Below are 227,369 nucleotides of genomic sequence, written 5' to 3'. Positions count from 1 at the left end.
TGCCGAACGCGTCGGCCCGCACGCCCTACGGGATGACCGAGGCGCTGCTGCTGACGGACGCGTCGCTCGAGGGCATCCGCGAGGCCGCCGCCGACGACGATCCGCGCGGGGGAGTCTGCGTGGGCGTCCCCGCCGCGGGTGTCCGGATCCGCATCGCGCCGCTCGACGACGACGGTCGCGCCGCCGCCGAGCCGGACGAGCTCGTCGGCGTGACCGGCGAGATCGTCGTCTCGGCCGGGCACGTCGAGGACCACTACGAGCGGCTCTGGCTGACCGATCGCGCCGCGCGCCTCGGCGCCGCCGCGGGTGAGCGCTGGCACCGCACCGGCGACGTCGGGCGCATCGACGCCGACGGCCGGCTCCGGGTCGAGGGACGGCTGCCGCACGTGATCGTCACCGCGGACGGCGTCGTCACGCCCGTCGGGCCGGAGCAGCGGATCGAGGCGCGGGTCGCCGCGGTCTCCCGGGCGGCGCTCGTCGGCGTCGGGCCCCGCGGAGTCGCCCAGCTCGTCGCCGTCGTCGAGCGGCACGAGGGCGCCCGCCGCACGCAGCTGGCGTCCGAGGAGCTGGCCGCCGAGGTCCGCGCCGCCGTCGGCACCGCGGTCGCGGCCGTGCTGGTCGTGCCGGCCCTGCCGACCGACATCCGGCACAACTCCAAGATCGACCGGGCGGCGCTCTCGCGCTGGGCGGAGTCGATCCTCGCCGGCGGCCGGATGGTCGCGCCGTGAGGGTGCTCGTCACCGGCGCGAGCGGACTGCTCGGCGGTGCGGTCGCCGCGGGACTCGTCGCCGAGGGCCACGAGGTCCGCACCCTCCAGCGTCGTCCCTCCGGGGTCGCCGGGGCCGAGGACGTCCGCGGCTCGCTCGCCGACCCGAGCGCCGTCGCGGCGGCGGTCGAGGGCCGCGAGGGCGTGGTGCACCTCGCGGCGAAGGTGTCGCTCGCGGGCGACCCCGCCGACTTCGTCCGGGTGAACGTCGACGGGACGCGGGAGCTGCTGGCCGTGGCCGCGCGGGCGGGTGTCCGGCGGTTCGTCCAGGTCTCCTCGCCGTCGGTCGCGCATGCGGGCTCCTCGATCATCGGCGAGGGAGCCGAGCCGGCCGATCCCGAGCGCGCGCGCGGCGACTACGCCCGCACGAAGGCGCGGGCCGAGCTGCTGGCCCTCGCGGCCGACGCGCCGGGCTTCGCCGTGGTCGCCGTCCGCCCGCACCTGGTCTGGGGGCCGGGCGACACCCAGCTCGTGGCGCGCATCGTCGAGCGCGCCCGCACGGGGCGGCTGCCGCTGCTCGGCGACGGCCAGGCGCTGATCGACTCCACCTACATCGACAACGCCGCCTCGGCGATCGTCGCCGCGCTCGGCCGGGCGGAGGCGGTGCACGGCCGCGCGTACGTCGTCACGAACGGCGAGCCGCGGCCCGTGGCCGAGCTGCTCGCCGGGATCTGCCGGGCGGCCGGCGTGCAGCCGCCGAGCTGGTCGGTGCCGGCGGGAGTCGCGCGCGCCGCGGGCTCGCTCGTCGAGCGCGTCTGGGCGGTGCGGCCGGGGGCCGACGAGCCGCCGATGACGCGATTCCTCGCCGAGCAGCTCTCGACCGCGCACTGGTTCGACCAGCGCGCGACCCGGACCGACCTGCAGTGGACGCCGGCGGTGACCCTCGACGAGGGCCTCGCCCGCCTGGCCGCCTCCTACCGCTGACGTCGCGCCTGGTCGAGGAGCCCGCGTCGCGGGCACCCTCTTTCATGGTGATCGAGTAGCCCGCGGCGCGGGCGTATCGAGATCCGCCGTGTGCAAGCGTGGGTCTCGATACGCCCCTGCGGGGCTACTCGACCAGCATGCTGGCGCTGCGGCGCTGCTCGGCTGGCATGAGGGTGTGCCTCACGCCAGCCGCTCGCGCCTTCATGCTGATCGAGTAGCCCGCTGCGCGGGCGTATCGAGATCCGCCGTCTGCAGGCGTGGGTCTCGATACGCCCCTGCGGGGCTACTCGACCAGCATGCTGGCGGCCCCGCCGGGCTGCTCGGCTGGCATGGGTGCATCGCACGCCAGCGCCTGCGCAGCGGGCGGCGCTTCCATGCTGATCGAGTAGCCCGCGGCGCGGGCGTATCGAGATCCACCCTGTGCAAGCGTCGGTCTCGATACGCCCCTCCGGGGCTACTCGACCAGCATGGAAGGGGGCTCCTGCGGGGCTGCTCGCCCAGCACGGTTCCGCTCGCGGTCAGTCCGCGAGGATGAGGTACAGCGCGCGGCGGGTCTCGTCGAGCTTCGCGGAGGCGGCGGCGCGCTGCGCCTCCGAGGCCCCGCGGAACTGCTGGACGACGCCCATCAGCTTGCCGATGTTCTCGACGAACTCGCGGTCCGCGTCACTGGCGCCGGGAGTCGCCTCCCAGGCCGCGGTGAGCTCGTCGGCGTGCTCGCGCACGTAGGTGCCGCCCGCGTCGGTGAGCTGGTACTCGGTGCCGCGGCCCTCGCCGACGGCCGTGATGAGGCCCTCGTCGACGAGCTGCTGGAGCGTGGGGTAGACCGAGCCCGGGCTGGGGCGCCACGAGCCGTTGGTCTTCTCGGCGATCGCCTTGATCAGGCCGTAGCCGTTCGAGGACTTCTCGGCGAGGAGGGAGAGGAGGGCGGCGCGGACGTCGCCGCGACGGGCCCGTCCGCCGCCTCGGCCGAAGCCGGGGCCGCCGAAGCCGGGGCCGAAGCCGCCGAAGCCCGGGCCGAAGCCGAAGCCGGGGCCGAAACCGCGGCCGTGTCCGCCGGGGCCGCGACGCTCGCGGCGGCCGGGCTGGTCGTGACCGCCGTGGCCGTGGTCGCCGTGCGAGCGGTCGAAGCGGTCGCTGTGGTCGTGGAAGGAGTTCCTGGTGTTCATGGTGTCTCGTCTCGTGTCAGGGGATTCCTCTCGAAATCCGGATCGCCCGTCGGAGCGAGTGCTCACGATCTGTCGGCGATGTAGTAACGATATATCGGCGACAGTCACTCGTCAAGTACGGGTTTCGAACTACGCTCGAGGGACCCCCACCGGAAGGCCCCTCCGCATGACGCTGTCCGCCGCCGAGCTCGCCGCGACCCTCGACGCCTCGCTCCTCACCGGCGCCGTCCTCACCGGCCGCGCCAGCAACCTCGGCAACCTCCGTCGCCTCGCCGCCCGCGAGCCCGCCCACCTCTACGGCGTCGATGTCGCCGAGCACTGGGACGTCGAGAGCCTGCTCGCCCTGATGGGGGAGCGGGTCGGCATCAGCACCGACCCCGCCTTCGAGCACGGGCAGGACCGCATCGACGCCGCGCTCACGGTCGCCGCGCTCGGCGCCTACCGCGATCGCCTCGCCCGGGCCGTGCGGGAGGGCGCGCTGATCCTCTTCGCCACCGCGCACCCCGCGACGCTGATGGACGTCTACCGCCGCCTCGCCGCGGCCGCGACGGCGGCGGGCGCCCGCGTCGTCGACACGAACGAGCTCCCCTCCGCCCGGCCCGACGGCTTCGTCGTGCCCCTGGCCGACGAGCACCAGCGGCTGTGGTGCACCGGCGGCGTGACCTGCGCCTACCGCGGTGGCAGCCTCCAGCACACCCACTCGCCCGAGCCGATGAACGCGCTGCTGGACGAGCTCGACGCGCTCGGGATCCGCCCCGATCTCGTCGTCGCCGACCACGGCTGGGCGGGCGCCGCCGGCCGGCGCGGTCTGCCGACCATCGCGATCGCCGACTGCAACGACCCGGCGGTCTTCGTCGCCGAGGCGCAGGGCTCGATCGAGGTGGTCGTGCCGATCGACGACGGCCTCGCCGTCCACCTCTACGAGCCGGTGATCGCCTACCTCCTGGACGCTCTCGCCGCCACCTCGGAGCCCGCTCCGACCTCCGGCTCGTAGACTCGCTCTCGGCTCGTCAGGATCCCGTGATCCGACGAGCCGTCCGCGTTCCCGCGAGCCGAGGCCAGTCCTCGCCACCACTTCCCCAGACGGAGCATCCGTGACCCAGCCCCACGACGGCCTCCTCCCGCGCTTCGCCGTCGGCGTCGACATCGGCGGCACCTCGATCAAGGCCTCCCTCGTCGACGTGACGACCGGCGAGCGCGCCGCCCGCCGGTTCGCCGTCGCGAACCCGGTCGGCAAGGAGCCCGAGGACTTCGCCGCGGCCATCGCCGGCATCGTGCGCGACGTCTCGCCGATCGCGGGCACGCCCGTCGGCGTCGGCTTCCCCGGCATCGTCCGCGGCGGCATCGTGCGCCAGACCACCCACGTCTCGCAGCGCTGGGTCGGGATCGACGCGCAGGCGCTGCTGTCGGAGGCGACCGGCGTGGACGTCGTCGTCGTGAACGACGCGGACGCGGCCGGCGTCGCCGAGCGCGAGTTCGGCGCGATGCGCGACCGCGAGGGCCTGTGCCTGCTCACCACGCTCGGCACCGGGATCGGCACCGCGCTGGTCTACGAGGGCGAGGTCATCCCCAACTCCGAGCTCGGCCACGTGCACATCGACGGCCCCGACTTCGAGCCGCGGGTCGGCTTCTCCGCCGTCCGTCGCGAGGGCATCACGCTCGAGGAGTGGGCGGGCCGCCTCAACGTGTACTACCGGCACCTCGAGATGCTGCTCTCACCGCAGCTCTTCGTGATCGGCGGAGCGGCGGCGCACGTCTTCGACGAGTTCGCCCGCTTCCTCGACCTCGGCACCGAGATCGTCTCGGCCCGCTTCGGCAACGACGCCGGCTTCACCGGCGCCGCCATGGTCGCCGTCTCGCCCGACCGCCTCGCCCCCTGGTACCGCTCCACCCGCGGCGCCCACTTCGACCCGGGCGCGGCGGCCATCGCCGACTAGCGGCCTCCCCATGCTGGTCGAGTAGCCGCGCAGCGGCGTATCGAGACCCACCCATCGAACGACGGTGGATCTCGATACGCCCTCTGCGAGGGCTACTCGATCAACATGGAGCGGGCCACCTGTCGGATCGCGTGGATCTCGATACGCCCTCTGCGAGGGCTACTCGATCAACAGATGTGGGCGGGCTACTCGGTCGGCATCAGGCCGCGGTACACCGCATCCAGGCGCGCGGCCGCCGCCGCCCAGCTGTGGGCGGCAGCCCACTGCACGCCGCCGCGGCCGAGGCGCGCGAGCTCGGCGTCGTCGCCCAGCAGTCGGCGGATCTCCGCCGCCCACGCCGCGGGGTCGCCGGAGTCGATCAGCACGCCGCTCTCGCCGTCGCGCACCGCGTCGACCAGCCCGGTCGTCCGCCGGGCGAGCACCGGCGTCGCGCTCGCCGCCGCCTCGAGCGCGATCAGCCCGAACGTCTCCGCCGCCGAGGGCACCAGCGCGAGCCGCGCGCCCCGCAGCAGCACCGCCGCCTGCTCGCGGTCGGCCACCCCCTCGAAGCGCACCCACTCGCCCACCCCGAGCTCCCGCGCCGCCGCGCGCACCTCCTCCAGGTACCCCTCGCGCCCCGGCGCCGGCCCGCCGGCCAGCCGCAGCAGCGGCCGCTCGTCGACGGGGATATCCGCGAGCGCCTGCACCGCCAGCAGCTGCCCCTTCAGCGGCTGCACCCGCCCGAGCAGCACGATCTCGAGGGCGCGCTCGGCCGCACCCGGCGAGAATCGCGCGTCCACCCCCGGCGGCACGACCACCACGCGCGCCGGATCCACCCCGTAGCCGCCCACGACGTCCGACCGCTCCGAGGCCCCCGCCACCACCACCGCGTCGGCCGAGGCCAGCACCGAGCGCTCGGCGCGGATCCGCTCCTCCGGCTCCTGCACGTCGCCCGGCACCAGCCGCACGTTCTTCGCCAGCGAGTTCGAGTGCATCGAGTGCACGTGCGGCGCGCCGGTCAGCGCGCCCGCGAGCCCGGAGACCCAGTAGTGCGAGTGCACGACGTCGGCGCCCGCGGCCGCTGCGGCGAACGCGGGGGCGGAGGCGGCGAGCGCGTACTTGTCCGCCGCCTCGACCGGCACCCCGACCACCGAGACGCCCGGCGCCAGGCGCCGCACGCCCTCGCCGCGGGTGAGCACGGTGACGTCCCAGCCGAGCGCCGCGAGCTCGGGCAGCACCCCGGCGAGGTACACGTTCATCCCGCCGGCGTCGCCGGTCGAGGGCTGCTCGAGGGGCGAGGTGTGCGCCGAGACGATCGACAGGCGGGGCATCCGTCCATCGTAGGAGCGGGTGCGGAGTGCCCGGATCCCGCCCCGCGGCTCCCGGCGCCTCCGGAATCGGGTTGAATGGACGGATGCGCTCCGGTCGGTGCGCGGAGAGCGTGAGGTCCATGGCCCGCCAGAGTCCCCCCGAAGAGGTGCTGCCCTCCTCGGCCGCGCCCGGGGCCGAGGGACGCGAGCCGTTCAGCGAGCAGGACATCCGGGGCCTCGTCGGCACCGCCGCCCTCGAGAAGGGCACCGCCTACGCCGACGAGGGCCGCGTCGCCGAGCTGCAGTGGTTCGGCGGCCGCACCCGGCTCTTCGGCCAGGTCCGCGGCTCCGGCCGCTCGCCCTACGCGGTCAGCGTGCAGCTGCGCGACGAGGGCGATCACTCGATCCTCCTCGGCGGCGCCTGCAGCTGCCCGGTCAAGCACGAGTGCAAGCACGTCGCGGCCGTCCTGGTCGAGGCGCTCCGCCGCGAGCGCGAGGGCGCCCTGAGCGGTCCGTTCCCCGGCGAGGCCGCCGTCGACGCGGTCCCGGAGTGGCGCAGCGCCCTCGCCCCGCTGCTCGCCGGCGCCGAGCGCTCGCACTCCGGCATCCCGCTCGGCCTCCAGTTCGAGCTGCTGCCCGGCGAGCCCGTGCGCCGCCCGCCCGGCCGCTACAACAGCTACCGACCGCCGCCCGAGCCGCGCCCGCGCCTCGGCGTCCGCCCGGTGCGGATGGGCGACCGCGACCGCTGGGTGCGCACCGGCACCAGCTGGCGCGACCTCGGCTACCTGCACTACAGCCACGACTACGACGAGCGCCAGATCGACGTCGTCCGCGAGATGCAGGGCCTGCTCTCGGGGCACAGCGCCTCGAGCTACTACTCGCCCGACACCTGGCTCTACCTCGACCAGTGCCGCAGCGAGGCGATCTGGGCGGCCCTGCATGGCGCCGTCCGCGCCGGCATCGGCCTGGTGATGGGCGACCGCGACCAGACCCCGCTGAAGATCCTCGATACCACCGCGACCGCGTCCATCGACGTCACCCGCACCCCGGCCGGTCTCGAGCTGCGCTCGCTCGTCGCGATCGGCGACCACCCCGCGCCCGAGCACTTCGGCTTCATCGGCGACCCCGCCGTCGGCCTCTACACCTGGGACGAGGGCGACGAGCTGCGCGGCCGGCCCGTCACGCTCGTGCCGTTCGCGGCCCCGCTGGTCTCGTCCGCGCGCACCTTCCTCTGGAGCAGCGAGCCCATCCGCATCCCGGAGCAGGAGGAGTCGGCCTTCCTCACCGAGCACTACCAGCGCCTGCACCGCCTCTTCGACATCGTGTCGCTCGACGGCTCCTTCGAGGCGCCGCCCGTCCCCGAGCCGCGGCTCGGCCTCACCCTCGAGCACACCGAGGGCGCGGGACTGCGCGGCTCCTGGTGGTGGCGCTACGGGATCGAGGGCGCGCGCGGCGCCGAGGCCGAGCGCCTCCCGCTGCGCCTGGACGACGAGTCCGGCTACCGCGACGCCGAGGCCGAGCAGAGGATCCTCGACTCGCTCGGCGGCGCCGGCATCGACCCGGAGTCGACGCCCGCCCTGGTCTCGCCCTCCAGCCGCCGCCTCCGCCCCACCTTCGACCTGCGCGGCATGCAGACCGTCGGCTTCCTCACCGGCGAGGTCGAGCGCCTGCGCGAGCTCGGCACCGTCGAGATCGAGGAGATCGGCCAGCGCGTCGAGTACCGCGAGGCCGAGACGGCCCCGGTCGTCGCCGTGCAGACGGTCGCCCAGCCCGACAGCCGCGACTGGTTCAACCTCGAGATCTCGGTCACCGTCAACGACGAGGCCGTCCCGCTCGCCGAGATCTTCCTCGCCCTGGCGCGCGGCGACGAGTACATGGTGCTGCCGAGCGGCGTCTACTTCGCGCTCGACGACGAGCGCTTCGGCCGCCTCCGCGAGCTGATCGCCGAGGCGCGCGAGCTCTCCGACGACCCGACCGAGACGCTCCGGATCAGCCGCTTCCAGTCCTCGCTCTGGGACGAGCTGGTCGAGCTCGGCGTGGTCGAGGCGCAGGCCGCCGTGTGGCGCCGCTCCGTCGAGGGCCTCTCCGGCTTCACCGCCACCGGCGCGCTCGAGTCGCGCGCCCTGCCCGAGGGCTTCGCGGTCGAGCTGCGGCCCTACCAGCAGCTCGGCTACGACTGGCTGTCCTTCCTCTACGACAACCAGCTCGGCGGCGTCCTCGCCGACGACATGGGCCTCGGCAAGACCGTGCAGTCGCTCGCGCTCGTCACCCGGGTGATGCAGGAGCAGCGGGCGGCCGCGGAGGGTGCCGGCACCTCGCCGCGCCCGTTCCTCGTCGTCGCCCCGACGAGCGTCGTGCCCAACTGGGTGGGGGAGGCCAAGCGCTTCGCCCCGGGCCTGCGCGTGGTGGGCGTCGACGAGACCTCGAAGAAGAAGCGCAAGGCGCTCTCGACGATGATCGGCGAGGCCGAGCTGGTCGTCACCTCCTACGCCCTGTTCCGCCTCGACTACGAGTCCTACGCGGGGATCCAGTGGTCCGGCTTCCTGCTCGACGAGGCGCAGTTCGTGAAGAACCGGCAGTCGGCGACCCACCAGCTCGCCCGGCGCCTCGACGTGCCGTTCAAGCTCGCCATCACGGGCACCCCGATGGAGAACAACGTGATGGAGCTGTGGTCGCTCCTGTCGATCGTCGCTCCGGGCCTCTTCCCCTCGCCGGCCGGCTTCGCCGAGTACTACCAGAAGCCGATCGAGCGCGACGCGGACACCGAGCGCCTCAGCCAGCTGCGCCGCCGCATCCGCCCGCTGATGCTCCGCCGCACCAAGGAGCTCGTCGCCACCGAGCTGCCGCCGAAGCAGGAGCAGACCATCGAGGTCGAGCTCGGCACCCGGCAGCGCAAGGTCTACGACACCTACCTCGCCCGCGAGCGGCAGCGCGTGCTCGGGCTGATCGGCGACTTCGAGAAGAACCGCTTCGCGATCTTCCGCGCCCTCACCGTGCTCCGCCAGGTCGCGCTCGACGCCGCCCTGGTCGACGAGGCGCACGCGACCGTGCCCTCCACCAAGCTCGACCTGCTCGACGAGCTGCTCGCCGATGCGCTCGCCGAGGGGCACCGGGTGCTGGTGTTCAGCCAGTTCACCCGCTTCCTCGGGCGGGTGCGCGGCCGGCTCGATGCGGCGGGCGTCGAGTACGCCTACCTCGACGGGGCGACCAAGAAGCGCGACGAGGTGATCGACCGCTTCCGCTCCGGCGAGGCGGGCGTGTTCCTCATCTCGCTGAAGGCCGGCGGCTTCGGCCTCAACCTCACCGAGGCCGACTACTGCATCCTGCTCGACCCGTGGTGGAACCCGGCGACGGAGTCGCAGGCCGTCGACCGCGCGCACCGCATCGGCCAGACCCGCTCGGTGATGGTCTACCGGCTCGTCGCGAAGGACACCATCGAGGAGAAGGTGATGGCGCTCAAGGAGGCGAAGGCCGCCCTGTTCGCGGCCGTCATGTCCGACGACGGCGCGGCGGCCACCGGCGGCATCACCGCGGAGGACGTGCGGGAGCTGCTGGGCTGAGCGGCGGTCCGGTCCGCGGGCCGGGTCTCCGAGCCGAGGTCTGCGGGTCGGCTCAGCAGTCCAGCGAGACGAGCGCCTTCGCGAACGCCCCGGTCTGGTACACGTACTCGTAGGCCCAGTCGCCGAGTGTGTACGGCTCGCCGGAGGACACCATCGACAGCTCGCCGTCGAAGCAGCGGCCGAGCAGGAGCCTGGCCCGCGCGATGTGCGGGGTCTGCGTGATGACGACGACGCTGTCCCAGTGATCCGTCCGCGCATCGTCGGCGAGGGCGCGCGCCTCGCCCTGGGTGGTCCCGGGATCGGCGGTGAAGCAGATCACGTCCATGTCCGGCTCGTCGCAGGCCACCACGTCGTTCTCGCCCGGAGCCGCGGAGAGATCGGAGGCCCAGACCGAGATCACGAGGGTGTCGGCCACGCCCGCCTCGACCAGGTCGCGGCCGAGCTCGGTGCGCGCGCGGGTCGGCGGCCCGAGCACGAGCACCGCGTCGGCGTGCTCCGGCACCGGATCGACCGGCGGCAGCACGTAGACCGGGATCCCCGCGCCGACGGCGAGCACGAGCGCGCCGAGAGCGCCGACGCCGACGCGCCGTGCCACCCGTCCTGCTCTGCTCACGCGTCTCCTCCGGAACCCCGGCGGTCACCGTACCCCAGACAGGTGACGCGGGCGTTTCGGCGGAGGGGGAATCGGACGCCAGGCGAACCGCGCGCAGCCGCGACCCCTCCGGCACAGCCGGTGCCGCGCAGACTCTGGCATCCTGTGTCCCTGGGGCACGAGGGCGTCACCCGTGGCGCTGTCGCGACGCCGCGACAGGGGACCCGCGTGAGACGTGTCCTGTCACCGCCGTGGCGGTCGCTCATTCCGAACAGAAGGACACGCGATGGCTGAACCGACACTGGTGGACGTCGCGCGAGTCGCGGGGGTGTCGCGCGCGACCGCCGCTCGAGTGCTCGCGGGCAGGACCAACGTCGATGCCGGCATGGCCGCCGCCGTCGAGCACGCCGCGAAGCAGCTGGGCTACGAGACGAACGGCGCCGCGCGGCTGCTGCGGGGTGGACGCGCGGGCTCGATCGGGCTGATCGTCGCGTTCGAGGACCTCGACCGCCTGCCCGGCACGATCCTCACGGCGGTCCTGAAGGGAGCCGCGGCGAGCCTGCACGCGCAGGGGGTCCAGCCGGTCCTGCTGCCCGCGGACTACGACGACAGGGGGCGCGTCGCCCGGCTCCTCCGCACGCGGGCGATCGACGGCGCCATCGTGATCCTGCAGAACGAGATGACGCAGGTGACCCAGGAGCTGGCGGACTCTCCCGCGCCGATCGCGTGGGTGGGACGGCCGCGGGTCGATCTCGCGGACGACGCGATCGTCATCGACGCGGACAACTACGGGGGCGGACGGCTCGCCGCACGCGCACTGGCGGATGCCGGCCGTCGCAGACTCGGCATCATCGCGGGCCCCCACGACATGAAGCCCGCCCGCGAGCGGCTGCGCGGCTGGCACGACGAGCTGGTGCACCTGGGCATCGACGACACGCCCCTCGCGCACGGTCTGTTCACGGTCGAGAGCGGCGTGACGGCGATGGTGCGCCTCCTGCAGCGCCATCCCGACCTCGACGGCGTCTTCGCCTCCTCCGACCTGATGGCGCACGGTGCGATCCACGTCCTCCAGGCGGCCGGACGACGCGTGCCCACGGACGTCTCGGTCGTGGGCTTCGACGACGTCGCCATCGCGACCACCACGGACCCGCCGATCACGACCGTCCGCCAGCCCCTGACCGACATGGGCCGCCTCGCCGCCGAGACCGTCGTCGCCGCCATGCAGGGCCGCGAGGTCGACCGCCAGCCGATCCTGCCCGTCACCCTGGTCCAGCGGGAATCCGCGTAGCGCGCGGACCGCCCACGAGCACGGGCCGCTCTCGCGCACGGACCGCCCCCGAGCGCCTCGGTTCCCGACGTCGCCACTCAGTGTCCTAGTGCCTTCTCAATCGACTGGAGGTCAGCGGCAGTAGAGGCGGCGCTTCGCGCACCCACGTTCTGCTCCAGCTGCTGCACGCTCGAGGGGAGGTCGAGCGAGAGAATCGGATGGAACGAGCATCCGAGGGTGTGCCACCGAGGCGGCGGGCTGCGCACGTGTGGCGGGAGCGGGCAGCCCACCTGCTCATCGGGAGGCTCACAGTCCCGTTGATCGGATGAGCCGGGCACATGCTGATCGAGTAGCCCGCGGAGCGGGCGTATCGAGATCGATCGATGTCTGAGTAGATGTCTGCAGGCCCGCCCTGCTGAGAACGTCGGGTCTCGGAACGGCCCCCCGGGGACTACTCGACCGGAACGAGGGTCGCGCCACCGGCATACTCGCGGGCGGCCCGCGCCGAGTCGGCCAGCGCGTTCTCACCGCCCGCGACCTTGGTGACGACCCGCGCTCCGGGAGCCACCCCGAGGAACCGCCGCAGGGTGTCGGCATCGAGCAGACTCGAGTACGAGCGGTCGCCGCGGTCCGTTCGGACGGGAGCGTGGCTGTCGCTGAACGCGGGGCCGAGCGCCGTCGCCGCGTCGCTCACTCCCGAGACGCCGAGCACCGCCAGGGTACCGGCGCCCTGTGCGGCCCGCGCGTGCTCGAGCGCCCCGTCGAGGCGGCGGGTCTCGAGGTAGGAGCGTCCCCAGTTGATCGCCGTGCCGAACCCGTGGCGGGCGGCGAGGTCGAGCTCGGTCGCCAGGTCGAGGAAGCCCTTCGTCGGAACCGGCCCCTCGAAGGAGTCGCAGTGCTCGATCACGAACCGCAGACCGGGGGCGTTCCATCCGGCGATCTCGGCGAGGCTTCGGGAGAACGACGCTCGGGCCGCCTGTGCAGTGCCTCGAGTCGCCCGTGGGGCCGACTGGAGCAGCACGTGGTCGATGACCGGCCGCTGGTCACGGTCGTTCGCCGCCGAGGCCGCCTGCACGGCCCGTCGTATCAGCGCGACCGCCGCACTTCGGCGCTCCTCGACCGGATCCGCCAGCCCGACCCCGCGCTCGAGCACTGCAGGCAGCAGGGTGAGTGCATGCGTCCCCCGGCGGCGGAGCAGCCGCAGCAGCGCGGACTCGTCGGCGATGAATCGGCTGCCGTAGGGGATCTCGAATCCTGAGCACCTGGTGACGACTGCGATCCGCTCGTGGAAGGCGACGAAGGCCGCCGTGTCCCGCCGCGCGTGCTTCGGCAGCGAAGGGTACGCCCCGATGATCATTTAGCGCGCGCCGTCCACTCGCACCGACCCGGGGAGCTGCAGGTCGCGGATGTACGAAGCGAGCTCCAGCAGCGGTGCGCCCTCGTGGGCGCCGATCCCCTCGGGCTTCCAGCGGCTGATCGGCTCGATCGCCAGGCGCGAGCTGTGTCGGAGGTAGTACTTCGCCGAGGTGGGATAGCGCGAGTTGATCGTGTGCTCGGCAACGGTCAGCAGGCGCTGCACGGCGACGGCCGTCTCGACAGGCTCGTCGTCGTAGTGCTCGCAGAGCCAGGCGACGTGCTCCGGGTAGATGTTCGCGGCGTAGCCGCTGAGGCCAGCGGCGCCCGCGCGGAGCGAGTCGGTGAGGGAGGAGATCTGCGCGTTGTAGAGCTTCAGGCGGGTGCCCGCGATCGCGGCGAGCCGCTCCTGCATGGTCTCGAGCGAGTGCGAGGTGTCCTTGTAGAAGACGAAGCGGCCGGTCCTGGCCATCCAGGCGACGTTCTCGGTCGAGGGCAGGCGCTTGAACGGCACCGGGCACTCGTAGATCCCGAAGTCGACCCCCGGCACGGTGTCGAGGATGTGCTGCACCGTCGCGCGCCACTCCTCCTCAGTGGTGGTGAGCCCGCCGACCAGCGAGGAGATCAGCACGACCGCGTCGACCCCGGTCGCGGCCATCGCAGCGGCGGACGCGGCCTGCTCCTCCGGGGTGCCCGAGGAGACGGAGGAGGCGACCACTGGGACGCGGCCCGCGGAGCGGGCGACGACCCGCGTCGCGAGAGCGAGGCGCTCCTCCTCGGTGAGGTCGTACATCTCGCTGGAGAGCGCGACGGTGAAGATGCCGGCGGCGCCGTTGTCGATCAGCCAGTCCGTGAGGGCGTCGACCTGCTCGAAATCGAGCGAGCGGTCCTCGCGGAACGGGGTGAGCATGACGGGCCAGCCGCCGTCGGGGAGGGTGCTGCCGGTCGCTGTCGGAGTGGTCGTGATCTCGGTGGTGGTCATGTCGATCCTTTGGTGTGAGAAGTGGTCGGCGAAATGGAGCTGTCTGCAGGGCAGTCAGCCCTTGAGCGATCCGCTGACGAGGTCGAGGCGCCAGTAGCGCTGGAGGAAGAGGAAGAGCGCGATCAGCGGGATGGTCGAGACGAGGCATCCCATGATCACGACGTTGTAGGTGTTGGGCTGGTCGTTCCCCTGGTTCATCAGCGAGTAGAAGCCGACGGTCAGCGGGAACATCTCGGTGCGCGAGAGCATGATGAAGGGGAGCAGGAAGTTGTTCCAGATGCCGACGAAGTGCAGCAGGAACACGGTGATCAGCCCGGGAACCATCGGGTAGACGGCGATACGCGAGAAGATCCGCCATTCGCTCGCCCCGTCGATCCGGCCGGCCTCGAGCATCTCGGTGGGCACGACAGCGGTGGCGTAGATGCGGCAGAGGTAGATGCTGAACGGGCTGATCATGCACGGCAGCAGCACCGACCAGTAGGTGCCGGCGATCCCGACGGAGGAGAGCAGCAGGTACTGCGGGATCGCGAGGATCACCCCGGGGATGAGCACCCCGATCAGCAGGAAGTTGAAGACGAGCTTCTTCCCGCGGAAGGAGTACTTCGCCAGGCCGTAGCCGGCGAGGGCGGAGACCGCGGTGCCGAGCAGCCCGCCGCCGCCGGCGAAGATGAGGCTGTTCAGGCACCAGGACCAGAACGCGCCGTTGCCCACCCCGAGCAGCAGGGCGAAGTTCTCCTGGAACCCGCCGGTGAAGCTCGGCCAGAGCGAGAACGTGGTGAAGAGCTCCCCCGAGCGCTTGGTCGCGGCCGTGAAGAGCCAGAAGACGGGCAGGAGGCAGTAGACGGCCCCGACGAGCAGGACAGCAGTCGGCCAGAACGCGGCTCGTGGCCGAGTGACCGTGGGGCCTCGGCGGCGGGTGCGGACCGACTGCGCAGCCTGGCGAGGGTCCTCGAGGACGGGTGGGAGCTTGGTGAGGGTGTCGGTCATGATCAGTCTTCTCCGAAGGCGCGTGACTGCAGGAACCGCAGCAGGCCGAGCGAGGCGATGAGGGTGAGGAGGGTGACCACGACCGAGGTCGCCGAGGCCGAGAACAGGTCGTTGGTCACGAAGGCGTCGCGATAGATCAGCATCATCGGCACCCAGTCCGAGCCGATCACCGTGGTGAGCGTCACGAGCGTGTTCGGCTCCGAGAAGACCTGCAGCGCTCCGATGACGGAGAAGAGCCCGGTCATGATCACACCCGGCACGATCAGCGGCAGCTTGATCCGCAGCGCGAGCTGGCGCTCGGAGCAGCCGTCGATGCGCGCGGCGTCGTAGATCTCGGACGGCAGACCGCGCAGCGAGGTGTAGAGGATCACCATGTTGAAGCCGACCGACCCCCAGATCGCGATGTTCGCGACCGAGAGGAACACAGAGTCCGGCCCGAGGAAGACCGGAGCGGGCAGCCCCAGCGCGGTCGCCGCGTCGACGAAGGGGCTCACGCCCGGGAGGTAGAGGAACCCCCACATCAGCGCGGCGATCACGCCCGGCACCGCGTAGGGCACGAAGATCGCGATCCGCGAGAACCGACCGAATCGGGTGGAGAGGTTGTCGAGCAGGAGCGCGAACACCAGCGCGAGGATCATCGTGACCGGCACCGAGAGCAGCGCGTAGGTCAGCATCCGGCCGAATCCGGCCCACAGCGCGGGGTCGGACAGGGTCCGCGCGTAGTTGTCGAAACCGACGAACGACTCCGTCTTCACCCCCAGCCCGCTCCCGCTGACGGTGTTGCCGCGGAAGCTGAGCCAGACCGTGTAGAGCAGCGGGAGGGCGATGAGAGCGACGGCGAGCAGCACCGCTGGTGCGACGAAGAACCAGGGCGCCGCGCGAGGGGCGAGGGTCGAGGGGCGCCCGGTTCGGGGCGCGGCGGCGGTCGTCACGGGTGCCTCACTGCCCGGCGACGTCGTAGCCGGACTTCTCGAGGTCCGCGACGGTCGCCTCCTGGACGCTCGCGAGAGCCTCCGCAAAGCTGCCCTTCTCATTGACGGCGGCGCTGAAGGCGTTGTTGAAGGCGTCGTATGCCACCGAGACGTTGGGGCCCCACGTCACCGAGGCGGTCATCTGATCGATCTCGTCGGCGGTGGCGTAGAAGTCGGTCTGCTCAGGCAGCAGCGCCGGAGCTTGCTGCAGCTCGGGCAGCTCGCGGCCGGAGAGCGCCGCGGGCCAGATGCTGGCGTACTCGATGTACGCCTCGAGGGCCTCGGTCGAGGTGTTCAGCCAGAGCGCGAACTCCCGCGCCTGCTCCGGGTGGTCGGAGCCGGTGGTCACGATCGTGCCGCTGCCGCCCAGGACTCCCGAGCTCGGGTCGGACGGGGTCCACTGCGGAATCGGCACCGCGGCCCACTTGCCGATGGTGTCGGGTGCGTTGTTCTGCAGCAGCGGGGGAGTCCAGACCGCGCCGAGCCAGCTGGCCAGAGTGCCGTCGGCGAGCGCGGCCTGCCACTCGGGGGTGAAGGTCTTGAAGGTCGCGAGGCTGCCGTCGTCGACCAGGCCCTGCCAGTAGTCGGCGACCTTCTGCGAGGCGGGGTCGTCGATGGCGACGGTCCAGGTGCCGTCCTCCTGGCTCCACCACTCGGCGCCGGCCTGCTGACTGAGCCCGGCGAACAGCTGGGCGTCGTTCGCGGGGAAGGTCGCGAGGTACTTCGTCGGGTCGGCGGCGTGCAACACCCGCGCAGCCTCGGCGTACTCCTCCCAGGTGGTCGGAGCGGTGAGGCCGTTCGCCTCGAAGATGTCGGTGCGGTAGTAGAGGAACATCGGTGCCGTGCCCTGCGGGACGGCGTAGTTCACGTCGTCGAACGTCGTCAGCTCCCAGGCGGGGCCGGCCGTCTCGGCCTCCCGGTCACCCATGATCGAGGTGACGTCGGAGGCGATCTCGCTCGTGATCAGGTTCGGCAGGTTCTCGTAGGTGGTGTTCGAGAGGTCCGGCAGGGTGCCGGCCTGCTTCGCCGCGCTGAGCTTCGCGACGATCTCCGCGCCACCGGTCGAGGTGTTGACCTCCACCTGGATGTCGGGGTTCGCCTGGTTCCAGACGTCGACGATCTTCTCGATGTTGGGGGCCCACGACCAGTACTCGAGGGTGACGGGGCCGTCGGTCTCGCCCGTGGAGGCCGGGCTGGTCGCGCCGGTGCAGCCGGCCAGGAGGGCGGCGGCGGCGAGGGCGGTCACGGCCGCGAGCGGCCTGCGGAACTTCGTCGTTCTCATCGGTGTCTTCATCCCTGCGTGAATCTTCTGCGGCTCTGCAGAAGGCGCGTCGCGTCGTGGATCCGATTTCGTTACCGGTAACGAACTGTGCGACAGGATCACCGTAGAGCGCCGTATGCGACACCGCAAGGGTGAATCGTTACCGGTCACGAAACGTGATCGAGGCGCCCGGGATCGCGCATCCGCGGGCTAGCGGATGCGTCAGGCGGGCGAGGCGGTCGACGCGCGCACGACGAGCTCCGGTGCCGGGTAGTCGACGGCGCCCGCCCGGTCCGACTCCTCGACCAGGGCGATCAGCGCCAGCGCGGAGGCGCGGCCCATAGCGGTGAAGTCCTGGCGGACGGTCGTCAGCGGCGGGTGGAAGAACTCGGCCTCCGCGATGTCGTCGAAGCCGACGACACTCACATCCCCGGGTATCTGCCGACCGTTGTCGTGCAGCCAGAGCAGGAGCCCGAGCGCCATCCGGTCGTTCGCCGCGACGACCGCGGTGACGCCCGCGTCGGCGAAGAGATGCGGAGCCGCCGCGTAGCCGGATCGGGAGGACCAGTCGCCGTGCACCAGCGGAAGCGCGGCCAGCGTGGCCTCGGCCATGCACTCCCGGTAGGTGCGCGCGCGGTCCTGTGCGGAGATCCAGCGCTCGGGGCCGGCGAGGTGCGCGATCCGGCGGTGGCCGAGCTCCAGCAGGTGCGAGACGGCGAGCCGGGTGCCGACCGCGGAGGAGCCGCCCGTCCGCTCGCCGCCGCGATCGATATGAATCGGGATCGGGAGATCGAGCGTGCGCAGCGCCGCATCGACCTCGTCGGTGGGCGCCGTGGCGAGGATGCCCTCCAGGTCCCGGCTGCCGAGCGCATCCAGCGCATCAGCGAGCTCGACGTCGTCCGAGGTGTCCAGGCTGATGATGTCGAGCGAGTAGCCGGCCCGGCGGGCGGCGTCACTCGCGCCCTGCATCGTCTTTCCGGGGCCGGTCCCTGAAAGTTCGTGCACCAGCGCCCCGAGCCGGTGCGTGCGCCTGGTGGCGAGCGAGCGCGCTGTGGCGTTCGTTCGGTAGTTCAGTGTCCGCAGCGCCTCCTCGACCCGGATCCGATTCGCCGGGCGGATGCCACCCGTCCCTGTCAAGAACCGGGACACTGTCTGATGCGACACTCCCGCCGCCCGCGCCACGTCGTAGATGGTCGCCGCTCTGACCTGCTGATGAGACATCCCGGCCCGCTCCCTCCGGCGCTCCTTTGTGCGTTAGCGGTAACGATAAGCCATCCGGTCGGGTCTCTCTCGCCTGTGGAGGTCTACACCGTGTCGCCTTTTCACTAGGGATACCGGCGCGGGCGAGCGAGAGACATCCCCAACGGGAGGGCACCGACCGTCTCGAGGGGGCTGGGGACCAGACCAGCGGTCACCTCAGATCCTGCCGCACCGCCGATCGGTCTGTGCCGCCTCAGTCCGCGATCAGCAGCCGCAGCTCCCGCACGCCCGCGACCACGTCCGCGCCGATCCGGCCGGCCTGCACCGCCGCGCGCAGCGGCAGCGAGCGGTGCGGCTGCAGCAGCCGCCGCGCCGCGGTGCAGGGCAGCGCGTAGAGCGCGACGACACCGGCGTCGATCCCGTCGAGCCCGCCGTCGTCGCGGCCGAAGACGAGCTCGCGGCCCTCCCGCGCCAGCTCCAGCGGCAGAGCGGACTCGCCGACCGGCAGCCGCACGGCGGCCAGCACGCTCGCCGCGACGATCCGGCGCCGGAGCGGCCGGCCGATCGCGTCGGCGGCGAGCTCGCCGAAGAAGTCGGCGTGCCGCTCGAGGATGGCGGCGACGGTCTCGGCGAGGCGCTCCATCTCGGGGTGCAGCGACAGCCGCGCCAACCGGCGGTACGCGTGCAGCGCGATCTGCGCGTCGACCGCCAGCGAGAGGGCGACGGGCCCCGCGAGCAGCCGGGACGAGCGGTCGAGCAGCACCCGGCGCCGGACGACAGGCTCGGCGGGGCTGGTGTCGATGCCGCGGATGCGGGGCGAGGCCGCGAGCACCTCGCCGAGCGCGTCGGCGATGCGATGCCGCTCGGCGGCCCAGGTCGTCGCGAAGGAGCGGACGCGGGGGTCGGGGTGCGCTCGGGCGAGCGGCAGCACCCGGACCACGGCGGCGTGCTCGAGAGCGCGGAGATAGGCGGAGGCGACGATCGCCTCGCGATCCAGCGGCGCCTCCTCGAACTCGCGGATCGAGAAGTGGTCGTGCAGGCTGCCGTGCGCGCTGCGCCGGTAGCTCTCCACGTCGAACGGTTCCGCGATGCCCATGCCACCCGCCCTTCGCTTCGACCGTACCGCCATCCTGGGCCCGGAAGCTGAACGGCGGAAGGGTCCGCCGCTGCCAGACTGGAGCCCGCGTGCCGCCGGCCGCGGGGACGGGGCGGAGATGGGGACACGCGCAGCCGCGATCGGCGCGATCCTCCTGGCCGCCGTCTGCTTCGGCACCACCGGCACCGCGCAGTCGCTGGGTGCGGCGGACGTCGATCCGCTCCTGCTCGGCGCCGCCCGGATCGTGCTCGGCGGTGCGCTGCTGGCCGCCCTGCTCGGTCTCGAGACGGCCCGCGCCCCTCGCCGCGCACCGCGCCGCCCCCGGGCGTCGACGGTGCTCCTCGTCCTGCTCGGCGCGGCCGGCGTCGCCGCCTACCAGCCCGCCTTCTTCACCGGCACCGCCGAGAACGGGGTCGCGGTCGGCACGATCGTCGCGCTCGGCTCCGCCCCCGCCTTCACCGGCCTGCTCGAGTGGCTCGTGCTCCGCACCGCCCCGAGCGCGCGCTGGTTCGCCTCGACCGCGCTCGCCGCGGTCGGTGTCGTCCTGCTGGCCGGGCTCCTCACCGGCGGAGCGGCGGGCGGAGTGTCGCCGCTCGGACTCGCCGGCTCGGCCGGCGCGGGTGCCGCCTACGCGCTCTACGCCGTCTGCGGCAAGCTGCTGCTCGAGCGCGGCTTCAGCCCGGCCGCCGCGATGGGGGCGCAGTTCGGCGCCGCCGCGGTGCTGGCGCTCCCGGTGCTGCTCGCGGGCGACCTCCCGAGTCTCGCCGGATCCGTCCCCGCGGTGCTCTGGCTGGGCGTGGTGACCGTGGCCGTCGCCTACACCTTCTTCGCGCGCGGCCTCCGGGTCCTGCCCGCCGCCACCGTCTCGACGCTGACCCTCGTCGAGCCCGCGACGGCGACGCTCCTCGGCGTCGCCCTGCTCGGCGAGCGCCTGACCGCGGACGCCCTCCTCGGCGTCGGCGTGCTCGTGCTCGCCGTCCTGCTCCTGGCCCTGCCCTCGCGCCGGGGGAGTGGGCACCGCGGGAGTGGGCACCGGGGGAGTGGGCACCGCGGGAGTGCGCACCGCGGGAGTGCGCGCCCCGCGACGCCCGCGGTCATCGCCCCTGAGGCGCCGTCGAGCATCCCGGAGTAGCCTCGGCCCTGCCGCGGCGCCCGAGCGCCGGACCGATCGACGACGAGGGGCGGAGGCGATGGTCAATCCCTGGCTCGCCCTGCCCGGCGGCGACCGCCCCCGCCCGCTGGTGGAGGCGTCCTGGGAGCGGGCGCGCCGCCGCCGCCTCGACCCCGAGCGGCTGACCGCCCCGCTCACGTTCTCCGGCGACGACCTGCGCGAGTACCGCACGGGCCACCCGCTCGCCTCGGTGCTGCCCGTGATCCGGCGGCTCCTCGTCCGCGACGCCGACGAGGACAGCGGCGTGCTCGTCGCGGTCGGCGACGCGCTCGGTCGGCTGCTCTGGATCGACGGCGACCAGCAGCTGAAGAGCTCCGCCGAGCGGATGCTCTTCGTCGAGGGCGCCGCCTGGGCCGAGCCCGACGTCGGCACCTCCGCCCCCGGCACCGCCCTCGCCCTCGACCACGGCGTGCAGATCCACGGCGCCGAGCACTTCGCCTCCCTCGTCCACCCGTGGAGCTGCACCGCGGTGCCGATCCACGACCCCGAGACCCACGAGATCCTCGGGGTCATCGACAAGACCGGCGGCGCGCAGGTCGTCGCCCCGCAGACCCTGCCGCTGATGGAGGCGACCGCGGCGGCCGTCGAGAGCCAGCTGATGGTGCAGCGGCTGCAGCGCCCGCGTCGCTCGCCGCCCCGTCGCTTCCCACCCCGGCCCGCGGCCGCCCGGGCGCCGAGCCTGCGGGTCCTGGGACGTGAGACCGGAGTCGTCACGGCCGCCGGCGTCGAGCTCGAGCTGTCCACCCGCCACGCCGAGATCCTCACCCTCCTCGCCTGGCACCGGGCCGGGCTCTCCGCCGAGGCCCTCTCGCTCCTGCTGCACGGGCGGGACGACGCCGTGGTCACGGTGCGTGCCGAGATGGTGCGCCTGCGCCGGATCCTCGAGCCGAGCCTCCCGAGACTGGTGCCGCTCTCGCGCCCCTACCGCCTGCCCGGCCCGGTCGATCTCGACGCGCGCCAGGTGGTCGGGCTGCTCGATCGCGGTGCGCACCGGCTCGCCCTCGACGCCTACGCCGGCGCCCCGCTGCCCGGCTCCGAGGCGCCCGGCATCCGCGCGATCGCCGACGAGCTGCGCGCCCGCGTGCGCGCCACCGTCCTCACCGGCGCGGCCGTCGAGACGCTGCTCGCCTACGCGCACGGCCCCGACGGACGCGACGACGCCGAGGTCTGGACCGAGCTGCTGCGGCTGCTCCCGCGGCGCTCGCCCCGCCGCGCCGGGATCGTCGCGCACCTCGAGGAGCTCGAGGCCGAGCAGCGCTGAGCAGCGCCCCGGGCGGAAGCCGCGGCCGAGTGACGGCGTGCAACGGCGTGCAACCTGCCGCGACGTACGGTCGGACCGAGCACCCCACCCCGTGCTCACCCGACAACGACGTCGATGGAGGTCCACATGACGCTGTACGCCGATCCGGTCGCCGAGCAGACTCCGCAGGAACCGGAGTCCACGGTCTACGCCAACCCGGGCACGGAGGGATCCGTCGCCTCGTTCCGCTCGCGCTACGACCACTTCATCGGAGGCGAGTACGTCGCCCCCGCGAAGGGCCAGTACTTCGAGAACATCACCCCGGTCACCGGGAAGCCCTTCTGCGAGATCGCCCGCGGCACCGCCGAGGACATCGACCGCGCGGTCGAGGCGGGCTGGAAGGCGTTCCCCGCCTGGGGGAAGAGCAGTCCCGCGGAGCGCGCGAACGTGCTGCTGCGCATCGCCGACCGGATGGAGGCGAACCTCGAGCTGCTCGCGGTCGCCGAGACCTGGGAGAACGGCAAGCCGGTGCGCGAGACCCTCGCCGCCGACATCCCACTCGCGATCGACCACTTCCGCTACTTCGCCGGCGCCCTGCGCGCCCAGGAGGGCGGCGTCTCCGAGATCGACCACGACACCATCGCGTACCACTTCCACGAGCCGCTCGGCGTGGTCGGCCAGATCATCCCCTGGAACTTCCCGATCCTGATGGCGGTCTGGAAGCTCGCCCCCGCGCTCGCCGCGGGCAACTGCATCGTCCTGAAGCCCGCCGAGCAGACCCCCGCGTCGATCCACGTGCTGATGGACCTGATCCACGACCTGCTGCCCGCCGGCGTCCTCAACATCGTCAACGGCTTCGGGATCGAGGCGGGCGCCCCGCTCGCCTCGCACCCGCGGATCCGCAAGATCGCCTTCACCGGCGAGACGACCACCGGCCGCCTGATCATGCAGTACGCGAGCGAGAACCTCATCCCCGTCACCCTCGAGCTCGGCGGCAAGAGCCCGAACGTGTTCTTCGCCGACGTGGCCGCCGAGCGCGACGCGTTCTACGACAAGGCGCTCGAGGGCTTCTCGTTCTTCGCCCTCAACCAGGGCGAGGTCTGCACCTGCCCGTCCCGGGCCCTCGTGCAGAAGTCCATCTACGACGACTTCGTCGGCGACGGCCTCGAGCGCGTCGGCCGGATCAAGCAGGGCAACCCGCTCGACGTCTCGACGATGATCGGCGCCCAGGCTTCCAACGACCAGCTGGAGAAGATCCTCTCCTACATGGACATCGGCAAGCAGGAGGGCGCGAAGCTCCTCATCGGCGGCGATCGGGCCGACCTCGGCGGCGAGCTCAGCGGCGGCTACTACGTCAACCCGACGGTCTTCGAGGGGCGCGACTCCATGCGCATCTTCCAGGAGGAGATCTTCGGCCCCGTCCTCGCGCTCACCTCGTTCGAGGACTTCGACGACGGCATCGCCATCGCCAACGACACCCTCTACGGCCTCGGCGCCGGAGTCTGGAGCCGCAACGGCGCCCAGCTCTACCGCGCCGGCCGCGCCATCGAAGCCGGCCGCGTCTGGTCCAACACCTACCACCAGTACCCGGCCCACGCGGCCTTCGGCGGCTACAAGCAGTCCGGCATCGGCCGCGAGAACCACAAGATGATGCTCGACCACTACCAGCAGACGAAGAACCTCCTCGTGTCCTACGCGGAAGGACCCATGGGGTTCTTTTGAGTCGCCGTGCGAGGTCTCCTCGCTCCGCTCGTCGCCCTCGCCGCAGTCGGCTCGCCGAGGTGGTGACGCAGGTGGAGCGGGGAGCGTCGCGCCACGGGAATCCGCTGGCACGCGGATTCCCGCTCCGCGCTCTCCCCTGCTGCCGCCCCTCACCGGGCGGCGGCGGCGGAGCATGCTGGTCGAGTAGCCCGCGCAGCGGGCGTATCGAGACCCACGTGGCCGACACGTGCGGCAGCCCCATCCTCGCTCCGCTTCGCACCCCGCCCATGCTGGTCGAGTAGCCCGCGCAGCGGGCGTATCGAGACCCACCCGCAGACACACACCCCGAGAGGACACCACCGATGGACAGCACGCGGGTCGACGTGACCGAGGCGGCGGCCGACATGCTGCGCCGCATGAGCGAGCTGCACGGCCCGCTGATGTTCCACCAGTCGGGCGGATGCTGCGACGGCAGCTCGCCGATGTGCTTCCCGGTCGGCATGTTCCGCACGGGCGCGTCCGACGTGCTCGTCGAGACCCTGCAGGTCGACGGGCTCGCACCGATCGAGTTCTACATGTCGCGCAGCCAGTTCGAGTACTGGAAGCACACCCACCTCACCGTCGATCTGGTCGACGGCCGCGGGAGCGGCTTCAGCGTCGAGGCGCCCGAGGGCAAGCGCTTCATGATCCGCAGCCGCCTCCTCACCGACGCCGAGCTGGTCGAGTTCGGCCTCCTGCCGGCCGCCGCCGTCCAGCCCTGACCCGCACGGAGCCGTCGGATCCACTGGATCGGGAATATACCCCCCGGGGGTATGTTGGACCTCGGTGACCGACCCCGAGGGAGCACCCGATGACCGACGCCGCGCACGACCACAGCCAGCACACCACGTCCGCCCCGACCTCCTGGCGCACCGCCGCCACGGCGACCCTGCACTGCCTCACCGGCTGCGCGATCGGCGAGGTCCTCGGCATGGTGATCGGCACCGCCCTCGGGCTGCACAACCTGGGCACCGTCGTGCTCTCGATCGCCCTCGCCTTCCTCTTCGGCTACGCCCTCACCATGCGCGGCGTGCTCCGCGCGGGAGTCGCCTGGCGCGCCGCCGTCGGCATCGCCCTCGCCGCCGACACCGTCTCCATCGCGGTGATGGAGGTCATCGACAACACGGCGATGCTCGCGATCCCCGGCGCGATGGACGCGGGCCTCGCGAGCGGCCTGTTCTGGGGCTCCCTCGTCGGCTCGCTCGCCCTGGCCTTCGTGGTGACGACCCCGGTCAACCGCTGGCTGATCGGCCGCGGCAAGGGCCACGCCGTCGTGCACCGCTTCCACCACTGAGGATCGACGGGCGCCGGCTCCGGCGTCCCGACGGCGGTGCGGCTCCGACCTCGAGCCGCACCGCCACCGGGCTCACGCCCCGCAGCCGCCGATCGTCAGCTCCGGCTGATCGTTCAGGGTGATGGTCACGACCGCGCCCTGATCGGCGGCGACCCGGAACCACAGGATCCGCCCGGAGCCGTCCCTCAGCGCGTAGGAGGCGTCACCGGCGACGGGGTTCTCGGCGACGATGTCCGGGTACGCCGCGAGGAGCTCCTGCTCGGTCGAGCCGATCCCGATACCCGCCGCCGTGCGGGGGAACGCGGTCGCCGCCCGAGTCGCGTCGACCCCGTAACCGAAGACGGTGAGGAGGTCGACGCGTCCGGCCTCGTCGGAGTCGGCCATGATCCACGCGTTCACGTCGTCCGCGGTCCCGCGCCGGTCCGAGCGGCACTCCTCGATCCCGAAGTCGTACGGGACGAGAGCGGTCGTGTCGAGGGCGGCGGCGGCCGAGTCGCTGCTCCCGCCGTACGCGATCGGCCCGATGCCGTCGAACCCGATCACCCAGGTGGACAGGTCGGCGGCCGCGGTCTCCGTCGGCACCGCGGTGGGCGCAGGAACGGGAGCGGCGGTGGCGGTGGCCGTCGGCGACGGCGTCTCGATCGGCGTCGGAACGGGCGTCGGCGTCGGCGTCGGCGTAGGAGTCGTCGTCTCGACGGGCGCCGGCGCCGGCGGATCGAACGCGCCGGTCAGCGCGACCGCCACCCCGCCTCCGGAGACCAGCACGGCCGCGGTCACGAGACCGACGAGGAAGGAGGCGCGGTGCCGGAGCGGTCGGCGGCCCTGGTCGGCGCGGGCGCTCTCGACGATCATGCGACGGAAGGCGCGGTCGCGCTCCGGATCGATCACGGGCTTGTCGTTCATCGTGCACCTCCATCGGTGGCTGCGTCGGCGGTGAGGTCGGAGATCAGCTCCGCGAGTCGTCCTTTGGCGCGCGAGAGCCGCGACTTGACGGTCCCGTCCGGGACGCCGAGCACCCGGGCGGTGTCGGCGGTCGACATCTCGGCGATCACGCACAGCGACAGCACGTCCTGATCACGCAGGCTCAGCGCCCCGAAGGCGAGCCGGATGGCGTCTCGTCGTGGTTCGTCGTCGATCCGCCGGTCGGAGTCGTCGGCGAAGTCACCGCCGTGCTCCGGCTCGTGCAGCCGCCCGAGAGCCAGGCGGTGGCGGCGAGCCGACCGCCCGGCGTTCCTGGCGACGTTGTTGGTCGTGGCGAGCAGCCAGGGGAGCGGCGACCCGTCGACGAGCCGGACGGAGGCGCGACGGCGCCACGCCTCCAGGAAGACGAGGGCGGTCACGTCCTCGGCGTCGTGCAGCGCGCGGGTGTGGCGGAGCGCGTGCCAGAACACGCGCTGCCGGAAGGCGTCGTAGAGGCGGCCGAAGTCGTCGGGGTCACCCGAGAGCGCGGTCACCCACGACTCTCCGGCTTCTCGAGGCGGTGAGGAAGCGGTCATGCTCAGAGATGTCCGATCGAGCGGGGCGGTTCCCTCCGTCGCCACGGCGTGTCGCGCTGCGGCGCGCGAGGAGTCAGCCGGCGGGCTGCGGCTGATCCACCGGAGGCGGGGACGCCGCGGGAGGCGTGCCGGTGCTGAGGGCGACGCCCACCTCCGACCCCTTGTCCACCGTCGTGCCGGCCGCCGGGACCGTCGCGGCCACCGTCCCCAGCGGCTGGGTCGAGTCGATCTGCGTGGTCGCCCCCACGGTGAACCCGGCGTCGGTGAGCGTCCGGGTCGCGCTGTCGCCGCTCCGGCCGGAGACGTCGGGGACGACGACCTGCGGAGCGGCGATCATCGCGGGGTCGGCCGGCGAGAAGTCCGATCCGCCGTAGAGCGAGTCGATCTCGGTCATCAGCGGCTTCCAGATCCGGTGGCGCGCGCTCGGTGCCCAGCCGCTCGCGAAGTCGATGGTGTCCAGATTCACCCGCGAGCCGCTCTCCTGCGCCTTGATGCTGCCGACCCACACGGCGAGCGACACGGAGCTGGAGGCGCCGAGCGCCCAGGTGTCGGCCGAGTTGTCCGAGGTGCCGGTCTTCGTGATGTGCTGGACGCCGTCCTGCGGGTCGGCCTGCGTCCCCGTCCCCTCCGCGGTCACCTTGAGCATCGCGTACTGCATGGCCCGGGCGACCGACGACGAGACCGCCCTCGTGCACTCGGACTCGCTCGGCGGGATCGGGGCGCCGTCCGGCCCGGTGATCTCGGTGATCACGACGGGGGTGCAGCGCATGCCGTCGTCCGCGATCGCCGCGTAGGCGACGGCCATCGTCATCGGCGCGACCTCGTTCGTGCCGATGACCGAGGCGGCCGTCTGCGTCAGCTCGCCGCCGTCCGCGCGATGGACCCCGAACGCCTCGGCGGTGGTGCGGATCTTGCAGAGATCGAGCAGGTGCGACATGCCGGTGTAGCCGGTGTTGAGCGACCAGATGGTCGAGTTCAGGGCCGTCTGAGTGTCGGAGTAGGCGCCGTCGCCCGCGTTCTTCGGGTTGTAATCGGCGTAGTTCCGCGTGCCCTCGCAGCTGTCCGTGAAGCCGGTCCAGTTCTTCCGCTTCGAGTCGAACTGCTCGAGCAGCGTGTGCCCGGATGTGAGCCACTCCGCCAGGGTGAAGACCTTGTAGCCGGAGCCGGGCTGGAAGCCGTTCCCGCCGCCCATCGCGGCGTCGACGTTGAGGTTGATCGCCGAGTACTCCGGGCCGCTCGCGATGACGTCCGGGTCCTGGCTGTAGCGCTTGTTCTGCACCATCGTCAGCACCTTCCCCGTCCCCGTCTGCACCGCGACGGCGGTCGCGCCGACGTCGAAGCGCGGGTCGGACGCGGGGACCTGCTCGTCCATCAGCGCCTGCGCCGTCTCCTGCAGCCCGAGGTCGATCGTCGTGTAGACCTTCAGCCCGCCGCGCTTGAGGGTCGCGTATCGCTCGTCGGCGGTGGCGCCGAGCGCGGGGTCGTTGCGCAGCACGTGCGAGACGTAGTCGCAGAAGTAGGCGGCGCTGCCCGCGGTCTGGCAGCCGGTCGACGGGGGAGTGATGACCGGCTCGATCGGCGCGGCCTTCGCGGCGTCGCGGGTCGCGGCGTCGATCTTCCCGTACTCCAGCATCCGGTCGAGGATGTAGTCGCGCCGGCTCGTCGTCAGCGCGTAGCCGTTCGCCTCGCCGTTGTCGGGGTCGTCGGGCCGGTCGAAGCGGAACTTCTCCGGATTGTTGACGATCGCGAGCAGCGCCGCCGACTGCCCGACCGTGAGATCCGCGGCATCGACGCCGTAGTAGTACTCCGCCGCCGCCTCGATGCCGTAGACGGTGCCGCCGAAGAGGGCGATGTTGAGGTAGCCGAGCAGGATCTCGTCCTTCGAGTACTCCTTCTCCACCCCGATCGCGAGGCGCATCTCCTTGAGCTTGCGCTCGGGAGTGGTCGCGGTCGCCTCGGTGTAGGCCGCCGCGCGCTCGGTCTCGTCGCTGATCGACTCGGCCTTCTGCACCAGGACGTTCTTGACGTACTGCTGCGTGATCGACGAGCCGCCCTGCGGCGCCTTGTCGAGGAGGTAGGTGCTGGCGACGGCGCGGAGGGTGCCCTGCAGATCGATGCCGCCGTGCTCGTAGTAGCGCGGGTCCTCACTCGAGACGAGCGCGTCGAAGACCGGCGCGGCGATCTGGTCGGCGGACACCTCGATGCGGTTCTGGTCGTAGAAGGAGGCGAGGAGCGTCGGGTCCTCGGGGTCGCCCGCGTAGACGTCCGTCTTCTGCATCAGCTCGCCGACCTCGAGGTAGCTCGGCAGCGACTGGAACGCCGAGATCGTGCTCGACGTGGCGGCCCCGGTGAGCGCGAAGGCCGGCGCGACCACCACGGTCGCGAGCAGCCCGGCCAGCACGCTGACGATCACGAATCCGAACAGCGCGCCGAGAGCCCCGTGGACGGTGCGACGGGGCTGGAAGACGGGGACGTTCGGACGCTTCAGGATGGATCCTCTCGGTGCACCAGCACCCTAGGCGAGGTCTCCGACATCCCCGCCCAGGCGCGCCCGCGGACCATGCGCCCTAGTCGGACGACCACGTCGTCTCAACCTTCACCTGTAGTTGCGAGAGGTCGCCCGGTTCGTCCACTAGAAGCCGCAGTACGCCGATCTCGTGCAATTTCAGCCTCTTGCGTTCGATGCGGCGCTGACCGCCCGAACCTGAGGACCACAGGACAACGGAGTTCCGATAGATGACGATGTTGCCGTCCCACTGGAACGAGATGTTCGTCGCACCACGACCGGCTGTTTCACTCGACCAGACCGGCCGAGTTCCGTCATAGACGACCCAGTTCCCGTCCGCCTGGAAGGTCGAGCGGTAGCGGCCGTTCAGCGAGCGGGAGTCGAGCTTCGAGTAACCGGGAGGGTAAGAGCAGGTGTGCTCGGACCACCAGAATTCGTTCTCCGGTCCAATGCACGATGGGGTGACGAGACGGTAAGAGACATAGTTGCCGAACTGGTCCTCAGCCTGCGCGGCCGGCGCGACGACTGTAGCCGTCAGGATCGACGAGGCCACCGCGACCGCGGCCAGCGATCTCCGCCAGGGCCGTCGGCCGCTCGCCGTCGCGGTGAGTGCGTCACTCCGACTTTTTGTTCCGCGTCTCTCGGTCCACTGCATGGCTGACTCCTTCGTCACCGGGTACGGCGGCGATCGTCGTCCCCAGCGGAGACGCTAGTCAGGCTGAGTCACTCGACTCATCGATGGCATGAGACGCGCGCTGGATGGCGCGCGCCGGAAGGCGCGGCCTGCTCACCGGCGTCCCTAATCGAGCAGGTCCCCATTGCGATCGGCGATGTCGTTGACGTTCTTCGGCGCCTCGCCGGTGCTGACCTGCAGCGGAATGACGGCTCCGCGGAGAACCGTCTCGTCCGCGCTGGGCGTGGTCGAGACGACGGAGCCCGCGGGGATGCTCGCCACTTGGACGGGCTCGCTCTTGCCGACGGTGAAGCCCGCGGCGGTGAGCGCGGCGGTGGCCGCGGCGACCGAGAGGCCTGTCACGTCCGGCACCTCGGTCAGTGTGGCGGTGCGCGGCGAGGACGCGAGCATCGAGGCGGGCGGGGCGATGAAGTCGTCCCCGCCGTACTTCTGATCGAGCGCCGTCATGATCGGCTTCCAGATCGCGTGGCGCGCGTCCGAGGCGCGGATGGTGCCCTTCTCGCCCGACAGCTTCGTCAAGCGGAGGTTCTGCTTCTTGCCGTCCTCGAAGCCCTTGATGCTGCCGACCCAGACGGCGAGCGACGCGGCCCGGCTGGCGCCGGCGGTCCAGACGTCGGCCGCGTCGTCGGTCGTGCCCGTCTTGGCGATGTGCTCGATGCCGTCGTATGGATTCGAGGCGGTGGCGGTTCCGGAGGTGATGACCCGCTGCATCGCGTACTGCATGCCTCGCGCCACCTCGGGGGTGACGGACTGCGTGCAGGACGAGGCGGGCGGCGCGACCGCCGCGCCGGTGCTGTCCGTGATGCGGTCGATGACGATCGTGTCGCAGGTCGACCCGTCGTTCGCGATGCCGGCGTAGGCGTTGGCGAGTGTGAGCGGCGCGATCGGGTTCGTGCCGAGGACCGACGCAGGTCTGCTCTCCAGCTCCTTGGCATCGGCGCGGTGGATGCCGAAGGACTCCGCCGTGCTGCGGATGTCGCAGACGTCGAGCTGGTTGGCCATGCCCATGAAGCCGGTGTTGATCGAGTTCGCCGTCGCCTGCACCGCGGTCATGGAGGAGGCGTCCTCGGACGAGTTGTCGTTCTTCGGAGCGAACCGCTCGGTGAAGAGTCCGTCGTTCGCGACATTGCACTTCATCGGGTAGGAGCGGAACCCCGAGGTCGGCGACGGGAACGACTCGTTCAGCGTGTGCCCCGCCTGCAGCCACTGAGCGAGGGTGAAGACCTTGTAGGTCGACCCCGTCTGCACACCGGCCGTGCCGCCCATGCCGACATCGACGTTGAGGTTGATCGCGCTGTAGCCGGGGTTCGCGGCGAGGAACTCCTCGTCCTGGCTGTACTTGGTGTTCTGGACCATCGACAGCACGCGGCCCGTTCCGGCCTGGATCGAGGCGGCGGTGGCGCCCACCTCGAAGCGCGGGTCGGTCGGCGGGATGTAGGCGTTGAGCGCCGCCTGCGACACCTGCTGGATGTCGAGGTCGAGGGTGGTGACGATGTCGAAGCCGCCCTGGCGGATCCGCTGGTAGCGCTCGTCGTCGTCGGCGCCGAACGCCTCGTCGTTGCGCAGCACATTGAGCACGTACTCGCAGAAGTACGCCGCGTCTCCGGCGGTCGCGCAGCCGGTGGACGGCTCGGTGATGTTCGGGATGATCGGCTCGGCGACCGCGGCGTCGTGGACCTCCTGGCTGATCTTGGAGTACTTCAGCTCCTCGCCCAGGATGTAGTCGCGTCGCTCCTTGGTCGCGGCGTAGCCGTTCGCCGCGCCGTTCGCCTCGTCGGCCGGGTTGTCGAAGCGGAACTTCGACGGGTTGTTCACGATCGCCAGCAGCGCCGCGGCCTGCGCGGTCGAGAGCTGGCTGGCCGGGATGCCGTAGTAGTAGTTGGCCGCGGCCTCGATGCCGTAGACCGTGCCGCCGAAGAGCGCGATGTTGAGGTAGCCGAGCAGGATGTCGTCCTTCGACGTCTCCTTCTCGAGGCCGATCGCGAGGCGCATCTCCTTCAGCTTGCGCTCGGGAGTGGGGTCGGTCGCGAGCTTGTAGGCGGCGTCGCGCTCGGCCTCGTCGGTGATCGACTCGGCCTTCTGCACGAGCACGTTCTTGACGTACTGCTGCGTGATCGACGAGCCGCCCTGCAGGTCGTCGCCGGTCAGCGTCACGGCGAGGGCGCGGAGCGTGCCCTGGAGGTCGATGCCGCCGTGCTCGTAGAAGCGCGGGTCCTCGCCGGCGACGGCGGCGTCCTTCGCGGTCTGCGCGACCTCGTCCCAGCCGACCTCGACGCGGTTCTGGTTGTAGACGGAGGCGAGGAGCGTGGTGCCGTCGCCCGCGTAGATGTTGGTGCGCTGCATCAGCTGACCGGCGTCGAGGTAGCCGGGCAGGTTCTGGAACATGCCGATCGTGTTGCTCGTCGCGAGGCCGGTGAGAGCGAGCGCCGGAGTGACGCCGACGGTGATCAGGACGCCCGCGACGGCGCTCATCCCGATGAATCCCAGCACTGCCCGCAGCGAGAGTCCCAGAGGACGAGCGGAGCTGCGGGACGCTGTGGGGAGAGCCATGGAGCGGGAGGTCCTTCCGGCGCGGAGAATCCGCGCGAATGCAGGGTGGCGGGGCGACGCGCCGGTCGTGCGATCCCCCTCGGTCATGGTACGTGACGCGCCCGGGAGGAGGGGGTCCTCCTGGAGGACGAGATGCACCTGTGACTCGAGCCGCGCGGACCCCTGGAACGGTGCGCGAACACGGGCGGATCGCGGCGTCCGGACCGACCCGAGGCTGCCGCCGGGACGATGCATCCGTATCGTGGGAGCAGCGCCCCCGAGAGGGGAGCGGAGGCAACACCGCACCACCTGTCGTCCCGGGCCCCCGGGACGGTCGGCCCCCGGAAGGAAGCGCACACCATGGCACGCATCCACGACGACGTGACCCAGCTCGTCGGCAGGACCCCGCTCGTCCGCATCAACCGCCTCGAGGGCGCCGACAGCGCCGTCGTCCTCGCCAAGCTCGAGTTCTACAGCCCCGCCAACAGCGTGAAGGACCGCATCGGCATCGCGATCGTCGACGCCGCCGAGGCGTCCGGCGAGCTGCCGCCCGGAGGCACGATCGTCGAGGGCACGAGTGGCAACACCGGCATCGCGCTCGCGATGGTCGGCGCGGCCCGCGGCTACAAGGTGATCCTGACGATGCCCGAGACGATGTCGACCGAGCGCCGGGTCCTGCTGCGCGCCTACGGCGCCGAGATCGTGCTCACCCCCGGCTCCGAGGGCATGCGCGGCGCGGTCGAGCGCGCGCAGGCGATCGTCGCCGAGACCCCCGGCGCGGTGCTCGCCCGCCAGTTCGAGAACGCGGCCAACCCCGAGGTGCACCGCCGCACCACCGCCGAGGAGATCTGGGCGGACACCGACGGCGAGGTCGACGTCTTCGTCGCCGGCATCGGCACGGGCGGCACCATCACCGGTGTCGGGCAGGTCCTCAAGGAGCGCAAGCCCGGCGTGCAGATCATCGGCGTCGAGCCGATCGACTCGCCGCTGCTCACGCAGGGCACGGCCGGCCCGCACAAGATCCAGGGGATCGGCGCCAACTTCGTGCCGGCCAACCTCGACCGCGACGTCTACGACGAGATCATCGACGTCACCCTCGACGACTCCGTCCGCGTCGCGCGCGCCATGGCCGCCCAGGAGGGCATCCTCGGCGGCATCTCCTCCGGCTCGATCATGTGGGCGGCCCTCGAGGTCGCCAAGCGCCCGGAGAACGCGGGGAAGACGATCGTCGCGATCGTCTGCGACTTCGGCGAGCGGTACATCTCGACCGTCCTCTACGAGGACCTCCGCAGCTGAGCCCCGCCGGCCCCCGCCCCAGCGTGCTCGGACGCCTCCGCGAGGACGTCGCGGCCGCGCGCCGACGCGACCCGGCGGCCCGCAGCGCGGCGGAGGTGGTGCTCGCCTACCCCGGTCTGCACGCGGTCTGGGTGCACCGCGTCGCCCACCGCTGGTGGCGGCGCGGCGCACGGCTGCCGGCGCGGCTCCTCGCGCAGGCGGCCCGCGCGGCGACCGGAGTCGAGATCCACCCGGGCGCGACGATCGGCCGCCGGCTCTTCATCGACCACGGCATGGGCGTCGTGATCGGCGAGACCGCGCGGATCGGCGACGACTGCATGCTCTACCACTCCGTCACGCTCGGTGGGAAGTCCGCGCGGCGCGAGCGGCGCCACCCGACGCTCGGCGACCGCGTCGTCGTCGGTGCGGGCGCCGTGGTCCTCGGCCCGATCGTGCTGGGCTCGGACGTGAGCGTCGGTGCGAACGCGGTCGTCGTGAAGGACGCCCCGGACGGCGCGGTGCTGGTCGGGATCCCGGCCCGCGACCTGCGCGCGCTCGGCCGGGCCGAGGACGCGCTCGCGGACCCGGCCTTCTGGATCGACCCCGCGATGTACATCTAGCGGCGCCCGCCCGGTCGGGTCCGGCGGGCGGCGCTGAGGGGATCAGTCGTCGTCGTCGGGGCGCGAGATGTCGCGCTTCTCGCGCTTGATCACCGCGAACGCGTCCAGTGCGTGCACCCGCGTCTCCTTGAGGTCGAGGATCGGCGCCGGGTAGCCGTTCGCATCCGGCGTCAGCGTGTCACCGAGTGTCCACGGCTCGTGGATGGAGGCGCGGTCGAGCTCGGCCAGCTCGGGCACGTACTCGCGCAGGTAGCCACCGTCCGGGTCGAACTTCTTCGACTGCGTCACCGGGTTGAAGACGCGGAAGAACGGGGACGCGTCGGCCCCGGATCCCGCGACCCACTGCCAGTTCGCGGCGTTGCTCGCCGGGTCCGCGTCCACGAGCGTGTCCCAGAACCAGTCCTCGCCGACCCGCCAGTCGACCAGCAGGTTCTTGATCAGGAACGACGCCGTCACCATGCGGACCCGGTTGTGCATGTAGCCGGTCTTCCAGAGCTCGCGCATGCCCGCGTCGACCAGCGGGAAGCCCGTGCGGCCCTGGTGCCAGGCGTCGATCTTCTCCTCGCCGGGGTGGCCCCAGGGGAAGGAGTCGAAGCGCGAGTCGAAGTTCGCCGTCGCGAGGTCGGGCCAGTGGAAGAGCAGGTGGTAGCAGAACTCGCGCCAGAGCACCTCGGAGAGGAAGCGGTCGCTGCCCTCGCCGCGGTGCTGCCCCTTCGCGTGCGCCTCCTCGAGCGCGTGCCAGACCTGGAACGGGCTGATCTCACCCCAGCGCAGGTGCGGCGACAGGTTCGAGGTCGCGTCACGCGCCGGCAGGTTCCGGTCGTCCGCGTAGTCGTCGAGCTGCTCGGCGAGGAAGGCGCGCAGCCGCTTCGCCGCCGCCTTCTCGCCCGGCACCCAGCGCTCGCGGAGCCCGCCGGCCCAGTCGGGGCTCGTCGGCAGTAGCTGCCACTCGTCGAGGTCGTCCGAGGCGACGCTCGGCACTCCGCCGTCGATCTCGCGCGGTCGCGGCAGCGGGGCGCGCGGAGTGTCGCGGTTGCGGCAGGCACGCGCGAAGGGGGTGTAGACGGAGTAGGGGCCGCCGCCGCCGGTCTGCACGGTCCAGGGCTCGAAGAGCAGCGAGCCCTGGTGGCTCTCGGCCTCGACGTCCCGGTCGCGGAGCGCCTCCTTGATCGCGGCGTCGACCGTGCGCTCGGCCTTCCCGTAGCGGCGGTTCCAGTGCACGGCGCCCGCGCCGATCTCCTCCGCGAGCTGGAGCACGACGGCCTCGGCCGGGCCGCGGCGCAGGATCAGGGACGCTCCGGCCTCCTGGAGGTCGCCCGCGAGCGCGAGCAGGCTGCCGTGCAGCCACCAGCGCGCGGCGCCGCCGAGCGGGCGGATGCCGCGGGACTCCTCGTCGAGGACGTAGCAGACGGCGACGGGGCCGCCGCGGTCGATCGCCGCGCGGAGGGCCGGGTTGTCGCCGAGGCGCAGGTCGTCGCGGAGCCAGACGAGGGTGGGGGAGGAGCTGCTCATGGTGCCTCCATGATCCGCGAGTGCGGACCGCGCGCGAAGTGCTGGCCGCGCGACGGCGGTGCGTGCTAGCGGTGGGGCGGAGTCGTCAGGTCGAGGCGACGCGGTCGCGAAGCTTGTCGCAGAGCGCGGTCAGCTGGTCCAGCTCGTCGTCGTCGAGGGCGGATCCGACGTGCTGGGAGATCGTCTCCATGTGCGTCATCGCGACGCGCCGGAAGAGCGCGTAGCCCTCGTCGGTGATCTGGATGACCGTGCCGCGCGCGTCCGTCGGGTCCTCGCTCTTCGTCACGCAGCCGCGCGCGACCAGGCGGTCGATCAGGCGGCTGACGCTCGGCTGCGTCAGCAGGACGTGCTTGTTGAGGTCGCGCAGCCGGGCCTTCCGCTCGGGCTGGAGCGTGAGGTTGAAGAGGACGTCGTACTCGTTGAGCGAGATCTCCTTGGACGGGAAGTCGGTGCTCAGCGCGCGCATCACGTGCACCTGCGCACGGAACAGCGACTCCCACGCGGCGACCGCACGTCTCGAGCTCACGCATCCTCCTCTTTGCGTTCAGGATACGGCGTCTCGACGGCTCGAACGGGCTGTCGGCGCCGACGGGGGCGGAGAGAGTCAGCACGGACCCCCGGGAACGACAGAAGGCCGGCCGCTGAGGCGAGCGGCCGGCCTTCATTCCCTTGCACCAAGAGTGTCCTGCAATCACTTCTCGCGCTTCTCCGCCACAGCAAACGGTTGACGCACTTGAACTATATAACGGATCGATAACGCCGCAACCACCTGTTTCCTGAACTTCCCCTGGGACCCCTGATCGTCGCGCGGAGCACCCTCCGGACGCCTGTCGCATGGAGCGTCCTGCGAGCTCGCTGCACCGGCTCATGCTGATCGAGCAGCCCGCTCCGCGGGCGTATCGAGATCCACCCTCCGACAGCGTCGGTCTCGATACGCCGCGCCCCGCGGCTACTCGACCAGCGTGGACGGCGCGCGCCCCGCTCCTACCGGCTGGTCGGCGCGCGGAGCACCCTTCGGGCGCACTCATCCCCATGCTGCGCACCCTCCGGGCGCGCACCGGCTCATGCTGATCGAGTAGCCCGCTCGGCGGGCGCATCGAGATCCGCCGTCGGACAGCGTGGGTCTCGATACGCCGCCCCGCGGCTACTCGACCAGCATGGAAGCCGCCGACTCGGGGCGAACGACCAGCCGCTCTCTACAAGGCGTCCGGTGAGAAACGCGTGCCAGCGTTTCTCACGAGCCGTAGGCAGGACGCTCTGCGGAACGTGCCCACCTCGTCAGCCGACCGCGGCGGTGTGAGCGCGTGCGCTCACACCGCAATCGAGCACGCCCGGATCTCTTCCGACGGGCGAGCGCGAGCGCTCACCCGTCAGAAGAGATCCGGGCTAGGGGTGGACGCGTAGCGGATGGCGACGTCGGCGTGGCGGTCGAAGCGGTAGCCGACGCCGCGGACGGTGCGGACGATGTCCTCGTAGCGGCCGAGCTTCGCGCGGAGGCGGCGGACGTGGACGTCGATGGTGCGCTCGTTGGGGGCGTCGTCGTCGGCGGCTCCCCAGAGCGAGGAGATCAGCTCGGCGCGCTCGATGGTGCGGCCCTCGCGGAGGACGAGGTACTGCAGGAGCTCGAACTCCTTGTAGGTGAGCGCGGTGGTCTCGTCGTCGAGGACGACGCGCTTGCGCGAGATGTCGATGACGACGCCGCCGGGGGCGCGGTCGAGGTCGGGCTCGGTCTCGGCGCGGCGGCGGGCGACCGCGGCCGGGTCCTGGAGGGCGAGGCGGACGACGTCGACGTCGCGGCCGCCGACGCCCTGCGGCGCGAGGGCGACGGAGGCGTAGGTCTCGGCGTCGGGAGCGAACTCGGCGGTGACGCGCTTGAGCTCCTCGACGAGGCGGCCGAGGTCGATGCCGGCCGCGCGGGCCTTCGCCTCGTCGATGCCGACGTAGAGGGCGAAGCCGCGGGCCTCGGTGCCCTGCGGCACGGCGCGCAGCGGCGGCGCCGCGGGGGCGGCGGCGGGCGCGGCCTGCAGGCGGGGGGCGACGGACGTGGGAGCGGAGACGGTACGGGCGTGGAGGAGGGACATGACGAATCCTTGGGGTGGTCGGATCCGGGACGGGTGTCCGGGGACGGATCCGGGTGTGCGCGCGAGAGCCGGTGCACGAGGTGCTGTCCGGCAGGGGCGGATGCGGGGCATCCAGGGGTTCACCGCGCCTGCGACGCCCGGCCGATCAGGAGATCGGCTCGATCAGTGCGATCGGGGCGGAGGCTGTGCGGGAACCGGCGAGGGTGGATCCTCAGGCGCACATTCGACAGCGCAGGACGAGGCCGCCGGCCATCATCATGCCGGCATCCCCGATGGCCTCAAGGGAGGTCAGGGCGTGCGCGTTGTCAGTCATGGTCGAAAGTAAAGCGGATGACGGCGGAGCACGTCAATGACTCCGCGCACAATGGGCGGTCCCGGGCGCGCGATCCGCGCTCGGGACCGCAGGCTCAGCCGGCCAGGCCGTACAGGCGGTCGCCCGCGTCGCCGAGCCCGGGGACGATGTAGCCGAGCTCGTTGAGCTTCTCGTCGAGCGAGCCGAGCACGATGGTCACGTCCTTGCCGACGAAGGCCTTCTCGACCGCCGCGAGGCCCTCGGGGGCGGCGAGCAGGCAGACGGCGGTGACGTCCTCGGCTCCGCGGTCGAAGAGGAACTGGATGGCCGCGACCAGCGAGCCGCCGGTGGCGAGCATCGGGTCGAGCACGAAGCACTGGCGGTTGGAGAGGTCGTCCGGGAGGCGCTCGGCGTAGGTCGTCGGCTCGAGGGTCTCCTCGTTGCGCGCCATCCCGAGGAAGCCCACCTCGGCGGTGGGGATCAGCTTGACCATGCCCTCGAGCATCCCGAGCCCCGCGCGGAGGATCGGCACGACGAGCGGCTGCGGGTCGCTCAGGGCGAGGCCCGTGGTCGTGGTGACCGGCGTCTCGATGGTGACGGTGCGCGTGCGGACGCCCCGGGTCGCCTCGTAGGCGAGCAGGGTCATCAGCTCCTCGGCGAGCTGCCGGAAGGTGGGGGAGGGGGTGCGCTTGTCGCGCAGCACGGTGAGCTTGTGCGTGATCAGCGGGTGGTCGGCTACGTGGACGCGCATAAGCTCAATCTACTTGCCGGTCGGAGTCGGCCGGAGCCGGACGAGGGGGCGCGATGCGCGAGAGCGACCTCCGCCTGCCTCCCGAGGCCGACGCCTGGATGCGCTCGGCGCTCGACGAGGCGCGGCGCGCCGCCGAGTGGGGCGACGTCCCCGTGGGCGCGGTGGTCGTCGATCCCGAGGGCGTCGTGATCGGGCGCGGGCGCAACGAGCGGGAGCTGCACCGGGACCCGACGGCGCACGCGGAGGTCGTCGCGCTGCGCGAGGCCGCGGCCGCCCGTGGCGACTGGCAGCTCGCGGGCTGCACGCTCGTCGTGACGCTCGAGCCGTGCGCGATGTGCGCCGGTGCGATCCTCGCCTCCCGGCTCGACCGCGTCGTCTTCGGGGCGTGGGACGAGAAGGCGGGGGCGGCGGGCTCGGTGCACGACCTCCTCCGCGACCGCCGGCTGCACCACGTGGTGGAGGTCTACCCGGGACTCCGGGCCGACGAGGGCGCCCGGCTGCTGCTCGACTTCTTCGCGACGAAGCGCTGAGCGCTCGAGCCGCTGAGCCGCCCGAGTCGCTCGGCTCAGCTGTGCGCGCCCACCCACTCGCCGAGTGCGGACTCGGTCGCCGCGCGCATCCGCTCGAACCGGCCCGCGCTCTCGTCGTCGTCGAGCTGCTCGAGCCCGTAACCGGCTCCGGCCGCGTAGTCGGCGTCGCCCTCCAGCCAGCGCGCGGCCAGGTCGGCGGTGAGCTCGGGGTGGAACTGCACGCCCAGCAGCCACTCGTCGATCCCGAAGGCCTCGACCGCGTATGCCGGGGAGGAGGCCAGCAGCGTCGTCCCCGAGGGCAGGTCGAAGGTGTCGCTGTGCCACTGCATCACCGGGACGTCGGCGAAGTGCCGCAGCGGCGAGCGCAGTCCCGCCTCGCTCGGCGCGACGCCGCGGAAGCCGACCTCGCGGGTCGGGCCGGGCCGGACCTCCTCGCCGAGCGCGGCGGCGATCAGCTGCGCGCCGAAGCAGACGCCGAGGGTCGGCCGGCGGTGATGCAGCCGGTCCTGCAGCAGGGCGATCTCGGGGGAGATGAAGGGGTGCCGCGCGGTCTCGTAGACGCCCGCGCTCGAGCCGAGCGTGACGACGAGGTCGGGCGCGAGGATGTCGACGGAGTCGAGGTCGGTGCCCGCCAGCGCGTCGACCGCGAAGCCCAGATCGCGCAGCATCGGCTCGAGGGCGCCCAGACCGGCGCCGCGCTCGTTGACGATCGCGAGGACCCGGCGCATCAGCCGGCGCTCCCGGGGGAGGCCGCCGAGGAGACCGGGCCGTCGGAGGGCCGGCCCGCCCCACGATCGACGTCGGGTTCGAGGTAGACGACGCGGGCGGCCGGGACGGCGTCGCGGATCCGCTTCTCCGTCGCGTCGATCCCGGCGGCCAGCTCGCCCACGGTCTCGGCCGCGGGGAAGGCGAGCTTCGCGGCGACGAGGATCTCGTCCGGACCGAGGTAGAGGGTCTTCATGTGGATGATGCGCTCGACGTCCGAGCCGGCCTCGATGGCGGCGCGGATCGCGGCGACGTCGCCCGGGGTGGCGCCCTCGCCGACCAGCAGGCTCTTGGTCTCGACGCCGAGGACGATCGCGACGACGACCAGCAGCGTGCCGATCATGATCGTGCCGATCGCGTCGAAGACCGTGTTCCCGGTGATCACCGAGAGGCCGACGCCGAGCAGCGCGAAGACGAGCCCGGTGAGCGCGGCGACGTCCTCGAGCAGGACGACGGGCAGCTCCGGCGCCTTCGCCCGGCGGATGAACTGCAGCCACGACTGCGACCCGCGCACCTTGTTCGACTCCTTGACGCCGGTGCGCAGCGAGTAGCCCTCGAGGCAGATCGAGACGACGAGGACCAGGATCGGCAGCCAGGCGTTCTCGAGCTCGTGCGGATCGGCGATCTTCTCGACGCCCTCGTAGATCGAGAAGACGCCGCCGACCGAGAAGAGGATGATCGCGACGACGAAGGCGTAGACGTAGCGCTCGCGGCCGTAGCCGAACGGGTGCTCCTCGTCGGCCTCCTTGCGCGACTTCCGGCCGCCCAGGAGCAGCAGCAGCTGGTTGCCGGAGTCGGCGAGCGAGTGCACGCCCTCGGCCAGCATCGAGGCCGAGCCGGAGAAGAACCAGGCGATGAGCTTCGTCAGCGCGATGCCGAGGTTCGCGGCCAGCGCCGCGATGATGGCGGAACCGCCTCCGGATGCGCTCACGGTGTCTCCTCGGGGTGACTGGTGCTCGGGCGGTGCTCGGGGGTGGTCGGCCCATCCTAGGAGGCGGGTGCCGGGACGCAGGATCCCCCTTGCGCTGCGGATCGGCCGCGTCCTCGCCGGCCGCGCTTTCGTACGATGGGCGGATGACCGACGCACCCGTGCAGCTCCCGTCCATCGCCGTCCTCGGGCTCGGCTCGATGGGAGGCGCGATCCTCAGCGGGCTGCTCGCTCCCGGTGTCGAGGTGGAGGGCGGCGTCCGCGTGACGAACCGCGACGCCGAGAAGGCCGCGCGCTGGAGCGGCCACCCGGTGGTCACCGCGTTCGCGACCGCCGAGGACCCGGACGCGAATCGACGGGCCGTCGAGGGCGCCGCCGTCGTGCTGGTCGCGGTGAAGCCGCACATGGTGCCCGCGCTGCTCGACGAGATCGCCGGGTCGCTCGCTCCCGGGACGATCGTGGTGAGCGTGGCCGCGGGCGTGACCGTCGCGACGTTCGAGGCGCACCTGCCCGCGTCGGTCGCCGTGCTGCGCTCGATGCCGAACACCCCGGCCGTGGTGGGGCGCGCGGTCACCGGTCTCAGCGCGGGCACCCGCTCGAGCGAGGGCGACCTGGCGCTGGTGCGCCGGCTCTTCGAGACCGTCGGCGAGGTCGTGGAGGTGCCGGAGTCGCAGCTCGACGCGCTGTCGACGATCTCGGGCTCGGGGCCGGCCTACGTCTTCCTCCTCGTCGAGGAGCTGACCGCCGCGGCGCTCGCGAAGGGCTTCACGCCCGAGCAGGCCGCGACCATGGTGACGGGGACCTTCCGCGGCGCCGCCGAGCTGCTCGTGCACTCGGGGGAGGACCCGGCCGAGCTGCGCCGCCGGGTCACCAGCCCGAACGGCACGACCGAGCGCGCCATCGCCGTGCTCCAGGAGGCGGACCTCGCCGCCCTCTTCACCCGCGCGACCGACGCGGCCCTGGCCCGAGCCCGAGAGCTCGCCGCCTCCTGACCCCGCCGTCCCCGTCCCCCGCCCCTTCTCCCCGCCGCGAGATGCCACTTATGAGCCCGACACGCCGTGTCGGGGGCTCATAAGTGGCATCTGGCGAGGGGAGGGCGGGCGAGCAGGCGGGTCAGGAGCCGAGGGCCGCGAAGCGCTCGATGTCGCTGGGGGTGCCGCTGACGACGATGAGGTCGTGGTTCGAGACCACGGTCTGCTCGGTCGCGTAGGTGAACGGCTTGCCCGGGCTCTTCACGCCGACGACGGTGACGCGGTGCTTCCGGCGCACGCCCGACTCGGTGAGGGTGAGGCCGCGGATGGGCTTCGGCGGGTACATCTTGGCCAGCACGAAGTCGTCGTCGAACTCGATGAAGTCGAGCATCCGGCCCGAGACCAGGTGCGCCACGCGCTCGCCCGCCTCGGCCTCCGGGTAGATCACGTGGTTCGCGCCGATCCGCTCGAGGATCTTGCCGTGCGAGCGGGAGATCGCCTTGGCCCAGATCTGCGGGATCTTGAGGTCGACGAGGTTCGCGGTGATCAGCACCGATGCCTCGATCGAGGAGCCGACGGCGACGACGGCGACCTGGAAGTCCTGCGCGCCGATCTGGGCGAGGGCGTCGAGAGATCGGGCGTCGGCCTGGACGGCGTGGGTGACCCGCTCCGACCACTTCTGCACGAGGCCGGCGTCGGCGTCGATCGCGAGGACCTCGCGGTCGAGGCGGTCGAGCTGGCCGGCCGTGGCGGCACCGAAGCGACCGAGGCCGATCACCAGCACCGGGGCGTCGTACCTGATGCGGTCAACCAACGATGGGCCTCTCTTCCGGTCGTCTGAACAACTGCCTGCGCTGGCTCGCAGCGAGCGCGGCAGCGAGAGTCACGGTACCAACGCGGCCCATGAACATCGTCAGCGCCAGCACGTAGACGCCGGAGGTCGGCAGCTCGGCGGTGAGCCCGGTGGAGAGCCCGGAGGTCGCGAACGCCGAGATCACGTCGAAGAGCACGTGGTCGAGCGGCGCCTTGGTGATGTGCAGGATCAGGACGGAGGAGACGGCGACGGTCGTCGCTCCCCACAGCACGACCGAGACCGCGAGGCGCAGCACGTCGTTGGGGATCCGGCGGCCGAACGCCTCCATGTCGTTGTTGCCCCGCGCCTCGGCGAAGGCCGCGAGGAAGAGGATCGCCAGCGTGGTCACCTTGATGCCGCCGGCCGTCGAGGCCGAGCCGCCGCCGATGAACATCAGCATGTCGGTGACGAGCAGGCTGGAGCCGTTGAGGTCGGGGATCGAGATGGTCGAGAAGCCGCCGGAGCGCGTCATCGTCGACAGGAAGAAGGACTGGAAGACGGTGTCGCCCGCATCGAGGGTGCCGAAGGTCGTCGGATTGTCGAACTCGAGCACGATGTAGAGCACCGCGCCCGCGACGAGCAGGATCAGCGACGTGACCAGCGTGAGCTTGACGTGCACCGACCACTTGCGCGGGCGCCGCCAGCCGCGCGAGAAGGCGTAGATGACGGGGAAGCCGATCGAGCCGAGGAAGACGCCGACCATCAGGATCCCGAGGAACCAGTAGTCGTCCTCGAACGGCGTGAGGCCCGCGGCGTTGGGGGCGAAGCCGGTGTTCGTGAAGGCCATCGCGGAGTAGTAGAAGGAGTGCCAGATCGCCTCGCCGATCGGGATGCCGTCGATCAGCATCCGCGGGAAGAGGAGCAGGGCCACCACGATCTCGATCACGGCGGCGCTGATCGCGACCGTCGCGAGGAGTCCGCCGATCTCGCCGAGGCGCACCGCCTGCCCCTCGGCGACGGGGCCGGAGTGGATGCGGAGCGGGTTCGAGTCGCTCGCGGCCATCAGCTTCGCGCGGAGGCCGAGCCGCCGCGAGATGGCCAGGCCCATGATCGACGCCAGCGTCAGCACGCCGAGAGCGCCGATGTTGACGCCGAGGAAGACGATCGTGTGGCCGAAGGCCGACCAGTGCGTCGCCATGTCGACCGTGGCGAGACCGGTGACGCAGATGACCGACATCGCGGTGAAGAACGCGTCGTGCAGCGGGGTGACCTCGCCCGTGGTGCTCGACACCGGCAGCGAGAAGAGCAGGGTGAAGACGAGGATCAGCGCCGAGAAGATCATGATCGCGAAGCGCGACGGCGAGCGGCCGGCGAAGTCGTCGACGAGGTCGCGAGCCCGGGCGAAGCTCGACCACGGCGAGGCCGGCGAGACGCCCACGGGGCTGCGGAACTGCTGCCGAACCACCACGGCGGGCCCTCCACTCGATCGCGGCCATGCTACCCGCCTGTCGGACGACCACCGCGGGCGCCGGACGTCATGCGCCCCGCGGCATACGCACGGGCGACACCCTGCCCCGCGGGGAGGGCGCTGACTACCCTGGAGCAATGGCTGACATCTTCGCGGTGATCGCGGACGGCACCCGTCGCGACATCCTCTCGCTCCTGCTCGAGCAGCGGGTCGAGGGCGCCGCGGGCGCCGGCGGGATGAGCGTCTCGCGGATCGTCGCGAAGCTCGAGCTCAGCCAGCCGACGGTGTCCAAGCACCTGAAGGTGCTGCGCGAGGCGGGGCTCGTCACCGTCCGCGAGAGCGGGCAGCACCGGATCTACGCGCTGCAGTACGCGCCGCTCGTCGCCGTCGAGGACTGGCTGCTGCCGTTCGGGGCGGCCGACGAGGCCGAGAGCGGAGCGGCGGTGCTCGACGCGGCCGCGGCCGCGCGGGCCGAGTCGCTCGGGCGGGCGCTCGCCGAGCGGACCCACCAGGTCAGCACGGTGGTGCAGGACATCCAGCGCGGCGTGAGCGAGGGAGCGACGAAGGTCGCGGAAGCGCTGAGGATCCGCAAGTGAGGCCGTGACGGCCGCCAGGGGTTGCGCGTCGGCGCGGATTCTCGCAGGGGGCCGGGTCGTGTAAGCTCGCGGGAGCCAGTTTTTCGTAAGCGGCCGTCCGTCGGGCGGTCGACCCCCTGAACGTTGTGAGGTCTTCGTGGGTTCTGTCATCAAGAAGCGTCGCAAGCGTATGGCGAAGAAGAAGCACCGCAAGCTGCTTCGCAAGACTCGTCACCAGCGTCGCAACAAGAAGTAGGCTCGCGCCTCTTCCCCTTCGAGCGTCCGCCCCTTCCGGGGTCGGGCGCTCGTCTGCGTTCCGGGGCCGGTCCGGCTCCCGGGGCCGCGTCTACACTGGGCGGGTGGATGTGCGGCTGACTCTCGTGGGCAAGCCCGGCTGCCACCTCTGCGACGACGCGCGCACCGTCGTCGAGCAGGTCCTGGCCGGACTCGAGGGCGTGCCCGGGGCGCCCGTCGTGTCGCTCGAGGAGGCGTCGATCCTCGAGGACGCGGAGCTGCACGAGCAGTTCGTCGAGGAGATCCCGGTCGTCCTGATCGACGGCCGCGTGCACACCTACTGGCGCGTCGACCCCGAGCGGCTGCGCCGCGCCCTGCTGCAGCGCGCCTGATCGCGGTGCATCCGCGCGGAGGCGCCGTGATGCGAATGTTGTAGAAGGGCCCTCGGATGGGGGACTGGAGCGCGGTCGGGCCGCCCTGGTTCGCGCATAGTCTCTTCACGGGGAGGCTGGCTCCCCGCATTCGGGGTGCGTTCGGCGTCTCGCGGGGGAGGAACTTCCATGACTCGACAGCGTCCGCTGCGGCAGCGTCGCCGCTCCACGGCCTCCGCGCTCGCGATGGCCCTGCTGCTCGCCGGGCTCGCGCTGCCCGCGTCGGCCCACGCCGAGAACCTGCCCGAAGGACCTCCGACGGCTGCCGAACCGGCGCCGGCGGAGCCCATCGGCTCAGGGTCGACCGACACCCCTCCGCCCGTCGATCCGCCTGTCGTCGTCGATCCGCCTGTCGTCGTCGATCCGCCTGTCGTCGTCGATCCGCCTGTCGTCGTCGATCCGCCTGTCGTCGTTGACCCGCCTGTCGTCGTCGATCCCCCCGTCGTCGTTGACCCGCCTGTCGTCGTCGATCCGCCTGTTGTCGTCGATCCGCCCACCGATTCGCCCGAGACGGACGAGCCCTCGCCTGGCACGCAGCCCGGTTCCGGCAGCGGATCTCCTACGACCTCCGACCCCGCGCCGAGCTCTGGAGCGGGTGCTCCCGCTTCCGGCGGCGGTGGCAGCCCTTCTACGGGAACCGGCACGGGCACAGGCTCCGGCTCAACGGGTAACGGCGGCGGCGGAACAGGCTCGACGGGTGGCGGCGGTGGCGGCGGCAGGACCGGCGGCACCCCGACCACCGAGGCGGGCACGACGGCGCCGCGCGCCTCCGCGCCCGGACGCACGCTCCTCTCGACGTCCGCCGCCGACCCCGCCGCGGCTCCGGTCCCCGGGACCGAGACCGTCGGCGCTCCTCCCGCCGTCTCGGTGTTCCTCACCCGCGACGCCGGCGTCGACCCCGGCTCGCTGACCGTCGACCTCGCCCGCTTCTACGGGGTGGGCGTCGCCTACGCCGGGTTCCAGCGCGAGGAGAACGCCACCGCGACGCTCCGCGCGCCCTCCGGCACGGAGACGCCGCTGACGGTCGAGAACCGCCAGGACGGCGAGTCGGGCAGCACCGGATCGGCCACCGTGCCGACCGCCGCGCTCCTCTCCATCGGCACGTACACCGTCGCCATCACCGGCGACCGCGGCTCGTCCGCGACCTCGACGTTCGGGCTGACCGCGTCCTCCGCTCCCGGCATCCTCGTCGAGCCGCGCGAGGCCACGAGCGCCGAGGCGGCCATGCCGCGCGGCGCGGTCTGGGGCTTCGGCCCGGTCGAGAGCGTCACGGTCGGCGCCTACACGACCGCCGGCGTCCGCGCCGACCTCGCCGCCGGTGACCTCTCGGTCCGCGTCGATGCGCTCGGCTGGTCCGACCTCGACCTCGGCGAGGCGATCGTCGCGGAGCCCACGGCAGAGGTCTACTGCGTCGTCGCGGTCGGCTCGATCAGCAAGCGCACCGCCGCGGTCACCGTCGCCTACCCCGCGGAGGGCGCCACCACGACGGCGCCCGACGCCGCGCAGGTCTGCGGCATCGCCATCACCTCGGCCAAGGCGGGCACCGTCCCGACGGCCACCGAGAGCACCGGCGGCCTCTCCGCCGGGGTCGGCCTGACCATCGGCGCGGGCGTGCTCGTCGCCCTGCTCATCGCCGGGCTCGTGACGGCCGTCGTCCTGCGCCGTCGTCGCGAGAACGACGACCTGCTCATCGGCGGACCGCTCCCGCACACCACGGAGCAGTGACGACCTCGGCGGCGGCGCTCCCGCTCCGGCGGGGCGACCGCCGGAGCCTGCGGATCGCCGCGGGGGAGCGATGCGCGACGACAGCCTGATCGCCGCGCTGCACCGCGGGCGTCCGCGGACGATCGCGGCGGCGGCCGAGCTCACCCACCAGGAGCCGGCGGACCTCCGCATCGCGGTCGACCGCCTCCGCAGCGTGGGCCTCCTCTCCGGCGAGGGCGACGAGATCGGCTACGTGCCTCCCGTCGACTGGGCGGCGAAGACGGTCGCGCAGCACACCGTCGCCGCTCGCCGCGCCACCACGGAGGCGCTCGACGGCATCGAGCGGCTCGTCGCCGAGCTGCCGTCCCTGCTCGGGGCCTGGACGGTCGGCGCCGCGTCGGAGGACCTCGTCCCGACGCTGCTGCGCCACGGCCCGCACGCGTCGGAGGACCTCTGGTTCGACCTGGTCCGCAGCGACTCGGGCACGCTCGTCGCCGCGCTCCCGGACGTCCAGCGCTTCCTCGATCCGCCGACCGAGCGCGCGGTGCGGTTCGGCGAGGCGCTCGCGGCCAAGGACAGCGTGCGCGTGATCATCCCGGCCGACAGCGTGCGCGACCCGCGGGTGCTCGCTCGGATCGAGGCGTACCAGAAGGCCGGCGTCGAGTACCGGCTGCTCGAGACGATGCCGAGCTGGTTCTGGGTGGACGGCGAGTACCTCGCCGTGCCGTTCGAGTGGGGCGAGACGCGCCCGACGAGCGTGCTCGGGCTGCGGCACGAGGCGCTCGCCGGGCTGGTCAGCGCGTATTTCGAGGAGCTGTGGCGGCAGGCGATGCCGGTCGACTCGGCCGAGCAGAGCTGGACCCCGCTCCTGCGCCTGATGCGGACCGGGGTCACCCTCGAGACGGCGTCGCACCGGCTCGGGATCAACCCGCGCACCGGCCGGCGCCGGATCTCGGCGGCGATGGAGCACTACGGAGCGTCGACGCTGTTCGCGCTGGGGGCTGCCTGGTCAGCGGAGGGGGGCCGCGCGGTCCCGGGCGGGCCGGCTGCCGACTAGCGGCGCGGGTCCGGATCCGGGCCTTCGCGAGGCGGGTGCCAGGAGGGTCCCGACCACTCGGGGAGGGTTCGGGTCACCCCGAGTGGTCGTTCTGCGCCGACCAGGCAGGACCCAGTGTCCGGACCCGGACCGGTGCGCCGCAAGCGCCGCTTGCGGACATGTCCGCTAGCGGACACGCGCGGATCTCGATGCGCCCTCCGCGCGGGCGGCGTGAGAGGAGTGCGGCGCTCACCGCCCCCCATGCTGGTCGAGTAGCCCGCAGGGCGTATCGAGACCCGATGTGGTCGGAGGGTGGATCTCGATACGCCCGCTATGCGGGCTACTCGATCAGCATGGGGGACCCGCTGCGCGGGCTGTCCGATCAGCGTGGGCGCCCCGCCGCTCGATCTGCGTGGGCGGAGCGCGGCGCTCGCCGCCCCTTGTCTGTCGAGCAGCCCGCAGGGCGTATCGAGACCCGCCCCGCGTCAGCCGGCGGCCGTGAAGCGCAGCAGGATGGTGCGGGCCTCGGGGCGCAGCTGGAAGTCGGGCCAGACGTCCGGGCCGCAGGCGCGCGAGCCGAGGCCGTGCTGGGCGGCGTCGATCGTCAGCACCGACCGGGTCGAGGCGGGCAGCTCGTGCGGGTGGCCCGCCGCCGTCAGCTCGTGCGCGGTGTGGCGCGCGAGCGTGAAGCCGGGGAGCCGGCCGTGCAGGTCCGGCGCCGCCTCGATGCGCAGCCGCGCGGCTCCGCCCTCGCTCAGGATCAGCTCGCGGACGGCGCTGCGGTGCCCGTTCTCCTGCGGGCGCGCGTACTCCGTCTTCAGCTCGTCGATCCCGGCCGAGAAGCGGCCCACCCGCGCCGCGCGCAGGCTGTCCGGGTACGACTCCCGCGGGCCGGTGCCGAACCACTCGGCTCCGTCGACCGAGGCCGGGAGGTCGAGCCGGATGCCGAGTCGCGGCCAGACCGATCCCCAGCCGCGCGTCGGCACCAGGTCGACGCGCAGGACGACCGCGTCGCCGTCGGTGCTCCAGCGCTCGTCGACGAGGAGCGCCGCGTCGAGGTCGGCGGCCGACCAGCGGGTGCGCCGGTGGACGCCCGCCGAGGTGTCGACCGCCTCCACGCGGCCGACGAGCCGGTCCAGGCCCGCCTCGCGCCAGCGCGACGCGGAGGACGGCGCGGGCACGCCGTTGCCGTTGCCGGTCCGCGGATCGCCGTCGGTGTATGCGGGGAAGCCGTCGCCCTCGTCGTTGTCGGTCGGAGCGCGCCAGAGCTCGGCGCGCGGACCGTCGACGGCCAGTCCGGCCAGTGCGGTGAGGCGCCCGCCGCGGAAGCTCGCGAGCCCCAGCGTCCCGCCCTCGGCGGACGCGCCGCCGCGGGGCGACCGCGCCCAGGCCGGGAGAGCGGCGGGGGCGGAGAGGCGGCGCTGACCGGTCGAGATCACGTGCCCCTCCTCCGCCCAGACCGCGGCCGCGGCGAGCACCGCGTCGACGGTGAGCCACGCCTCGCCGCCGGTGGGGACGTCGACGACGGGCAGGGCCAGGCGTGCGGAGTCGCCCGCCGCGATCGCGGGGGCCTCGAGCACGCCCTCCGCGGTGACCCGGCCGTCGAGCTCGACGCGCCAGGCGAAGCGCAGATCGGCGGTGGACGCGTCGTGCCGCCGGTTCTCGACCAGCACGCCGTCCTGCTCGACCGTGACGCGGACCGGCGCGACGATCTGCTTCCACTCGAACAGCCCGGGGCTCGGCGTGCCGTCGGAGAGCACCATGCCGTCCATCACGAAGTTGCCGTCGTGGACGACCTCGCCGAAGTCGCCGCCGTACGCGTAGTACTCGACTCCCTCCGGCGTCCTCGCGCGCAGACCGTGGTCGCGCCACTCCCAGACGAAGCCGCCGTGCAGCCGCGGGTAGCGGTCGACGAGGTCCTCGTACTGGTCGATCGCCCCGGGGCCGTTGCCCATCGCGTGCACGTACTCGCAGAGCAGGAACGGCTTCGAGCGCTGCCGCGCCGACTCCCCGGCCGTGCAGCCGAGCAGCGGCGTGCGCGAGTCGTCGCGGCCGATCTGCTCGGTCTCGGGGATCGACGAGTACATGCGCGAGTAGAGGTCGGTGTAGGCGCCGGTGTAGTCGCCCTCGTAGTGGACGGGGCGCTCCGGGTCGCGGCCGTGCACCCACGCCGCCATCGCGGCGAGGTTGGCGCCCGTGCCGGCCTCGTTGCCGAGCGACCAGATCACGATGCTCGGGTGGTTCTTGTCGCGCTCGACCGTGCGCTCGATCCGGTCGAGGTACGCCTCGCGCCAGGCCGGGTCGTCGCTGGGGTTGCCGACCCAGCCGTAGCGCTCGAAGCCGTGGGTCTCGAGATCGCACTCGAGGATCACCCAGAAGCCGAGCTCGTCGGCGAGGTCGAGCAGGCGCGGGTGCGGCGGGTAGTGGCTGGTGCGGATCGCGTTGACGTTGAACCGCTTCATCATCGCGAGGTCCGCGCGGGCGAACTCCTCGTCGAAGGCCCGGCCGCGGTCGGGGTGCGTCTCGTGGCGGTTGACGCCGTGGAGGACGACGCGCTCGCCGTTGACGAGGAAGCGGTCGCCGCGGATCTCGACGGTGCGGAAGCCCAGGCGGAGCGAGACGGTCTCGCCCGAGGAGGCGACCTCGGCGTCGTAGAGGCGGGGCGCCTCCGCCGACCACGGCTCGACGGCCGGGACCTCGATCGGAGCGACGTCGCCGGCGCTCGCCCAGACCGTCTCGATCCCGAGCTCGGGGACCCGCAGCGTGACCGGGAAGGCCGCGTCGCCGGCCGTCAGCTCGGTCTCGATCCGGCCCGCGCCCGCGGCGAAGGAGGTGCGCACGAAGACGTCCTCGACGCCGCCGACCGGGCGGGCGATCAGGTGCACCGAGCGGAAGATGCCCGGCAGCCACCACTGGTCCTGGTCCTCGACGTAGCTCGCCGCCGACCACTGGTGCACGCGGACGACGACGAGGTTCTCGCCGGGCCGCACGACCTCGGTGACGTCGAACTCCTGCGCGAGGCGGCTGCCGGAGCCGATGCCGATCTCGACGCCGTTGACCCAGACGCGGTAGCGCGACTCGACCCCGTCGAAGCGGAGCACGACCGCCTCGGCGCCGGCGAACGACTCCGGGAGCTCGAAGGTGCGGCGGTGGTCGCCGGTCGGGTTCTCGTCCGGGACGAACGGGGGCTCGGTCGGGAAGGGGAACTGCACGTTGGTGTAGGCGGGGAGCCCGTAGCGCCCGTCGCCCTGGAGGACCCAGTGCGACGGGACGGGCAGGAGGTCCCAGCCCGAGTCGTCGAAGGACTCGGCCCCGACGTCGTCCACCCCCTCGCCCTCGGGCAGCGCGTCGGCGCCGCCGGGCGTCCCCGGTGCGGCGGGGAGCAGGCGGAAGCGCCAGTCCCCGTCGAGCGGGAGCGTCGGGGCGTCGGAGTGCAGCCACGAGCGGGCGGCGCGGCGCCGGCCGGAGCCGGGGCCGGTGTCGGCGAGGTAGTGGGAGGACGTCGGGGCGAGGGTCACTTCACGGATCCTTCGGTCAGGCCGCCGCGCCAGAAGCGCTGCAGCACGATCATGGCGATGGCGAGCGGGATGATCGACAGCAGGACGCCGCCGGTCGTGAGCTCGTAGAACTCGGGCAGCCGGTCCACCTGGCTGAGCCAGTTGTTCAGGCCGAGGGTGATCGGGAAGAGCTCGGTGTCCGAGAGCATCACGAGCGGCAGGAAGTAGTTGTTCCAGATCCCGACCAGCTGGAAGAGGAACACCGTGACCAGCGCCGGCGTGAGGATCCGCAGCCCGAGGGTGTGGAAGATCCGCAGCTCGCCGGCGCCGTCGATCCTGGCCGCCTCGATGATCGCGGTGTCGACCGTCGCCTGCGCGTAGATCCGGCAGAGGAACAGGCCGAACGGCGAGACCAGCGAGGGGATCAGCACGCTCCAGTAGGTGTTCGCGATGCCCATCTGGCTGAAGAGCAGGAACAGCGGGAGGGCGGTGGCGGTCCCGGGGACGAGGACGCCCGCGAGGATCGTGCCGAAGACGAGCTTGCTGCCCCTGAACTCGTACTTGGCCAGCGCGTAGCCGCCCGCGGCCGCGAGATAGGTCGCGAGGAGGGCGCCGACGCCGGCGTAGAGCACCGAGTTGAGGAACCATCTGACGAAGATGCCGCCGTCGTAGGTCAGCACCTGGCCGAGGTTGTCCCAGAGCGCGAAGGTCGGCGCGAACCAGAAGCCGTAGGTGGCGAAGAGGTCGCCCGTGGTCTTCGTGGCGGCGACGACGACCCAGTAGACCGGGATCAGGAAGTAGATCGCGACGACGACGAGGATCGCGGTGACGATGATCGTCGAGGCGCGGTTGCGCCCGGCCGAGCGGTCGGGGCCGCGGCCGGCCCGCACCGGGCGGTCGGCGGTGACGATGCCGGTGGTCGTGGGCGCATCGGCGGTGGCGCGCTCCGTCGTGCTCATGAGGACTTCCTGTTCGAGATCGAGAGGAACGTGAAGGAGAGGGCGAACGCGACCAGCGCGATCAGCACGGCCTGCGCGGCGGCGACGTTGTAGTCGTTGTAGGCGAAGGCGGTGGTGTACGCGCTGAGGTTCGGCGTGTACTGGCTGTCGATCGCGGGCGCGACCGTCTTCAGCACCTGCGCCTCGGCGAAGAGCTGGAGCGTGCCGATGATCGAGAAGATCGTCGTGAGCACGAGGGCCGGGCGGATGAGCGGGAGCTGGATGCTCCGCGCGACCCGCCAGGTGGAGGCGCCGTCGACCTTCGCGGCCTCGTAGAGCTCGACCGGGATCGACTTCAGCTGAGCGACGATGATCAGCATGTTGTAGCCGGTGTAGCTCCACAGCGAGATGTTCGCGATCGACCAGAGCACCGAGTTCGCGCCGAGGAAGTCGGGGTCGAGGCCGACCACGTTCGCCGCGTCGATGATCGGGCTGAGCCCGGGCACGTAGAGGAACGACCAGAGGATCGTGGCGATGACGCCCGGCACTCCGTAGGGCAGGAAGTAGGCGGCGCGGAAGAAGCCCGGGAAGCGCGCGGAGGCCGACTCGAGCATCAGCGCGAGCACCGTGCACAGCGCGATCATGATCGGCACCTGCACGATGCCGAAGAGGAACATCCGGCCGATCGAGGCGATGAAGTTGCCGTCGGCCAGCGCCTGGGCGTAGTTGTCGAAGCCCGCGAAGCCGCTGGTGACGCCGGCCTCGCCGAAGAGACCCGAGCGGGTGACCTTCGTGAAGCTCGAGCCGATGGCGACGACGATCGGGATGATGAAGGTGAGGACGAAGAGCGCCAGGAACGGCGCGAGCAGGATCCACGGGGCGCGGGTGACCGCGCTGCTCCGCTTCGAGGCGCCGGGCGCCTTCGACGTGGCCGCGACCGCGGCGGCGGCGGGGGAGGTCGTGGTGGTCATGCGGAGGCCTTCCTGATGCTGAGGCCCTTGTTCTGGAAGACCGTGATGATCTGCTGCTCCGCCTGCGCGACGGCGTCCACGAGCGTGGTCCCGGACGCCTTCCTGCGGAACCCGTCGCTGAGGATGTTGAACGACTGCTGGGTGACCGGCCACCAGGACCAGTCCGGGTTCTGCTCCGTCGCGGCGGGGACGAAGACGTCCTCGTTGTAGTTCTGCCCGCTGAAGAACTCGCTCGGGCCCTTGCGGACCGAGCCGATCTCGCCGACCGCCGGGGACCAGCCGATGCCGCTGTTCGCGATCATCGCGTCGATGCCCTCCTGCGACGTGGTCATCCACACCGCGAACTCGAGCGCCTCCTTCGGGTGCCTGCTGTTGGCGAAGACCGCGGCCGTCGAGCCGCCGAGGAAGCTGGAGCCGTAGCCCGCGCCCTCCCAGACCGGCATCGGTGCGGCGCGCCACTTGCCGGCGCCGCCGCTGACGCCCTCGATCAGGGCGTCGCCCCAGCTCGCCGTGGTGCAGGAGGCGATGCCGCCGTTCGCGGCGGCTGCGAACCACGCGGGGGAGTAGGCGCCGTAGCCGACCTCGACGAGGTCCTGGTCGATCGCGGAGTCGAAGAAGGAGGCGACCTTCGTCGTCGCCTCGTCGGTCATGTCGATGACCCAGCCGTCCTCCTCCGCCTTCAGCCACTGCGCGCCGGCCTGCGTCGCGAAGGCGGCGAAGACCGAGGCGTCGGCGAGGGGGAAGCAGTCGATGTAGGAGTCGACGCCGCGCAGCTCGGTCGCGACCGCGGCCCAGTCGTCCCAGGTGGTCGGCGTCTCTGCGCCGACGCTGTCGAAGATCTCCGGCTGGTAGAACATCGCCATCGGGCCGCTGTCCTGCGGGATCCCGTAGACGCCGCCGGTGTAGCTGACCTGGCCCCAGAGCGTGGGGTCGTAGAGGTCCGCGTAGTCCGCGGCGCCGTAGCGGTTGAGGTCGACGAGCCCGTTCACGAGGAGGAACTCGGGGAGCGAGCGCATCTCGACCTGGCCGATGTCGGGGCCGCCGCCGGCCGCGAGGGCCGAGTAGAGCTTCTGGTAGCCGCCGGCGTTGCCGCCGGGGATCCAGACCGCGTCGACCTGGACCTCGGGGTGCGAGGCGTTCCAGACGTCGCAGACCTTCTGCAGGTCCTTCAGCCAGGCCCAGTACTGGAGCCGGATCGGGCCGGTGGCGGCCGGGATGGCCGCGCCGGCGTTGACCGAGACGGTGCCGGGCGTCGCGCAGGCGGTCAGACCGCCCAGTGCCGCGGTGCCCAGGCCCGCGGCGAGCAGCTGTCGCCGTGTGAACGGGTGCATGTTTCCCTCACTTCATCGTGGTGGAGTCCGGGGCCAGTCGCCCGGGTGATCGGACGCTACCACGATTTTCGAGTGGGTACTCGAAATTGGGAGGCGGGACCCCGGGAAGGGCCCGAGCGCGCGCTATTCTGGACGATCGTCCGGCTGTGGAGTCGGCACACCCCGATGGCGAGGAGCGGTTGATGACGGAGGCGACGCCCACCCGCAGCGCCCGCCGCGGCCCCTACGCGAAGTCGGCCGAACGCCGGCGCACGATCATCGAGGCGGCGCACGCGGTCTTCGCCGCCCGCGGCTACGCGCGCGGCTCGCTCCAGGACGTCGCCGACCGGGTCGGACTCAGCCAGACGAGCCTGCTGCACTACTTCCCGTCGAAGACCGACCTGCTGCTGGCCGTGCTGCAGCACCGCGACCGGATCACCGGCGACGGCTCGACGCCCGTCGATCCGGACGAGGGGCTCGTCGAGGGGATCGTCCGCCAGACCCGCTACAACGAGACCGCGCCCGGCGTGATCGAGCTCTACGCGGTGCTCTGCGGCGAGTCGACCACCGACGAGCACCCGGGCCGCGAGTTCTTCGCCCGGCGCTTCCAGCGGCTGCGCAGCGAGTACGCGGACCAGCTGCGCGAGCTGCGCGCCGAGGGCAGGCTGCGCGAGGGCGCGGACCCGGACCGGGTCGCGGCGTCGATCATCGCGCTCTGGGACGGCATCCAGCTGCAGTGGCTGCTGGAGCACGACGCGGTCGACATGGTCGCGTGCCTGACGGACTACCTCGACCTGGTGATCCTGCCCGCGCCGTAGGCGCCGGACACGGCACTCCGGCCGGGCTCCGGTGCCGCGCCGCCGTGGTGGAGCGGACGCCGGCTCTCATCCGTGGTGGTCGAGCAGCCGCGCAGCGGCGTATCTCCATGCTGGTCGAGTAGCCGCGCAGCGGCGTATCGAGACCCACCCATCGAACGACGGTGGATCTCGATACGCCCTCTGCGAGGGCTACTCGATCAACATGGTCGCCCCATGCTGGTCGAGTAGCCGCGAAGCGGCGTATCGAGACCCCGCCGCCTACGGGAGCAGGCGCGTCGGGCCGCGGAAGAGGTAGGTGACCTCGCGCAGGTTGGCCTGGCCGAGCATCAGCATGATGACGCGGGAGAGGCCCATGCCGAAGCCGCCGTGCGGGGGGACGCCGTAGCGGAAGAAGTCGAGGTAGAACTCGAGCTCCTCCGGCTCCAGGCCCTTCTCGCGCGCCTGCTCGACGAGGACGTCGACGCGGTGCTCGCGCTGCGCTCCGGTCGAGATCTCGACGCCGTTGTAGATGAGGTCGTAGCTGTTGGTGATGGCCGCGTCGCCCTCGCGGCGCATGTGGTAGAACGGCCGGATGCTCGAGGCGTAGTCGGTCAGGAAGACGAAGTCGTGGCCGAACTCCTCCTGCACGTAGGCCGCGATGCGGCGCTCGCCCTCTGGGTCCATGTCGTCGTCGGCGCGCGGCACCTCGTAGCCGCGCTCGGCGACGATCCGCTTGGCCTCCGCGAGCGGGATGCGCGGGAACGGCGTGGTCGGCACGCGCAGCTCGATGCCGAAGAGCGCCTGGATCGCCTCGCCGTGCTTCTCGACGACCGCGGTGAGGCCGGCGACGAGCAGCTGCTCGTGCATCGACATGACGTCCTCGTGCGAGTCGATCCACGAGATCTCGGCGTCGACGCTGGTGAACTCCGTGGCGTGCCGCGAGGTGAAGCTCGGGTCGGCGCGGAACGCGGGCCCGACCTCGAAGACCTTCCCGAAGCCGGCCGGCTGCGCCATCTGCTTGAAGAACTGCGGGCTCTGCGCGAGGTAGGCCTTGGTCTCGAAGTACTCGACCTCGAAGAGCTCGGCGCGCGACTCCGAGGCGCTCGCCATCAGCTTCGGCGTGTGGATCTCGATGAAGTCGTGCTCGATCCAGTACGTGCGCAGCGCGTGCTCGAAGGTGGTCTGCACGCGGGCGATCAGGTTCTGCTCGGGGCGGCGCAGGTCGAGGAAGCGCCAGTCCATCCGCTTGTCGATGCCGGAGTCGGGCGCGATGGGCGCCTCGGGGATCGACGCGCTGACGATCTCGAGCGTCTCGAGCTTGACCTCGAGGCCGCCGAGCTTCACGCGCTCGTCGTGCTTCAGCTGACCGGTCACGCTGATGAAGGAGCCCTGAGCGAGTCCGGAGATCGCCTCGGTGATCGCGAGCTTCGCGGCGGAGGCGTCATCGCCCTCGACGGCCTCGCGCACGGCCGGGTTCACCAGCTGCACGGCGCCGGACTCGTCGCGGAGCACGACGAACTGGACCTTCTTCTGGTCGCGCACGGTCTCGACCCAGCCGGCGACGCGCACCGGCCCGTCCTCGAGCGCGGCGAGCTTGCTGACGGTGGTTCGGGGGAGGCGGGTCTCGTCGGTCACGGTAGGGGAGTCTACTCGGGGGCCCGCTCCGGCGGTCCGACGGCGCCCGGCCCCGCGTCAGCGCAGGACGCCCGAGCGGCGCGCAGCCGAGACGGCGGCGGTGCGGGAGGTGACGCCGAGCTTCGCGAACACGTGCGCGAGGTGCGACTTCACGGTGGTCTCCGTCACGAACAGCCGCGCAGCGACCTCGGTGTTGCTGAGGCCCTGGCCGACGAGGGCGAGCACCTCGGTCTCGCGCGCGCTGAGCCGTGCGGCCGGCGAGCGGAGGCGCTCGAGCAGCCGCGCGGCGACGGCGGGGGCGAGCGCGCTCTCGCCGGCCGCGGCCGCTCGGATCGCGGCGAGCAGGTCCTCCGGCGGCGCGTCCTTGAGCAGGTAGCCGCTCGCGCCCGCCTCGACCGCGCCCAGGATGTCCGCATCGGTGTCGTAGGTCGTGAGGACGAGGACGGAGGGCGGATCCGCCGAGGACCGCAGCGCCCGCGTCGCGTCGACGCCGGTGTCGCGGTCGGCGCCGAAGCGCAGGTCCATCAGCACCACGTCCGGTCGCAGCCGGGCGGCCTCCGTCAGCGCCTGGGCGGGCGAGCCGGCCTCGCCGACCACGCTGAGCCCGTCCTCCGCGGCGATCAGCGCCCGCAGCCCCGCGCGGACGATCGGGTGGTCGTCGACGAGGAGGATGCGGATCACGGGGTGCCTCCCGCGGGGAGCTCGGCGCGGACGGTCGTGCCGGTCGGCGACGAGTCGACGTCCAGCCGGCCGCCGAGCTGCTCGGCGCGCTCGCGCATCGCGCGCAGTCCGAAGGAGTCCGGCCGCGTGGAGAGGGCGACCGAGCCGGCGTCGAATCCGGTTCCGTCGTCCGCGACCGTGAGGCGGGCCGTGCCGCCGTCACTCCGCAGGGTCACCGAGACCGTGCTCGCTCCTGAGTGCTGCAGCGCGTTCGCGACCGCGCCCTGGGCGAGCCGGAGGAGCGCGGTCTGGGTCTGCATCGGCAGGCCGCGGCCGTCCTCCGCCTCCACCGACACGACGACTCCCGAGCGCTCCCAGTGCGTGCCGGCCAGGCGCCGCAGCGCCGCGTCGATGCTCTCGCTGTCGAGGGCGGGCGGCGAGAGCTCGCGGATGAAGCGGCGCGTCTCGTCGAGGTCGGCCGCGGCCGTCTCCCGGGCGAGCCGGACGTGCTCGATGCCCGGCCGCCCCGGGTCGGCGCGCTCGGCCGCGTGCAGCAGCATCTGGATGCTCGACAGGCCCTGCGCGACGGTGTCGTGGATCTCGCGCGCCAGGCGTGCGCGCTCCTCGGCGACGGCCGCGGCGCGCTCGCTCGCTCCGAGCCGGTCCCGCGTCGCGAGCAGCTCGGCGAGCAGCTCCTCCCGCTCCCGCGCCTCGCGGGCGAGCGCCCGCGCCGCGAGACCGATCAGGATCGCGATGCCGGCCGCGATCACGGGCCCGACGACTCCGCCGATGCTCCAGCGGCCGTCCCTGCCGAGTGCGGCGACGGCGATGCCGGTGAGGCCGAGCACCGCGACGATCGACGCCCGGGGCGGCAGCACGTGCATCGCCAGGAAGAAGAGGGGGAACGCGAGGTAGGCGGCGTCCGGCTCGAGCAGGACGAGTGCGGCCCACGCGAGGGTCACTCCCGCGAGCCAGAGCATCCCGCGCCTCGGCGAGCGCGCGGTCCAGCGCGGCCCGGCCAGGTAGGCGGCGAGCAGCACGAGGCAGAGCGCGAGCACCGCCGGCGTGCGCGGACCGGGCTCGACGAGCGCGCGCACGACGACCAGGGCGAGCAGGCCGCCGACGAGGAGGTGCAGACCGGCGCGCAGTCCCGTCAGGACGGGGGCGAGCGGGGTGTGCGGCACGAGGGAACGCTACGCACTGCCGGGGGCGGCTGTCATCGTGCGAAAGGTGGAGGCGGTCGTCCGTCGAACAGCGGGCGGCGGTCCCGCTCGATCGCACGATGCGCCGGATCCGTCCCCTCTTCCACGCTGGAGGGGCCGTCGATCCCGCGGCACCGACTCCCTGGAGGTCCTCGTGTTCGTCGCCTGGCGTGAGCTGCGTTCCGCACGCGGCCGGTTCCTGCTCATCGGCGCGGTGGTCGCGCTGCTCACCCTCCTGGTGGGGTTCCTCTCCGGCCTCACGGGCGGGCTGGCCCTGCAGAACGTCTCGGCCGTGCTCGGCGTCCCCGCCGACCGCCTCGTCTTCTCCGCCGGTGCGGACGCGCCCTCGTTCGCGGACTCGGCGGTCACCGCCCAGCAGGAGGAGCAGTGGGCGGCGCTCCCCGGTGTCGTGTCCGTCGAGCCGCTCGGCGTGCTGCAGGCCCGGGCCGAGGCGGGCGGAGCGCGCGTCGCGGTCGCCGCCCTCGGCGTCGACGCGGCGCTCGGGGCGCCGGCCGACCCCGGCGGCATCGCGCTCTCGGCTCCGGCGGCCCGCGCGCTCGGCGTGGGAGTCGGGGACACCGTGAGCATCGCGGGCACGTGCGCGACCGTCTCCTCGATCGGCGGGGACGACTGGTACAGCCACACGCCCGTGGTCCGCCTGCCCCTCGCCGCCTGGCAGGCCCTCGCGGCGTCGCTCGGCACGTCGGCCGACGCGACCGTCCTCGCGGTGCGCGGCTCGCCGGACTGGGCAGCGGGGGAGGCGGCGACCGGCACGGTCTCCCGCGCCCCGCTCGCGGCACTCACCGCGATCGGCTCGTTCCGGTCCGAGATCGGCTCGCTGCTGATGATGGTCGCGATGCTCTTCGGGATCGCCGCGCTGGTCGTCGGCGCGTTCTTCACGGTCTGGACGATGCAGCGCTCCGGCGACATCGCCGTGCTCAAGGCCCTCGGAGCGTCGACCCCCTCGCTGCTGCGCGACGCCCTCGGCCAGGCCCTCGTCGTGCTGATCGCGGGGACGGGCGCCGGGCTGCTCGCAGTGATCGGGCTCGGCGCCCTCGCCGGCTCGGCCCTGCCGTTCCTGCTCAGCCCCCTGACCACGCTGGTCCCGGCCGCCCTGATGATCGCGCTGGGACTGCTCGGCGCCGCCGCGGCACTGCGCGCCGTCGTCTCCACCGACCCCCTCACCGCACTCGGGAGCGCACGATGATCGAACTGCTGGACGTCACCCTCACCTTCGACGACGGGGGCTCGCGCCTCACCGCGGTCGACCGGGCGGACCTCGACTGCCCACCGGGCACCGTCACCGGGCTGACCGGCCCGAGCGGCTCCGGCAAGTCCAGCCTGCTCGCCGTGGCGGCGACCCTGATCCGCCCGGACTCCGGCCGCATTCTGATCGACGGCGACGACGTCTCGCGCCTGTCCCGGGCGGGGGCGGCCCGGCTGCGCCGCTCGCGGATCGGCATCGTCTTCCAGCAGGCCAACCTGCTGCCCGCGCTGACGGCCCGTGAGCAGCTGCTCGTGATGGACCGGCTCGGCGACCGGCGGCGGACCTCGGCCTCGGCGCGGGCGGACGAGCTGCTCGCGGAGGTCGGCCTCTCCGAGCGCGCCCACGCCCGCCCGGCCCAGCTCTCCGGCGGTCAGCGGCAGCGGGTGAACATCGCCCGCGCCCTGATGAACGCGCCGTCGGTGCTCCTGGTCGACGAGCCGACGAGCGCTCTGGACACCGAGCGCGGCACGGCGATCATCGATCTGATCGTCCGCCTGACCCGCGAGCGCGGGACGGCGACCCTCCTGGTGACCCACGAGGAGGCGCACCTCCCGCGGCTGGACCGGGTCGCGACGATGCGGGACGGCCGGCTGACGGTGGGGAGCGAGCACCGGCCCGAGACGCCGGCCGGTCGGCGGTCCGCGGCGCGGTAGCGTCGCCCGCATGAGCACCGCACTGATCACCGGAGCGTCCACCGGCATCGGCGCCGCCTTCGCGCGCGCCTTCGCCCGCCGCGGCTTCGACCTGGTCCTCGTCGCCCGCGACCGGGCACGGCTCGAGGAGGCGGCCGCCGCGTTCCGCGCGCTCGGCGCCGGCCAGGTGGAGGTGCTGCCCGCCGACCTCTCCGATCGCGACGACGTCGAGCGGGTCCGGACGAGGCTCGTCGACCCCCAGCGCCCCGTCCGCGTGCTCGTCAACAACGCCGGCTTCGGGATCGACGGCAGCTTCGCCGAGCCCGACGTCGCGGCGCAGGACGAGGCGTTCGAGGTGATGGTCCGCGCCGTCTCCGTGCTCTCCGGAGCGGCCGCGCAGGTGATGGTCGGCCGAGGGCGCGGCGCGATCCTCACCGTGTCGAGCGTCGCCGGCTTCGTGCACCTCGGGCCGTACTCGGCGATCAAGGCGTGGGCGACGGCCTTCACCCAGTCGCTGGCGGTCGAGCTGCGCGGCAGCGGCGTGCGGGCCGCGGCGCTCTGCCCGGGCTGGGTGCGCACCGAGTTCCACGAGCGCGCGGCGATGGACACCGGCTCGATCCCCTCCTTCCTCTGGCTGGACGCGGACGCGGTCGTCGAGGAGTTCCTCCGCGACGTGGCGCGCGGCTCGGTCGTCTCGATCCCCTCGTGGCGCTTCGGCGTGCCGATCACGGTGGTCCGCCACCTGCCCGGCTCGCTGGTGCGCCGGCTCTCCGCGGCGGTGAGCGCGCGGCGCTGAGCGGTCCCTCAGCAGACGCGGCGGAGGTGCGGATCGGGCGTCCCTATTCCCACCGTTCCTCCACGCGGCGTTCCGTACACTTGACGCTCGTGGTTGCCGATCAGATCCATCTCGTGCGGCACGGCGAGGTGTTCAACCCCGACCGGGTCCTCTACGGGCGACTCCCGAACTTCCGGCTTTCGGACCTGGGGCACCGGATGGCGCGCGCCGCCGCCGACGACCTGCTCGAGCGCCGCCGCTCCGTCACGGCCCTCCTCGCGTCGCCGCTCCAGCGCACCCAGGAGTCGGCCCAGCCGATCTCGCAGGCGTTCGAGCTCGAGATCACGACCGACGAGCGGCTGATCGAGCCGACCAACCGCTTCGAGGGCAAGCGCGTCGGCGCCCGCGACTCGGCGCTCAAGGACCCGCGCAGCTGGCCGCTGCTCCGCAACCCCTTCGAGCCCAGCTGGGGCGAGCCGTACCTCTCCATCTCGGCGCGGATGTACGCCGCGCTCGAGTCCGCCTGGCAGAGCACGGCCTCCGGCGACGTCGCGCTGGTCAGCCACCAGCTGCCGATCTGGACCACCCACCGCGCGATCGCGGGGGAGAAGCTCTTCCACGACCCGCGCAAGCGCCGCTGCGCGCTGTCGAGCATCACCACCTTCGAGCGCCGGGGCGACCGCTTCGTCGAGGTCGGCTACTCCGACCCGGCGGCCGGGCTGCAGGGCCTCGCGACCGACGTCGGAGCGGTCTGATGCGCCGCACCCGCGCGCTCGGCGCCCTCGTGCTCGTCGCCGCCCTCGCGCTGACCGGCTGCACCCGCGACCCGCTGGCCGAGCGCTACCGGCAGGGCACCAACGACGGCTTCATCTCGGGCGACGGGACGATCACCGAGATCCAGGCCGAGAAGCGGGACGACCCGATCGTCTTCACCGGCACCGACGAGAACGGCGAGACGGTCGACTCCGCCGACCTCGCCGGCCGCGTCGTCGTGGTCAACTTCTGGTACGCCAGCTGCGCGCCGTGCCGCGCCGAGGCCGCCGACCTCCAGGCCGTCAACAGCGAGTTCGAGGGCCAGGACGTCGCCTTCGTCGGCGTCAACGTGCGCGACCAGGCTCCGACCGCCGCCTCCTTTGCGGCCGACTACGGCATCACCTACCCCTCGATCGTCGACACCGACTCCTCGGTGCAGCTCGCCTTCACCGGCGAGGTCCCGCCGAACGCCGTGCCCACCACGATCGTGCTCGACAGGGAGGGCCGCGTCGCCTCGCGGATCCTCGGCCAGCTGCAGGAGGCGTCGATCCTCTCGACGCTCGTGGGCGACGCGCTCGCGGAGTCGGAGTAGCGCGGTGAGCGAGGTCGTCATCAGCGGCCAGCTCCTCCTCGCGGTGCCGATCGCGCTGCTGGCCGGGCTCGTCTCGTTCGCGTCCCCGTGCGTGCTCCCGCTCGTGCCCGGCTACCTGGCCTACGTGGGCGGCTTCACCGACGCCGACGAGCGCGCGGCCCGCGGCCGCCGCCGGGTCGTGCTGGGCGTGCTGCTGTTCGTGCTCGGCTTCTCGCTGGTGTTCGTGCTCTTCGGAGTCGCGGCCGGCTCGATCGGCTACTGGCTGCGGGCCTACGGCGACGTGATCACCCGCGTCCTCGGCGTCTTCGTCATCGCGATGGGGCTCGTCTTCATCGGCCAGCTCTCCTTCCTGCAGCGCACCCTCCGCCCGGGCTTCCGCCCCGCGACCGGGCTGATCGGCGCTCCGCTGCTCGGCATCGTCTTCGGCGTCGGCTGGACCCCCTGCCTCGGCCCGACGCTGACCTCGATCCTCGCCCTGAGCTACGGCGCCGGCTCGCCCTGGCGGGGCGCGCTGCTCACGGTCGTCTACTGCCTCGGGCTCGGCATCCCCTTCCTCCTGGTGGCGTTCGGCTTCAGCTGGGTCACCACCACCCTCGCGTTCGTGAAGCGCCACATCCGCGTCATCAACATCGCGGGCGGCGTCGCACTCGTCCTGATCGGAGTCCTGATGGTCACCGGCCTCTGGAACACCCTCGTCTACGGAGCACTCTTCGAGGTGATCAATGGCTTCCGGCCCGCGCTCTGAGTCCGGCCCGCGCTCTGAGTCCGGCTCGAGCACCGAGCCCGGCTCGAGCACCGACGCCTCGGCGGGCGCCGACGCGACGCAGCAGAAGGCGGACGCGTCCTTCCGCCCCGCCGACCACTTCGACTCCGACGGGTCGATCACGCAGCCGACCCTGGGGTTCACCGGCTGGATCCGCTGGATGTGGCGCCAGCTGACCAGCATGCGCACGGCGCTGTTCCTGCTGCTGCTGCTCGCGATCGCGGCGGTCCCGGGCTCGCTGGTGCCGCAGCGCTCCTCCGACCCCAACGGCGTCACGCAGTACTTCGTCGACAACCCCGACCTGGCGCCGCTGCTCGACAAGGTCCAGGCCTTCGACACCTACACGTCGGTCTGGTTCTCGAGCATCTACCTGCTGCTGTTCGTCTCGCTGATCGGCTGCATCATCCCGCGGACGAAGCACCACTTCGAGGCGATGCGCTCGCGCCCGCCGCGCACCCCCGCGCGCCTGCAGCGGCTGGCGGGCTACACCGTCCGCGAGGTCGACGGCGCTAGCGAGGAGGAGGCGGTCGCCTCCGCGCACGCCGTGCTGCGCCGGGCGGGCTACCGCGTCGAGCGCCACGACGACCCGCGCGGCCGCTGGTCGAGCGTGTCCGCCGAGCGCGGCTACCTCCGCGAGACCGGCAACCTGGTCTTCCACTCGGCCCTCGTCGGCATCCTCGTCGCCGTGGGCATCGGCGGCGGCTTCGGCTACAGCGGCCAGCGCGTGCTGGTCGAGGGCTCGCAGGGCTTCGCGAACAACCTCGCGGGCTACGACTCCTTCAACCCGGGCCGCTTCTTCGACAGCGGCCAGCTGGACCCGTACCAGCTCACCCTCGACTCGCTCGACGTGCAGTACGAGGAGCAGAACCAGCAGGCGCTCGGCCAGCCCGTCGACTTCACCGCCCACGTGACGACCACGCAGCGCGACGGCGACTCCTCCGACGAGACGATCAAGGTCAACGACCCGCTCTCGGTCGGCGGCACCAACGTCTACCTGCTCGGCAACGGCTACGCGCCGACGATCACGGTGCGCGACCCCTCCGGGACGGCCATCTTCACGGACTCCGTGCCGTTCCTCCCGCAGGACGCGAACCTCACCTCGGTGGGCGTCGTCAAGGTGACGGACGGCCTCGCGGAGCAGGTCGGGCTCACCGGCTTCTTCTACCCGACGCAGGACGAGCTGGCCACGGGCGCCTCGACGTCGATCTTCCCGGACCTGCAGTACCCGGTGCTCTCACTGAACGTGTTCGCGGGCGACCTCGGCCTCGACGGCGGAGTGCCGACCTCGGTCTACGTGCTCGACACCGACTCGCTCACCCGGCTCACCGGCGGCGACACCGGCGTCGGATCGATCACCCTGAAGCCGGGCGAGTCCGCCGACCTGCCCGACGGGCTCGGCACCGTGACGTTCGAGAACGTCGGAGCGGACCCGTCCGTCGTCGGGACGGACAGCGTCAAGCGCTTCGCCTCGTTCGACATCCACCACGACGCGACCCAGGGCTGGGTGCTGCTCTTCGCGATCCTCGTGCTCGCGGGGCTGCTCACCTCGCTGTTCGTGCCGCGCCGGCGCGTCTGGGTGAAGGCCACGACGGGGGCGGACGGGGGCGTGACGATCGAGTACGCCGGGCTCGCCCGCGGCGAGGACCCGCAGCTCACCCGCGCGGTGCGCACGATCGCCGACCGGCACGCTCCGCTCGACCAGCCCTGACGCTCGACCGGGGTCGGTGACGGCCGACGTCGCTGACGGCTGACGTCGCTGACGGCCGGAGTCGGTGGCGGCCGAGGTCGAGTGCTGAACCTGTGCATGTGTGCAGGGGCGCCTCGCAGCACCGTCGCTTACCCTGGAGGGGTGATCGAGACCCTCTCGCAGTACTCGGTGCTGTGCCTCTACTCCGCCATGGGCATCTACGCCCTGGCCTTCATCTTCTTCGCCATCGACCTGGCGCGGCGCTCGTCCGTGGCCGACGGCGAATCGATCGAGGTCGTGCGCGAGGCCGAGCGGGTCGCCTCCAGCGCCGCCGCCGATCGCGCCGCGAGCGGACGGGCCACCGTCGCGTCCGCGTCCGCCTCCGGTTCCGGCGGCAACGGGCGCACCGCGACGCTCTCCCGCCTCGGCAGCCGCGTGGAGGACGAGGTCTACAACGCCCCGTCCCGCTCGAAGGCGATGCGGATCGGCTTCTCGCTCACGCTCCTCGCCTTCGTCCTGCACCTCGGCGCGACCGTCCTCCGCGGCGTCGCGGCCGGCCGCGTCCCGTGGGCGAACATGTACGAGTTCTCGATCACCGGGACCGTCCTCATCATCGGCGTCTTCCTCGCCGTGCAGCTGCGCTGGGACCTCCGCTTCCTCGGCGCCTTCATCACGGGCCTCGTCCTCGTCCTGCTCGGCGTCGCGACCGTCAACTACTACGTCGACGTCGTCCCGCTGCCGCCGGCACTGCAGTCCTACTGGCTCGTCATCCACGTGCTCGTCGCGATCCTCGGCACCGCCTTCTTCGCCCTCGGCTTCGCGCTCTCCGTCACGCAGCTGCTCCAGTCGCGCCGAGAGAGCAGCGGCGAGAGCGCGCCGTCGGTCCTCCGCTTCCTCCGCACCCTGCCCAGCTCGCTGACCCTCGAGAACCTCGCCTACCGGGTCACGATCATCGGCTTCATCCTCTGGACCTTCACGCTCATCGCCGGCGCCGTCTGGGCCGAGAAGGCCTGGGGCCGCTACTGGGGCTGGGACACCAAGGAGGTCTGGACCTTCATCATCTGGACCATCTACGCCGGCTACATCCACGCCCGCGCCACGCGTGGCTGGCGGGGCACCCCCTCCGCCTGGCTCGCGATCATCGGCTTCTCCGCCGTCATGTTCAACTTCGGAGTCGTCAACGTGTTCTTCAAGGGGCTCCACGCCTACTCCGGCCTAGACACCGGCATGTGATCTGCGGGTGCTGGCGGGCGCGCTCGCGGCGTTGTCGTCGGGGTCCGTGGCGCAGCCACGCACCCCTCCTCCGCCTTGCGATCGCACCCACCAGCACCCGCAGATCGGAGGCCCGTCGCAGCGCGACGGGCCGGGGAGCACCGCCGTCGCTGCGCGACGAGCCACTGCGTGCACTGCCGTTGCTGCGCAACGAGCTACTCCGTCCACTGTGGTCGCTGCGTGACGAGCCAGTCCGTGCACTGCCGTTGCTGCGCAACGAGCTACTCCGTGCACTGTGGTCGCTGCGCGACGAGCCACTCCGTGCACTGCCGTCGCTGTGCGACGAGCCACTCCGTGCACTGTGGTCGCTGCGCGACGAGCCACTCCGTGGGCGACGGCCGTCACCAGGCGACGGGCTGCTCCGTACACTGCCGTCGATGCGCGACGAGCCGCTTGCGGAGCGTGAAGGTCGGCGATCTCTGCTGGTCGAGTAGTCCCGCAGGGGCGTATCGAGACCCACACGGATCAGCGGGCGGCCGATCGGCTGCAAAGGCCGGCGCCGGATCGCTCGTCGACTCGACCCGGATCGGTGCGTGCGCAGCACGGAGGCCCCCGTCAGCGTCCATTCGACGCCGCAGTTCCCGCGAGTGGACGCGGATCGGGGCCTGCGGATGCGTCGGACCCCGTTCCGGGTCCGCTCGCGCTTGCGAACAGGCGCACGCGCACCCTTGCTGGTCGAGTAGCCCCACAGGGGCGTATCGAGACCCACGTGGATCAGCGGGTGGTCGATCGGCTGCCAGGGCCGGCGCCGGATCGTTCGTCGACTCGACCCGGATCGGTGCGTGCGCAGCGCGGAGGCCCCCGTCCGCGTCCAGTCGACGGCCGCGGTTCCCGCGAGTGGACGCGGATCGGGGCCTGCGGATGCGTCGGACCCCGTTCCGGGTCCGCTCGCGCTTGCGAACAGGCGCACGCGCACCCTTGCTGGTCGAGTAGCCCCGCAGGGGCGTATCGAGACCCACGCGGGTGAGCGGGTGGTCGATCGGCTGCCAGGGCCGGCGCCGGATCGTTCGTCGACTCGACCCGGATCGGTGCGTGCGCAGCGCGGAGGCCCCCGTCCGCGTCCAGTCGACGGCCGCGGTTCCCGCGAGTGGACGCGGATCGGGGCCTGCGGATGCGTCGGACCCCGTTCCGGGTCCACTCGCTCGGGCGAACAGGCGCACGCGCACCCTTGCTGGTCGAGTAGCCCCGCAGGGGCGTATCGAGACCCACGCGGGTGAGCGGGCGGCCGATCGACGCGAAGGCGCGCGCGCGATCGCGCGGGGCCGCGACTCGACTCGGAGCGGGCTCCGCGCACCGCGCAGGGCCCGGTTCGCGTCCGCTCGAGGGCGGCGCCGATCTCGATGCCCCGCGCGGAGCGGGTCCGGTCAGGCGCCGGTGATCACGTCGATCAGGTGGGGGGCGAACGGGGCCGCGAGGGAGAGGACGAAGCGGGTGCGGGCGTCCTCGGGGTGGACGTCGCGGTAGAGGCCGCGGAGGTCGGGGAGGGTCTGGCCGCGGCCGGGGCCGGAGGTGGCGTCGACCTCGACGTGGACGCGCGGGGCGGAGGCGAGCTCGAGGGCGCCGACGGCGATCGCGGCGGCCATCGGGTCGTGCAGCGCCGCCGTCCGGTCGCCGAAGTGGCCGACGTAGAAGTCGAAGTAGTAGTCCAGCGCGTGCCCGATCGCCGAGGCGAGGGGGTCGGCGGAGCGGATCAGGACGTCCCGCTGCTCCTCGTCCAGGAGGTGCCGCATCGTCACGTCGAGCGGGACGAGCGTGAGGTCCCAGTCCGCGGCGACGACCTCGGCCGCGGCGGCCGGGTCGTGCCAGATGTTCGCCTCGGCGACCGAGGTCACGTTGCCCGGCGCGAGCCCCGCGCCGCCCATCACGGTGACCGAGTGCAGCAGCGACGGCAGCTCGGGGTGCTTCCGCAGCGCGAGCGCCAGATTCGTCAGCGGGCCGATCGCGACCAGCCGCAGCTCGCCCCCGTGCTCGCGGGCGAGGCGGAGCAGCAGGTCCGCCGGGTCCTCGTCGACGGGCTCCGCGCCGGCGGGGAGCAGCACGCCGCCGATGCCGTTCTCGCCGTGCACGTGCGGCGATCCGCCGGAGTAGGGCTCCTCGAGGAAGTCGTGCGCGCCCACGGCGACGGGGATGTCGGTGCGGCCCGCGAGGGCGAGGAGGCCGAGGCTGTTGACGGCGGCCTGGCGGGCGTCGGTGTTGCCGCTGACGGTGCTGATGCCGACGAGGTCGGCGAGGGGCGAGCGGAGCAGGTAGGCGAGGGCGAGCGAGTCGTCGATGCCGGTGTCGCAGTCGAGGAAGACGGGGACGGTGGGTGCGGTCACGGGACTCCGATGCTCGAAGGGGAGGGGATGCAGCGGGCATCGGCGGCCGGAGCACCCACCATTCTGGCCCTCCCGCGCCGCCGCCCCGACCGCGGGTAGCCTGAACCAGCGCCCGCAGCCCGGCCGGCGCGCGAGTCGAGGAGGGGTCCGTGCCGCGTCCGTCCCTCGTCTCGACCGTCGCCGACGCGCTGCTCGACGAGATCGTCGCCGGCCGCATCCCGATCGGCTCCGAGCTGCCCAGCGAGGGCGAGCTCGCACTCGCGCACGACGTCAGTCGGGCGACCATGCGCGAGGCGCTCGGCCGACTCCAGGGCCTCAACGTCATCGACGCCCGGAGGGGCAAGCGCGGCACGGTCAATCCCGTCGCCCGATGGAGCGATCTGGAGCCGATCCTGCGCGCGACCGCGTCGGGCGTCGACTCCGCCGCCGCGTCGCTGCACCTGATCGAGGTGCGCGAGATGATCGAGACCGGCGCCTCGGCGCTCGCCGCGGTCCGACGCTCCGACGCCGACCTCGCCCGGCTGGAGGAGGAGCTCGAGCGGATGACCGCCGCGCACGAGGCCGGCGACCTGGCCGCGTTCGTCGCCGCCGACATCGCCTTCCACGACGTCATCCTCGCCGCCACCGGCAACGTCTTCGTCGCGGCCGTCTTCGCGCCGCTGGCCAAGGTGATGCGCGAGAAGCGCGAGCAGACCTCCGCGCTCGTGCGGATCCAGCAGAACGCCCTCGTCAAGCACCGCGCCGTGCTCGAGGCCGTCCGCTCCGGCGACGCCGACGCCTCCCGCGCCGCGATGGCCGACCACATCGCGCAGACGGCCGAGGACCTGCGCCGCTACGTGCTCGCGGCGGAGCCGGCCGGCGGCTCCGCCGCCGGAGCGTAGGCGCGGCCGCGACCCAGCGGGCCGCCCATGCTGGTCGAGTAGCCCCGCAGGGGCGAGACCTCGCGCGCTCGTACGCGAGGTCTGCAGGCCCGGCGTCCGATGCCGGTGGATCTCGATACGCCCGCTGCGCGGGCTACTCGATCAGCATGTGGTGCGCGGGTTCTCCGGTCGGCATCAGGCGCTTCAGTCCTCGGTCGGCCTGGGGTGCACGGGTCCTCGGTCGGCATCAGCCGCGCGGCTTCTTCGGTCCGCACGGGGCGGCGGCCGCAAGGCGGAAGCCGTCGGCGCCTCGCTCGCATGCTGGTCGAGTAGCCCCGCAGGGGCGTATCGAGACCCGGCGCGCTCATGCGCGGGGTCTGCAGACCTGGCGTACGACGCTGGTGGATCTCGATACGCCGCTTCGCGGGCTACTCGATCAGCATGAGGGGGGGCGCCCGCTCCGCTGCTCGATCAGCACGAAGGCGGCGACGGCGGCTCGATCCGACGGCGGCCTCTTCCGGCGCGGCTCCGGTACTTGTAAGATATCTGATACCCCAGGACGAAGGAGTACCGGTGATTTCGGAGACGACGCTGCTGCAGCAGCACCCCGCGCAGGTGCCGGTCGAGGCCGCCGCCGTGGCCCGCACGCGCACCGCCCGCACGCCGGTGCTCGTGGTGCTGGACGACGACCCCACCGGCACGCAGTCCGTCGCCGACCTGCCGGTCCTCACGAGCTGGGCGGAGGAGGACCTCCGCTGGGCGCTCGCCACCGGCGCCCCCGCCGTGTACGTCCTCAGCAACACCCGGAGCCTCGCGCCCGAGGACGCCGCCGGGCGCAACCGGGAGATCGTCGCGAGCGCGCTCGCCGCCGCCCGCGAGCTCGACGTGCCGGTCGCGTTCGTCAGCCGCGGCGACTCGACGCTCCGCGGGCACTTCCCGCTCGAGACCGACACGATCACCGCCGCCCTCGACGGCGCGGTCGACGTCGTCCTCCTCGTGCCCGCCTTCCCTGACGCAGGCCGGGTCACCATCGGCGGCGTCCACTACATGCGCGGCGACGAGGGCCTCCAGCCGGTCGCCGAGACGGAGTTCGCCCGCGATTCGACCTTCGGCTACGCGCACTCCGATCTTCGCGAGTGGGTCGAGGAGAAGACCGGCGGGCAGTGGCCGGCCGACCGGGTCGTCGCCCTCGACCTCGGCACGATCCGTGTGGGCGCCGACGCCGTCGCTGCAGTGCTCGCCCCGCTCCGCGGCGGCGTGCCGGTGGTCGTCGACGCGGTCACCGAGGACGATCTGCGCCTGCTGTCGCTGGGGCTTGCGCAGGCGGAGGAGTCGGGCCTGCGGGTGCTCTACCGCGTCGGCCCGCCGTTCGTCCGGGCGCGCATCGGCCAGGAGGTGCACCCGCCGCTGACGGCGGACGAGGTGTTCCCGAGCACGGCGGGCGCCGACGAGCGCGCGCGCGGCGGCCTGATCGTCGTCGGCTCGCACGTCGGACTGACCTCGCGGCAGCTCGAGCGCCTCGCGGCGACCGGCTCGCTCCGGGCGACGCTCGAGATCGACGTCGACCGCGCCGTGGATCCCGAGCGCGCGCCCGCGCACCTGGCGGAGCTGATCGAGGAGGCGGCCGCTGCCCTCGCGGAGGGCGACGTCGCGGTGCACACCAGCCGCTCCCTCCGTCGCACCGACGACCCGCAGGAGAGCCTCGACATCTCGCGCCGCGTCTCGGCGGCCGTCGTCGCCGTGGTGCAGGGCGTCCTCGCGCGCACCCGCCCGCGGTTCGTCATCGCGAAGGGCGGCATCACCTCGAGCGACGTCGCCTCGAAGGGCCTCGGCATCCGCCGCGCGATCGTCCGCGGACCGATGCTGCCCGGCCTCGTCTCGCTCTGGGAGCCGGTCGAGGGCCCCGCCGCCGGCATCCCCTACATCGTCTTCGCCGGCAACGTCGGTGACGACGAGTCGCTCGCGCAGGTCGCCGCGACGCTCCGCTCTCCCGCGCTCTGACCGCGCACCCCGCACCCGCCCCGATCCCCTGGAGGACCCCGTGACCACTGCCGACGCCACTCCCGATCCCGCCGCCACCGCCGCCGACACGGCACCCGCGCGGGACTACACCGTCGCCGTCCTCGGACTCGGCGCGATGGGCCTGCCGATGGCCACCCGTCTGGCCGGCGCGCTGACCGTGCACGGCTTCGACATCGCCGAGCCGCGCCTGGAGCTCGCCCGCGAGGCGGGCATCACGCCGTTCGGCTCGGCCCGCGAGGCGGTCGACGGCGCCGACGCGACGCTCCTGGCCGTGCGCAACAGCGCGCAGCTGCGCGAGGTGCTCTTCGGCGGCGCCGACTCGGAGGGGATAGCCACCGCACTGCGTCCCGGCTCGGTGGTCATCATGACCAGCACGGTCGGCATCACCGACGTGATCGACGTGGCTGCGGCGCTCGCCGAGCACGGCGTCGAGCTCGTCGACGCCCCGCTCAGCGGCGGCCCGGTGCGCGCGGGGGAGGGCGACCTGCTGATCGTCGTCGGCGCCACCCCCGCGGCACGAGAGCAGGCGCGCCCCGTCCTCGACCTGCTCGCCTCGACGCTCAGCGTCATCGGCGACCGCCCGGGCGACGGTCAGGCGTTCAAGACGGTGAACCAGCTGCTCTGCGGCGTGCACATCGCGGCCGGGGCGGAGGCGCTGGCGCTGGCCGCGAAGCTCGGCCTCGACCCGGCGGCCACGCTCGAGACGCTCTCGGCCGGAGCCGCCGGCTCCTTCATGCTCGGCAACCGCGGCCCGCGGATGCTGCAGGCGGGCGAGGAGGGCGGAGCGGAGGTGCTCAGCCGCCTCGACATCTTCGTCAAGGACCTCGGCATCGTCACCACGGCCGCGCGCGGCGCCGGCCTCGCGACTCCGGTCGCCGCCGCGGCGGAGCAGCTCTTCCTGCTCGGTGCGGCGCAGGGCCTCGCTGCGGCGGACGACTCCGCCGTCATCTCGGTGCTCGCGCCGCCCGCCTGATCCGCCGAGGCCGCCTGGACCCCGCACGGGAGGGGCCCGGGCTCAGAGCAGCGCCCACGTCTCGCGGAGGCGCGCCCGCCACCACTCCAGCCGCTCCGGAGCGACGGCGTGCCGCAGCAGCAGCGCCTCCGACACCTCGACCCGCTCGACCGGGATCGCCCCGTCGACGGGCCGCAGCGGCCGCTCGGTGACGTCGGCGGCGAGCAGCGACGCCGTGCCGAGCCCGCAGTCGTAGGGCAGCTCGGGCAGCGCCGCGGCGAGCGCCGCTCCCATCGCCAGCCCGACCGAGCTGTCGAGGGCGCTGGAGACCACGGCGGGCAGTCCCGCCTCGGCGACGAGGTCGAGCGCGCGCCGCACGCCGCCGAGCGGCTGGGCCTTGACCACGAGGAGGTCCGCGGCGCCCGCGCGCGCGACGGCGAGCGGATCCGCGGCCTTCCGCACGCTCTCGTCGGCGGCGACGGGGATCCCCATCCACTTCACGCGTCGGCGCAGATCGGCGAGCTCGTCGACGCTCGCGCACGGCTGCTCCACGTACTCGAGGTCGGAGCCCGCGAGCGCGTGCACCGCGTGCTCGGCCTCGTCCACGTTCCAGCCGCCGTTCGCATCGATCCGGATGCGCCCCTCCGGGCCGAGGATCCGCCGCACCTCGGCGACCCGCGCGACGTCGTCGGCGAGGGTCTGCCCCCGCTCGGCCACCTTCACCTTGGCGGTGCGGCAGCCGTGGTAGCTCTCGAGGATCGCGGCGACCTCGGCCGGCTCGACGGCGGGCACGGTCGCATTCACGGGGATGCGGTCGCGCAGCGGCGCCGGCTGCTCGCTCCAGCCGTAGTCGAGCGCGGCGCGCAGCCAGGCGGCGGACTCCGCGGGCCCGTACTCGAGGAACGGCGAGAACTCGGTCCAGCCCTCCGGTCCGCGCACCAGGGCGATCTCGCGGTGGTCGACCCCGCGGAAGCGCGTGCGCAGCGGCAGCGCGACGACCCGGAGCCCCGCGTCGACCTCGCCGAGGGAGGGCAGCGCCGCGGAGAGCGGCGCAGCAGCGGGAAGGGCAGCAGCGGGAAGGGGAGCAGAAGGCACGACGTCGTCCATCCCGCCATCATCCTCCGCCGCGCGCCCCGACCGGCACGGCCGACGTCCTGTCCTGTCCCCGGAAACCGCAGGCGCCGCACCGTCGCCTCCCGCGGCCCTGCAGCGATCCGGCGCCGACGACCCGCGGTGCGGCGCGTGCGAGACTGGCGTCGACGACGCTCGACCCCGGAGGGATGCGATGAGCCAGGTACCCGTGAGCCCGCCGCCGATGAGCCCGCCCCCCGCGGTCCCGCCCGGTGCTCCCGGAGCGCAGCCGCACCGGCCGCTCGGCACCGGCGGCTGGATCGCCCTCGGCACGAGCATCGTCGTCGGCGTCGTCTACACCGGCGTCCTCGGCACTCTGCTCGCGCTCGGCATCGGCACCGCGATCGATGCGGGCGCCGACGCCCTGCCGACCTCGGCTCCCGGCTTCACCGACGAGCCGTTCGGCGGCGAGAGCGACCAGCCGGGCAGCGGCGACTCGACCGACCCCCTCTACGACTACCCCGGCTACCAGGACGGCGACGCCGCCCTCCTGCTGGCGCAGCCGTCGGCCGAGGCCGCGATCGCGCAGTCCGAGGCCGCCGTCTCCGCCATCGAGTCGACCGTCCTCGACGGCTGGACCTCCGCGGACGACGAGTACTACGAGCGCTCCGAGAACGGCTACGGCGGCCCGTCGCTCCTCTACGACTACATCTCGGCGACCAGCTACGCCGACGCCGACCTCGGCGGCGACGCCGCGAAGCAGGCCGTGGTGGACGTCTTCACCGCCGCGGTCGCCCCGCTGGGCTTCGACGCCGTCGACGTCGCCGACACTCCGGCCGAGTGGTCGGAGGTCGGCTACGAGTACGAGGGCGACCTCAGCGACGAGGAGGCGGGCGCGGCCCTGTGGATCGTCACCGCGTACTCCACCGTCGAGAACGTGCCCGCGATCGAGATCGGCCTGGTCGATCTCGGTGCCGACAGCACGGGCGACGTCGAGCGGATGCTGGACGACGTCGGGATCACCCCGCCGGACAGCGGAGCGTTCCTCGCCGGCTACGCCAACAGCCTCCTCGAGGAGGGCGACCGCGCCGAGTTCACCGAGCGCATGCAGGCCTACGGCGGCGTCGCGGCCACCTGAGCCCGTCCGGCGCCCGCGGTACCGGGAAGGGGGCGCCCTCGCAAGCCCGAGCCGACGACCCGCGCGCCGCATAGCGTGAGGGCATGGCGGAACCCCGAGCGACCAGGCCCCTGCGCGACTACGCGGCGATCGGCGACGGCCGCACGGTCGCCCTGATCGCGAGCGACGGCAGCGTCGACTGGCTGCCCGTCCCCGATCTCGGCTCGATCCCCGCGTTCGCGGCGCTGGTCGACGCGAAGACCGGCGGCTGCATCGAGCTGGCACCCGACGAGCCCGCGGAGACCTCGCGTCGCTACGTGAACGACACGAACGTCCTCGAGACGACCTTCACCACCGAGTCCGGCACCGTCACGGTGACCGACGCGCTCGTGACGGGCATCGCCGGCCGCCTCCCGTGGGCCGAGCTGGCCCGCCGGATCGAGTGCACCGAGGGCGAGGTGCGGATGCACTGGGTCGTCCGCCCCGGCACCGGCCTCGGCACCTTCTCGCCGTGGATCCAGAACGCCGACGGCCGCTCGCTGATCCGCGCGGGCGACATCACCATCGGCGTCACCGGCAAGGACCACGGCCCGGCCGACGACTCGGCGCCCTCCGGAGCCGGCGACGAGCTGGCCGGCACCTTCGTCGCGACCGCGGGCGGCGGCCGGCACGTGCTGGTCGTCTCGGCGACGCACGACGAGCCCCTGCACTTCCCCGACGCGGTGAACGTCGACCGCGGCATCGACCGCACGATCGCCAGCTGGCAGTCCTGGTCCGACGAGTTCTCCTACGACGGTCCGTGGGCCGGCGCGGTCCAGCGCAGCGCCCTCGCCTTGAAGCTGCTGATCTACTCGCCCACCGGCGCGATCGCCGCGGCGGCCACCACCTCCCTCCCCGAGTCGCCCAACGGCGGCAAGAACTGGGACTACCGCTTCGCCTGGGTGCGCGACGCCGCGTACACGGCGCACGCGCTGGTCCGCTTCGGGCTGCGGGAGGAGACGCACGCCGCGCTGTCCTGGCTCCTGCGCACGATCAAGGAGCACGGCCCCGACCTGCACATCTTCTACGGCCTCGACGGCTCGCTGCCGACCGAGCTGTCCGAGTACGACGTCCCCGGCTACGCGGGGATCGGCCCGGTCGTCGCCGGCAACGGCGCGCAGAACCAGCTCCAGCTCGGCGTCTTCGGCGACCTCTTCGACATCTGCCGCATCTACGTCGACGAGGGCAACGTCCTCGACATCGAGACCGGGCGCCTGCTCGCCCGCGTCGCGGACACCACCTGCGACCTCTGGCGCAACCGCGACGCCGGCATGTGGGAGCTCGAGGAGGAGCAGCACTACACCTCGTCGAAGATGGGCTGCTGGCAGGCGCTCGACGCCGCCGTGCACCTCGCCGAGCTCGGCCAGGTGGCGGGCAGCCCCGACCGCTGGCGCTTCGAGCGCGACCGCATCCGCGACTGGATCGAGGAGAACTGCTGGTCCGAGGAGCTCGGCTCCTACGTGATGTACCCGGGCTCCGAGGAGCTGGACGCCTCGGTGCTGCTGCACGCGCCCAGCGGCTACGAGCGGGGCGAGCGGATGGTCTCCACGATCGACGCGCTCGTGAAGGAGCTGGGGCGGGGCGCGCTGCTGTTCCGCTACTCCGGCATGGAGGCGGAGGAGCACCCGTTCGTCGCGTGCTCGTTCTGGCTCGCCGGCGCACTCGCCTGCGTCGGCCGGCACGACGAGGCGATCGCGCTGATGGACGAGCTGGTCGAGACGGTGCCGAACGACGTCGGCATCATGTCCGAGATGGTGGCCGCCGACGACCTCGCCTTCTGGGGCAACCTGCCGCAGGGCCTCAGCCACCTCGCGCTGATCAACGCCGCGATCACCATCGAGGAGCTCGCACCGGACAAGGTCGGCGAGCGCTGACGGCACGGATCCGGCGCGCCGCGACCGCGGGCGCCGCGCGCTAGACCCGCCGGTGGGTTCGCGCAAGCCGGTTGAGGCCCGCCCGCCGGGGCGCGTAGACCGGAGTCATCACCTCGGCCCGCCCCGCGCGGCCGGGAGCGACAGGAAGGGAACGGCATCCATGGATCTCGGCATCTCCGGGCGCACCGCCCTCGTCACCGGCGGCGACTCCGGCATCGGCTGGCACACCGCCCAGCTGCTCCTCGCGGAGGGCGTCACCGTCGTCGTGACCGACAAGGACCAGGCGAAGCTCGACGAGGCGGCCGCGAGGCTCGGCGCGGCCGACGGCACGCTGCACGCGTTCGCGGCCGATGTCACGAGCGTCTCCGAGCTCGCCGCCCTGCACGAGCGCACGGCCGAGGCCGTCGGCGAGATCGACATCCTCGTCCAGTGCGCGGGCGTCACCGGCGCGCAGGGGATGTTCCACGAGATCGACGACGAGGGCTGGACCAGCACCCTCGAGACCGATCTGCTCGGCCCCGTCCGGCTCGTCCGCGAGTTCCTGCCCGACCTGCGCTCCGGAGGGTGGGGCCGCCTCGTGCTCACCGCCTCCGAGGACGCGGTGCAGCCCTACGACGACGAGCTGCCCTACTGCGCGGCCAAGGCCGGCGTGCTCGCCTTCGCGAAGGGCCTCTCGCGCTCCTACGCTCTCGAGGGCCTGCTCGTGAACGCCGTCTCCCCGGCCTTCATCCACACCCCGATGACCGACGCCATGATGGAGAAGCGCGCCGACGAGAACGGCACCTCGACGGAGGAGGCCATCTCGTCCTTCCTCGCCGAGGAGCGCCCCTACCTCGAGCTCAAGCGCCGCGGGCGCCCCGAGGAGGTCGCCGCCGTGATCGCGTTCCTCTGCTCCGACCGCGCCTCGTTCGTCAACGGCTCGAACTACCGAGTCGATGCGGGCTCGGTGGCCACCCTCTAGTCCCACGGACGGCGTCCAGTCCGCGCACCCCGCGCGTCCGGGCGACGTCCAGCCGAAGAAGACACACTTGTAGCCGGGATCTCCGCCTCCCGACACTGTCAGAGAAAGGAACGGTCCATGACCACCACCCTCGAGCGCCACGTCGAAGCCCCTGCCGGCTCCGGAGCGAAGACCAGCCGCCGCCAGAACGCCGAGAAGGGCTTCAAGGCCTCCAAGGAGCTGCTCGACAGCCTCCAGATCGTCCTCGTCGACCTGATCGAGCTGCACGTCCAGGGCAAGCAGGCCCACTGGAACGTCGTCGGCAAGAACTTCCGCGACCTCCACCTCCAGCTCGACGAGATCATCGACGCCGCACGCGAGTTCAGCGACGACATCGCCGAGCGCATGCGCGCCCTGCACGGCATCCCGGACGGCCGCAGCGACACCGTCGCGGCGACCACCACCCTTCCGGAGTACCCGCACGGCGAGATCGACACCGCCGAGACGGTCGACCTCGTCACCATCCGCCTGGAGAACACCGCCGCCACCATGCGCGAGGTGCACGACCAGGTGGACGAGGAGGACCCGACCAGCGCGGACCTCCTGCACGCGATCATCCAGAGCCTCGAGCAGTACGCCTGGATGGTGTCGGCCGAGAACCGCACCACCTCCGCCAAGAAGTAGCACCACCGCACCACCTGAGGAGGGACCCCGCAGCAGCGGGGTCCCTCTTCTGCGTCCCCGACCGATGGCGGTGCCCGCGGAGCGGGCGCATCGAGATCCACCCTCCCGCTCGCACCGGGACCGCGCCTCCAGCCGCCGACAGTAGGGTCGAGGCCATGAGCACGCAGGTTTCCGAGCTGTTCGACGCGCGCCGCTGGGCGCCGGTCGACGGCTTCGACGGTCTCGAGGACATCACCTACCACCACGACCGCTCGGGCCGCATCGCCCGGGTCGCGTTCGATCGCCCGGAGGTGCGCAACGCCTTCCGGCCGCGCACCGTCGACGAGCTGTTCCGGGCGCTCGAGGACGCGCGGACGAACCCCCGCATCGGCGTCGTGATCCTCACCGGCAACGGCCCCAGCCCGCGCGACGGCGGCTGGGCCTTCTGCTCGGGCGGCGACCAGCGCATCCGCGGCCGCGACGGCTACCGCTACTCCGACGGCGAGACCGCGGAGGGCATCGACTCCGCCCGGAACGGCCGGCTGCACATCCTCGAGGTCCAGCGGCTGATCCGGTTCATGCCCAAGGTCGTCATCGCCGCCGTCCCCGGCTGGGCGGCCGGCGGCGGGCACTCGCTGCACGTGGTCTGCGACCTGACCATCGCCTCCGCCGAGCACGGCCGCTTCAAGCAGACCGACGCGGACGTCGGCTCCTTCGACGCCGGCTACGGCTCCGCGTACTTCGCCCGGCAGATCGGGCAGAAGAACGCCCGCGAGGTGTTCTTCCTCGCCCGCGAGTACTCCGCGCAGCGCGCCTACGAGATGGGCGCCGTGAACGCCGTGGTCCCGCACGCCGAGCTCGAGGCGACCGCCCTGGAGTGGGCCGAGACGATCCTCACCAAGTCGCCCACCGCGATCCGGATGCTGAAGTACGCGTTCAACGCCGTCGACGACGGCCTGGTCGGCCAGCAGCTCTTCGCCGGCGAGACCACCCGCCTGGCCTACGGCACCGACGAGGCCGTCGAGGGGCGCGACTCCTTCCTCGAGAAGCGCGCTCCCGACTGGTCGCCGTTCCCGTGGCAGTTCTGAGCGTGCGGACCCGGCCCGGGACGGCCCGGCGATGACGCGTCCGCTCGCCGCCGTCGACCCCGCTCCGGAGAAGGTGCTGATCGCCCTCCGCGCCGCCCTCGACGGCAGCGGCCCCGCGGTGCGGATCGCGCCGCCCGCAGCGGGGTCCGACCCGGGGCCGGACGCGGTCGTCCCGCAGCGCGTCGCCGTCGTCGTCGAGACCTCCGGATCCTCCGGCCCGCCCAAGCGGGTGGCACTCGCCACCTCCGCGCTGCTCACCAGCGCGTCCGCGACGCTCGCCGAGCTCGGCGGCCCGGGCCGCTGGCTGCTCTGCCTGCCCACGCACTACGTCGCGGGCGTGCAGGTGCTGGTCCGCTCGCTCACCGCCGACGCGGACCCGGTGGTGCTTTCGGCCGGCGGCTTCGACGCCGCCGCCTTCCTCGCCCTCGCCCGGACCATGCCCGCGGGGGAGCGGCGCTACTCGTCGCTCGTGCCCGTGCAGCTCGCGCGGCTCCTCGACCTCGCCGAGAGCGATCCCGCCGAGGCCGCGGTCCTCGCCTCCTTCGACGGGCTGCTGATCGGCGGCCAGTCCACCCCCCAGGCACTGCGCGACCGGGCGGCGGCGCTCGGCGTGCGGATCCGGCTCACCTACGGCTCGAGCGAGACCGCCGGCGGCTGCGTCTACGACGGCGTGCCGCTGCGCGACGTGCGGATGCGCGTCGACGACGGCCAGGTGCTCCTCGGCGGCCCGACCCTCGCGGAGGGCTACCTCGACGCCGACGGCGGCCTGGACGCCGAGCGCAGCGCCGCCTCCTTCGTCACCCTCGACGGCGAGCGCTGGTACCGCACCGGCGATGCCGGCACCGTCGAGGACGGCCGTCTGCGCGTCACGGGCCGGCTCGACCGCGTCATCGTCTCGGGCGGCGAGAAGGTGTCGCTGGACGCCGTCGAGCACCTGCTGCGCGAGGAGCTCCTCCCGGACGCCGTCGTCGTGCGCCGGCCGGACGAGCAGTGGGGCGAGGTCCCGGTCGTCGCGACGACCGCGCCCGACGTCGACCTCGCCCGGGTGCGCTCCGGGGTCGTCGAGCGGCTCGGACGCGCGGCCGCGCTGGCGGCGATCGTGGTCGTCGCGGAGATCCCGCTGCTCGCGTCCGGGAAGCCCGATCGCCGCGCCCTCGAGCGCCTCGCGGCGGGCGCAGCGCTCTGACGGCGGGTCGCGCGGCGGCCCTTCGCCGGGCGGCCGAGGGCCCGGGACGTGCACGGACCACTGGGTAGGATTCCCTCCGTGTCGAGTTCGAGTCGAAAGAAGAAGCCGTCGGCGAAGCCCCGGAGCGGACGCCCGGGCGGCGACCCCCGCCGCGCCGTCGTGGAGCCCGCCGGCCCGCGCGAGTGGATCGCCGGCGCCCGCCTGCGGACCCTCCCGCTCGCCATCGCTCCCGTCCTGATCGGCACCGGATCGACGCAGGTGACGGACGAGGGCTGGCACTGGGTGCGCGCCCTGCTCTGCCTCGTCGTGGCGCTCGCGCTCCAGATCGGCGTCAACTACGCCAACGACTACTCCGACGGCATCCGCGGCACCGACGCGAACCGCGTCGGGCCCTCCCGCCTCACCGGGTCCGGAGCCGCGAAGCCGCGCGCCGTGCTCACGGTCGCCCTGGTCTTCTTCGGCATCGCCGGAGTCGCGGGGCTCGTGCTGACGATCCTCTCCGGCTTCTGGTGGTTCCTCATCATCGGCGCGGCGGCGATCGCCGCGGCCTGGTTCTACACCGGCGGTCGGCGGCCCTACGGCTACCTCGGCCTCGGCGAGCTCTTCGTCTTCGTCTTCTTCGGGATCGTCGCCACGGTCGGCACGACCTTCGTGCAGATCGGCCGCGCGAACCAGGAGTCCTGGCTCGGCGCCGTCGCCGCGGGCCTGTTCGCCTGCGCGGTGCTGATGGTCAACAACATCCGCGACATCCCGACCGACCGCCTCTCGGGCAAGCGGACGCTCGCGGTCGTCGTGGGCCCGACCATCGCCCGCGCGCTCTACAGCGCGTTCGTGCTGGTGCCGTTCGGCATCGCGGTCGTGCTCGCGCTGTTCTACCCGCTCGCCTGGCTGACGCTCTTCGTCCTGCTCGCGGTCCTGCCCGCGATCCTCATCACCCTCACGGCGCGCACGGCGAAGGAGCTCATCCTCGCCCTGCAGCTGACGAGCCTCAGCGGCCTCGTCTACGCCGCCGTCCTCGGCGCGGCCCTGGCCTTCTGACCCGGCGGGCGCCAGAAGACGATCTGCTCGCCTTCTCCATGCTGGTCGAGTAGCCCCGAAGGGGCGTATCGAGACCCGCGGTCGTCGAGACGTGGGGCTGAGGGCCACCGTGTCTGCGGTGGTGGATCTCGATACGCCCGCTGCGCGGGCTACTCGATCAGCATGTGCGGACCCGCGGGCCGCGATGCTCGATCAGCATGCACGGACCCGCGGGCGGCGATGCTCGATCAGCAGGGGCGGGTCCGCTGCGCGAGCGGGGCGGAGGGCCGCTAGCGGCCGTCGCGGGCCGCGTCGACGGCCGCGTCCTCGATGTCGTCGTCGGTGGGCGTGCGCGGCACGTCCTTGCGGCGCTCGTAGATGGCCTCGGCGATGCGCTCGCGGGGCTTCCGCAGAACGATGTAGGACAGCGACATGCTCGCGATCGCGGCGACGAAGCCGGCCGTGACGGCCGCCGTCAGCTCGGAGTCCACGAAGGAGCGCGCCGGCAGGTACACCAGCACGAAGACGCCGGCGAACATGGCCAGACGCAGGAGCGAGTAGACGACGACCGCGCGGCTCAGTTTCACCGGGCAAGTGTACGTCGCCCCCTGCATGCGCGTCCGTGAGCACCCCGGGAGCTCCCTGTCCAGCATCCGTGCGCCCGGATCCTTCGAGGACGCCGGACGTACACTGGACAGCATGATCCGCCTCGTCATCGGCCTGCTCGTGGCCCTCGCCGTCTTCACGGTCTACACCGTGATCGACGTCGCCCTGAGCAACCGCCACTCCGTGCGCGCGATCCCCAAGTGGTCCTGGGTCCTCGTGGTCCTCCTCCTGCCGCTCATCGGCGCGGGCCTCTGGTTCTGGATCGGCCGGCCCCGCAAGCAGCGCTCCGAGAGCCGTCGCTTCACGGCCCCGGACGACGATCCCGACTTCCTCGGCACCCTCCGCCGCGAGCCCGACCCCGAGAAGGAGCGCGAGCAGGCCGAGCGCATCGCGCAGCTCGAGCGCGACCTCGCCGATCTCGACGACTCCGGCGAGTCGGACGGCACCGGCCGTCGGGATGCCTGACGCGGCTCCGGTCGCCCCCTCCACCCGTTTCGCGGTCGACCTCCTCACCCGCTTCGTCGCGCTCGGCGTCCGCGACCTCGTCGTCTCACCCGGCTCCCGCTCCCAGGCGCTCGCCCTCGTCGCCGCCGAGCTGGAGACCCGCGGCGCCGTCCGCCTGCACGTGCGGATCGACGAGCGCTCCGCCGGCTTCCTCGCGCTCGGGCTCGCCCTGGAGACCGGATCGCCCGCCGTCCTGATCACCACCTCCGGCACCGCGACCGCGAACCTGCACCCGGCCGTGCTCGAGGCGGACGCCTCGGACGTGCCGCTGATCGTCCTGACCGCCGACCGCCCAGACGAGCTGCGCGGCATCCGCTCGAACCAGACCACCGACCAGGTGGAGCTGTTCGGCCGCGCCGTCCGCCTCTTCGAGGACGTCGCCGCGCCCGACGCGACCACCACTGCGGAATCGGCCGAAGCCCTCGCCGACCGCGCGCACGCCGCGGCGCTGCGCCCGGGCGGCCCGGTGCACCTCAACCTCGCCTTCCGCGACCCGCTGTCCTCCCGCCTGCCCGCGTTCGACCTCCCCGAGACGGGATCTTCCGCCCCCGCGCCGAGCGACGCCGCGGGCGCTCCGGAGACGACCGTCACCCCGGAGCCGATCTGCGCCGGCCCCGACGAGCCGCTCACCGTCGTGATCGCCGGCGACAAGGCGGGTGCCGACGCGGAGGCGCTCGCCCGCGCGGGCGACTGGCCGCTGCTCGCCGAGGTGTCCTCCGGAGCCCGGTTCGGGCCGCAGCTGGTCGTCGCCTGGCGTCGGCTCCTGGCCGAGCCCGCATTCGGCGGACGCGTGCGCCGCGCGATCGTCCTCGGGCACCCGACGCTCTCCCGCGAGGTCCCCGAGCTCCTGCGCCGCGAGGACGTCGAGGTGATCGTCGTCGACCGCGGCCGCCGCGAGTTCTACAACCCGGGCCGCCGCGCCCGCAGCATCCGCGCCCTCGCCGTCGTCCGCCCGGAGGGCTCGCCGCGCCCCGAGCGGACCGAGCGCGCCTGGGCCGGCTCCTGGGTGTCCGCGAGCCGCGCACTGCTCGCCGAGGCCGATCCCGACGCGATCCCCGAGGCGCCCGACGGCGGCTCGATGTCGATCGAGGACCGCCGCGGCTATGCGCGCAACGCGCTCACCGCGATCCGCGCTCCACTCACCCGCGAGTTCGTCGTCGCCGCCGTCTGGCGCGTGACCTGGCCGCACGACCGGCTGCTCTTCGGCGCGTCGCGCCTGATCCGCGTCGCGGACGGCTCCCTGCCCGGCAAGAGGATCACGGTGCACTCGAACCGCGGGCTCGCCGGCATCGACGGCACCGTGTCGACGGCGCTCGGCATCGCCGTCGCCTCGCAGTCGGGCGAGGCCGGCTCGGGCGGTGCGACCCGCGTCGTCCTCGGCGACCTCACGCTCCTGCACGAGGCGGGCGGTCTGCTGCTCGCGCCGGGCGAGCGCCGGCCCCGGGTCCAGCTCGTGGTGGTCAACGACGGCGGCGGCACCATCTTCGACGGGCTGGAGGTGGCCACCAGCTCCGCTCCGGACGCCTTCGACCGCGTGCAGTTCACGCCGCAGACGGTCGACATCGCCTCGCTGGCGCGGGCCTACGGCTGGTCGCACCGCCTGGTCGCCACCCGCGGCGAGCTCGAGCAGGCCCTCACCTCGCCGGGCGAGGGTCCCGGCATCGTCGAGATCGCCCTCGAGCGCTAGCGCCGCGCGGCGCAGGCCGGCCCGGGGGAGTCGTCAGGCGAGGGCGTCGAGGATCGGCCGGAACTTCATCCCGGTCTCCGCGAGCTCCGCGTCGGGGTCGCTGTCGGCGACGATGCCCGCGCCGGCCCACGCGGTGACCCCGCCCTCGGCGGAGACCTGGGCGCTGCGCAGGCCCACGGCCCACTCGCCGTCGCCGTTGCCGTCGATCCAGCCGACCGGGCCGGCGTAGCGGCCGCGGTCGAACGGCTCCAGCTCCTCCAGCAGATCGAGGGCCCGGTCGGTCGGGGTGCCGGCGACGGCGGCCGTGGGGTGCAGGGCGTCGACGAGGTCGAGCGCGGTCGAGGCGTCGTCGAGGGTCCCGCGGACGTCGGTCGCCAGGTGCCACAGGTTCGGCAGCTTGAGGGCGAACGGCTCGGGAGTCGTCGAGAGCGCGCCGGTGTGCCGGCGCAGCTCGCGCAGGAGGCTCGCGATCGCGAAGGAGTGCTCGGAGCGGTCCTTCGGGCTCGCCAGGAGCGCACGGACGATCGCGGCGTCCTCCTCCGCGTCGGCGCCGCGCGCGCTGGTGCCGGCGAGGACGCGGGCGGTGACGACCCCGTGGTCGACGCCGACGAGCGTCTCGGGGCTGGCACCGAGGAACCCGTCGACCGAGAAGGTCCAGCAGTCGGGGTAGGCGTTCGCCAGATCGCGGAGCAGACGCCGGCGATCGGCGTCGCGGGGGAGCCGACCCTGCAGGTCCCGCGCGAGGACGACCTTCTCCAGGGCGCCCGAGCGGATCGTGCCGACGGCCGACGCGACGGCGGCGCGGTAGGCGTCCGGCGACATCGCGCCGGGGAGGAGGGGGAGGCGGTACTCGTCGCCGTAGGGAACCGCGGCGGGGGCGGCGCTGGACTCCGCGGCCGCTCCGGCCGGACGGATGCGCGTCAGCCACGAGCGCCCGCCACGGGAGCCGATCACGGTGCTCGGGACGATGAGGACGCTCCGGGCGCTCGATCGGCTCGAGAAGGCGAAGGCGCCGAAGGCGACCAGCCCGGTGCCCGGCACGCCGAGCGGGTCCTCGACGACGGCGGCGGACGACAGTTCGCGCCACGCTGCGGAGGCGTCGCGGAGACGATCCGGACCTGAGAACTCGAGCCGCAGCGTCTCGCCGAGTCCGGCCAGCCCCGCGCCCCCGCGCTGCCAGAGCAGCGGACGCCGCGGATCCACGCGGGGGATCAGCTCCTGGGGGCCGTCCAGCGGGGTCGTCACGGCATGGAGGGGAGGAGCTCCGGCCCCGGTCGATGTCACTCCACAACAGTACGCCCGCGCCGGAAGGCGAGACGTTGTACGCCTCGAACACCCTCGCGCGGGGGGTCGCTGCTACGGTTTCCGAGTCCGGGGCCGCCACAGCTAGGCGGAGCAAGGCGGCCCCGGCACCTCCGCCCCTCTTCTCGCTCCTTCCGGCGTCTCCGTCCTCCTCTCCTCCGGGCGGCCCCCGGTCGAGGGCGGGCCGCTGAGCGGATGTGCAAGGGCGGGTGATGCACAGCCGCCGCCCCGCCGCTCGCCCTAGACTCGTTCCTCGTGACCAAGGCAGACCTCACCAAGCGGCCCGACGAGGTCGCTGCCATGTTCGACACGGTGGCGCCCGCCTACGACCTGACGAACACCGTCCTGTCCGTCGGCAACGACCACCTCTGGCGGATCGCCACGACCCGCGCTGTCAACCCGACCCAGGGCGAGCGCATCCTCGACGTGGCGGCGGGCACCGGCACCTCCAGCGCCTCGCTCGCGCGCTCCGGCGCGCAGGTCGTCGCCGCCGACTTCTCCCGCGGCATGATCTCCGTCGGCCGCCGTCGGCACGCCGAGAACGAGCTGATCGAGTTCGTCCTCGCGGACGCGATGGACCTACCCTTCGAGGACGACTCCTTCGACGCCGTCACCATCTCCTTCGGCCTCCGCAACGTGTCCGAGCCGCGGACGGCGCTCGCCGAGTTCTTCCGCGTCGTGAAGCCGGGCGGCCGCGTCGTCATCTGCGAGTTCTCCACCCCGCCGCTGAAGCCCCTCGCCGCCGCCTACGACCTCTACCTCTCGCGGATCATGCCCGCGATCGTGCGCCTCGCGTCCTCGAACGACCCGGCCTACGACTACCTCGGCGACTCCATCCGCGCCTGGCCGGAGCAGAAGGTCGTCGCCGGCTGGCTCCGCGAGGCCGGCTTCGAGCGCGTCGCCCACCGCGACCTCACCGCCGGGATCGTCGCGCTGCACCGCGGGGTCAAGCCGATCGCGGCGACCTGATGCGCGTCCAGGGGCCTGCCGGGCCGAGCCGTTAGGGTTTGAGTGTGAACGCCAGTGCGCCCGTCGCCCGCCGCAGCCCGTCTCTGACGGCGCAGCTCGGCCTCTCCGAGCGCATCTTCTCGACCGCGCCGGATCGCGCCCTCGCGCGCGCCATCGACGACGGGCTCGAGCGGGTCGAGGCCGGCATGGTCCAGCAGCTCTCGTTCGCGGACGCCGTCGCCGACGTGTCGACCCGCTATCTCCTGGAGGCCGGCGGCAAGCGCGTGCGGCCGATGCTCACCCTGCTCACCGCGCAGCTCGGCCGCGGCAACACCCCCGAGGTGCTCAGCGCCGCGCAGGCCATCGAGATCACCCACCTCGGCTCGCTGTACCACGACGACGTGATGGACGAGGCGGAGAAGCGCCGCGGCGTGCCCTCGGCCCAGACGGTGTGGGGCAACAACGTCGCCATCCTCACCGGCGACCTGCTCTTCGCCCGGGCGAACCAGCTGATGACCGAGCTGGGCGAGCGCGCGATCCGCCTGCAGACCGACACCTTCGAGCGCCTCGTGCTCGGCCAGCTGCACGAGACGGTCGGCCCGGGCTCCGACGAGGACCCGGTCGAGCACTACCTCGGCGTCCTGGCCGACAAGACCGGCTCGCTGATCGCCGCGGCCGCCCGCACCGGAGTCGTCTTCTCCGAGGCGCCCGCTCCGTTCGAGGAGGCGGTGCGCGTCTTCGGCGAGAAGATCGGCGTCGCCTTCCAGATCGTCGACGACGTCATCGACCTCTCGCCGCAGCCGGAGGAGACCGGGAAGAACCCCGGCACCGACATCCGCGCGGGCGTCTCCACCCTCCCGATCCTGCGGCTGCGCGAGCGCGCGGCGACCGATCGGGACGCGGCCGTGCTGCTCGCCCGGATCGAGAGCTACGTCAGCCGCTCGAACGACGCGATCGCGCACACCGACGAGCAGAGCGCCGACATCACCGACGCCATCGCTCAGCTGCGTGACCACTCCGTGACGGCGCAGACCCTCGCCGAGGCCCACCGCTGGGCCGACGAAGCCGTCGCCGCCCTCTCCCCGCTGCCCGACGGACCGGTCCGCAAGGCGCTGACGCGCTTCGCCGACACGGTCGTCGACCGCAACGGCTGACCCCGATCGTCGCGACGCGCCTCCCGCGCGCCGCAGGAATGAGCCCGGAGACGCGCCTCGGCGCCCCGGCAGGAGGAATGCAATGACCAAGCTCAGGCTGGCCATCGTCGGCGCGGGTCCCGCGGGCATCTACGCCGCCGATCTGATGATCAAGGCCGAGAAGAAGTACGACGTCTCGATCGACCTGTTCGAGCACCTGCCGGCGCCCTACGGACTCGTCCGCTACGGCGTCGCGCCGGACCACCCGCGCATCAAGGGCATCATCACGGCGCTCCGCGAGGTGCTCGACCGCGGCGACATCCGCATCTTCGGCAACGTCCACTTCGGCACCGACATCACGCTCGAGGACCTCAAGCGGCACTACAACGCCGTGATCTTCTCGACCGGGGCGATCCGCGACGCGCCGCTGGACATCCCGGGCGTGGAGCTCGAGGGCTCGTACGGAGCCGCCGACTTCGTCAGCTGGTTCGACGGCCACCCGGACGTCGCGCGCACCTGGCCGCTCGAGGCCTCCTCCGTCGCCGTGATCGGCAACGGCAACGTGGCGCTCGACGTCTCGCGGATGCTCGCGAAGCACGCCGAGGACCTCCTGCCGACCGAGGTGCCGCCGAACGTCTACGAGGGGCTCGCCGCCTCGCCCGTCACCGACGTGCACGTCTTCGGCCGCCGCGGCCCGGCGCAGGTGAAGTTCACCCCGCTGGAGCTGCGCGAGCTCGGCGAGCTGCGCGACGTCGACATGATCGTCGCCGACGAGGACTTCGTGCTCGACCCCGCCTCGCAGGCGGCGATCGAGACGAACAAGCAGGTCATGGTGATCAACCGGGTGCTGAACCAGTGGCGCACCCGCGAGGTCGGCTCCGCCTCGCGCCGGCTGCACCTGCACTTCTGGGCCAAGCCGCTCGAGCTCGTCGACGACGGCACCGGCCGGGTCTCCGCCATCCGCTACGAGCGCACCGAGCCCGACGGCGAGGGCGGCACCCGCGGCACCGGCGAGATCCGCGAGATCGCGGTGCAGGCCGTCTACCGGGCCGTCGGATACTTCGGCTCCCCGCTCGACGGGCTGCCGTTCGACGAGATGCGCGGCGTGATCCCGAACCGCGAGGGCCAGGTGCTCGACGACAAAGACGAGCCCGTGCACGGCGTCTACGCCACCGGCTGGATCAAGCGCGGACCGGTCGGCCTGATCGGGCACACCAAGTCGGACGCGATGGAGACCGTCGGGCACGTGCTCAACGACCAGGCGTCCTGGTGGACTCCGGCGCACCCCGAGGAGTCCGCGGTCGTCGCCCTCCTGGAGGAGCGCGGCATCGCGTACACGGATCTCGACGGCTGGCACCGCCTCGACGAGCACGAGCAGTCGCTCGGCGCTCCGCAGGGCCGCGCACGCGTCAAGGTCGTCCCGCGCGAGGACATGATCTCGATCTCGCTGGGACAGCCCGTCTCGAGCTGACCCGCGTCCGTCCGAAGGGCCTCCGGAGTGATCCGGGGGCCCTTCGGCGTCTGCCGACAGCGCTCACGACCCGGGAGAGCGCGTCGGTGTCCGAGCGCACCCGGCCACCGTGCGCCAGCTCGGCGAGCACGCTCGCGGCCGGGTCCGAGGGATCACTACCGTCCCTGGGATGGGCACACGAGAAGCGGTCGGCGTTCGGACGAGGCGACGAGCGAGGACGGCGGCCGTCGTCGTCGCGCTGTCACTCCTGGTGGGCATGCTGGCTCCCCCTGCGCATGCGGCGCCTCAGCCCCCCGCACCCGGCGGTGCCGCGCAGACGAAGCGCGTCGACGTCCGCGATCCGGGTGCAGACGGGTTGACCCTGATGCAGCGCGAATCGCGCCTTCCCTACCGCGTCGTCCGCATCGCGCCCGGCATCGGGGTCACGAACGTCGTCCCGTCCTCGCGGGCGAACGGGCTCGACCCCGACGGGACGGTGCTCTCGGAGGACCGCTTCCAGACCCTGGTGGATCGGGTGTCGGGAGTCCTCGACCTGATCCGCGCGACCCCGACGGGTGCCGCGGAGCTGAAGGCGATCCCGCACCTCCTCGGTCCGGACGCGACCGCCGTCTGGACCGCTCCGGGGCCGAACGGCTCCGCTGCGGTGACGTCGGACGTGCAGATCGTCTTCGCGGAGCGCTCGTTGAGCCAGGTCGGAGGCACGACGGCGACCTCCCTGGACAGCGGCATCGAGGGGTCGGGCAGCATGATCGCCCTGAGTCCGCACATCTGGGGGGACGGGGAGACGAGGGGGTCCCTGTGGTTCGACCCCGCGACGGGGGCGGGCCGGCTGCTGGGCCCTGAGACGTCGGTGCACCACGAGCTCATGCACGCGGTGGCGACGGCCGGCGGAGCCGAGCCGAACGGCGAGATCTGGATCCCGACGCCCGAGTGGACGTCCTGGCCCCTGACCGGACCCGCCGACGGCGAGGGCGAGGTCCTCGAGCGTCTGCAGGAGGTCTTCACCCACGGGGGACCGCGCGGGCTGACCGCGGCGCGGGAGGTCCTGACGGCGCGCGATCCGAGCGGCCGGGCGGAGTTCACGCAGGAGGAGTTCCCCTCGATCAGCGTGGATCCGTACTTCCTGCGGGCCCAGAAGCACGCTGCGGACAAGTTCCTCGCCGCCGATACCCCGGCGGCGCATCGCGAAGGATGGCTCCGTGCGGCGTCGGCTCGGTTGAGCATCGCGATGCATCCGCCGACCGAGATCACCTTCGCGCGCGAGCGGGGGGCGACGACGCGCCCCGAGTACAACCCCAGCAGCCTCCTCATCGGCGGCGAGTACTACATCACGCTCGACGTCACCCTCCGCGACGGTTTCGACGACTGGGCGGCGGCCGATCTGCGGGGTCGGACCGACGTCGTGCCGGTGGCGGGCACCTGGGACGCGCCGGAGCAGCCGCCCACACCGGTCGGATCGCCGAGCCGGCCCGCCTCCCCGGTCGGGCCCGAGGGCCGGCCGGGGGCGGGCCCGGGAGAGTCGTGCCTCGCGTGCGCGGCGACGTCGCGCAGGCCGTCGTCGGCCGCTGACGCCGCGGCGTTCGAGGCGCGGGTGGCGGCGGAGGTGTCGTCGGCGTTCCAGGGGCCGCGAGCGGTGCAGCGGCGGATGCTGGCGGATCCGGTGGGCGATGCGATCCGGCAGGTGCGCGGCCCGGGTCTGGCGTCGGGGGTGTGGGCGCGGTACCCGACGCTGGTGGACGGGTTCGAGAAGATGCCGATGCGGTTCTTCGCGGGGACGGACGGCCTGGGCGCGGGGACCCTCGGGCTGGACGTGCTGGGGCTGATGCAGGGGGACACGAGTGCGCTGTCGATCGCGAACACGACGGCGGACGTGGCGACGACGGTCGCGCCGATGCTGGGCGCGCGGATCGCGAACACGCTCGGCGCGGCGGGAGCGGTGATCGGGTTCATCACCTCGACGATCGCGTTCAGCCAGGGCGGCAGCGAGACGGACTACATCTTCTCGATGGTCGGGCTGCTGACGGCCGCGGTGCCGGAGCTGGCGCCGCTGATGGTGATCTATCTGGCCGCGTCGCTGATGTCGCATCCGTCGCCGGTGGAGGAGTCGATGGATGCGGGGCAGCAGATGGCTGTGGCGTTCGCGGACTGGGCGCGGCCCGAGCTGGAGAAGCAGGCGAACGCGATGGCGGACGCGATGCGCGACGCGGTCTCGGACCGGATGGACGAGGCCCGCTACCGCGCCGACTACCTCCAGGCGAAGGTCGATCTGCAGCAGCTGGGCGAGGGGGAGGATCTGACGACCCTGGGCCGCACGGGCACGCAGGCGCTGAAGCAGGAGGTCCGCGACGAGACCGATCAGGAGCTGGCCCGGATCGCGTGGGCGGGGGAGAGGAGCCTGGATCAGGGGCTCGACTCGCTGCTGGACGTCTACAACAACGGGGCCGTGTTCACGGAGTTCCGGAAGAAGTGGGCGGACACGATGAACGAGAACGGCGGCGTGCGCATCAGCGGCTTCCTGCACGACGTCGACCTCGACGCGCTGCCCACGACGAATCCGACGCCGGTGCACGTCGACGAGTTCAGGACGCCGCTGGGATCGATCCGCACGACCATGCAGAGCCGCTACCGGCACGCACTGGACGAGCTGCCGCTGTGGACGCCGTCGCGGAACATGTTCGCGACGCCGATCGTCAGCGAGGAGACGGTCCTCGCGTCGGTGGCCGCGGTGCAGCGGGACTGGGGATTCGACGGTCCACTCACGCAGTCCGCCGTCGCCGTGCCGAGTGTCACGGCGCTCACCGGCACCGGGACTCCGGGCTCGTTCGTGCAGGTCCGGAGCGCGACCACGAAGGACCTCGTCTGCGGCGCCGCGAAGGTGAACAAGATCGGCCGCTGGGTCTGCCGCGACGCGCACGGCCTGCAGGGGCCCGGCACCACCGAGACCTACGAGCTGCACTCCTCCACCACCGACACGGGCGGCTTCGCGAGCACCGGGAAGACCCTCGCGGTGACGACGTCGGGGACGCCGACACCGAAGCCCGTCGTCGAATGGGGCCGGGATCTGCGCGTCGAGGGGCGCACGGTGACCGGGACCGTCACTCCCGGCGCGGCCGTGCAGCTGCAGACCATGCCCCAGGACAGCGTCGACGCGACGAAGAACGGGTTCCCCGCCTCCGATCCGGTCACCGCGGCGGACGGGCGCTTCACCCTCACCGCGCGGCCGGACGCTCCCGGCGGCAGCACCCGACTCGTCGCGACGCTCAACGGCCACACGATCGACGAGCGCATCGTCCTCGACGGCGGTCCCTCCGAGCGTGCACCGGTGCCGGAGCAGGTCGAGGACTCGCCCATCCGGATCACCCGTCTCGACGCGACCGGCGTCGAGGGCACGGTCCCCGCGGGTCAGAGGATCCAGATCCGCCTCGGCGAGGATCCCGTCCAGCTGCCGATCGAGACCGACGCGACCGGCGCGTTCCGCTTCGTCTTCGACCGGCCGCTGCCGACGCCGCAGACCGTCACGCTGCGCACCTGGCCCGCCGAGACCCCCTGGCGCACCGGCACGCGCGTCCTCACCTGGACCGGCTGAGTCCTCCCGGGTGTCGGAGGCCTCCCCTAGGATTCGGGCACCGCTGACGGACGGAGACCGCATGACCCTCTCGACCACCGGTGCCGCGGGCCCGCGCGACGCCGATCCGCACGGCTCCGATCCGCACGACGTCATCCGGGTGCGCGGCGCCCGCCAGAACAACCTCCGCGGCGTCGACGTCGACATCCCGAAGCGCCGGATCACGGTGTTCACGGGCGTCTCGGGCTCCGGCAAGTCCTCGCTGGTCTTCGGGACGATCGCGGCCGAGTCTCAGCGGCTGATCAACGAGACCTACTCCGCGTTCCTGCAGCAGTTCATGGGCTCGCCGGCGCGGCCGGACGTCGAGTCGCTCGACGGGCTGTCGGCGACGATCGTCGTCGATCAGGAGCGGATGGGGGCGAACGGCCGGTCCACCGTCGGCACCGCGACCGACGCGTACACGATGCTCCGCATCCTCTTCAGCCGCATCGGCGACCCGCACGTGGGCACCAGCGGAGCGTTCTCGTTCAACCTGCCCGAGGGGATGTGCCCGCGTTGCGAGGGCACCGGCCGCGTCTCCGACATCGACCTCGAGGCGCTGTTCGACCGCTCGAAGTCGCTCGAGGGCGGGGCTCTCGACGCGATCCCGAACTTCGTCGTCGGCGGCTGGTACTGGAAGAGCCTCGCCGAGTCGGGGCTGTATCCGGCCGACGTGCCGATCGCCGAGTTCACTCCCGAGCAGCTCGACGACTTCCTCTACCGGCCCGCCGTGAAGATGGCGATCGCGGGGATGAACCTCACCTACGAGGGCCTCGTGGTCAAGGTGACGCGGCTCTACCTGGCGAAGGAGGCCGCGCAGCCGCACATCCGCGCGTTCGCCGAGCGCGTGGCCACCTTCGGGGCCTGCCCGGAGTGCGGGGGAGCTCGACTCACCCGGGCGGCGCTGTCCTCGCTGATCGAGGGCCGGAGCATCGCCGAGTGCTCGTCGATGCAGGCGACCGACCTCGCGGAGTGGCTGCGCGGGGTCCGCGATCCGTCCGTCGCCCCGATCGTCGACGCGCTGCTCGGCACGCTGGACTCGCTGGTGCAGGTCGGGCTCGGCTACCTCTCGCTCGACCGAGAGTCGGGCACGCTCTCGGGCGGCGAGGCGCAGCGGGTGAAGATGGTCCGGCACCTGGGCTCGAGCCTCACCGACATCACCTACGTCTTCGACGAGCCGACGGCGGGGCTCCACCCGCACGACGTCTCCCGGGTGATCGAGCTGTTGCGGCGGCTGCGCGACAAGGGGAACACCGTGCTCGTCGTCGAGCACAAGCCGGAGATCATCGCCGTGGCCGATCACGTGATCGATCTCGGCCCGCGGGCCGGTGCGCACGGCGGCGAGATCCGCTTCGAGGGCCCGGTCGAGGCGCTGCGCGACTCCGACACCCTCACCGGGCGCCACCTCGACCACCGGGTGCCGCTGAAGAGCGAGGTGCGGCGGCCGACGGGGGTCGCCGAGATCCGCGGTGCCGCGACGCACAACCTGCGCGGCGTCGACGTGGACGTGCCGCTCGGGGTGCTGACCGTCGTCACGGGCGTCGCCGGCTCGGGCAAGTCCTCGCTCATCCACGGCTCGCTGGCGGAGCGGCCGGGGGTGATCGTCGCCGACCAGTCGCCGATCCGCGGCTCCCGGCGGAGCAACCCCGCCACCTACACGGGCGTGCTCGACGCGATCCGCACCGCCTTCGCGAAGGAGAACGGCGTCAAGGCGGCGCTGTTCAGCGCCAACTCCGCGGGTGCCTGCCCGGTCTGCAAGGGCGCCGGGCTGATCTTCACCGAGCTCGGCCCCGCGGCGACGGTGTCGTCGGTCTGCGAGGAGTGCGAGGGCAGGCGGTTCACCGCCGAGGTCCTCGAGTACCGGCTGCGCGGGAAGAACATCCACGAGGTGCTGTCGATGCCGATCGTCGAGGCGGCCGCGTTCTTCGGCTCCGGGCCGGCGCACACGATCCTGGCCCGCCTCGTCGACGTCGGCCTCGGCTACCTCACCCTCGGGCAGCCGCTGAACACGCTGTCCGGCGGCGAGCGGCAGCGGTTGAAGCTCGCGATCAACATGGCCTCGAAGGGCTCGGTCTACATCCTCGACGAGCCGACCACCGGGCTGCACCTGGCCGACGTCGACAATCTCCTCGGCCTGCTCGACCGCCTCGTCGACTCCGGCTCCTCGGTGATCGTGATCGAGCACCACCAGGCGCTGATGGCGCACGCCGACTGGATCATCGACGTCGGACCCGGTGCGGGGCACGACGGCGGGGCGATCGTCTTCGAGGGGACGCCCGCGGAGCTCGTCGCGGGGGCCCAGACCCGGACGGCCGACGCGCTGCGGGCCTACACGGGCTGAGCGGCGGATCTCGATACGCCCTCGTCGAGGGCTACTCGATCAGCATGCAGTGGCTGCGGGTAGAGGAGCCGCAGCACGGCGCCGCATCATGCCGACTGAGGAGCCGCAGTGCGGCGTGGCATGCCGCTTGAGGAGCCGCGGTGCGGCGCCATCATGCTGGTCGAGTAGCCGCGCAGCGGCGTATCGAGACCGACGTGCGTTCGACGCTGGATCTCGATACGCCCTCTTCGAGGGCTACTCGATCAGCATGTGCTTCCTGCTGGTCGAGGAGTCGTCCAGCACGCGCAGGATCATGCTGGTCGAGTAGCCGCGCAGCGGCGTATCGAGACCCACGCGCGGGCCGAGGAGCCCCGCGGTCAGCGCGAGAAGGGGCCGCGCAGCGCCGCCCACTGCAGCAGCATGATCGTCTTCGCGTCGATGATCTGGACGCCGATCTGGGCGATGGCCTCGTCGAAGGACAGCTCGACCAGCTCGGTGTCCTCGCCCTCGTCGGCGAGCCCGGCGTAGACGCCGTCGCTCGAGCCCGCACGGTACGGGCCGGCGTAGAAGTGCAGCATCTCGGTGATCGAGCCCGGGCTCATGTAGGCGTCGAAGACGTGCTCGAGGCGGCCGACCTCGAGGCCCGTCTCCTCGGACGCCTCGCGGCGCGCGCCCTCCTCCGGACCGTCCTCGTCGAGCAGGCCGGCCGGCACCTCGAGCAACATGCCGTCGAGGTTGCCGTTGACGTAGGTGGGGTAGCGGAACTGCCGCACCAGGACCACGGAGCGGGCGTCGAGGTCGTAGAGGAGCACGGCCGCGCCGTTGCCGCGGTCGTACGTCTCGCGGTGCTCGGTGCTCCAGCGGCCGTCGCGGTGCCGGTACTCGAACTCGGTGGTGCGCAGGACGTACCAGTGGCTGGAGAGGAGGGTGACCGCCTTCACCACCACGTCGGGGTTGCCGGTCAGGTCGAAGCCCTCGCGGTCGAGGCCGGTGCGGCCCCGCGCGTCGGGCTCGTCGATGCCGCGGCGGGTCCGCGTGCTCTCGGAGTGCGACATCCCTCAGCGGAAGTTGACGAACTGCAGGTCGAGGTCGAGGTCGGCCCCGCGCAGCAGCGCCATCGTCGCCTGGAGGTCGTCCCGGCTCTTGGACGAGACGCGGAGCTCGTCGCCCTGGATCTGCGACTTGACCGACTTGGGGGCCTCGTCGCGGATCAGCTTGTTGATCTTCTTCGCGTGCTCCTGGTCGATGCCGTCCTTGAGGGTCGACTCGATCCGGTACTCCTTGCCCGAGGCGAACGGCTCGCCCGAGTCGAGGCTCTTCAGGCTGATGCCGCGCTTGATGAGCTTGGTCTGGAACACGTCGAGGATCGCGTTCGCCCGCTCCTCGGTGTTCGCCTTGATCAGGATCTTCTCGCCGCTCCACGCGATCGAGGCGCCGACGTTCTTGAAGTCGTAGCGCTGCTCGACCTCCTTGTGGGCCTGGTTGAGGGCGTTGTCCGCCTCCATCTTGTCGACCTTGCTGACGACGTCGAACGTTGAATCTGCCATGCCTCCGAGCTTAGCTTTCGTGCCTCGGCGGGGCCGATGCGGAGGTGGCCCTGGTACGAAGGAGGCGTGCGCCGTCTCCCCGCCCTGCTGATCCTGCCGCTCGTCGGTCTCGTGCTGGCGGGCTGCACCCGTCCGGCGGAGCCCGCCGTGGAGGTCGAGGACGGCCTGGTGACCGTTCCCCCGGCGGCCCCCGCCCCGGCCGCGGCCGATCCGGCGCTGCTGGAGGACCCGGACGAGACGGCGGCGACGCCCGTCCGCCTGCTCACCAGCGGCGAGTGGCTGGCCGGCACGGCCGAGGGCAGCGGGATCCCGGTGCGCGCGCTCACCGCCTATGCGGGCGCGGCGCTGCTCACCTCCTCCGTCGACCCCGGCTGCGGCCTGGACTGGGCGACGCTCGCCGGCATCGGCTACGTCGAGAGCCGCCACGGCACGATCTTCGGCGGCGAGCTCGGCGAGGACGGGCGCCCGACCGAGCCGATCTACGGACCGTCGCTCGACGGCACGCAGTTCGACCGCGTCGAGGACAACGACGGCGGCGCACTCGACGGCGACCCGGAGACGGACCGCGCGATGGGGCCGCTGCAGATCATCCCCGCCACCTGGATGCGCTGGGCCTCGCGCGGCTGGGACCCGCAGAACGTCGACCAGCAGGCGGTCACGGCGGCGCGCTACCTCTGCGAGTCCGGCGGCGACCTCACCACGCAGTCGGGCTGGCGCGACGCGATCGCGGCCTACAACCCGGCGACGAGCTACGCGGGGAAGGTCGCCGAGGCGGCGTCCCGCTACGCCGCGGCGGCGGGCTGACGCCGATCCCCGATCCGGCCGATTTCCCATCTCGCGAGCCCGCGGGTATCCTTGTCCAGCGCCGTCGGTCGAGAGCATGCCTCCCGGTCGGGTGCGCGACGGCGAGTTACCCTAGCGGCCAAAGGGATCTGACTGTAAATCAGACGGCGTAGCCTTCGGGGGTTCGAATCCCTCACTCGCCACAGCACTGCACGAGCGCGGTACCGCACGAGCACCGCACGAGCACAGCACCGCACGAACGAAGCCCCGCACCTGCCTCCCCGGAGGCGGTGAGCGGGGCTTCTCCCGTTCCGCCGCATCGCGGCGCACGCGACGGCGCGATGGTGGCACTGAGGGGTGCGTCCATCGACGGTCACCAGTCGATGGACGGGTGGAGGATCTGCCGGCGCCAGAGGATTTGCTTGTCGACCATCGTCAGCTGCGCGAACTCGGCGGCATCGTCCCAGTGGCTGTGGATGGCGTCCCGGACCTCCTCGACGATCGCCGACGCGGCGCGGCGACTGAGACCGTAATCGGCTGCTGCGGAGAGCAGACTCCCGAGATTCGAGTCTCTCCGTCCGGATCTGCTGTACGCCAAGGCCTGGTTCGCGCGTTCGCTCCGGCTGCTCGCAGGGCTGAGATCGTAGGCCGGTGTCAGCTCGAGATGCCGACCGTCCCAGAATGCCGCGTGATTGCGCAGGTGGTCGTCCGTGTTGCTCACGGCGATGTTGAAGGCGACGCGACGGAAGATCTGGTCGCTCACGCCCTCGGGCCGCGCGGTGGTGGTCCTCAGTGCGTCGAGGATCTCAGGGTACGAGCCGTACGGCAGGAATGTCTCCGGCGCATCGAGCAGGGTCAGCGCGGAGACGACGTGGTGACGACGACCTCCGCCCGGACGATCGAACCGCTTGAGAAGCAGTGCCTTCCGACCCAGCGAGCGGACGATCGTCATCTCCGCGGTCGGGATCCCGGCGTGGGAGGCCAGGAAGGTGGCAGCGGCCTCGGCGCCGACCACGTCGATCGGGTCGTCCGAGGTCGCGAACTTGGCGATGTACTCGGTCTCCTCGCTCGCGAGAAGTGCCTTCGGTCGTGCCCCGCCGATGGCCGTTCCGGCCAGGAGCGCGTCATCGAGGTCGGGAGTGAGCGGTGTTCCTGCTTGCACGAGTTCGGCGGCGTCGTACAGCTCGGTGAGGGAGGCGGCTTCGCCGCTGAGTTCGTACTCGTCCGGTCGGCTCTGGAAGTCGATGGCCCCGAGACGGTTGGAGGCGGAGCGGATCAGATACTCGCCCTCATCGAGCAGGGTGGTGTCTCCATCCGCCTCCTGGCCGAGCGTGCGGTTGACGATGACCCGCCGCCCCCAGTTGTCCGGGGACGCATCTCTGATCGCGCCCGGCATGTGCAGGTTCGCCTGCGGCTCGAACCATACGCCGGGCTGGAGCGGGAGGGCGGGGCCGTAGAGACTGATCGCCTCGGTCCTCGCCGCATACCTGTCGCTGTAGCGGAAGCGGAGGTCGTCGCCACGACGCCGCAGGAGCCCCGCGGGAACGGGCTCGGACGACCCGGGCAACCAGGTCCAGACGTAGATGTCAGAAGTCGAAGTCGCCATCGGCGCCCTCCCGCGGCATGTAGGTCTTGGCGGGAAGCAGGGCGACGCGGTCCTCACCGCGCTTGCGGGCGCGGGCCAGCTCCACGGGGTCGGTGATGCCGAACAGGTCGACGCCCGCGAGGACGGCGATGTTCAGAGCGTTCCCGATCGAGACCGACGGCTTGCCGGTCTCGAGCGCGAGAACCGTGGGGACCGAGACTCCGGCGCGCGCCGCCAGTTCGGCTGAACTCCAGCGGCGCGCGTGCCGCGCGATCCTCACTTGGGCGCCGAGCAGGCGCAGCGCGTCGCCGGCGACGGGATTCAACGAGATCGCAGTCCTGCCCATGATGACGACCCTCGAATAAAATAGTTCAGATGATGCCCGGCGCATCCCAGGAACTATTTTATTGCCGACGGCCTCTCCGGTCTACTGCGACTGCGCGAGGAACTGCGCGAGGGAGAGCGGGGCGCGGCCGGTGAGGCGCTCGACGTCGGGGGAGACGTGCTGCATCTCGCCGGCGGCGACGGCGGTGTAGGTGCTGATCCAGGCGTCGAGCTGCCAGTCGGGGGCGTTCCAGCGGCGGCGCGAGGCGCGGGCCTCCTCGAGGGTCTCGTCGATGAAGACGGCGGGGTGGCCCGCCGCGGTGAGCACGGCGGCGATCTCGTCGAAGGTGAGGGCCTCGGGGCCGGTCAGCTCGTAGGTCGCGCCGAGGTGCTCCTGCGGGGCGCGGAGGATCGCGGCGGCGGCGCGGGCGACGTCCTCGCGGGCCACGATCGCGGCGCGTCCGGTGCCGGCCGGGCCGCGGATCGCGCCGTCGTCGCCGAGCATCGCGGGCATGAAGTCGAGGTAGAGGTCGTCGCGGAGGAACGTCCAGCCCATGCCGGAGGCGCGGATCGCCTCCTCCGTCGCGGCGTGGTCGCGGGCGAGGGTGAAGGTCGCGGTGGGGGAGGCGCCGACGAAGGACGTGTAGACGACGTGCTCGACGCCCGCGCGCGCGGCGGCCGCGACCATCGAGAGGTGCTCGGCGAGGCGGTGCTCGTTCTCGGCGGCCGACACCATCAGCAGGAGGCGGACGCCGTCGAGGGCGTCGCCCGGGTCGGCGAAGGAGGAGCGGATCGCCGCCGACCCCGGCAGCTCGGGTGCGCGCGACGGGTCGCGGGCCAGGAGGCGGAGCGGGACGCCGGCGTCGGCGAGCAGGCGCGCCACGCCTCCGCCCACCGCCCCCGTGGATCCGGTGACGGCGATCGGGGGGAGGGTGCTCGGCTGTGCGCTCATGCCCCCATGATCCTCCGCGTGCCCCGCCCGTGCCCCGCCCGCATCCCCGCCTCCCTCCCCGGCGGTCCCTAGGCTGGACGCATGAGCGCCCACGCCTCCCTCCTCGCCATCGCCCGCTCGATCGCCGTCGAGGCGGCGCACCTCGCCCGGCAGCGCCGGCAGGACGGGGTCGAGATCGCCGCGTCGAAGTCGTCGCCGGAGGACGTGGTTACCGCGGCCGACCGCGAGGTGGAGCAGCTGATCCGCCGCCGCCTCGCCGAGGCGCGGCCGGACGACGGCTTCCTCGGCGAGGAGTCGGGCGCCGGCGGCGGGACGAGCGGGCTCACCTGGGTCGTCGATCCGATCGACGGCACGGTCAACTACCTCTACGGCATCCCCTCCTACGCGGTCAGCATCGCCGTCGTCGAGGGCGAGCCGGAGCCGGAGACGTGGACGGCGCTCGCCGGCGCGGTCGTGAACGGCGCGACGGGCGAGGTCTACACCGCGAGCCGGGGCGGTGGGGCGGAGCGGGACGGGGTCGCGCTGCGCGTCACTCCGCCCGCGTCGCTCTCGCTCGCGCTGGTCGGCACCGGCTTCGGCTACGACGCCGAGCGCCGGATGCGGCAGGGCGCGGTGGTGCAGGAGCTGCTCGGCTCGGTCCGCGACATCCGCCGCATCGGCTCGGCGGCGCTGGATCTCTGCTCGGTGGCGTCGGGCGCGCTGAACGCGTACTACGAGCGCGGACTGAACCCGTGGGACCTGGCAGCGGGCGCGCTGGTCGCCGAGGAGGCGGGCGCGATCGTCCGCGGATTCGACGGCCGACCCGCGGGGAACGGCCTGCTGATCGCGGCCCCGGAGCCGATCTTCGGCGAGCTCGAGGCGCTGCTGCGCCGTCTCCGCGCCGACGAGGTGTGACCCGGGCGCCCCTCGCGCAGGGTCGGTGCATGCGCGCGCATGATCGCGCAGGATCCGCGCGCCGACCGTGCGCGGGAGGACGGGGAACGGCCTCTGCGCGACTCGCTCTGGCCGGATCGGGAGTCCGTGGCTATCCTTTATGAATTCGTGACATTCGCACAGGATGCGGTCGCGGACCCCCGAGAAGCGCGCCGACTCCCTGGCGGAGCGCCCCTCGTCCCCTGCCCCCGACGGAAGATCCGGATTTCGTGAGCCCCGATTCGCCCCTGCCCGCTGCGCCCGCAACGACCCCCGGCGAATCCCTCCCACCCCTCACCCGTCGCGAGCTGCGCGAGCGCGAGCGCGCCGAGGCCCTCGCCGCCGCCGCCGGAGCCGAGGGAGTGGCGGTCGGCCCGACCGAGCTCCGCGACGCCGAGCAGCGCGTCGCGACCGCCCGCTCCGCCGCCCCGTCGCCCGTCTCCGCCCCGCGCGTCGCACCGCTGCGGCCCGCGCGCTCCGGCCGCAGGATGGGCGGGGTCGTCGCCCTCTCCTTCGTCGCCGCGATGGTCGCCGCGACCTCGCTGCCGGCCACGTCGCTCCTCACCGCCGAGGACGTCCAGGCGCAGAACCTCGTCGTCGCCCCCGGCGACACCGCCCCGCGCGACGCGCAGTCCTTCACGACCGGCGAGGTCAGCGCCGAGACGGTCGCCCGCGACGGCTTCGGCGTGCAGGAGCGGAAGACCCAGACCGACGTCTCCGCGATCGTGCGCACCTCGGACGCGGGCTTCACCAACGACCCGAACGCCTCGATCCAGTGGCCCTTCGCCGTCGGCGTGCCGGTGGGCGACCGCTTCGGCTACCGCAACTGCGCCGGCTGCTCCGTCAACCACGGCGGCACGGACTTCAACCCGGGCAACGGCTCGCCGATCCAGGCGATCGCCGACGGCGTGGTCCGCACGGTCATCGACGGCGAGGGCTCGCTGGGCGTGCACGTCATCGTCGACCACGAGATCGACGGCCAGCTCGTCTCGAGCGTCTACGCGCACATGCAGCACGGCACCGCGGCCGTGAACGAGGGCGACCCCGTCAAGGTCGGCCAGCTGCTCGGCCTCGTCGGCACGACCGGCATGTCGACCGGACCGCACCTGCACTTCGAGATCCGCCTCGACGGCGTCACGAAGGTCGACTCGTACCTCTGGCTGAAGGCGAACGCGGGGCGCTGAGCCGCCGCGGGCCCGCCTGCTCCCGTTCGATCTGCAGGCGATCCGCGCTCGACCGCCCGTTCCGCCGCGAGTCCGCGTCCCGGGGGCGCCGGATCACCTGCAGATCGGACGGGGAGCCGGGCGTCAGCCCTCGCGGAGCCAGACCGTGGTGTCGCCCGGCAGCGCCGGCTCGTGCAGCTCCTCCGAGGCGAGCACGACCGTGCCGACCGGCGGCAGCTCCACCGGCGCCGAGCCGGTGTTCGCGATCACGGTGACGTCGCCGTTCCGGAACGCCACGACCTCCTCCGGGTAGCCCTCGAGCCATTCGATCGAGCCCGAGCCCAGGTCCTCCGCGCGGCGCACCGCGAGCAGCCCCCGGTACAGCTCGAGCGTCGAGCCCTCGACGCCGCGCTGGCTGTCGCGGGCGAAGGGCGTCCAGTCGCCGGGCTGGGGGAGCCACGAGTCGCCGGATTCGCTGAAGCCGTAGGCCGGCGCGTCCGCCTGCCAGGGCAGGGGCACTCGGCAGCCGTCGCGGCCGTAGCGCTCGCCGTGCGTGCGGAACCAGGTCGGGTCCTGCCGGGCCGCGTCGGGCAGGTCGATCGCCTCGGGCAGGCCGAGCTCCTCGCCCTGGTACACGTAGGCGGAGCCGGGCAGCGCGAGCATCAGCGCCGTCGCGGCGCGCGCGCGGCGCAGCCCCAGCACGGGGTCGGGGAGGCCGGGGGTGCGCGGGCCGATGCCGTAGCCCTGCGGGTTGTCGGCGGTGAGGGCGAGGCGGCTCGCGTGGCGCACGACGTCGTGGTTCGAGAGCACCCAGGTCGAGGGGGCGCCGACGGCGGCGAACGAGCTCAGCGAGGAGTCGATGATGTCGCGCAGCGCGGGGCCGGCCCACGGCGTCTCGAGGTAGGCGAAGTTGAAGGCCTGGTGCATCTCGTCCGGGCGCACCCAGCGAGCGAGCTTCGAGAGCGGCTGCACCCACGCCTCCGCGCAGAGCACACGATCGGCCGGGTACTCGGCGAGCAGCTCGTGCCAGTCGCGGTAGATCTCGTGCACGCCGTCCTGCGCCCAGTAGGGAGCGGTGACCGGCTCGGCGTCGTCGCCCGGCGCCACACCGCCCATCGAGCCGCTGTCGGCGGGAGGGGTGTAGTCGGGCAGGCCCTCGGCCTTGATCATCCCGTGCGCCACGTCGACGCGGAAGCCGTCGACCCCGCGGTCGAGCCAGAAGCGCAGCACCTCGCGGAAGCGCTCGCGCACCCACTCGTTCGTCCAGTCGAAGTCGGGCTGCGAGGTGTCGAAGAGGTGCAGGTACCACTGGCCCGGGGTGCCGTCGGGTTCCGTGACGCGGGTCCAGGCGGGGCCGCCGAAGACGGACTCCCAGTTGTTCGGCGGCAGCTCGCCGCTCTCGCCGCGGCCGTCGCGGAAGAGGTAGCGGCCCCGCTCCTCGCTGCCGGCGGGAGCGGCCAGGGCGGCCTGGAACCAGCGGTGCGCGCTCGAGGAGTGGTTGGGGACGAGGTCGACGATCACGCGGATCCCGAGCGCGTGCGCGCGGGCGAGCATGGCGTCGAAGTCGGCCAGCGTGCCGAACAGCGGGTCGACGTCGCAGTAGTCGGCGACGTCGTAGCCGGCGTCCTTCTGCGGCGAGGTCATGAAGGGCGAGAGCCAGATCGCGTCGATGCCGAGCTCGGCGAGGCTGTCGAGGCGCGAGGTGATGCCGGGCAGGTCGCCGATGCCGTCGCCGTCGGCGTCCGCGAAGGAGCGCGGGTAGATCTGGTAGATGACCGCGGTCCGCCACCACTCCGCGCCGGGCCGGTCGGCCGCCTCCGGGAACGTGACGGGGGAGTTCTCGGGCGCGCCGGAGAGAGCGGAGTCCAGGGTCATGCCATCAAGGGTAGCGGGCGGTCCGGAGCCGGTCGGCCCGGTGCGGACGCCGCCTGGCCTAGGGTCGACGGGTGAGCGAAGAGACCCCGGAAGCCGCCCGCGCCCGACGCCGGAGGGCCCTGCTCTGGGTGGTGCCGCTGCTCGTGCTGCTGATCGGCGGGCTGCTGGCGGCGACCCTCGCGATCGGCGGATTCGCCGTGCGGAGCATGACCAGCGCGGGGACGACCGCGGGGACGACCGCGTCGACGCCGGCGCTGCTGCACTGAGCGCAGCGGGCGCCCCGGCGGGCGCTCGCCGGCGCTCGGACCCGCGACCGGACTAGGCCGTCGCGGCCGGTCCGTCCTCGTCCTCGGGCTGGGGAGCGCGCGTGCGCTGCGCGGCCTCCTCCGAGGCGTGCGCCGTCTCCGGACCCGTCGCGCGCGACGCGTCGTCGGCGCGCTGGACGGCGTCGGCGAGCTCGTCCGAGACGAGGTACCCGGTTCCCACGGCCTCGGCGCGGTAGGCGGCCCGCCCCACCATGTGCGCGGAGATCGGCACGGTCAGCAGCTGGAACCCGATCACCAGGACGATGGTGCCCGCCGCGGCGAAGCCCGGATTCCGGATGGCGACGGCGAGCATCACGCAGACGATGCCGAGCACCTGGGGCTTCGTGCCCGCATGCATGCGGGAGAGCAGGTCGTCGAAGCGGAGCAGGCCGATCGCGGCGATCAGCGAGAGCAGCGCGCCCGTGATCACGAGCACGGCGGTGACGACGTCGAAGAAGAGGTCCATGTCAGTCCTCCTCGCGGTTGGCCATGAACTTGGCGACGCTGATCGATCCGAAGACCGCGAACAGCGCGAGCCCGAGCGCGACCGGCAGGGTGGTCGCGTGGTGGTTGATCGCCATCTCGGCGCCGAGGCCGCAGATGATCGTCGCCACGAGCACGTCGGCGGCGACCACGCGGTCCAGGACCGACGGGCCGAGCAGGATGCGCACGAGCGACAGCAGGGCGGCCGCGCCGAAGATCGGCACCAGGATCCAGACGAGCCACTCGATCATCGGAGCACCCCCGCGTCCTGGCCCAGCGGCTCCCGGACGCGGGCGACGTCCTCGCGCGAGCCGATCGCCCGGACGATGCGCGCCTCGGTCCGCAGGACGGTGCGGCGCACCTCGTCGATCCGGTGGCCCTCGTCGTGCGTGACGCCGAGCACGTGCAGGTAGAGCACGTTCTGCTGCGGGTCCACGTCGATCACCAGAGAGCCGGGCACGAGCGAGACGGCCTCGGTCGTCCAGACCAGCATCCCCTCGGAGCGGCTGCGCAGGTGCACGGCGACGATCGCGTTGTGCACGGGGACCGGCAGGGTGAGGATCTGGTACGAGACCCGGACGGACGCGACGGCGATGTCGAGCGCGAGGCGCAGCAGGAAGAGCAGGACGTACCAGGGGTTCACCCGGTTCGAGAACTCGACCGGCGGCAGGTAGAAGACCCGGGTGATGATCAGCGCGATCAGGAAGCCGGAGAGGATCGAGAGCACCGAGACGTCGTCCCAGAGCAGCACCCAGATGCCGACGAGGGTCACGAACATCGCGAACCGGTTCCAGAAGTCGACGCGGCGGCGCGGGCTCATCGCGGGCCCTCCTCTCCGAAGGACGAGTCGCGGTAGACGGTGGCGATGTAGGTCGACGGGTCGGCGACAGCGGCGGCGGCCTGCTCGCTGGCGTCGTAGAGCGGTCCGGCGGCGATCGTGAGGCCCACGCCGAAGACGACCATGCCCGCGGTCGCGAGGACCATCATCGGCGGGGAGTGCCGGGTGCGGACCGTGCCCGTGTCGTGCGGGTCCTCCTGCAGCTGGTCGATCAGCGGGGACTCGTAGCCGGGCACCTCCTCCTGACGGCGCCAGAACGCCATGTTCCAGACGCGGGCCACCGCGTAGAGGGTGAGCAGCGAGGTGATCGCGCCCGCGCCGATGACCGCCCAGATCAGCCAGGAGGGCTGGTCCGCTGCGGACTCGGTGCCGGCGACGAAGAGGCCGACCTTGCCGAGGAAGCCGGTGAACGGCGGGATGCCGCCGAGGTTCATCGCGGGGATGAAGTAGAGCAGCGCGAGCAGCGGCGAGGCCTTGAGCAGACCGCCGAGCCGCAGGATCGACGTGGTGCCGCCGACGCGCTCGATCAGTCCCGTCGCGAGGAAGAGCGTCGTCTGCACCGTGATGTGGTGGATCACGTAGAAGATCGTCGCGGCGTAGCCCGCCTCCGTGCCGATGGCGATGCCGAAGACCATGTAGCCGATGTGCGAGACCAGCGTGAAGGAGAGCATCCGCTTGATGTCGGCCTGCGCGACGGCGCCGAGGATGCCGACGATCAGCGTCAGCAGCGCGACCACCATCAGCACCTCGCTGAGCCTCCCGCCAGGGAAGAGCAGCGTCTCGGTGCGGATCAGCGCGTAGACGCCGACCTTGGTCAGCAGGCCCGCGAAGACGGCCGTGACGGGCGCGGGAGCGGTCGGGTAGGAGTCCGGCAGCCAGAACGACAGCGGGAAGACCGCCGCCTTGATCCCGAAGCCGAGCAGCAGCACCACGTGCAGCACGAGCTGGACGTCGGCGGGCAGCTCGGCGATGCGGATCGAGAGCTGGGCCATGTTGACGGTGCCGGTGGCGCCGTAGAGCAGGCCGATCGCCGAGAGGAAGAACACGCTCGAGACCAGGCTGACGACGACGTAGGTCGTGCCCGCGCGGATGCGGGGCGCGGTGCCGCCGAGCGTGATCAGCACGTAGCTCGCCGCGAGCAGGATCTCGAAGCCGACGTAGAGGTTGAAGAGGTCACCCGCGACGAACGCGTTGAGGATGCCGGCCGAGAGGATCAGGTAGGTCGGGTGGAAGATCGTGACCGGCGTCTCGCGGTTGCCGTCGACGAGGCCCTGGCCGACCGAGAACAGCAGGACGCCCAGCAGCGTGACCGAGGTGATCACGAGCATCAGGGCGGCGAGCGGATCGACGACCAGCACGATGCCCCACGGCGGCTCCCAGCCGCCCACGTACACGGCGCTGCCGCCCTCCTCGCCGGTGAGGACGAGGACGAGCAGCACGGAGGAGATGACGAGGACCGTCGTCAGCGTGACGATGTTGACCGTGATCTGCGCGCGGCGGTGCCGGCCGAGGACCAGCGCGACCGCCGCTCCCAGGAGCGGGAGGGTGACGACGAGGGGGATCAGCACGTTCATCGGTCCTCCTTCCTGTCGTCGGTCATGGCGCTCTCGGCGTGCTTCGCGGCGGTGCCCTCGTCGCTCGATTCGAGCAGGACGTCGAGGGCCCGGTCGTCGGCCGTGGTCTGGGCGGAGATGCCCGCCGCGTCCTCGCGGACGGAGGCGTCGGTCTCGTCGTCCTCGACCTGGTCCGCGTTGGCGAGGCGCCAGCGGCGGTAGATCATCGCGAGCAGGAAGGCCGACACCCCGAAGGTGATCACGATCGCCGTCAGGATCAGCGCCTGCGGCAGGGGATCGGCCATCTCCTCGGCGATCTGCTCGTAGGAGCGGCCGTCGTCGGTGACGAACGGTGCGACGCCCGAGCGCCCTGCCATCAGCAGGATCAGGATGTTGGTCGCGTTGCCGACCAGGAGGAAGCCGATCAGGATCCGGGTGAGACTGCGCTCGAGTATCTGGTAGACGCCCGCGGCGTACATCACGGCCATCACGACGACGAGGACGAGGGTGATGCTCATGCGTCGTCCCCCCTGCCCGGTCCGCCGACGACGGTCGCGCCGGTCGGCAGCTTCGTCTCCAGTCCGTCCACCGTCCCGGCACCGGGGCCGGGCGTGCTGTCGACGGAGTGGGTGACGCCGTCGCCCGAGGGGTCGCCCTGCTCGGCCTCCTCGCCGTGGCGGTCGACCTCGCCGCCGAGGCTGCGGAGGATGTCGAGGGTCAGGCCGATCACGATGAGGTACACGCCGATGTCGAAGAGGGTGGAGGTGCCCAGGTGCAGCTCGCCGAGCACCGGCAGGTAGAGGTCGAGCCAGCTGGACTCGAGCACGTCGAGACCGAAGGCGAGCGAGGAGACGGCGGTGCCGACCGCGAAGAGCAGCCCGAGCCCGAGGACCTTGCCTGCGTCGATCGGCGCGGCCTCGCCGAGCTCGAACCGGCCGCCGGCCAGATAGCGCGCGACGAGGGCGAGACCGGCGAGCAGGCCGCCCGCGAAGCCTCCGCCCGGGGTGTTGTGGCCGGTGAAGAGCAGGTAGACCGAGACGATCATCGCGGGGTGGAAGAGCAGGCGTACCAGCACCTCGAGGACGATCGAGCGGTTCTCGGGGCGCAGTGTCCGCCCGGCGACGAGCCAGGAGCCGCGGTCGCCGGTCTTCTCGGAGTCGGCGGAGGGAGCGGTGAGGTCGGTCGCCCGCTCCTCGCGGTCGGCGGTGCTCTGCTGCTCGAGGCGCGGGGCGCCGCCGGCCCGGCTGGAGAGGAAGATCAGGCTCGCGACGCCGGTCGCGACCACGACGAGCACCGAGATCTCGCCCATCGTGTCCCACGCGCGGATGTCGACGAGGAGGACGTTCACGATGTTGCGGCCCTTGCCCTCCTCGTAGGCGAGGCGGGGGAGATCGACCGAGATCGGGGTCGCCGTGCGGGCGCCGAGCGCGATCGTCGCGGCGAGGGCCATCACCGCGCCGACGGTGATGCCGATCACGGCGCGCAGGCGCTTGCGCATCGGCTGGTGCTTCTGCGCGATCCGGGTGGGGAGGCGGCGGAGCACGAGGACGAAGACGACCAGCGTGATCGTCTCGATCAGCGCCTGGGTGAGGGCCAGGTCCGGCGCGCCCTGGATGGCGAAGAGGGCCACCATGCCGTAGCCGGTCGCGCCGGCGAGGAGCACGGCCGCGACACGGTTGCGCGCGATGGCGCAGAGGATCGCGGCGAGGATCATCACCGCGGCGACGGCGAGCTGCCCGGGCGAGTCCCAGAAGACGAGGTCGCCGGGCCAGGTGCGGTTGAGCGCGGCCGCGCCGCCGACTCCGAGGACGAAGACCGCGAAGATCACCGTGAGGTAGCGGGGGAGCGAGCCGCGCTGGACGAACTCGGTGACGGTGCTGGCCACGCGGTCGAGCCAGCGGACCGTCGCCCAGTAGCCCTCGGCGGAGTCGATGGTGTTCGGCACCTTGGACTGGAGGCGCGCGACCGCGACCCGCTTGGCGAAGAGGGCGAGGCCGACGACGACGACGAGCGCGCTGATCGCGAGGGCGGGCTCGAAGCCGTGCCAGAGCGCGAGGTGGTAGCCGCCGTGGTCGGACTCCTCGGCGGCCGCGGCGAGCTGCGGGTCGGCGTCGGCCGCGCCGAAGGGGAGCGTGTCGGCGTAGACCGCGACCAGCGGGTCGAGGAGCGAGGCGCCGATGCCGCCGGCGATCGTGGCGACCGCGAGGACGACGGTGGGCGCGGTGAAGGTCCACGGCTCCGCGTGCAGGTGGGTGTCCTCGAGGCCCTTCTTCCGGGCGAACGCGCCCCAGAAGAAGCGGGCCGAGTAGGCGACGGTGAGGATCGAGCCGATCACGAGGCCGATCAGCGCGATCCAGGCCCAGAGCGAGCCCTGCTCCATCGCCGAGAGCAGGCTGGTGAAGACCGCCTCCTTGGCGACGAAGCCCAGCAGCGGCGGCAGCCCCGCCATCGACAGCACGCCGACCAGCGCGGCGCCGGCGAGCACCGGCGCCTGACGGCCGAGACCGCTGAGCTTGCGGAGGTCGCGGGTGCCGGCGCGGTGGTCGACGATGCCGACGGCGAGGAACAGCAGTGCCTTGAACAGCGCGTGCGCGACCAGCAGGGTCAGGCCGGCGAGGGCCGCGTCGCGCGAGCCGAAGCCGACCGCGACGGTGAGGAAGCCGAGCTGGCTGACGGTGCCGTAGGCGAGGACGAGCTTGAGGTCGTACTGGCGGAGCGAGCGCCAGCCGCCGACAAGCATCGTCCAGACGCCGACGCTCACGATCACGGGCAGCCAGACGGCGTCGTCGGCGAAGCCGGGGGCGAGGCGGGCGACGAGGTAGATGCCGGCCTTCACCATCGCGGCGGCGTGCAGGTAGGCGCTGACCGGGGTGGGCGCGGCCATCGCGGCCGGCAGCCAGAAGTGGAAGGGCACGAGCGCCGACTTGGAGAAGGCGCCGAGCAGGACGAGGACGAGGGCGACCGAGACGATCGGGCCGGACGGCGCCGCCTCGACGATGCCGGCGAGGCTCGAGGTGCCGGACTCGACGATGAGGATGATGACGCCGACGAGCATCGCCAGCCCGCCGAGGGTCGTCACCAGGAGCGCCTGGAGTCCGGCTCCGCGGCTCTCCTTCCGGCCGCTGTAGTGGCCGATCAGGAGATAGGAGAGGACGCTCGTCGCCTCCCAGAAGACGAAGAGGATGATGACGTCGTCGGCGGTGACCAGCCCGTACATCACCCCGGCGAAGGCGAAGAGCAGGGCGGCGAAGCGGCCGAGGGACGGCTCGTCGCTCCGGAAGTAGCTCGCGCAGTAGGCGAGGACGAGCGCGCCGACGCCGCTGACGACGAGCGCGAGGACGATCGAGAGCGCGTCGAGCCGGAAGGACAGCGCGATGTCGAGGGAGGGGATCCACGGGATCTCCTCGCGCAGCTCGCCGCCGGCGAGGATCGTCGGCAGCGACGCAGCGGTCGACACGAAGGTCGCGGCGGGCACCAGCGCGAGGGCGTAGAACACCTTCGGACCGAGGCGGTCGACGATCCAGGGGGTGACCACCGCGAGGGCGAACGTGATCACGAGGGTGAGGAGCATCACACAGTCCTCCCCGGGTCCACTCAGCACAGTTGTCCCGGCAAGGATACGGGAGCGGGCGCGCCGAGAACCTGAGTGCGGACGGGCTTGACTGCCCGCCTGCCCCTAGCGTGGAGCGCATGGCCCGCTCACTGCTCCCCGACCAGACCTGCCGGATCCGCGTGCTCGACATCGCGTCGGGGGAGGCGACGACGGTGTTCTCCTCCTCCCGGCTGCTCGTCGAGGCGCCGAACTGGTCGCCGGACGGGGAGTCGCTCGTCGTGAACGGGAACGGCGGGCTGTTCCGGCTGCCGCTCGGGGAGGCGCCGGTCGGGGCCGCGCCGGTCGGGGCCGACGGGCTCGAGACGATCGCGCTCGACGGCGTGCCGGACGAGCTGAACAACGACCATGTGCTCGCTCCGGGCGGCGGCACCGCCTACGTCTCGGCGCGCGACGGGCACCTCTACGCGGTGGCGCTGGACGGCTCGGCGCCCGCGCGGCGGCTCACCTCCGCGGGGCCGGTGCCGCGGTTCAAGCACTACCTGCACGGCGTCTCGCCCGACGGCCGGCTGCTCGCGTTGATCGGCGGCGGCGAGGACGCGACGGGGCGCTGGGTCACCAACGTCTACACGATGCCGGCCGAAGGCGGCCCGCTGACCGCGCTCACCGACGACGCGCACCCGGACGACGGCGTCGACTTCTCCGCCGACGGCGAGACCCTGCACTTCAACTCCGAGCGCGAGGGCGGGGTCGCCCAGCTGTTCCGGATGCGCCGCGACGGCTCCGGGATCGAGCGCGTCGTCGCCTCCGACACGGTCGACTGGTTCCCGCACGAGTCGCCCGACGGCGCGCACCTGCTCTACCTCGCGTACCCCGCGGGAACGGTCGGGCACCCGGAGAACCTGCCGGTCGAGCTGCGGCTGATCGCGCTCGAGGGCCGTGCTGCCGGCGACACCTCGCCCGGGCGGGTGGTCCGGTCGCTCTTCGGCGGCCAGGGCACGATCAACGTCGCCGGCTGGTCGCCGGACTCGACGCGCTTCGCCTACGCGGACTACCCGCTGAGCTGACGCGGCCTCCCGGCGCGCCTCCGGCTCGTGGAACGTGCCCCGGCTCGTGGGAACCGGCTGTTCCGGCGTGCCGAGGGTGCTTTCGCGTGCCGGAGGTGGCCGAGTGGGAAGTCCGGCTCGTGAAACGGGCTCCGGCTCGTGAAAACCGCCTGTTCCTGCGAGCCGAGGATGCTTTCGCGTGCCGGAGGTGGCCCGGTCGGAAGTCCGGCTCGTGAAACGGGCCTCGGCTCGTGGGATTCGGCTGTTTCGACGTGCCGGAGGTGGTTTCGCGTGCCGGAGCCGGCGGCGGGAGCGCGGTGGCTGAGTGCTTGCTCCGCATGCGCGGCGGGGGATCGGCAGCGCGCGCCGCGGCGAGTTGAATCGGAGGATGACGATCGACAGCGCAGCTCCGTCCCACGACTCCCTCACCCGCGCGCCCCTCGGCGACTCCGGCATCGAGGTCTTCCCGCTCTCCCTCGGCGGCAACGTCTTCGGCTGGACCGCCGGGAAGCAGACGTCCTTCGACGTCCTCGACGGCTACGTCGCGGCGGGCGGCGACTTCATCGACACCGCCGACTCCTACTCCGCCTGGGTGCCCGGCAACCACGGCGGCGAGTCCGAGACGATCATCGGCGAGTGGCTGAGCCGCCGCTCGCGCCGCGACGACGTCGTGATCGCCACCAAGGTCAGCCGCCACCCGGAGTTCACCGGCCTCGCCCCCGACACCGTCCGCCGGGCCGCCCGCGCCTCGCTCGAGCGCCTGCGCACCGACCGGATCGACCTCTACTACGCCCACTTCGACGACGACGCCGTTCCCCTGGAAGACATCGCCCGGGTCTTCTCCGAGCTCGTCGACGAGGGGCTCGTCCGCGCCATCGGCGTCTCCAACTTCAGCGCCGACCGCATCGCCGAGTGGCTGCGCCTCGCGAAGGAGGAGGGGCTGCACGCGCCGGTCGCCGTCCAGCCGCACTACAACCTCGTCGAGCGCGGCATCGAGGCGGACGTGCTGCCGCTGGCCCGCGAGGCAGGTATGGCCGTCGTCCCGTACTACGCGCTCGCGTCGGGCTTCCTGACCGGCAAGTACCGCGACGGGTCCACGCCGGACAGCCCGCGCGCCTCCGGTGCCGCGCAGTACCTCGACGCCCGCGGACGGCGCGTGCTCGCCGCCCTCGACGCCGCCGCGGCCGCCCACGACGCCGAGGTCGCGACCGTCGCCCTGGCCTGGCTGCGCTCGCAGCCGGGAGTCGCCGCCCCGATCGCGAGCGCCCGCGTCATGGAGCAGCTGCCGGCACTGGTCGCCTCCGCGACCCTCGAGCTGACGGCGGACGAGCTGACCGCGCTCGACACGGCGAGCCGCTCCTAGGCGGGTCTCGATACGCCGATGCGCGGCTACTCGACCAGCATGTCCGGATGGCGAGAGCCTTTCGATCGACATGTCACCTCCATGCTGATCGAGTAGCCCGCGCAGCGGGCGTATCGAGATCCACCAGCGTCAGACCAGGAGCCTGCAGACTCTCCGTGCTGGTGACGGCGGTCTTGATACGCCCCTGCGGGGCTACTCGACCAGCATGCGGGCGGGCGTCTCCTCCAAGGAGATCCACCCCGCTCCGATGCCTGCTGATCGAGCAGCGCAAGCAGCGGGCGCACCGAGATCCACCCCGCCCGGAGCACCCCTCCGCCCCGCGGTCATCGTGGCCTCGCGGAGGTGCTATCGTCTAACGGTGCCAAATCGCGGGCACGCCCCGAGAGGGGCAGTCAGACCCGCAGGTGCGCCCCCTTAGCTCATTGGTAGAGCACTTCCTTGGTAAGGAAGAGGTAGTGGGTCCGATTCCCACAGGGGGCTCCGTTCCCGGCAGGCCAGCCTCCGGAAACGTGCGGCGGGGTAGCTCAGGTGGTTAGAGCACACGGCTCATAATCGTGGTGTCGCGGGTTCAAGTCCCGCTCCCGCTACATCGAGAAGGCCCCGGTCCGCACGTCGGACCGGGGCCTTCGCCGTCCCCCGCCCTTGCTCTCCGCCGCGAGATGCCACTTGTGTGCGCGACACGCCGTGGAAGTCGCGCACAAGTGGCATCTCGCGGAAGGGGAGGAGCGGGGGTGGGGTCAGACGGCGCAGCCGGCGAAGAGGACGTCGGGGGAGGCGACGAGGTCGTCGAGGGTCAGCAGGCGGGTGAGGTCGTGGCCGGCGGCGAGGGCGTTCGAGCGCTCGAGGCCGGTCTGCGGGGCGAGGCGGCCCTCCATCACGCCGCCGAGGGCGCGGACGGCGCAGGCGGCGACGACGCCCTCGGGCGTGCCGCCGATGCCGAGCACGAGGTCGACGGGGCCGGCGGGGTCGGCCGCCTCGATCGCGACCGAGACGTCGCCCTCGCCGCGGAGGGACAGCGCGACGCCGGCCTCCCGCAGCTCCGCGATCAGCGCGACGTGCCGCGGCTTGTCCAGCACGGCGACCACGAGCTCGGACACCGGCTTCCCCAGCGCCGCGGCCAGCCGCCGCGCGTTCTCGGCGGGCGGCAGATCGAGGCCGACGACGCCCGTGCCCGCGCCGGAGCAGACCAGCTTGTCCATGTAGAAGACGTCCCGCGGATCGAGCATCGTGCCGCGCGGGGCGAGGGCGATCACGCAGACCGAGCCGGGGATCCCCTCCGCCGTCAGCCGCGTGCCGTCGAGCGGATCGACCGCCACATCGCACGAGGGCGAGTCCGCCCGACCGAGCCGCTCCCCGTTCGCGAGCATGGGCGCGTCGTCCTTCTCGCCCTCGCCGATGACGACGACGCCGGCGAACGGCGCCTCGGCGAGCACCGCGCGCATCGCCGCGACCGAGGCCGCGTCGGCGGCGAGCTTGTCGCCCCGGCCGTACCAGCCGCGCGCGGCCTCCGCCGCCGCCCGGACGCTCGTGGCCACCGCCTCCCGCAGCTCGGCGGAGTAGGACGGCGCCGCGATCAGCCGGACGTCGCTCACGCGCGCGCCGGCTGCGAGGTCGCGGTGCGCACCAGCCGCTCGAGCGTGCGCAGCCCGTCGGAGGACAGCACCGACTCGAGGTGGCCCTGCACCGAGGCGACCGACTCGCCGCGCAGCGCGTCGACGATCCCGGTCGCGGGGTCGCGCGAGATCTCGAGGTCGAGCAGCGGAGTGCTGGTGACCCCCGCGGCGGCGACCGAGGAGAAGGTGTTGTAGAAGCCGATCGCCGCGTCCTCGCCGAAGACGTCGACCGCCAGGCGCACGCCCTGGCGGGGCGCGGGCAGCGGCTCCACCGGCAGCCCGGCGAGCAGCGACAGCATCTGGTGGCTGAGGCACACCGCGAGCATCGGCCGCTCGGAGGCGAGCCGCTCGGTCATCAGCGCGCGCAGCCGCGCGATCCGCGGCTCGGAGTCGTCGCGCGGATCGCCCGGACCGGGACCGAAGACGACGAGGTCGTCGCGCAGCACGTCCTCGACGCTCGACCAGCGCTCGACCCGGGCGTCCATGCCGAGGTGGCGCAGCTGGTGCGCGAGCATCGTCGTGAACTGGTCCTCGTTGTCGACGATGAGCGCGGTGTGCCCGGCGAGCCCCTCGATGTGCTCCGGCGCCTGCGGCCGCAGCCAGAACGACGCGAGCCGCTCGTTGCGCGCCTCGAGCGCCTCCTGCACCCCGGGCTGCGCGTTCAGGTCGATCGCCGGCGGGATGTCGCGGTGGGGCAGGAGCCCCAGCGCGGAGAGCACGCCCGACGCCTTGGCGCGGGTCTCGGCGACCTCGCCCTCCGGCGTCGAGTGCCGCACGAGGGTCGCTCCGGCCGGGACGGTCAGCCGGCCGTCCTCGCGGAGGTAGGCGGTGCGGATGAGGATCGGCGCGTCGACCGTGTAGCCGTGCTCCTCCGGCTCGAACAGGGCGAGCACCCCGGAGTAGTAGCCGCGCGGCTCCTTCTCGTACTCCGCGATGACGGCGCAGGCGTTCTCCATCGGCGAGCCGGTGACGGTCGGCGCGAACATGGTCAGCCGCAGCACCTCGCGGACGTCGAGGTCGGTGCGCCCCTCGAGCAGGTACTCGGTGTGGCTGAGCCGCGACATCTGCTTGAGGAACGGTCCGAGGATCCGGCCGCCGTTCGGGCAGACCGCGCTCATCATCTTCATCTCCTCGTCGACCACCATGAAGAGCTCCTCGCTCTCCTTGACGTCGGCGAGGAATGCGAGGACCTCGGCGCCGGTCGGCCCCGCGGCCGGGTGGCGGAAGGTGCCGCTGATCGGATTCATCATCGCCACGCCGTCGCGCACCGAGACGTGGCGCTCCGGGGTGGCGCCCACCGCGGTGACGGCCGGCGAGCCGTCGGCACCGGGGGTGTGGATCGCGAAGGTCCAGTAGGCGCCCGACTCGTCGGTCAGCAGCCGACGGAACCAGGCCAGCACCGCCTCGACCGCGGGCGCGTCGGTGTGCGCGACGAAGGCGCGGTTGATGACGAAGTTGGCGCCCTCCCCGCGGCCGATCTCGTCGTCGATCACCCGGCGGACGATCTCCGCGTACTCCTCGTCGGGCACATCGAACCCGCGCTCCTCGACGGGGATCTCGCGCTCGGGCAGCAGCCGCAGCACCTCGGCGAGCGGCACGCTCTCGCGCTCGCGGACCACGAGGTTCCGCAGCGGAGCGCCGTCGTCCTTCGCCGCGAAGCCGCGCTCGCGCACCTGGCGGTAGGGCACGAGGGTCAGCACGTCGGCGCCGTCGAGCGGGATGTCGGCGAGGCCGTCGACGTCGACGACGTCGCCCGTGAAGACGTCGACGTCCGCTCGGCCCTGTCGGAGGACGACCGCGAACGGCAGCGATCCGTCGGAGGCGAGGATGCGGGAGAGGAGCGAGGTCATCGTGGTCCTTGAATCGGGGTGTCCCTCACCCGGGCCCCGACATGCAGAACGACCGCCCGGACGAGGCGGTCGAGTGCGAGAGGAGTCTGCGCGTCGGCCTGCCTAGAAGGCGGGCCACCAGGGGCGGAGGGTCGACGTGCGCACGGGGGAAGTCTAGGGGAGGCGCCGCCGGGCGGCCACCCGCTCAGTCGGACGCGGCGCCGGGTGCGGCGCCGGGCCCGGGGTCGGCCGCGGGGTCGATCCGCTCGGTCCTCTCGCCGCGGAGCGTCCGCAGCAGAAGCGTCGCCCCCGCCGTCGCCGCGGGCGTCGCGACCACCGCGCCGCCGGGGATCAGGAAGGTCAGGTAGACCGCCATGCCGAAGCCGAGGGACACCGCCCGGCGCTCGCCGAGGAGGCGGCGGCGGTCGCGCAGGGCGAGGCCCCGCGCGTCCCCGGCGAACCCCGTCAGCTCGAGCGCGAGCGCCCGGCCGCCGACGAGCGCTCCGGCGATCAGCCCGACCAGCTGCCCGACGACGGGGATGACGCCGAGCAGCACCAGCACCACGCCGATCCCGAGCGAGGTCGCGACCAGCACCGCGGAGTCGCGGAGCGAGCGGCCGAGTCCGCTCCAGAACCCCGACTCGTGCTCGTCCGGCACGCCGCCGAGCTCGTTCTCCACCCGGCGCCAGATCCGCTCGTAGAAGGGGTCGCCGACGAGGAGCGTCACCGCGGCGAAGAGGACGACGCCGAGCGCGACGATCGCCCCGACCGCGGCGATCGACAGCAGGAGCCGGAACGTGCCGCCCCACGGGTCGCCCCAGCCGTCCGTGAACGGCGTCAGCGCGAGCACCACCGCATCGATCCGGGTGAGCACGAGCGCCAGCACGCCGAGGAAGACGAGCCCCACGATCAGCGGCGGGATCGCTCCGAGGAGCATCGCGCGCGGGGAGCGGAACCACGTGCCGAAGCCCCTGCCGAACAGTCGTGCGCCGAGGGCCAGGTCGCGGAGGATCGCCATGCTCCGATCCTCGCAGAGCCGCCGTTATCCGATCGATGCAGAGCTCGCTCGCGCCGGGGATGTGCGGGCGCTCAGCGCGCTGATAGACATCACCCAGGCGCCACGGGGGCAGCTTCGGCGCCGATCCCGCTTCCACATTCTCGAGAAGGAATACATCGATGTCTCTCCGGGGGACCACTCTCCGCTCGCGCTCGCGTCTCGCGTGCCTCACCCTCGCCGTCGGCCTCGCCGCCGGTCTGCTCGCGCCGGGGGCGGCCGCGAGCACTCTCACGGCACCCGAGCCGCCGGCGACGGTCTCGGCGGAGGCGACAGCGACGCCGTCGGCCACCGCCGCGCCGACCGCCGACCTCGACTCCGCGCGCACCGCGACTCCGGAGCCCGTGCTCACCGCCGCGCCCCTGCCGTCGGCGGCTCCCACCGCGGCCGACGACACCGACCCCTCCTGCCCGGACGGAGCGCGCCCGGTCGACATCGACTTCGGCGCGATCACCGTCGACTGGACCGCCTCGCCCGGCTTCGCGAGCGTCGCGCTGCCGGAGGCGTCCTTCCCCGACTGCGCCGCCTCGGCGGACATCGTCCTGGTCGCGGAGGGCCCGAACGGCGAGTACTCCGGCGGCGTCGGCACCACGGTCCCCGTCGAGCGGGACGGCAGCGCACCGCAGACCGCTCTCGTCGCCGCGCCGGCCGGCCCGCGCACCGTCCTGGTCGTCACGAAGCTCTACGGGAAGAAGGACGGGGCCCTGATCGACCTCTCCTCCGAGCAGTGGCGCTCCGCTCCGGGCACCGCGCTCGACCCGTCCGCCGCCGCCGACGCGGTGACGCTCGACGGTGAGATCACCGTCGCCACCTCGCCCGGCACGATCACGCTGTCGGTCCCGCCCCGCTCGAGCACCGGCCGCTACGACGAGGCGAACATCGGCTACTTCGTCACCCAGGACAACGGCGTCGGCGTCGCACTGGACGTCGTCGAGCAGGTGCCCGCCGAGGGCCTGCCGGCGCGCACGATCGAGGTCGCCCTGCCGTACTCGGCCGACTGGACCGTCTCGGTCCAGACCTCCGGTGTCGACGCCGGAGTCGAGATCTTCCGCAGCGAGATCCTGCGCGAGACCCTCTTCGTGCAGAGCGTCTTCGACACCTGCGCCGCCGGTCTCGACCGCTCGCAGAGCAACGAGCCGTTCACGGTCGACGCCGTCGGTGGAGTCGGCACCATCGCCGTCACGGTCGGCGCCTTCGCGCTGCCCGAGTGCTTCGACGAGATCACCCTGCGGGTCCTCGTCAAGAAGTTCAACAACGACGACGAGCAGGACGGGGTCGAGCTCGGTCCGCTGAGCAGCGACGCGACCTTCGAGGGCGCGACGGTCCGCGGCTCGTTCGCGCCCGGTCGCTACTTCGTCGTCGTCCTGGCCTCGGCCGCTTCGGGCGGGGAGTACGGGAGCCTGTTCCAGGTCTTCGACCCGAGCGTCAACATCCCGAGCGACCAGCGGGAGCCGATCGTCGTGACCGCCGCCGCCGGGTCGACCACCACCCCGGGCGGGACCACCGCGACCTCCGCCGGCGGCCGGCACCTCGCCGCCACGGGCGTCGACACCGCGGGTGCGGGCACCGGCGCGCTCGCCCTGCTCGGGCTCGGAGCGCTCGCGCTCGTGGTGGCGCGCCGCCGCCGCATCGCGCAGCAGCACTAGCCGCCCACGACGAGAGGCCCGGGAGCCGACGCTCCCGGGCCTCTCGCGCGTCGCGGATCAGGCGAGCGCGAACGGAGCGAGCAGCCCCGTCATCTCCTTCGGGCGCGGGGCCGCGAACTCGTCGCGGCGCGACGTCGTGACGCCCATCGCGACGAGGCCCTCCACCAGCCGGACGGCGGACGCGACCCCGTCGATCACGGGCACGCCGAGCTCGCGCGAGAGGTCCCGGCAGAGGTCCGCCATCCCCGCGCAGCCGAGCACGATCACGTCCGAGCCGTCCGCCGCGAGCGCGGCGGCGCACTCCTCGAGGATCACCCGGCGCGCGTCGGAGTGCGGGTCGTCGAGCTCGAGCACCGGGATGTCGCAGGCGTGCACGCCCGCGCAGGCCCGGTCGAAGCCCGCGCGGTGCGCGATGTCCCAGGCCCGCCCGCTCGTGCGCGAGAGCGTCGTGACGACGCTGAAGCGCCGGCCGACCAGAGTCGCCATGTGCATGGCGGCCTCGGCGATCCCGATCACGGGTCCGCGGGCGATCTCGCGGGCGGCGTCGATCCCCGGGTCGCCGAAGCATGCGACGACGTAGCCGTCGCTCCCGGCCGCGTCGCCGCGCACGATCTCGTGCAGCAGCCCGGGCACCGCCAGTGCCTCGTCGTAGTGGCTCTCGATCGAGGCGGGCCCCATCGGCGGCGTGACCGCGACGATCTCGGTGCCGACGGAGGCGACGGACCGGGCGGCGAGGCCGATCGCCTCGGTCATCCGCTCGCTGGTGTTCGGGTTGACGACGGTGATGCGCACGGGCGCCTCCTCGGGGTGGTGCGGGTGGGACAGGGGAGGGCGGCCGCCCTCGCGAGGCGGCCGCCCGGTGGATCGGAGGATCAGACGGAGGCGCCGTCGCTGACGTTCGCGAGGTCCTCCTCGAGGCGGCCGATGCGGGGCGAGCGCCGCTCGAGGACCGCCATCGCGACGAAGCCGAGGCCGCACCCGATGAACCAGCTGTAGTCGCCGAGCCAGGTGAAGGAGGGCCCGCCCGCCTCCGCGATCCAGCGCGGCACGAGCACCGAGAGGACGGAGGGGACGCCGCCGATCGCGGTCGCCCAGACGGCGTTGGGGTTGAAGCCGCGCGAGAACCAGTAGCGGCCCTTCTCGCTCATCGTGTAGAGGTCGTCGACCCAGACGCGCTGACGGCTGACCAGGTAGTAGCCCGCGATCAGGACGCCGAACAGCGGGCCGATCAGGGCGCCGAGGATGCCGAGCGTGTAGTGGATCGCGGTGTCGTTCGAGTACCAGTTCCAGGGGGTGAGCAGCACCGAGCCGACCGCGGCGATCATGCCGCCCATCCGCCAGCTGATCTTCTTCGGGTTGACGTTGGAGAAGTCGAACGCGGGCGAGATGAAGTTGGCGACGATGTTGATGCCGATCGTCGCGATGACGAAGGTGAGCCCGCCGAGCAGGACGGCGAACCAGGTGTCGATCCGCTCGACCGTCTCGATCGGGTCGGTGATCAGCTCGCCGAAGACGGGGACCGTCGCGGAGGCGGTGATCACGGTGAGCAGCGAGAAGAAGAGGAAGTTGATCGGCAGGCCGAGGAGGTTGCCCTTCTTCACCGCGCGGTAGCTGCGGGCGTAGCGCGAGAAGTCGCCGAAGTTCAGCATCGGGCCGGAGAAGTAGGAGACGACCAGGGCTACCGCGGAGATCACCACCGGGATCGAGGCGCCGAGATCGAGGAGCTCGCCCGAGCCGAGGTTCAGCGAGATGTTCTCCCAGCCGGCCTGCGAGACGAGGTAGATCGCGAGCACGAGCATCACGACGTAGACGGCCGGGCCGGCCCAGTCGATGAAGCGGCGGATCGACTCCATGCCCCGCCAGAAGAGCGCGGCCTGCGCGACCCAGAGGATCGAGTAGGAGAGGTAGCCGAGAGCGGAGAGGCCGAGGAAGGAGGCCTCGGGGGTGTTCCAGGAGGCCATCGCCGGGAAGAACTTCAGGAACACGATGTTCAGCGACTGCGCGGCCAGGTAGGTCTGGACGCCGTACCAGGCGATGGCGATGAGGCCGCGGATGATCGCGGGGATGTTCGCGCCGCGGACACCGAAGATGGCCCGGTTGATCACGGGATAGGGGACGCCGGTCACCTGGCTGGGCTTCGCGACGAGGTTGCAGAAGATCTGGACGATCACGATGCCGACCACGAGGGCCACCAGCACCTGCCAGCCGGCGAGGCCGAGCGCGAAGAGCGAGCCGGCGGTCACGTAGCCGCCCACGCTGTGCACGTCCGACATCCAGAACGCGAAGATGTTGTAGCTCGACCAGCGCTGCTTGACGAGCGGCGCGAGGTCCTCGTTGGCGAGGCGGTCGTCGTAGCCCGGCTTGACGAGCGAGGGGCCGGCGAGTCCGGCGCTCTCGACGGGCGGTGCGGGCAGCGGGTCGATGCGGGGTGCAGTGGCGCGGTCGGTCATGGTGGATCCACCTCTCGGGCGGGCGTGCGCGGGTCGGCGCACGGAGCGGATGTGTCAGGGTGGTCGAGGCGGTCGGCCGAGGTGATCGGCCGCCTCCGCGCGAGCGGTCGGCGTTCTGATTGTGTGAAGTGATCACTTCACACGGGAGAACCTAGGCCCCGGCGCGGTGCCGTTCGTTTCGCGCCCGTTACGGCTGTGTGACGATCCCCGAGGAGAGGACGACGCCCCGCATGCCCACCGACGAGATCGCCCGGGACCCCGCGTCCTCCGCGGTGCCGGACGTCGCGGGCGCCCTCCGCGGATCGGACCGCGAGGGCCTCGGCGCGCGACTGCGCGAGCTGCGTCTCGCGTCAGGGATGTCGCTGCGCGCGCTCGCCCGGGAGCTGGGCATCTCCGCCAGCGCCGTGTCGCAGATCGAGCGGGGGGCGATGCAGCCCTCCGTCGGTCGGCTGATCGCGATGGTCGGCGCGCTCGGGGTCCCGCTCTCCTCCGTCTTCGAGCGGACCGCGACCGGCACCGCCGACGATCCGCCCGCGGCGTCGGCCGAGGAGGGATCTCCCGAGATCGCGACGGCCGTCGTGCGCGCGGGGGAGGTCGCCCCTGTGGTGCTCGAGGGCGGCGTGCTCTTCCGCCGGCTGGGGCCGCGGCCCGTCGACGCCGTCGACTTCTTCGAGTCGACCTATCCGCCGGGGGCGACCTCGACCGCGCAGCGGCGCTTCCTCCGCCACGACGGCGTCGAGATCGGCACCGTGACGGTCGGCGAGCTCACCGTCGAGTTCGAGGACGAGACGGTCGTGCTGGGAGCGGGGGATGCGATCACCTTCCCCTGCGAGCGCGGGCACCGGATGATCAACCGCGGCACCACCACGGCGGTCGCGACCTGGCTCATCGTCCACCGCTGACGCGCTCCGCAGGTCTGCCATCTCCGTATGGCACAGTGACAGCATGCCTCCACAGGTGGGAGGTGACGGGTGTCTGTCCACACCCCCGGGGGGAGCCGGCCGGGGGCCCCACCTCGATGTCGGTGCCGCCTGGTGTGCTGTGCGCCTCGAACGATTGGTGCGGAACATGGACGGACGACAGGACAGGCGAGACGACGACGAGTGCCCCCGGTGGTGCTCGGGCGAGCACGACGAGATCGAGCACTCCGGAGGGAGGCTGCACCGCTCGCGGGCGCAGTCGCTGCCCCTGGTGCTCTGGTGCGGCGCGGCGGCGGTGGAGGAGCCGGTCGCGGCCGTCGTGCACGTCTCGCTGTGCCGCCCGGGCGGCCGCGGCGAGGACAGGCTGCGCCTCGAGTCCGACGGGCTCGGCGCGGTCGACCTCGACCTCAGTGCGGCGGCCAGGCTCGCCCGCGGCGTCGAGTCGGCGCTGCGGCTACTGGGCCCCGGCGCTGCCCGATGAGCGGGGCGGGTTCGGCGGCAGGAGGTCCGACAGCTCGATGTCGAGGGCCTCGCAGAGCGCGAAGAGCGTCTTCAGCTGCGGGTTCGCGGGCGAGCCCGGCTTCGACTCGCCCTTCTCGAACTTCTGGTAGGTGTAGCCGGCCAGGCCCGCCGCGTGGGCGATGCGCTCCTGGCTCTCGCCCTTGGCCATCCGTGCGCGGTGGAGGTTGGTGCCGAGCTCGCGGGCGTAGGTGGTCCAGTCGCGTTCGGGGTCAGGTGTCGACATGCCCGCCAGCTTCGGAGAAGAACGCTCCGGGGTCAGCCATACACGCGTGGGTAATTGCCGATGGTCATACGTGCATGACCCTCATCGAGGGGTGGCTGGCCCCCGGGGGGCTCCGAGGGCAGCGCCTAAGATGTTCGGGTGCCAGTGAACCCCGACCTCACCGCGCGCGTCTTCGCGCCGACGGACCCCTATCAGGTGGGACGCGAGAAGGTGCGCGAGTTCGCGCGAGCCGTCTCCGCGCAGTCCCCCCTCCACCTCGACCCCGATGCCGCGCGCCGCGCCGGCTACCGCGATGTCGTCGCTCCGCCGACCTTCGCCGTCGTCGTGCAGGAGCTCACCCTCGCCCAGCTGCTCGCCGAGCCCGACGCCGGCATCGACTTCAGCCGCGTCGTCCACGGCGACCAGCGCTTCAGCTACTCGCGCCCGATCGTGGCCGGCGACGAGCTGACGGCGACGCTCTCCGTCGCGAGCATCAAGCAGCTCGGTGCGCACTCGATGATCACCACGCGGTCGACCATGGTCGACGCCGACGGCGAGCACGTCGTCACCGCCCTGTCCACCCTCGTCGTCAGGGGAGACGAATGAGCGCCGAGCGCCCCGTCCTGTCCGAGCTCTCCGTCGGCGACGTGGTCGCCGAGCGGAGCTTCGCCCTCGACCGCGGCACGCTCGTGCGCTACGCGGGGGCGTCCGGCGACTTCAACCCGATCCACTACCGCGACGACGTCGCCGCCGAGGTCGGCCTCCCCGGCGTCCTCGCCCACGGGATGCTCACCATGGGCACCGCCGTCCAGGTCGTCGTCGACTGGGTCGGCGATCCCGGCCGCGTGGTCGACTACCAGGTCCGCTTCACCCGGCCCGTCGTCGTCGACCCGAAGGAGGGCGCCGAGCTCGTCGTCGTCGCGAAGATCGGTGCGCTCGACGCCGAGGCCGGCACCGTGCGCGTCGACCTCGCCGTGACCTCCGCCGGCCAGACCGTGCTCGGCAAGGCCCAGGCGCGCGTCTCGCTGGCCTGATCCGCCGATGACCGCACCCGCCCTCTCCTCCCTCACCACGCTCCGCGTCGGTGGCGCTCCCGAGCGGCTCCTCGAGCCGTCCACCGAGGCCGAGCTCGTCGCGACCCTGCGCGAGGTCTGGGCCGATGACGAGCCCTGGCTGCTGCTGGGCGGCGGCTCGAACCTGCTCGTCGGGGACGACGGGGTCGAGGGGACCGTGGTGCGCGTCCGCACGACGGGGATCGAGCGGCTCGAGTCGGACGTGGCGGGCGCGGTGCACCTGCGCGTGCAGGCCGGCGAGTCCTGGGACGGCCTCGTCGCCGTCACGGTGGCGAAAGGCTGGGCCGGGCTCGAGGCGCTGAGCGGCATCCCCGGCACGGTGGGCGCGTCGCCGGTGCAGAACATCGGCGCCTACGGCCAGGAGCTCTCCGACACCCTCGTCGCGGTCGACTTCCTCGACGAGGGTGCGAGCGCGCCCGTGCGGCTGAGCGCTGCGGAGCTCGAGCTGGGCTACCGGACGTCCAGCGTCAAGCAGGGGCGGCGCGGTGCCGTCCTCGCCGTCGAGTTCGCGCTCGAGGACGTCGGCGGCGCGGGCCTCGGGGCTCCCGTCGCGTACGGCCAGCTCGCCAGTGCCCTCGGCGTCGAGCTGGGCGACCGCGTGCCGCTGGCGGAGGTGCGCGCGAGCGTGCTCCGTCTGCGCGGCGCGAAGGGGATGGTGCTGGATCCGGAGGATCCCGACACCGCCAGCGCCGGCTCCTTCTTCACCAACCCCATCGTCACCGTCGCGGCCGCGAGCGGGCTCCCGCCGACCGCCCCGCGCTGGCCGGAGACGCCCGCGAGCGAGGCGCCGCTGGTGACCGCCCTCGCCGACGTCCAGGCCGGCGCGCCGATCCGGCTGCCGGCGCCGTCCTCGCCCGACGCGCTGGTCAAGCTCAGCGCCGCCTGGCTGATCGAGCACGCGGGAGTCTCGCGGGGCTTCGCGCTGCCGGGCTCGCGCGCCGCCGTCTCGAGCAAGCACACCCTCGCGCTGACCAACCGCGGTGGAGCGACCGCCGAGCAGATCGCCGAGCTCGCCCGCTACGTGCAGGGTCGCGTGCTCGCCGAGTTCGGCATCCTCCTGCACCCGGAGCCCGTGGTGGTCGGCACCACCGTCTGACCCGTCCGCGCCGCGGTGCGGGCCGCCCATGCTGATCGAGTAGCCCGCTCAGCGGGCGTATCGAGATCCACCGGGTGCAGACGTCCCGTGTGCAGAATCCGACGTGTCCGTGCGGGTGGGTCTCGATACGCCCCTTCGGGGCTACCCGACCAGCATGGGAAGAGGAGCGGTGGCCCCGGCCGAGTGGACGCGTGCCGGGCTCCACTCGGCGCGTGGAGCCCGTCTCGGGTCCGTTCGCGGAGTAGCGCTGGTCGAGCAGGGGCCCTCGGGCGTCAGGCGTCGCGGCGGATCCAGCGGAAGGTGAGCCGACTCGCGATCAGGCCGAGCACCAGCCAGACGCCGAGCACGATCGCGACTCCGCCCAGGTCCCAGGCGCCGTTCACCTCGAGCTGCTCGAAGTCTGCGGGGAGGAAGACCGCGCGCATGCCCTGCGCGATCCACTTCAGCGGGAAGACGCTCGCGATGCCCTGCAGCCAGTCCGGCAGCGTCGTGAAGGAGAGGTACGACCCCGAGATGAACTGCAGCACCAGCAGCGGCGGCACGATGACCGCGGTCGCGCTCTTCCCGGTGCGGGGGAGGGCCGAGACCGCGATGCCGAGGATCGCCGAGGTGGCCACTCCGGCGAGGTAGATCCAGGCGAAGGTCGCCCAGCGGCCGCCGTCGGTCGGCAGCGGCACCGAGAACACGGTCGCCGCGACCACGAGGAGCAGCGCCGTCTGCGCGACGCTGGTCACCAGCACCTGCCCGAACTTGCCGAGGAAGTAGCTCAGGACGGGCAGGGGAGCGCCCGCGAGGCGCTTCAGCGTGCCGTCACCGCGCTCGACCGCGATCTCGACGCCGAGGTTCTGCACCCCGGAGAGCAGGACGCCGGCCGCCGCGAGTCCCGGCACGTAGTACTGGGCCATGCTGATGCCCGGATCCTGCGGGTCGGCCTGCATGACCGCGCCGTCGCCGAACGCGACCGAGAAGATCGCGAGCAGAAGCACGGGGAAGAGGAAGGTGAAGAAGACCTGGTCCGGAGCCCGGAAGTACGAGCGGACCTCGTAGCGCGCCCGCGCGGCGCCGAGCCGGAGGGTGCGTCCGGCGCCGGTGCGCAGCGCGGGGCGAGGGGAGGTGACGGCGCTCATGCCGGCTCTCCGATCACGTCGAGGGCGGCGTCGCCCGCTCGGTCGTCGCGGATCAGGTCGAGGTAGATGTCCTCGAGGCTGGGCCGGAGGACCTCGAGGGCGCTCGGCTCGCCGAGCCGGGCGCTGAGCTCGGCCACGACGCGGGCCGGCTCCGCGGTGCGCACGCGACGCCGCACGCCGTCCTCCCGCCACTGCACGATCGGCACTCGGGCCTCCTCGCCGCCGATCTCGCCCATCCGGCCGATCGCGAGCAGCCGCCCGCCCGCGATGACCGCCGCGCGGTCGGCGAGCCGGGCGGCCTCGTCGAGGTAGTGCGTCGTGAGCAGGATGGTCGTGCCCTCGCTCTTGAGGAGCGCCACGAGGTCCCAGAACGAGTGCCGCGCCTCCGGATCGAAGCCCGTCGTCGGCTCGTCGAGGAACACCAGCTCCGGACGTCCCACGATCCCGAGGGCCACGTCGACGCGGCGGCGCTGCCCGCCGGAGAGCTTGCCGATCCGCGACCGGGCCTTCGCCGTGAGGCCGACCGCCTCGATCGTCTCGTCGACATCGCGCGGACTGGGGTAGAGGCTCGCGAAGTGCGCGATCTGCTCCCGGACCGTCGCGTTGCCCGACTCGCCACTGGATTGCAGCACGATGCCGAGCCGCGACTTCCAGGCCAGGTCGCCGTGGCGCGGGTCGACGCCGAGCACCGTCGCATCGCCGCCGGAGCGGTCTCGGTAGCCCTCGAGGATCTCGATCGTCGTCGACTTGCCCGCCCCGTTGGGCCCGAGCAGCGCGAACGTCTCGCCGCGCGCGATCTCGAAGGAGACCCCGCTGAGCGCCGGCGCACCCCCGTAGTCCTTCCGCAGATCGCGGACTCGAACGGCGTCGTCAGGCGTCATCCCCTCAGCGTGCCCTGTCGGCGCCCCCACCGACAGCGATCCGCCGTATCCGCCCCCGCGAGATGCCACTTGCGCCCACCCCGCCCGGCGTGTCACGCACCATAAGTGGCATCTCGCGACCTCACCGGCGCGAGGCGGACACGGGGATCAGCGAGACGCGCCGAACAGCTTCTGCAGGCGCGCGACGCCTTCCGCCAGCGCCTCGTCGCCGAGCGCGTAGGAGAGGCGGAGGTAGCCGCTGGGGCCGAAGGCCTCGCCGGGGACGGTCGCGACCTCGGCCTTCTCGAGGATGAGGTCGGCGAGCTCGAGCGAGGTGGTCGGGGTGACCCCGTCCCACTCGCGGCCGAGGAGGCCGCGCACGTCCGGGTACACGTAGAACGCGCCGCCGGGGGTAGGGCAGTCGACGCCGTCGATCGCGTTCAGCGCGTCGACGATCGTGCGGCGACGGCGCTCGAACGCGAGGCGCATCTCCTCCGCGGGCTCCTGGGGTCCGGTGAGCGCGGCGATCGCGGCGCGCTGCGAGATGTTCGAGACGTTGCTCGAGAGGTGCGACTGGAGGTTGGAGGCGCCCTTGATCGCGTCGGCGGGGCCGACCATCCAGCCCACGCGCCAGCCGGTCATCGCGTAGGTCTTGGCCACTCCGTTGACGAGGATCGTGCGGTCGCGCAGCGCGGGGACGGCCTCGACGATCGAGGTGGCGCGGGTGAGGGGGCTCGCGTCGTCCTGGCCCTCGGTCAGGTAGACCAGGTTCTGGTAGATCTCGTCCGCGACGACCCAGAGGCCGTGCTCCTCGGCCCACTCGCCGATCTCGCGGGTCTGCTCGGCGGAGTAGACGGCGCCGGTCGGGTTGGACGGGGAGACGAAGAGCAGGACCTTGGTGCGCTCGGTGCGCGCCGCCTCCAGCTGCTCGACGGTGACCAGGTAGCCCTGGTCGGCGCCGGCGAAGACGTCGACCTGCACACCGCCGGCGAGCTTGATCGCCTCGGGGTAGGTGGTCCAGTACGGCGTCGGGACGAGCACCTCGTCGCCCTCGTCGAGGAGGGTCTGGAACGCCTGGTAGACGGCCTGCTTGCCGCCGTTGGTGACGACGACCTGCGACGCCTCGACGGCCCAGCCGGAGTCGCGTGCGGTCTTCTCCGCGATCGCCTCGCGGAGGTCCGGCAGGCCGGCCGCGGGCGTGTACCGGTAGTTCTTCGGGTCGAGCACCGCGGCCGACGCGGCCTCGACGATGTGCTGGGGGGTCGTGAAGTCGGGCTCGCCGGCGGCGTAGGAGATCACGGGCCGCCCCTGCGCCTGGAGGGCCTTCGCCTTCGCGTCGACCTTGAGGGTCGCGGACTCGGCGATGGCGGCGATGCGGGCGGAGATGCGCGTGGTGGAGGACACGACGGCCAGCGTATCGCGCGGGCGCGGAGGCCTCCAGGCGACGGGCGGCGCCCGGCTGGACACGTCCAGCGGGTCCACGTACACTCGTCTGCGGTAGTCGAACGCTGCCAGGATTCACAGCGCCCGAGAGGGTCGCGACCGGGTCCCGGACGGTTCGACTCCTCCTCGGATGCTCGCAACGGCATCCATAGGGCGGTGGCTCAATTGGTAGAGCAGCGGTCTCCAAAACCGCAGGTTGCAGGTTCGAGCCCTGTCCGCCCTGCACATCGATGCCCGTCGCTCGCGGTCCCGCGATGCAGCGGTCATCGGTCCAGGGCCGCCCACGGGCGGCCGGCCACACCGGAGGTTCCGGTGCGGGAAAGGTGCGTGCAGGTGGCCGGGAAAGCAGTCGACGAGCCAAGCGAGGACGTCGTAGCGATCGCTGATCAGCAGCGCGCCGCGCGGCGCAGTCCGTTCGCGCGCATCGCCCTCTTCATCCGGCAGGTCATCGCCGAGCTGAAGAAGGTCGTCACGCCGACGCGCAAGGAGCTCGGCAACTACGTCGTCGTGGTCCTCATCTTCGTCGTGATCATGATGGCGCTGGTGTCGCTGCTGGACTGGGTGTTCGCGCTCGTCGTGACCTACGTGTTCGGCACACCGGCGGCCTGACCCCGCCACCCGACCCGGGAGCGTCCGGTCCGCACGAGCGGAGGGCGCCCACGGCAGCGGTCCGCGTCCCGATCGGACGCGGCCGATCGATCGAGAGAGAGTTACGAGTGTCTGACAGAAACCGCGACGACGTCGACTGGGCCACCGCCGCCGAGCAGTCGTCCGAGGTCGACGAGGTTCAGGAGGGCGACACTCAGATCCAGGCTGAGGACGCCGTCGAGCCCGCCGAGGAGGGCGCGCTGAGCGTCATCGACGAGAACGAGTCCGAGGACGACCTCGCGTCGGACCTCCAGGCCGCGCTCGACGCCATCGGCTCGGTCGACGACCCCGAGGCAGACTCGGCCGTCGACGAGGCCGAGCACATCGACACCGTCGAGGAGGCCGAAGCGGCCCTCGAGGCCGTCGAGGACGAGGCCGAGGTCGCCGCGGACGACGCGGAGGCCGACGGCGAGGAGCTCGCCGACATCGACCCCTACGAGGCCTTCCGCGCCGAGCTGCGCGGGAAGCTCGGCAAGTGGTACGTCATCCACTCCTACGCGGGCTTCGAGAAGCGCGTGAAGTCCAACATCGAGAACCGCAAGGTCTCGCTCGAGGCCGAGGACTCGATCTTCGAGGTCCAGGTCCCGATGGAGGACGTGGTCGAGATCAAGAACGGCCAGCGCAAGATGGTCACCCGCGTGCGCATCCCCGGCTACGTGCTGGTGCGCATGGACCTCAACGAGGACTCGTGGTCGGTCGTCCGCCACACCCCCGGCGTCACCGGCTTCGTGGGCAACGCCCACAACCCCACGCCGCTGCGCTTCGAGGAGGCCTTCACGATGCTGAAGAGCCTGGTCGAGATCAAGGAGGTCGCGCCGTCCAAGACGGCCGGCGTCAAGGGTCAGAAGCAGGCCCAGCGCGTGCTGCCCGCCGAGGTCGACTTCGAGATCGGCGAGACCATCACGATCAAGGAGGGCTCGTTCGCGGGTCTTCCCGGCTCGATCAGCGAGATCAAGCCGGAGAGCGGCAAGCTCACCGTGCTCGTGTCGCTCTTCGAGCGCGAGACCCCGGTCGAGCTCTCGTTCGACCAGGTCACCAAGCTCTGACGCGGGTCACTCCGCACTGACGGCGATCGCCCGTCGACCCGAGGCCCTTCCCGCTCTGTCGGGGAGGGCCTCGGGCGTGTAAGCTCGTACGGGTTTTCGTGTCGGCGCCCGTTCTCGTGCGCGCCGACCGACCCTCCTCCACCGCGATCCGACTCCGTCGGGTGCGCGGGAGAGCGGCCGGGAGCCCCCGACCACTCGAACCCTGAGAAAAGGAATCCTGAATGGCCCCCAAGAAGAAGGTCACCGGCCTGATCAAGCTCCAGATCAAGGCGGGCGCCGCGAACCCGGCCCCTCCGATCGGTCCGGCGCTCGGTCAGCACGGCGTCAACATCATGGAGTTCTGCAAGGCGTACAACGCGCAGACCGAGTCGCAGCGCGGCAACGTCATCCCCGTCGAGATCACCGTCTACGAGGACCGCTCGTTCACCTTCATCCTGAAGACCCCGCCCGCGGCGGAGCTCATCAAGAAGGCTGCCGGCGTCGCCAAGGGCTCGTCGACCCCGCACACCGTGAAGGTCGCCAAGCTCACCATGGCGCAGGTCCGCGAGATCGCCGAGGCGAAGCAGACCGACCTCAACGCGAACGACATCGAGGCCGCCTCGAAGATCATCGCCGGCACCGCCCGCTCGATGGGCATCACGGTCGAGGGCTAGTCCTCCGCCTTTCCAGAACTCACACCGTGGGAGAGCCCGCCAGGCTCTAGAACCACATTCTCGTTTCAAGGAGAAACAACATGGCACAGAAGTCGAAGGCCTACCGGGCCGCCGCAGCCAAGCTCGAAGAGGGCAAGTTCTACACCGCTGACGAGGCCGTCGCGCTCGCGCGCGAGACCGGCTCCGCGAAGTTCAACAGCACCGTCGAGGTCGCGCTCAAGCTCGGGGTCGACCCGCGCAAGGCCGACCAGATGGTCCGCGGCACGGTCATCCTGCCGCACGGCACGGGCAAGACCGCCCGCGTCATCGTCTTCGCGACCGGTCCGGCCGCCGAGGCCGCGATCGCCGCGGGCGCCGACGAGGTCGGCGGCGCCGAGCTCATCGAGAAGGTCGCCGGCGGCTACACCTCGTTCGACTCCGCGGTCTCGACCCCGGAGCTCATGGGCCAGGTCGGCCGTCTCGGAAAGGTGCTCGGCCCCCGCGGCCTCATGCCCAACCCGAAGACCGGCACCGTGACCCCGGACGTGGCTCGCGCCGTGACCGAGATCAAGGGCGGAAAGATCGAGTTCCGCGTCGACAAGCACGCCAACGTGCACCTCGTCGTCGGAAAGGCCGCCTTCACGGAGGAGCAGCTCCAGGAGAACTTCAAGACGGCTCTCGACGAGATCGTCCGTCTGAAGCCGTCCTCCTCGAAGGGCCGCTACATCCAGAAGGCCGCCGTCTCGACGACCTTCGGCCCCGGCATCCCGCTGGACGTCAACGTCCTGGCCTGAGCCTCGGCACAGCACTGAGCTGCACCAGCAGTGACAGGAGGGGATCCGCTTCGGCGGGTCCCCTCCTTCGTCGTTGCGGGGGCCGGGCGCCTGCCGGGCATACTGGTCGGCGTGCCCGACGCCTTCCCCCCGAGTGACACCCCGGTGACCGTCCGCCGTGCCGTCGCCGCCGATGCTGAGGAGCTCGCGGCCGTGGCCGCCGCGACGTTCCCGCTCGCCTGCCCGCCGCACGTCACCGACGAGGCGAAGGCCGACTTCATCCGGACCGTGCTGTCGGTCGAGCGGTTCCGCGGCCACCTCGCCGACGAGGGCCGCGCGCTGTTCCTGGCGGAGGACTCCTCCGGCGCGCTCGGCTACACGATGCTCGTGCGCGGCGAGCCGTCGGACCCCGACGCGGCCGTCGCGGTCACCGTCCGGCCGACGATCGAGCTCAGCAAGTGCTACGCCGTGCCCGACCGGCACGGCTCGGGGATCGCGGCGCGGCTGATGGCCGCCACCCTGGACGAGGCGCGGGCGAGCGGCGCCCTCAGCATCTGGCTCGGCGTGAACCAGGAGAACGAGCGCGCCCGCCGGTTCTACGCCAAGCACGGCTTCGAGGTCGTCGGCACCCGGCGCTTCCTGGTCGGCGGCCGCCTCGAGGAGGACTTCGTCCTCGAGCGCCCCCTGCCCTGACGCCCTGCTCCCTCCCGCGAGATGCCACTTGTGCACGCCCGACACGGCGTGTCGCGTGCACAAGTGGCATCTCGCGGAGCAGGAGAGACGGGGGTCAGCCCTCGGCTACGGTGAGGACGAGCTTGCCTCGGGTGTGGCCCGTCTCGAGCTGGGCGTGGGCCTGGCCGGCGCAGTGCAGCGGGTAGACGCCGTCGATGAAGACGCGGACGTCGCCGGACTCGAGCAGGCGGGAGACGACGCCGAGCGTCGCGCCGTCGGGGGCGACGCGGAAGGTGGAGGCGCGCACGCCGGCGGCGGCCGCCTCCTCGAAGAACCCGGGCCAGCTGCCCGTCGGCGCGTTCACGATCAGCCCGCCGGGGCGCAGCACCGTGAGCGAGCGGGAGCCGGTGTCGTCGTGCACGTTGCCGACCAGGTCGATGACGACGTCGACGCCGCTCAGCAGCTCGTCGAAGCGCTCGGTCGTGTGGTCGATCACCTGGTCCGCCCCGAGCTCACGCAGCCACTGCAGGTTGCGGGTCGAGCCGGTCGCGATGACCGAGGCGCCGAAGTAGGCCGCGAACTGCACGGCGAAGTGCCCGACGCCGCCGGAGCCCGCGTGGATCAGGATCCGCTGGCCCTCGTGCGCCTTCGCCAGCTCGACGACCATGCCCCAGGCGGTCAGCGCCGCGAGCGGGACGCCGGCGGCCTCGACGTGCGAGAGCGTCGACGGCTTGCGCGTCAGCGAGACGCTAGGGACGCTGACGTACTCGGCGTACGAGCCCGAGTAGCGCGGCACCATCACGAAGCCGTAGACCTCGTCGCCGGGGCGCAGCGGATGCGCCGGGTAGGGGCTCGAGACGACGATGCCGGAGAAGTCGTGGCCGAGCACCGCCGGGTAGGAGGGGATCTGCGCCGCGACTCCGCGGCCCGCGCGCGTCTTCGCGTCGAGCGGGTTCACCCCGGCGGCGATCACCTTGACGGCGAACTCGGCGTTGATCGCGGTCGGTGTGGGCACCGTCGCGAGGTGGAGGACCGAGCAGTCGCCCGGGGCGTCGATGACCGCCGCCGTCATCGTCTCGGGGAGCACCACCTCCTCCGGGATGTCGCCGATCGCGAGGCCGTGGCCGAGCGCGCTGTTGTGCATCATCGCCCTTTCCTGATCCGGCGGCGGTGGTCCTTCGAGCAGGCGGGAGGCGGCTGTCCGCCCCGACCGTCCCCGCTTCCGCGCGCCGCGTTCAGTCAATCCCGGTAATGAGTCCGGGCTGTTTCGACGGTGTCACCCCTCCGAGAAGAAAGCTCCGAAGTCCCCCGTTCGGGAGGGAAGGCGGCCCTCCCGCTTCTCGACCGGTGCTCCCCGTGTGGTCTGGCACCATGAAGGGGTGCGACGACGAGCGAACGGCCCCCTCCTCGTAGGGGGAGCGCTCCTGGTGCTCGCCGGGCTCGCCCTGCTGCTGGCCGCGCGGTTCAGCATCGGCACCTCGCGCTGGGTCTACGTCAGCGAGATGGGCGCCCCGGACCTGCCGACAGCCGGCACCTTCCGCGTCGCCCTGCTGCTGGTCGCGGCCGGCGGCGTCGCCATCGCGATCGGGGCGCGAGCGGTGCGGACGCGGCTGCTGCCCGGCTTCCGGCCCGCGCTGGCAATCCTCCTCGCCGCGCTGTGCTTCGCGCTCGCCTCTCAGGTGACCTGCTCGGCGGGCTGCCCGCTCCCGGTCGGACCGCGGTTCAGCTGGCAGGACCTGATCCACACCTCCGCCGCGGTGCTCGGCTTCTCCGCGGCCTGCCTGGCGATGCTGCAGCTCGCCACGGCGCGGGAGCGGCCCGGGGTCGCCCGGCTGTCGCTGGTCGCCGGCATCGCGGTGGCGCTGGTCGCCGGGACCGGCGCGATCCTCTCGCTGCTGCGCCTGTGGCTGGGGGTCGGCGGCACCCTGGAGTTCGTCGCGACGGCGATCGCCGTGCTCTGGCTGGCCGTCGTCGGACTCGTCCTGGCGGGCGAGGAGTTCACGGGCGCGCGCGCGAGCGAGCGGAGCCGCGCGGGCGACGAGCTCAGCGCTCGAGCCACTCGCGGACGTGCCCGCGGATCCGCTCCTGCTGCTGAGCCAGGCCCGCGTCGCGCGACGGCACCTGCTCGAAGTCCGCGTCCGGAAGGGCCCTGGCCCACTGCTCGGCGACCGCCACCGGGTGCACCGGGTCGCGGTCGGCCGCGATGACCAGGGTGCGCGCGATGACCTCGCCGAGCTCGCCCGAGTCGCGGTAGGCGGCGTTCCGCGGGATCTCGGCCAGCCGCACCGCGCGCTCCTGCGCCTTCGGCGACCGGAACTGCAGGCAGAGCGCCTCCGCCGACGCGGGGGAGACCTGGGCGGCGCGGTCGAAGAGTCCGGAGGCGCGGAAGATCCGCTCGCCGCGCTTGGCGCCGTGGTCGTGCAGCAGCTGGGCGATGACGGGGAAGACCGAGAGGTTGTCCGGCAGCGGCTCCGCGGTGAAGGCGGGGCGGACGAAGACGGCGCGGTCGATCGGCAGGACCTTGCGGCTCGCCAGGCGCAGGGCGATCGCGGCGCCCATCGAGAGGCCGAGGACGGTGAGCGGCTTGTGCGCGGCTCCGGCCCGGATCACCTCCTCGGTCACCTCGTCGGCGAGGGACTTGAGCGAGAAGTCGTCGGCTCCGCCGATCAGCTCGGAGGCGCCGTGGGCGCGGACGTCCGGCGCGATGACCTCGGTGCCGGCCGGCAGTGCGGCGCGCAGGAGGCCGAGGGCCTGCGAGCGGTCGCCGCCCAGGCCGTGCAGGAGCAGCGCGGTCATCGCCGGCCCGCGCGCGTTCTCTCGTGCAGCTCAGCCATCAGCATGCCGGCGAGGCGGACCAGGACGTGGATCTCGTCCTCGTCGCGGTCGACCCAGCGGCTCTCGGGGACGGCGTCGATCGGGATGAAGTCGCGGTGCTGCTCCCAGACGACGAGGGTGCGCTCGGCGCCGAGCACGTACTGCTGCCAGAAGACCTGGCGCAGGTAGTGCCGGGGAATGCTCTTCCACGGCTTCGAGGTCGTCTTGATCTCGCAGAGCTCGAGGCGGCCGTCCTCGCGGAGGCCGATGCCGTCGGGGGTCGCCAGGTGCCGGCGCTCCTGGCTGGCGTGGAAGAGGGTGCTGCTGGGCTCGATCGCGTGCTCGCGGCGCACCCAGGCGGCGATCTCCGGCTCGCGGGCGCGGCCGTGATCGGTGAAGGCGTTGCCGCTGAAGCTCGACCCGTAGAGCTTGTCGAGCGCGGCGCGGTCGATCGCGGCGGGCGAGGAGAGGCGCGCGACGTCGGTCGCGGTGATGCCCCGCGAGCGGGCGCGCAGCCAGGCGACGCGATCCGAGGAGTCGGCGACGATCCGGCGGAGGTGCGGCGGCTCCGGGTCCTTGAAGACGGGCTGCGTCTCCCAGGGGAACGAGAGCTGCAGATCGGGCACCGATTCATTCTCTGCCTGTTCGGGCGTCCTGCCCAACCGGCACGCCGAGGCCGGGCGGCGCCGGCGGGCCGGCGGCGGCGTCGGACGGCGGCGTCAGGTGGCGTCGGGCGGCGGAGTCAGGCGGCGAGGAAGGCGTCGACCCGGGCGGGGGAGAGCAGGTGGCGGCGGACCATCAGGGCGGCGCCGCGGACGCCGCCGCCGGTGTCGCCGGAGGCCTGGAGGATGTCGAGGGCGCGGGTGGCGAGGGGGAGCGAGCGGCGGTAGACCACCTCGCGCACGCCGGCGAGGACCTCGTGGCTGGCCTGCGCGATGCTGCCGCCGATGACGATGACGGAGGGGTTCAGCAGGTTCACGCAGGTCGCGAGCACCTCGCCGAGGTCACGGCCGGCTGCGCGGGTGAGGTCGACGGTGGTGGCGTCGCCCGCGACGAGGAGGGCCACGACGTCGGCGGTGCTCGCGATCGGCAGGCCCTCGGCGGTGAGCAGCCCGGCCGCGGTCAGGCGACGGGCGATGGCCGAGCCGCTCGCGATCGCCTCGAGGTCGGCCTCGCCGCGGTCGCCGGGCACCTGGACGTGGCCGAGGTCGCCCGCGGCTCCGAGCGCGCCGCGCTGCAGGGCGCCGCCGCTGACGATGCCGGCGCCGATGCCGGTGGAGACCTTCACGTAGAGGAGGTCGTCGACGTCGGCGTAGTGGTCGGCGTGCTCGCCGAGGGCGAGGAGGTTCACGTCGTTGTCGACGAGGACGGGGACGGGGAGGCGGCGCGCGACGGCCTCGGGGATGTCGAAGCGGTCCCAGCCCGGCATGATCGGCGGCTTCACCGGGCGGCCGGTGGCGTGCTCCACCGGGCCGGGGACACCGACGCCGACGCCCGCCAGCGGTCCGGCTCCGGGCGCCTGGTCGAGGAGCGCGGCGGCCACGTCGAGGGCGTGGCCGAGGACGACCTGCGGGCCGTCGGCGATCGCGATCTCCTCGCGGCGCTCGGCGAGGACGCGGCCGTCGAGGTCGGTCAGGGCGACGGTGGCGTGCGCGGCGCCGAGGTCGATCGCGAGCAGGCTCCGCGCGCGGGCGTCGAAGGCGACGCGGCCGGCCGGGCGGCCGCCGGAGGAGGGGGCGTCGTCGCGCCGGGCGACGAGTCCGGTGGCGATCAGGGCGTCGAGCTGGGCCGAGACGGCCGCGCGGGGCAGGCCGGTCTCGGCGACGACGTCGGCCCGGGTGCGCGGTGCGCCGTCGGCCAGGAGCAGCAGCAGCTCGCCCACCGCGCTGATCGGGGAGCGGCGGCGCGGGGACATGGCTGGAGTCAATCACAGGGCGCCCGCTTCTGCGCGCTCGGAGCGCGCTTTCCCGCGCCACGGAAGGGAGTTTTGCTTGGCTCGGCGCAAAAGTCCGCGTAAGGTCGGAACTCCACGTTCGACGTCGATCAGGAGCACCCCCCGGTGGCCACACCCACAGATCTCTCCGTCCAGCTCTACTCGGTCCGCGACGCGCTCGCCGCGGACCTGCCCGCCGCGATGGACCGGCTCGCCGGCATCGGCTTCGCGAAGGTCGAGCTGTTCGACCTCGTGAACCGCGCCGACGCCTACCGCTCGGCGCTCCCCGCGAGCGGCCTCACGGCTCCGAGCGCGCACGCCCGCCTCCTCGAGACCGGTGCTCCGGTCGAGGAGATCCTCGACATCGCCGCGTCGCTCGGCGTGCAGACCGTGATCGACCCGATGGTCGACCCGGACCGGTGGACCTCCGCCGACGGTGTCGCCGCGATCGCCGACGAGCTGAACGCGCTCGTCGACACCGCCGCCTCGCGCGGACTGGTGCTCGGCTACCACAACCACGCCTTCGAGTTCGAGAACCGCGTCGACGGCCGGAGCGCCTTCGAGCACCTCGCGAGCCTGCTCGATCCGCGCGTCGTCCTCGAGCTGGACACCTACTGGGCCGCAGTCGGCGGCGACGACCCGGTCGAGGTGCTCGGCCGCCTCGGCGACCAGGTGCGCTTCCTGCACGTGAAGGACGGGCCGATCTCGAAGGACACCTCCGAGCAGCTGCCCGCGGGCGAGGGGGCGATGGACGTCCCGGCGATCCTCGCCGCCGCACCCCAGGCCCTGTCGGTGCTCGAGTTCGACGCCTACGCGGGCGACGTCTTCGAGGGCCTCGCCTCCGCCCACCGCTACGTCTCGGAGCTCGGCGCATGAGCGGCACCGGGCGCGTCGGCGTCGGCGTCATCGGCGCGGGCAACATCAGCACGCAGTACCTCACCAACCTCACCGTCTTCCCCGACCTCGAGGTCCTCTTCGTCGCCGACATCGACCTCGAGCGCGCGAAGGCGCAGGCCGAGGCGTTCGGCGTGCCGGCCTCGGGCACGGTGGAGGAGCTCCTCGCGCACCCCGGCATCGAGATCGTCGTGAACCTGACGATCCCCGCGGCGCACGTCGAGGTCGCTCGGAAGGCGGTCGAGGCGGGCAAGCACGTCTGGACCGAGAAGCCGTTCTCGCTCGACCGCGACAGCGGAGTCGAGCTGCTGGCCCTCGCGAAGGAGAAGGGGCTGCGGGTCGCCACGGCGCCCGACACCTTCCTCGGCGCCGGTCTGCAGACCGCGCAGCGCCTCATCGAGAGCGGAGCCATCGGCACGCCGCTCTCGGCGATCACGCTCTTCCAGGGCCCCGGCCCCGAGGGCTGGCACCCGAACCCCGAGTTCTTCTTCACGACCGGCGGCGGCCCGCTGCTGGACATGGGGCCGTACTACATCACGACCCTCGTGCAGAACCTCGGCCCCGTCGCGAGCGTCACCGCGGTCTCGTCGCAGGCGCGCGCGACCCGCACGGTCGGCTCCGGGCCGCGCGAGGGGACCGAGTTCCCCGTCACGATCCCGACCCACATCGGCGGGCTCCTGCGCTTCGAGTCCGGCGCCTCGGCGCAGGGCGTCTGGAGCTTCGAGTCGAGCCTGCCGCGCGCCGGCTTCGTCGAGATCAACGGCTCCGACGGCACCCTCGTGCTGCCCGACCCGAACATGCACGACGGCGAGCTGACGCTCTACCGGCGCGGGCAGGCCGAGCCCGAGGTCGTGCAGGCCACCGGGTCCACCGCTTCGCGCGGCACCGGTGTGCTGGAGCTCGCGCGGGCGATCCGCGAGGACCGGCCCGAGGCGGCGTCGGGCGACCTGGCGTACCACGTCACCGACGTGATGCTCTCGCTGCTCGAGGCGGCCGAGACCGGCGAGAAGGTGCTCGTCGAGAGCACGGTCGCGCCCCGCCCCGCTCTGCCCGAGGACTGGGACCCGAGCGAAGCGACGCTCGTCTGATGGGCGGACCCCTGCGGGTCGGCGTGCTCGGCGGCGGGTTCATGGCCGCCGTGCACAGCCGGGCGGCCCGCAGCGCCGGAGCGGTGCTCGCGGGCGTCGCCTCCTCGACCCCCGCGAAGGGCGAGCGGGCGGCCGGAGAGCTCGGCTTCGAGCGCGCTCACGCCGACGCGCACGCGCTGATCGAGGACGACTCGATCGACGTCGTGCACGTCTGCACTCCGAACGCGACCCACGCCGAGCTGGCGCTCGCGGCGCTCGCGGCGGGCAAGCACGTGGTCTGCGAGAAGCCGCTCGCGGCGACGACGGCGGAGGCGACGGCACTCGTCGAGGCCGCCGCCGAGGCGGGAGTGGTCGCCACGGTGCCGTTCGCCTACCGCTTCCACCCGATGGTGCGCGAGGCGCGGGCCCGCGTCGCGGCGGGGGAGGCGGGGCGCCTGGTCACGGTGCGCGGGAGCTACCTGCAGGACTGGCTGCTCTGCGCCTCCGACGACAACTGGCGGGTCGACCCGGCGGCGGGCGGGCGCTCGCGCGCCTTCGCCGACATCGGCTCGCACCTGGTCGACCTGCTCGAGTTCGTCACCGGCGAGCGGATCACGGCGCTCGCCTCGACCACGAGCACCGTGCACGCCGAGCGCGGCGGCCGCCGGGTGGAGACGGAGGATGCGGCGGGCGTGATCGTCCGGCTCGCGGGCGGCGCCGTCGGCACCCTCCTGGTGTCGCAGGTGACCGCGGGGCACCGCAACGAGCTCGTGCTCGAGGTGTCGGGACTCGAGGAGTCGCTGCGGTTCGAGCAGGAGCTGCCCGAGACGCTGTGGATCGGACGGCGCGACAGCGCGGTCCTCGTGCCGCGCGACGCGTCGATCCTCCGCCCCGATGCGGCACGGCTGTCGATCGTGCCGAGCGGGCATCCGATGGGCTACCAGGACGCGTTCACCGCGTTCGCGCGGGACACCTACTCCGCCGTCGCGGGCGCCGAGGTGGAGGGCCTGCCGACCTTCGCGGACGGGCTGCGCGCCGCCCGCATCACCGACGCCGTGCTCGACGCATCGACGGCCGGAGCCTGGATCGACGTGCCGGCCTAGCCGTCTCCGCGAGATGCCACTTGTGCACGCTTGACACGGCGTGTCGCGTGCACAAGTGGCATCTCGCGGCGGGGGATCAGGACTGTTCGGCGTCCTTGGCGGCTCGCTCGGACTTCAGGCGGGCCTGCTCTCGGCGGACCTCGGCGTAGCTGTTCTGCTCGACGCGCAGCCACTCGGGGACCTCGTCGAGGAGGGCCTGGATCTGCTCGGTCGTCAGCGCCTCGTCGACGCCGCCGCGGGCGAGGCCCGAGATCGAGACGTTCAGGCGCGAGGCGATGACGGGGCGCGGGTGCGGGCCGGTCTCGCGGAGCTCGGTGAGCCAGGCGGGCGGGTTCGCGACGAGGTCGTCGTACTGCTCCCGCGTGATCGACGACTCCTGGAACTCCTGCGGAGTCGCGGGCAGGAAGATCTGGAGCTTCTTCGCCGCGGTCGCAGCCTTCATCGTCTGTGTCGCCTTGGCCATGCGGCAACCCTACCGGTGAGCGCGCAGGACCTACCCTGGAGCGATGAGCGACGAGCCGGACCCCCGCGAGCAGCCGGCACCCCGAGAGGACGCGGGGGGCGCCGCGGAACCGGTGGCGGAGGGCGAGGCGCGGGACGTCGAGCTCGGGCTGGACGAGGTCGAGCTGGAGGACGCCGAGTCGGAGGACGCCGAGGTCGAGGGAGAGCCCGACGACACCGAGTCGGACCCCGCCGAGCCCGTCGACGCCGAGCCCGAGGGCCCGGCCCTTCTCATCGCGCTCGTGCCCGGTGTCACGCCGACGAAGTGGACCCGCGTCTGGGCCGAGCGCCGCCCCGACCTGCGGCTCCGGGTCCTGCCGATCGCCGAGAGCGAGCAGGAGGAGGTGCTGCGCGACGGGCGGGCGCAGATCGTCTTCGTGCGCGGCGACGTGCGCAGCGACTCCCTCAGCTCGATCCTGCTCTACGAGGAGCAGCCCGTCGCGGTCCTGCCCCGCGACCACGCCTTCGCCGACGCCGAGGAGATGGACGTCGCCGACCTCGCCGACGAGCACCTGCTCCAGGAGCCGTCGACGGTGCCGGAGTGGGCGGCGCTCGCCGCGGAGATCGCGGACGGGACCCGCCGGCCGCTGCCCCGGATGGCGGGCCTCGACGACGCCTTCGAGCAGGTCGCGGCCGGGGTCGGCGTGCTGATCGTGCCGCAGTCCGTCGCGCGCGTGCACAGCCGGAAGGACGTGCGGGTCGTCCCCGTCTCGGGAGTCGCGCCGACGAACGTCCGCCTCGCCTGGGCGACCGAGGACAAGACCGACGACGTCGAGGACTTCATCGGCGTGGTCCGCGGCCGCAGCGCGAACACCACCCGGGGCACCGCGGCCACGCCGAAGGTGGAGTCGCGCGCGAAGGCCGCGAAGGCGAAGGCCCGCGAGGCGCGGGAGAAGGCCGAGAAGGCGGGCGGGGGCCGGAAGAAGCCGGCTCGCCCCGGCGGAACCGCGCGACCGGCGGTGCGGCGCACCCGGAAGCCCCGTGGGCGCTGAGGCGCTCCCCGAGCCGGCCGCGGTGCTCCCCGAGCCGGCCGCGTCGCTCCCCGCCTGGACGCTCCGCCCGGGTACCGCGGACGACGCGGCGGTGATCGCCGAGCTGCGCGCCGTGGTGATGCGCCCCGACCTCGAGCGGCTCGACCGCTACGACGAGCACCGGGTGCGCCACCGCTTCCTCGACGGCTACCGGCCCGACCGCACCCGGGTCGTCGAGATCGACGGCGGGCTCGTCGGCTGCATCGCGTCGCGCGTCGAGGACGACGCGGTCTGGATCGAGCACTTCTACCTCGCGACCGGTGTGCAGGGGCGCGGGATCGGCGGGGCGGTGCTGCGCCGGGTGATGCTCGAGGACGGGCGGGCCGACCGGCCCTTCAGGCTCGACGTGCTGCGGGGGAGCGGCGCCCGTCGGCTCTACGAGCGGCACGGCTTCCGCTGGGAGCGGCCCGAGGGGGAGTGGGACGAGATCCTCGTCGCGCCGCCGCTCGCGCCGCCGCTCGGGTCCGCGACGCGCTGACCTCGGCCGCGGGGCACCTCCGGCTCGGAGAATCGGCTTCGGCTCGCGGAATCGGGCCTTTCCCGCGAGCCGGACGCGATTCCGCGAGCCGGAGGTCGATCCCCCGGGCCCGCTCCCGGCCGGCCGGACTAGGGTGCGCAGATGCCCACAAGCGATGAGACCTGGACCCTGGCCGACCACGATGTACCGGTGTACTGCAGCGGAGAGGGCGGGCGCGTCCTGATCCTGATCCACGAGGTCTGGGGGGTCGACGGGCACATCCGCTCGGTCGCCGACCGGTACGCGGCGGAGGGCTTCCGGGTGATCGCGCCCGAGCTGCTCGCCGACAGCGGGTTGCTCGAGCAGCTCGAGACCGAGCAGCGCGCCGACTACGACCACCCCGTGCGCCGGCTGCCCCGCCAGGTGGAGCTGCGCACCTTCTTCGCGCCGGTCTTCACCCCGCAGCACGCGGTCCGGACCGTCGCGATCCTCCGGGCGCTGGTCGAGCGGCTCCTGCGCGAGGAGGGGACGACGAGCGTCTCCATCACCGGCTTCTGCTACGGCGGCACCTTCAGCTGGGCTCTCGCGCTGGCCGAGCCGCGCGTGTCCGCCGCCGTGCCCTTCTACGGACACAACACCGCCTCGGCGGAGGAGCTCCGCTCGTTGCGCGTGCCGGTCCTCGCCTTCTACGGCGACCAGGACGAACCGCTGATGGCGCAGGTCCCCGGGATCCGCGAGGCGACCGAGGGCGAGGACGTCGAGATCGTCGTCTACCCGGGTGCGGGGCACGCCTTCTTCAACGACGCGAACGAGGGGACCTACCAGGCGGAGGCGGCGACCGACGCGTGGCCGCGGGCGCTCGCGTTCCTGCGGGAGCACGCGGGCTGAGCGGGGGCGGGGGCGGGCTGATCGAGTAGCGCGCGCAGGGGGGCGTGTCGAGGTCCGCCTTCGCCGGAGGTCTCGGCGACGGTGGGTCTCGATACGCCCCTGCGGGGCTACTCGACCAGCATGGAGTGGGCTGCGGGCTACTCGACCAGCATGGAGTGGGCTGCGGGCTACTCGGCCAGCATGGAGTGGGCTGCGGGCTACTCGGCCAGCATGGAGTGAGCTGCGGGCTGCTCGGCCGGCATGAACAACGCTGCGGGGCTGCTCGACGAGCATGCAGAGGGCTGATGGAGCGCCCTGCGCGTGCCTTGCTGGTCGAGTAGCCCGCGGAGCGGGCGTATCGAGACCCGCCGTCATCAGGGTCGGGGTGCCGGGGCGGCTCAGGGGATGTCGTGGACGTGGCCGCCCGCGATGCGGAGGCGGCGCTGGGCGCGGCGGGCGACGGCGGAGTCGTGGGTGACGAGGACGAGGGTGAGGCCGAGGTCCCGCCAGAGGGATTCGAGCAGGGTCATGATCTCGTCGCGGGTGTCCTCGTCGAGGGCGCCGGTCGGCTCGTCGGCGAGGAGCACGGTCGGGTTCTTCACCAGGGCGCGGGCGATCGCCACGCGCTGCTGCTGACCGCCCGAGAGCTCGGCGGGCAGGTGGTCGACGCGGTCGGCGAGGCCGACGGAGGCGAGGGCCGCCCGCGCCCGCTCGGTCCGCTCGGCGCGCGGGACGCGCTGGGGCGCGAGGGCCGTCTCGACGTTCTCGAGCGCGGTGAGCGTCGGGATCAGGTTGAAGCTCTGGAAGACGATCCCCACCTCCTTCGCGCGGATCGCCGCGAGGCGCGCGTCGCCGGCCGAGGAGATCTCGTGCTCGCCGAGGACGACGGTGCCCGAGGTGGGGCGGTCGAGCGCGCCGAGCATCTGCAGCAGCGTCGACTTGCCGCCGCCGGTCGGGCCCTGGATCGCGACCATCTGGCCGTCCGGGATGGTGAGGGTGACGTTCCGGAGCGCGGTGACGGCGGTCTTCGCTCCGGGATAGCTCTTGGTGACGTTCGTGAGGGTGTACATGCGGGTGTCCTTCCGGGGACGAGGAGGAGCGGTGGAGGAGGGCGGGGTCAGCCGACCGAGCGGAGCGCGGCCGCGGGGCGCAGGCGCGAGGCGCGCCAGCCGCCGAGGGCACCGGCGAGCAGTCCGCCGAGGACGGCGAGGCCGACCGCGAGCAGGATCACGGGCACGGTGACGGGGAGCGAGAGCGCCACCTCGGTGGCCGCGGCGGTCTGCGCGGCACCGGGACCGCCGCCGCCGAAGCCGCCGGGTCCGCCCGCGCCCAGTGCGGCGGTGCTGGTCGAGGTGCCGGAGAGCGTGGGCGCGATCGCGTTGACGATCGCGACTCCCACGAGCCCGAGGACGATGCCCGCCGCTCCGCCGATCAGCCCCTGCACGACCGACTCGCCGGCCACCTGTCGGACGATCGCGCCGTTGCTCCAGCCGATCGCCTTCAGGGTGCCGAACTCGCGGGTGCGACGCGTCACTCCCGAGACGGTGAACAGGATCGCGATGAGGAACGCGGCGGCGAGCACCAGCAGCGACAGCCAGGTGCCGAGGTTCGCGACCAGGCTGCCCGCGGTGGAGAGCGAGCCGGAGACGCTCGACGCGAGGTCGGCCTGCGTGGCGACGGTCGCGTCGGGCAGCGCGGTCTGCAGGGCGGTCTGGATCGAGGGGATGTCGTCGGAGGACGCGGCCTGGACGTAGACGGAGGAGATCATGCCGGCCTCGCCGGACAGCGTCTGGGCGACGTCGAGGGGGATGTAGGTGTCGGAGGCGGTGCTCGCGTCGGTGGAATCGGTGGTGACGATCCCGATCACGCTGAAGGCCGTGCCGCCGATGTCGAGCGTCGAGCCGACGGACAGCGAGGCGGTGGTGGCGTAGGAGGAGTCGACGACCACGACGTCCTGGCCGGCGTCGTCCGCGGTGAAGGTGCGGCCGTCGGTGAGGCTCACGTCGGCCAGCGGGCCGATCGCGGAGCCGGCCGGGTCGAGCCCGAGCACCGAGAAGGAGTCGACGCCGAAGGAGGAGCCGCCCGCGCCGTCGGGGCCGCCCGCGGGCGCCTCGCCGGCCGCGGGGGCGGTGCCCGCACCCGTCGTGCCGCCGGTGGTGCCGTCCTGTGCGGAGCCGGGCAGCTGTCCGCTGAAGGTGGTGTCGTTCAGGGAGAGTACGCCGATCGCGGCCTGCACGCCGGTCACGCCCTGCGCGGTCGTCACGGCGGCGGCGTCGAAGGTGGTGGTGCCGCGGTCGGCCTCGAGGCGCGACTGGCTGACGGAGGTGGTGCCGTCGTCGGTGGTGCCGTCGTCCGAGCCGAAGTCGAAGCGCTGCCCGGGCGCCTCGCCGTCGGTCGGAGCGACGGCGGCCTCGGTGACGGTGATGTCGGTGCCGACGCCGTAGACGGACTGGAGCACCGAGGCCTGGGCGCTGCGCACGCCGGCGGAGAACGAGCTCACGAGGATCACGAGGGCGATGGCGAGGGCCAGGCCGGCGGCGACGATCATCGTCTGCCGGCGGCGGTTGGTCAGCTCTCGCCGGAGGTAGGTGGCGAACATGGCGTCCTTCGGTCGGGGGAGGCGAGCGGAGGGGCCCGCTCGACGTCCCGACAGTAGGAAGGCCGGTTATCCGGGTCGTCGCAGGCGGCTATGCGGTTCCGATGAGCGCTCCGGCGGGGACCGTCGGGAGCGGGCCCGGCGACTCGATCCGCCGACGGGTGCGGCCTGCTCGAACCGTCCCGGCCCGACAGCGCGGCGCGATTCCGCGACAGCGGATCGGCCGCCGCGGCGGGTCGGCTGGACCCGGCTCGGTCCGTCGCGGGGCGGGAGGGAGTGCCGACGGCTCGCCGTCGCGCCCGGAACCGCGCGGAATCGGGCGCGCCGTCGTGGAGCGCGCGTCCAGGCGACTCCCGGGCTGGAGGGGAAGCGAGCCATCCTCGCCCGCTCCGCCCGTGTGGAGCGAAAGGGGGACAACTCCCTAGCTTTCCCCTTGTCCGGACGCGGGGGGCTCCTCCGACGCACGGTCTCCGCTCCGACTCCTCGAAAGGGAACCCGTGCCCGAGAACTCCCTCTCCCGCCGCTCACTCGCCAAGACCGCCGCCTGGAGCGTCCCGGTCGTCGCCGTCGCGATGGCCACGCCGGCCGCCGCCGCCTCGAACGCCACCGTCGACATCGTCGTGTCGCGCACCTGCCGGACGCTCACGCTCGGCAACGCCGTGCCCCGTTTCACGGTGTCTGCCGTGTCCGGCGACATCCCCGCCGGCACGACCTTCACGCTGACCAGCCCCCGCCTGGCCGACGTGGGCGTCTCCGCCACGGGTGCGACCGTCGGAGTCCTCGTGAACAACACCATCACCTTCACCATCGCGACGGCGACCCCGTCAGCGATCATCGACATCACCGGCGTCCTCGGTGTGTTCGCCCTCGCCGAGTTCCGCCTCTCCCTCGCCAGCGTCCCCGCCGGCTACACGGAGACCAACGCGGGCAACAACAGCTCGGCCGCGAACCTGACCGGTGTCTCCGCCTTCCCGCTGACCGGCTTCCTCGGGGTCTGCCTCCCGATCTAGGTCTCGATCACGCGAGCGGGCGACCTCGGTCGTTCCCTCTGATCCCACCGACACAGAAGCGCCAGGACCGGTTCGGGGTCCTGGCGCTTCTGCGTTCCCGGGCGCGCTCGCGGCACCCGCTCGTCCCGCAGGTCTTCCCCCGGCCTCCCGTGCGGCCCTAGGCTCGCGCCCACCCGGACGAACCGATGGAGGCGCGACCATGACGGCGACCAGCGAGAAGACCGCACCTCCCGAGCTGAAGCGGGTCCTCGGCCCCAAGCTCCTGCTGCTGTTCGTGGTGGGGGACATCCTCGGCACCGGCATCTACGCGCTCACCGGGCAGGTGGCCTCGGAGGTGGGCGGCGCCGCGTGGCTGCCGTTCCTGATCGCCTTCGTCGTCGCGACGCTGACTGCCTGCTCCTACCTCGAGCTGGTGACCAAGTTCCCGCAGGCGGCGGGCGCCGCGCTCTACGCGCACAAGGCCTTCGGGATCCACTTCGTCACGTTCCTGGTCTGCTTCACCGTGATGGCGAGCGGCATCACCTCCGCCTCCGCCGCGTCCGGCGCCTTCGCGAGCAACTTCGCGATCGGTTTCGGCCTGGGCGACGGCGCGGGCATCCGGCTCAGCATCGCCCTGATCTTCATGGTCTGCATCGCGCTGGTGAACCTGCGCGGAGTGGCCGAGAGCGTCGGGCTCAACGTGGTGCTCACCCTGATCGAGCTGTCGGGCCTCCTCCTCGTGATCTTCGTCTGCTTCTTCGCGGTCTTCGGCGGCCAGGCCGACTTCTCCCGGGTCGTCGCGTTCGAGACCCCCGAGGACAAGTCGCTCCTGCTCGCGATCAGCACCGCCACCTCGCTGGCGTTCTTCGCGATGGTCGGCTTCGAGGACTCCGTGAACATGGCGGAGGAGACGAAGGAGCCGAGCCGGATCTTCCCGAAGGTGATGCTGACCGGTCTCGGCATCACCGCCGTCGTCTACGTGCTGGTCTCGACGCTCGCCGTCGCGATCGTGCCGATCGGCGAGCTGGCCGGCAACGACACCCCGCTCGTCACGGTCGTCGAGACGGCCGCCCCCGACTTCCCGATCTCGACGCTGCTGCCCTTCATCTCGCTCTTCGCGGTGGCGAACAGCGCGCTGATCAACATGATGATGGCGAGCCGGCTGCTCTACGGGATGAGCAAGCAGGGCGTGCTGCCGCCGTTCCTGAAGAACGTGCTGGCCGGCCGGCGGACCCCGTGGGCGGCGATCCTGTTCACGACCGTCATCGCGCTGCTGCTCACCGCGTACGTGTCGCGCGACCCGTCCGACCCGATCGCGGTCCTGCTCGGCGGCACCACGTCGCTCCTGCTCCTGGCGGTCTTCGCGGTCGTGAACGTCGCCGTGCTGGTCCTGCGGCGCCAGCCGGTCGAGCACCGTCACTTCCGGACGCCGACCGTGCTGCCGGTGCTCGGCGCGCTCTTCTGCGTCTACCTGGTGCTGCCGATCACGTCCGGCCGCGACATCGCGCAGTACGAGATCGCGGGCGTGCTGCTCGTGATCGGCGTGCTGCTCTGGTTCGCGACCTTCATCGACCGGCGCGTGCGCGGCTACGCCCGCTCGGCCGTCGTCGAGCCGGAGGCGCTCGAGGCCGACCCGGCCGACGAGCCGGCTCCGGGGTCGAAGCGCTAGCGCGCCAAGCCCATGCTGATCGAGTAGCCCGCGGAGCGGGCGTATCGAGATCCACCACCGTCAGAACGCGAGTCTGCAGGCCCGCCCTGCTGACGGCGTCGGGTCTCGATACGCCCCTGCGGGGCTACTCGACCAGCATGAAGGGGGCGCAGCTAGAACGCGGCCGTCGCGGACACCAGCTCGACGTTCGCTCCGACGCCCGCCAGGAGGTCCCAGAACTCGGGGCAGGTCTTGTCGACGGAGCGCGGGTGGTCGAGCGCGGCGCCCGCTCCGCCGAGAGCGATGAGGGCGGTGGACATGGCGACGCGGTGGTCGTCGCGGGTGCCGATCTCGGCGAATTGCGGGGCGCCGGGGTGGATCAGCCAGCCGTCCGGGCGCTCCTGGACCTCGATCCCGAAGGCGGTCAGCGCGGCGGTGAGGGCGTCGATCCGGTCGCACTCGTGCTGCCGGATGTGCTCCACTCCGACGATCTCGGTCGGGGCGTCGGCGAAGACGGCGAGCGCAGCGGTCGTCAGCGCGACGTCGGAGCAGTCGTTGAGGTCGAGTCGCGCACCGCCACGCAGGAGGTCGAGATCGCCGGGCCGCGTGACGGTCACACCGCGACCGCCCTCGTCCCAGACGCTCTCGCAGCCGAACCGCTCGAGGATCTCGAGGAAGCGGGTGTCGGGCTGCCGGCTCGCGCGCTCGACGTTCGGCAGGTGGATCGACCCGCCGAGGATCGCGGGGAGCGCGGCGAAGTAGGACGCGGTCGACGCGTCCGCCTCGATCTCGAGGTCCACCGCGGAGGTGGGCCCCGCATGCACGGTGAGGGCACGGCGGTCGGCGCTCCGCTCGACGGTCGCGCCGAAGCGGCGCAGCGAGTCGATGGTCATGTCGACGTAGGCGCCCTGGACGACGGCGCCCCGCGCGCGGACGGTGACGTCGCCCTCGAGCAGCGGCGCCGAGAGGAGGAGCCCGCTGAGGTACTGGCTGGAGACGCCGCCGTCGACCTCGATCGCCGCCGGCGCGCGGCCGCCGCCCCGGACGCGAAGCGGGTAGCGCTCCGGCTCGCCGAGGGCGGTGAGCGCGCCGGGGAACGACTCCAGCGCGGCGAACAGGCCGGCCATCGGGCGCCGCGTCATCTGCTCGCTCGCGGTCAGCGTCCACTCGCCCGGGCCGCCGAAGGCGAGGAAGCAGGGCAGGAAGCGGGCGATCGTGCCCGCCGAGCCGACGTGGAGCTCTGCCCGATCGACAGGGCGAAGTGCACCGAGCCCGGTGATCGAGATCGTGTCGTCCTCGTCGACCACCGTGGCGCCCAATGCGCGGGCGACTGCCGCACCGTGCCGGGTGTCGTCGCTGCGGAGCGGCCGCCGCAGCACGGTCGTGCCCTGCGCGGCGAGGGCGAGGACGATCGCCCGATTGGTCAGGCTCTTGCTCCCGGGCACCGTGACAGCGCCCGCTACTGCGGCGTCCAGCGGCCGCACGATCGCGCGCGAGGAGTCCTGCATCGTTCTGCTCCGTTCCTCCTGGCGCGGGAACCGAGCGCCCGCCGCAGAATAGCGACGGGCGACGGGTCCCGGTCCGCGGTGTCGCGGCGTCGCCGGTCTCGATGGCCGCCCTCCGGCCGCGCACAGCCGAGCCATCGCCCCGTCATAGCGTGCTCATAGGAAACTCCTGATACTGGGGAGTCATGAGCACCCCGGCCCCCTCGAAGCACCTCGCCTCCGCGCAGCGCACCCGCCTCAAGCGAGCGGACGGCACGCCGATCCGCGTCCTCGTCGTCGACGACGAGAGCACCCTCACCGACCTGCTGCAGATGGCGCTGCGCTACGAGGGCTGGGAGGTGCGCACCGCCGCCGAGGGCCGCTCCGCCATCACGATCACCCGCGAGTTCCGGCCGGACGTCATCGTGCTCGACGTGATGCTGCCCGACATCGACGGGCTCCAGGTGCTCCAGCGCATCCGCGCGGACGGCAGCGAGACCCCGGTGCTCTTCCTCACCGCCAAAGACGCGCTCGACGACCGGATCGCCGGGCTCACCGCGGGCGGCGACGACTACGTCACGAAGCCGTTCTCGCTCGAGGAGCTCGTCGCCCGGATGCGCGGACTCATCCGCCGCTCCACCCTGCTCGCCAACGACGCCGACGACCCGGAGGTCGTCGTGGGCGACCTCGTGCTCGACGAGGACAGCCACGAGGTGCGCCGGGCCGGCGTGGACATCGAGCTGACCGCGACCGAGTTCGAGCTGCTGCGCTTCCTGATGCGCAATCCGCGCCGCGTGCTGAGCAAGGCGCAGATCCTCGACCGCGTCTGGTCCTACGACTTCGGCGGCAAGTCGAGCGTCGTCGAGATCTACATCTCCTACCTCCGCAAGAAGATCGACGCCGGGCGCTCGCCGATGATCCACACGGTCCGCGGCGCCGGCTACCTGCTGAAGCCCGCCGAGTAGTGGCTCCCGAGAGCGGGCGGCCGCGCCCGACCCTGGGCGACTTCGCCACCCGGTCGGCGCTGCGCCGCTCGAGCGCCGTGCGGCGCACGCCGTGGACGCTGCGGCGCCGGATGGTCGTCGCCGTCGTCGCGCTGGTCGCGGTCACCGCGGGGATCGTCGGCGCGGTGAGCGTGCTCTCGCTGCGGGGGATCCTCTACGACAACGCGGAGACGCAGCTGACCGAGTCGCTCGACCGCCTCGACGGCTTCGACGGCCCGAGCCGCTTCGCCGACGCCAGCGCGATCGAGCGGGCGACCACCTGTCCGAGCGGCGACTTCCAGGGGCGACCGAACCAGGACACCCAGACGATCACGGCGGTCCTCGGCCTCGGCGGCGCCTTCACGGGCGCCTACATCGACAGCTCCGGAGCGTGCCAGGAGTTCGCCGAGCCGTCGGACTCGGTGCTCGCCGCCGCGGTCGCGAGCGACGGCACCGCCACCACCCTCGATCTCGGCGGCGCCCTGGGCGAGTACCGCGCCGAGGCCCGCGTCGTCGACGGCTCGGTCGTCGTCGTCGGCGTGCCTCTCGGCGAGACGGAGGACACGCTCCGCACCCTCACCACCGTCGTGGTGGTCGTCGTGCTCCTCGCGATGCTGCTGGTCGCCCTGATCGCCACCGCGATCATCCGCGTGGCGCTGCGGCCGCTCGAGCGGGTGGAGGCGACCGCTACGCGGGTCGCCGAGCTGCCGCTGGAGCGCGGCGAGGTCGAGCTGATCGAGCGGGTGCCGGAGGAGGACGCCGACGTCCGCACCGAGGTCGGCCGGGTGGGCGCGGCGTTCAACCGCATGCTCGACCACGTCGGCGGGGCGCTCGAGTCGCGGCAGGCCAGCGAGAACAAGGTGCGGCAGTTCGTGGCCGACGCCTCGCACGAGCTGCGCACGCCGCTCGCCGCCATCCGCGGCTACGCCGAGCTGCCCCGCCGCGGCGACGTCGAGCTGTCCGAGGCGGCCGAGTACTCGCTCGATCGCATCGAGTCGGCGGCGACCCGGATGACGTCGCTCGTCGAGGACCTCCTACTGCTGGCGCGCCTGGACGAGGGCCGCGATCTCGAGAAGGAGCCGGTCGATCTGACGATGGTGCTGATCGAGGCGGTGTCGGACGCGCACGTCGCCGGGCCCGACCACGAGTGGGACCTCGACCTGCCGGAGGAGCCGATCGAGATCCGCGGCGACGGCTTCCGGCTGCACCAGGTGGTCGCCAACCTGCTGCGGAACGCCACGGTGCACACTCCGCCCGGCACGCGCGTCGTGGCGGCGCTCGCCGAGGACCGCGACGAGCGCGGCCGGCCGCTCGCGGTGGTGACGGTCACCGACTCCGGACCGGGCATCGACGAGGCGCTCGTGCCGGTGCTGTTCGAGCGCTTCGCCCGCGGCGACTCCTCGCGAGCGCGGACGACGGGATCGACGGGGCTGGGCCTCGCGATCGTGGCCGCGGTCGTCGAGGCGCACGGCGGGCGGGTGCTGGTCGAGTCGGAGCCGGGGCGCACGAGCTTCCGGGTGGAGCTGCCGGCGGGGTGATCCGGCGCGCGCCGGTCCGATCTGCAGGCGCTGCCGTCCGGATCGCGCTCTCCTCCGCGGGGGAGTGCCGCGCGGCGGCCGGGTCGCCTGCAGATCGGACGGCTGCCGTCAGACCTGCACGCCCAGGCGCCGGCGCGCCTCGTCGAGCGTCCGCACCACCTGCACCGTCTCGTCCAGCGGGTGCACCGGCGACTCGGTGCGCCCCTCCGCCACGTACTGCGCGAGGTGCACCGCCTCCCAGGCGAGCCCCTCGCCGCCCTGCAGCGCCGACTCGTCGCGCCACGAGGCGCTCTCGGAGCCGCGGGTCAGCGTGACGCCGCTGGGCGTCCAGAACGACGGGTGCACGTCGATCCGCCCCTCGCTGCCGGCGACGCTCGCCGCGTGCAGCGTGTCGGCCAGCACGGTCGACGTCGCGACGGACTGCATATCGTGCGCGTGGCGGCCGACGATCGTCGCCGTCGCGTCGACGCCGGTCGAGGTGAGCGAGCCGGCGACCACGGTGCTCTGCGGGGCGCCGGCGACCATCGAGACGAACGAGGAGGCGTAGACGCCCACGTCGAGCAGGCCGCCGCCGGCGAGCGCGGGGTCGAAGATGCGGCTGGTCGGATCGAAGTCGAACGCCGCGCCGAAGTCGGCCGAGACCAGCGCGGGATCGCCGATCGCGCCGTCCGCGAGGAGCTGGCGGACCACGTCCATCTGCGGCAGGTAGCGCATCCACATCGCCTCCATCGCGAAGACGCCGGCGTCGCGCGCCGCGTGCACGATCATCTCGGCCTCGCCCGGGGTCGGGGCGAACGGCTTCTCGACGAGGATGTGCTTGCCCGCGGCGATGGCGCGCAGGGCCTGGCGCGCGTGCTCGGAGTGCGGCGACGCGATGTAGACGACGTCGACCTCCGGGTCGTTCACGACGGCGTCGTAGCCGGCGGACGCCCGCTCGACGCCGAAGCGCTGCGCGAACGCGTCGGCGCGCTCCTGCGAGCGCGACCCGACCGCGACCACGCGCTGCCCGGTGTGCTTCTGCAGCGCGGCGACGAACGAGCCCGCGATCGAGCCGGGCGCGAGCACCCCCCAGCGCAGCACCGGGGAGTCGAGGAGGGAGGGGAGCCGGGGCTCGGGGAGCGTCAGTGCCATCCCTCCACGCTAGGCCCTGCCCCCTCACCCTGCCGAGCCCCCTCCCCCCGCGAGTCCGGGTTGTCGAGTCGCCCGAGAAGGCTCGTTCCCGGGCGGGAGAACGAGCCCTCTCGGGCGACTCGCCGATCGGGGACGGGCGGGCGCGCGAGGGGAGCGCAGCTCTAGGGTGTGAGAGCCCGCGCTGCAGCGGGAGGAGGAGGCGTCATGCCGGAGTGGTACACCCTCGGCGTCGTCGCCCTGGTCATCGTCGTGGTCGTCGTCGCGATCGTCCGCTTCCGCTTCAATCCGGTGCTCGCGCTCGCCGTGGGCGCCGCGGCGATCGGGCTGCTCACCGGGCTGGGGCCCGTCGACACCGTCTCGACCATGACCCGCGGCTTCGGCGAGGTGATGATGGAGGCGGGCCTCCTGATCGGCTGGGGTGTGCTGATCGGCGCGATGCTCAACGAGATGGGCGCCGTCGTCCGGCTGGTCGAGGGGCTGATGCGGGTCTTCGGCCGGCGCGGCATCCCCTATGCGCTGGGGCTCTCCTTCGCCACGTACCTGCAGACGATCTTCGTCGACGCCCTGATCGTCATCGCGGCGCCGCTCGCCCGGCGGATCGCCCCGCGGCTCGGCCCCACCGGCACGGGCGTCGTCGCCGTCACCTTCGCCGTCGGCCTCGAGATGGGCATCGTGATGGTGGTGCCCGGCTTCGCCGCCGTGGCGCTCGCGGGGCTGCTCGGGGTTCCGCTCGGCGTGATGCTGCTGGGCGGTCTCGCGGTGGTCGTGCCGACGGTCGTCGTGACCATCGCGCTGATGTCGCTCGCCTTCCGGATGGGCTTCTGGGATCCCGCGCGGGACGAGCAGCTCGTCGTCCGCGACGAGACCACGGGTCTCGCGACGGTGCCGGCGGGGGAGCGGGCCGGGAGCGACGCGGTCGGCGACGCGGTCGGCGGCTCGGGCGGCGACGCGGGCGGCGACGCGGGCGCGGCCGGCTCCGCGCACTCCGCGGTCGGCTCCTCCGGCGCGGGGGAGCGCGACGACGAGCGCGGCACCGCGGGCGCGGACGGCCGGAGCGAGCGCCCGCTGCTCCTCCTGTTCGCCCCGATGCTGCTCGCGCTGCTGCTGATCGCCGCGCAGGCAGTGCTCTCGGTCGCCGGCCTCGAGGTGCCGGTGCTGCAGTTCCTCGGGAACCCGGTGATCGCGCTGCTGCTCGCCGTCATCGCGACCGGCCTCGTCGGCCGCTCGGTCGCGGGCACGGCGCGGATGGAGAAGGCGGTCGCGAAGGGCTTCCAGGACGGCGGGCAGATCTTCCTGCTCACCGGCGTCGGCGGCGCGCTCGCGGCGGTGATCGCGGAGGGCGACCTCGGCGACCTGCTGAAGGGCTACTTCTCCGCGAACACCGCGGCGCCGCTGCTGCTGGTCTGGGCGATGGCGGCCGTGCTGCACATCGCCGTCGGCTCGGTGACCCTCTCCGCGATCACCGCCGCGGGCGTCGTCGCCCCGGTCGCGGCATCGCTCGGCCTCGATCCGCTGCTGATCGCGCTCGCCGCCGGCTCCGGCGCGCTGTTCTGCATCCACGTCACCTCGAACACCTTCTGGCTGCTGCAGAGCTTCCTCGGCCAGTCCGTCCGCGGAGCCCTCAAGACGGTCACGGTCGGCGTCTCCCTCGCCTCCGTCCTGGCCCTCGGCATGGTCCTCCTCCTCTCCCTCGTCCTCGCCTGACCGTCCCTCCCCTCCCGCGAGATGCCACTTGTGCACGCGACACGCCGCAGAATCCGTGCACAAGTGGCATCTCGCGGGAGGGGTGCAGGCGTGACACGTGCCGGAAACACGCGTGGCCTAGGTTCCTGAAAGGGTTCACACGTTGCACCGAGGTCGATGACACGGGAGCGAGCGCGGAGCCCCGTCCGCGCCGCCCTCGACACGAAAGATCTCCGCTTGAGAACACGTATCGCCCTGACCTCCGGCTGCGCCGCGCTCGCGCTCGCCGCCGGCGGTCTGCTGATCGCGCCCGCCGCGACAGCGACCACCGCCGCACCGCTCGGCACCTCCGCCTTCGAGCGGGTGGACCTCGTCCGCCCCTCCTCGGCCCCGATCACCGTGCCCGCGAGCTTCCCCTACCGGGAGGCGCTCACCGAGGTCGAGGTCGACCCGACCGACGCCTCGCTGACCCGTGGCGTCACCCCCTACGACCAGATCGCGCCCCAGCTGAACGACCTCGCCGCGCGCTCCGACCGCGTCTCGACCCAGGTGGTCGGGAAGTCGGGCCTCGGCCGCGACATCTACCTGGTCACCGTCACCGCTCCCGAGACCGCGGCCGAGACCGCGCAGCAGGCCGAGTGGCGCGACCGCCTGAAGAACGAGCCGGAGGCGGCCGCGGCCGACGCCGAGCTGATGGCCGAGTACAAGGTGCCGACCTGGTTCAACGGCAACATCCACGGCAACGAGTGGGAGGGATCCGACGCGATCCTGAACTACATCGAGACGGTGGCCACCGCCGAGGACCCCGAGACCGAGGCGCTCCTCGAGGGCAACCGCCTCTACTTCACCGTCACCAACAACCCCGACGGCCGGGCCCTCGGCCAGCGCGCGGTCGCCGCCGGCTACGACCCCAACCGCGACATGATCACCGGCGCGACCAACGAGGCGGCCGTCATCCGCGACCTCTCGAGCGTCCTGCAGCCGACCTACTTCATCGACATCCACGGCTACACCGGCATCCTCCAGGTCGAGCCCTGCGGCCCGCCGCACGGCGAGAACTACGAGTACGACCTGTTCCTGCCGCACGCCTACGCGACCGCCCTCGAGATCGAGCGCCGCGTCGTCGAGGCGGACGTGCCCGGCAACACCTACAAGGCGGCCGACGGCAGCGCCACCACCGAGAACACCGGCCAGATCCTGATCCCCTACCGCGACATCCGCGCGGGCTGGGACGACTGGCCCCCGATCTTCGCGCCGCAGTACGTCGCCTTCCAGGGCGCGATCACCAACACCGTCGAGCTCCCGCTGGGCCGCACGGCCAACGAGACGCCCGAGGAGATCGCCCAGGGCCAGGCCAACGCGGACATCGACGTCGAGGTCGCCGGGATCGTCATGGACGCCTCGGTCGACTACATCGAGGCCAACCGCGACGCCCTGCTGAGCAACCAGGTGCAGATCTTCGAGCGCGGCGTCACCGGCGCCCCCGCCGTCGAGATCCCCGCCGACGTCGCCGCCTCGGACCTGCCGGCCGGCACGCCGACCGAGTGGACCGAGATCTGGGACGAGACCGACGTCTACACGACCGAGTACCCCCGCGCCTACGTGATCCCCGCCGGTGACGCGCAGCGCTCGGAGTCCGACGCGAAGACCCTCGTCGCGCAGCTGCTCGCGCACGGCGTCGAGGTGGATCGCACCGCGACGGCGATGACCGCGGGCGGCACGACCTACCCGGCCGGCTCCTACGTCGTCGACATGCACCAGCCGGTCCGCGGACTCGCGAACGTGCTGCTCGCCGACGGCACCGACATCTCCGAGCGCGTGCCCGAGATGTACGACGTCTCGGCCTGGAGCCTCTCGCTGCTCTGGGGCGCCGACGTGATCCCGGTCGGCTCGACCCTCGACCCGATGCCCGCCGTCGAGCTCGAGCCGGTCACCGCGGTCGCCCCGAGCGGCAGCGTCCCCGCGGACGCCGGCTACCTCGCCTTCGAGCCGCGCGGCGTGCTCGAGTACCAGGCCGTGAACGCGCTCCTGGGCGCCGGCATCGCGCTGGAGCAGTTCGCCGACGGCACCATCGCCCTCCGCGCCGACGCCGACGGTCTCGTCGCAGCGAAGGCCGCCGCCGCCGAGTTCGGCGTCGACTTCACCGCGACGACGGCCGAGCGGATCGAGGAGGAGGATGGCACCGCGCTGTCCGCCGTCCGCGTCGCCTACTCCGGCTCGCACGAGGACCGCGACGCGCTGGCCAAGCTCGGCTTCGCCGACGCGCTCGCCGTCACCCCGGACACGCTCGCCTCGGGCGAGACCGTGCTCGAGGACGTCGATGTGCTGCTCCTCGGCCGCTCCCTGTCGTTCACCCCGGAGCAGGCCGCGGGTCGCACCGCCGTCGAGGAGTTCCTCGCGGCGGGCGGCGACGTGGTCGGCCGCGGCGGAGCGGGAGCGGCGTTCGCGACCGACTTCGGCCTCGCGACGCTGACCGCGCAGACCGGCACCGGCGGCTCGAACGGCATCGTCTCGGTCGAGACCCCGGCCGAGGGCCTCCTCGGCGACTACCCGCAGGACACCGCCTTCGTCTCGCCGGCGCTGTGGTTCGACGGCTTCGACGAGTCCGTGACGGTGGAGCAGAGCTACGCCGCCGAGGACACGTTCGTCGCCGGCCACTGGGTCGACTCCGAGGGGCAGTCCCGGAGCGACGCGGCCGGGCAGGCCTCGGTCGTCTCGTTCTCGACGGAGTCGGGCACCGAGGGCGTCCTCTTCGGCACCTCGCCGCTGTTCCGCAACCACCCGGTCGGCGCGTTCAGCGACGTCGCCCGGGCGCTGCTCGCCGTGGCGCCCGAGGGCGCGGCCGTCGAGCTGCCGGGGACGCCGGAGCCGACGGCGACGCCGACCGCGACGCCTGAGCCGACCGCGACTCCTGAGCCGACCGCGACTCCTGAGCCGACCGCGACTCCTGAGCCGACCGCGACTCCTGAGCCGACCGCGACTCCCGAGCCGACGGCGACTCCTGAGCCGACCGCGACTCCCGAGCCGACCGTGACGCCGCAGCCGACCGCGACCGCCGCTCCGACGACCGCGCCCACCGCGGCCCCGCAGCCGACCGCCACGGCGACCGCGGTTCCGATCGCGGCGCCCGGCTCCGGCGGCCTCGCGTCGACCGGCGTCGACACCGGCCCCTGGCTGCTGCTCTCGGGAGGTGCTGTCGTGCTCGGTCTCGGCGCCCTGCTGATCGCGCGCAGCCGTCGCGAGGTCGAGGAGGCGTAGCCTCCGCCGCGGGAGGGCCGGCGAGCACGATCCGCCGGCCCTCCCGCGCACCACCGGCCGCACATCCGCGCCCCATCGCCACCGCACTTCAGCACTGCAGCACGTCCGCACCGCAGCACGTCCGCACCGCCGCACGTCCGCACCGCGGCACGTCCGCACTCCCGCACCCGCACCACCGCACGCCAGCACCACCGAGGAGTCCCGATGCCGCCCCGTACCGCCCGCACCCTCGGGATCGTCCTCGCCGTCCTCGGCCTCGTCGCCGTCGTCGTCGCGATCGTCCTCCTCGTCCGCCCGGCCGACGGCCCGGCGCCGACCTCCACCCCCGTCGCCCCCTCGGCCTCCGCCGCAGCCTCCGCCGACCCCACCGGGTCCGCGCCCACCGGGTCCGCGTCGGCCGGCGCCGCACCCGAGTCCACGACCACTCCCGCCACCGGAGCCCCCGCGGACACCTCCCCGACGGAGGGCGTCGTCGCCTCGGCCGCTCCGGGCTCCGCCGCCGCCGCGCCCGCCGTCGTCTCCTTCACGTCCTCGCCCGCCACCGTCGACTGCGCGGGCGACCGCACCGGCTCCGTCCCCGTAGCGCTCTCCTGGCAGACCGAGGGCGGCGTCGCCGCCCGCCTCGCCGTCGGCACCACCGACGCGCAGTCCGGCACCCCCGTCGACCTCTCCGCGACCGGCTACTCCGCCCTCTCCGTCCCCTGCAGCGCCCCCGAGACCCTGATCACCCTCGCCGTCGAGTCCCCCGACGGCACCGTGACCCAGCGCACCCTCGTCCTCCCCACCTCCGACTAGCGCTATCCCCGCGCCGCGAGATGCCACTTGTGCACGCGACACGCCGATGAAGGCGTGCACAAGTGGCATCTCGCGGGGACGGCCGGACGCGCCCGCACGGCAGAATGGATCCCGATGACCTCCACACCGCCTCCGCTCGGCCTGCTCCTCGACGTCGACGGCCCGATCGCCAGCCCGATCAGCCGCACGATCGCCATCGCCTCGATCGCGGACGACCTCGTCGCGCTCGCGAACGCCGGCATCCCGCTCGTGTTCAACACGGGCCGCTCCGACGCCTTCCTGCGCGAGCGCGTGCTGCCGCCGCTGCTCGAGCGCGGCGTCTCGGCCGACGCGCGGATCGTCTGCGTCTGCGAGAAGGGCGCCGTCTGGTTCACCGTCGACTACCGCGGCACCTCCGAGCCGATCGTCGACGAGTCGCTCGCGATCCCGGAGGCGGTCGCCCGCGACCTCGAGCGGATGATCCGCGAGGACTACGACGATCTGGTCTTCTTCGACGAGACCAAGCGCGCGATGGTCTCGGCCGAGCAGCTCGTCGACCTCTCCAGCGAGGACTACCTCGAGCGCCAGCTCGTCTTCGACGCCGACGCCCTGCAGATCATGACCGCCGCGGGCCTCGGAGTCGAGCGCCGCGGCATCCGCTACCCGAACGACACCGGCGCCGTCGAGTACCGCATCGACCCCACCGTGATCTCCACCGACATCGAGTCGAACCGCCTCGGCAAGGACCTCGGCGCCCAGCGCGCCGTCGAGCTGCTCGGCGCCACCGGCGCGATCCCGCAGCGCTGGCGCACCGTCGGCGACTCCCGCAGCGACTACGCGATGGCCGACTGGCTCTCCGAGCACGCCTACGACGTCGCCCACGTGGACGTCCGCCCCTCGGAGGGCGTGCCGGACAAGCCGTACCCGATCCTCGTGGTCGACGGCGCGATCAACGACGAGGCCGGCGCCGCCGTCCTGCGCCGCTGGACGCAGCTGGTCGCCGACGAGACGACGCCCGAGGTCGGCGACGGCATCTCGCTCCACGTCGCGGGCTGATCCGCCAGCCCTCGTCCCCGGGCCCCGGGCCCGTTAGCGTTCGAGGCATGAGAATCGCAGTCACCGGTGGATCCGGGAAACTCGGCCGCAGCGTCGTCACCCGTCTCCGCGAGTCCGGCCACGACGTCTTCGTCCTCGACCGCGCCGGAACGCGCGGCGAGGGCGTCATCAGCATCGACATCACCGACTACGGGCAGGTCGTCGACGCCCTGCAGGCCGTGGGCGACCGATACGACGGCATCGACGCGGTCGTGCACCTCGCTGCCGTGCCGGCGCCCGGCATCGTCCCCGACATCGCCACCTTCCAGAACAACATGTCGTCGACGTTCAACGTCTTCCACGCGGCGATCCGCGCGGGCATCCGCAGCATCGTCTACGCCTCCAGCGAGACCGTGCTCGGCCTGCCGTTCGACGTGCCGCCGCCCTACATCCCCGTCGACGAGAAGTACCCGGCCCGCCCGGAGTCGGTGTACTCGCTGACCAAGCACCTCGAGGAGCAGCTCGCCATCGAGCTCTGCCGCTGGCACGAGGACCTGACCATCATCGGCCTGCGCTTCTCGAACGTCATGAACGAGGAGGACTACGCCGAGTTCCCGTCCTTCGACGCGGACGCGACCCTCCGCAAGTGGAACCTCTGGGGCTACATCGACGGCCGTGACGGCGCCCAGGCGGTCGAGAAGGCGCTGGCGCACCGTCAGCCGGGCTTCGACCGCTTCATCATCGCGGCGGCCGACACCGTGATGACCCGCCCGAACGACGAGCTGGTCGCCGAGGTCTTCCCCGGCGTCGAGCTGCGCGGCGAGCTCGGAGTGAACGACACGCTCCTCTCGATCGACCACGCCCGCGAGGTCCTCGGCTACGCCCCCGAGCACTCCTGGCGCGACGCGCGCTGACCCGCGTCCCGGGCCTCACCGCCCCGCACCACCACCGCCTCCGGCTCGCAGAGATCCCCGATCCTGCGAGCCGGAGGCGTTTCCCGTGCCCGGGGCCGAGGCGGTGTGATGTTCGGTTCGTGGATTGGGCTTCGGCTCGTGGGATCGGCCCGTTTCCACGTGCCGGAGGTGAATTCACGTGCCGGAGGTGGGGTGCTGTGAGCTTCGGCTCGTGGATTGGGCTTCGGCTCGTGGGATCGGCCGGTTTCCGCGTGCCGGAGGTGTTTTCGCGTGCCGGAGGTGGGGTGCTGTGAGCTTCGGCTCGTGGATTGGGCTTCGGCTCGTGGGATCGGCCGGTTTCCGCGTGCCGGAGGTGTTTTCGCGTGCCGGAGGTAGGGCGCGGTGATGCTCGGCTCGTCAATTCGGCTGCGGCTCGTGGGATCGGCCGGTTTCCGCGTGCCGGAGGTGTTCTCGCGTGCCGGAGGTGGGGCGGAATGATGTTCGGCTCGTGGATTCGGCCTCGGCTCGTGGGATCGGCCCGTTTCCACGTGCCGGAGGTGAATTCACGTGCCGGAGGTGGGGTGCTGTGAGCTTCGGCTCGTGGAATCGGCCTCGGCTCGCGGGATCGGCCGGTTTCCGCGTGCCGGAGGTGTTTTCGCGTGCCGGAGGTGGGGTGCTGTGAGCTCTGCTCGTGGATTGGGCCTCGGCTCGTGGGATCCGCTGGTTTTCGCGTGCCGGAGGTGTTTTCGCGTATCCGAGGTGGGGCGCTGTGAGCTCCGGCTCGTGGATTGGGCTTCGGCTCGTGGGATCGGCCGGTTTCAGCGTGCCGGAGGTGTTCTCGCGTGCCGGAGGTGGGGCGCGGGGTGCTCCGGCACGCGGAGACGCCTCCGGCTCGCGAGGATCCGAGGATCCTGCGAGCCGGAGGCGTCGGAGCGAGCCGGGGGTGCCGGCTCAGCCGACCGGGGTCAGCTGGGGATGTAGTTGAACTCGTCCGGGTTCGGGCCGGTGCGCTCGTCGCGGTTGAGGGCGGAGATCGCCGTCATCGACTCGTCGTCCAGCTCGAAGTCGAAGAGGGCGAAGTTCTCCTCCACGCGCTTGCGGGTGACCGACTTCGGGAAGACGATGTCGCCGCGCTGGAGGTGCCAGCGCAGGACGACCTGCGCGGGGGAGCGGTCGACGCTGCCCGCGATGCGCACGATCGCCTCGTCGTCCAGGACCTTGCCCTGCGCGATGGGCGACCAGGCCTCGGTCGCGATGCCGTGCTCGACACCGTAGGCGCGCAGCTCCTCCTGGGTCAGGTAGGGGTGCACCTCGATCTGGTTCACGGCCGGGACGATGGTCGCCTCGGCGCGCAGGCGGTTGAGGTGGTTCGTCTGGAAGTTGGAGACGCCGATCGCCTTCGCCTTGCCGCTGCGGTAGATCTCCTCCATCGCCTTCCAGGTCTCCAGGTAGTCGCCCACCTTCGGCAGCGGCCAGTGGATGAGGAAGAGGTCGACGTAGTCGAACTTCAGCTCGGCGAGGGTGTCGTCGATCGCCTTCAGGGCGTCCTCGCGGGCGTGGAAGCCGTTGTTCAGCTTCGAGGTGACGAAGACCTCGGAGCGGTCGAGGCCGGAGGCGCGGACGGCCTCGCCGACACCGGCCTCGTTGCCGTACATCTCGGCGGTGTCGATGTGGCGGTAGCCGACCTCGAGGGCGGCGAGCGTCGCGTCCTTCGTCTCGGCGGGGTCGATCTGGAAGACACCGAAGCCCAGCTGCGGGATCTCGACTCCGTTGTTAAGGGTGATCGTGGGGACCGTGTTCGCGTCCGTGCTCATACTCGAGCGTCCTTTCGTCCGGGGATCGGCCGCATCGGAGAGCTTGCGGCCGGAGTACAGTCCACGCCCCGCGGCCTCCCAGGTGCAAGGCCTTGCGCGTCCGGCGAACATCGGCGGTCGTCCGGCGCCGTCGGACGCTCCGGGAACGACGAAGGCCCCCGGCACGGATGCCGGGGGCCTTCGGGGGTCGCGTGACTACGCGCGGGACTTGCGGCCGGTGATCGCGCCGTAGATCAGCAGGACGATGATCGCGCCGACGACGGCGAGGATGATGCTGACGAGGTTGAAGCCCATCGGGTCGTCGCGCCCGAAGAGCGCGCCGCCGATGAATCCTCCGAGGAGGGCTCCGACGATGCCGAGGATGATGGTGATGATCCATCCGCCGCCCTGCTTGCCGGGCAGGATGAGCTTTGCGAGTGCGCCGGCGATGAGGCCGAGAACGATCCAACCGATGATGCCCATGATGTGTCTCCTTCGTGTGGTGCTCGACCGGCCGTTCCGATGCGAGCGTCAACGCCTTTCGTGGTGGCGTCCTTGCAGATGTTGCCGATCAGCGGAGTGTGCGCTGCACCTTCGCGCGTGCCTTGTCGGCGACCGCGGTGAAGTGCTTCGCCTCGCGCTTCGAGGTCTTCTTGAGCTTCTTGCGCGTCTTCTTCGTGGCCGGGTCGTTCCACACACCGAGTGCGAGATGGCGGAGCTCTTCGTAGCGACCGCGGCCGGCGCGGGCGCCGAAGACGTACGCGGCGAAGGCGACGAGCGCCAGCAGGACGAGGCGGGGATTCATGCGGTGACCCTTCCGTCGGAGAGAGCACAGGGTCGTGCTCGGCCCCCATTCCACTCTCCTGCGGAACTCGTGACAATTCAGGGCCTGACCGTTGACAACGACCTCGCCGATCTGCTTCCGCGCGCGCAGGGGCCCGCGCGAGTTAGCAGAGGTCGGTGCAGGCGGCGACGGTGAGGGCCGCCGGAGCGTCCGAGAAGCGCTCGTGCAGGTACGGCCCGTAGCCGCCCTCGACGCGGTTGCGGCGGCGGCCGGAGGTGGTCACCTCGCCCCGGTCGGTCGCTCCGACCCGCGCGCCGGCGGCGTGCAGGCGCTCGACGAGCCGGACGTCCTCGTGCAGCGGATCGGCGCCGAAGCCGCCCGCGGCCAGGTACGCGCTCGCGCGCACGCCGAGGTTCGCGCCGTGGATGCTGCCGATCGACTCCTCGCGCTCGCGGGTGACGCGCCAGCGCCGGTACATCTCGGGGGACAGGTCCGCCGGGTCGGGGCGCACGGTCCCGACGAGGGCGTCGTGCTGCCGGGCGTGCTCGACGTGCTCGAGCAGCCACTCCTCCGGCACGACGGTGTCGGCGTCGGTGTTGGCGACCCAGACCAGGTCGTCCGCGGACGCGACCGTGCCGAGCGCGTGCGCGATCCCGGCCGCGCGGGCGGCGCCGACGCCGCGGCGCGAGAGCTCGAGCACCTCGGCGCCGGCCGCGCGAGCGCGCTCGACGGTCGCGTCGGTGCAGCCGTCGGCGACGACGATCAGCCGGACGAGGACGGACGGATGCGTGAGCGCCAGATGCTCGGCGCTCCGCAGCACCGAGGCGACGGCGGCGCCGATCCGCGCCTCCTCGTCGTGGGCGGGGACGACGACGAGCACGTGCTCGATCCGCGTCACAGCAGTCCCGTCCGCCGGGCGACCGACCGGCCGTCGCGCGAGTGCACCTCGAGCAGCAGGTCCTCCTCCTCGTGGCGCGCGATCCGCCGCAGCCCGAGTCCGTCCACGGCCCGCTGCACGGCGTCGCCGTCGAGCTCGAGGCCGTCGATCGGGTGCCGCCAGTGCACGGTGACCAGCTCGCCCGAGCCGGAGAGGCGGTCGCGCACCCCGCGCAGCGTGCGCTCGAGGGTCTCGGCGCCGAGGTAGTAGCCGACCTCGGACAGCACGATCAGATCGAACGGACCCTCCGGCACACCGCGGGTGATGTCGTGGTGCTCGACCCGGACGTGCTCGAGCGGCGCGAGGCGGCGGGCGGCCCGCTCCACGGCGGCCGCCGAGACGTCGATCGCCAGCAGGTGCTCGGCCCGCGCGGCGAGGGCCTCGGCCAGCACGCCGATCGAGGAGCCGATCTCCAGCACCGATCCGTAGCGCCGCTCGGGCAGGGCGGCGAGGGTGAGGGCGCGCTTGCGCTCCTCGTACCAGCGGCTCGTGTACCCCCAGGGGTCCTCGTGCCGCTCGTACAGCTCGTCGAAGTAGCTCATCCCCGTGTCCTCGTCGCCGGGGCCGCGCCCGTCCGTCCCCCCGACTCTAGGCAGGATCGCGGATCCACTCCGCCACTTGTCGGCCGCTCCGCCGTGCGCTATCCCGGGCCGCGCCATCAGCGGACCCGGATCAGGCGGTCGTCGCCGGCGAAGGCGCGGACGAAGCGGGGGTGGAGCACGGGATCGAGGCCGCCGGGGCCCGGAGCGGTCTGGCTCGGGTAGCGGTCGCGGGCGCGGGCCTTGCGCGCCCGCAGCTCCTCGTCCGCTTCGACGCGCAGGAGCGCCGGCCACGGCACCTCCGCGTCGTCGGGGTCCGCCCAATGCCAGAGCCAGATCGGAGCGGCGAGCAGCGGGTGGCCGAGCGAGTCGGCCGCCTCGGCGCAGACCTCGCCGACGACGCGATGGTCGCGGTGGCCGTCGCCGGTCCAGGTGGAGAGGAGGAGGACGCGGCCGGGCGCGGCGCCCGCGCGGGCAAGGACGTCCGCGAGGATCCGGTCGCGGTGCTCGGGGGTGCCCGAGTCGGGGACGTCGAGGTGGGCGAGGCCGATGCCCGCGCCGAGCTCGTCGAGCGCCGCCCGGACCTCGGCGCGCCGCTCCGCGACGAGAGCCGCCGCGGCCTCGGGGGAGGAGGCGCCGTGGGCCGCGCCGCCGTCCGTCACGACCACGACCTCCACGGGGACGCCGAGGCGGCGCGCGAGCGCGATCGTCCCGCCGCAGCCGAGGGTCTCGTCGTCGGCGTGCGCGACCACGACGAGCACGCGGTCCACCGCCAGGAGCGCCTCCTCGGGCAGGACGGGGAGCCGGTCCAGGCGCCCGTCCTCGTCCCAGCGCTCGACCGGAGTGCCCTCGAGGTGCCCGTCGAACGCGATGACGCGGCTCACCAGCCGTCCGCCTCGCCGCTGGCCAGGACCGCGCGCCCGAGCGCCGCGTCGTCGCGCTCGGCGTGGTGCTGGCGGACGTAGAGGGCGAGGTCGGCGACCCGCTTGGCGTGCTCCGCGTCGAGCGCGAGCGGCGCCGGTCCGAGCGCGCGACCGGCCCGCAGCAGGATCTCCTCCACAGCCCCCGCTGCGGTGCCGCGCACCCGCTTGGCCAGCAGGGCGCCGCGCGGGCCCTCGGCCTCGCCCGCGTCGATCAGTGCGGAGGCCTCGTCGAGCGCGCGCCGCCCGGCGGAGAGGGCGGTGTCCACGGCGCCGAGGTGCGCGAGCAGGTGCGGGTCCTCCCGGCGGGCGGCGGCCCGGGCGAGCGCCGCGGCGACACCCCGAGCTCCGCCGAGCCAGCAGGCGGCCACGCCGATCCCGCCCCAGGCGAAGCCCGGACGGGAGAGGTACCAGCCGGGCGCGCCGACCTCCCGGGCCCGGGCCCCGGAGAACCGCACCGGTCCGCTCGGGATCTCGGTCAGTCCCCGGGGGTGCCAGGCGTCCGGCTCCGGGGTCGCGGTGCCGTCGGTCAGGCTCACGGCGAAGAGGCGGCGCTCGCCGTCGCCGACGTGCGCCGTGACGAGCGCGGCGTCGAGGCGGCCGGCCAGCGAGCACCAGGGCTTCACGCCGTCCAGGCGCCAGCCGTCGCCGTCGGGGGTCGCGGTGAGCGGCTCGTCGCCGCCCTCCGCCGCGAAGACCCCCCAGACCGCGCCGTCGTCGACGCCGACGTCCTGCGCGCTCAGCCCCGCCTCGCCGAGGATCGCGAGGGCGTCGAGGTGCGGCTCGATCGCGCGGGCGACCCCGAGGTCGTGCCGGGCGAGCCGCTCGAGCAGGCCGTGCAGCTCGGCGGTGCGGCCGGTTCCGGGCCGGGGCGGGTCGGCGGAGAGGGAGCGGGCGAGGGCCAGGGCACCGTCGACGTCGTCCGGGAGAGAGGGAGGGGCGAGCTGTTCCATCCCTTCCGACGCTACGGGGTCGGCTCCGGTGCCGCCCCCGATTGTCCCCCGGTCGGGGCGGTGCTAGCGCCGCGCATGTCCAGTGCGGTGATGCGCCGCAGCAGGACGGCGAAGAGCTCGACGTCCCCCTCGTCCCAGCGGCGCAGCTCCTCGTGCATCAGCGCCTGGCGGGAGCTGCGGATCTCCCGCATCCGCTCGGCGGTCTGCGGTGGCACCGAGAGGATCGTCGCGCGGCCGTCGTCGGGATCGGGGGAGCGCTGGAGCAGTCCGAGGCGGTCCAGCGCCGAGATCTGCCGGCTGATCGAGGACTTGTCCGTCTCGAGCAGCTCGGCGAGCGCGCCGGAGTGCATCGGGCCGCGCCGCTCGAGCGTCGCCAGCGTCCGGTAGCCGGCGGTGCCGAGATCGGGGTGCAGCCGCTCGGCCGCCGAGCGCATCGCGTCGCGCACCCGGTTGAAGAGGGTGCTCAGCTCGCCCTCCACGGCGGCGATCGCGGCGTCGGCGGTGCTGGTGCCGCCGGCGCCGCCGTCGGTGCTCGTGCCGGGGGCGGGGCGGGGAGGCGGGGTCGAGCCGGTCATCCCTCCAGCATCCCGTGTGCGGCGGACTTGCGCACGGGCGGGTCGACGTCGTACGCTTCCCGAAGCCAAAGACCGCCGGTTTTCGGTGTGCGCACGAGCAGGGCCCAGGCCCCGCGGATCGCCACCGGACGAAGGATTCGCGAAGCGAATGGCCCGCGCAGGTGTGCAAGAGACCAGTTCCGCGTTACACGCGTTCCCCAGGCTCCCGCGCTCCTGCGCCGGAGCCTTTTTCTTTGCGTGCCTTCGGGCTACCGGCACGAGAATTCACAGGAGTAGCCATGGCGAACAAGGAAGCCTCGGTCGCCGAACTCACGGAGAAGTTCCAGAGTTCGACCGCCGTTCTGCTGACCGAGTACCGCGGTCTCACTGTTGCTCAGCTCAAGACGCTGCGCAAGGACATCAGTGAGCACGCGACCTACGCCGTGGTGAAGAACACGCTGACCAAGATCGCGGCGAACAACGCCGGGATCTCGTCCTTCGACGCCGAGCTCGCTGGCCCTTCGGCCATCGCGTTCGTGCACGGCGACCCCGTCGCCGTCGCGAAGTCGCTGCGTGCCTTCGCCAAGGCAAACCCTCTCCTCGTGGTCAAGGGCGGTTACTTCGACGGTAACCCGCTGACCGCGGAAGAGGTGGGAAAGCTCGCCGACCTCGAGTCCCGTGAAGTGCTGCTCGGCAAGCTCGCCGGCGCCTTCAAGGCCTCGCTCTTCGGTGCCGCTTACCTGTTCCAGGCGCCGCTGTCCAAGGCCGTTCGCACGGTCGAGGCACTGCGCGAGAAGCAGGAGTCCGCGAGCTGACGCTTCCCTCCGGGAGGCAGTGCGCACGCGGTTCGTAGACAAGAAACAACAAGGAGAAAAATCATGGCAAAGCTCACGCAGGACGAGCTCATCGAGGCCTTCAAGGAGCTCACGCTCATCGAGCTCTCTGAGTTCGTGAAGAAGTTCGAAGAGGTCTTCGAGGTCACCGCCGCCGCGCCCGTCGCGGCCGCCGGTGTCGCCGGCCCGGCCGCCCCGGCCGAAGAGGTCGAGGAGCAGACCGAGTTCGACGTCGTGCTCGAGGCCGCCGGCGAGAAGAAGATCCAGGTCATCAAGGAGGTCCGCGCGCTCACGAGCCTCGGCCTCGGCGAGGCGAAGGCTGTCGTCGACGGCGCCCCCAAGGCTGTCCTCGAGGCCGTCAACAAGGAGACCGCCGAGAAGGCCAAGGCCCAGCTCGAGGCCGCCGGCGCGACCGTCACCGTCAAGTAATCCCCTCGCACCCGCTTCGGGTGCACGGATCCGCCTCCGGGCGGCTCTACCGGCGCAGGGCGTCGTCTCCTCGGAGGCGGCGCCCTTCGTCGTTCCCGCTCCGTCGTTCCCGCTCCGCCGTCCCCGACCGGGGGTGCTCCGCCTCCCCGGCGTCGCGGGACGCAGCCTCTAGAATCGGCGGGTGACTGCTATCGACCCGCTCGCAGGCCTTCCGGCGCGCGACGTCCCGCCCAGCGAGGTCTCGCTGAGCGAGCTGCTGAGCGACTTCGTCTCGGTGACGCACCGCATCACCCGCCTCGCCGCGCAGGCCACCGACAACCAGGAGTCGCAGGCGGTCTGGCGCACCCTCTCGGTGCTGCTCTCGATGGGGCCGATGCGCCTGGGCGAGCTGGCGACCCAGAGCCGCGTCTCGCAGCCCACGATGACCAAGATCGTCAAGAACCTCGTCGAGACCGGCTGGCTCGACCGCATCGCCGACCCCGCCGACGCGAGGGCCTGGCAGATCCGTCTCGCCCCCGACGGGGCCGCCGCGCTCAGCGCCTGGCGCACCCAGCTGGGCGACGCCCTCACGCCGATCTTCGCCGACCTGCGCCCCGAGGACCGCCGCGTCCTCGAGCGCGCGGTCGAGATCATGCACGAGCGCCTGGTCGTCGCCCCGCGCGACTGACGCCGATCGCCCTCCTGGGGTGCAGGATGAGCGCGTGCAGATGCGACTCGAGCTCGTCCCCCTCCCCGTCTCCGACGTCGATCGGGCGCTGGCCTTCTACGCCGATGTCGTCGGCTTCCACGTCGACCACGACGTCCGGCCGTCCCCGACGATGCGGATCGTCCAGCTCACACCGCCCGGCTCCGCCTGCTCGATCGTCATCGGCACCGGCATGGGGCCGGGTCCGGAGGAGGGCGTCGTCCGCGGCCTGCACCTCGTCGTCGGCGACATCGTCGCCGCCCGTGCCGAGCTGACCGGGCGCGGCCTCGACCTCTCCGAGGTGCAGGACATGGGCGGCGTGAAGTACTCCCACTTCGCCGACCCCGACGGCAACACCTGGTCCCTGCAGGAGATCGGCACGACCGCGCCGCCCGCCTGACCGACAGCGGATCTCGATACGCCCGCTGCGCGGGCTACTCGATCAGCATGCAAGCGCCGGCGGCGCTCGATGCTCACCGTGCAGCGCGCCCGCGGGCACCCCATGCTCAGCACGGGCGCGCGTGCGCGTTCCATGCTGGTCGAGTAGCCCCGGAGGGGCGTATCGAGACCCACGCTGATCGACACGGCGGATCTCGATACGCCCGCTGCGCGGGCTACTCGATCAGCATGTGAGCACTGCCGGCTCAGGCGTCGGGCCAGCGGACCCGGGCGCCCGAGTCGGGGTGCTTGCGGAGCCACGCGGCGATGAAGGGGCAGCGCGGCACGACCGTGCCGCCCGCCTCCGTCACCGCGAGCACGGCCGAGCGGGCGAGGATGCTGCCGAGGCCGTGCCCCTCCCACGCGTCGTCGACGACGGTGTGGGTCAGCACGACCTCGTCGCCGAGGCGCGTGTAGGCCGCGAAGCCGGCGGTCTCGCCGCCGACGGAGATCTCGAAGCGCGAGCGCTCGGGCACATCGCGGACGACGGGGGCGGGGGAGTCGGAGTCGCTCATGCCCCGATTCTCGCCCCCCGCGGCGCCGACGTGCTCGTCCGGATGACGAGCGAGGCGGGGATGGTCGTGTGCCGGGCGGGCGGCGGCGCCTCGCCGCGGGCGATCGCGGCCAGCGCCTCCAGCACCAGCGCGACGGCGAGCTCGCCCTGCTGGCCCGGGTCCTGGCGGATCGAGCTCAGGCCGAACAGCTCGGCCAGCGGGTGGTCGTCGATCCCGATGATCGAGACGTCCTCGGGCACCGAGAGGCCGAGCTCCCGAGCGGCCAGGATGATGCCGATCGCGATCTCGTCGGAGGCCGCGAAGATGGCGGTCGGCCGCGTCCGCGGGTCGCCGAGCACCTGCCGCCCCGCGCGGTGCCCGCCGGGGATGTCGAAGCGGGTCGGCACGAAGTGCCCCGCCTCCCGCCCGAGGCCGGCGGCGGCGAGGGCCTGGGTGAAGCCCTCGTTCCGCTTCGTGTGCACGTGGAAGTCCATCTCCTCCTCCTTCAGACCGCCGATGTGCACGATGCGCTCGTGCCCCAGGGAGAGGAGGTGCTCGGTGGCGAGGCGGGCCGCGGCGACGTCGTCGATGCTGAAAGTGGGGATGCCGGGCAGGGAGCCGCCGATCCCGACGATGGGCTTGCCGAGGGCGAGCAGCGCCTCCGTCTCGTCGGGCGAGATCTCGAGGGTCACCGCCACGATCGCGTCGACGCGCTTGCGGACGAGGTAGTACTCGAAGACGCTGCGGCGCGCGTCGAGGTGCTTGTCGATGTTGTAGAGCAGCAGGTCGTAGCCGGCGGCGAGCAGGGCGCGCTCGATCCCCTCGATGATCCCGCCGAAGAACCACTGGTTGATGACGGGGATGATCACGGCGACGTTGTTGCTGCGGCCGGTGACGAGGCTCGAGGCGTTGGCCGAGACGACGTAGCCGAGGCTGGAGGCGGCGTGCTCGACCCGCTGCTTCGTCCCCGCCGAGACGTAGCCCCGGCCGCTGAGAGCCCGCGACACGGTCGCCTTCGACACTCCCGCGAGCTCGGCGACCTCTTCGATGCCTGGCACGGCGTTCCTCCCGGACCGTCCGGCGTCGGTGCTGGAAACGGTTCCAGAAAGTTATACCCCGGGCGCAGCCGAGCAGAAGCATCGAGATCGATCTCCCGGCCCTCCGCCCCCCGGTTTTCCGCGGTTCGTCGCCGGATCGTTATCTCAGAGAGCGCTCTATCGGCGCCGTTGTGCTTTCATCGAAGTTGTGGAAAGGTTTCCCCCCGTGGAGGCCTGAGCCACACGAACCCGGTGTTCCGCTGGGAGAACCTCCCCGCGGAACCACCATCAGCATCCGAGTCGTCGCAGCACCCGCTTCGAGTCGCCTCAGCCCGCCGGTCCGCCGGACGGCACCGGCCTCGGCTGAACCACCACTCAATGAGGAGGAACCATGCGGTCATCCCTGCACCGCCGTATCACCCTTCCCGTCGCCGTTCTCGCAGCGGCCGGGATCGCCCTCGCCGGCTGCTCCAGCAGCAGCGACCCCAACGACCCGAACGCGGGCGGCGGCAGCGCTGCCGGCTCGGTCGGCACCGCCGACGGCGTCGTGAACATCTACGGCACCATCAACGGCGACGAGGCCACCCTTCTCGAGCAGTCCTGGGCGGACTGGGAGAAGGAGTCGGGCATCGACATCAAGTACACCGGCGACAAGGAGTTCGAGAAGCAGATCGGCATCAAGGTCCAGGGTGGCGACACCCCCGACCTCGCGATCTTCCCGCAGCCGGGTCTGCTCGCCGACACCGTCGCCTCCGGCAAGGTCCAGGAGCTGCCCGAGGGCGCCCTTACCAACGTCCAGAACAACTGGTCCGAGGACTGGCAGAAGTACGGCCAGGTCGACGGCACCCAGTACGGCGCGCCGCTGATGGCGTCCGTCAAGGGCTACATCTGGTACTCGCCGGCGAAGTTCGCCGAGTGGGGCGTCTCCGTTCCCACCACGTGGGACGAGATGGAGGCGCTGGGCACGACCATCGCCGAGAAGTCCGGCGGACCGTCCTGGTGCGCGGGCTTCAACTCCGGTGAGGCCTCCGGCTGGCCGGGCACCGACTGGATCGAGGACGCGGTCCTCCGCGGAGCCGGCCCCGACGTGTACGACTCCTGGGTCGCGGGCGACACCCCGTTCACCGACCCCGAGATCAAGGCCGCGTTCGACTCCGTCGGCTCGATCCTCCTCGACCCGACCCTGGTCAACGCCGGCTACGGCGACGTGACCTCGATCAACTCGACCGCCTTCGGCGACGTCGCGCAGAACATCGCCAACGGCTCCTGCGCCCTGACCCACCAGGCCTCGTTCTTCGAGGGCTTCCTCACCTCGGCCGGCGCCACCGTCGCCGAGGACGGCGACGTGTGGGCCTTCCTCACCCCGCCGATGAGCGCCGACGCCGACCAGGCCGTCACCGGTGGTGGCGAGATGGTCGCCGCGTTCTCGAACGACGAGGACACCGCGAAGGTCCAGGAGTACCTGGCCAGCGCCGACTGGGCCAACAGCCGCGTCTCCCTCGGCGGCGTCATCTCGGCCAACACGGGTCTCGACCCGGAGAACGCCGGCAGCGACGTGCTGAAGGACTCCATCGCGATCCTCCAGGACGAGAACACCACGTTCCGCTTCGACGCCTCCGACCTGATGCCCAAGGCCGTCGGCTCCGACAGCTTCTTCAAGGGCATGGTCGACTGGATCGACGGCTCGAGCACCGACCAGGTCCTCGAGGAGATCCAGGCCGGCTACACCTCCTAGCAGTCGCGGAGAGGGTCGTCGCTCCCTGGAGCGGCGGCCCTCGACCGATGCCCGTCCGGCCGGATCGCACCCGCGGTCCGGCCGGACCGGGCCTCACCAGAGTTCAGAGTCGCACTCGAAAGGGCGTCCATGTCCGGCTTCTTCCAGTGGCTGGCGAGCATCCCCCCGCTCGCGCAGATCCCCCTCATCCTCCTGGCGTTCGCGGCGGTCGTCGCGCTCATCCTCTTCTTCGTCGAGATCGCCCCGCGGCGCGGCACCGGCTACACGGTCCTCCGCCTCGCGGTCGCCGTCGTCCTCCCGGTCGTCCTCCTCCTCGCGTTCGGCCTCTACAACTCGGTCATGTGGGTCGCGGTCGTCGCCGCGGTCCTCGGCGGCATCCTCTTCCTGCTCGACTTCCGGTCCCGCAAAGGCGCGGGCTACGGGCTCCAGCTGGTCGCGTTCATGGCCCCGGCCGCGTTCTTCATCCTGATCGGCCTGATCTACCCGACGATCACGACCGCGCTGAACGCCTTCATGAAGAACGACGGCTCCGGCTTCGCCGGCCTCGACAACTTCGTCTGGGTCTTCACCAGCCCCGACGGCGTCACCGCCTTCCTCAACACCGTGGTCTGGGTGCTCCTCGCCCCGATCACCGCCACCGCGATCGGCCTCGCCTACGCGGTCTTCATCGACAAGAGCCGCGGCGAGAAGTTCTTCAAGCTGCTGGTCTTCATGCCGATGGCGATCTCGTTCGTCGGCGCGTCGATCATCTTCAAGTTCTTCTACGACACCCGTCAGGGCGAGCAGATCGGTGTCCTCAACGGCATCCTCACCGCGTTCGGCGGCTCTCCCGTCGACTGGCTGGGCCTCGAGCCGTGGAACACGCTGTTCCTGGTCGTCGTGCTGATCTGGACCCAGGCCGGCTTCGCGATGACGGTCCTCTCGGCCGCCATCAAGGGCGTGCCCTCCGAGCAGCTCGAGGCGGCGTCGCTCGACGGCACCAACGCCTGGCAGTCGTTCTGGAACGTCACCGTCCCCGGCATCCGCTCCTCGATCGTCGTCGTCCTGACGACCATCTCGATCGCGTCGCTGAAGGTCTTCGACATCGTCTCGGCGATGACCGGCGGCCGCTCGGACACCACCGTCCTCGCCTTCGAGATGGTCCGCCAGTTCCAGCTCGGCGCCCGCAGCGGCTACAGCGCGGCCCTCGCGGTCATCCTGTTCCTGCTCGTGCTCCCGATCGTCGTCTACAACGCCCGCCAGCTCGCCAAGCAGAGGGAGATCCGATGAGCGTCACGCCCACTCCGATCCAGGTTCCGGTCGACCGTCGCACCGAGCGCACGCTCGCCCGCGGCGAGTCGAAGATCGAGACGGCGAGCGGGAAGGTCCGCAAGGCCACCACCTCGCGCGGAGCGACCATCGCCGCGGCGATCATCGCCGCGATCTGGACGATCCCGACCCTCGGCCTGTTCATCTCGTCGTTCCGCCCCGCGAACGACATCAAGACGACCGGCTGGTGGACGATCTTCGCCAACCCGGGCTTCACGCTCGACAACTACGTCAACGCCATCAACTCGGGCGACAGCCTGACGCTGGGCAAGGCGTTCGTGAACTCGCTCGTCATCACGCTGCCCGCGGCACTGATCCCGATCACGATCGCGAGCCTCGCGGCCTACGCGTTCGCGTGGATCGACTTCAAGGGCCGCAACACGCTCTTCGTGCTCGTGTTCTCGCTCCAGATCGTGCCGATCCAGATGGCGCTCGTGCCGCTGCTGCAGCTGTTCTCGGACGGCCTGCGCATCGGCAACCTCTACATCCTGCCCGGGCTCGGGGTGAACGGGTTGGACGGGTCGTACGCGAAGGTGTGGATCGCGCACACGATCTTCGCGCTGCCGCTGGCGATCTTCATGCTGCACAACTTCATCTCGGAGATCCCCGGCGAGGTCATCGAGGCGGCGCGCGTGGACGGAGCCGGCCACGGCCAGATCTTCTTCCGCATCGTGCTGCCGCTGTCCGTCCCGGCGATCGCGTCGTTCGGCATCTTCCAGTTCCTCTGGGTCTGGAACGACCTGCTGGTCGCGACGGTGTTCACCTCCGGGCAGGGGCTGCCGATCACGAAGGCGCTGCAGGACCTGTCGGGCTCGTACGGCCAGTCGTGGGAGCTCCTCACGGCGGGCGCGTTCATCTCGATCATCGTTCCGCTGATCGTGTTCTTCGCGCTCCAGCGCTTCTTCGTCCGCGGCCTGCTCGCGGGTGCGACGAAGGGCTAGCGGTCCGCGGCACCGCCGTCTGCGGCGTTGTCGTCGTCGGCAGTAGCTCCGCTACAGCTCTCCTCCTCCGCCTTGCAGCCGACGGCACCGCGAACCGCTGGGGAGAGCGACGAAGGCCCGGGTCCTGCTCACGCGGGGCCCGGGCCTTCCGTCGTTCGCGTGGGTCTCGATACGCCGCCGTCGGCGGCTACTCGACCAGCATGATGGCCGATCCATGCTGGTCGAGTAGCCGCGGGACGCGGCGTATCGAGACCCGGTGAGCCGAGTCCGCGAACGCGGCCCGACATGGTCGGCAGGGTCGTCGCCGAGCGCCCGCCGCTGAGCACATCTTCGCCGTGGGCGGAAGCCGCGGGCGGTGTCGGCGGGCGGGGTTATGGTCGAGCGATGAGCAGGATGGGTGACGTCGCGAGCGGCGGCGGGATGCGCGCCGGCGCGGTGCGCGGGAAGATCTCGAGCAGCGACCCCGACGCCCAGCGGCGGAAGAACTCCGACGCCCCGCGGATCGAGCACCTCTTCAGCCGCATCGCCTCGCTCTTCCGCGCGCACCGCGCCAAGCTCGCCCTCACCGTCGCGCTCGTCCTCGTCGGCGCCGCCCTCACCGTCGTGCCGCCACTGCTCACCCAGCTCGCCTTCGACCGCGGCCTCTTCCCGCCGGACGGGCGCCCGAACCTCCCTGTGCTGCTCGAGCTCGTCGGCGTGATGGTGCTGATCTGGGTGGTCTCCGCCGTGCTCGGCGTCTGGCAGACCTTCCTCACCGCGACCGTCGGCAACAGCGTGATGGGGGAGCTGCGCATCCGCCTGTTCCGCCACCTCCAGGCGATGGAGCTCGGCTTCTTCACCCGCACGCGCACCGGCGTCATCCAGTCGCGCCTCGCGAACGACGTCGGCGGCGTGGCCAGCGTCCTCACCAACACCGTCTCCAGCGTCCTCGGCAACACGGTCACCGTCATCGCGGCCGTCGTGGCGATGCTCCTGCTCTCCTGGCAGATGACGATCGTCGCCGTGGTGCTCACCCCGGTCCTCGTCATCGCCCAGCGCCGGGTCGGCCAGGTCCGCGCGCGGATCGCCACGAAGACGCAGGAGTCGCTGTCCGAGATGACGGCGATCACGCAGGAGACGCTGAGCGTCTCGGGCATCCTGCTCGCCAAGAGCTTCGGCCGGCAGGAGTCGGAGGTCACCCGCTACGCCGACGAGAACGGCCGGCAGATCGACCTCCAGGTGCGCCAGCAGATGTCCGGGCAGTGGTTCTTCGCGACGGTGCAGATCTTCCTCTCCGTGATCCCCGTGGTCGTCTACCTCGTCGCGGCCTGGCTGATCCTCGGCGGCACGACCGTCACCGCCGGCACCGTCGTCGCCTTCACGACCGTGCAGGCCCGGCTGATGTGGCCGCTGCTCGGGCTGATGCGGGTCGCCCTCGACCTGCAGACCGCCGGCGCGCTCTTCGCCCGCATCTTCGAGTATCTCGACCTGCGGCCCTCGATCGGCGACCGCGCCGACGCCCGCGACGTCGACGGCGAGCTCGGCCGCGTCGAGCTGGACGAGGTGGTCTTCCGCTACCCCGACCAGACCGAGGACGTCCGGCCGACCCTCGACCACGTCTCGGTCTCGATCGAGCCCGGGCAGTTCGTCGCCTTCGTCGGCCCCTCGGGCGCGGGCAAGACGACGATCTCGTACCTGGTGCCCCGGCTCTACGACGTCACCTCGGGCTCGGTCCGCTTCGCGGGGACGGACGTCCGCGAGCTTCGGCAGGAGTCGCTGGTCTCGCACATCGGCATCGTCAGCCAGGAGACCTACCTCTTCCACGCCACGATCGGCGACAACCTCCGCTACGCGCGCCCCGGCGCGACGCAGGAGGAGCTGGAGGCGGCCGCCCGGGCCGCGAACATCCACGACACGATCGCCTCCTTCCCCGACGGCTACGACACTCTCGTCGGCGAGCGCGGCTACCGGCTCTCCGGCGGCGAGAAGCAGCGCCTCGCCATCGCGCGGGTGCTGCTGAAGGACCCGGCGGTGCTCATCCTCGACGAGGCGACCAGCGCACTGGACACCGTCTCGGAGCGGATCGTGCAGACCGCCCTCGACGACGCCGCCCGCGGCCGCACGACCATCGCGATCGCGCACCGGCTGTCGACGGTGGTCTCAGCGGACGTGATCCACGTCGTCGACGGCGGCCGCCTCGTCGAGTCGGGCACCCACCTCGAGCTGCTCGAGCGCCGCGGGCTCTACGCCTCGCTCTACGCGCAGCAGGTCGAGACCGCGCTCAGCTCCTGAGGAGCGTGCACGACATCGGCTGAGACGGCTCCTCATCGCCGATCAGGGATGAGGGCGGCTCCCCGCCGATGTTGTGCGCGCGGGGCGGCGGTCAGGCGGCCGGGCGGTCCTCGAGCATCTGCTCCATCAGCGAGATCTCGGCCTCCTGGGCCTTGACGACGGAGGAGGCGAAGTCGGTGGCGACCGTCGCGCGGCTCCGGGCGAGGAGCGCCTCGGCCATGTCGATGGCGCCGCGGTGGTGGGCGATCATCAGCTCGAGGAACCGCCGGTCGAAGTCGCGGCCCGTCAGGCCGCGCAGCTCGGCGATCTGCTCGGGCGTCGCGAGGCCGGGCATGCTCTCGGGCACGACGCCGTCCTCCGTCGACATGCCCATCGAGGAGTGCTCGTCGGCCGCGCCGGCGAGGGTCGGCCGGCCCATCCAGGTCATCGAGGGCTCGGGGGCGGCCTGCGGGAGGCCCCACGAGTTCAGCCAGCCGAAGAGCTGGCCGGCCTGCTGCTGCTGGGTGAGGAGGATGTCCGTCGAGACCGTGCGCACCTCGTCGTCGGCGCTGCGGTCGCGGGCGATCATCGCCAGCTCGGCGCCCTGGAGGTGGTGCACCTGCATGTCGCGGGCGAAGCCGGCCTCGGCGCTCGTGGTCGACGGGGTCGCCGAGGACGAGAACGGGGCGAGGGCGCCGAAGAGGTAGCCGCCCGCTGCGCCGAGCAGGAGTGCGACGACGGCGACGGCGGCGACGAGGAGGCGGCCCCTACTGCTTGCCGGGCGCATCGATGCCTCCGGTGCACGGGGCACCGGGCTCGGGTGCGGTCGACGACTGCCAGAAGCGCTCGACGAACGCGTCGATGCGCGGGTCCTCGGGGGAGTCGATGGCGACCTGGGCGTCCCAGGCGCTGAGCACGATCGGGGAGTCGAGGCCCTCGTAGGGCGAGACGACCGAGTAGGTGTCGGGCATCGCGGCGATCAGCGCGTCGACCTCGCTCTGCGGGAGAGAGGGGTCGTAGGTGGCCCAGACGGCGCCGTGCTCGAGGTCGTGCACCGCGTTCTCGTTGGGGACGGGCTGGTCGTAGACGCCGCAGTTCATCCAGACCGCGTTGTGCGGGCCGCCGGCCGGGGGAGTCTGCTCGTACTCGACCGCTCCGGCGACGTGGGTCGCGTCGTTCTCGAAGGTCTGCAGGCCGTCGATCTGCCGGGCCTCGACGATCTGCTGATTCCCGAGGACGGTGACGGCGACGATGCCGCCGATCGCGACGACGGCGAGGGCCGAGAGCGACCAGATCCAGATCCGGCCGCTGCGCTTGCGCTTGGCCTGCTCGCGCTTGTACGCCTCGAGCTTCTCCTGGCGGGCGCGGTTCTTCGCGGACATCGTGTCTTTGGGCACGGTGGCGTCTCTCGTTCTGATCGCGGGGTGACGCGCCGGGGAGGGCGCAGGCGCCTGAGAGGCGCTCTCAGAGGATAACGAGCGAGGCTCCGGATCGGATCAATGCGGGGTGGGAGTGCTGGCGGGGGGGGGGTCTCGATATGCCCTGCGGGCTACTCGACCAGCATGTTGCGGAGGGCTGCTCGTCTTCATGCTGATCGAGTAGCCCTCGGAGAGGGCGTATCGAGATCCACGTGCTCGATGCAGGGTGGGTCTCGATACGCCCTGCGGGCTACTCGACCAGCATGCAGGGCCTGCGGGTCGGACAGTGAGCTTGCCGGGCCTGCGTCAGCCGGTGAAGGTGAGCCAGAGCAGCAGGCCGTTCAGCACGATCAGGAAGACGGCGGCGAGGACCGCGCCGAGCGTGGTGAACCAGCGGTTCGCCTGGTCGCCCATCAGCGTGCGGTTCCGGGTGAGGGCGACGAGCGGAACGAGCGCGAACGGGATGCCGAACGACAGCACCACCTGGCTCAGCACCAGCGCGCGGGTCGGGTCGAAGCCGATCCCGAGGACGATCAGCGCCGGGATCAGCGTGACGACCCGGCGGGCGACGAGCGGCACGCGCACGTTCAGCAGCCCGTGCATGATCTCAGCGCCCGCGTAGGCGCCCACCGAGGTCGACGCGAGTCCGGAGGCGAGCAGGCCGACCGCGAAGAGCGTCGCGACGACCGGACCGAGCGCCGCGCCGATCGCGGCGTGCGCGCCCTCGAGGCTGTCGGTGCCGGCGACTCCGGAGAGCGAGTGCGCCGCGAGCAGGAGGATCGCGAGATTCACGGTGCCCGCGATCGCGAGGGCGACGGTCACGTCGATCCGGGTCGCGGTGAGGATGCGCTTGCGCGCGACGACCCCGTCGACGCGGCCGAAGCGGTCGCGGGCGAGGGCGGAGTGCGCGTAGATGGCGTGCGGCATGACGGTGGCGCCGAGGATCGACGCGGCGAGCAGCACCGACTCCGAGCCGTCGAAGCGGGGGAGCAGCCCCGCGGCGGCCGCCCCGGCGTCCGGCGGGTCGACGACGACGCCGACGGTGAAGCCGACTGCGATGACGACCATCAGGGCGGTGATGACCCGCTCGAACGGCTGCGCGCCGCCGCGGGTCTGGATCACGAGGAGCACGAGCGACACCGCGCCGGTGATCAGGCCGCCCGCGAGCAGCGGGAGCCCGAAGAGCAGGTTGAGCGCGATCGCCCCGCCGATCACCTCGGCCAGGTCGGTGGCGATGGCGACGGTCTCGGCCTGCAGCCAGTAGGCCCGGCGGCCCCATCGGCCGCGGAGGCGCTCGCCGAGCAGCTCTGGCAGGCTCCTGCCGGTCATCAGGCCGAGCTTGGCCGAGAGGTACTGGATCAGCCAGGCCATCAGGTTGCCCAGGACGACGACCCAGACGAGCAGATAGCCGAAGCGGGCGCCCGCCGTCATGTTGCTGGCGACATTGCCCGGATCGAGGTAGGCGACTCCGGCGACCATGGCGGGTCCGAGCAGCCTGAGCAGGCGCACGTCGGTCGTTCCCCGCGTGGCGGCGGCGATCGGAGGGGTCATTCGGGCGGTGTCCGTTCCGGGTCGTCGGTGACGCGAGGACCCCCACGATAGGGGATCGGCGGCTCCGGAGCCACGCCGTCGGCGACCTCGGAGGACCCCTCCGCGGGGGCGCCGGGCCCTCCCGTCATCCGCCGATCCGCGGTTGATACGCTGGCCGCATGACCCTCGATCGAGCTCTTCCCGCACGCCCGGACACCGGGATGGCGTACGCCGATTCGGTGCTCGACCTGATCGGGGACACCCCGCTGGTGAAGCTCGGGCCCGTCGCGTCCGGCGTGCAGGCCACCGTCCTGGTCAAGGTCGAGTACCTCAACCCCGGCGGCTCCTCGAAGGACCGCATCGCGACCCGCATCATCGACGCGGCCGAGCGCGACGGGCAGCTGTTGCCCGGCGGCACGATCGTGGAGCCGACCAGCGGCAACACCGGCATCGGCCTGGCCCTCGTCGCCCAGCAGCGCGGCTACCGCTGCGTCTTCGTCCTGCCCGACAAGGTCGGCGAGGACAAGCGGAACGTGCTGACCGCGTACGGCGCCGAGATCGTCGTCACCCCGACGGCCGTCGCTCCCGAGGACCCCGACTCCTACTACTCCGTGTCGGACCGCCTGGCGCGCGAGATCCCGGGCGCGTTCAAGCCCAACCAGTACGCGAACCTCAACGGGCCGCTCAGCCACTACGAGACCACCGGTCCCGAGATCTGGCGCGACACCGCGGGCCGGCTGACCCATTTCGTCGCCGGCGTCGGCACCGGCGGCACCATCAGCGGTGTCGGCCGCTACCTCAAGGAGGTGTCGGAGGGCCGCGTGCAGATCGTCGGCGCCGACCCGGAGGGCTCGGTCTACTCGGGCGGCGGCGGCCGGCCGTACCTCACCGAGGGCGTCGGCGAGGACTTCTGGCCGAGTGCCTACGACCCGAGCGTGGTCGACCGGATCATCGCCTCGAGCGACGCGGAGTCGTTCGCGATGACCCGCCGCCTCGCCCGCGAGGAGGGCCTTCTCGTCGGCGGCTCGAGCGGTCTCGCCGTCTCGGTCGCGCTCAAGGCGGCGGCCGAGCTCGGACCGGACGACGTGGTGGTCGTGCTGCTGCCCGACGGCGGGCGCGGCTACCTCGGCAAGATCTTCAACGACCGCTGGATGCGCTCCTACGGCTTCCTCGAGCACGGCGAGGAGCACACCGTCCGCGAGGTGCTCTCGGCCCGCGCCGCGAACCCGAGCACCGGCGACCTGCCGGCCCTCGTGCACGTGCACCCCAGCGACACCGTCCGCGACGCGATCGAGATCATGACGACGTACGGCGTCTCGCAGCTGCCCGTCCTCGCCGCCGAGCCGCCCGTGGTGATGGGCGAGGTCGTCGGAGCGGTCGACGAGCGCGAGCTGCTCGACCGCGTCTTCAGCGGGGCGGCCTCGATGACCGACCCGATCGGCGCGTCCGCCGAGAACGCTCTGCGCCTGATCGGCCTGGGCGAGAGCGTCTCGGCCGCCCGCGCCGCCCTGAGCGAGGCGAACGCCCTGCTCGTCACCGACGAGGGCAAGCCCGTCGCCGTGATCACCCGGCAGGACCTCCTGTCGTTCGCGACGGCCTGAGCGCCGCCCCCTTCCTTTTTCTCCACCCCTCGACCAGGAAAGCCCGCGACCATGCCCAAGAAGCAGCACTTCGACACCCGTGCCATCCACGCCGGTCAGGAGTTCGACCCGACCACCGGCGCGGTCGTCCCGCCCGTCTACATGACGTCGACCTTCGTCCAGGATGGGATCGGCGGCTTCCGCGGTGGCTACGAGTACGCCCGCTCGGCGAACCCCACCCGCGACTCGCTCCAGGAGCTGATCGCCTCGCTCGAGGGCGCCGACGTCGCCTACTCGTTCTCCTCCGGCCTCGCCGCGGAGGACACCCTGATCCGCGCGGCCCTCGCCCCCGGTGACCACATCGTCCTCGGCAACGACGCCTACGGCGGAAGCCACCGCCTGATCGACCGGGTGCACGCGGCCTGGGGCATCTCGAACACCGCGGTCGACATGTCGAACCTGCGCGAGGTGCAGAACGCGATCCGCCCCGGCGAGACGAAGATGCTCTGGGTCGAGACGCCGTCGAACCCGCTGATGACCATCAGCGACATCGCGGAGCTGGCCGACCTGGCGCACGCGCACGACCTGATCGTGGTCGTCGACAACACCTTCGCGTCCTCCGCGCTGCAGCAGCCGCTCGCGCTCGGCGCCGACGTGGTCGTGCACTCGACGACGAAGTACCTGGGCGGGCACTCGGACGTGGTCGGCGGCGCGCTCGCGCTGCGCTCCGGTCCGCTCGCGGAGAAGGTCGCCTTCCTGCAGTTCGCGGTCGGCGCGATCTCGAGCCCGATGGACGCCTGGCTGACGGTGCGCGGCATCAAGACGCTCGCCATCCGGATGGAGCGGCACTCGAAGAACGCGCAGGCGGTCGCCGAGTTCCTGGCCGAGCACTCCGCGGTGACGGCCGTGCACTACCCGGGACTGCCCTCGCACCCGGGCCACGAGCTGGCGAAGCGCCAGATGTCGGGCTTCGGCGGCATGCTGTCGGTCGAGCTGGCGACCCCGCGGGCGGCGCGCAAGTTCGCGGAGTCGACCCAGCTGTTCCAGCTGGCGGAGTCGCTGGGCGGCGTCGAGTCGCTGATCGGCTACCCGAGCGAGATGACCCACGCCTCGGTGAAGGGCACGCCGCTCGAGGTGTCGGAGTCGCTGGTGCGGCTCTCCGTCGGCATCGAGGACGCGAGCGACCTGATCGCCGACATCGCGGCGGCGCTGCCGAAGAAGTAGCGGCGCGACCGCTCCACCACCTCCGGCTCGCGGAATCGCGTCCGGCTCGCAGGAGCCGGCCCATTCCGCGAGCCGGAGGTGTTTCCGCGTGCCGGAGGCCTTTCCGCGTGCCGGAGGTGCGATTAGCGGGTTCCGCGGTATCTCCGGCTCGTGAATTCGTCTCCGGCTCGCAGGATTCGCTGGTTCTCGCGTGCCGAGGGTGGTTTCGCGTGCCGGAGGTGAGGGGGGTGGGTTCGGCGGGATCTCCGGCTCGTGGAATCGCGTCGGGCTCGCGGGAATGGGGGGTTCTCGCGTGCCGAGGCTGGTTTCGCGTGCCGGAGGTGAGGGGCGGTGGGTTCGGCGGGATCTCCGGCTCGTGGAATCGCGTCGGGCTCGTGGGAAGGGGCGGTTTCCGCGTGCCGAGGGTGGTTTCGCGTGCCGGAGGTGGCGGCCGAGGGAGGTCCGCGGCTGGGCGGCGGACGGGGAGGGTTCCGCGGCTGGGCGGAGGCGGCTGGCGGGCGGGCGGCGGTGGGTGGCAGTTCTTCGCGGGACGGCGTGATGCTGCCACCGGCAGGATCGACGGCATGACCTCCTCCGCGCGCCGCATCGTCGATCTGAGCCACACCGTCGCGGACGGGCTGGTGACCTACCCCGGTCTGCCCGCGCCGCGGATCCGCCCGCACCTCACCCGCGAGGCGTCGCGTGCCGCCTATGCACCGGGCACCGAGTTCGCGATGGACGTCATCGAGATGATCGGCAACACCGGCACCTACCTCGACAGTCCGTTCCACCGATACGAGGGCGGCACCGACCTCGCCGGCCTCGACCTCGAGACACTGGTCGACCTGCCCGCCGTCGTCGTCGACGCGCGGGCGTCCGGACGGCGCGGGATCGACCGCGACGCGCTCGACGGCCTCGACGTGTCCGGCGCCGCTGTGCTGCTCTCGACCGGCTGGGACGCGCACTTCGCCACGCCCGCCTATGCCAGTGGCGCGCCGTACCTCACGGCGGCGGGAGCCGAGGCGCTGATCGCCGGCGGCGCGGTGCTCGTCGGCATCGACAGCCTCAACATCGACGACGTCGAGGGCTCCCGCGAGCGGCCGGCGCACAGCCTCCTCCTCGCCGCGGGCGTGCACGTCGTGGAGCACCTCACCGGCCTCGACGCCCTGCCCGCGATCGGCGCCCGCTTCACCGCGGTGCCGCCGAAGGTGCGCGGCTTCGGCACCTTCCCCGTGCGGGCGTTCGCCGTCGTGGGTGGCCGCTGACACGGCCCCGGCGGTCGACGACAGCGAACGGCCCCGGATCGGCGCACGGCGCCGAAGACCACGTCCCCGGCGGCGTCAGGCCGGCACGGCCGTCCGCGCCAGCAGCTCCGCGATCCGCCCGGTGCAGCCGCCGCAGCCGGTGCCGGCCCGGGTGGCCGAGCCGATGCAGGCGACCGTGTCGTGCCCCGCGGCGGCCGCGTCGGCGATCGTGCCGGCGGAGACGCCGTTGCACCAGCAGACCGTCGCGTCCGGAGCGAACGGGTCGCCGGTCGGCGCCGCGCCCGCGTCCGGCGCGTCGAGCCGCAGCAGGCTCGAGCGGTCGGCCGGCAGCTCGGAGCCGCGCTCGAACAGCAGCGTCAGCTCGGCGCCGACCCGCGGCAGCCCGACCGAGACGAAGCCGCGCAGCACCCCGCCGACCGTGACGAGCTTGGCGTAGCCGCCCCGGGCGGGATCCGCCCAGACGGTCACCTCGGGGTGCGGGACGCCGTCGCAGGCGTCCCAGGGCTCGGCCGTCGGATCGCCGCCCGCCACCAGGTCGACGCCCTCGGCCTTCAGCATCACCACGGCCGGACGCGCGGCGGGGACGCGCTCGTCGGCGACGCGGCCCGCCGCCTCCGCCGCGATGCGCGCCGCGAGCCGATCGGCCTGCTGCCAGCCGGGGCCGATCAGCCCGCTCGGGCCGCCCGGCACCCGTCCGTCCGGCAGCGCTGAGCCGCGGGCCGCGACGTGGGCGCAGTCGCCGATCGCGAAGACCCGGGGGTCGGTCCAGCTGCGCTGGTGCTCGTCGACCAGGATCCCGGTCGAGACGGCGAGGTCGGCGCTCGCCGCGAGCTCGGTCCGCGCGCCGACGCCGCAGGACAGCACGAGCAGGTCGCCCTCGATCTGCTTGCCGTCGGCGCAGACCAGCGCCTGGAAGTGCGCGCGGCCGAGGTCGTCGTGGGCGAGCAGGATGCTCTCGGAGCGGGCGTGCGCCACCATGTCGACGCCGGCGGCGCGGGCGGCCGCGGCGAGCATCCGCCCGCCGCCGTGATCGAGGTTGCGCCCCATCGGGATGTCGCCGTGGAAGACGACCACGACGTCGGCGCCCTGCTCGGCGGCGGCGAGCGCGAACTCGACCCCGAGCACTCCGGCGCCGAGCACCACGATGCGGGAGCGGGCGCGCACCGCGTCGAGCACCACGTGCGCGTCGTCGAGGTCGCGCAGCGCGACCACCCGCTCGGGCAGCGGGCTCGCGCCCTGGTCCAGGGTCTCCGGCGCTGCCGAGCGCGCCCGCCGGTCGCGGCGCGCGCGCTCCATCCCGGCGAGGGTCGGCACGTTCGCCCGGGCGCCGGTCGCGAAGACCAGGCGGTCGTAGGGGAGGCGCTCGTCGTCGTGCAGGCGGACGACGCCGCGTGCCCGGTCGAGGCCGACCGCCGCGGCGCCGAGCCGGAAGACCACGCCGGCCGCCTCGGCGGTGGCGCGGTCGCCGAGGTCGAGGCGCTCGCGGGTCGCCCGCCCGACCGCGTACTCGGCCAGCAGCACGCGGTTGTAGGCGTCGTCGGGCTCGGCGCCGACGACGGTCAGCGCGACCGACCCGGCGCGGACGGACGGCAGCAGCTCCTCGACGAAGCGCGCGCCGACCGGCCCGTAGCCGAGCAGGACGACCCGCTCGGGGCCGACGGGCCCGGGCGGCACGGACTCGCGCAGCACGGTCTCAGGCATCGAGCACCCCTTCCGCGCGGATCCAGACCCGCGTCCGCTTGAACTCCGGCATCGAGGAGATCGGATCGACGACCGCCTCGGTCAGCAGGTTGGCGCACTGCTCGCCCGCGTAGTGGAACGGCAGGAAGACCGTGTCGTGCCGGATGTCGGCCGTGACGCTGGCCCGCGCCCGCACCACTCCGCGCGCGTTGCCGACCGAGACCGGACCGCCGTCGCGCACGCCGAGCCGGGAGGCGGTGGCCGGGTGGATCTCGAGCCGCGCCTCCGGCCGCGCCGCGTCGAGCTCGGTGACCCGCCGAGTCTGCGTGCCCGACTGGTACTGCTGCAGGTAGCGGCCGGTGATCAGCGTCAGCTCGTCACCGACGTCGACCGGCGCCGGGGGAGCGGCGCTGACGGCGACCATCCTGGCCCGCCCGTCGGCGTGGCCGAAGCGCTCGGCGAAGAGCCGCGGAGTGCCGGTGCTGCCGACCGGGTAGGGCCAGTACGCGGCGACCCCCGTGTCGAGCAGCGCGTGCGAGAGCCCGGAGTAGTCGGCGACCCCGCCGGCCGAGGCGCGGGCCAGCTCGTCGAAGACCTCCGCCGGGTCGGTCGACCAGCTCGACGGCGCCCCGAGGCGGCGGGCGAGCTCGCTCAGGATCCACAGCTCGCTGCGGACGCCGGCCGGCGGGTCGAGCGCGCGGCGGCGGCGCAGGACCCGCCCCTCGAGCGAGGTCATCGTCCCCTCCTCCTCCGCCCACTGCGGCACCGGCAGCACGATGTCGGCCAGTGCCGCGGTCTCGGAGAGGAAGAAGTCGCAGACGACCAGGGTGTCCAGCGCCGACAGTCCGGCGCGCACGGCGTCGACGTCGGGCGCCGAGACGACCACGTTCGAGCCGTGCACGAGCAGGCAGCGCACCGAGCGGCCGAGCTCGCCGAGCAGCGCGACGGCCGGCAGCCCGGGCCCGGGGATCGCGTCGGGGTCCACGCCCCAGACGCCGGCGACGTGCCGCCGTGCTTCGGGGTCGCGGATCGAGCGGTAGCCGGGCAGCTGATCCGCCTTCTGCCCGTGCTCGCGCCCGCCCTGGCCGTTGCCCTGGCCGGTGAGGGTGCCGTAGCCGGAGCCCGGCCGCCCGACCAGCCCGAGCACGAGCGCGAGGTTGATCGCCGCGGTGGCGGTGTCGGTGCCGTCCACGTGCTGCTCGACCCCGCGGCCGGTCAGCACGAAGGCGCGGCCGGCGGCGAGGCGGCGGGCGGTGCGGCGGAGCAGCTCGGTCGGAACGCCCGTGACGGACGCCGTGCGCTCCGGCCACCAGGAGGCGACGCTGCGGCGCACCGCGTCGAAGCCGGTCGTGCGGGCGGCGAGGTAGTCGCGGTCGGCGAGCTCCTCGGCGAGCACGAGGTGGGTGAGCCCGAGCAGCAGCGCGAGGTCGGTGCCGGGCGCGGGCTGCAGGTGCAGGCCGGCGCCGTCCTCGGTGAGCCGGGCGGTGGCGGAGCGGCGCGGGTCGACGACGATCAGCCCGCCGCGCGAGCGCGCTCCGGCCAGGTGCGCCAGGAACGGCGGCATGGTCGCGGCGACGTTCGAGCCGAGCAGGAGGATCGTGTCGGCCTCGTCGAGGTCGGTCACCGGGAACGGCAGCCCCCGGTCGACGCCGAAGGCGCGGTTGCCGGCGGCGGCCGCCGAGGACATGCAGAACCGGCCGTTGTAGTCGATCCGCGAGGTGCCGAGGGCGATCCGGGCGAACTTCCCGAGCTGGTAGGCCTTCTCGTTGGTGAGCCCGCCGCCGCCGAAGACCGCGACCGCGTCGGCGCCGTGCCTGTCGCGGGTGGTCGTGACGGCCGCCGCGACCGCGTCGAGCGCCTCCTCCCAGGAGACCTCGGTGAAGGCGCCGTCGGCCCCGCGCATCAGCGGCGCGCGCAGCCGCTGCCCGCTAGCGAGCAGCTCCGCGGCCGTCCAGCCCTTCGCGCAGAGCCCGCCCCGGTTGGTCGGGAACTCCCGCCCCGCGATGCTCACCGGCGTCGGGTCCGCGACCCGGGTCAGCGTCATCGCGCACTGCAGGGCGCAGTACGGGCAGTGGGAGTCGGTCGGGGCGGGAGCGCTCGTCATGTCAGATCCGGGTCCCCGTCTTCGCGGCCAGGCGGAGGTAGACGCCGGCCGTGATCGCGAGCATCACCGCGTAGGCGGCGACGAACCAGCCGAGCGCCGTCGTGTAGTCGCCGAAGGTCGTCTTCGAGTAGCCGAGCAGCTGCGGGATGACGAAGCCGCCGTAGGCGCCGATCGCCGAGATCAGGCCGAGGGCCGCGGCCGCGGTGCGCTGCGCGCCGACCCCGTCGTCGCCCTTCTGGCGGGCGCGCAGGGCGAACACCGTCGGGATCATCCGGTAGGTCGCGCCGTTGCCGACCCCCGCCGAGGCGAACAGCACGAGGAAGCCGAGGAGGAACAGCCAGAAGCTGCCGAGCGGCAGGGTCGCGATGACGAAGAGGATGCCGGCGCCCATCGCGACGAAGGCGGCGATGGTGACGGGTGCGCCGCCGAAGCGGTCGGCGAGCCTGCCGCCGTAGGGCCGCGAGAGCGAGCCGACGAGCGCGCCGAGGAAGGCGAGGGTGAGCGTGGCCGAGCCGATCGCGAAGGACGAGTACTCGGGGAAGGTGTCGGCGATCAGCTTGGGGAAGACGCCCGCGAAGCCGATGAACGAGCCGAAGGTGCCGATGTAGAGCACGGCGAGCAGCCAGAGGTGCGGCTCGCGGAGCGCGGCGAGGGAGGCGGCGACGTCGGCCTTCGCGGTCGAGAGGTTGTCCATCCGCTTCCACGCGCCGATCATCGCGACGACGATCAGCGGCACCCAGATGAGGCCCGCGAGCGGCAGGTTCACCGTGGCGGCGGCGCCGATCGTGATCGCGATCGGCACGATCAGCTGCGCGACCGAGGCGCCGAGGTTGCCGCCCGCGGCGTTCAGGCCGAGCGCGTAGCCCTTCTGCGCGTGCGGGTAGAAGAAGGTGATGTTGGCCATCGAGCTGGCGAAGTTGCCGCCGCCGAAGCCGGCCAGCGCGGCGACGAGGAGCATCACGCCGAAGGGCGTGTCCGGGTTCCCCACCGCGATCGCGAGTCCGATGCTCGGGATGAGCAGGAGGCCGGCCGAGACGATCGTCCAGTTGCGTCCGCCGAAGCGGGGGACCATGAAGGTGTACGGGATCCGCAGCGTCGCGCCGACGAGGCTGGGCATCGAGATCAGCCAGAAGATCTCGCCGGTGCTGAAGTCGAAGCCGGCCGCGGGCAGCTGGACGACCACGACCGACCAGAGCTGCCAGACGACGAAGCCGAGGAACTCGGCGAAGATCGACCAGCGCAGGTTGCGGGCGGCGACCTGGCGGCCCTCCGCCTGCCACTGCGCCGGGTCCTCGGGGTTCCAGCCGTCGATCCAGCGGCCGGGGCGGCGCGTGAGACCCGACGGCGCGGTCGGCGCGGGGCCGGTCGCGGTGGCGGTGGTGGGCGGTGCAGCAGTCATCGGATCCTCCGGGGGAGTGGGCGCGGGCGCGCCGAGGAGAGTGCAGGGGGGAGTGCGTCGAGCGGCCGGGCGCCTAGGCGCTGCGGCCGAAGAGCTCGGAGACGATGTCGACCAGCTCGCGCGCGGGCGGGTCGACGGCGGTGAGGAGCGGGGCGGTGGCGAGATCGGCGCCCGCCGAGGCGGCGAGCGAGGCGAAGTAGCCGGGGGCGAGGAGGTAGGTGGAGACCAGCACGCGGGCGCCGGGGTGGGCCGCGCGCTCGGCGGCCACCGCCTCCGGCACGCGCGGCTCGGCGGCCGAGATGAAGGAGACGGCGACGTCGCGGCCGAGCTCGGCGGCCAGGAGACGGCCGGTGGCCCAGCAGTCGGCGACCGCTCCGGCGTCGCTCGAGCCGGCCGCGGCCAGGACGACGCGGTCGCCGTCGGCCAGGCCCGCCTCGCGCAGGCGGCGGGCGAGCACGCGGGCGAGCCGCGGATCCGGGCCCAGCGCACCGGTCACGCGGACGGGGCGGTCCGCCTCCGCCGCGGCCTCGGCGAGGTCGACGTGCACGTGGTAGCCGGCCGAGAGCAGCAGCGGCACGACGACGGCCGGCCGGTCGGGCTCGAGGGTGCCGAGGGTCGCCGGCACGTCGGGCTGCTGGACGTCGACGAAGGAGTCGAGCACGTCGGCGGCGGGGTTCGCGTCGCGGACCGCCTGCACCAGCGCGGCCACCGCCGTGCGGCCGTCGTCGTCGGAGGTGCCGTGCGAGGCGCAGACCAGGGCGGTCCGCTGCGCGACCTCGATGACACCGGCCGTCTCCCGCACGCTCCAGGTGGCGAGGTGCAGCCGCGGCGAGGTGTAGCAGACGCCCGTCTCGAGGTCGAAGACGTCCTTGTGCAGGGGCGAGGCGATCGTCGCCCGCTGCACCCCGTCGACCGAGCGCGAGCCGACGATGCCGCGGGAGAGCACGGCCGCGCCGGTCGCGGGGTCGAGGTTCGAGACGGCGAAGACGCGGCCGTCGGGGAGGAGGAACAGCGCGAGCTGCACCCCGCCGACGAGCGCGGCCTCGCCCCAGAGCGGCTCGAGCTCGAGCCGGTTGCAGACGGGGACCCAGGTCGCGGCCGGCGCGGGGCGGAGGGGGACGTGCTGATCGAGGAGGGTCATCGTCCCGCCTTCCGAGGAGGAGTGCTGCCCGCAGCCGGTCGGAGGCGGTGAGGCCACGCTAGAGAGCGCACGTTTCGCGCAGAGTCGCCGGGGGAGTCACGGGCGTAACGAAGCTCTCACGACCCCGCTCACTCGTCGTGAGACGTCGGTCACACGACGTTACGCAGGGGCAACGGGGGCGAAACCGCGCGTGCCTACGGTGGAGCGCATGACATCCCGAGGAGCGACCCCCACCGGCCCCCGACGCGTGCTCGTCGTCGGCGCCGGCCCCGCCGCCCACCGCCTGGTCGATGCGCTCGTCGCGCGGGCCGGCTCCACCGCCCTCGAGATCACCGTCTTCGGCGAGGAGGTGCACCACCCCTACGACCGCGTCGCCCTCTCGAAGCGCCTCGAGGGCGCGGTCGACCTCACCCTCGGCGACGGCGCGCTCTGGGAGTCGGCGACGCTCGTCACCTCCTCCCGCGTCGTGGCGCTCGACCCGGAGCACTGCCGCGTGCAGCTCGCCGACGGCCGCTGGTTCGAGGGCGACGAGATCGTGCTGGCCACCGGCTCCTCCGCCACCGTGCCGCCGATCGAGGGCGCCGAGCACGGCCGCGTCTACCGCACCCTCGAGGACGTCGACGGGCTCGTCGCCGACCTCGCCGCCTTCCGCGCCCGCCGAGGCCGCCCCGCGAGCGTCGTCGTCGTCGGCGGCGGACTGCTCGGCCTCGAGGCCGCGGGCGGCGCGCACCGGCTCGGCGCCCGCACCGCGCTGATCCACTCCGGCCGCTGGCTGATGAGCGCCCAGCTGGACGAGGGCGCGGGCCAGGCGCTCGGCCGCATCATCGCGGCGCAGGGCGTCACCCTGCACCTCGGCACCCGCCCCACCGCCGTCCTCACCTCGCCGCAGGGCACGGTGCTCGGCGTGACGATGACCGACGGCACCAGCATCGGCGCCGACATGGTCGTCTTCTCGATCGGGATCACGGCGCGCGACGAGCTCGCCCGGGCCGTCGGCATCGAGGTCGCGCCCCGCGGCGGCGTCGTCGTCGACGAGGCCTGCCGCACCAGCCGCCCGCACGTCTGGGCCATCGGCGAGGTCGCCGCGATCGACGGCCGCACGGTCGGCCTGGTCGCCCCGGCCAACGCGATGGCCGAGGTGGTCGCCGACCGCCTGCTCGGCGGCGACGCGACCTTCCCCGGCGTCGACGACGCCACCAAGCTCAAGCTCTCCGGGGTCGAGGTCGCCAGCTTCGGCGACGCGCTCGGCACGGGCGAGGGGGCGCTCGAGGTGGTCTACGCCGACCCCGCCCGCGGGCTCTACCAGAAGATCGTCGTCTCGGACGACGCGCGCACCCTGCTCGGCGGCATGTTCGTCGGCGACGCGGGGCCCTACTCCTCGCTCCGCCCGCTGCTCGGCCGCGAGCTGCCCGCCGAGCCCAGCGCCTACCTCGCGGCGGCCGGGGGCGAGGCGCCCTCGGGCGACCTGCCCGACGACGCCCAGCTCTGCTCCTGCAACAACGTCTCGGTCGGTGACGTCCGCCACGCCATCGGCGAGGGCTGCACCGAGCTCGGCCCGCTGAAGGCCTGCACCCGCGCCGGCACTCAGTGCGGCTCGTGCGTGCCGCTGGTGAAGAAGCTGCTCGACACCGAGCTCACCCGTGCCGGCGTCGAGGTCTCCCGCGCGCTCTGCGAGCACGTCTCGCTGAGCCGGAGCGAGCTGTTCGAGTCGGTCCGCATCCTCGGCCTGTCCTCGGCCGAGCAGGTGATGGAGCGCTTCGGCTCGGGGCTCGGCTGCGACGTCTGCAAGCCGGTCATCGCCTCCGTGCTCGCGACCCAGACCAACGGCTACATCCTCGACGCCGGCCAGGCGCCGCTCCAGGACACCAACGACCGAGCGCTCGCGAACATGCAGAAGGACGGCACCTACTCGGTCGTCCCGCGGGTGCCGGGCGGCGAGATCACGCCGGCCAAGCTCAAGGTGATCGCCGAGGTCGCCGAGCAGTACGGCCTCTACACGAAGATCACCGGCGGCCAGCGGATCGACATGTTCGGCGCCCGCCTCGAGCAGCTGCCCGAGATCTGGCGGATCCTCGTCGACGCCGGGATGGAGTCGGGCCAGGCCTACGGCAAGTCGCTGCGCACGGTGAAGTCGTGCGTCGGATCGACCTGGTGCCGCTACGGCGTGCAGGACGCGGTCGGCATGGCGATCTTCCTGGAGGAGCGGTACCGCGGTCTGCGCTCGCCGCACAAGTTCAAGCTCGGAGTCAGCGGCTGCGCCCGCGAGTGCGCCGAGGCGCGCGGGAAGGACATCGGCGTGATCGCGACCGACACCGGCTGGAACCTCTACGTCGGCGGCAACGGCGGCTACCAGCCCGCCCACGCCCAGCTGCTCGCACAGGATCTCGACGACGAGACGCTCGTGCGCTACATCGACCGCTACGTCATGTACTACGTCCGCACCGCCGAGCGGCTGCAGCGGACCGCGCGCTGGCAGGAGGACCTGCCCGGCGGCCTCGACCACGTGAAGGAGGTCGTCTGCGAGGACTCGCTCGGGATCGCGGCCGAGCTCGAGGCGGCGATGGCGACCCACGTCGACACCTACGTGGACGAGTGGGCGGCGACCCTCGCGGATCCGGACCGGCTGCGCCGCTTCCGGTCGTTCGTCAACGCGCCGGACACCGCGGATCCGCGGGTGAGCACCGTGCGCGAGCGCGGCCAGAGCAGGCCGGCGGGCCGCGACGAGCGCTCGGACGGGCCGGTGCTGGTGGCCGGGACGTCGATCCCGATCGGGCCGGGCGCGGTCTCGGTGGTGGGGCCGTCGGCGTCGGTGCCGGCCCCGGCGACGCTCGCGCCGATCGCTCCTTCCGCTCCCTCCGCTCCCTCTGCTCTCGGATCGGAGGCGTGATGCAGCTCTCCGTCGATCTCACCGGCCGCCGCGTCCTCGTCGTCGGCGGCGTGGCCGGCACCCGCCGGGTGCTGGCCCGCTACCGTGCGGCCGGCGCCCTGGTCGAGCGCTGGGACGCGGACGACGCGCTGTGCGTGCGACTCGCCTCCGCGTCGCTGCTGCCCGCCGCCCGCCCCGCCCTGCTCGCCTGGGTCGAGGGCGACGCCTCCCTCCGCGCGGCCGCGGCCGCCGAGGCGGCGCGCCACGGCGTCTGGGTCGTCGACGAGGCGCCCGCCGCGTGCCGCCCCGTCGGTCACGTGAGCATCGTCGGCGGCGGACCGGGCGACCCCGAGCTGATGACGCTCGCCGCGCAGCGCGCCCTCCGCGAGGCGGACGTCGTGCTCTTCGACCGCCTCGGCCCGCACGACGGCCTCGCCGAGTGGGCGCCCGGCGCCGAGCTGATCGACGTGGGCAAGACGCCCGGCCACCACGCCGTGCCGCAGCACGAGATCGAGCGCCTGATGGTCGCCCGCGCCCTCGACGGGCTCGACGTCGTGCGGCTGAAAGGCGGCGACCCGTTCGTCTTCGGCCGCGGGTCGGAGGAGGTGCGCGCCTGCCGCGTCGCCGGCGTGCCGTTCACGGTCGTCCCCGGGGTCACGAGCGCGATCTCGGTCCCGGCCGCCGCGGGCATCCCCGTCACCCACCGCGAGGTGAGCCGCGCGTTCACCGTGGTCTCGGGCCACGCGCCCTTCAGCGAGGAGGAGCTCGGGCACCTGGCCGGGCTCGGCGGGACGCTGGTCGTCCTGATGGGCGTGAACACGCTCCCGCACCTCGTCGCCGGGCTGCAGCGCGCCGGGATGACGCCCGACATACCGCTGGCGATCGTCGAGCGGGGCTGGTCGCACGCCCAGCGCACCACGATCTCCTCCGTGGGCGGGGTGCTCGGCCTGCTCGCCGACCTCGCTCCGCGCTCGCCCGCGGTGATCGTCATCGGCGAGGTGGTGCGGCAGGCGGCGTGCGATGATGCTCGGGATCCCGAGAGCATCGCCCGCGCGGTCGATGCCCTCACCCTGTGACCGCCCGAGGGGGCCGCTGATGACCGGCACCGAGGCGAGCGACGCGATCGGCGGCGACGCCGAGGCCGCGTCGCCGGGCTTCCGGCCCGACCAGCTCGTCGGGTTCCGGATCGGCGTCACCTCCGACCGCCGCTCCGAGGACCTCATCGCCGCCTTCGAGCGCCGCGGCGCCGACGTCACCCATGCCCCCACGATCCGGATGCGCGGCATCGACACCGAGGGGGTCCTCGAGGAGGAGACCCGCGCGATCGTCGCCGCGCGCCCCGACGTGCTCCTCGCCACCACCTCCTACGGCATGCGCCGCTGGCTCGAGGCGGCCGACGCCGCGGGCCTCGGCGACGAGCTGACCGACGCGCTCTCCGACGCCCGCATCCTCGTCCGCGGCCCGAAGGCGCGCGGGGCGATCCGCGCCGCCGGCCTCGACGACCACGGCATGAGCGAGCGCGAGACCACCACCTCCCTCGTCGACCTCGCCCTGCGCGAAGGCGCCGCCGGCCGCTCCGTCGCCGTCCAGCTGCACGGCTTCACCGACCCGGCGCAGCTGCAGCGCCTCACCGACGCCGGCGCCACGGTGCTCACCGCCGCCCCCTACCGCTGGAGCGCCCACGAGGACTCGGCGCGGGTCCTCCGCCTGATCGACGCGGTCTGCTGCGGCGGCCTCGACGCGGTCACCTTCACCAGCGCCCCCGCCGTCGAGGCGCTCTTCACCGTCGCGGAGGAGGCGGGCCGGCTCGACGAGCTGCAGGCCGCCTTCCGCGAGACCGTCGTCGCGGCCGCCGTCGGCCCGGTCACCGCCGCGCCCCTCGTCGAGGCGCAGATCCTGCCGATCGTCCCCGACCGCTTCCGGATGGGCGCCCTCATCCGCCTCACCTGCGAGCACCTCGAGCAGTCCGCCCCCCGCATCGACACCGCCTACGGCCCCCTCGAGCTGCGCGGCCGGCACGCCCTCCTCGCCGGGACCCGGGTCGCCCTGACCCCCGTCGCCCTCGCCCTCTTCCGCACCCTCGTCGCCGCCGAGGGCGCCACGGTCGCCCGCTCCGTCCTCGCCGCCGCCGCCCCCGAGCCCCTCGACGACCACGCCGTCGACGTCGCCATCAGCCGCCTCCGCCAGTCCCTCCCGGAGCCGCGGGTCGTCGCGACGGTGATCAAGCGCGGCTTCCGCCTGGCCACCCCGCTTTAGCCCCCGCGGGCCTCCGCACGGGGGCCGTTCGTCACTTTCTGCTGGAATGCGGGGGGCGGAGCAGCAGGAAGTGGCGAACGGGTCAGGCGCCGGGGCGCCAGCCGGCGTCGAGGAGGCGGGCGCGGACGCGGGCGGCGCAGCCGGCGGGGTCGCGGGTGAAGGAGGCGGCGGCGACGCGGACGATCGAGAAGCCGGCGGCGGCGAGGCGCTCGTAGCGGAGCAGATCGCGGTCCCACTGCACCCGGTCTGTGCGGTGCTGATCGCCCTCGTACTCGCCGCCGACCTTCCAGCGGGGGTAGAGCGTGTCCAGCCGGCCGATGAAGCCGGCGGCGTCGTGCACCGGGACTTGGAGCTCCGGCTCCGGCAGTCCCGCATCGAGCAGCGCGAGCCGGAACTCCGTCTCCCTCCTCGACTCCGCGCCCGAGCGGGCGAGGGCGAGCGCTCGCCGAGCCGCGGGAGCTCCCGGTCCGCAGTAGGCGGCGACGCGAGCCTCGAGGGCGTCGCGGGCGACCCACGGCCGCCGATCTCCCACGACCTAGCGGAACGGCTCACGAAGGAGCGCATCGCCGACGGCCACCAGATCCTCGAGACGGAGGATCGGCGAGAGGTGGCAGAACAGGCTCGCGCCGTCGGTCAGGCGGAGCCCGTCGCGGACGACGGCGCGGACCTCCGGATCCGCGATCGCGTGGCCGACCACGCCGCGTCTGCGCGGCGCACGCCCGGGATGACGGACGGCCACGTGCAGCGGCTCGTCCGCCGTCTCGCGCGGCAGCTCGAGCGGCCACAGCCGAGCCGCGGTGAGGTGGCTGAAGACGACCCGGTCTCCGAGCACGGTCGACAGCGCCCGCGCCCGTGCCGCGACCGTCGTCGCGGACCCTCGCGGGACGCGGACTCCCGAGAAGGGGGCCTCGAGGTCCGCGGCCCGCAGCCGGGCCGCCGACACCCCCTCCGACTCGGCGCGAGCGGTCGAGAACGCCCGCCCCTCGAGGTCGCGGGGGAGACGGGCGGGTCGGCGCATCGCAGAAGAGTGCCCGGTCGCGGAGCTCCCCCGCTCGAGTTCTCCACAGGAGGGCGCGCCGGCGGGGCGCTGCCAGACTGGGGGCATGAGCAGCGGAGCCCTGAGAGTGATCATCGCGCCCGACTCCTTCAAGGGGTCGGCGACCGCCGTCGAGGTCGCGGAGGCGCTCGCCGAGGGCTGGCGCGGCGTGCGGCCGGACGACGACGTGGTGCTCGCTCCGATGGCGGACGGCGGCGAGGGCACGGTCGACGCGTTCGCGGTCGCGGTGCCGGAGGCGCGCCGGCACGCGCTCACCGTCACCGGGCCCGACGACCGCCCGGTCGAGACCGCCTGGCTGCTGCTGCCCGACGGCACCGCGGTCGTCGAGCTCGCCTCCGCGAGCGGCATCACGCTGCTCGATCCGCTCCGACCCCTCACCGCGCACACCCGCGGCTTCGGCCGGGCGATCGCCGCCGCGCTCGACGCCGGCGCGCACGCGCTGCTGCTCGCGATCGGCGGCAGCTCGTCGACCGACGGCGGCGTCGGGGCGCTGCGCGAGCTCGGCGCCCGCTTCCTCACCGTGTCCGGGCACGACCTCGGCGACGGTGGCGGCGCGCTGCACGAGCTCGCGGTCGTCGACCGGCACGCGCTGCGGCCCGTCCCGGCGGGCGGCGCGCGCATCCTCAGCGACGTCACCAATCCGCTGCTCGGCGACTCCGGTGCCGCCCACGTCTTCGGCCCGCAGAAGGGCGCGAGCCTCGACGACGTGCTGCGCCTCGACGACGGCCTGCGCCACCTCGCCGCGCACCTCGACGCCGACGCGGAGCAGGCGGGCACGGGAGCGGCCGGGGGCACCGGCTTCGGCCTGCTCGCCTGGGGCGCGCGGCTCGCGCCCGGCTCGGCCGCGGTCGGCGAGGCGCTCGGGCTCCCGGCGCTCGTCGCGGGGGCCGATGTCGTCGTGACCGGGGAGGGGCGCTTCGACTCGCAGTCCATGGCGGGGAAAGTCCCCTCCTATCTGCTCGGGCTCGCGGAGGCGGCCGGGGCCCGCACCGTGCTGGTCGCCGGCGCGATCCAGGCGCCGACCACCGCGTTCGCCGCGGCGGCCTCGCTCACCGAGGCGGCGGGCTCCGCGGCCGCCGCGATCGCCGACCCGCTGCCGCACCTGCGGACGGTCGCCGGCGAGCTGGCGCGCCGCGCCTCCTGAGGCCGCGTCGGGGCGGATCCGAGGCCCGCGCCGGGGCCCGATCCAGGGCCCTCGGCCGCCGGTCGATGTCGGTGGTCGGACCTAGCGTCGACCCATGGCCCCGACAGCTCGACGACCCCTAGATGTGGTGGTCGACGTGCGCTCCGGCACCCAGATGTCGGGAAGGCCGACACGCCGTGGAGCGTTGTACCCAGGGAACGGATCGCGACTGTCCACAGCGGTGGATAACTCCGGAGGATCCGCGTCCTTCGGCGGGTCCGCGGGCTCCGGCCTGTGGATGGATCGGGGGAGGAGCGGTGGATAACTACACGGATGTAACTACTACTCCTAGTGGGCTGCCGCCGGGCCGCCCACTATATGTAGTATTGCTGAGCAGGTCGGGCCGAGGGGCCCACCGGCACCGCCGCACGGTCTCCGCGCGTCCCGCACCACTTCCCATCAGAACTCCCCACGACCGCCTCCCCGCCCGCCCGGACCCCCGGCGCGGCACCGGGATCCGGCCCCGGGACACCTCCTTCCGAAAGGACGACACCCATGGCTGTGACGGTCTACACCAAGCCCTCCTGCGTGCAGTGCACCGCGACCTACCGGGCCCTCGACAGCAAGGGCATCGACTACGAGGTCTTCGACCTCTCCGTCGACGAGAAGGCCCTCGACGCCGTCAAGGCGCTCGGCTACCTCCAGGCGCCGGTCGTCATCACGGACGACGATCACTGGTCCGGCTTCCGCCCCGACAAGATCGCCACTCTCTGAGGCCCCTGGACGGCGATCTGCGGCGTTGTCGTCGGGCGCCGTAGCGCCGCTACGGCTTCCTCCTCCGCCTTGCAGCTCACCGCCCAGGCGCCTCAGAGCAGGCGCTGACGGAGCCCTTGCGAGAGGGCGCCGACCACAAGCTCCGCCGGTCCGGGTGGGCAGGTTCTGCCCCGGGCCGGCGGAGGATCCGCGGGAGCGGGTCCACAAGCGCCCGAGAGGGCGGACGACGGAAGGACTCGGGGGAGGCGTGCGATGAGCGGACTCGTGTACTTCTCGAGCAGCTCGGGCAACACCCACCGCTTCATGGAGAAGCTCGGGCGGCCCGCGCAGCAGATCCCCCTGCACTCCCGTCGGGACGGCGTCGCGGTCGACACCCTGCACGTCGACGAGCCGTACGTGCTGGTCCTCCCCACCTACGGCGGCGGCAACGGCGGGGGAGCGGTGCCCAAGCAGGTCATCCGCTTCCTGAACGTCCCGCGCAATCGCTCCCTGCTCCGCGGCGTCATCGGCGCCGGCAACACCAACTTCGGCGAGGCCTACTGCCTCGCCGGCGACATCATCGCCCGCAAGTGCGAGGTGCCGCACCTCTACCGTTTCGAAGTATTCGGCACACCCGACGACGTCCGCGCCGTCGACGAAGGATTGGACACGTTTTGGACGCAGCAGTGATCGACGCTCCCCGCGACGCCGCACAGATGGACTACCACTCGCTCAACGCGATGCTGAACCTGTACGGCCCGAACGGCGAGATCCAGTTCGACAAGGACCGCGAGGCGGCGCGCGAGTACTTCCTGCAGCACGTCAACCAGAACACCGTCTTCTTCCACTCCCTCAAGGAGCGCCTCGACTACCTGGTCGAGAAGGAGTACTACGAGAAGGCCGTCCTCGACCAGTACTCGTTCGACTTCATCCAGGAGCTGAACGACCTCGCGTACTCGAAGAAGTTCCGCTTCGCGACCTTCCTCGGCGCCTTCAAGTACTACACGTCGTACACGCTGAAGACCTTCGACGGGAAGCGCTACCTCGAGCGCTTCGAGGACCGCGTCGTCATGTCCGCCCTCGGCCTCGCCCAGGGCGACGAGAAGCTCGCGATCGCCCTCGTCGAGGAGATCGTCGCCGGTCGCTTCCAGCCCGCGACCCCGACCTTCCTCAACACGGGCAAGGCGCAGCGCGGCGAGCTCGTCTCCTGCTTCCTCCTGCGCATTGAGGACAACATGGAGTCGATCGCCCGCGGCATCAACTCCGCGCTGCAGCTCTCCAAGCGCGGCGGCGGCGTCGCCCTCTCGCTCTCCAACATCCGCGAGGCCGGCGCCCCGATCAAGCAGATCGAGAACCAGTCCTCGGGCATCATCCCCGTGATGAAGCTCCTCGAGGACAGCTTCAGCTACGCGAACCAGCTCGGCGCCCGCCAGGGTGCCGGCGCGGTGTACCTCTCGGCGCACCACCCCGACATCATGCGGTTCCTCGACACCAAGCGCGAGAACGCGGACGAGAAGATCCGCATCAAGACCCTCTCCCTCGGCGTCGTCGTGCCCGACATCACGTTCGAGCTCGCGAAGAACAACGAGGACATGTACCTCTTCTCGCCGTACGACGTCGAGCGCGTCTACGGCCTGCCCTTCGGCGACATCTCGATCTCCGAGAAGTACCGCGAGATGGTCGACGACCCGCGCATCAAGAAGACCAAGATCTCGGCGCGCGAGTTCTTCCAGACCATCGCGGAGATCCAGTTCGAGTCGGGCTACCCCTACATCGTGTTCGAGGACACGGTGAACAAGGCGAACCCGATCAAGGGCCGCATCAACATGTCCAACCTGTGCTCCGAGATCCTCCAGGTCAACACCCCGACGACCTACAACGAGGACCTCTCCTACAACAGCATCGGCAAGGACATCTCCTGCAACCTCGGCTCGCTGAACATCGCGCTGACGATGGACTCGCCCGACTTCGGCCGCACCATCGAGACCGCGATCCGCGGCCTCACCTCGGTGTCCGACCAGTCGCACATCACCTCGGTGCGCTCGATCGAGGACGGCAACGACCGCTCGCACGCCATCGGCCTCGGCCAGATGAACCTGCACGGCTACCTCGCCCGCGAGCGGATCCACTACGGATCCGAGGAGGGCATCGACTTCACCAACATCTACTTCTACTCGGTGCTCTTCCACGCCCTGCGCGCCTCGAACCGAATCTCCATCGAGCGCGGCACCACCTTCGACGGCTTCGCCGACTCGAAGTACGCCTCGGGCGAGTTCTTCGACACCTACACCGAGAAGGAGTGGGCTCCCGCCACCGAGCGCGTCGCCCGCCTCTTCTCCGAGGCCGGCATCGACGTCCCCACCCAGGACGACTGGCGCGCGCTCAAGGCCTCGGTCATGGAGCACGGCATCTACAACCAGAACCTGCAGGCCGTCCCGCCGACCGGCTCGATCTCGTACATCAACAACTCGACGTCCTCGATCCACCCGATCGCGTCGAAGATCGAGATCCGCAAGGAGGGCAAGCTCGGCCGCGTCTACTACCCGGCGCCGTTCATGACGAACGACAACCTGGAGTACTACCAGGACGCGTACGAGATCGGCTACGAGAAGATCATCGACACCTACGCCGCGGCGACGCAGCACGTCGACCAGGGCCTCTCGTTGACCCTGTTCTTCAAGGACACCGCGACCACCCGCGACATCAACCGCGCGCAGATCTACGCCTGGCGCAAGGGCATCAAGACGATCTACTACATCCGTCTCCGCCAGCTCGCGCTGGAGGGCACGGAGGTCGACGGCTGCGTCAGCTGCATGCTGTAGCGTCGCCCGCCGACCCCCCCGACAGTCTCGAACGACCTATCCGCACGAAGAAGAGATCATGACTCCCCCTGAGAAGCTCAAGCTGGTCAGCCACGTCGACGCCATCAACTGGAACCGCATCCAGGACGACAAGGACGTGGAGGTCTGGAACCGTCTGACGAGCAACTTCTGGCTGCCCGAGAAGGTGCCGCTGTCCAACGACATCCAGTCGTGGAACACGCTGAGCCACGAGGAGCAGCAGCTCACGATGCGCGTCTTCACGGGTCTGACCCTGCTCGACACCATCCAGGGCACGGTCGGCGCCGTCTCGCTGATCCCCGATGCGCTCACCCCGCACGAGGAGGCCGTCTACACGAACATCGCGTTCATGGAGTCGGTCCATGCGAAGTCGTACTCCTCGGTGTTCTCGACCCTGTCGAACACTCAGGACATCGACGAGGCGTTCCGCTGGTCGGTCGAGAACCCGAACCTGCAGAAGAAGGCGTCCATCGTCATGGACTACTACCGCGGCGACGACCCGCTGAAGCGGAAGGTCGCCTCCACGCTGCTGGAGTCCTTCCTCTTCTACTCGGGCTTCTACCTGCCGATGTACTGGTCCTCGCGCGCCAAGCTCACCAACACCGCGGACCTGGTGCGCCTGATCATCCGCGACGAGGCCGTGCACGGCTACTACATCGGCTACAAGTTCCAGAAGGGACTCGAGCTGGTCGACCAGGCCAAGCGCGACGAGATCAAGGACTACACGTTCTCGCTGCTCTACGAGCTCTACGACAACGAGGCGCAGTACACCCAGGACCTCTACGACCAGCTCGGCCTGACCGAGGACGTCAAGAAGTTCCTGCACTACAACGCCAACAAGGCCCTGATGAACCTCGGCTACGAGCCGATGTTCCCCAAGCAGGTCACCGATGTGAACCCCGCGATCCTGTCGGCCCTCTCGCCCAACGCGGACGAGAACCACGACTTCTTCTCGGGCTCCGGCTCCTCCTACGTGATCGGCAAGGCCGTGAACACCGAGGACGAGGACTGGGACTTCTAGGCGTCGACACCACGTCCCGGCCTCCACGGCGAACGGCTCCTCCCCTCACGGGTGAGGAGCCGTTCCTCGTCCCCGGGGGTGCATGCGGTCGCAGGGTGGTCGAGCAGTTCCGGAGGGGTCTCCCCATGCTGGTCGAGTAGCCCCGCAGGGGCGTATCGAGACCCACTGCGGTCAGAAGGGCGGGTCTGCAGACCGGCGTCCGACGGTGGTGGATCTCGATACGCCCGCTGCGCGGGCTACTCGATCAGCATGGGCGCGATCACCCCAGCGGCAGCCGCATCAGCACGCGCGGGAAGCCGTTGAGCACCGAGGTGGTGTCGGCCGCGTGCGAGAAGCCGGCCTTCTCGAAGAGGGCGCGGGTGCCGACGTACACCATCGTCTGCTCGACCGTCGCGCCGGCGTTGTCGACCGGATAGCCTTCGATCGCCGGGGCGCCGTGGGCGCGGGCGAAGTCGACGGCACCGGCCAGCAGGGCGTGCGAGATCCCGCGCTTGCGGAAGCCGGGGCGGACGCGGATGCACCAGACGCTCCAGACGTCGAGGTCGTCGACGTGCGGGATCCTGCGGTTCTTCGCATAGCTCGTGTCGGCCCGGCGGTGCACGGCGGCCCAGCCCACGACCTCGTCGCCGTCATAGGCGAGGACGCCGGGCGGCGGGTCCTGCGCGACGAGCTCGCGCATCCGCTCTCCGCGCGCCGGTCCCCGGAGGGCGTTGTTCTCGGTGGAGGAGAGCAGCCGGTAACTCAGGCACCAGCACACGCTCGCGTCGGGCCGCTTCGGGCCGTTCATCGTCGCCAGATCGGCGAAGACGGTGGCGGGACGCACCTCGATCGTCATGGCGGCAGCCTCCCACCGCGGCGTCCCGTCGGCAAGGTGCCCGATTCACCACTCCGGCGCATGAATCGCAGCGGGACCCCCTGTTGGACGGCGTCCAGGCGGCGCCCGTACGGTGGTCGAGGTATCCAACGAAGGAGCACTCCCTTGAAGCACGTCCCCCTCGGCGCCTCCGGCCTCGACTCCCCGAACGTCGTCCTCGGCCTCATGCGCATCCCCGACATGACCGACGACGCCATCCGCGACCTCGTCCGCACCGCCCGCGACTCCGGCATCGACTTCTTCGATCACGCGGACGTCTACGGCGGCGAGCTGCACCGCTGCGAGGAGCGCTTCGCCGAGGCGCTGGCGCTGACCCCGTCCGAGCGCGAGCAGGTGGTGCTGCAGACCAAGGCCGGCATCGTGCCGGACGGCCCCTACTTCGACTTCTCCTACGAGCACCTGATGCAGTCGGTCGAGGGCTCGCTGAAGGCGCTGCGCACCGACTACATCGACGTGCTGCTCCTGCACCGCCCCGACGCTCTGGTCGAGCCCGACGAGGTCGCCCGCGCCTTCGACGAGCTGCACGCCGCCGGCAAGGTCAAGCACTTCGGCGTCTCCAACCAGACGCCGTACCAGATCGAGCTGCTCAAGAAGTCACTGAACCAGCCGATCGTCGCGAATCAGCTGCAGCTCTCGATCACGCACTCGCCGATGATCGCCCAGGGCGTGGCGTCCAACATGCTCGCCGAGGACCAGTCGGTCATGCGCGACGCGGGCATCCTCGACTACTGCCGCCTCAACGACATCACCGTGCAGGCCTGGTCGCCGTTCCAGAGCGGCTTCTTCACCGGCGTCTTCCTCGACAACCCCGAGTACGGCGAGCTGAACGCGGTCCTCGACCGCCTCGCCGCGAAGTACGACGTCCCGCCCCTCGCCGTCGCGACCGCCTGGATCACCCGCCACCCGGCGAAGATGCAGGTCGTCCTCGGCACGACGAACGAGCAGCGCGTGCGCGATGCAGCTCTCGGCTCCGACCTGCCGCTCACGCGGCCGGAGTGGTACGAGCTGTTCCGCGCGGCGGGCCACATCGTCCCCTAGAGCTCCCACCCCGGAGAAACGCGCGTCGGCGCACAGGGAGGCACGGACCGGACAGGGTCCGTGCCTCCTCTCCGTCCGCGCCCCCGCATCGATCCCCCTCCCGCGAGATGCCACTTGTGCACGCGACACGCCGCAGAAGGCGTGCACAAGTGGCATCTCGCGGGCGGGAATAGGGACGGCCCCCCTGCGTTGAACTTGAGTGCAAGTGACTCAACTCTTCAGGAGGACTGGTGCCCGACAACTACAACGAGGCCGGAGCGAGCTCGTTCGACGACTTCCTCGCCCGCTACCTCGACGGTGAGCGCGCCCGCGCGGCGCGGTCCATCGACCTCAGCCGCTTCCTCAGCGCACGCACCCAGAGCATCCTGCAGTCCGCAGGACGCTTCGCTCTCGAGCGCGGCCAGACCGAGCTCGACGCCCTGCACGTGCTGCGGGTCCTCGTCGACGACGAGGCCGTGTCGCAGGCGGTCCGCCGCATCGGCGTCGACCCCGGCGCCATCGCGACCGCGACGGAAGCGCGCCTGCCGCAGGCGAGCGAGGCCCCGGCCTCGCAGAACGCGGCGACCATCACCCCGAGCGCCCAGCGCGCGCTCTTCCACTCCTACCAGGTCGCCCGCTCCAGCGGCTCGACCTACATCGATCCCGAGCACCTCTTCTTCGCGCTCGTGCTCGGCCAGGACGCGCCCGCCGGGCAGGTCCTCGCCCGCGCCGGCGTGACCGCGGAGGCGCTCACCCAGGGGCTCCGCGAGACCGTCGCAGGCGAGCAGAGCGTCCAGGAGCCGGGTGCGCCCGCCTCCGAGACCCCGATGCTCGACAAGTTCGGCACCGACCTCACGCAGCTCGCCCGCGACGGCCGGCTCGACCCGGTGATCGGCCGTGCCGACGAGATCGAGCAGACCGTCGAGATCCTCAGCCGCCGCACCAAGAACAACCCGGTGCTCGTCGGCGAGGCCGGCGTCGGCAAGACCGCGGTCGTCGAGGGCCTGGCCCGCGCGATCGTGGCCGGCGAGGTGCCCGAGCAGCTGCGCGACAAGCGCGTCGTCTCGCTCGACCTGCCCGCCATGCTCGCCGGCACCCGCTACCGCGGCGACTTCGAGGAGCGTCTCACCTCGACGATGGACGAGATCGCGGCCCACTCGGGCGAGCTGATCCTCTTCATCGACGAGGTGCACACGGTCGTCGGCGCCGGTGGCGCGGGCGAGGGCGGCATGGACGCGGGGAACATCCTCAAGCCCCGGCTGGCCCGCGGCGAGCTGCACCTGATCGGTGCGACCACGCTCAAGGAGTACCGGACCATCGAGAAGGACCCGGCCCTCGAGCGCCGGTTCCAGCCCGTCCGCGTCGGCGAGCCGAGCGTCGAGGACGCCGTGGCCATCCTGCACGGACTCCGCGGCGCCTACGAGGAGCACCACCGCGTCGCCTACACCGACGACGCCCTGCGCGCTTCGGTGGAGCTCTCCGCCCGCTACCTGCCCGACCGCGTGCTGCCCGACAAGGCGATCGACCTGATCGACCAGGCCGGTGCGCGCCTGCGCCTCACGCTCGGCGCCGGGGTCGACACCCAGGCCCTGCTCGCGAAGCTGGCGACCCTCGAGGGCGACAAGAACGCGGCCGTCTCGGCCGAGCACTACGAGGAGGCGTCGCGCCTGCGCGACGAGATCACCGCGGTGCAGACGTCGCTCGATGCGGCGACGGCCGGCGGTGGCGCCTCCCAGGAGGCGGTCGTCGGCGAGGCCGAGATCGCAGCGGTCGTCGCCCGTGCCACCGGCATCCCGGTGTCGCGGCTGACCGAGGGGGAGCGCGAGCGTCTCGCGCAGCTCGAGACCGAGCTGCACCAGCGCGTCATCGGCCAGGACGACGCGGTCGCCGCGGTCGCCCGCGCCGTCCGCCGCAGCCGGACCGGGATGGGGGACTCCTCCCGACCCGTCGGCTCGTTCCTCTTCCTCGGCCCGACCGGCGTCGGCAAGACCGAGCTGGCCCGCACCCTCGCGGGCTCGCTCTTCGCCGACGAGCAGTCGGTGATCCGCTTCGACATGAGCGAGTTCGGCGAGCGGCACACCGTCTCGCGACTGGTCGGCTCCCCTCCCGGGTACGTCGGCTACGACGAGGCCGGTCAGCTGACCGAGCGCGTGCGCCGGAACCCCTACTCGGTCGTGCTCTTCGACGAGATCGAGAAGGCCCACCCGGACGTCTTCAACCTGCTGCTGCAGGTGCTCGACGACGGACGCCTGACCGACGGCCAGGGCCGCACGGTCGACTTCCGGAACACGGTGATCATCATGACCTCGAACCTGGGGTCGGAGTTCCTCGCTTCCCGTTCGGGCGCGCTCGGCTTCGTCGCCCAGAGCGACGAGTCGGCCGAGGGCTTCGCCTCGGAGAAGGACCTGCGTGACCGCGTGATGGGCCGGCTCCGCGAGGCCATGCGCCCGGAGTTCCTCAACCGGATCGACGAGATCGTGCTGTTCCGCCGGCTGGGCCGTGCGCAGCTACGCGAGATCGTCGGGCTGGTGCTCGAGGCCAGCCGTGCGCGCCTCGCCTCGCGCGAGGTGTCGCTCGAGGTCAGCGAGGCCGCGGTCGACTGGCTCGCCGAGCACGGCTACGAGCCGCAGTACGGCGCCCGCCCGCTGCGCCGCCTGGTGCAGCGCTGGGTCGACGACCGCATCGCGGACCTGTTCGTGTCCGGTGACGTGACCGACGGAGGCGCCGTGCGCGTCGACGCGATCGGCGGCGAGCTGGTCGTCACCTCGGCTGCTGAGATGCCCCTGGCCGCCTGACCCCCGCGCTCCTCGTGAGCTGACGCCCCGGCGTCCCCTCCGCGAGATGCCACTTGTGACCGCCTTTCACGGCGTGTCGTGCACACAAGTGGCATCTCGCGGAGGGGGGCCGGGGCTTTCGCGTGTCGAGTGGTTGCGGGGGGTGGCCCGGGCGGATAGACACGAGGGACGAGAACCGGAGGCACGATGTCGAACCCCCGCTACTACGACCCGGTGGGCAGGGCGATCCGAGCGCTGCTGGTCATCAGCTTCGTCTGCTTCGGTCTCGCCGCCGGCTTCTTCGCGCTCGACATCGTGATGCCCGGCAGCATGACCGACGCGCACCGGCCGTGGTCCGAGGCGAGCGGCGGGCTGGCCTGCTTCGGGATCGCGGCGCTCATCGTGCACTACGCGACGGCCGCCATCGTCGGCGCGCTGCGCGGCCGCGGCTGACGCGCGGGCGGGCTCAGCGGGCCGCCCATGCTGATCGAGTAGCCCGCGGAGCGGGCCCCATGCTGATCGAGTAGCCCGCGGAGCGGGCGTATCGAGATCCACCGGGTCCAGAGGCGGAGTCTGCAGACTTCGCGTACTGAGGACGGTGGGTCTCGATACGCCCCTGCGGGGCTACTCGACCAGCATGCAGCGGGGGTGCTTCTGCGGGTTGCGGAACCAGCATGCGGCGGGGGTGCTTCTGCGGGCTGTGGGACCAGCATGCAGCAGGGGCGCTTCGGCGAGGCTGCTCGACCGGCACGAGGCGTAGGCCTCGGCACGCGGAAACGGCTCCGGCTCGCGGGAACTGGAGGGTTCTGCGAGCCGGAGCCGGTTTCATGTGCCGGAGGTGGGGGCTACGGGCACTTCTTGGCGGTGATGGCGACGCGGAGGGTGGCGTCGGCGGCGACGCCGGTGCCACCGGCGGGGTCCTGGCCGGTGACCTGGCCGGCGTCGGGCGCGTTGCCGTTCTCGGTGCAGGACAGGGTGATCTTCGAGAAGCCGGCCGAGGCGAAGGCCGCCTTGGCTGTCTCGAGATCCTGGCCGACGACATTCGGCACCGTCTGCTGACCGGCGGCGGGCGCCGCCGGAGCGGCGGGATCCGCGGTCGGGGCGGGGGCGGGAGCCGGACCGGAACTCGCGACGATCGTCACCGTGGTGCCGCGCGTCGCGGTGCCGGACGGCGACTGCCGCACGACCGTGCCGGACGACGCGGAGTTCGCCTCGGCGGCGCCCTCGCTCACGCTGAAGCCGGCCGCCTCGAGCTTCGCCCGGGCGTCGCCGACCGACAGGCCGGTCACGTCGGGAACGTTGACGCGCGGCACGACCTGCAGGGAGCCGTCGGCCTCGGGGAACGCCGTGCCGCCGTAGCGGGCATCGGCGGCGCGCATGACGACGGGCCAGATCCTGTGACGAGCCGTCGCCGCGGATCCGGAGTCGAACGAGAAGCGGCCGAGACGGAGGTTGGCGTCACCCTTGATGTTGAAGACGCCGACCGCGGTCGCGACGCGGGTGCTCGCGCCGGTCATCCAGGTCGCCTTCGCGTCGTCGGTGGTGCCGGTCTTGCCGATCAGCGGCACGCCGTCGCCGGTGCGCGACTGGAAGGCGGTGCCGTTGCCGGAGAAGGTCGACTGCAGTGCGATGGCGGCCGTCGCCGCGACGTTGCGGTCGATCGACTGGCGGCAGTTGGCGGAGGGGACGGGTTGCGCGGCCCCGGTCGCGTCGACGATCTTGTCGATCGCGATCGAGTCGCAGGTCGAGCCGCCGGAGGCGATGGTCGCGAAGGCTCCGGCCATCGAGAGGGGGGAGACGGAGTTGGTGCCGAGCACGGAGCCGGGATTGTGCTCGAGCTCCTTGCCGCTGCCCTGCTTGACGCCCATGTCGAGCGCCGTGTTGCGGATCGCACAGAGGTCGAGCTCGCGGGCCATGCCGACGAAGCCGGTGTTGAGGGAGGTCCGGGTGAAGTCGACGGCGGTGCCGACCTGGCCGTTCCCGCCCTCGTCGTTCTTGGCGCTGGTCGAGGCGACGTAATTCGTCCCCCCGGGCGCGCACGAGTCCTCGAAGGACCCCCAGATCGCCTTGCGCGTCCCGTCGACGGGCTCGTTGATGCTGTGCCCCTCCTTCAGCCACTCCACCAGGGTGAAGAGCTTGTAGGTCGAGCCGGGCTGGATGCCCGAGGAGCCGCCGTAGGCCTGATCGGTGCTGAGGTTGATCGCGCTGTACGAGGGGTCCGCTGCGAGGACGTCCGGGTCCTGCGAGTACTTCTTGTTCTGCGTCATCGCGAGGACGCGGCCGGAGCCGACCTCGACGCTGACGGAGACCGCTCCGACGTCGAAGTTCCAGGTCTGCGGAACCTGCGCGTCGACGGCTGCGACGGCCGCGCTCTGCAGGTCGACGTCGAGCGTCGTGTAGACGTCGAGGCCGCCGCGGCGGAAGTTCGTCCAGCGGGTGTCCTCGTCCTCGCCGAAGGTCGGGTCGTTCTTGAGGATGTTGGTGACGTAGTCGCAGAAGTAGCCCGCGTCGCCGGCGGTGGAGCAGCCGGTGCTCGGCTCGGTGATCTGCGGCTCGACCGGCGTCGCGAGCGCGGCGTCGTGGTCCTCCTGCGAGATCTTCCCCTCCTCCAGCATCTTGTCGATGATGTAGTCGCGGCGGTCCTTGTTGCGCTGGTAGCCGTTCGCGGCGCCGTTGTCGGGGTTCTCGGGCTGGTCGAGGCGGAGCACGGCAGGGTTGTTCACGATCGCGATGAGGCTCGCGGCCTGGGCGATGGAGAGGTTCGCGGCGCTGGTGTTGAAGTAGTAGTTGGCGGCGGTCTCGATGCCGTAGGTGGTGCCGCCGAAGAAGGCGATGTTGAGGTAGCCCTGAAGGATCTGGTCCTTCGAGTACTCCTTCTCGAGACCGATCGCGAGCTTCATCTCGCGCAGCTTGCGCTCGGGGGAGGTGCGGGTCGCGTCGTCGATCGCGGCGGCGCGCTCGGCCTCGTCGGTGATGTTGCGCACGGCCTTCTCGACCAGCACGTTCTTGACGTACTGCTGCGTGATGGAGGAGCCGCCCTGGACGTCGTTGCCGAGGACGTAGGTCTGCGCCACGGCGCGCAGGGTGCCGGGGAGGTCGACTCCGCCGTGCTCGTAGAAGCGGGGGTCCTCGCCGGAGACGGCGGCGTCCTTGGCGAACTGCGAGATCTGGTCCAGGGGGACCTCGATGCGGTTCTCGACGTAGAAGGAGGCGAGCAGCTGCGGGGAGCCGTCGGCGCGGGTCGCGAAGATGTTGCTCTTCTCGGAGAGCTTGTCGACCTCGAGGTACTCGGGGAGGCCGTCGAAGACGCCGATCGACTGGTTCGCGGCGACGCCGGCGATCGCCACGGCGGGAGTGACGGTGGCGGTCACGAGGACTCCGGCCACGACGCTCATGCCCAGGAAGCCCACGATCGCCTTGACCACGCCACCGGTGGTCCTTCTGTCGGACGCCAAACCTTCTCCTTCGGGTACCCCCCGATCATCACGACGGCCGCCACCGACGCCCCGAACGCCCATCGCGCCGGGTCAACCACGACAGACTAACCCGAGACGTCGCGAAGACGAAGGGTCCGGTCGCGGTCTGTAAAGGCCCTGTGCGCCCACGAGGAGCATCGGTAGAGCCGACCGGACGCGCGCAGGGACGGCCGCGGGGAGCCGGAAGGGTGCGCTCGCGACACCGCCGCACCCTGCGATCGGGCCGGAGTCACTCCTCTTAAACGGCTCCTACCGGCCAGACGTAGTCGAGGCCCGGCAGCGTGCCCGGGAAGAGTGGCGCGTAGTGCTCGGGATCCTTCTCGACGAGCTTCGAGCGGTGCGAGAGGTGCACGTCGTCGCGCCCGAACCAGGGCGGCAGCTCGATCGTCCCTGCTCGGTAGAGCGCCAGATCGTCGGGGTGCGCCGCGAGGGCGGCCTCCGTCTTCTCGAGGCAGGTGTCGGCGAAGCCGCGATCGGTCCAGGCGTCGCAGGTCTCGCGCTGGTACGCCATCACCGCGGGCCGGTGGCCGCGCCACATCCGCACGGCGGGGTGGTTCTGCCAGCCGTAGCCGGGCACGGTCAGCGCCCGCATGATCTGCAGCGTCTCGACCCGCTGCTTGCCGAGCCGCTTGCTGTCCAGGGCTCGGGCGCTCGCGCGGAGGTCGGCGAAGGGGAGGAACGTCTGCACCCGCTCCATTCAATACGACTCGGGCTGATGCGGCCCGAGCGGACAGGCGGGTGGCCGGCTCGACGCCGCCCGTGCACCGGACCGTCACGCCGATGTCGCCTGCGCCGCGTACCGTGCGGGGCATGACCGGTCTCCCCCTCCTCGCCACCGACGACGTCCAGCTGCGCTGGGCGCGTCCCGAGGTCCTCGACTCCGCCCGGCACCGCATGCTGCGCCTGCTCACCCTCGCCGAGCGCCTGCGCTACGAGGCGACCGGGCGCCGCGAGGTGCGCGACAGCTTCCTGCTCGGCCGGGTGCTGGTGCGCGAGCTGGCCGCCGAGACGCTCGGGATCGATCCGCTCGACGTCCGCGTCGACGCGCGCTGCGCACAGTGCAGCGGACCGCACGGCCGCCCGGTGCTCGGCGGGGAGCACCCGGCGCTCGAGCGGATGCGGATCAGCATCGCCCACTGCGACGGCGCCGTCGTCGCCGCGCTGGCCACCGGTCGCGAGGTCGGCATCGCCGCCGCCCGGACCCGCGGGGTGCGCGAGCGGATCGCGTCGGGCAGTGCGAGCGCGGAGCAGGTGCTGCAGGAGCTGCGGACCCGCGCGGTGATCAAGGCCGACGGCCGCGGAGCCTCGAGTGGCGACGCGGTGCGCTTCCGCACCCGCGAGGGCGCGACGGAGGCGTGGATCGAGGGATCGGAGCGCTACCTCGCGGTGTCGGAGCCGGTGGTGCACTCGGCGCTCGTCGTCACGGTCGCGGTCGCGCAGAGCTGAGAGCGCGCGCCCGCGGCGTCCGTCGCCGAGGCGCTGCTCGGCTCACTCGAAGAGCGAGAGGGTGAGCGTCGAGCGGTAGGCGCCCGGAGCGACGGTCGGCTCGGTGGCGAGGACGAGCGCGGCGGTCGCGGACCACGAGCCCGAGGTCGCGGGGGAGTCGTCGGCGGCGCTGAGCAGGACGGCGTCGTCCACGCCGGAGCCGCCGTCGAGGAGTCCGTCGACGCGCGGGCCGGCGGAGACGGCATCGCCTGCCGCGTCGGCGAGCTCCGGTGTCCAGCCGAGGTGCGCGGCGCCGATCGCGGGGCCGGTGGCGGCGGTGAAGTCGCTCGCGGAGGCGAGGACGTACCAGCCGGCGACGGCGGGACCGGGCGCCGCATCGCGGGTGTCGGCCACGGTGACGGTGGGGAGCGCGCCGAGGAAGCGCCGCTGCAGCGGGGTGGAGCCGGACTCGACGAGGGTCGACGCGGATCCGGCGACCGTCATCGACAGGGTGCCGGGGGTGGACGGTGAGTCGATGCTGACTCCGACGTCGACGCCGCCGGCGCCCTGCTGCTCCGGCTCGGGGGCGGGCTCGGGGCTGGCAGTCGGATCGGAGGAGGAGGCGGGGACGTCGGAGGTCGAGGGGGAGTCGGAGGGGACGGGAGCCGCGGGACCGCCGTCCTCGATGTCGTCGCGCGGGGCGGCGGAGGACTCCGGAACCGCGCAGCAGACCGAGGAGCTCTCGTCGGCGTCGCGACCGGAGCGGGAGCCCGTCGAGGGCCAGGGCGCCGGGGTCGGTGCGGCGGACGCGGTGGCGTCGGGGACGGGTGCCGCGGTGGCCGTGGGCTCGGGTGCGGTGACCGCCTCGGGAGCGAGGGCCGCCGAGGCGAAGACGAGGCTCAGCACGAGGGCGGCGGAGGGGACCGCGGTCGTGAGGACGGCGCGGGTGGTGCGGATCACTGGTGTTCCCGTTCTGCCGGTCGCGGCGATGCGCCGACCCCTCGTTCCTACCAGCGGGACGAGCGGGAGCGGGACCCCGCTTCCGGGTGCGGCGGGCGCCGCTGCGCGGCTCGTGCTGATCGAGCAGCCCTCGCGGAGGGCGTAACGAGATCCGGTGGGTGGGTCTCGATACGCCGCTCCGCGGCTACTCGACCAGCATGGAAGAGGGCCCGGTCCATGCTGATCGAGCAGCCCTCGCAGAGGGCGTCTCGAGATCCGGTGGGTGGGTCTCGATACGCCGCTCTGCGGCTAATCGACCAGCATGGAAGGGAGGGCTGCGCGACCCATGTCGGTCGAGCAGCCCTCCGGGAGATCCGCCCGCTCAGCAGGTGCGGGCCGGGTAGGCGACCTTCTGCTCGAGGGTGGACGGTCCGGACGTCGCGGTGACGAGGACCTCGCCGGCGGGCATGGCGGCCTGCCGGGTGGTCCAGGTGTGCGCGGCGTTCGAGCCGGGCGCGACGCTCGCGAAGGACTTCTGCCCGTACGCCGACGACGCCGTGACTCCGATCGCCGTGCCCTCGCCGTTGGTGGCCGTCACCGACAGCACCGCCTTGCCGGCGATGCACCGGGACGACACCGAGGCCGGGACCGTCAGCGCGGGGGCCGCGACCTCGGGCACCACGATCTCGGTGATCTTGAGGAACGAGTTCGGCGTCGAGAAGCTCAGCCTCAGCCCCGTCGCCTCGACCGCGGTGAAGGGGATCGTCGTCAGCGCGCCGTTCGCCGCCGGAGCGACGTTCTGCGCAGACGTCGGGCGCCAGACGCCGTCGGTCCCGCGGGTGGCGATGCTCACCGAGGCGAGCGTCCCCTCGATGTTGGTGAACGACAGCCCCGCGACACGGTGCGCCTCGGTGTTCGTGAGGGTGAACTCGGCGCTGCCGGCGAGGGCCTGGTCGGTCCAGGTGGACCACGCGGTCGTCACGTTCCCGTCGCAGGCGTTGCCGGCGGGCAGGGTCGCCCACTTCGTCTGGCTGAACGACGCCGAGACGGCGGCGCCCTTCACCCGGCAGACGTTCACCGGCGGCGCGGTGCCCCAGATCTGCACCTCGCTGATCGACTGCCAGGTGTTGGCGGCGCTGGTCAGGTGCAGGCGGAGGCCCGTCGTGTCCGGCAGCGAGGACAGGTCGAGGACGACCGTCGGCGCGGCGTCCGTCGCGGCCTGCGACAGGGTCGCGGCGACCGAGCTCGTGGTCCACGCGCCGTTCACCTGGTACTCGACCTCGATGCGCGAGGGCCAGGTCGCCGTCGCGCCGTCCTTGAAGGCGTGCACCGTCGCGGAGTCGAGGTTCTGCGGGCTGCCCCAGGAGAAGGCGAGCCGGCTGTCGCGCGGGTAGCCGGAGCCGGTCCAGTCGTCCCAGCCCTTGCCCTTCACGTTCCCGTCGATGAGCGTCGGCGCGAGATCGGCGCGGCTCGAGACCGTCAGCGAGGCGCCGGGGGCGAGGTTCGCGATCCCGGGCTCAGCGACCTCGATCGTGCGGGTGAAGGTGCGGCCGTCCGCGAACTCGGCGTCGGCGGCGAGCGTGCCCGTCACCGTCAGGGTGCCGAGGAGCGCGGGGCCGGTCGGCGCCCAGCTGACGGCGACGTCGCGGGTGCCGGAGCCGGTCGTCACGGACACCGTCGCGGGCAGTGCGGCGGCGACGTCGGCGTTCCGGCGCACCGTGTCGGGCAGGCGGTCGTCGGCGACGGACCAGGTGCCCACTCCGACGCCCTTGCCGTCCCAGTAGGACTCGTTCCAGCCGTCCGCCCAGCGCGCCGGGTCCTCGGTGGCGGGATTGCGCATCTCGAGGCGGCCGTTCTCACCGACGGTCATCGGCAGCCAGACGTAGTTCGAGTTCGACTCGCCGTCGTTCCAGCGGTCGCCCATGTAGACGTACTTCCCGGGCGCGAGCGTCAGCACGTTCGTCGACTGCGAGCCGAAGGTGGTCTTCCGGCCGTCGCCGACGGAGAGGAGTCCGTCGCCGCCCTCGGGGATCGCGTTGTAGGCGACGTTCTCGTTGACGTCGCCCTTCTCCACTCCGCGGATCCACGAGCCGAGGATCGAGTCGGCGGTGTAGTAGGTCTGCGGGTTGGGTGCCCAGCCGGTCGCTCCGGAGGCGATCGTGTAGTACTTCCCGCCGTTCGCGAAGATCGCGGGTGCCTCGAGGTGGCCGCACTCCTTGACGATCTGGAAGTCGGTCCCGCGGACGGGTGCGCCCGCTTTCCCGTCGGCGAAGACGTACGGGTAGGTGCCGTCGGCCGAGTACTGACCGGCGTCGAGGGTGTCCGTCGTCGTGGTGCGCTCGACGTTCGTGTAGTCGGCGTCGAGCTTCGCGATGTAGAGGGAGTAGTTCTCCTCGGAGGAGTAGGAGATGTAGGCGGTGCCGTCCTCGTCCTGGAAGACGGTCATGTCGCGCGCCTGGCCGGGGACCGCCGAGGTGGTGCAGGCCTGGTAGTTCGAGCGGTTGTAGAGCCGGTAGACGCCCTGCAGGGTGAACGGACCGGTCGGGCTGTCGGAGGTCGCGACTCCCGCCATCGACCGCGCGTAGGTGCTGCCGCCCGGCGTGATGCGGCCGTCGGAGTGCCACCACATGACCCACTTGCCGGTCTTCTCGTTGAAGAGCACCTTGGGGCGCTCGAAGATCGCGGTGTTCGGCGAGGACTGCGTGGTGTCGAGGTGGTAGTCGAGCTCGGCGATGCGGTCGGCGCGCGGCTGGCCGGCATCGTCGACGGTGTCGTAGAGGGCGTCGAAGTAGGGCGCCTCGAGGTCGCTCGGTGCGGCGACGCTGCGGAGCGCCACTCCCTCGTTCTCCCAGTTGTGGCCGTCCGTCGAGCGGTAGACGGCGACGCCGGGGCTGTTCCAGTAGCCCTTGGTGCGGTCCTCGCCGTACCAGTACTGCACCTCCTGGCCGTTCTCCTCGGTCGTCACGATCTGACCGCCGTGCGCCTGGATGTGGCGGCCGTCGGTGTCGTACCAGGAGGGCTGGAAGTAGCCGGCGGCGCTGCGGCCCGGGTCCTGGATCGCGGGGTAGTCGGTGTAGACGGGCGGCGGACTGGTCCGCGGCACTCCGTCGTTCGGATCGGTGACGACTCCGGAGGGCGCCGCCGTCGCGGGCGACGCTCCGACTCCGAGGAGGAGGGCCGCGACGACCGCGGCCACCCCCGCCAGTGCCGAGCGGTTCCGTGCCGATGACTGTCGGGATCTCATGCTGTGCTCCTTTGCACGCCGGGACGATGTTGACGTTAACATCCGTCCTCGACGCTACAGCGGACCACCGACGTTCCGCGAGACCAGTGCGCCGAATGGATCGACATAGGCGCCTCCGCGCCGAGCGGACGCGAAACGGGCCCCGCCCCGTCCGCAGACCCCTACACGGGTCCCTCCGCATGAACTGGAGTTCGCGAGTGGACGCGCGCGGGGCCCCGCAGAGTGTGCGGGGCCCGTCGCGGGTCCGTTCGCTCAGCGCTCCGAGTGAGGAGCCCCGGCTCAGCGCGGGGCGCGCAGCAGCGCGAGCGGCCCCTCGTGCAGCGGCTCCGTCTCCCATCGCGCCGAGAAGCCGCCGGCGGCGGGGTCGAGCTCGAGGTGCAGGCGGTGCGGCGTCTCGAGGAAGATCACGTCGACCAGGAGGGTGCCGCCCTCGCCCGCGCCGGCGCTCGCCGCGACGGCGTCAGTGACGACCCACTCACCGGAGCCCGGCGCCAGCAGCAGCCGCTCCTCGCCCTCGATCAGCGCGAGGGTCCACCCGGCGTCGTCGCCCGCGATCTCCACCGCGGTCAGCGAGCGGACCGCCGAGCCGGGCGCAGCCGTGAAGCGCGCGGGCTCGGGGGAGGCGGGCAGGGCGGGGAGCGGCGCGAGCCCGAGCGAGCCGAGGCGCTCGAGCAGCCGCGCGTCGGCGTCCGCCGTCGATCCGCGGCCGACCGCCGGCAGCAGGTGCTCCCACACCGCCGCGAGCAGCGCGCCGGTGTCGGTGCTCTGCCCGGTGATCGCGACGACGAGGTCGTGCTCCGGAACGATCAGGCTGAACTGGCCGTAGGCACCGTCGGCACGGTAGCCGTGCAGCGAGCGCCAGAACTGGAAGCCGTAGCCCTGCTCCCAGTCCGGTCCGTCGTTCGGGGGAGTGGCGACCTGCGCGGTGGACGCCTCGGCCACCCACTCCGGCGAGAGGATCGCGCGGTCGCCCCAGCGGCCCTCCCGCAGGTGCAGCTGCCCGAGGGCGGCGGCCGCCTCGGTCGTGGTGTGCATCCCGCTGTAGCCGATCTCGCGATCGGAGGCGTCGCGGATCCAGGCGACCTCGCCGATGCCGAGCGGATCGAGCAGTCGGGGGCGGAGGTAGTCGGTCAGCGACTGACCGGTGACGCGCTGCACGATCGCCGCGGCGGCGAAGGTGCAGGGCTGGTTGTAGGCGAAGACGCTGCCGGGCTCCTGCTCGGGCGGCAGCAGCAGGAAGCCGCGGACCATGTCGACGGGATCGAGCTCACGGGCCCGGTCGATCGTCTCGGCGGAGTGGCCGCTCGCCATCGCGAGGACGTGCCGGACGCGGACGGCCCGGGAGCGCGGATCCGTCACCTCGGCGTCGAGCTCGGGGAAGTAGGAGAGGACGGTCGCATCGAGATCGACGAGCCCCTCGCCGACCGCGAGGCCGACCGCCGCCGAGGTGAAGCTCTTGCTGAGCGAGTAGAGCAGGTGCAGCCGCTCGGCGGAGTACGGAGCCCACCAGCCCTCCGCGATCACGTCGCCGCCGTGCACGACCATCAGGCCGTGCAGCTCGACACCGGGCGCGGCCTCGATCGCGTCGAGCAGATCGAGGACGCCCGCGGCGTCGAGGTCGTGGGCGGAGGGGGTGCTTCTCGGCAGTGAGCGCGTCATCCTCCGATGCTACGGCCGACTCCGTTCGAGGAGTCCGCGGCATCCGGCCGGACCGACCGACGAGCCGAGGCGTGACGACCTTTGTGGGGCGTCGCGGCGAGAGGCCGCTCTACGACGTGCCGGAGGTGCTCTCGTCGTCACCCGACCAGACGGGATGACGACCGTCGGCCTCGTCCGTCTCGCCCAGGACGTAGAGCAACCGGTGGAAGAGATCCTCGAGCGCCTGGCGGATGTCGATGTCGGCGGGATCCTGGGCTTCCGTTCCCGCGAGGAGGCCGCTCTCTCCCAGCGAGACCCTGATCCTGCCGACCGCATGACTGTCGACGATCTCCGCCAGCAGGAGTGAATGGAGGGTGTTGACGAGTCCGCGCAGTGCGAGGAGGTCCTGAGGGGCGAGGACGCGGCTGCTCGTGGAGGGCGAACCGGCGCCTCCTGCGCAGGGTTCTCCCGTCGCGTGTTCCCGGTGGGGTGGCATGCGGTCCCTCGCCTCCAGGACCCGCGTCAGCCCGCCGCCGGCCGCGGCGCCAGGGCGAGGGTGCCGGTGACGACGGGGGAGGTGAAGGACAGCCCCGAGGCCGTGGTCGCTTCGTAGGGGAAGCTGATGGTGGCCGTGCCGGTGTCGAGGTCGGCCTGCGTGATCTGCTTCCGCCAGGAGAAGTTGCTGGTGGTCTCGCCGGGGGTGAGGACGAAGTCGATGCCGTGGATGGTGCGGATCTCGACGTCGCCGGTGTTGGTGAGCTCGGCGGTCCAGGTGATGTATGTGCCGGGGACGATCGGCGCGCCGTCCTCGATGTCGACGACACCGGTGAAGTGCCCGCTGAGGCCGGGGTGCTCGACCGGGAGGGTGAGGCTGCCGGTGATGGCGGGGGAGGTGAAGGGCAGTCCCGAGGCGGTGGTGGCCTCCCAGGGGAAGCTGATGGTGGCCGTGCCGGTGTCGAGGTCGGCCTGGGTGACCTGCTTCCGCCAGGAGAAGTTGCTGGTGGTCTCGCCGGGGGCGAGGTCGACGTCGATGCCGTGGATGGTGCGGATCTCGACGTCGCCGGTGTTGGCGAGCTCGGCGGTCCAGGTGATGTAGGTGCCGACGGTGACGGGTCGGCCGTCCTCGGTGTCGAGCGCTCCGGTGAAGTGCCCGTCGATGCCGGGGTGCTCGACGGGAGCGGCGACTCCCGACGAGGGCGCAGGCGACCCCGTCGAGGGGGCCTCGGCGCGGGCGGCGGTGGCCGCACCGCCGAGGAGACCGATGGACAGGGCGGTCGCGACCGCGATGTCGAGGGAGCGGGAGCGACGCCGTGCGGAGGTCGTCGGGCGGTCGTGGTGGAGCGTGGTCATGGAGATCCTCGGAGCGGAGAAGGAGAAGACGGACGTGAAACATCTTCACATCCGTCTTCACCGGAACTCACGGCAGGCGTCTATCGTCCACACTCTGGCGCTCGCTACGCCTCCGGCTCGACCGAGGTGGGGAAGGGGCCGAGGTCGAGGAGGAAGAGGAGGATCTCTCCCGCCGGCGCGCGGACGGCGGGGCCGGAGCCGAGCGACCAGGAGGCGTCGGTCGGCACGAGGGAGCTGCCGCGGGCGGCGGCGCGGATGGCGAGCGGCGCGCGGAGGAAGCGGTCGAGCGCGACGGCGCCGGAGACCTTCTCGGGGAGGACCGTCTCGGGGGCGAGGGCCAGCTCGACGCGGACGACCTCGACGAGCTCGGCGACGCCGGTGGGGCCGCGGCCGGCGCGGCGGTCGGTCGCGAGGGCGGTGAGTGCCGCCGGCAGCGCTGCCGGGGCGGGGGGATCGGCGGCCTCGCGGGCGCCGAAGCGGGTGGCGAGCCGCTGCGCCGTGCTGCTGGAGAGCCGCACGACGAGGGCGCCGAGAAGAGGGGTGGAGACGGCACTGGCCGCCCCGCCCTCCGTGAAGGAGGGGGAGGCGGCCAGGACGGCGAGCCGGTCGAGCCGATCCGCGACGAGCGGGCGCCAGTCGTTGCTGACCCCCGACTCGTCGACCGAGGCTCCGGTGCTGAGCGGCAGGAACCGCGACCAGTCGGCCACGACCGGAGCGGCTAGCGTCCGCCGGAGCGGCGCTTGTTGTAGACGTCGAAGGCGACCGCGAGCAGGAGCACGAGGCCCTTGACCGCCTGCTGCCACTCGATGCCGATGCCCATGATCGACATGCCGTTGTTCAGGACGCCGATGATCAGACCACCGAGGATCGCGCCGCCGATGGTGCCGACGCCGCCCTGGACGGCCGCGCCGCCGATGAACGCGGCCGAGATGGCCTCGAGCTCGAAGCCGTCGCCCGCCTTCGGGCCCGCCAGGTTGAGGCGGGCGGTGAAGACGAGGCCGGCGAGCGCCGCGAGGACGCCCATGTTGACGAACAGCCAGAAGGTGACGTTGCGCGTCTTGATGCCCGAGAGCTCCGCGGCGTGCAGGTTGCCGCCGATGGCGTAGACGTGGCGGCCGAAGACCGAGCGGTTCATCACGACGCCGTAGACGAGGACGAGGACGGCCAGGACGATCAGGGTCACCGGGATGCCCTTGAACGACGAGAGCGCGAACGCGAACGCGGCGACGACGAGGGCGATGAGGACGAGCTTGGTGACGAACCAGGCGCCCGGCTCGACGCCCTGGTTGTACTTCTGGCGGCCGCGGCGGATGCGGACCGACTGCACGGTGAACGCGATGATCGCGAGCGCGCCGACGCCGAGCGACAGCGGGTCGAGACCCTCGGTCTCGCCGAACAGATCGGTGAGGAAGCCGTTGCCCAGTGCGCGGTACTCGATCGGGAAGGAGCCGATGTTCGCGTTGCCGAGGACGACGAGCGCCAGGCCGCGGAAGATCAGCATGCCCGCCAAGGTCACGATGAACGCGGGTATCCCCACGAACGCGATCCAGAAGCCCTGCCAGGCGCCCACCAGAGCTCCGATGAGCAGCGAGAGCACGATGGAGACGAACCACGGCAGGCCCATGTTGACGGCGAAGACACCGGACATGGCGCCGACGAACGCGGCGATCGAGCCGACCGAGAGGTCGATGTGCCCGGCCACGATGACCATCACCATGCCGATGGCGAGGATGAGGATGTAGCCGTTCTGGACGATCAGGTTCGAGATGTTCTGCGGGCGCAGGAGGATCCCGTTGGTCATGATCTGGAAGAGGAGCACGACCACGATCAGGGCGAGGAAGATGCCGTTCTTGCCCAGGTCGCTGAGCACGTGGCTGAGGCGCTTGGTGAACGCGTTCTCGGTGGGGTTCACCTGCGCTCCCGCCGCCGTCGGCGGGGTGTTCTGCAGATCGGTCATCGTTGCTTCTCCTGGGTCATGAGGGTGAGGACTGCCTCGGGCGTGGCCTCGGCGATGGGCAGCTCGCCCGTGATGCGGCCCTCCGACAGCGCGTAGACGCGGTCGCAGATGCCGAGCAGCTCGGGCAGCTCGGAGGAGATGACGATGATCCCCTTACCCTCCGCCGCGAGCCGGTTGATGATGGTGTAGATCTCGTACTTCGCACCCACGTCGATGCCGCGGGTGGGCTCGTCGAGGATGAGGACGTCCGGGTCGGAGTAGATCCACTTCGACAGGACGACCTTCTGCTGGTTGCCGCCGGAGAGCTTCCCGGTCTTGGCGAGCACGGTCGGCGACTTGATGTTCATGCTGCCGCGGTACTCGTTGGCGACCTCGAACTCGCGGTTGTCGTCGACGAGTCCGGCACTGGACACCTTGGGCAGCGACGCGAGCGAGATGTTCCGCTTGATGTCGTCGATCAGGTTGAGGCCGTAGTGCTTGCGGTCCTCGGTGGCGTAGGCGAGCCCGTGGGCGATCGCCTCCGACACGTTGCGCATCCGGATCTCCTTGCCGGCCTTGAAGACCTGGCCGGAGATGCGGCTGCCGTAGGAGCGGCCGAAGAGGCTCATCGCGAACTCGGTGCGGCCGGCGCCCATGAGGCCCGCGATGCCGACGATCTCGCCGCGGTGCACGGTGAGGTTCACCTTGTCGACCATGACGCGCGTCGGGTCCTGCGGGTGGTGCGCGGTCCAGTCGACGACGCGCAGGATCTCCTCCCCGATGTGCGGCGTGTGGTCCGGGTAGCGGTGGTCGAGGTCGCGGCCGACCATGTCCTTGATGATCCGGTCTTCCGTCACGTCGTCGTGCGCGATCGTCTCGATCGTCTTGCCGTCGCGGATGACCGTGACGGTGTCGGCGATCTTCTTGATCTCGTTGAGCTTGTGGCTGATGATCAGCGAGGTGATGCCCTGCTCCTTGAGGTGCAGGATCAGGTCGAGCAGGTGGTCGGAGTCCTCGTCGTTGAGCGCCGCGGTGGGCTCGTCGAGGATGAGCAGCTTGACCCGCTTGGAGAGCGCCTTGGCGATCTCGACGAGCTGCTGCTTGCCGACTCCGATGTCCTGGATCTTGGTGGTGGGGTTCTCCTTCAGGCCGACGCGGGCGAGCAGCGAGGCCGCCTCCGCGTTGGTCTTGTTCCAGTCGATCAGACCGGCGAAGCCGCGGACCTCGTTGCCGAGGAAGATGTTCTCCGCGATGGAGAGGTAGGGGCTGAGGGCCAGCTCCTGGTGGATGATGACGATGCCCTTCGCCTCCGAGTCGCGGATGCTGGCGAACTGCATCACCTCGTCCTCGAAGACGATGTCGCCCTCGTACGTGCCGTGCGGGTACACGCCCGACAGCACCTTCATCAGCGTCGACTTGCCGGCGCCGTTCTCTCCGCAGATCGCGTGGACTTCGCCGCGCTCGGCGTTCAGCGTGACGTCCTGGAGCGCCTTCACGCCCGGGAACGTCTTGGTGATGCCGCGCATCTCGAGGATGTTCGTGGTCACGCGTGCCTCCCTTCCTTCGTAGTGGGGGAGGGCGCCCGATGGGCGCCCTCCCGGGGTCGTGCTGTGCGAGTGGAGGTGGCGCTTAGCCGTTGACCTCGGCGTCGGTGTAGTAGCCGCCGTCGACCAGCACGGACTGGATCTGGTCCTTGGTGACGATGACCGGGTCGAGCAGGAAGGACGGAACGACCTTCTCGCCGTTGTCGTACGTCTCGGTGTCGTTGACCTCGGGCTCGGTGCCCTCGAGGACGGCCTGCGCCATCAGCACGGCCTCCTTGGCGAGCTCGCGGGTGTCCTTGTAGATGGTCGCGTACTGCTCACCCGAGATGATCGCCTTGACCGAGTCGAGCTCGGCGTCCTGACCGGTGATGATCGGGAAGTCGGTGCCCACGGTGTAGCCGGCGTCGGTCAGCGCGGAGATGATGCCGCGGCTGAGGCCGTCGTAGGGCGAGAGGACGCCCTGGATCTTCGAGCCGTCGGAGTACGTCTTGGTGATGATGTCCTCCATGCGGCTCTGGGCGACCTCGGGGTCCCAGCGCAGCGTGGCGACGGTGTTGAACTCGGTCTCGCCGGACGCGACGACGAGGGTGCCCGCGTCGATGAAGGGCTCGAGGGTGTCCATCGCGCCGTTGAAGAAGAACGTCGCGTTGTTGTCGTCGGGGCTGCCGGCGAAGAGCTCGATGTTGAAGGGACCGGCGGGGGCGTCCGCAGCGGCGGCGCCCTCGAGGTCGGTCAGGCCGAGGCCCGCGAGGAGCGAGGTGGCCTGCTGGACGCCGACCTTGTAGTTGTCGAACGTGGCGTAGTAGTCCACGTTCTCGGAGTCGCGGATGAGGCGGTCGTAGGCGATGACGGGGATGTCGTTCGCCGCGGCCTCCTCGAGGACGCTGGTGAGGGTGGTGCCGTCGATCGAGGCGACGATCAGGGCCTTGGCGCCCTTGGTGATCATGTTCTCGAGCTGCGAGACCTGGGTGGGGATGTCGTCCTCGGCGTACTGCAGGTCGACCTGGTAGCCGGCCTCCTCGAGCTGCGACTTGACGTTGTTGCCGTCCGCGATCCAGCGCTCGGAGGACTTCGTCGGCATCGCGACGCCGACGAGGCCGCCGTCGCCCGAGCCGGAGCCCGAGTCGCCGGAGCCGCTCGAGCAGGCGGCGAGGGAGAGGATCATCGCGCCACCGGCGATGCCGGCGATGAGTGCGCGCTTCATTGTGGTCACTGTGATTCCTTCGTCATTGAATGCAGCGGGTGCTGGGCTGCCGCGGGGTGCCGGCGGCGGCGGGACGCTCATGTGAGCGATCACATGGAGTGATGCTAGACCTGTCGGCGGTCATCATGCCACCGTGCAGGTCTCGACTCGATAACGGCGCGATTCATCGGTGCGCCGCGCGGACGGCGGCGGTGAGCGAGCGGGGAACGGCGGTGGAGCCGCGGACCATCAGCTGCGGGTCGATCGGCGGGGACGCCTCCGGGCGCTCGCCCTCGATCAGGCTCAGCAGGGTGGCCACGCAGCGGCGGCCGAGCTCGGCGAAGTCCTGCCGCACGCTGGTCAGCGGCGGCCAGTAGTAGGCGGCCTCGGGGATGTCGTCGAAGCCGATGACGCTGACGTCCTCGGGCACGCGGATCCCGCGCTCGTGGAACGCGCTCATCACACCCAGCGCCATCTGGTCGTTGGCGGCGAAGACCGCGGTGACGTCGAGGAGGCGGCTGAGCTCGAGGCCGACGTGGTGCCCGCGCTCGGCGCTCCAGTCGCCGAGGATCGGCGGGCGCAGCGGCAGATTCCGGTCGCCGAGCTCGACGAGGTAGCCGCGCATCCGCGCCTCGGCCTCGATCCAGTCCTGCGGTCCGGAGAGGTGCAGGATCTCGGTGTGGCCGAGCTCGATCAGGTGCGCGGTCGCCATCCGCGCGCCCGCCATCTGGTCGACGTAGAGCGCATCGCCGCGCTCGGCGTCGGTGGTCTGCAGGGTGACGTTGGGGATCCGCATCGCGACGCCGGACAGGATGTCGAAGACGCGGATCTGCGGCGCGATGACCACGAGGCCCTCGACCGCCTGGTTCAGCAGGTGCCGGATCCCGGCTTGGATGGAGTCGCCGTCGGTGCCGTCGACGTTCGCGGTGACGACCAGGTAGCCGGCGTCGCGGGCGGCGACCTCGATCGCCTGGATGCTCGACGCGGGGCCGAACTGGAGGCTCTGCGAGGAGAGCACGCCGATGGTGCGGGTGCGGCTGGTGACCAGGGCGCGGGCGGCGAGGTTCGGCCGGTAGTCGAGCTCGGCCATCACGTCGAGCACGCGCTTCTTGGTCTCGGCGCGCAGGCTCGGGTGGTCGTTCAGCACGCGGGAGACGGTCTGGTGCGAGACTCCGGCCGCCCGGGCGACGTCGTAGATGCTCGGGGCCCGCGGCGCGGGCTTGTCTTCCGGCATCGGGCACCGTGGCTTCCTGTGATCGGGCGGCGCTTCGTCGCAGGGACGCGGGTGCCGCTGCGATGCGGGGCCCGCCCGTCCGCGGGCGCGTGTGAGCACACCTTACGTCTCCCGGGGGCGGGTTCCCCTCCCAGGGGGAGGCGGGGACGTCGGGACGTTCGGCTCGTGGAACCGGGTCGGGCTCGCGCGATCGCGCGGTTCCGGCGTGCCGGGGACGGTTCCGCGAGCCGGAGGTAGGCGGGTCGGAGCTTCGGCTCGTGGAATCGCGCCGGGCTCGTGGAATCCGGCGATTTTCGCGTGCCGGAGCCGTTTCCGCGTGCCGGAGATGGTCCCGCCTGCAGGAGTCGGCTCGGTGGGAGCTTCGGCTCGTGAATCGGCGTCCGGCTCGCGGGATCGAGCGATTCCGGCGTGCCGGGGCTGTTCTCGCGTGCCGGAGGTCGTGTCGAGTGCCGGGGCTCGTCGCGCGCGCCGCCGGAGACCGGGCCGGAGCTTCGGCTCGTGGAATCGCGCCGGGCTCGTGGAATCCGGCGCTTTTCGCGTGCCGGAGGTGTTTTCGCGTGCCGGAGGTGAGGAGGTCGGACGTTCGGCACGTGGAACGGAGTCGGGCTCGTGGAACGGCCGGGTTCTCACGAGCCGGAGTTGTTTTCGCGTGCCGGAGGTGAGGAGGTCGGACGTCCGGCACGTGGAACGGAGTCGGGCTCGTGGAACGGCCGGGTTCTCACGAGCCGGAGTTGTTTTCGCGTGCCGGAGGTGAGGAGGTCGGACGTCCGGCACGTGGAACGGAGTCGGGCTCGTGGAACGGCCGGGTTCTCACGAGCCGGAGTTGTTTTCGCGTGCCGGAGGTG

At 72.4% G+C, this 227,369-nt stretch carries 198 protein-coding genes, 4 tRNA genes and 1 pseudogene (1 of these 203 running past the window's edge); 107 read left to right on the top strand and 96 right to left on the bottom strand.

Annotated elements, in window-relative coordinates:
• Both HQQ82_RS08120 and HQQ82_RS08115 read left to right on the top strand, forming a co-directional pair.
• On the top strand, positions 1-728 hold the 3' portion of the coding sequence (locus HQQ82_RS08120; protein ID WP_367947877.1) for an alpha/beta fold hydrolase. It extends 1,969 nt beyond the left edge of the window; the window shows 728 of its 2,697 coding nt (coding positions 1,970-2,697); its start codon lies off the left edge, out of view; its stop codon occupies positions 726-728.
• On the top strand, positions 725-1,690 hold the full coding sequence (locus HQQ82_RS08115; RefSeq protein WP_173232545.1) for an NAD-dependent epimerase/dehydratase family protein: 966 nt from the start codon (positions 725-727) through the stop codon (positions 1,688-1,690). The genes HQQ82_RS08120 and HQQ82_RS08115 overlap by 4 nt, the downstream gene beginning before the upstream one ends.
• 518 nt (positions 1,691-2,208) lie before the next feature.
• Here HQQ82_RS08115 and HQQ82_RS08110 read toward each other — a convergent pair.
• The gene (locus HQQ82_RS08110; protein WP_173232544.1) at positions 2,209-2,856 is read right to left on the bottom strand and encodes a PadR family transcriptional regulator; all 648 of its coding nucleotides are present in this window, start codon (positions 2,854-2,856) and stop codon (positions 2,209-2,211) included.
• Between the two features lie 166 nt (positions 2,857-3,022).
• On the opposite strand from HQQ82_RS08110, the gene HQQ82_RS08105 reads away from it, so the two are divergent.
• Positions 3,023-3,850, top strand: coding sequence for a phosphatase (locus HQQ82_RS08105; protein ID WP_173232543.1), 828 nt, complete (start codon positions 3,023-3,025; stop codon positions 3,848-3,850).
• A gap of 100 nt (positions 3,851-3,950) precedes the next feature.
• Positions 3,951-4,793 carry an ROK family protein gene (locus HQQ82_RS08100; protein ID WP_173232542.1) on the top strand — a complete coding sequence of 281 codons (843 nt, stop codon included), beginning with the start codon at positions 3,951-3,953 and terminating at the stop codon, positions 4,791-4,793.
• Between the two features lie 185 nt (positions 4,794-4,978).
• On the opposite strand, the gene HQQ82_RS08095 is transcribed toward HQQ82_RS08100, so the two are convergent.
• Positions 4,979-6,103, bottom strand: coding sequence for a glycosyltransferase (locus HQQ82_RS08095; protein WP_173232541.1), 1,125 nt, complete (start codon positions 6,101-6,103; stop codon positions 4,979-4,981).
• A gap of 119 nt (positions 6,104-6,222) precedes the next feature.
• Between HQQ82_RS08095 and HQQ82_RS08090 the strand changes: the two genes are divergently transcribed.
• Complete coding sequence (locus tag HQQ82_RS08090) at positions 6,223-9,642, top strand: SNF2-related protein (protein ID WP_173232540.1); 3,420 nt, start codon at positions 6,223-6,225, stop codon at positions 9,640-9,642.
• 52 nt (positions 9,643-9,694) lie between these two features.
• Here the strand turns inward: HQQ82_RS08090 and HQQ82_RS08085 are convergent, their stop codons facing one another.
• Positions 9,695-10,255, bottom strand: coding sequence for a YdcF family protein (locus tag HQQ82_RS08085; protein ID WP_173232539.1), 561 nt, complete (start codon positions 10,253-10,255; stop codon positions 9,695-9,697).
• A 265-nt stretch (positions 10,256-10,520) separates the two neighbouring features.
• On the opposite strand from HQQ82_RS08085, the gene HQQ82_RS08080 reads away from it, so the two are divergent.
• Positions 10,521-11,522, top strand: coding sequence for a LacI family DNA-binding transcriptional regulator (locus tag HQQ82_RS08080; protein WP_173232538.1), 1,002 nt, complete (start codon positions 10,521-10,523; stop codon positions 11,520-11,522).
• 430 nt (positions 11,523-11,952) lie between these two features.
• Here HQQ82_RS08080 and HQQ82_RS08075 read toward each other — a convergent pair whose 3' ends face one another.
• The 7 genes from HQQ82_RS08075 to HQQ82_RS08045 all read right to left on the bottom strand — a co-directional run bounded on the left by HQQ82_RS08075 (position 11,953) and on the right by HQQ82_RS08045 (position 19,351).
• The gene (locus HQQ82_RS08075) at positions 11,953-12,858 is read right to left on the bottom strand and encodes a DUF4862 family protein (protein WP_173232537.1); all 906 of its coding nucleotides are present in this window, start codon (positions 12,856-12,858) and stop codon (positions 11,953-11,955) included.
• Positions 12,859-13,836, bottom strand: coding sequence for a dihydrodipicolinate synthase family protein (locus HQQ82_RS08070; RefSeq protein WP_173232536.1), 978 nt, complete (start codon positions 13,834-13,836; stop codon positions 12,859-12,861).
• A gap of 54 nt (positions 13,837-13,890) precedes the next feature.
• Complete coding sequence (locus tag HQQ82_RS08065) at positions 13,891-14,823, bottom strand: carbohydrate ABC transporter permease (protein ID WP_173232535.1); 933 nt, start codon at positions 14,821-14,823, stop codon at positions 13,891-13,893.
• 2 nt (positions 14,824-14,825) lie between these two features.
• The gene (locus tag HQQ82_RS08060; protein WP_367947876.1) at positions 14,826-15,755 is read right to left on the bottom strand and encodes a carbohydrate ABC transporter permease; all 930 of its coding nucleotides are present in this window, start codon (positions 15,753-15,755) and stop codon (positions 14,826-14,828) included.
• 7 nt (positions 15,756-15,762) lie between these two features.
• Positions 15,763-17,076 carry an ABC transporter substrate-binding protein gene (locus HQQ82_RS08055; RefSeq protein ID WP_173232533.1) on the bottom strand — a complete coding sequence of 438 codons (1,314 nt, stop codon included), beginning with the start codon at positions 17,074-17,076 and terminating at the stop codon, positions 15,763-15,765.
• Positions 17,077-17,277: 201 nt separating this feature from the next.
• Complete coding sequence (locus HQQ82_RS08050) at positions 17,278-18,276, bottom strand: LacI family DNA-binding transcriptional regulator (RefSeq protein ID WP_173232532.1); 999 nt, start codon at positions 18,274-18,276, stop codon at positions 17,278-17,280.
• Positions 18,277-18,508: 232 nt separating this feature from the next.
• Positions 18,509-19,351: a ferritin-like domain-containing protein gene (locus tag HQQ82_RS08045; protein WP_173232531.1), complete on the bottom strand. Its 843-nt coding sequence runs from the start codon at positions 19,349-19,351 to the stop codon at positions 18,509-18,511.
• Between the two features lie 118 nt (positions 19,352-19,469).
• Between HQQ82_RS08045 and HQQ82_RS08040 the strand changes: the two genes are divergently transcribed.
• The 5 genes from HQQ82_RS08040 (at position 19,470) to HQQ82_RS08020 (ending at position 24,796) form a co-directional block, all read left to right on the top strand.
• Positions 19,470-20,483 (top strand): DMT family transporter, encoded by a 1,014-nt coding sequence (locus HQQ82_RS08040; RefSeq protein WP_173232530.1) that lies wholly within the window; start codon positions 19,470-19,472, stop codon positions 20,481-20,483.
• A 58-nt stretch (positions 20,484-20,541) separates the two neighbouring features.
• Positions 20,542-21,783: a transcriptional regulator gene (locus tag HQQ82_RS08035; RefSeq protein ID WP_173232529.1), complete on the top strand. Its 1,242-nt coding sequence runs from the start codon at positions 20,542-20,544 to the stop codon at positions 21,781-21,783.
• A gap of 126 nt (positions 21,784-21,909) precedes the next feature.
• Positions 21,910-23,484 (top strand): aldehyde dehydrogenase family protein, encoded by a 1,575-nt coding sequence (locus tag HQQ82_RS08030; RefSeq protein WP_173232528.1) that lies wholly within the window; start codon positions 21,910-21,912, stop codon positions 23,482-23,484.
• Between the two features lie 341 nt (positions 23,485-23,825).
• Positions 23,826-24,224: a DUF779 domain-containing protein gene (locus HQQ82_RS08025; RefSeq protein ID WP_173232527.1), complete on the top strand. Its 399-nt coding sequence runs from the start codon at positions 23,826-23,828 to the stop codon at positions 24,222-24,224.
• Positions 24,225-24,313: 89 nt separating this feature from the next.
• Entirely contained in the window at positions 24,314-24,796 is a 483-nt protein-coding gene (locus HQQ82_RS08020) for a DUF4396 domain-containing protein (RefSeq protein ID WP_173232526.1), read from the top strand.
• A 72-nt stretch (positions 24,797-24,868) separates the two neighbouring features.
• Here HQQ82_RS08020 and HQQ82_RS19525 read toward each other — a convergent pair whose 3' ends face one another.
• The 5 genes from HQQ82_RS19525 to HQQ82_RS07995 form a co-directional block, all read right to left on the bottom strand.
• Positions 24,869-25,699, bottom strand: coding sequence for a hypothetical protein (locus HQQ82_RS19525; RefSeq protein ID WP_216848416.1), 831 nt, complete (start codon positions 25,697-25,699; stop codon positions 24,869-24,871).
• A complete protein-coding gene (locus HQQ82_RS08010; protein ID WP_367947875.1) occupies positions 25,696-26,250 on the bottom strand; it encodes an RNA polymerase sigma factor in 555 nt (184 codons plus the stop codon). Before HQQ82_RS08010 ends, HQQ82_RS19525 begins: the two co-directional genes overlap by 4 nt.
• 115 nt (positions 26,251-26,365) lie before the next feature.
• Entirely contained in the window at positions 26,366-28,705 is a 2,340-nt protein-coding gene (locus HQQ82_RS08005; protein WP_173232524.1) for a transglycosylase domain-containing protein, read from the bottom strand.
• A 154-nt stretch (positions 28,706-28,859) separates the two neighbouring features.
• A complete protein-coding gene (locus HQQ82_RS08000; protein WP_173232523.1) occupies positions 28,860-29,453 on the bottom strand; it encodes a hypothetical protein in 594 nt (197 codons plus the stop codon).
• 144 nt (positions 29,454-29,597) lie between these two features.
• Positions 29,598-31,964 carry a penicillin-binding protein gene (locus HQQ82_RS07995; protein WP_173232522.1) on the bottom strand — a complete coding sequence of 789 codons (2,367 nt, stop codon included), beginning with the start codon at positions 31,962-31,964 and terminating at the stop codon, positions 29,598-29,600.
• A 417-nt stretch (positions 31,965-32,381) separates the two neighbouring features.
• Here HQQ82_RS07995 and cysK point away from each other — a divergent pair, with 417 nt between their 5' ends.
• A complete protein-coding gene (gene cysK / locus HQQ82_RS07990) occupies positions 32,382-33,317 on the top strand; it encodes a cysteine synthase A (protein WP_173232521.1) in 936 nt (311 codons plus the stop codon).
• 23 nt (positions 33,318-33,340) lie between these two features.
• A complete protein-coding gene (gene epsC, locus HQQ82_RS07985) occupies positions 33,341-33,916 on the top strand; it encodes a serine O-acetyltransferase EpsC (RefSeq protein WP_173232520.1) in 576 nt (191 codons plus the stop codon).
• Between the two features lie 42 nt (positions 33,917-33,958).
• On the opposite strand, the gene HQQ82_RS07980 is transcribed toward epsC, so the two are convergent.
• The 4 genes from HQQ82_RS07980 to upp all read right to left on the bottom strand — a co-directional run bounded on the left by HQQ82_RS07980 (position 33,959) and on the right by upp (position 38,552).
• Positions 33,959-35,428 carry a deoxyribodipyrimidine photo-lyase gene (locus HQQ82_RS07980; protein WP_173232519.1) on the bottom strand — a complete coding sequence of 490 codons (1,470 nt, stop codon included), beginning with the start codon at positions 35,426-35,428 and terminating at the stop codon, positions 33,959-33,961.
• 85 nt (positions 35,429-35,513) lie between these two features.
• Positions 35,514-35,894, bottom strand: a complete 381-nt coding sequence (locus HQQ82_RS07975; RefSeq protein WP_173232960.1) for a MarR family winged helix-turn-helix transcriptional regulator — start codon at positions 35,892-35,894, stop codon at positions 35,514-35,516.
• Positions 35,895-36,798: 904 nt separating this feature from the next.
• Positions 36,799-37,509 carry a winged helix-turn-helix domain-containing protein gene (locus HQQ82_RS07970; protein ID WP_173232518.1) on the bottom strand — a complete coding sequence of 237 codons (711 nt, stop codon included), beginning with the start codon at positions 37,507-37,509 and terminating at the stop codon, positions 36,799-36,801.
• Between the two features lie 407 nt (positions 37,510-37,916).
• Positions 37,917-38,552 carry a uracil phosphoribosyltransferase gene (gene upp, locus HQQ82_RS07965; protein WP_173232517.1) on the bottom strand — a complete coding sequence of 212 codons (636 nt, stop codon included), beginning with the start codon at positions 38,550-38,552 and terminating at the stop codon, positions 37,917-37,919.
• Positions 38,553-38,605: 53 nt separating this feature from the next.
• On the opposite strand from upp, the gene tadA reads away from it, so the two are divergent.
• Complete coding sequence (gene tadA / locus HQQ82_RS07960) at positions 38,606-39,082, top strand: tRNA adenosine(34) deaminase TadA (RefSeq protein WP_254071344.1); 477 nt, start codon at positions 38,606-38,608, stop codon at positions 39,080-39,082.
• Between the two features lie 35 nt (positions 39,083-39,117).
• Here the strand turns inward: tadA and HQQ82_RS07955 are convergent, their stop codons facing one another.
• Positions 39,118-39,810, bottom strand: coding sequence for a gamma-glutamyl-gamma-aminobutyrate hydrolase family protein (locus tag HQQ82_RS07955; RefSeq protein WP_173232516.1), 693 nt, complete (start codon positions 39,808-39,810; stop codon positions 39,118-39,120).
• Positions 39,810-40,778, bottom strand: coding sequence for a cation diffusion facilitator family transporter (locus HQQ82_RS07950; RefSeq protein WP_173232515.1), 969 nt, complete (start codon positions 40,776-40,778; stop codon positions 39,810-39,812). Before HQQ82_RS07950 ends, HQQ82_RS07955 begins: the two co-directional genes overlap by 1 nt.
• 143 nt (positions 40,779-40,921) lie before the next feature.
• Between HQQ82_RS07950 and proC the strand changes: the two genes are divergently transcribed.
• Positions 40,922-41,767, top strand: coding sequence for a pyrroline-5-carboxylate reductase (gene proC / locus HQQ82_RS07945; RefSeq protein WP_173232514.1), 846 nt, complete (start codon positions 40,922-40,924; stop codon positions 41,765-41,767).
• 121 nt (positions 41,768-41,888) lie between these two features.
• Here proC and HQQ82_RS07940 read toward each other — a convergent pair whose 3' ends face one another.
• Positions 41,889-42,560, bottom strand: coding sequence for a TrkA family potassium uptake protein (locus HQQ82_RS07940; protein ID WP_068255410.1), 672 nt, complete (start codon positions 42,558-42,560; stop codon positions 41,889-41,891).
• Complete coding sequence (locus HQQ82_RS07935; protein ID WP_367947910.1) at positions 42,553-43,884, bottom strand: TrkH family potassium uptake protein; 1,332 nt, start codon at positions 43,882-43,884, stop codon at positions 42,553-42,555. Before HQQ82_RS07935 ends, HQQ82_RS07940 begins: the two co-directional genes overlap by 8 nt.
• A gap of 260 nt (positions 43,885-44,144) precedes the next feature.
• On the opposite strand from HQQ82_RS07935, the gene HQQ82_RS07930 reads away from it, so the two are divergent.
• From HQQ82_RS07930 to HQQ82_RS07910, 5 genes are all read left to right on the top strand, one after another.
• On the top strand, positions 44,145-44,603 hold the full coding sequence (locus HQQ82_RS07930) for a helix-turn-helix transcriptional regulator (protein WP_173232513.1): 459 nt from the start codon (positions 44,145-44,147) through the stop codon (positions 44,601-44,603).
• A gap of 136 nt (positions 44,604-44,739) precedes the next feature.
• On the top strand, positions 44,740-44,838 hold the full coding sequence (locus HQQ82_RS07925; RefSeq protein WP_003792170.1) for an AURKAIP1/COX24 domain-containing protein: 99 nt from the start codon (positions 44,740-44,742) through the stop codon (positions 44,836-44,838).
• A 103-nt stretch (positions 44,839-44,941) separates the two neighbouring features.
• Complete coding sequence (locus HQQ82_RS07920; RefSeq protein ID WP_173232512.1) at positions 44,942-45,208, top strand: glutaredoxin family protein; 267 nt, start codon at positions 44,942-44,944, stop codon at positions 45,206-45,208.
• Positions 45,209-45,376: 168 nt separating this feature from the next.
• Positions 45,377-46,972 carry a hypothetical protein gene (locus tag HQQ82_RS07915; protein WP_173232511.1) on the top strand — a complete coding sequence of 532 codons (1,596 nt, stop codon included), beginning with the start codon at positions 45,377-45,379 and terminating at the stop codon, positions 46,970-46,972.
• Between the two features lie 70 nt (positions 46,973-47,042).
• Positions 47,043-48,008: a hypothetical protein gene (locus tag HQQ82_RS07910; protein ID WP_173232510.1), complete on the top strand. Its 966-nt coding sequence runs from the start codon at positions 47,043-47,045 to the stop codon at positions 48,006-48,008.
• 464 nt (positions 48,009-48,472) lie between these two features.
• Here the strand turns inward: HQQ82_RS07910 and HQQ82_RS07905 are convergent, their stop codons facing one another.
• From HQQ82_RS07905 to HQQ82_RS07890, 4 genes are read right to left on the bottom strand one after another with little or no spacing between them, the layout of a single operon-like run.
• Positions 48,473-51,505, bottom strand: a complete 3,033-nt coding sequence (locus tag HQQ82_RS07905; RefSeq protein ID WP_173232509.1) for a glycoside hydrolase family 2 TIM barrel-domain containing protein — start codon at positions 51,503-51,505, stop codon at positions 48,473-48,475.
• A complete protein-coding gene (locus HQQ82_RS07900) occupies positions 51,502-52,443 on the bottom strand; it encodes a carbohydrate ABC transporter permease (protein ID WP_173232508.1) in 942 nt (313 codons plus the stop codon). Before HQQ82_RS07900 ends, HQQ82_RS07905 begins: the two co-directional genes overlap by 4 nt.
• The gene (locus HQQ82_RS07895; protein ID WP_173232507.1) at positions 52,440-53,393 is read right to left on the bottom strand and encodes a carbohydrate ABC transporter permease; all 954 of its coding nucleotides are present in this window, start codon (positions 53,391-53,393) and stop codon (positions 52,440-52,442) included. Before HQQ82_RS07895 ends, HQQ82_RS07900 begins: the two co-directional genes overlap by 4 nt.
• Entirely contained in the window at positions 53,390-54,724 is a 1,335-nt protein-coding gene (locus HQQ82_RS07890) for an ABC transporter substrate-binding protein (RefSeq protein WP_173232506.1), read from the bottom strand. The genes HQQ82_RS07895 and HQQ82_RS07890 overlap by 4 nt, the downstream gene beginning before the upstream one ends.
• Positions 54,725-54,906: 182 nt before the next feature.
• Here HQQ82_RS07890 and HQQ82_RS07885 point away from each other — a divergent pair, with 182 nt between their 5' ends.
• A complete protein-coding gene (locus HQQ82_RS07885) occupies positions 54,907-55,521 on the top strand; it encodes a TetR/AcrR family transcriptional regulator (protein ID WP_173232505.1) in 615 nt (204 codons plus the stop codon).
• Between the two features lie 258 nt (positions 55,522-55,779).
• Here HQQ82_RS07885 and aspS read toward each other — a convergent pair whose 3' ends face one another.
• Genes aspS through HQQ82_RS07870 form a run of 3 tightly spaced genes read right to left on the bottom strand, consistent with a single transcriptional unit; the run spans position 55,780 to position 58,979 of the window.
• Entirely contained in the window at positions 55,780-57,135 is a 1,356-nt protein-coding gene (gene aspS, locus HQQ82_RS07880) for an aspartate--tRNA(Asn) ligase (RefSeq protein ID WP_367947872.1), read from the bottom strand.
• A 57-nt stretch (positions 57,136-57,192) separates the two neighbouring features.
• Positions 57,193-57,816, bottom strand: coding sequence for a response regulator transcription factor (locus HQQ82_RS07875; RefSeq protein ID WP_173232504.1), 624 nt, complete (start codon positions 57,814-57,816; stop codon positions 57,193-57,195).
• Positions 57,813-58,979, bottom strand: coding sequence for a sensor histidine kinase (locus HQQ82_RS07870; RefSeq protein ID WP_173232503.1), 1,167 nt, complete (start codon positions 58,977-58,979; stop codon positions 57,813-57,815). The genes HQQ82_RS07875 and HQQ82_RS07870 overlap by 4 nt, the downstream gene beginning before the upstream one ends.
• A 172-nt stretch (positions 58,980-59,151) precedes the next feature.
• Here HQQ82_RS07870 and HQQ82_RS07865 point away from each other — a divergent pair, with 172 nt between their 5' ends.
• The 8 genes from HQQ82_RS07865 (at position 59,152) to ccsB (ending at position 66,699) form a co-directional block, all read left to right on the top strand.
• Positions 59,152-60,204: an ABC transporter permease gene (locus HQQ82_RS07865; protein WP_173232502.1), complete on the top strand. Its 1,053-nt coding sequence runs from the start codon at positions 59,152-59,154 to the stop codon at positions 60,202-60,204.
• On the top strand, positions 60,201-60,917 hold the full coding sequence (locus tag HQQ82_RS07860; RefSeq protein ID WP_173232501.1) for an ABC transporter ATP-binding protein: 717 nt from the start codon (positions 60,201-60,203) through the stop codon (positions 60,915-60,917). The genes HQQ82_RS07865 and HQQ82_RS07860 overlap by 4 nt, the downstream gene beginning before the upstream one ends.
• 10 nt (positions 60,918-60,927) lie before the next feature.
• A complete protein-coding gene (locus HQQ82_RS07855; RefSeq protein WP_173232500.1) occupies positions 60,928-61,692 on the top strand; it encodes an SDR family oxidoreductase in 765 nt (254 codons plus the stop codon).
• A gap of 89 nt (positions 61,693-61,781) precedes the next feature.
• Positions 61,782-62,426 carry a histidine phosphatase family protein gene (locus tag HQQ82_RS07850; protein WP_173232499.1) on the top strand — a complete coding sequence of 215 codons (645 nt, stop codon included), beginning with the start codon at positions 61,782-61,784 and terminating at the stop codon, positions 62,424-62,426.
• Positions 62,426-63,016 carry a TlpA disulfide reductase family protein gene (locus HQQ82_RS07845; RefSeq protein WP_173232498.1) on the top strand — a complete coding sequence of 197 codons (591 nt, stop codon included), beginning with the start codon at positions 62,426-62,428 and terminating at the stop codon, positions 63,014-63,016. Before HQQ82_RS07850 ends, HQQ82_RS07845 begins: the two co-directional genes overlap by 1 nt.
• A gap of 4 nt (positions 63,017-63,020) precedes the next feature.
• A complete protein-coding gene (locus HQQ82_RS07840) occupies positions 63,021-63,761 on the top strand; it encodes a cytochrome c biogenesis protein CcdA (protein ID WP_173232497.1) in 741 nt (246 codons plus the stop codon).
• Positions 63,739-65,487: a cytochrome c biogenesis protein ResB gene (locus HQQ82_RS07835; protein WP_173232496.1), complete on the top strand. Its 1,749-nt coding sequence runs from the start codon at positions 63,739-63,741 to the stop codon at positions 65,485-65,487. Before HQQ82_RS07840 ends, HQQ82_RS07835 begins: the two co-directional genes overlap by 23 nt.
• A 189-nt stretch (positions 65,488-65,676) precedes the next feature.
• Positions 65,677-66,699 (top strand): c-type cytochrome biogenesis protein CcsB, encoded by a 1,023-nt coding sequence (ccsB, locus tag HQQ82_RS07830; protein WP_173232956.1) that lies wholly within the window; start codon positions 65,677-65,679, stop codon positions 66,697-66,699.
• Positions 66,700-68,102: 1,403 nt separating this feature from the next.
• Here ccsB and HQQ82_RS07825 read toward each other — a convergent pair.
• Entirely contained in the window at positions 68,103-69,056 is a 954-nt protein-coding gene (locus tag HQQ82_RS07825) for a nucleoside hydrolase (protein WP_173232495.1), read from the bottom strand.
• A 149-nt stretch (positions 69,057-69,205) separates the two neighbouring features.
• On the opposite strand from HQQ82_RS07825, the gene HQQ82_RS07820 reads away from it, so the two are divergent.
• The 3 genes from HQQ82_RS07820 (at position 69,206) to HQQ82_RS07810 (ending at position 72,911) form a co-directional block, all read left to right on the top strand.
• Positions 69,206-69,937: a FadR/GntR family transcriptional regulator gene (locus tag HQQ82_RS07820; protein WP_173232494.1), complete on the top strand. Its 732-nt coding sequence runs from the start codon at positions 69,206-69,208 to the stop codon at positions 69,935-69,937.
• Between the two features lie 552 nt (positions 69,938-70,489).
• Entirely contained in the window at positions 70,490-71,917 is a 1,428-nt protein-coding gene (locus tag HQQ82_RS07815; protein WP_367947870.1) for a four-carbon acid sugar kinase family protein, read from the top strand.
• A 40-nt stretch (positions 71,918-71,957) separates the two neighbouring features.
• Positions 71,958-72,911 carry an NAD(P)-dependent oxidoreductase gene (locus HQQ82_RS07810; RefSeq protein ID WP_367947868.1) on the top strand — a complete coding sequence of 318 codons (954 nt, stop codon included), beginning with the start codon at positions 71,958-71,960 and terminating at the stop codon, positions 72,909-72,911.
• 42 nt (positions 72,912-72,953) lie between these two features.
• On the opposite strand, the gene HQQ82_RS07805 is transcribed toward HQQ82_RS07810, so the two are convergent.
• The gene (locus tag HQQ82_RS07805) at positions 72,954-73,997 is read right to left on the bottom strand and encodes an o-succinylbenzoate synthase (protein WP_173232492.1); all 1,044 of its coding nucleotides are present in this window, start codon (positions 73,995-73,997) and stop codon (positions 72,954-72,956) included.
• A 208-nt stretch (positions 73,998-74,205) separates the two neighbouring features.
• Between HQQ82_RS07805 and HQQ82_RS07800 the strand changes: the two genes are divergently transcribed.
• The 7 genes from HQQ82_RS07800 to HQQ82_RS07770 all read left to right on the top strand — a co-directional run bounded on the left by HQQ82_RS07800 (position 74,206) and on the right by HQQ82_RS07770 (position 81,906).
• Positions 74,206-75,099 (top strand): hypothetical protein, encoded by an 894-nt coding sequence (locus HQQ82_RS07800; protein WP_173232491.1) that lies wholly within the window; start codon positions 74,206-74,208, stop codon positions 75,097-75,099.
• Positions 75,100-75,182: 83 nt separating this feature from the next.
• Complete coding sequence (locus tag HQQ82_RS07795) at positions 75,183-76,991, top strand: glycoside hydrolase family 15 protein (RefSeq protein ID WP_173232490.1); 1,809 nt, start codon at positions 75,183-75,185, stop codon at positions 76,989-76,991.
• Positions 76,992-77,151: 160 nt separating this feature from the next.
• Entirely contained in the window at positions 77,152-77,952 is an 801-nt protein-coding gene (locus tag HQQ82_RS07790; protein ID WP_173232489.1) for an SDR family NAD(P)-dependent oxidoreductase, read from the top strand.
• A 117-nt stretch (positions 77,953-78,069) separates the two neighbouring features.
• A complete protein-coding gene (locus HQQ82_RS07785; protein WP_173232488.1) occupies positions 78,070-78,615 on the top strand; it encodes a Dps family protein in 546 nt (181 codons plus the stop codon).
• A 155-nt stretch (positions 78,616-78,770) separates the two neighbouring features.
• Complete coding sequence (locus HQQ82_RS07780; protein WP_173232487.1) at positions 78,771-79,682, top strand: 1,4-dihydroxy-2-naphthoyl-CoA synthase; 912 nt, start codon at positions 78,771-78,773, stop codon at positions 79,680-79,682.
• A gap of 31 nt (positions 79,683-79,713) precedes the next feature.
• On the top strand, positions 79,714-80,868 hold the full coding sequence (locus HQQ82_RS07775) for an AMP-binding protein (RefSeq protein ID WP_173232486.1): 1,155 nt from the start codon (positions 79,714-79,716) through the stop codon (positions 80,866-80,868).
• 78 nt (positions 80,869-80,946) lie between these two features.
• On the top strand, positions 80,947-81,906 hold the full coding sequence (locus HQQ82_RS07770) for a 1,4-dihydroxy-2-naphthoate polyprenyltransferase (RefSeq protein WP_367947865.1): 960 nt from the start codon (positions 80,947-80,949) through the stop codon (positions 81,904-81,906).
• 269 nt (positions 81,907-82,175) lie between these two features.
• Here the strand turns inward: HQQ82_RS07770 and HQQ82_RS07765 are convergent, their stop codons facing one another.
• Complete coding sequence (locus HQQ82_RS07765; protein ID WP_173232485.1) at positions 82,176-82,472, bottom strand: DUF4229 domain-containing protein; 297 nt, start codon at positions 82,470-82,472, stop codon at positions 82,176-82,178.
• A gap of 112 nt (positions 82,473-82,584) precedes the next feature.
• On the opposite strand from HQQ82_RS07765, the gene HQQ82_RS07760 reads away from it, so the two are divergent.
• Positions 82,585-82,956, top strand: a complete 372-nt coding sequence (locus HQQ82_RS07760) for a PLDc N-terminal domain-containing protein (protein WP_173232484.1) — start codon at positions 82,585-82,587, stop codon at positions 82,954-82,956.
• Complete coding sequence (gene menD, locus HQQ82_RS07755) at positions 82,949-84,682, top strand: 2-succinyl-5-enolpyruvyl-6-hydroxy-3-cyclohexene-1-carboxylic-acid synthase (RefSeq protein WP_173232483.1); 1,734 nt, start codon at positions 82,949-82,951, stop codon at positions 84,680-84,682. Before HQQ82_RS07760 ends, menD begins: the two co-directional genes overlap by 8 nt.
• 33 nt (positions 84,683-84,715) lie before the next feature.
• On the opposite strand, the gene HQQ82_RS07750 is transcribed toward menD, so the two are convergent.
• Complete coding sequence (locus HQQ82_RS07750) at positions 84,716-85,927, bottom strand: isochorismate synthase MenF (protein WP_367947864.1); 1,212 nt, start codon at positions 85,925-85,927, stop codon at positions 84,716-84,718.
• A 312-nt stretch (positions 85,928-86,239) separates the two neighbouring features.
• On the opposite strand from HQQ82_RS07750, the gene ubiE reads away from it, so the two are divergent.
• The 5 genes from ubiE to HQQ82_RS07725 all read left to right on the top strand — a co-directional run bounded on the left by ubiE (position 86,240) and on the right by HQQ82_RS07725 (position 95,481).
• The gene (gene ubiE / locus HQQ82_RS07745) at positions 86,240-86,953 is read left to right on the top strand and encodes a bifunctional demethylmenaquinone methyltransferase/2-methoxy-6-polyprenyl-1,4-benzoquinol methylase UbiE (RefSeq protein ID WP_173232481.1); all 714 of its coding nucleotides are present in this window, start codon (positions 86,240-86,242) and stop codon (positions 86,951-86,953) included.
• Positions 86,954-86,997: 44 nt separating this feature from the next.
• Entirely contained in the window at positions 86,998-88,086 is a 1,089-nt protein-coding gene (locus HQQ82_RS07740; RefSeq protein WP_173232480.1) for a polyprenyl synthetase family protein, read from the top strand.
• Between the two features lie 82 nt (positions 88,087-88,168).
• Positions 88,169-89,536: an FAD-dependent oxidoreductase gene (locus HQQ82_RS07735; RefSeq protein WP_173232479.1), complete on the top strand. Its 1,368-nt coding sequence runs from the start codon at positions 88,169-88,171 to the stop codon at positions 89,534-89,536.
• A 364-nt stretch (positions 89,537-89,900) separates the two neighbouring features.
• Entirely contained in the window at positions 89,901-93,122 is a 3,222-nt protein-coding gene (locus HQQ82_RS07730) for a hypothetical protein (RefSeq protein ID WP_173232478.1), read from the top strand.
• A gap of 61 nt (positions 93,123-93,183) precedes the next feature.
• Positions 93,184-95,481 (top strand): excinuclease ABC subunit UvrA, encoded by a 2,298-nt coding sequence (locus HQQ82_RS07725; RefSeq protein WP_173232477.1) that lies wholly within the window; start codon positions 93,184-93,186, stop codon positions 95,479-95,481.
• A gap of 234 nt (positions 95,482-95,715) precedes the next feature.
• Here the strand turns inward: HQQ82_RS07725 and HQQ82_RS19520 are convergent, their stop codons facing one another.
• The 3 genes from HQQ82_RS19520 to HQQ82_RS07715 are packed head-to-tail and all read right to left on the bottom strand — an operon-like array spanning position 95,716 to position 97,007.
• A complete protein-coding gene (locus HQQ82_RS19520) occupies positions 95,716-95,871 on the bottom strand; it encodes a hypothetical protein (RefSeq protein WP_216848413.1) in 156 nt (51 codons plus the stop codon).
• A complete protein-coding gene (locus HQQ82_RS07720; RefSeq protein WP_173232476.1) occupies positions 95,838-96,515 on the bottom strand; it encodes an NUDIX domain-containing protein in 678 nt (225 codons plus the stop codon). Before HQQ82_RS07720 ends, HQQ82_RS19520 begins: the two co-directional genes overlap by 34 nt.
• Positions 96,516-96,518: 3 nt before the next feature.
• A complete protein-coding gene (locus HQQ82_RS07715; protein ID WP_056041500.1) occupies positions 96,519-97,007 on the bottom strand; it encodes a YajQ family cyclic di-GMP-binding protein in 489 nt (162 codons plus the stop codon).
• A gap of 66 nt (positions 97,008-97,073) precedes the next feature.
• Here HQQ82_RS07715 and HQQ82_RS07710 point away from each other — a divergent pair, with 66 nt between their 5' ends.
• The gene (locus HQQ82_RS07710; RefSeq protein ID WP_173232475.1) at positions 97,074-97,811 is read left to right on the top strand and encodes a hypothetical protein; all 738 of its coding nucleotides are present in this window, start codon (positions 97,074-97,076) and stop codon (positions 97,809-97,811) included.
• A 100-nt stretch (positions 97,812-97,911) separates the two neighbouring features.
• Positions 97,912-97,993: transfer RNA gene (locus tag HQQ82_RS07705), tRNA-Tyr, on the top strand.
• A gap of 170 nt (positions 97,994-98,163) precedes the next feature.
• Here the strand turns inward: HQQ82_RS07705 and HQQ82_RS07700 are convergent.
• From HQQ82_RS07700 to HQQ82_RS07690, 3 genes are all read right to left on the bottom strand, one after another.
• The gene (locus HQQ82_RS07700; RefSeq protein WP_173232474.1) at positions 98,164-99,396 is read right to left on the bottom strand and encodes a type II toxin-antitoxin system HipA family toxin; all 1,233 of its coding nucleotides are present in this window, start codon (positions 99,394-99,396) and stop codon (positions 98,164-98,166) included.
• On the bottom strand, positions 99,377-99,721 hold the full coding sequence (locus tag HQQ82_RS07695) for a helix-turn-helix transcriptional regulator (protein ID WP_173232473.1): 345 nt from the start codon (positions 99,719-99,721) through the stop codon (positions 99,377-99,379). Before HQQ82_RS07695 ends, HQQ82_RS07700 begins: the two co-directional genes overlap by 20 nt.
• An 81-nt stretch (positions 99,722-99,802) precedes the next feature.
• Positions 99,803-100,651 carry an SDR family oxidoreductase gene (locus HQQ82_RS07690; protein WP_173232472.1) on the bottom strand — a complete coding sequence of 283 codons (849 nt, stop codon included), beginning with the start codon at positions 100,649-100,651 and terminating at the stop codon, positions 99,803-99,805.
• A gap of 81 nt (positions 100,652-100,732) precedes the next feature.
• On the opposite strand from HQQ82_RS07690, the gene HQQ82_RS07685 reads away from it, so the two are divergent.
• Both HQQ82_RS07685 and HQQ82_RS07680 read left to right on the top strand, forming a co-directional pair.
• Entirely contained in the window at positions 100,733-101,545 is an 813-nt protein-coding gene (locus HQQ82_RS07685; protein WP_173232471.1) for an inositol monophosphatase family protein, read from the top strand.
• 248 nt (positions 101,546-101,793) lie between these two features.
• Positions 101,794-102,747 (top strand): M23 family metallopeptidase, encoded by a 954-nt coding sequence (locus tag HQQ82_RS07680; RefSeq protein WP_173232470.1) that lies wholly within the window; start codon positions 101,794-101,796, stop codon positions 102,745-102,747.
• A gap of 123 nt (positions 102,748-102,870) precedes the next feature.
• On the opposite strand, the gene HQQ82_RS07675 is transcribed toward HQQ82_RS07680, so the two are convergent.
• Complete coding sequence (locus HQQ82_RS07675; RefSeq protein WP_173232469.1) at positions 102,871-104,601, bottom strand: glycoside hydrolase family 13 protein; 1,731 nt, start codon at positions 104,599-104,601, stop codon at positions 102,871-102,873.
• 71 nt (positions 104,602-104,672) lie between these two features.
• Here HQQ82_RS07675 and HQQ82_RS07670 point away from each other — a divergent pair, with 71 nt between their 5' ends.
• Entirely contained in the window at positions 104,673-104,867 is a 195-nt protein-coding gene (locus HQQ82_RS07670) for a hypothetical protein (protein ID WP_173232468.1), read from the top strand.
• Between the two features lie 52 nt (positions 104,868-104,919).
• Here the strand turns inward: HQQ82_RS07670 and mnhG are convergent, their stop codons facing one another.
• The 6 genes from mnhG to HQQ82_RS07640 are packed head-to-tail and all read right to left on the bottom strand — an operon-like array spanning position 104,920 to position 111,351.
• Positions 104,920-105,372: a monovalent cation/H(+) antiporter subunit G gene (mnhG, locus tag HQQ82_RS07665; RefSeq protein ID WP_173232467.1), complete on the bottom strand. Its 453-nt coding sequence runs from the start codon at positions 105,370-105,372 to the stop codon at positions 104,920-104,922.
• A gap of 1 nt (position 105,373) precedes the next feature.
• Positions 105,374-105,640: a monovalent cation/H+ antiporter complex subunit F gene (locus tag HQQ82_RS07660; RefSeq protein ID WP_173232466.1), complete on the bottom strand. Its 267-nt coding sequence runs from the start codon at positions 105,638-105,640 to the stop codon at positions 105,374-105,376.
• On the bottom strand, positions 105,637-106,209 hold the full coding sequence (locus HQQ82_RS07655; protein WP_173232465.1) for a Na+/H+ antiporter subunit E: 573 nt from the start codon (positions 106,207-106,209) through the stop codon (positions 105,637-105,639). Before HQQ82_RS07655 ends, HQQ82_RS07660 begins: the two co-directional genes overlap by 4 nt.
• The gene (locus tag HQQ82_RS07650) at positions 106,206-107,801 is read right to left on the bottom strand and encodes a Na+/H+ antiporter subunit D (RefSeq protein ID WP_173232464.1); all 1,596 of its coding nucleotides are present in this window, start codon (positions 107,799-107,801) and stop codon (positions 106,206-106,208) included. Before HQQ82_RS07650 ends, HQQ82_RS07655 begins: the two co-directional genes overlap by 4 nt.
• Entirely contained in the window at positions 107,798-108,298 is a 501-nt protein-coding gene (locus HQQ82_RS07645) for a Na(+)/H(+) antiporter subunit C (protein ID WP_173232463.1), read from the bottom strand. The genes HQQ82_RS07650 and HQQ82_RS07645 overlap by 4 nt, the downstream gene beginning before the upstream one ends.
• The gene (locus HQQ82_RS07640; protein WP_173232462.1) at positions 108,295-111,351 is read right to left on the bottom strand and encodes a Na+/H+ antiporter subunit A; all 3,057 of its coding nucleotides are present in this window, start codon (positions 111,349-111,351) and stop codon (positions 108,295-108,297) included. The genes HQQ82_RS07645 and HQQ82_RS07640 overlap by 4 nt, the downstream gene beginning before the upstream one ends.
• A gap of 119 nt (positions 111,352-111,470) precedes the next feature.
• Here HQQ82_RS07640 and HQQ82_RS07635 point away from each other — a divergent pair, with 119 nt between their 5' ends.
• The 4 genes from HQQ82_RS07635 (at position 111,471) to HQQ82_RS07620 (ending at position 114,326) form a co-directional block, all read left to right on the top strand.
• Complete coding sequence (locus HQQ82_RS07635; RefSeq protein WP_173232461.1) at positions 111,471-112,397, top strand: PD40 domain-containing protein; 927 nt, start codon at positions 111,471-111,473, stop codon at positions 112,395-112,397.
• Between the two features lie 367 nt (positions 112,398-112,764).
• A complete protein-coding gene (locus tag HQQ82_RS07630) occupies positions 112,765-113,739 on the top strand; it encodes an aldo/keto reductase (RefSeq protein WP_173232460.1) in 975 nt (324 codons plus the stop codon).
• Between the two features lie 408 nt (positions 113,740-114,147).
• Positions 114,148-114,219: transfer RNA gene (locus HQQ82_RS07625), tRNA-Thr, on the top strand.
• Between the two features lie 33 nt (positions 114,220-114,252).
• Positions 114,253-114,326 (top strand) — tRNA-Met (locus HQQ82_RS07620).
• 150 nt (positions 114,327-114,476) lie between these two features.
• On the opposite strand, the gene HQQ82_RS07615 is transcribed toward HQQ82_RS07620, so the two are convergent.
• The 3 genes from HQQ82_RS07615 to HQQ82_RS07605 form a co-directional block, all read right to left on the bottom strand.
• A complete protein-coding gene (locus tag HQQ82_RS07615; RefSeq protein WP_173232459.1) occupies positions 114,477-115,331 on the bottom strand; it encodes a fructose-bisphosphatase class II in 855 nt (284 codons plus the stop codon).
• Positions 115,328-117,202: an anthranilate synthase family protein gene (locus HQQ82_RS07610; protein ID WP_173232458.1), complete on the bottom strand. Its 1,875-nt coding sequence runs from the start codon at positions 117,200-117,202 to the stop codon at positions 115,328-115,330. The genes HQQ82_RS07615 and HQQ82_RS07610 overlap by 4 nt, the downstream gene beginning before the upstream one ends.
• 184 nt (positions 117,203-117,386) lie before the next feature.
• Positions 117,387-118,199 carry an EI24 domain-containing protein gene (locus HQQ82_RS07605; protein ID WP_173232457.1) on the bottom strand — a complete coding sequence of 271 codons (813 nt, stop codon included), beginning with the start codon at positions 118,197-118,199 and terminating at the stop codon, positions 117,387-117,389.
• Positions 118,200-118,357: 158 nt separating this feature from the next.
• Here HQQ82_RS07605 and HQQ82_RS07600 point away from each other — a divergent pair, with 158 nt between their 5' ends.
• On the top strand, positions 118,358-119,881 hold the full coding sequence (locus tag HQQ82_RS07600) for a hypothetical protein (RefSeq protein WP_173232456.1): 1,524 nt from the start codon (positions 118,358-118,360) through the stop codon (positions 119,879-119,881).
• A 57-nt stretch (positions 119,882-119,938) separates the two neighbouring features.
• Here HQQ82_RS07600 and HQQ82_RS07595 read toward each other — a convergent pair whose 3' ends face one another.
• A complete protein-coding gene (locus HQQ82_RS07595) occupies positions 119,939-120,673 on the bottom strand; it encodes an aspartate/glutamate racemase family protein (RefSeq protein WP_173232455.1) in 735 nt (244 codons plus the stop codon).
• A gap of 80 nt (positions 120,674-120,753) precedes the next feature.
• Positions 120,754-122,331, bottom strand: a complete 1,578-nt coding sequence (locus tag HQQ82_RS07590) for an NCS1 family nucleobase:cation symporter-1 (RefSeq protein ID WP_173232454.1) — start codon at positions 122,329-122,331, stop codon at positions 120,754-120,756.
• Positions 122,332-122,561: 230 nt separating this feature from the next.
• Here HQQ82_RS07590 and HQQ82_RS07585 point away from each other — a divergent pair, with 230 nt between their 5' ends.
• Entirely contained in the window at positions 122,562-123,233 is a 672-nt protein-coding gene (locus HQQ82_RS07585) for a helix-turn-helix domain-containing protein (protein ID WP_173232453.1), read from the top strand.
• 166 nt (positions 123,234-123,399) lie between these two features.
• Positions 123,400-123,732, top strand: coding sequence for a hypothetical protein (locus tag HQQ82_RS07580; protein ID WP_173232452.1), 333 nt, complete (start codon positions 123,400-123,402; stop codon positions 123,730-123,732).
• Here the strand turns inward: HQQ82_RS07580 and HQQ82_RS07575 are convergent.
• Complete coding sequence (locus tag HQQ82_RS07575; RefSeq protein ID WP_173232451.1) at positions 123,706-123,996, bottom strand: helix-turn-helix domain-containing protein; 291 nt, start codon at positions 123,994-123,996, stop codon at positions 123,706-123,708. The genes HQQ82_RS07580 and HQQ82_RS07575 overlap by 27 nt on opposite strands.
• A gap of 138 nt (positions 123,997-124,134) precedes the next feature.
• Between HQQ82_RS07575 and HQQ82_RS07570 the strand changes: the two genes are divergently transcribed.
• The 3 genes from HQQ82_RS07570 to HQQ82_RS07560 are packed head-to-tail and all read left to right on the top strand — an operon-like array spanning position 124,135 to position 126,144.
• Positions 124,135-124,581 (top strand): MaoC family dehydratase N-terminal domain-containing protein, encoded by a 447-nt coding sequence (locus HQQ82_RS07570; RefSeq protein WP_173232450.1) that lies wholly within the window; start codon positions 124,135-124,137, stop codon positions 124,579-124,581.
• The gene (locus HQQ82_RS07565; RefSeq protein WP_173232449.1) at positions 124,578-125,009 is read left to right on the top strand and encodes a MaoC family dehydratase; all 432 of its coding nucleotides are present in this window, start codon (positions 124,578-124,580) and stop codon (positions 125,007-125,009) included. The genes HQQ82_RS07570 and HQQ82_RS07565 overlap by 4 nt, the downstream gene beginning before the upstream one ends.
• 7 nt (positions 125,010-125,016) lie before the next feature.
• On the top strand, positions 125,017-126,144 hold the full coding sequence (locus HQQ82_RS07560) for a UDP-N-acetylmuramate dehydrogenase (RefSeq protein ID WP_173232448.1): 1,128 nt from the start codon (positions 125,017-125,019) through the stop codon (positions 126,142-126,144).
• Positions 126,145-126,416: 272 nt separating this feature from the next.
• Here the strand turns inward: HQQ82_RS07560 and HQQ82_RS07555 are convergent, their stop codons facing one another.
• The 3 genes from HQQ82_RS07555 to HQQ82_RS07545 all read right to left on the bottom strand — a co-directional run bounded on the left by HQQ82_RS07555 (position 126,417) and on the right by HQQ82_RS07545 (position 129,535).
• Positions 126,417-127,271: an ABC transporter permease gene (locus HQQ82_RS07555; RefSeq protein WP_173232447.1), complete on the bottom strand. Its 855-nt coding sequence runs from the start codon at positions 127,269-127,271 to the stop codon at positions 126,417-126,419.
• Positions 127,268-128,152, bottom strand: a complete 885-nt coding sequence (locus tag HQQ82_RS07550) for an ABC transporter ATP-binding protein (protein ID WP_173232446.1) — start codon at positions 128,150-128,152, stop codon at positions 127,268-127,270. Before HQQ82_RS07550 ends, HQQ82_RS07555 begins: the two co-directional genes overlap by 4 nt.
• 147 nt (positions 128,153-128,299) lie before the next feature.
• A complete protein-coding gene (locus HQQ82_RS07545) occupies positions 128,300-129,535 on the bottom strand; it encodes a pyridoxal phosphate-dependent aminotransferase (RefSeq protein ID WP_173232445.1) in 1,236 nt (411 codons plus the stop codon).
• Positions 129,536-129,724: 189 nt separating this feature from the next.
• On the opposite strand from HQQ82_RS07545, the gene HQQ82_RS07540 reads away from it, so the two are divergent.
• The 6 genes from HQQ82_RS07540 to HQQ82_RS07515 all read left to right on the top strand — a co-directional run bounded on the left by HQQ82_RS07540 (position 129,725) and on the right by HQQ82_RS07515 (position 133,366).
• Positions 129,725-129,797: transfer RNA gene (locus HQQ82_RS07540), tRNA-Trp, on the top strand.
• Positions 129,798-129,907: 110 nt separating this feature from the next.
• Positions 129,908-130,183 (top strand): preprotein translocase subunit SecE, encoded by a 276-nt coding sequence (secE, locus tag HQQ82_RS20545; RefSeq protein ID WP_173232444.1) that lies wholly within the window; start codon positions 129,908-129,910, stop codon positions 130,181-130,183.
• 107 nt (positions 130,184-130,290) lie between these two features.
• Positions 130,291-131,268, top strand: a complete 978-nt coding sequence (gene nusG, locus HQQ82_RS07530; RefSeq protein WP_173232443.1) for a transcription termination/antitermination protein NusG — start codon at positions 130,291-130,293, stop codon at positions 131,266-131,268.
• A 221-nt stretch (positions 131,269-131,489) separates the two neighbouring features.
• Entirely contained in the window at positions 131,490-131,921 is a 432-nt protein-coding gene (gene rplK, locus HQQ82_RS07525) for a 50S ribosomal protein L11 (protein ID WP_123447822.1), read from the top strand.
• A gap of 80 nt (positions 131,922-132,001) precedes the next feature.
• The gene (gene rplA, locus HQQ82_RS07520) at positions 132,002-132,694 is read left to right on the top strand and encodes a 50S ribosomal protein L1 (protein WP_123447821.1); all 693 of its coding nucleotides are present in this window, start codon (positions 132,002-132,004) and stop codon (positions 132,692-132,694) included.
• 111 nt (positions 132,695-132,805) lie between these two features.
• The gene (locus tag HQQ82_RS07515; protein ID WP_173232442.1) at positions 132,806-133,366 is read left to right on the top strand and encodes a GNAT family N-acetyltransferase; all 561 of its coding nucleotides are present in this window, start codon (positions 132,806-132,808) and stop codon (positions 133,364-133,366) included.
• Positions 133,367-133,460: 94 nt separating this feature from the next.
• Here HQQ82_RS07515 and HQQ82_RS07510 read toward each other — a convergent pair whose 3' ends face one another.
• Positions 133,461-134,417, bottom strand: a complete 957-nt coding sequence (locus HQQ82_RS07510) for an NADP-dependent oxidoreductase (protein ID WP_173232953.1) — start codon at positions 134,415-134,417, stop codon at positions 133,461-133,463.
• A 430-nt stretch (positions 134,418-134,847) separates the two neighbouring features.
• Between HQQ82_RS07510 and HQQ82_RS19890 the strand changes: the two are divergent.
• A pseudogene (locus tag HQQ82_RS19890) lies at positions 134,848-135,312 on the top strand (DUF998 domain-containing protein); the annotation flags it as partial.
• A gap of 76 nt (positions 135,313-135,388) precedes the next feature.
• On the opposite strand, the gene HQQ82_RS19885 reads toward HQQ82_RS19890, so the two are convergent.
• From HQQ82_RS19885 to HQQ82_RS07490, 3 genes are all read right to left on the bottom strand, one after another.
• Complete coding sequence (locus HQQ82_RS19885; RefSeq protein WP_173232441.1) at positions 135,389-136,141, bottom strand: alpha/beta fold hydrolase; 753 nt, start codon at positions 136,139-136,141, stop codon at positions 135,389-135,391.
• On the bottom strand, positions 136,138-136,776 hold the full coding sequence (locus HQQ82_RS07495; RefSeq protein WP_173232952.1) for a YqaJ viral recombinase family protein: 639 nt from the start codon (positions 136,774-136,776) through the stop codon (positions 136,138-136,140). Before HQQ82_RS07495 ends, HQQ82_RS19885 begins: the two co-directional genes overlap by 4 nt.
• A gap of 125 nt (positions 136,777-136,901) precedes the next feature.
• Positions 136,902-138,074 (bottom strand): ROK family transcriptional regulator, encoded by a 1,173-nt coding sequence (locus HQQ82_RS07490; protein ID WP_173232440.1) that lies wholly within the window; start codon positions 138,072-138,074, stop codon positions 136,902-136,904.
• A 144-nt stretch (positions 138,075-138,218) separates the two neighbouring features.
• Between HQQ82_RS07490 and HQQ82_RS07485 the strand changes: the two genes are divergently transcribed.
• From HQQ82_RS07485 to HQQ82_RS07475, 3 genes are read left to right on the top strand one after another with little or no spacing between them, the layout of a single operon-like run.
• Positions 138,219-138,968, top strand: coding sequence for a sugar phosphate isomerase/epimerase family protein (locus HQQ82_RS07485; protein WP_367947863.1), 750 nt, complete (start codon positions 138,219-138,221; stop codon positions 138,966-138,968).
• On the top strand, positions 138,965-140,074 hold the full coding sequence (locus HQQ82_RS07480) for a Gfo/Idh/MocA family protein (RefSeq protein ID WP_173232439.1): 1,110 nt from the start codon (positions 138,965-138,967) through the stop codon (positions 140,072-140,074). The genes HQQ82_RS07485 and HQQ82_RS07480 overlap by 4 nt, the downstream gene beginning before the upstream one ends.
• Positions 140,074-141,156, top strand: a complete 1,083-nt coding sequence (locus HQQ82_RS07475) for a Gfo/Idh/MocA family protein (protein ID WP_173232438.1) — start codon at positions 140,074-140,076, stop codon at positions 141,154-141,156. The genes HQQ82_RS07480 and HQQ82_RS07475 overlap by 1 nt, the downstream gene beginning before the upstream one ends.
• 76 nt (positions 141,157-141,232) lie before the next feature.
• Here the strand turns inward: HQQ82_RS07475 and HQQ82_RS07470 are convergent, their stop codons facing one another.
• On the bottom strand, positions 141,233-141,619 hold the full coding sequence (locus HQQ82_RS07470) for a DUF5997 family protein (RefSeq protein ID WP_173232437.1): 387 nt from the start codon (positions 141,617-141,619) through the stop codon (positions 141,233-141,235).
• Between the two features lie 43 nt (positions 141,620-141,662).
• Here HQQ82_RS07470 and HQQ82_RS07465 point away from each other — a divergent pair, with 43 nt between their 5' ends.
• From HQQ82_RS07465 to HQQ82_RS07455, 3 genes are all read left to right on the top strand, one after another.
• Positions 141,663-142,649: a LysR family substrate-binding domain-containing protein gene (locus HQQ82_RS07465; RefSeq protein WP_173232436.1), complete on the top strand. Its 987-nt coding sequence runs from the start codon at positions 141,663-141,665 to the stop codon at positions 142,647-142,649.
• Complete coding sequence (locus HQQ82_RS07460) at positions 142,639-143,166, top strand: GNAT family N-acetyltransferase (RefSeq protein WP_367947862.1); 528 nt, start codon at positions 142,639-142,641, stop codon at positions 143,164-143,166. The genes HQQ82_RS07465 and HQQ82_RS07460 overlap by 11 nt, the downstream gene beginning before the upstream one ends.
• 141 nt (positions 143,167-143,307) lie before the next feature.
• On the top strand, positions 143,308-144,033 hold the full coding sequence (locus HQQ82_RS07455; protein ID WP_173232435.1) for a dienelactone hydrolase family protein: 726 nt from the start codon (positions 143,308-143,310) through the stop codon (positions 144,031-144,033).
• Positions 144,034-144,410: 377 nt separating this feature from the next.
• On the opposite strand, the gene HQQ82_RS07450 is transcribed toward HQQ82_RS07455, so the two are convergent.
• Together HQQ82_RS07450 and HQQ82_RS07445 are read right to left on the bottom strand one after the other, a co-directional pair.
• On the bottom strand, positions 144,411-145,082 hold the full coding sequence (locus HQQ82_RS07450; RefSeq protein ID WP_173232434.1) for an ABC transporter ATP-binding protein: 672 nt from the start codon (positions 145,080-145,082) through the stop codon (positions 144,411-144,413).
• 47 nt (positions 145,083-145,129) lie between these two features.
• The gene (locus tag HQQ82_RS07445; protein ID WP_173232433.1) at positions 145,130-146,611 is read right to left on the bottom strand and encodes an ABC transporter permease; all 1,482 of its coding nucleotides are present in this window, start codon (positions 146,609-146,611) and stop codon (positions 145,130-145,132) included.
• A gap of 494 nt (positions 146,612-147,105) precedes the next feature.
• Here HQQ82_RS07445 and HQQ82_RS07440 point away from each other — a divergent pair, with 494 nt between their 5' ends.
• Entirely contained in the window at positions 147,106-147,618 is a 513-nt protein-coding gene (locus tag HQQ82_RS07440; protein ID WP_173232432.1) for a hypothetical protein, read from the top strand.
• A gap of 199 nt (positions 147,619-147,817) precedes the next feature.
• Positions 147,818-149,266: an APC family permease gene (locus tag HQQ82_RS07435; RefSeq protein WP_173232431.1), complete on the top strand. Its 1,449-nt coding sequence runs from the start codon at positions 147,818-147,820 to the stop codon at positions 149,264-149,266.
• A 152-nt stretch (positions 149,267-149,418) separates the two neighbouring features.
• Here the strand turns inward: HQQ82_RS07435 and aroA are convergent, their stop codons facing one another.
• Positions 149,419-150,753, bottom strand: coding sequence for a 3-phosphoshikimate 1-carboxyvinyltransferase (aroA, locus tag HQQ82_RS07430; protein WP_173232430.1), 1,335 nt, complete (start codon positions 150,751-150,753; stop codon positions 149,419-149,421).
• A 182-nt stretch (positions 150,754-150,935) separates the two neighbouring features.
• Between aroA and HQQ82_RS07425 the strand changes: the two genes are divergently transcribed.
• Both HQQ82_RS07425 and HQQ82_RS07420 read left to right on the top strand, forming a co-directional pair.
• Positions 150,936-151,694: a response regulator transcription factor gene (locus HQQ82_RS07425; RefSeq protein WP_173232429.1), complete on the top strand. Its 759-nt coding sequence runs from the start codon at positions 150,936-150,938 to the stop codon at positions 151,692-151,694.
• Positions 151,694-153,250: a sensor histidine kinase gene (locus HQQ82_RS07420; protein WP_367947861.1), complete on the top strand. Its 1,557-nt coding sequence runs from the start codon at positions 151,694-151,696 to the stop codon at positions 153,248-153,250. Before HQQ82_RS07425 ends, HQQ82_RS07420 begins: the two co-directional genes overlap by 1 nt.
• Positions 153,251-153,358: 108 nt before the next feature.
• Here HQQ82_RS07420 and HQQ82_RS07415 read toward each other — a convergent pair whose 3' ends face one another.
• Positions 153,359-154,381, bottom strand: coding sequence for a Gfo/Idh/MocA family protein (locus tag HQQ82_RS07415; RefSeq protein ID WP_173232428.1), 1,023 nt, complete (start codon positions 154,379-154,381; stop codon positions 153,359-153,361).
• Positions 154,382-154,585: 204 nt separating this feature from the next.
• On the opposite strand from HQQ82_RS07415, the gene HQQ82_RS07410 reads away from it, so the two are divergent.
• From HQQ82_RS07410 to HQQ82_RS07390, 5 genes are all read left to right on the top strand, one after another.
• Positions 154,586-156,085, top strand: coding sequence for a GntP family permease (locus HQQ82_RS07410; RefSeq protein ID WP_173232427.1), 1,500 nt, complete (start codon positions 154,586-154,588; stop codon positions 156,083-156,085).
• Between the two features lie 216 nt (positions 156,086-156,301).
• Complete coding sequence (locus HQQ82_RS20300) at positions 156,302-159,322, top strand: M14 family zinc carboxypeptidase (protein ID WP_301952430.1); 3,021 nt, start codon at positions 156,302-156,304, stop codon at positions 159,320-159,322.
• A 204-nt stretch (positions 159,323-159,526) separates the two neighbouring features.
• A complete protein-coding gene (locus HQQ82_RS07400; RefSeq protein WP_173232425.1) occupies positions 159,527-160,117 on the top strand; it encodes a hypothetical protein in 591 nt (196 codons plus the stop codon).
• 114 nt (positions 160,118-160,231) lie between these two features.
• On the top strand, positions 160,232-161,152 hold the full coding sequence (locus HQQ82_RS07395) for a hypothetical protein (protein WP_173232424.1): 921 nt from the start codon (positions 160,232-160,234) through the stop codon (positions 161,150-161,152).
• Between the two features lie 47 nt (positions 161,153-161,199).
• The gene (locus HQQ82_RS07390) at positions 161,200-162,045 is read left to right on the top strand and encodes an NAD(P)-dependent oxidoreductase (protein ID WP_173232423.1); all 846 of its coding nucleotides are present in this window, start codon (positions 161,200-161,202) and stop codon (positions 162,043-162,045) included.
• Between the two features lie 944 nt (positions 162,046-162,989).
• On the opposite strand, the gene HQQ82_RS07385 is transcribed toward HQQ82_RS07390, so the two are convergent.
• The 8 genes from HQQ82_RS07385 to HQQ82_RS07350 all read right to left on the bottom strand — a co-directional run bounded on the left by HQQ82_RS07385 (position 162,990) and on the right by HQQ82_RS07350 (position 168,525).
• A complete protein-coding gene (locus HQQ82_RS07385) occupies positions 162,990-163,838 on the bottom strand; it encodes an aldo/keto reductase (protein ID WP_173232422.1) in 849 nt (282 codons plus the stop codon).
• Between the two features lie 195 nt (positions 163,839-164,033).
• Positions 164,034-164,300, bottom strand: coding sequence for a GlsB/YeaQ/YmgE family stress response membrane protein (locus tag HQQ82_RS07380; protein ID WP_056041656.1), 267 nt, complete (start codon positions 164,298-164,300; stop codon positions 164,034-164,036).
• Between the two features lie 88 nt (positions 164,301-164,388).
• Positions 164,389-164,622: a hypothetical protein gene (locus HQQ82_RS07375; protein ID WP_173232421.1), complete on the bottom strand. Its 234-nt coding sequence runs from the start codon at positions 164,620-164,622 to the stop codon at positions 164,389-164,391.
• Between the two features lie 142 nt (positions 164,623-164,764).
• Entirely contained in the window at positions 164,765-165,499 is a 735-nt protein-coding gene (locus HQQ82_RS07370; protein WP_173232420.1) for a glycosyltransferase family 2 protein, read from the bottom strand.
• On the bottom strand, positions 165,496-166,080 hold the full coding sequence (locus HQQ82_RS07365) for an SAM-dependent methyltransferase (protein WP_173232419.1): 585 nt from the start codon (positions 166,078-166,080) through the stop codon (positions 165,496-165,498). The genes HQQ82_RS07370 and HQQ82_RS07365 overlap by 4 nt, the downstream gene beginning before the upstream one ends.
• 116 nt (positions 166,081-166,196) lie before the next feature.
• Entirely contained in the window at positions 166,197-166,961 is a 765-nt protein-coding gene (locus HQQ82_RS07360; RefSeq protein ID WP_173232418.1) for a PIG-L family deacetylase, read from the bottom strand.
• The gene (locus HQQ82_RS07355; RefSeq protein ID WP_173232417.1) at positions 166,958-167,950 is read right to left on the bottom strand and encodes an acyl-CoA dehydrogenase; all 993 of its coding nucleotides are present in this window, start codon (positions 167,948-167,950) and stop codon (positions 166,958-166,960) included. The genes HQQ82_RS07360 and HQQ82_RS07355 overlap by 4 nt, the downstream gene beginning before the upstream one ends.
• 11 nt (positions 167,951-167,961) lie before the next feature.
• Positions 167,962-168,525: a MarR family winged helix-turn-helix transcriptional regulator gene (locus tag HQQ82_RS07350; RefSeq protein ID WP_173232416.1), complete on the bottom strand. Its 564-nt coding sequence runs from the start codon at positions 168,523-168,525 to the stop codon at positions 167,962-167,964.
• Between the two features lie 278 nt (positions 168,526-168,803).
• Here HQQ82_RS07350 and rplJ point away from each other — a divergent pair, with 278 nt between their 5' ends.
• From rplJ to HQQ82_RS07330, 4 genes are all read left to right on the top strand, one after another.
• Entirely contained in the window at positions 168,804-169,319 is a 516-nt protein-coding gene (rplJ, locus tag HQQ82_RS07345) for a 50S ribosomal protein L10 (protein ID WP_123447792.1), read from the top strand.
• A 63-nt stretch (positions 169,320-169,382) separates the two neighbouring features.
• Entirely contained in the window at positions 169,383-169,766 is a 384-nt protein-coding gene (gene rplL, locus HQQ82_RS07340) for a 50S ribosomal protein L7/L12 (protein WP_055791021.1), read from the top strand.
• Positions 169,767-169,947: 181 nt separating this feature from the next.
• Positions 169,948-170,433, top strand: coding sequence for a MarR family winged helix-turn-helix transcriptional regulator (locus tag HQQ82_RS07335; RefSeq protein ID WP_243732947.1), 486 nt, complete (start codon positions 169,948-169,950; stop codon positions 170,431-170,433).
• 34 nt (positions 170,434-170,467) lie between these two features.
• Positions 170,468-170,851 carry a VOC family protein gene (locus HQQ82_RS07330; protein WP_173232415.1) on the top strand — a complete coding sequence of 128 codons (384 nt, stop codon included), beginning with the start codon at positions 170,468-170,470 and terminating at the stop codon, positions 170,849-170,851.
• A gap of 244 nt (positions 170,852-171,095) precedes the next feature.
• On the opposite strand, the gene HQQ82_RS07325 is transcribed toward HQQ82_RS07330, so the two are convergent.
• Positions 171,096-171,404 (bottom strand): GNAT family N-acetyltransferase, encoded by a 309-nt coding sequence (locus HQQ82_RS07325; RefSeq protein ID WP_173232414.1) that lies wholly within the window; start codon positions 171,402-171,404, stop codon positions 171,096-171,098.
• Positions 171,401-172,441 carry a LacI family DNA-binding transcriptional regulator gene (locus HQQ82_RS07320; RefSeq protein WP_173232413.1) on the bottom strand — a complete coding sequence of 347 codons (1,041 nt, stop codon included), beginning with the start codon at positions 172,439-172,441 and terminating at the stop codon, positions 171,401-171,403. Before HQQ82_RS07320 ends, HQQ82_RS07325 begins: the two co-directional genes overlap by 4 nt.
• Before the next feature lie 370 nt (positions 172,442-172,811).
• On the opposite strand from HQQ82_RS07320, the gene HQQ82_RS07315 reads away from it, so the two are divergent.
• The 4 genes from HQQ82_RS07315 to HQQ82_RS07300 all read left to right on the top strand — a co-directional run bounded on the left by HQQ82_RS07315 (position 172,812) and on the right by HQQ82_RS07300 (position 178,675).
• Positions 172,812-174,155 carry an ABC transporter substrate-binding protein gene (locus tag HQQ82_RS07315; RefSeq protein ID WP_173232412.1) on the top strand — a complete coding sequence of 448 codons (1,344 nt, stop codon included), beginning with the start codon at positions 172,812-172,814 and terminating at the stop codon, positions 174,153-174,155.
• A gap of 129 nt (positions 174,156-174,284) precedes the next feature.
• Positions 174,285-175,424 carry a carbohydrate ABC transporter permease gene (locus HQQ82_RS07310; protein WP_173232411.1) on the top strand — a complete coding sequence of 380 codons (1,140 nt, stop codon included), beginning with the start codon at positions 174,285-174,287 and terminating at the stop codon, positions 175,422-175,424.
• A complete protein-coding gene (locus tag HQQ82_RS07305) occupies positions 175,421-176,404 on the top strand; it encodes a carbohydrate ABC transporter permease (protein WP_173232410.1) in 984 nt (327 codons plus the stop codon). Before HQQ82_RS07310 ends, HQQ82_RS07305 begins: the two co-directional genes overlap by 4 nt.
• A 393-nt stretch (positions 176,405-176,797) precedes the next feature.
• Positions 176,798-178,675 carry an ABC transporter ATP-binding protein gene (locus HQQ82_RS07300; protein WP_173232948.1) on the top strand — a complete coding sequence of 626 codons (1,878 nt, stop codon included), beginning with the start codon at positions 176,798-176,800 and terminating at the stop codon, positions 178,673-178,675.
• 91 nt (positions 178,676-178,766) lie between these two features.
• Here HQQ82_RS07300 and HQQ82_RS07295 read toward each other — a convergent pair whose 3' ends face one another.
• The 3 genes from HQQ82_RS07295 to HQQ82_RS07285 all read right to left on the bottom strand — a co-directional run bounded on the left by HQQ82_RS07295 (position 178,767) and on the right by HQQ82_RS07285 (position 181,623).
• Complete coding sequence (locus HQQ82_RS07295) at positions 178,767-179,441, bottom strand: DUF305 domain-containing protein (RefSeq protein WP_173232409.1); 675 nt, start codon at positions 179,439-179,441, stop codon at positions 178,767-178,769.
• Positions 179,422-180,051: a DUF3105 domain-containing protein gene (locus tag HQQ82_RS07290; RefSeq protein WP_367947860.1), complete on the bottom strand. Its 630-nt coding sequence runs from the start codon at positions 180,049-180,051 to the stop codon at positions 179,422-179,424. Before HQQ82_RS07290 ends, HQQ82_RS07295 begins: the two co-directional genes overlap by 20 nt.
• A 327-nt stretch (positions 180,052-180,378) precedes the next feature.
• Entirely contained in the window at positions 180,379-181,623 is a 1,245-nt protein-coding gene (locus HQQ82_RS07285) for an Nramp family divalent metal transporter (RefSeq protein WP_173232408.1), read from the bottom strand.
• 200 nt (positions 181,624-181,823) lie between these two features.
• Here HQQ82_RS07285 and HQQ82_RS07280 point away from each other — a divergent pair, with 200 nt between their 5' ends.
• The 3 genes from HQQ82_RS07280 (at position 181,824) to HQQ82_RS07270 (ending at position 185,650) form a co-directional block, all read left to right on the top strand.
• The gene (locus tag HQQ82_RS07280; RefSeq protein ID WP_173232946.1) at positions 181,824-183,203 is read left to right on the top strand and encodes a cystathionine beta-synthase; all 1,380 of its coding nucleotides are present in this window, start codon (positions 181,824-181,826) and stop codon (positions 183,201-183,203) included.
• Between the two features lie 51 nt (positions 183,204-183,254).
• Positions 183,255-184,406 (top strand): cystathionine gamma-synthase, encoded by a 1,152-nt coding sequence (locus tag HQQ82_RS07275; protein WP_173232407.1) that lies wholly within the window; start codon positions 183,255-183,257, stop codon positions 184,404-184,406.
• Positions 184,407-184,969: 563 nt separating this feature from the next.
• Positions 184,970-185,650, top strand: a complete 681-nt coding sequence (locus tag HQQ82_RS07270) for a cyclase family protein (RefSeq protein WP_173232406.1) — start codon at positions 184,970-184,972, stop codon at positions 185,648-185,650.
• A 75-nt stretch (positions 185,651-185,725) separates the two neighbouring features.
• Here HQQ82_RS07270 and HQQ82_RS07265 read toward each other — a convergent pair whose 3' ends face one another.
• The 4 genes from HQQ82_RS07265 to nirD form a co-directional block, all read right to left on the bottom strand.
• Positions 185,726-187,351 carry an NAD(P)/FAD-dependent oxidoreductase gene (locus tag HQQ82_RS07265; protein WP_173232405.1) on the bottom strand — a complete coding sequence of 542 codons (1,626 nt, stop codon included), beginning with the start codon at positions 187,349-187,351 and terminating at the stop codon, positions 185,726-185,728.
• Entirely contained in the window at positions 187,344-189,434 is a 2,091-nt protein-coding gene (locus HQQ82_RS07260; protein ID WP_173232404.1) for a molybdopterin oxidoreductase family protein, read from the bottom strand. Before HQQ82_RS07260 ends, HQQ82_RS07265 begins: the two co-directional genes overlap by 8 nt.
• 1 nt (position 189,435) lies before the next feature.
• Entirely contained in the window at positions 189,436-190,833 is a 1,398-nt protein-coding gene (locus HQQ82_RS07255; RefSeq protein WP_173232403.1) for an MFS transporter, read from the bottom strand.
• A 73-nt stretch (positions 190,834-190,906) separates the two neighbouring features.
• Positions 190,907-191,974, bottom strand: coding sequence for a nitrite reductase small subunit NirD (nirD, locus tag HQQ82_RS07250; RefSeq protein WP_173232402.1), 1,068 nt, complete (start codon positions 191,972-191,974; stop codon positions 190,907-190,909).
• A gap of 208 nt (positions 191,975-192,182) precedes the next feature.
• Here nirD and nirB point away from each other — a divergent pair, with 208 nt between their 5' ends.
• The 3 genes from nirB to HQQ82_RS07235 are packed head-to-tail and all read left to right on the top strand — an operon-like array spanning position 192,183 to position 197,096.
• Positions 192,183-194,861: a nitrite reductase large subunit NirB gene (nirB, locus tag HQQ82_RS07245; protein WP_173232401.1), complete on the top strand. Its 2,679-nt coding sequence runs from the start codon at positions 192,183-192,185 to the stop codon at positions 194,859-194,861.
• Complete coding sequence (cobA, locus tag HQQ82_RS07240) at positions 194,861-195,916, top strand: uroporphyrinogen-III C-methyltransferase (RefSeq protein WP_173232945.1); 1,056 nt, start codon at positions 194,861-194,863, stop codon at positions 195,914-195,916. The genes nirB and cobA overlap by 1 nt, the downstream gene beginning before the upstream one ends.
• 19 nt (positions 195,917-195,935) lie before the next feature.
• Positions 195,936-197,096, top strand: coding sequence for a uroporphyrinogen-III synthase (locus HQQ82_RS07235; protein WP_173232400.1), 1,161 nt, complete (start codon positions 195,936-195,938; stop codon positions 197,094-197,096).
• 82 nt (positions 197,097-197,178) lie between these two features.
• Here HQQ82_RS07235 and HQQ82_RS19515 read toward each other — a convergent pair whose 3' ends face one another.
• Together HQQ82_RS19515 and HQQ82_RS19510 are read right to left on the bottom strand one after the other, a co-directional pair.
• Positions 197,179-197,628 carry a hypothetical protein gene (locus HQQ82_RS19515; protein WP_216848412.1) on the bottom strand — a complete coding sequence of 150 codons (450 nt, stop codon included), beginning with the start codon at positions 197,626-197,628 and terminating at the stop codon, positions 197,179-197,181.
• Positions 197,629-197,631: 3 nt separating this feature from the next.
• Positions 197,632-198,114, bottom strand: coding sequence for a hypothetical protein (locus tag HQQ82_RS19510; RefSeq protein WP_216848411.1), 483 nt, complete (start codon positions 198,112-198,114; stop codon positions 197,632-197,634).
• 85 nt (positions 198,115-198,199) lie between these two features.
• On the opposite strand from HQQ82_RS19510, the gene HQQ82_RS07225 reads away from it, so the two are divergent.
• From HQQ82_RS07225 to nrdF, 5 genes are all read left to right on the top strand, one after another.
• A complete protein-coding gene (locus HQQ82_RS07225; protein ID WP_173232399.1) occupies positions 198,200-199,297 on the top strand; it encodes a glycerate kinase in 1,098 nt (365 codons plus the stop codon).
• Between the two features lie 534 nt (positions 199,298-199,831).
• A complete protein-coding gene (nrdH, locus tag HQQ82_RS07220) occupies positions 199,832-200,050 on the top strand; it encodes a glutaredoxin-like protein NrdH (protein WP_173232398.1) in 219 nt (72 codons plus the stop codon).
• 252 nt (positions 200,051-200,302) lie between these two features.
• Positions 200,303-200,719: a class Ib ribonucleoside-diphosphate reductase assembly flavoprotein NrdI gene (gene nrdI / locus HQQ82_RS07215; protein ID WP_173232397.1), complete on the top strand. Its 417-nt coding sequence runs from the start codon at positions 200,303-200,305 to the stop codon at positions 200,717-200,719.
• A gap of 26 nt (positions 200,720-200,745) precedes the next feature.
• The gene (gene nrdE, locus HQQ82_RS07210) at positions 200,746-202,851 is read left to right on the top strand and encodes a class 1b ribonucleoside-diphosphate reductase subunit alpha (protein ID WP_173232944.1); all 2,106 of its coding nucleotides are present in this window, start codon (positions 200,746-200,748) and stop codon (positions 202,849-202,851) included.
• Between the two features lie 58 nt (positions 202,852-202,909).
• Positions 202,910-203,890 carry a class 1b ribonucleoside-diphosphate reductase subunit beta gene (gene nrdF / locus HQQ82_RS07205; RefSeq protein WP_173232396.1) on the top strand — a complete coding sequence of 327 codons (981 nt, stop codon included), beginning with the start codon at positions 202,910-202,912 and terminating at the stop codon, positions 203,888-203,890.
• 259 nt (positions 203,891-204,149) lie between these two features.
• Here nrdF and HQQ82_RS07200 read toward each other — a convergent pair whose 3' ends face one another.
• Positions 204,150-204,725 carry a GNAT family N-acetyltransferase gene (locus HQQ82_RS07200; RefSeq protein WP_173232395.1) on the bottom strand — a complete coding sequence of 192 codons (576 nt, stop codon included), beginning with the start codon at positions 204,723-204,725 and terminating at the stop codon, positions 204,150-204,152.
• Positions 204,726-204,869: 144 nt separating this feature from the next.
• Between HQQ82_RS07200 and HQQ82_RS07195 the strand changes: the two genes are divergently transcribed.
• The 3 genes from HQQ82_RS07195 to HQQ82_RS07185 all read left to right on the top strand — a co-directional run bounded on the left by HQQ82_RS07195 (position 204,870) and on the right by HQQ82_RS07185 (position 209,008).
• Entirely contained in the window at positions 204,870-205,802 is a 933-nt protein-coding gene (locus HQQ82_RS07195; protein WP_301952429.1) for an aldo/keto reductase family oxidoreductase, read from the top strand.
• A 230-nt stretch (positions 205,803-206,032) separates the two neighbouring features.
• Complete coding sequence (locus HQQ82_RS07190) at positions 206,033-208,576, top strand: ATP-dependent Clp protease ATP-binding subunit (protein WP_173232393.1); 2,544 nt, start codon at positions 206,033-206,035, stop codon at positions 208,574-208,576.
• 186 nt (positions 208,577-208,762) lie between these two features.
• Positions 208,763-209,008, top strand: a complete 246-nt coding sequence (locus HQQ82_RS07185) for a hypothetical protein (protein ID WP_123733661.1) — start codon at positions 208,763-208,765, stop codon at positions 209,006-209,008.
• Positions 209,009-209,400: 392 nt separating this feature from the next.
• On the opposite strand, the gene HQQ82_RS07180 is transcribed toward HQQ82_RS07185, so the two are convergent.
• Both HQQ82_RS07180 and HQQ82_RS07175 read right to left on the bottom strand, forming a co-directional pair.
• On the bottom strand, positions 209,401-212,010 hold the full coding sequence (locus HQQ82_RS07180) for a transglycosylase domain-containing protein (RefSeq protein ID WP_173232392.1): 2,610 nt from the start codon (positions 212,008-212,010) through the stop codon (positions 209,401-209,403).
• Positions 212,011-212,269: 259 nt separating this feature from the next.
• Positions 212,270-212,719 carry an MSMEG_6728 family protein gene (locus tag HQQ82_RS07175; protein ID WP_173232391.1) on the bottom strand — a complete coding sequence of 150 codons (450 nt, stop codon included), beginning with the start codon at positions 212,717-212,719 and terminating at the stop codon, positions 212,270-212,272.
• A gap of 122 nt (positions 212,720-212,841) precedes the next feature.
• On the opposite strand from HQQ82_RS07175, the gene HQQ82_RS07170 reads away from it, so the two are divergent.
• A complete protein-coding gene (locus tag HQQ82_RS07170) occupies positions 212,842-213,477 on the top strand; it encodes a 4'-phosphopantetheinyl transferase superfamily protein (RefSeq protein ID WP_173232390.1) in 636 nt (211 codons plus the stop codon).
• Positions 213,478-213,519: 42 nt separating this feature from the next.
• Here the strand turns inward: HQQ82_RS07170 and HQQ82_RS07165 are convergent, their stop codons facing one another.
• The 3 genes from HQQ82_RS07165 to HQQ82_RS07155 all read right to left on the bottom strand — a co-directional run bounded on the left by HQQ82_RS07165 (position 213,520) and on the right by HQQ82_RS07155 (position 219,298).
• Complete coding sequence (locus HQQ82_RS07165) at positions 213,520-214,416, bottom strand: hypothetical protein (RefSeq protein WP_173232389.1); 897 nt, start codon at positions 214,414-214,416, stop codon at positions 213,520-213,522.
• Between the two features lie 361 nt (positions 214,417-214,777).
• Positions 214,778-217,639 (bottom strand): glycoside hydrolase family 43 protein, encoded by a 2,862-nt coding sequence (locus tag HQQ82_RS07160; RefSeq protein WP_173232388.1) that lies wholly within the window; start codon positions 217,637-217,639, stop codon positions 214,778-214,780.
• 279 nt (positions 217,640-217,918) lie between these two features.
• On the bottom strand, positions 217,919-219,298 hold the full coding sequence (locus HQQ82_RS07155) for a serine hydrolase (RefSeq protein ID WP_173232387.1): 1,380 nt from the start codon (positions 219,296-219,298) through the stop codon (positions 217,919-217,921).
• A 154-nt stretch (positions 219,299-219,452) separates the two neighbouring features.
• Between HQQ82_RS07155 and HQQ82_RS07150 the strand changes: the two genes are divergently transcribed.
• Positions 219,453-219,644 (top strand): hypothetical protein, encoded by a 192-nt coding sequence (locus HQQ82_RS07150; protein ID WP_173232386.1) that lies wholly within the window; start codon positions 219,453-219,455, stop codon positions 219,642-219,644.
• 155 nt (positions 219,645-219,799) lie between these two features.
• On the opposite strand, the gene HQQ82_RS07145 is transcribed toward HQQ82_RS07150, so the two are convergent.
• The 6 genes from HQQ82_RS07145 to HQQ82_RS07120 form a co-directional block, all read right to left on the bottom strand.
• On the bottom strand, positions 219,800-220,627 hold the full coding sequence (locus tag HQQ82_RS07145) for a hypothetical protein (RefSeq protein ID WP_173232385.1): 828 nt from the start codon (positions 220,625-220,627) through the stop codon (positions 219,800-219,802).
• A gap of 104 nt (positions 220,628-220,731) precedes the next feature.
• Positions 220,732-221,334, bottom strand: a complete 603-nt coding sequence (locus HQQ82_RS07140) for a hypothetical protein (protein ID WP_173232384.1) — start codon at positions 221,332-221,334, stop codon at positions 220,732-220,734.
• A gap of 11 nt (positions 221,335-221,345) precedes the next feature.
• Complete coding sequence (gene mmsB, locus HQQ82_RS07135; protein WP_173232383.1) at positions 221,346-222,584, bottom strand: multiple monosaccharide ABC transporter permease; 1,239 nt, start codon at positions 222,582-222,584, stop codon at positions 221,346-221,348.
• A complete protein-coding gene (gene mmsA / locus HQQ82_RS07130; RefSeq protein WP_173232382.1) occupies positions 222,581-224,110 on the bottom strand; it encodes a multiple monosaccharide ABC transporter ATP-binding protein in 1,530 nt (509 codons plus the stop codon). The genes mmsB and mmsA overlap by 4 nt, the downstream gene beginning before the upstream one ends.
• A gap of 82 nt (positions 224,111-224,192) precedes the next feature.
• Positions 224,193-225,311 carry a multiple monosaccharide ABC transporter substrate-binding protein gene (chvE, locus tag HQQ82_RS07125; RefSeq protein ID WP_173232381.1) on the bottom strand — a complete coding sequence of 373 codons (1,119 nt, stop codon included), beginning with the start codon at positions 225,309-225,311 and terminating at the stop codon, positions 224,193-224,195.
• A gap of 163 nt (positions 225,312-225,474) precedes the next feature.
• Positions 225,475-226,524: a LacI family DNA-binding transcriptional regulator gene (locus tag HQQ82_RS07120; RefSeq protein ID WP_173232380.1), complete on the bottom strand. Its 1,050-nt coding sequence runs from the start codon at positions 226,522-226,524 to the stop codon at positions 225,475-225,477.
• Positions 226,525-227,369 lie beyond the last annotated feature (845 nt).

The organism is Rathayibacter sp. VKM Ac-2856 (genome assembly GCF_013205055.1).
Classification (GTDB): domain Bacteria; phylum Actinomycetota; class Actinomycetes; order Actinomycetales; family Microbacteriaceae; genus Rathayibacter.
This window is presented reverse-complemented; position numbering and strand designations above follow the sequence as displayed.

Excerpts from the sequence above, each read along its gene's own strand:
- HQQ82_RS07795 (WP_173232490.1), top strand. The coding sequence starts at position 75,183 with ATGGCGGAACCCCGAGCGACCAGGCCCCTGCGCGACTACGCGGCGATC.
- HQQ82_RS07845 (WP_173232498.1), top strand. The coding sequence starts at position 62,426 with ATGCGCCGCACCCGCGCGCTCGGCGCCCTCGTGCTCGTCGCCGCCCTC.
- HQQ82_RS08065 (WP_173232535.1), bottom strand. The coding sequence starts at position 14,823 with ATGACCGACACCCTCACCAAGCTCCCACCCGTCCTCGAGGACCCTCGC.
- HQQ82_RS08070 (WP_173232536.1), bottom strand. The coding sequence starts at position 13,836 with ATGACCACCACCGAGATCACGACCACTCCGACAGCGACCGGCAGCACC.
- HQQ82_RS08045 (WP_173232531.1), bottom strand. The coding sequence starts at position 19,351 with ATGGGCATCGCGGAACCGTTCGACGTGGAGAGCTACCGGCGCAGCGCG.
- HQQ82_RS07510 (WP_173232953.1), bottom strand. The coding sequence starts at position 134,417 with ATGACGGCGGCGGTCATCGACGCCCCGGGCGACTGCTCGGTCCTCCAC.
- HQQ82_RS07285 (WP_173232408.1), bottom strand. The coding sequence starts at position 181,623 with ATGACCCCTCCGATCGCCGCCGCCACGCGGGGAACGACCGACGTGCGC.
- HQQ82_RS08050 (WP_173232532.1), bottom strand. The coding sequence starts at position 18,276 with ATGTCTCATCAGCAGGTCAGAGCGGCGACCATCTACGACGTGGCGCGG.
- HQQ82_RS07860 (WP_173232501.1), top strand. The coding sequence starts at position 60,201 with ATGATCGAACTGCTGGACGTCACCCTCACCTTCGACGACGGGGGCTCG.
- HQQ82_RS07315 (WP_173232412.1), top strand. The coding sequence starts at position 172,812 with ATGCGGTCATCCCTGCACCGCCGTATCACCCTTCCCGTCGCCGTTCTC.
- HQQ82_RS07395 (WP_173232424.1), top strand. The coding sequence starts at position 160,232 with ATGACCTCCACACCGCCTCCGCTCGGCCTGCTCCTCGACGTCGACGGC.
- HQQ82_RS07580 (WP_173232452.1), top strand. The coding sequence starts at position 123,400 with ATGGACGGACGACAGGACAGGCGAGACGACGACGAGTGCCCCCGGTGG.
- nrdF (WP_173232396.1), top strand. The coding sequence starts at position 202,910 with ATGACTCCCCCTGAGAAGCTCAAGCTGGTCAGCCACGTCGACGCCATC.
- HQQ82_RS07295 (WP_173232409.1), bottom strand. The coding sequence starts at position 179,441 with ATGCGCCCGGCAAGCAGTAGGGGCCGCCTCCTCGTCGCCGCCGTCGCC.
- HQQ82_RS07325 (WP_173232414.1), bottom strand. The coding sequence starts at position 171,404 with ATGAGCGACTCCGACTCCCCCGCCCCCGTCGTCCGCGATGTGCCCGAG.
- HQQ82_RS07145 (WP_173232385.1), bottom strand. The coding sequence starts at position 220,627 with ATGACCACGCTCCACCACGACCGCCCGACGACCTCCGCACGGCGTCGC.
- HQQ82_RS07425 (WP_173232429.1), top strand. The coding sequence starts at position 150,936 with ATGAGCACCCCGGCCCCCTCGAAGCACCTCGCCTCCGCGCAGCGCACC.
- cobA (WP_173232945.1), top strand. The coding sequence starts at position 194,861 with ATGCAGCTCTCCGTCGATCTCACCGGCCGCCGCGTCCTCGTCGTCGGC.
- HQQ82_RS07980 (WP_173232519.1), bottom strand. The coding sequence starts at position 35,428 with ATGAGCAGCTCCTCCCCCACCCTCGTCTGGCTCCGCGACGACCTGCGC.
- HQQ82_RS08080 (WP_173232538.1), top strand. The coding sequence starts at position 10,521 with ATGGCTGAACCGACACTGGTGGACGTCGCGCGAGTCGCGGGGGTGTCG.
- HQQ82_RS07885 (WP_173232505.1), top strand. The coding sequence starts at position 54,907 with ATGACGGAGGCGACGCCCACCCGCAGCGCCCGCCGCGGCCCCTACGCG.
- HQQ82_RS07585 (WP_173232453.1), top strand. The coding sequence starts at position 122,562 with ATGCCCACCGACGAGATCGCCCGGGACCCCGCGTCCTCCGCGGTGCCG.
- HQQ82_RS19525 (WP_216848416.1), bottom strand. The coding sequence starts at position 25,699 with ATGAACGACAAGCCCGTGATCGATCCGGAGCGCGACCGCGCCTTCCGT.
- HQQ82_RS07490 (WP_173232440.1), bottom strand. The coding sequence starts at position 138,074 with ATGTCCCCGCGCCGCCGCTCCCCGATCAGCGCGGTGGGCGAGCTGCTG.
- nrdI (WP_173232397.1), top strand. The coding sequence starts at position 200,303 with ATGAGCGGACTCGTGTACTTCTCGAGCAGCTCGGGCAACACCCACCGC.
- HQQ82_RS07855 (WP_173232500.1), top strand. The coding sequence starts at position 60,928 with ATGAGCACCGCACTGATCACCGGAGCGTCCACCGGCATCGGCGCCGCC.
- HQQ82_RS07635 (WP_173232461.1), top strand. The coding sequence starts at position 111,471 with ATGGCCCGCTCACTGCTCCCCGACCAGACCTGCCGGATCCGCGTGCTC.
- HQQ82_RS07305 (WP_173232410.1), top strand. The coding sequence starts at position 175,421 with ATGAGCGTCACGCCCACTCCGATCCAGGTTCCGGTCGACCGTCGCACC.
- HQQ82_RS07120 (WP_173232380.1), bottom strand. The coding sequence starts at position 226,524 with ATGCCGGAAGACAAGCCCGCGCCGCGGGCCCCGAGCATCTACGACGTC.
- HQQ82_RS07475 (WP_173232438.1), top strand. The coding sequence starts at position 140,074 with ATGGGCGGACCCCTGCGGGTCGGCGTGCTCGGCGGCGGGTTCATGGCC.
- cysK (WP_173232521.1), top strand. The coding sequence starts at position 32,382 with ATGGCACGCATCCACGACGACGTGACCCAGCTCGTCGGCAGGACCCCG.
- HQQ82_RS07265 (WP_173232405.1), bottom strand. The coding sequence starts at position 187,351 with ATGCCTGAGACCGTGCTGCGCGAGTCCGTGCCGCCCGGGCCCGTCGGC.
- HQQ82_RS07550 (WP_173232446.1), bottom strand. The coding sequence starts at position 128,152 with ATGACGCCTGACGACGCCGTTCGAGTCCGCGATCTGCGGAAGGACTAC.
- HQQ82_RS07675 (WP_173232469.1), bottom strand. The coding sequence starts at position 104,601 with ATGACCCTGGACTCCGCTCTCTCCGGCGCGCCCGAGAACTCCCCCGTC.
- HQQ82_RS07715 (WP_056041500.1), bottom strand. The coding sequence starts at position 97,007 with ATGGCAGATTCAACGTTCGACGTCGTCAGCAAGGTCGACAAGATGGAG.
- HQQ82_RS07725 (WP_173232477.1), top strand. The coding sequence starts at position 93,184 with ATGACCCTCTCGACCACCGGTGCCGCGGGCCCGCGCGACGCCGATCCG.
- HQQ82_RS07900 (WP_173232508.1), bottom strand. The coding sequence starts at position 52,443 with ATGAGCACGACGGAGCGCGCCACCGCCGATGCGCCCACGACCACCGGC.
- tadA (WP_254071344.1), top strand. The coding sequence starts at position 38,606 with ATGCGCGAGAGCGACCTCCGCCTGCCTCCCGAGGCCGACGCCTGGATG.
- HQQ82_RS07260 (WP_173232404.1), bottom strand. The coding sequence starts at position 189,434 with ATGACGAGCGCTCCCGCCCCGACCGACTCCCACTGCCCGTACTGCGCC.
- HQQ82_RS07350 (WP_173232416.1), bottom strand. The coding sequence starts at position 168,525 with ATGACCGGCTCGACCCCGCCTCCCCGCCCCGCCCCCGGCACGAGCACC.
- HQQ82_RS07415 (WP_173232428.1), bottom strand. The coding sequence starts at position 154,381 with ATGGCACTGACGCTCCCCGAGCCCCGGCTCCCCTCCCTCCTCGACTCC.
- HQQ82_RS07655 (WP_173232465.1), bottom strand. The coding sequence starts at position 106,209 with ATGAGCCCGCGCCGCCGCGTCGACTTCTGGAACCGGTTCGCGATGTTC.
- HQQ82_RS07150 (WP_173232386.1), top strand. The coding sequence starts at position 219,453 with ATGACGACCGTCGGCCTCGTCCGTCTCGCCCAGGACGTAGAGCAACCG.
- HQQ82_RS07735 (WP_173232479.1), top strand. The coding sequence starts at position 88,169 with ATGACCAAGCTCAGGCTGGCCATCGTCGGCGCGGGTCCCGCGGGCATC.
- HQQ82_RS07445 (WP_173232433.1), bottom strand. The coding sequence starts at position 146,611 with ATGTTCGCCACCTACCTCCGGCGAGAGCTGACCAACCGCCGCCGGCAG.
- HQQ82_RS07805 (WP_173232492.1), bottom strand. The coding sequence starts at position 73,997 with ATGGACGACGTCGTGCCTTCTGCTCCCCTTCCCGCTGCTGCCCTTCCC.
- HQQ82_RS07455 (WP_173232435.1), top strand. The coding sequence starts at position 143,308 with ATGCCCACAAGCGATGAGACCTGGACCCTGGCCGACCACGATGTACCG.
- HQQ82_RS07310 (WP_173232411.1), top strand. The coding sequence starts at position 174,285 with ATGTCCGGCTTCTTCCAGTGGCTGGCGAGCATCCCCCCGCTCGCGCAG.
- HQQ82_RS07780 (WP_173232487.1), top strand. The coding sequence starts at position 78,771 with ATGAGCACGCAGGTTTCCGAGCTGTTCGACGCGCGCCGCTGGGCGCCG.
- HQQ82_RS07640 (WP_173232462.1), bottom strand. The coding sequence starts at position 111,351 with ATGCTCCTCACCCTCGTGATCACGTTCGCCCTCGCGGTGGTCACCCCC.
- HQQ82_RS07565 (WP_173232449.1), top strand. The coding sequence starts at position 124,578 with ATGAGCGCCGAGCGCCCCGTCCTGTCCGAGCTCTCCGTCGGCGACGTG.
- HQQ82_RS08025 (WP_173232527.1), top strand. The coding sequence starts at position 23,826 with ATGGACAGCACGCGGGTCGACGTGACCGAGGCGGCGGCCGACATGCTG.
- HQQ82_RS07255 (WP_173232403.1), bottom strand. The coding sequence starts at position 190,833 with ATGACTGCTGCACCGCCCACCACCGCCACCGCGACCGGCCCCGCGCCG.
- HQQ82_RS08105 (WP_173232543.1), top strand. The coding sequence starts at position 3,023 with ATGACGCTGTCCGCCGCCGAGCTCGCCGCGACCCTCGACGCCTCGCTC.
- HQQ82_RS07410 (WP_173232427.1), top strand. The coding sequence starts at position 154,586 with ATGCCGGAGTGGTACACCCTCGGCGTCGTCGCCCTGGTCATCGTCGTG.
- HQQ82_RS07270 (WP_173232406.1), top strand. The coding sequence starts at position 184,970 with ATGACCTCCTCCGCGCGCCGCATCGTCGATCTGAGCCACACCGTCGCG.
- HQQ82_RS07590 (WP_173232454.1), bottom strand. The coding sequence starts at position 122,331 with ATGACCGACCGCGCCACTGCACCCCGCATCGACCCGCTGCCCGCACCG.
- proC (WP_173232514.1), top strand. The coding sequence starts at position 40,922 with ATGACCGACGCACCCGTGCAGCTCCCGTCCATCGCCGTCCTCGGGCTC.
- ccsB (WP_173232956.1), top strand. The coding sequence starts at position 65,677 with ATGGGCATCTACGCCCTGGCCTTCATCTTCTTCGCCATCGACCTGGCG.
- HQQ82_RS07650 (WP_173232464.1), bottom strand. The coding sequence starts at position 107,801 with ATGAACGTGCTGATCCCCCTCGTCGTCACCCTCCCGCTCCTGGGAGCG.
- HQQ82_RS07645 (WP_173232463.1), bottom strand. The coding sequence starts at position 108,298 with ATGAGCATCACCCTCGTCCTCGTCGTCGTGATGGCCGTGATGTACGCC.
- HQQ82_RS07380 (WP_056041656.1), bottom strand. The coding sequence starts at position 164,300 with ATGGGCATCATCGGTTGGATCGTTCTCGGCCTCATCGCCGGCGCACTC.
- nrdE (WP_173232944.1), top strand. The coding sequence starts at position 200,746 with ATGGACTACCACTCGCTCAACGCGATGCTGAACCTGTACGGCCCGAAC.
- HQQ82_RS07895 (WP_173232507.1), bottom strand. The coding sequence starts at position 53,393 with ATGACCACCACGACCTCCCCCGCCGCCGCCGCGGTCGCGGCCACGTCG.
- aroA (WP_173232430.1), bottom strand. The coding sequence starts at position 150,753 with ATGCAGGACTCCTCGCGCGCGATCGTGCGGCCGCTGGACGCCGCAGTA.
- HQQ82_RS07775 (WP_173232486.1), top strand. The coding sequence starts at position 79,714 with ATGACGCGTCCGCTCGCCGCCGTCGACCCCGCTCCGGAGAAGGTGCTG.
- HQQ82_RS07630 (WP_173232460.1), top strand. The coding sequence starts at position 112,765 with ATGACGATCGACAGCGCAGCTCCGTCCCACGACTCCCTCACCCGCGCG.
- HQQ82_RS07400 (WP_173232425.1), top strand. The coding sequence starts at position 159,527 with ATGCCGCCCCGTACCGCCCGCACCCTCGGGATCGTCCTCGCCGTCCTC.
- nirD (WP_173232402.1), bottom strand. The coding sequence starts at position 191,974 with ATGACCCTCCTCGATCAGCACGTCCCCCTCCGCCCCGCGCCGGCCGCG.
- HQQ82_RS07975 (WP_173232960.1), bottom strand. The coding sequence starts at position 35,894 with ATGCGCGCGCTGAGCACCGACTTCCCGTCCAAGGAGATCTCGCTCAAC.
- rplA (WP_123447821.1), top strand. The coding sequence starts at position 132,002 with ATGGCACAGAAGTCGAAGGCCTACCGGGCCGCCGCAGCCAAGCTCGAA.
- rplJ (WP_123447792.1), top strand. The coding sequence starts at position 168,804 with ATGGCGAACAAGGAAGCCTCGGTCGCCGAACTCACGGAGAAGTTCCAG.
- HQQ82_RS07300 (WP_173232948.1), top strand. The coding sequence starts at position 176,798 with ATGGGTGACGTCGCGAGCGGCGGCGGGATGCGCGCCGGCGCGGTGCGC.
- HQQ82_RS07785 (WP_173232488.1), top strand. The coding sequence starts at position 78,070 with ATGACCACCACCCTCGAGCGCCACGTCGAAGCCCCTGCCGGCTCCGGA.
- HQQ82_RS07365 (WP_173232419.1), bottom strand. The coding sequence starts at position 166,080 with ATGAGCTACTTCGACGAGCTGTACGAGCGGCACGAGGACCCCTGGGGG.
- HQQ82_RS07275 (WP_173232407.1), top strand. The coding sequence starts at position 183,255 with ATGCCCAAGAAGCAGCACTTCGACACCCGTGCCATCCACGCCGGTCAG.
- rplK (WP_123447822.1), top strand. The coding sequence starts at position 131,490 with ATGGCCCCCAAGAAGAAGGTCACCGGCCTGATCAAGCTCCAGATCAAG.
- HQQ82_RS07235 (WP_173232400.1), top strand. The coding sequence starts at position 195,936 with ATGACCGGCACCGAGGCGAGCGACGCGATCGGCGGCGACGCCGAGGCC.
- HQQ82_RS19885 (WP_173232441.1), bottom strand. The coding sequence starts at position 136,141 with ATGACCGCGCTGCTCCTGCACGGCCTGGGCGGCGACCGCTCGCAGGCC.
- HQQ82_RS07915 (WP_173232511.1), top strand. The coding sequence starts at position 45,377 with ATGACTCGACAGCGTCCGCTGCGGCAGCGTCGCCGCTCCACGGCCTCC.
- HQQ82_RS08035 (WP_173232529.1), top strand. The coding sequence starts at position 20,542 with ATGGTCAATCCCTGGCTCGCCCTGCCCGGCGGCGACCGCCCCCGCCCG.
- HQQ82_RS08110 (WP_173232544.1), bottom strand. The coding sequence starts at position 2,856 with ATGAACACCAGGAACTCCTTCCACGACCACAGCGACCGCTTCGACCGC.
- HQQ82_RS07720 (WP_173232476.1), bottom strand. The coding sequence starts at position 96,515 with ATGTCGCACTCCGAGAGCACGCGGACCCGCCGCGGCATCGACGAGCCC.
- HQQ82_RS07480 (WP_173232439.1), top strand. The coding sequence starts at position 138,965 with ATGAGCGGCACCGGGCGCGTCGGCGTCGGCGTCATCGGCGCGGGCAAC.
- HQQ82_RS08075 (WP_173232537.1), bottom strand. The coding sequence starts at position 12,858 with ATGATCATCGGGGCGTACCCTTCGCTGCCGAAGCACGCGCGGCGGGAC.
- HQQ82_RS07600 (WP_173232456.1), top strand. The coding sequence starts at position 118,358 with ATGTCTCTCCGGGGGACCACTCTCCGCTCGCGCTCGCGTCTCGCGTGC.
- HQQ82_RS07160 (WP_173232388.1), bottom strand. The coding sequence starts at position 217,639 with ATGAGATCCCGACAGTCATCGGCACGGAACCGCTCGGCACTGGCGGGG.
- HQQ82_RS07685 (WP_173232471.1), top strand. The coding sequence starts at position 100,733 with ATGAGCGCCCACGCCTCCCTCCTCGCCATCGCCCGCTCGATCGCCGTC.
- HQQ82_RS07970 (WP_173232518.1), bottom strand. The coding sequence starts at position 37,509 with ATGTCCCTCCTCCACGCCCGTACCGTCTCCGCTCCCACGTCCGTCGCC.
- HQQ82_RS07760 (WP_173232484.1), top strand. The coding sequence starts at position 82,585 with ATGATCCGCCTCGTCATCGGCCTGCTCGTGGCCCTCGCCGTCTTCACG.
- HQQ82_RS07560 (WP_173232448.1), top strand. The coding sequence starts at position 125,017 with ATGACCGCACCCGCCCTCTCCTCCCTCACCACGCTCCGCGTCGGTGGC.
- upp (WP_173232517.1), bottom strand. The coding sequence starts at position 38,552 with ATGCGCGTCCACGTAGCCGACCACCCGCTGATCACGCACAAGCTCACC.
- HQQ82_RS07575 (WP_173232451.1), bottom strand. The coding sequence starts at position 123,996 with ATGTCGACACCTGACCCCGAACGCGACTGGACCACCTACGCCCGCGAG.
- HQQ82_RS08020 (WP_173232526.1), top strand. The coding sequence starts at position 24,314 with ATGACCGACGCCGCGCACGACCACAGCCAGCACACCACGTCCGCCCCG.
- HQQ82_RS07955 (WP_173232516.1), bottom strand. The coding sequence starts at position 39,810 with ATGCGCCGGGTCCTCGCGATCGTCAACGAGCGCGGCGCCGGTCTGGGC.
- HQQ82_RS07800 (WP_173232491.1), top strand. The coding sequence starts at position 74,206 with ATGAGCCCGCCCCCCGCGGTCCCGCCCGGTGCTCCCGGAGCGCAGCCG.
- HQQ82_RS07200 (WP_173232395.1), bottom strand. The coding sequence starts at position 204,725 with ATGACGATCGAGGTGCGTCCCGCCACCGTCTTCGCCGATCTGGCGACG.
- HQQ82_RS08095 (WP_173232541.1), bottom strand. The coding sequence starts at position 6,103 with ATGCCCCGCCTGTCGATCGTCTCGGCGCACACCTCGCCCCTCGAGCAG.
- HQQ82_RS07995 (WP_173232522.1), bottom strand. The coding sequence starts at position 31,964 with ATGAGCGCCGTCGCGGGCGTCCTGATCACCGTCGGCGTCACTCCGGCG.
- HQQ82_RS08030 (WP_173232528.1), top strand. The coding sequence starts at position 21,910 with ATGACGCTGTACGCCGATCCGGTCGCCGAGCAGACTCCGCAGGAACCG.
- HQQ82_RS07280 (WP_173232946.1), top strand. The coding sequence starts at position 181,824 with ATGGCGTACGCCGATTCGGTGCTCGACCTGATCGGGGACACCCCGCTG.
- HQQ82_RS07450 (WP_173232434.1), bottom strand. The coding sequence starts at position 145,082 with ATGTACACCCTCACGAACGTCACCAAGAGCTATCCCGGAGCGAAGACC.
- HQQ82_RS07610 (WP_173232458.1), bottom strand. The coding sequence starts at position 117,202 with ATGACCTCGCTCCTCTCCCGCATCCTCGCCTCCGACGGATCGCTGCCG.
- HQQ82_RS07385 (WP_173232422.1), bottom strand. The coding sequence starts at position 163,838 with ATGAGCACGGACGCGAACACGGTCCCCACGATCACCCTTAACAACGGA.
- HQQ82_RS07170 (WP_173232390.1), top strand. The coding sequence starts at position 212,842 with ATGACCGGTCTCCCCCTCCTCGCCACCGACGACGTCCAGCTGCGCTGG.
- HQQ82_RS08040 (WP_173232530.1), top strand. The coding sequence starts at position 19,470 with ATGGGGACACGCGCAGCCGCGATCGGCGCGATCCTCCTGGCCGCCGTC.
- HQQ82_RS07470 (WP_173232437.1), bottom strand. The coding sequence starts at position 141,619 with ATGGCCAAGGCGACACAGACGATGAAGGCTGCGACCGCGGCGAAGAAG.
- HQQ82_RS07225 (WP_173232399.1), top strand. The coding sequence starts at position 198,200 with ATGAGCAGCGGAGCCCTGAGAGTGATCATCGCGCCCGACTCCTTCAAG.
- HQQ82_RS07465 (WP_173232436.1), top strand. The coding sequence starts at position 141,663 with ATGAGCGACGAGCCGGACCCCCGCGAGCAGCCGGCACCCCGAGAGGAC.
- mnhG (WP_173232467.1), bottom strand. The coding sequence starts at position 105,372 with ATGGACCTCTTCTTCGACGTCGTCACCGCCGTGCTCGTGATCACGGGC.
- HQQ82_RS07155 (WP_173232387.1), bottom strand. The coding sequence starts at position 219,298 with ATGACGCGCTCACTGCCGAGAAGCACCCCCTCCGCCCACGACCTCGAC.
- HQQ82_RS07890 (WP_173232506.1), bottom strand. The coding sequence starts at position 54,724 with ATGCACCCGTTCACACGGCGACAGCTGCTCGCCGCGGGCCTGGGCACC.
- HQQ82_RS07375 (WP_173232421.1), bottom strand. The coding sequence starts at position 164,622 with ATGAATCCCCGCCTCGTCCTGCTGGCGCTCGTCGCCTTCGCCGCGTAC.
- HQQ82_RS07185 (WP_123733661.1), top strand. The coding sequence starts at position 208,763 with ATGTCGAACCCCCGCTACTACGACCCGGTGGGCAGGGCGATCCGAGCG.
- chvE (WP_173232381.1), bottom strand. The coding sequence starts at position 225,311 with ATGAAGCGCGCACTCATCGCCGGCATCGCCGGTGGCGCGATGATCCTC.
- HQQ82_RS07605 (WP_173232457.1), bottom strand. The coding sequence starts at position 118,199 with ATGGCGATCCTCCGCGACCTGGCCCTCGGCGCACGACTGTTCGGCAGG.
- HQQ82_RS08000 (WP_173232523.1), bottom strand. The coding sequence starts at position 29,453 with ATGCAGTGGACCGAGAGACGCGGAACAAAAAGTCGGAGTGACGCACTC.
- HQQ82_RS07790 (WP_173232489.1), top strand. The coding sequence starts at position 77,152 with ATGGATCTCGGCATCTCCGGGCGCACCGCCCTCGTCACCGGCGGCGAC.
- nrdH (WP_173232398.1), top strand. The coding sequence starts at position 199,832 with ATGGCTGTGACGGTCTACACCAAGCCCTCCTGCGTGCAGTGCACCGCG.
- rplL (WP_055791021.1), top strand. The coding sequence starts at position 169,383 with ATGGCAAAGCTCACGCAGGACGAGCTCATCGAGGCCTTCAAGGAGCTC.
- HQQ82_RS07690 (WP_173232472.1), bottom strand. The coding sequence starts at position 100,651 with ATGAGCGCACAGCCGAGCACCCTCCCCCCGATCGCCGTCACCGGATCC.
- HQQ82_RS07730 (WP_173232478.1), top strand. The coding sequence starts at position 89,901 with ATGCAGCGCGAATCGCGCCTTCCCTACCGCGTCGTCCGCATCGCGCCC.
- HQQ82_RS07555 (WP_173232447.1), bottom strand. The coding sequence starts at position 127,271 with ATGAGCGCCGTCACCTCCCCTCGCCCCGCGCTGCGCACCGGCGCCGGA.
- HQQ82_RS08090 (WP_173232540.1), top strand. The coding sequence starts at position 6,223 with ATGGCCCGCCAGAGTCCCCCCGAAGAGGTGCTGCCCTCCTCGGCCGCG.
- HQQ82_RS07355 (WP_173232417.1), bottom strand. The coding sequence starts at position 167,950 with ATGGAACAGCTCGCCCCTCCCTCTCTCCCGGACGACGTCGACGGTGCC.
- menD (WP_173232483.1), top strand. The coding sequence starts at position 82,949 with ATGCCTGACGCGGCTCCGGTCGCCCCCTCCACCCGTTTCGCGGTCGAC.
- HQQ82_RS07910 (WP_173232510.1), top strand. The coding sequence starts at position 47,043 with ATGCGCGACGACAGCCTGATCGCCGCGCTGCACCGCGGGCGTCCGCGG.
- HQQ82_RS07660 (WP_173232466.1), bottom strand. The coding sequence starts at position 105,640 with ATGATCGAGTGGCTCGTCTGGATCCTGGTGCCGATCTTCGGCGCGGCC.
- HQQ82_RS08055 (WP_173232533.1), bottom strand. The coding sequence starts at position 17,076 with ATGAGAACGACGAAGTTCCGCAGGCCGCTCGCGGCCGTGACCGCCCTC.
- HQQ82_RS07930 (WP_173232513.1), top strand. The coding sequence starts at position 44,145 with ATGGCTGACATCTTCGCGGTGATCGCGGACGGCACCCGTCGCGACATC.
- HQQ82_RS07435 (WP_173232431.1), top strand. The coding sequence starts at position 147,818 with ATGACGGCGACCAGCGAGAAGACCGCACCTCCCGAGCTGAAGCGGGTC.
- HQQ82_RS07695 (WP_173232473.1), bottom strand. The coding sequence starts at position 99,721 with ATGGGCAGGACTGCGATCTCGTTGAATCCCGTCGCCGGCGACGCGCTG.
- nirB (WP_173232401.1), top strand. The coding sequence starts at position 192,183 with ATGACATCCCGAGGAGCGACCCCCACCGGCCCCCGACGCGTGCTCGTC.
- HQQ82_RS19510 (WP_216848411.1), bottom strand. The coding sequence starts at position 198,114 with ATGCGCCGACCCGCCCGTCTCCCCCGCGACCTCGAGGGGCGGGCGTTC.
- HQQ82_RS07835 (WP_173232496.1), top strand. The coding sequence starts at position 63,739 with ATGGCTTCCGGCCCGCGCTCTGAGTCCGGCCCGCGCTCTGAGTCCGGC.
- mmsB (WP_173232383.1), bottom strand. The coding sequence starts at position 222,584 with ATGACCGATCTGCAGAACACCCCGCCGACGGCGGCGGGAGCGCAGGTG.
- HQQ82_RS07700 (WP_173232474.1), bottom strand. The coding sequence starts at position 99,396 with ATGGCGACTTCGACTTCTGACATCTACGTCTGGACCTGGTTGCCCGGG.
- HQQ82_RS07390 (WP_173232423.1), top strand. The coding sequence starts at position 161,200 with ATGAGAATCGCAGTCACCGGTGGATCCGGGAAACTCGGCCGCAGCGTC.